We start from the raw sequence: 229,745 nt of genomic DNA, 5'->3' as shown, positions 1-229,745 counted from the left end.
TCCAGGCCGGACGCCGCCAACTCGGTCCGGCGGACCTCGATCAGCTGTTTCGCTGCGTCGACGTCCTCGGCGAGGTCAGTCGCCTGGACGAGGCCGCCAGCCAGCGCTGGCAGCGCGAGCAGCGAGATAGCCAGCGGGCGCTGGCGCAGGCGCTGAGCGCTGGCGTGGGCGATCCGCTGCCAGCGGCCGCGGTCGCCTCGCGGGAACCGGCGCCTGCACCCGCCGTACCCGAAGAACCAACGCCCGATGCCGAGCGCAGCCGGGATCCGCTGCGGGTGGACAGCGGTCGCTTCAACCAGATTCTCGCCCTCACCAGCGAAGCCCGGGTCATGGGCCTCGGCCTGCATGGCCTGGTCCAGGGTTTCCAGGGCTATCGCGCGGAATTGCAGGGCCTGTTCGGCCAGGCCCAGGCGGTCAGCAGTGAATGGCGTCAGCGCCAGGAAAGCCTGCTCGATCGCTATCAGCAGCAGCTGCAGGCGCTGGAAGCCTATGAGCGGCGCCTGCTCGGCGTCTGCCAGGGGCTGCTGGACGAGGTACTCGGGGTGCGCATGCGGCCACTGCGCGATGCCGTCCAGGGCTTTCCCCGGTTGGTCCGCGACCTGGCCCGGGGCCTGGACAAGGATGCCGTGCTGCAGGTGGACGGCGCCGACACCCTGATCGATCGGGAGGTGCTGGCGCGACTGGAAAGCCCGCTCAATCACCTCTTGCGCAACGCCGTCGACCACGGTCTGGAAACCCCGGCCGAACGCCGCACCCTGGGCAAGTCCGAGTGCGGCCAGATCCGCCTGGAGGCCCGCCATGTCGCCGGGCGCCTGCAGGTCAGCCTGCACGACGACGGCCGCGGCCTGGACCTGGAGCGCATCCGCGCCGCGGTCATCGCCCGGCGCCTGAGTCCGCCGCCGGTGGCCGCCGAGCTGAGCCCGGCGGAATTGCTGGAATTCCTGCTGCTGCCCGGCTTCAGCCTCAAGGAGACGGTGACCGAGCTGTCCGGTCGCGGGGTGGGCCTGGACGTGGTGGCCGACGCCATTCGCGCCCTGGATGGCGAGGTGCGCCTGGAAACCCGCCCGGGGCTGGGCTTCAGCACCCACCTGCTGGTACCGGTCAGTCGCTCCATCGTCCGGGCGCTGATCGTCGACATCGCCGGCGAGGCCTATGCCCTGCCGGTCAATCGCATCGAACGGGTGCTGCGCCTGGATCCGGCCGAGGTGCATTCGCTGGAGGGCAAGGCCTTCTTCCTGCTCGGCGAGGATCGCCTGGGGCTGGTCGCGGCCCATCAGCTGCTGGAACTGGATGGCGCGCCGCCCACCGGCGATCTCGCCGTGCTGGTGATCGGCGGTGGTGACCGGCGCTACGGTCTGGTGGTGGATCGCCTGCGCGGCGAACAGGGCCTGGCGCTCAAGCCGCTGGACGAGATCTTCGGCAAGTTGCGCTCGGTCATCGCCGGGGCACTGCTCGACGACGGCAGTCCGGTGCTTCTGCTGGACGTCGCCGACCTGCTCACCGGCATCGAGCGACTGCTCGGCGAGGGCCGCCTGCGACAGGTGCAGAGCGGTGCCGCCCTGGACAGCCGCAGGGTCAAGCGGATCCTGGTGGTGGACGACTCCCTCACCGTGCGCGAGATGGAGCGCAAGCTCCTGGAAGGCCAGGGTTATCAGGTGGAAGTGGCGGTGGACGGCATGGACGGCTGGAACGCCGTGCGCGCCGGCGAATTCGACATGCTGCTGTCGGACATCGACATGCCGCGCATGAACGGTATCGAGCTGGTGGAACTGGTGCGCCGCGATCCGCGTCTGCATGCCCTGCCGGTGATGATCGTCTCCTACAAGGATCGCCCGGAGGATCGGCTCAAGGGCATGCAAGCCGGTGCCGACTACTATCTGACCAAGGGCAGCTTCCACGACGACGCCCTGATCACCGCCGTGCAGGACCTCATCGGAGCGCCATGAGAATCGCCATCGTCAACGATCTGCTGCTCGCCACCGAGGCCTTGCGTCGCCTGCTGATCGGCGACGGGCGCCATACGGTCGCCTGGATCGCCCATGACGGCGAGGAAGCCGTGGCACGCTGCGCCGAGGACCGCCCGGATCTGATCCTCATGGACCTGCAGATGCCCCGCCTGGACGGCATCGAGGCGACGCGCCGGATCATGGCGCAATCGCCCTGCGCCATCCTCATGGTCACCGCCACCCCCGACGACTGCGAAGGGGTGTTTCGCGCCATGGGCGCCGGCGCCCTCGACGTGACCGCTACCCCGGCCCTGAGCGGCGGTGCCGATGGCGGCGCCCTGCTGCGCAAGATCGCCCGTATCGAGCCCCTGGTGCGGCTGCCCGAACGAGCCACGCGCCCGCCCCAGGCCAGCGCTGCCACGCCAAGCACCGCGGCCGAGGCCACCAGCGACAGCCTGGTGGCCATCGGTGCCTCCACGGGTGGACCGGCGGCCCTGGTCAGCCTGTTCGAGGCCTGGGCGCCAACCAAGGAGGCCAGCGTGGTGCTGGTGCAACATATCGACCGACGCTTCGCCCCCAGTTTCATCGGTTGGCTCGGCACCCAGATCGCCTGGCCGGTCACCGCCGCCATGCCGGGCGCCCTGCCAGAACCCGGTCGCGTCGCCGTGGCCCTGGGTGACGACCACCTGCTGCTGGATGAGCGCGGCCGCTTCGCCTATACCGCCGAGCCGGTGGACTACCCCTATCGTCCCTCGGTGGATGTGTTCTTTACCCAGCTCGCCAGCCACCCGCTGCGGGCCGGCAAGGCCCTGGGCATCCTGCTGACCGGCATGGGCCGCGATGGCGCCAGCGGCCTCTATGCCCTGCGCCAGAGCGGCTGCCCGACCCTGGCGCAGGACGAGGCCAGTTGCGCCGTATACGGCATGCCCGCGGCTGCGGTTAGAATGGGCGCCGCGGAGCGCATTCTCAGCCCCGCGCAGATCGGCGCCTGGCTGCAAAGACGCTTCGGCAACGGCTCGCGTAACATGACATGAAAGGTCGCCAACAGGAGCGTTGGACGGCGCAGTGGCAGGGATTGGCCAAGAAGAGACGCGGGACGCCCGACCCCGCCCGCACAAGGACTCGCAGTAATGGCCACGCATGAGGGTAACGCCCAGGACAGCCTGACCGCACCCAAGGTGCGCCTGCTGCTGGTGGACGATCAGCTGATCATCATCGAAGCCTTGCGGCGGATGATCGCCGATCAGCCCGACATCGAGCTGCATTACTGCCTGGACGCTCACCAGGCGGTCAACATGGCCCTGCAACTCAAGCCCACGGTGGTCTTGCAGGACCTGATCATGCCCGAGATCGACGGCCTGGAAACGGTCAGGCGCTTCCGCGCCGAGCCGGCCCTGCGCGACGTACCCATCGTGGTGCTCTCCTCCAAGGAGGATCCCCAGGTCAAGGCGCAGAGCTTCGCGACCGGTGCCAACGACTATCTGGTCAAGCTGCCCGACAAGCTGGAACTGCTGGCGCGGGTGCGCTACCACTCCGAAGCCCACGTCCTGCGCGCCCAGCGCGACGAGGCCTTTCGCTTCCTGCGCGAAAGCCAGCGCCAGCTCGCCGAAGCCAATATCCAGTTGCAGAAGCTGGTGGCCATCGACAGCCTCACCGGCATCAACAACCGCCGCCATTTCGACCAGACCTACGAAGGCGAATGGCTGCGCGCCCGACGCAATCGCCAGCCGCTGGCCCTGCTGCTGTGCGATGTCGACCACTTCAAGCGCTACAACGACACCTATGGCCATCTCAGCGGCGATCTCTGCCTGAAGAAGGTGGCGGCGGTGCTCACCGAGCAGCTCAAGCGCCCGGCCGATCTGGTGGCCCGCTACGGCGGCGAGGAATTCGCCATGGTGCTGCCGGAGACCGACGCCGAGGGCGCGCTCAAGGTCGCCGAAGCCTGCCGTGCCGGGGTGGAACGGCTGCAGGTGGCGCACTCCGGCAGCGACCTCGGCTTCGTCACCATTTCCATCGGCGTCGGCAGCATCCAGCCGCAGAGCGGCGACGACCACGAAGCCTTCATCGAATGCACCGACCAGGCGCTGTACCAGGCCAAGGCCGAAGGCCGCAACCGGGTGCATCTGGTCAAGGGTGGCCAGGAGCTGGCGTCCCAAGGCGTTTCGCCAAACGTCTAGAAGCTGCGACTCACCAGACGATTACGCCCTTCGGCCTTGGCCTGGTAAAGCAGGTTGTCGGCGGCCTTGAGCAGGCCGTCCGGGGTCTGTTCGGGGGTCGGACTGCAGCAGGCCAGGCCCATGCTCATGGTCAGCCAGAGACGGTCCTCCGCCAGCGGATGCGCGATGCGCAATTCGGCGATGCCCTGCCGGCAGCGCTCCAGCACCGCTTCCGCCGCCGTGCGCGTGGCGCCCGGTAGCAAGAGCACGAATTCCTCCCCGCCATAGCGCGCCAGGCAATCCCGCTCGCGGATGCGTTGCTCCAGCACCTGGGCGACCCGCGCCAGCGCCTGATCCCCGGCGCCATGGCCGTGGGTATCGTTGTACTGCTTGAAGTAGTCGATATCGAGCATGGCGATGGCCAGCGAACCCCGCCGGCTGACCGCCAGCTGCCACTCGATCGTCAGCTGCTCGTCGAAGCGGCGGCGATTGCCCACCGCGGTCAGCGGATCCATGTGCGCCAGTTCCTCCAGCAGCCGCCGCTGGCGGGCCAGCTGCAGGTGCAGCCGCACCCGCGCCAGCACGGCCAGCGGATTGAAGGGCTTCTGGATGAAGTCGCTGGCGCCCAGCTCGAAACACTCCACCTCGCGGTGCAGGTCGTAGGCCGCGGTGATGAAGATCACCGGGATGGCGCTGGTCTCGGCGCGGCGCTTGAAGAGCTGGATCAGCTGCAGACCGTCGATGCCGGGCATCACCACGTCCAGCAGGATCAGATCCGGGTGTTCGCGGGCGGCCTTGGTCAGCGCCTGGACCCCGCTCTTGGCCAGCATGATGCGCGCCTCGTTGCGCAGCAGGTCGCCGAGGACGCGCAGATTGCTCTTCTGATCGTCGACGATGAGGATCAACGGCAGCTCGGGACGACGCCCCTCCATGGGCAGCTATTCCGCCCGTTGTCCGGCCTGCCGCACCCGCCGCAGCAGATCCGCGGTGGCATCGGCGGCGTGTTCGAACTCGACGTCGTTCACCCACTCGCGGATCCGTACCACATCGGCGCTGTGGGGGGTGCTCACGCAGGCGCGCAGCAGGCTGTCGAGCACCTCCTCGGCAGCGAAATCCGAGGTCTGCAGGAGCCCGACCAGGCGTTCGAGCAGGGCTTCCAGTTCCTCCACGGAGGCCTCCTCGCCGCCGGCGACCTCGACCAGGATCTCGTCGAGAGACGCCAGGCACCGCTCGGCCTCGGCCTGCAGGCGGCGCACGTCCTCGCCGATGGGCTGGGCCAGCCGGATCCTGTTGGTCAGACGTTGCGCCGCGTCCTGCAAGGCCATGGCGCCGACATAGGCGGCGGTGGCCTGCAGGCCGTGGGCGCATTCGAACAGCGCGGTGACATCGTCGGCCGCGCGCCAGGCGGCGATCCGCCCGGGCAGTTCGGCCTGTTGCACGCGGAAATCGCGGATCAGCTGTTCATAGAGTTGGGCGCTGCCGCGCAGCAGGCGCAACGCCGACTCGGGTTCGAGCACCGCACTGGCCCGCGCCCGCGCCAGCACGCCGACTTCCTTGACGTCCACCCCCTCCTCCACCGCCTTGCGCTCGGCGCGCTGCAGCTGCTCGAGGTTGGCCCAGGCGGCGATGATGCGGAACAGCTCGGCGGGATCGAGCGGCTTGACCAGGTGATCGTTCATGCCCGCATCCAGGCAACGCTCGCGATCGCCCGGCAGGCCGTTGGCGGTCATGGCGATGACCGGCAGCGCGGCCAGCGCCGGTCGGGTGCGCAATTCGCGGGTAGCCGACAGGCCGTCCAGGCGGGGCATATGGACATCCATCAGCACCAAGTCATAGCGCTGTCGCTCCAGCTGGTCCAGCGCCGCCTGGCCGTCCTCGGCCACGTCGATCAGGATGCCGCTGCCCTGCAGGAAGCCGATGACCACCTGGCGGTTGATGGCATTGTCGTCCACCAGCAGCAGGCGAATGCCCTGCAGATCCACCACGCTCTGGCCCACCGTCGGCGCGACCACCGGCGCCAGGCCCAGGCCCGCGAGCAGGCGCTGCACGGCCGGGCCGGTAACCGGTTTGTCGAGGAGTTCCAGGCCCGGCAGATCCTCGCCCAGGCTGCGCACCTCTTCCGCCTCGTAGGGCGAGGCCAGCAGGGTCAGCGCCAGCTCCGGCTGCCGGAAGCGCAACTGGCGCGCCAGTGCCAGGCCATCCTCGGCGCCCAGGCGCCAGTCGACGATGGCGAGCTCGAAGACCGATGTGGCCATCGCCGCCAGGGCCTGCTCGGTGGATTCCGCTTCCACCACCTGCATGCCCAGTTCGCGCAGGCGCTGGCCCAGGGTGCGCCGGGCCAGGCCGTGGTCGTCCACCAGCAGGACCTGCCGTGGCGTCTGGCTGGGCAGCCGCTCGGGCTCGCCTACCACCGGCAGGGTCAGACGCAGGGTAAAGCAGGAGCCGCGCCCGGCTTCGCTGTGGACCTCGAGGGTGCCGCCCATGAGTTCGGTGAGCTGGCGGGAGATCGCCAGGCCCAGGCCGGTACCGCCGTAGCGGCGGCTGATGGAGCCATCCGCCTGGGTGAAGGGCTGGAAGAGTTGCGCCTGCTGCGCCTCGGTCAGGCCGATGCCGGTGTCTTCCACCGCCAGGCTGAAATGGGCACGACCCGCTTCGCAGACGGCGCCGACGCGGATCAGCACATGACCGCGCTCGGTGAACTTGACCGCATTGCTCAGCAGATTGACCAGCACCTGCTGCAGGCGCAAGGGATCACCCTCCAGCGCCAGCGGAATGTCCGGACCGCAGTCCAGCACCAGTTCGACGCCCTTCTCGTGGGCCTTGATGGCGCAGAGGTTGAGGGTGCGCTCGAGCACCTTGGCCAGGTTGAAGCCCAGTTGTTCGAGCTGGGTACCGCCGGCTTCGTTGCGCGAATAGTCGAGCACGTCGTTGATCACCCCCAGCAGGGTCTCGCCGGAGTCGAGGATCTTGCCGACGTGACCGCGCTGCTCGCCGGACAGCCGGGTGCCCAGGGTCAGGCGGCTGAGGCCGATCACCGCATTGAGCGGGGTGCGAATCTCGTGGCTCATGGTCGCCAGGAACAGCGACTTGGCCGCCGCCGCTTCCTCGGCCCGGATGCGCGCCTGGTCCAGCTCGAGGGTGCGCTCGCCGACGCGCTGCTCCAGGGTTTCGTAGATCTGCGCGTGCTCCAGGGAAATCGCCGCCTGGGTGGCCAGGATGCCCAGCACCTGCAGCCGACCCGGGGTGAAGGCCTGGGCCAGCAGGTTGTTTTCCAGGTAGAGGATGCCGATCAGGCGCCCCTGGCGCAGCACCGGCAGGCAACAGACCGACCGCGGGCGCCGCGCGCGAATGTAGGCGTCGCGGACGAAGCGGCCGGCGCGGGCGGCGTCATCGAGGATCACCGGTTCGCGATGACGGATCACGTGGGACACCAGGGTCAGGGGCACCAGGCCCTCGCCGGAGTCCTGTTCGTTCAGCGCCAGCGGCAGCCCCTGCAGCACCTTGGGCTCGGCCGAGCCGCTGCAGACCGATGCCTGCACCAGCCAGCGACCGCCTTCGGGCAACAGCAGCAGGCCATGCTGGGCGCCGCCCTCCTCCAGGATGATGCGCATCATCCGCGCCAGCAGCTGATCCAGCGCCAGTTCGTTGGAGATGGTCTGCAGCGACTTGAGCACCGACAGCCAGTCCAGCCGCATCATCTCGCTGGTCGACTGACTATGGGTCCGCTGCACCGTCAGGGCGTTGGCCTCGGCGGCGCGCAGCCATTGCGGGAATTCGTTCTCCAGTGCCTGGGCCTTGGCCGCGGCGCCCCAGTGCAGATAGCTGCGCTGGGCGTCCTGCAGGTAGGTCCGGGCAATCCGCGGACGCTGCTGTTCCAGCCAGAAGCGCCCATAGAGTTCCTCGGTCAGCGCCGCGCCCTGGCGGAAGCCGTGCAAGCGCGCGGATTCCAGGGCCTGCTCGTAGAGATCCATGGCGGCTTCGACCCGGCCCTCGCGGCGGGCGCGCTCGGCCGCCACCAGGTCACGCTTGTGGGCGAAGTTTTCCGGGCAGTGCGCGGCCCAGCCGTTCAGCCGTTCCTGGGCGACCTCGACCTTGGCCAGCGCCTCGCCCGCCAGTTCGCCCTCGGCCAGCAGGATCAGCGCCTGATAGAAGGCGTGCTCGGCGATGCTGAACCAGCCGAAACTCGCCGCCAGCGAGGCTTCCATAGCTTCGGCATGCTGCCGCGCCTGGGGCAGCCGGCGGAACAGCAGCGCCGCCTGCATCTTGTTGAAGTCGTAGTAGTTCAGACAGAGCACATGGCCGCTGTCCCGCATCTGCCGCACCAGCGCCGCTTCGTCCTGGCCCTCTTCGTCCCAGGTCTCCTGACCCGGGGTGAGCCCCTGCAGCAGGCGCAGCGACTGGCGCAGGATGGTGAAGATCTCCAGGGTGTTGGGATCGCCGATGCCCAGCAGGATCCGCTCGATCTCCGCGGTTTCGCCAAGGATGTCGTCCAGCGGCGCCCCGGCGTGCTGCAGGTGCTTGAGGATGTGGAAGGCGCTGTAGGCGGTGAAGATGATCTCGCCGGTGCGCTGCCCGGCGGCCAGGGCCTCACGCAGCAGGGCGACGTTGTCCGCGATGGGGCTCGACCAGGGGCTGTTGGTCACCGCGAACATGGTGTAGACCTTGCACTTGAGCGGCAGATTGCCGGTGCGGTCGACCAGGTCGACGGCCAGGCGCCCGACCTGGTAACCCATTTCGTAGCGACCGTGGAAGGCTGACAGCAGCGAGCCGTAGTTGGCATAGCCGAAGGGCGAGAGATCGCCGTTGCCGTACTGGATCGACAGCTTGACGATGCGCATGACCGCCAGCAGGCTCATCGGCAGGTCGACGTTGATCGCCGGCCCCCAGAGCAGGCCCAGCAGGCGGATCAGCAACTGGGCACGCGGGTCTTCCATGCGCGGCAGGTCGAGCAGCGCCGCCGGATGGCGCTCGGCGAGCCAGGCCTCGACCTCGGCGCTGTCGGCGCCGATGGCCTGGTTGATGGCGTCCGGCGCCTCCGGCCAGGGTTCGTCCAGCACCTGGATGCCGGCCTTGGCCACCACCAGGGCTTCGGTGAAGCGCCCGAGGCCGCTGTAGAGGTCGATCTGCAGGGCACGCACCCCGGCTTCCTCGAAGATGCTGCGCGCCCGCGGCAGTAGCACTTCGCAGATGCGCAGGGCTTCGTTGGCGTCGCCACAGAGGTGCGCGACCTCGGCCCATTCCCGATGCAGCTGGAACAGCAGCCCATGGCGGCTCTCCCAGGCCGCATCGTCGATCAGCGCGACCGCCGTGCGCAGGAAGTCCTGGGCGGCGGGATAGGCGTTGGCCTGGCGCGCCTTGCGCGCGGCCTCCAGATTGAGTTCCAGCAGCTGCAGCCGCTCGGCGGGCGTCTCGATCAGCGCCAGCGCCAGGTTGAGGTGATTGACCGCGTCCAGTCGCGTGGCGCTGCCTTCGGCGAGATAGAGCTGACCGGCGCGCAGGTGGACCCGCTCGCGCTCGGCGGGCGCCAGCAGCGAGTGAGCGGCATGGCGTACCTGATCGTGCAGGAAACTGTAGTGCGTGGGCGTCTGTTCCCCCGCCGGGCCGCCTTCGGGCTCGGTGAGCAGGCCTTCCTGCACCAGCGACTGGCAGAGGCGGCGGATGTCCGCAGGCGATTCCGCCATCAGCGCGGCGAGGCGATCGCTGGAGAAATGGGTACCCAGGCAGGCTGCCCACTGCAGCAGTTGCGAGGTGCTGGCCGGCAGCTCCTTGAGCTTGCCGACCATGAAGTCGACGACATTGTCGTAGACGTCCAGGGCCTGGAGCCGGGCCAGCTCCCAGTGCCACTGACCGTGCTCGCCGTCGAACTCCAGCAGGCCTTCCTGCTGCAGACTGCGCAGCAACTGCTCGATGAAAAAGGGATTGCCGAGGGTCTTGTCCAGGCAGAGCCCGGCCAGGGCCGCCTGCTCCTCCGCCGGCGCCGGCAGCAGCTCGGCGATCAGTCGCTCGATCTCCACGCGCGACAGCGGACCCAGCGACAGGGTGCGGATCAGCGCCGCGCCGAGCAGGCGTTCCAGGGTGCTGCCGGCGAGCTGTTCTTCACGATGGGTCGCCACCAGCAGCAGCGGCCCCTGGTCGGTGCGCGCCAGCAGCCGCTCGATCAGGCGCAGCGACGCGCTGTCGGCCCATTGCAGATCGTCTAGCCAGAGCAGCAGCGGCCGGGTGTCCGTAGCGAAGGCCAGCAGCAGCGCGATCACGGCTTCGTCGAAGCGTTGTTCGGCCTGTAGCGGCGGCAGTTCGGCCACCGGCGCCTGGGGCCCGAGCCAGCTGGCCAGTTCGGGCGAGACCTCGGTCAGCACCCCGGCGTTGCCGCCCAGGGCCGCGACCAGGCGGTCGGCGAAGGCCTCGCCCAGGCTCTGGCCGACGTCGACCAGCTCGCGCACGGCCTGGCGCAGGGCGCCATAGGGCACACCGCTGCCAAGGGTCTCGAACTTGCCGTGGGCGAGCAGCACCCGTTCACCCTGGCGGCGGACGAAGGCCTGCACCAGCGCCGATTTGCCCACCCCGGAACTGCCACTGACGAAGACGGCTTCGATCCGGCCCAGGGTCGCCCGGGCCAGCGCCTCTTCGAGCAGGCGCAGGGGCGCGCCGCGGCCCTGCAGGGTGCGTACCGGCATCAGGCGTGCCGGCGGATCCTGTTCGCCCAGGGCGAAGGGCGCCCGCTCACCGGCCTGATGGGCCGCCTGGCAGCGCTGCAGATCGCGCAGGATGCCGAAGCAGCCCTGGTAGCGTTCCTCGGCGGCCTTGGCCATGAGCTTGTCCACCAGCGCGGCCAGCATCGGCGGTACCGTCGGCACCCGCTCGACCAGCGAGGGCGCACGCATCGCCAGGTGCGCATGCACCAGTTCGAGCGGGTCCTGGGCGCGAAACGGCGGCTCGCCCGCGAGCATCTCGTAGAAGGTCACGCCCAGCGCATAGAAGTCGCTGCGATAGTCCTGGTGGCGCCCGGTCCGCCCGCTCTGCTCCGGGGCGAGATAGGTGAGCGAGCCCTCCAGACGGGCATCGCCGCCATGGACGGCGCCAAAGGCCGTGGCGATGCCCAGATCGGTCAGCCGCAGGCTGCCCGTGGTGCAGTTGCAGACGATGTTGCGCGGATTGAGATCGTTGTGGGCGATGCGCAACCGGTGCAGCCGCGCCAGGGCCCGGACGATGGCCAGCGCCCAGTCGAAGAAGTCGTCCAGCGCCAGCGGCCCGGAGGCGAGCAACTCGGCGAGGTCGGTGCCGCCGATGTCTTCGAGCACCAGCACCTGGCGACCCTGGTATTCCAGCAGTTCCAGGGCGGCGCTCACCGCCCCGCTGGCACTGGCGCGGCGGGTCAGTTCGAATTCGTGGCGCAGCCCGGCCTGGGCCTGGGGCGTGGGATAGTCGGCGGCCAGCTGCTTGAGGATCACCGGCTGGCCATCGGCCAGGCGCGTGCCACGGTAGATCAGGGCATGGCGGCTTTCGCTCACCTGCGCCTTGCAGCTGTAGCCTGGAATCCTCAACACCGCGTTCGCCTCGATCCTCGGCCGACCGGGGATACCGGGCCAGCGCCTCAACTATTTCCGTTGCCTTGCTAAAGTCTCAAGGGAACTTTTCGATAAAGTGATATTACCCTAGCCATCATCTGGCTTCCGTCCACTGGTGCAACAATTTGCACACTTCGGAGCAATACGCATGGACGCTGTACCTTCTGTCCGCAAGATCGCCATCTTGGGCGGCGGCGTGTCCGCCGTCACCACCGCCTTTCGTCTTACTAGTGAGCCCAACTGGCAGAACCGCTATCAGATCACCCTGTACCAGCAGGGCTGGCGTCTCGGCGGCAAGGGCGCCAGCGGACGCAACGCGACCGACCACCAGCGCATCGAGGAACACGGCATCCATGTCTGGTTCGGCTTCTACTACAACGCCTTCCACAGCCTGAGGCAGTGCTACGAGGAACTGGACCGGCCTGCCGGCGCGCCCCTGGCGACCCTCGACGAGGCCTTCTTCCCGCATTCCCATACCGCCTTCGCCGATGCCTTCCAGGGGCAGTGGACCACCTGGCCCATCGACACCCTGGCCCTGCCCGGCAAGCCCGGCGAGGGCTGGAATCCCAAGCCCTTCATGGCCGCCCTCGGCGATCTGCTGGAATGGTTGCTGCGGCTGGGCGAAGTGGATGACACCCCGGCGGGCGCCGCGCCAGGCGGCCTGTTCGCCCGGCTGCGCGCGCACTGCCGGGAAGAACTGCAGGAGCTGGCCCTCAAAGAGGCGGAGCACCAACTACGGCAGGCCCGCACGACGCTGCCCGACGGCGTCGACCATCCCGTGCTGCTGGCTTTGCTGCGCAGGCTCCGCGGCCTGCTCGGCGACATCCTGCACGACCGCAGCCAGACCCACGTCAAGGCCCACCGGCTGTGGCTGCTGATGGATTTCGGCCTGACCGTGCTGATCGGCATGCTCGCCGACGAGGTCTATGCCAAGGGCTTCGCAGCGCTCAACGAAGAGACCTTCCAGGCCTGGCTGGGCCGCCATGGCGCCAGCGCCGCGACCCTGGACGGCGCGGTGCTTAAGTCCCTGCACGGTGGCATCTTCGCCTATCGCGACGGCGACCTCGCCCGGCCCGACGTCGAGGCCGGCACCGTGCTGCGTGCCGCCCTGCTGGCCCTGACCACGGCCAAGGGCTCCTTCATCTGGCGCATGCAGGCCGGCATGGGCGACGTGGTCTTCGCGCCCTACTACGAGGTGCTCGCCCGCCGCGGCGTGGACTTCCGCTTTTTCCACCAGGTAACCGCCATCGAAGCGGCTGACGACGGTCAGGGGCCGCGGGTGACGCGCCTGCGGATCCAGCGCCAGGTCACGCTCAAGGGTGACGCCTACCAACCGCTGGTGGACGTCAAGGGCCTGCCCTGCTGGCCTTCGGCGCCGCTGTACGACCAGCTCGACGACCAGATCGCCCGGGACCTGCAGGAGGGCCAGATCAATCTGGAATCCAACTGGAGCGGCTGGCAGGGCGTCGAGCAGCTGGAGCTGCAGGTCGACCGCGACTTCGACGAGGTGGTGCTGGGGATCTCCGTGGCCGGCCTGGCCGACCTCGCCCCCGGCCTCTGCGCCCTGGACCCGGCGTTCGACCGCATGACCCGGCAGGTGGCCACCGTCGCCACCCAGGCGGTACAGCTCTGGCAGAACCGCGACGTCTGGCAACTGGGCTGGAGCGGCTCGCCTCAGGGTGGGCAGGCCCCCGAGCTGCTGGGCTTCGCCGCCCAGGCGATGGACTCCTGGGCGGATGTCAGCTACCTGGTGGACCGCGAAGACTGGTCGAGCGGCACGCCGCCCGCGGACATCAGCTATTTCTGCGGGGTTTTCGCCGCCGAGGCCGCCCCGCCCATCGGCAAAAAGGATGACTATCCGCAGCAGGAGGCCGCCAAGGTCAAGCAGGCCTTCCTCGACCTCATGAACGCCAAACTGGGCGCCTACTGGCCGACCGCCGTGACCCCGGCGGGCTATCGCTGGGACGTCCTGCTGGCGCCCGCCGAGGTCCAGGGGCCGGCGCGCTTCGACTATCAATACTGGCGAGCCAACGTCGATCCCAGCGAGCGCTATGTACAGAGCGTGGCCGGCAGCAGCCGCTATCGCCTGGCCACCGACGGCAGCCTCTGCCGCAACCTCTATCTGACTGGCGACTGGATCGACAACGGCTTCAACATGGGCTGCGTGGAGTCGGCGACCCTATCCGGCCTGCAGACCGCTCGTGCCCTGCTCGGCCACCGCGAGGTCCTGCCCGGCGAGGACGCCTTCCAGTAGCGCCACCGCCTGGACCGCCGCGCGCTCGGCGCAGCGGTCCAGGGCAGGCGGATAGCACGGCGCGGTGCCATCCAGGTAGTCCAGCAGCTCGGGCGCCTGGTTCCAGACCGCGGCCTCGCTGTAGAGGCGGTGCAATTCCAGCCGGATCCAGCCATCCATGAGGCGCACGCCCAACTCCTCGATACCCAGGCCGTGGCCCTCGATCACCTCGCGATCCGCATCGGTGAGGGGATAGTGCGGCGGATAGAACTCGGCCAGGCTGACCAGCAACTTGACCGAGAAGCCGCGCGGGTCGGCCAGCAAGGCGCCCAGCTCGGCGAACAGCGTCGCCTCTTCCACCAGCGCCTGGGCGAACATCAATCGGTAGAGGGTTATGTTGAGAAACAGCTGACCCACGGCGTTCTCCGCGCGCGCATCCGCCTGATGCAGGGCGAAGCCGGCCAGGATGGAGGCGTTGTGCGCCCGGTACCAGTGCCGCGGGGTGGGATCGGCGATGAAGGTCAGCCAGCAGCGCGTCGGATAGGGCGCCTGGTCGCCGGGCAGCCCATGCTGCGCCAGCCAGCCAGCCAGCTCGGCCAGGTAGATGAAGTGCAAATTGACGTTGCGCCACCAGGCACTGCCGGCTACGGGATCCAGGACACCGGCCTGGATTTCCCAGTCGAGAAAGGCCAGTTCCGAGTCGCCATAGCTCAGGCCGTCGTTGTCGGCATCGCCAAAGCGCAGATAGAAGTCTTCGCGCACCGCCCGCCGCCGGGCCGGGACGTTCTCGATCTGGCGACAGAGTTCGCGGGTCGCTGCGACGGCGTCTTCATAGGTGTACATGCCTTCCCTGCCCTGAGTGTCGGTATCCCGCCCGATCATGGCGCAATGGCATCAGCGGCTTCCACGCGCAACAGGCTGAACGTACCAGAAGAGAGCTCCAATGGCGGCCCCTCGTGTCGCCAGTCCCCCTTGAGCGGATCGCCGCCCCGGGCGATCACCACGACCGGCCGGATCCGTCGATGGTCGGACAGCTTGCGCTGGGGCAGCATGGCGCCGCGGTCATCCAGCCGCACCCGGCGGGGCAGATCGGCGACCCGCAGCCGCCGTACCGCCAGCGGTGGGCCGGGCTGATCCACCGCCAGCGCCAGCACGAAGACACTGTCCTCGGGCCGCACCCGCTGCGCCACCGCGGGCGCCAGACTGACCTCCACGTCCAGCCCCGGCGTGGTCAGCGCCTGACCGGCGGCCCGCGCCGCCGTCTCCGCCCGGGCGACGCCCTGGGCGAGGGTTGCGCGCAGGGGATCCCCTGGCGGCAGCACGGCGACCAGGCGCTGCCAGTAGCCCGCCGCCTTGGCGTAGGCCCCCCGTTCATAGGCGGCCATGCCCAGCAGACCCAGGGTGGTGGGCTCGCCAGGATTGGCGACCAGGGCTTCGTCGGCCAGTGCCTGGGTGCGCGCATCCAGCTGACGCCCTGCGGCGAAGAAACGGGCCTGGGCCAGTTGCCCGAGGACTTCCGCGCGCCGGCCATCGCGCTGGATGACCTGCTCGAAGGCGGCCACGGCATCGGTGTAGCGACCCAGGCCGGCATAGGCCCGTGCCAGCAGATACCAGTTGTCGGTCGCCTGGGGTTGCAGTCGCGTCGCCGCTTCCAGATCGGCCAGCAGCGCCTGGGGCGAAGCCGGCGCCGCGGCGAGGCGCTGGCTCAGCTGCAGCGCCGGCCAGGCGCCGAGCAGCAGGTAGAGCCCCAGGGCCAGGGCCGGGCCGCCCAGGGCGACCGCGATACCCAGGCGCCGGCCGTGGCGCAGCGGCGAAGAACCCTCGGCCGGACTGTCGGCGAGCAGGCTGCGGCCCGCCTCGGCTTCGGCCAGTGCCAGCGCCTGGCTGTCCAGCTCCCCCCGTGCGGCCCGCGCCCGGGCATCGGCCAGGCGTTCCTGATAGAGCGAGCGATTGAGCACCGCCCGCTCGTCCGCCATGACGCGTCCACCGCGCAGCAGCGGCACCAGCAGGATCAGCACCGCCAGGATCAGCAGCAGTCCCGCCAGCCCCCAGAAGGTCAGCATCTTGGCTCCTCCTCCTCGGCCTGCAGCGCGGCCAGTCGCTGGCGTTCGGCGTCGCTCAGCGTCTGCTCCGGGCGCCGCCGCCGCGTCAGGACCAGCAATAGCCCGGCGCCGCCCAGCAGACCCAGGCCCGGCAACAGCCAGAGCAGCAGGGTGCGGCTCTCGAAGGGCGGCCGATAGCGGATGAATTCGCCATAGCGCTGCTCCAGGTGGGCGATGATCTCGTCATCGCTCTGCCCGGTCGCCATCAGGCGCTGGATCTCGCGGCGCAGATCGCCGGCGATGGGCGCATTGGAATCGGCCAGGTCCTGGTTCTGGCACTTCGGACAGCGCAATTCGCGGGTCAGCGCCTGGAAGCGCGCGCGTTCGGCGTCGTCGCGAAAGCCATAGGGGTCGATGGCCGCCTGGATCAGGGTCGACCAGACCAGCAACAGCAGCAGCCAGCCGGCCCTCATGGCATCGCCACCAGGGCCCGGTAGCGCGGCCCGAGGTCGGCGTCCCAGACGTGCTGATCGATCACCCCGACATGGCGATAGCGCACTACGCCGCGGGCATCGATGAGAAAGGTCTCCGGCGCGCCGTAGACACCCAGGTCCAGCCCCAGCCGGCCTTCGTCGTCACGGATATCGAGCTGGTAGGGATCGTGGAACTCCGCCAGCCAGCGGCGGGCGCTGGCCTGGTCGTCCTTGTAATTGATGCCATGGATCACCACGCCCTCGGCCTTGAGTCGCGTGAGCACCGGGTGCTCTTCACGGCAGGCCACGCACCAGGTGCCCCAGACATTGACCAGCGCCGGGCGGCCGAGCAGATCCTCCCGGGTGAACAGTCGCTCGTCCTGTACGCCCGGCAGCGAAAAGGCCGGAAAGGGCTGGCCGACCAGCGCCGACGGCAGGGCCTGGGGATCGCGATAGAGCCCGCGAAAGAGAACGCCGGCCAGCAGCAGGAAGGCCAGCAGTGGCAGGCAGAGCAACAGGCGACGGCGCATCAGGCGGACTCCACGGCAGCGGCAGGGAAAGACGAGCGCCGGCGGCGATAGCGCGGATCGGCCAGGGCCAGCAGGCCGCCCAGGGCGGTGAGCAGCCCGCCGAGCCAGATCAGCCGGACGAAGGGCTTGATCTGCAGGCGCACGGCCCAGGCGCCCTCCCCCACCGGCTCGCCGAGGGCCACATAGAGATCGCGGGTCAGGCCGGCGTCGATGGCAGCTTCGGTCATCACCGCGCCACCGGCCAGATAACGCCGTTTCTCCGGGGTCAGCAGGGCGACCACCCGCCCCTCGCGCTCGACCTGCAGCAAGGCACGCTCGGCGGTGAAGTTGGCCCCCTCGTAGTGCTGGGTTCCGGCGAAGCCGAAGCGATAGCCCTGGAGCTCGACATGCTCGCCCGGCGCCAGGCGCAGATCGCGCTGCACATCCAGCTGACTGGCCAGCACCACGCCCAGGGCCAGCACCGCCAGCCCCAGGTGGGCCAGGTGCATGCCCCAGTAGCTGCGTGGCTGACTGCGCAGGCCACGGCGCCAGCCCAGCGCCGACACCTTGCCCAGCACGTCGCGCAGCGCGGTCAGCAGGATCCACGCCGCCAGCGCCAGCACCGCCAGGATCGCCGCCCGGGGCTGGTCCAGCCACCAGCCGGCCAGCCCCGCCAGGACGGCGCAAGCCAGCAGGACGGGCGCCAGCAGGCGCACCAGCCAGCGACCCGGGCTGCTTTTCCAGCGCACCAGCACCCCGACGCCCAGGGCCAGCATCAGCAGCGCCATCAGCGGCACGAACAGCAGGTCGAAATACGGCGGGCCCACCGACAGCTTGGCCCCGGTGAGGCTGTCGATGATCAACGGATAGAGAGTGCCGAGCAGGACCGTGGCGGCGGCGGTCACCAGGATCAGGTTGTTGACCAGCAGCAACGCCTCGCGGGAAGCCAGGCTGAAGGACGCCGAGCCGCCGAGCGCCGGCGCGCGCCAGGCGAACAGCGCCAGCGAACCGCCGACCACCATCAGCAGGAAGGCCAGGATGAAGACGCCGCGGGTGGGATCGCTGGCGAAGGCGTGCACCGAGGTCAGCACTCCCGAGCGCACCAGAAAGGTCCCCAGCAGGCTGAGCGAAAAGGCGGCGATGGCCAGCAGCACCGTCCAGCCCTTGAACAGACCGCGCTTCTCGGTTACCGCCAGGGAATGCAGGAGCGCCGTGCCCACCAGCCAGGGCATGAAGGAGGCGTTTTCCACCGGATCCCAGAACCACCAGCCGCCCCAGCCCAGTTCGTAGTAGGCCCACCAGGAGCCCAGCACGATGCCGCAGCCGAGAAAGGCCCAGGCCAGCAACGTCCAGGGCCGGGCCCAGCGTGCCCAGGCGGCGTCCAAGCGACCTTCCAGCAAGGCCGCCAGGGCGAAGGCGAAGGCCACCGAAAAGCCGACATAGCCCATGTAGAGCATGGGCGGATGCAGGATGAGCCCCGGATCCTGCAGCAGCGGATTGAGGTCGTTGCCCTCCCGCGGAAATTGCGGCAGCAGGCGCGCGAAGGGATTGGAGGTGGCGACCAGGAAGGTCAGGAATCCCGTGGCCACCAGCCCGAGGATGCCCAGTACCCGCGCCAGCAGGGCCTGGGGCAACTGGCGCGAGCAGACGGCCACCGCCAGACTCCAGCCCGCCAGCGTCAGCGCCCACAGCAGCAGTGAGCCCTCGTGGGCGCCCCAGGTGGCGCTGACCTTGTAGTACCAGGGCAGGCGACTGTTGGAGTTGGCCGCCACATAGGCTACCGAGAAGTCGTCCTGGAGAAAGGCCCAGGTCAAGGCGGCGAAGGCCAGCGCCAGGAACAGGCACTGACCGAGGGCGGCCGGGCGCGCCAGGCGCATCCAGTCGGCCTGACCGCGCCAGGCGCCCAGCAGTGGCAGGGTGCCCTGCACCAGGGCCATGACGAGCGCCAGCAGCAGACAGAGTTGCCCGAGTTCCGGGATCATGGCGTCGGCCTCGCGCCGTCCAGCGGTCGCCCGGCCTGGCGCAACGCCTGGCTCACCTCGGGCGGCATGTATTTCTCGTCGTGCTTGGCAAGGATCTGATCGGCGACCAGACGCCCCTGGTCGTCGAGCCGGCCCAGGGCCACGACCCCCTGCCCCTCGCGGAACAGATCCGGCAGGATGCCGGCATAGTTCACCCGCACCTCCTGCTGGAAGTCGGTGATGACGAAGCTCACCGCCAGGGAATCCGCGGCGCGCACCAGGCTGCCCTGCTCCACCATGCCGCCGGCGCGGATGCGGGTGGCGGGCGGCGCCTCACCCCTGGCGATCTGGCTCGGGGTATAGAAGAGATTGATGTTCTGCTGCAGGGCGCTGAGGGCCAGCGCCGCCGCGCCCCCTACGCCCAGCAACAGCAGCAGGATCCACAGCAGCCGTCGACGGCGGACCGGATTCATGGCCGCCGCTCCCGCCGCCAGCGCTGGCGCAACGCCCGCTGCAGCCGGCGACGCGCCTGCCAGCCGTGCAGCAGCAGGCCGCCGAGGATGACCAGGGTCAGGCCGAAGGCCGGCCAGACATAGAGGCCGTGGCGGCCCATGCCGAGGACCTGCGCCCATTCCACTCCGCTCACGCGCCCTCCTCGCCCAGCTCCAGGCGTACCCAGCGACTGCGCCACTCGCGCCTGAGCACCTCCAGGCGCATCCGCTGCAGCAAGACGCCAGCGAAGAACAGATAGAACGCCAGCACCATCACCAGCAGCGGCAGCCACATGGCGGCGGGCATCGGTGGACGTTCCACCAGGCTGAAGGTGGCCGGCTGGTGCAGGGTGCTCCACCACTCCACCGAATACTTGATGATCGGCAGATTGACCGAGCCGACCAGGGCCAGGATGGCGCAGGCGCGGGCGGCGCTCTCGCGATGCTCGATGGCCTGCCCCAGCGCGATCACGCCCAGATAGAGAAACAGCAGCACCAGCATCGAGGTGAGCCGGGCGTCCCAGATCCACCAGGTGCCCCAGGTGGGAATGCCCCACAGCGACCCCGTGGCCAGGGCGATCACCGTCATCCAGGCGCCGATCGGCGCGGCCGCGCGCAGGGCCACGTCGGCCAGCTTGAGGCGCCAGACCAGGCCGACGACCCCGGCGACCGCCAGCAGCAGATAGCAGGACTGCGCCAGAAAGGCGGCCGGCACATGCACATAGATGATGCGAAAGCTGTCGCCCTGCTGGTAGTCCGGCGGGGCCAGGAACAACCCCCACACCAGACCGACGGCCAGCAGCACTCCGGCCAGCGCCAGGCAGGGTCCCTGCAGGCGGCCGGCCAGGCGATAGAAGATGGCGGGAGAGCCCAGGCGATGCAGCCAGGTCCAGTTCATGTCGTCCTCGTCATTGGGCCGCGCCGATGCGCAGGCCGGCGGCGACCGCCAGGGGTGCCAGGGTCAGGGCCAGCAGGGTCAGGCAACCCAGCCAGAGCAGCAGCCCGGTCACCGGCAGGCCAAGACGCGCCGCGTCCAGGATGCTGGCGCCCAGGATCAGCACCGGGATCTGCAGCGGCAGGTTGAGCAGCGCCAGCAGCAGCCCGCCACGGGCCAGGCCCACGGTCAGCGCCGCGCCGATGGCGCCGATCAGGGTCAGGGCCAGACTGCCCAGGATCAGGGCCGCCAGGGTCGCCGGCAGGGCCGCGGCGGGCAACCCCAGCATCAGCGCCAGCAGCGGCGTCAGGGCGACCAGGCCGAGGCCGGCGAAGCACCAGTGCACCAGCAGCTTGAGCAGCACCAGCAGCGGCAAGGGCTGGGGCGCCAGCAGCCAGAGCTCCAGCGAGCCATCCTGCCAGTCGCTGCGAAACAGGGCTTCCTGGCCAAGCAGCAAGGCCAGCAACAGCGCTATCCACAGGAGGCCTGGTGCCAGGGCGGCTAGCTGCTGGCTATCGGTACCCAGCGCCAGGGGAAAGAGGGTCACCACCAGGGCATGGAAGGCCAGGGGCGTGAGCCACAGCGCCGGACGGCGACAGGCCAGGCGCCCTTCGCGCCTGAGGAAGGCCAACCAGGCGCCGCTCATCGGCCACCGTCCAGCCAGAGCAGCCGATGCCCTTCGGGGACGACCTCCAGCTCGCGGTGACTGGTCAGCACCAGGGCGCCGCCTGCCGCGCAATGGGCGCGCAGGCGCTCTTCCAGCTGCGTGCAGGTGCTGGCGTCCAGGGCGGTGAAGGGTTCGTCCAGCAGCCAGAGCCGCGGCGGTTCGGGCAGCTGGAGCCGGGCCAGGGCAACGCGCCGACGCTGGCCGGCCGACAGTTGCCCGCAGGGCTCGTCCGCCCAGTCGGCCAGCCCCACCTCTGCCAGGGCGGCCCGGCAGGCTTCACTCGCGGTCGGGCACCACAGATTGGCCAGGCCATGAAGATTTTCCGCCGCGGTCAGCCCCTCGGCGATGCCGGGCGCATGGCCCAGCCAGAGCAATTCGGCCGCGGCGGGCCGGCGCACCGTACCCGCATCGGCCGGCAGCAGTCCCGCCAGGATACGCAGCAGGCTGGTCTTGCCACTGCCGTTGACGCCTCCGATCTGCAGCGACTCGCCCGCCGCCACGCTCAGACTCAGGTCGTCGAACAGCAGGCGACCGCCCCGTTCGCAACGGAGCGCGACGGCGTCGAGCAGGGGCTGATTCAAGACAGGGGATCTCACGGCACTAAAGTCGGTCGGGCGCTGGCCGTTAACCCGGCACACGCCCTTGAAGGCGCGCCATTATACACAGGCGATTCCACCGGACCTGCCCGATGACTTCCATCTCCGCGATCCAACCCAGCGTCGGCGTCACGCCCGCCCTGCCCGTCCGGGCCGCGGCGGCGCAGGCGTCGGACGCGGGGGCGCAGATCCTGCAGGCCCTGCAATCCCTCGACGACCTGATTCCGCCCGGCAGCACGGCCACCGCCGAGGTACTCGCCACCCGTCCGGCCGGCCAGAGCTTCCAGTTCCTGCTGCAACTGCAGCTGGCCGAGGGCGGCAGCGTCCTGCTCACGACACAGAGTCCGACCAACAACCTGCCGGTGGGCAGCCAGTTGCTGGTGAGCACCCTCGGCTCCACCCAGCTGGCGGTGCTGCTGCAGAGCCTGGAGGGCGACGCACCACCGCCGCCGCTGCAGCAACTGGATCTGCGCCAGTTACCGGTGGGCACGACCCTGCAGTTGCGCGTGCTGAGCAGCCTGCTGCAACAGCCGCCCGGCGCGACGCCCACCTACGAGGTGATCGCCAAGGCCCTGAGTTCCAGTCTCGAAGGTCGCCAGCTCAAGCTGGAATCGCCCCGCCCGGTACCGGTGGGCAGTCTGCTGACCGTGGTGATCAAGGACAGCCAGGAGGTCACGGTGCTGCCCATGGCGCAGCGCCTCGACCAGCTCGACATCGATCGCCAGCTGCAGAGTCAGGGGCAGCGCCAGCTGTCGATGAATGCCCTGCTGCAATGGCTGGAGGACGTCCCCGAGGCAGAGCTGCCGCCGTCGGTGGGCGCCGCGCTCAAGTCCCTGCTGGCCAATCTGGAAACCACCGCGGCCCTGGCCACGCCCCAGGGCTGGGCCCGCGCCCTGGCGCGCAGTGGCCTGCAACTGGAGCAACAACTGCTGGATCGCGGCGGTCCCGATCTCCAGGAAGACTTCAAGGCCAACCTGCTGCGCCTGGTGGATCGGCTGCTGGCCAGCGTGCCGGGCGATGCCCTGCGCAATCCCCAGGTCGCGATCCAGACCGCCCAGCAGAATCTGCCCGATGCCCTGCGCCGGGCCCTGGGTGATGCCACCACCAGTCGCCAACCGACCGCCCTGGACTTTCCCCTGGGCGAGCGCGATGGTCGCGGCCTCAGTGCCGCCAACGCCGAACTCGACGAATTGCTGCAACTGGCCACGGGCGTCATCGCCCGCCTGCAGACCCACCAGCTCGCCAGCCTGGCCCAGACCCAGGTCCTGCCCGATGGTTACTACCTCTCCACCTGGCAGACCGAGATTCCCTGGCGCGATGGCGAGCGCCTTGGCGCGGTGCAGGTGCGCTTCCAGGAAGAACGACCGCCGCCGGATAGCCACGGTGAAGCCCGCGACAGTCTGTGGAAGGTGGAACTGGCGTTCGACCTGGCACCGCTGGGGCCGCTGCAGGTGCGGGCGCAATTGGCCAGCGGCCGGCTGTCGAGCGAATTCTGGGCGGAAAAGGGCGCCACCGCGACGCTGATCGATACCGAATTGCCCCATTTGCGCGAACGCCTGCTGGCGGCCGGCTTCGTGGTCGGCGACCTCAGCAGCCGCCAGGGCCGTCCCGCACGCCATCCGCGCACCACCCTCGAACAACGCTGGATCGACGACACCGCATGAGCACATCCGCCACCCGCCAGGCCATCGCGCTGTCCTATGACGGCAGCAGCGCCCCCATCCTCTCCGCCAAGGGCGATGCCGAACTGGCCGAACTCATCCTGGCCACGGCCCGGGAGCACGAGGTGCCCATCTACGAGAACGCCGACCTGGTGCGCATCCTGGCGCGCCTGGAACTGGGCGCCGAAATCCCCGAGGCGCTCTATCGCACCCTGGCCGAGATCATCGCCTTCGCCTGGCACCTCAAGGGCAAGTGCCCGGCGCACCTGGCCGACCAGCCGGATCTGTCGTACGGTTGGGAGCGGATGCCGTAGATATCCAGCTCAATTCTCTTATCGCGGCCATGGGCCGCTCCTACAGGGAGTGATGCTTTTGTAGGAGCGGCCCATGGCCGCGATAGTCCAAGTCAGAGCGGTCGCTACGGCGCACCGGCATGGCCGCGATAAAACCCGCAAAAACCTGCCCTACCCCCGCCGCAACGAATGCCCGACGGCGCCCTTCTCTTCCACCTTGGCGGCGTCCCACAGGGCATCCATCTCCTCCAGACTGGCCTCCTGGGGCGTGCGGTCCTGGGCTTTAAGCGCCTCTTCTATGAACCGGAAGCGCCGCTCGAACTTGGCGTTGGCCTGGCGCAGGGCGTCCTCGGCGTCGACCTGCAGGTGCCTCGCCAGGTTGACCATCACGAACAGCAGGTCCCCGACCTCTTCCGCCACCTGGGCAGCCTGGCCGCTGGCCATGGCCTCGCGCACCTCGTCCAGTTCCTCCTGGATCTTGGCCACCACCGGCGTGGCATCGGCCCAGTCGAAGCCCACATTGGCCGCACGCTTCTGCAGCTTGGCCGCACGACTCAGGGCCGGCAGCGCGGCCGGCACGTCATCCAGCAGCGACAGCTGCTCCGGCGCCGCGGCCTTTTCCGCGCGCTCCTCGGCCTTGATCTCTTCCCAGCGGCGCTTGATGGTCGCCTCGTCCAGTCGCGGCAGGTCGAGCGGGCCATGCAGGTCGCCGTCGGGAAAGACATGAGGATGGCGGCGCACCAGCTTGCGGGTGATGCCATCCACTACCTGGGCGAAGTCGAAATGGCCATCCTCGCGACCCAGCTGGCTGTAGTAGACGACCTGGAACAGCAGGTCGCCCAGCTCGTCACGCAACTGGGGGAAATCCCGCCGGGCGATGGCGTCGGCGACCTCGTAGGCCTCTTCCAGGGTGTGGGGCACGATGCTGGCGTAGTCCTGGCGCAGGTCCCAGGGGCAGCCGTGCCGGGGATCGCGCAACCGGGCCATGAGGTGCAGCAGGTCGTCGAGCTGGTACATGGATGAATCCTGTCACTGGAAAAAGAACGAGGCGCCAGGAGGCGCCTCGTGAGGGCAGCGTCACACCACTCAGGCAGCGCGATTGCGCCGGGCTTCGATGATGTTGGGCAGCTGGGAGATGCGTCCGAGCAGGCGGCCGAGGGCGTCGAGACCGGGGATCTCGATGGTCAGCAGCATGTTGGCGGTGTTTTCCTCGCGATTGGAGCGCGTATTCACCGCCAGCACGTTTATCCGCTCGTTGAGCAGGATCTGCGAGACATCGCGCAGCAGACCGGAACGGTCGAAGGCCTTGATCACGATGTCCACCGGATAGGTCTGCACCGGCACCGGGCCCCAGCTCACCTGGATGGTCCGTTCCGGCTCGCGACTGGCCAGCTGCAGGGCATTGGCGCAGTCCTGCCGGTGGATGGTCACGCCACGGCCGAGGGTGATGTAGCCGACGATGGCATCGCCCGGCACCGGCTGGCAGCAGCCGGCGATCTGGGTGAGCAGGTTGCCCACGCCCTGGATCTGCACATCGCCACGCTTGCCCGGCTTGTTGGTGGGCTTGCGCGGCAGGTGATCGAGGGTATCGAGGCCCTTGTCCGGCTCCACCAGCTGCTGGGCGGCGTGCATCACCTGGGCCAGGCGCAGATCGCCGGCGCCCAGGGCCGCGAGCATGTCCTCGGCACCCTTGTAGTTGACCTTTTCGGCCAGGGTGTTGAAGTCCACCGGGGGCAGCGCCAGGCGCGACAGCTCGCGCTCGACCATGGCCTTGCCGGCGGCGACGTTCTGGTCGCGCGCCTGGAACTTGAACCAGTGGACGATCTTGGCCCGGGCCCGCGAGGTGTTGACGTAGCCGAGGTTGGGGTTGAGCCAGTCGCGGCTGGGCGATCCCTGCTTGCCGGTGATGATCTCCACCTGCTCGCCGGTCTGCAGCTGGTAGTTCAGCGGCACGATGCGGCCGTTGATCTTGGCCCCGCGGCAGTTGTGGCCGATCTCGGTGTGCACCCGATAGGCGAAGTCCAGCGGCGTCGCGCCCTTGGGCAGGTCGATGGCGTGGCCGTCAGGGGTGAAGACGTAGACCCGGTCCGGCTCGATGTCGACCCGCAGCTGATCGGCCAGGCCGCCGATGTCGCCCAGCTCCTCGTGCCATTCCAGCACCTGGCGCAGCCAGGAAATCTTTTCTTCGTAGTGATTGGAGGCCGACTTGACGTCGGTCCCCTTGTAGCGCCAGTGGGCGCAGACTCCCAGTTCGGCCTCTTCGTGCATGGCGTGGGTGCGGATCTGCACCTCCAGCACCTTGCCCTCCGGACCGATCACCGCCGTATGCAGGGAACGGTAGCCGTTCTCCTTGGGATTGGCGATATAGTCGTCGAACTCGCGGGCAATATGCCGCCACAGGGTATGCACGATGCCCAGCGCGGTATAGCAGTCACGCACCTCGGGCACCAGCACCCGCACCGCGCGCACGTCGTAGATCTGGCTGAATTCCAGGCCCTTGCGCTGCATCTTCCGCCAGATGGAATAGATGTGCTTGGCTCGCCCGCTGAGGTCGGACTTGATGCCGGTGGCGGTGAGCTCGTCACGCAGCTGCTGCATGACGTCGGCGATGTACTGCTCGCGATCCAGCCGCCGTTCATGCAGCAGGGTCGCGATCTGCTTGTACTGCTGGGGCTCCAGGTAGCGGAAGGACAGGTCTTCCAGCTCCCACTTGATATGGCCGATGCCCAGGCGGTGGGCCAGGGGCGCGTAGATGTCGGCGACCTCGCGGGCCACCCGGTTGCGGCGCTCTTCAGTGGCGTTCTTGACCGCGCGGATGGCGCAGGTTCGCTCGGCCAGCTTGATCAGGGCCACGCGCACGTCGTCGACCATGGCCACCAGCATGCGGCGCAGGTTGTCGACCTGGGTCTGGCTGCCCAGCACCATGGACTTGCGCGGATTGAGACTCTCGCTGATCGCCGCCATGCGCAGCACGCCTTCGATCAGCTTGGCCACCACCGGCCCGAAATGCTCGGCCGCCGACTCCAGGGTCGCCTTGCCCTCGCGCACCGCCCGGTAGACGATGGCGGCGATCAGGCTGTCCTGATCCAGCTTGAGGTCGGCCAGGATCTCCGCCATCTGCAGGCCGGTATGGAAACTGGAGGTCCCCTCCGCCCAGGTGTGCTCGACCTGGCCGGAATTCTCTTCCGCCGTGCGGGCGAAGCCGCAGGCGTCCAGCAAGGCCTCGCGATCGAGATTCGGATCCACGCTCTGGATATGATCCAGCCAGGCGTGGAGGTTGATGCTGCCATCGACGTTGACTGGCTGATGCGCTCTGACCTGTACCATCTACCCCTTCCTCACGGCGTAGCCTTCTCGCCGGATTGGCTCGCATCGGTTGGCGAGCCGTCGTTACCCGGGCATCCTGCCCGCTTCGAACAGCACCATGGCTTCCACATGGGCGGTCTGCGGGAACATGTCGAGAATGCCCGCTCGTGTCATGCGATAGCCCTGTCGGACCAGCTCCCCGGCATCCCGTGCCAGGGTGGCCGGATTGCAGGAGACATAGACTAGCCGCCCGATACCCAGGCCCCTGAGCTGCCGGACCACTTCCAGCGCACCGTCGCGCGGCGGATCCAGCAGGGCCAGCGAATGGCTGCCCAGATCGGCGGGTAGCGGGTTCGACAGATCCACCTGTAGAAAGTGCGCGTTGCCGATGCCATTGTCACGTGCATTTTGTATTGCCCGGCATGTCATCGCCGCGACCCCTTCGATGCCGGTGACGGCCGCTGCCTGCCGCGCCAGCGGCAGGGCGAAGTTGCCCAGCCCGGAGAACAGATCGAGCACCCGGTCATCCGCCGTTGGCGTCAGCCAGTCCAGCGCCTGGGCGACCATGGCCTCGTTGATGGCGGCATTGACCTGGACGAAGTCGCCCGGCTGATAGGCCAGCGTCAGGTCCCAGGGCGCCAGCCGGAAGCCCAGCCTGGCGTCGGCCTGATCCGGCTGCGGCTCACCCTTGCCCTGCCACCAGAGCTGGACGCCCGCCGCCGCGCAGAAGTCGCGCAGGCGCGCCTGGTCGCCGGGCAGCAGCGCCTGGGTATGACGCACCAGCAAGGCCGTGGCCGTCCCCTGGAAGAGTTCCACATGACCGATCGCCTGGGGCCGTTCCAGCCCGCTCAGCAGGTCGGGCAGCGCGCGCAGCAGCGGCTGCAGCTCCGGCACCAGCACCAGGCAGTCGTCGGGGGTGACGATGTCCTGGCTGGCCTCGGCGCGAAAGCCCACTTCCAGGCGCCCCTGGCGTTCGTCCCAGCGCACCGCGATGCGGGCGCGGCGGCGATAGCCGAACTCGGGACCGACCATGGGCGCGGCCCAGGCCAGCGGCTGCACCCCGGCCAGACGGCGGAATTGCTCGGCCAGGGCTTCCTGCTTGAGGGTCAGCTGATCGGCATGGGGCAGGTGCTGCAGGGTGCAACCGCCGCAGCGGTCGGCCACGCTGCAGGGCGGCGTGCGCCGCAACGGACTGGCCTCCAGCACCCTGAGGGTACGGGCCTCGACCACCTGGCTGCGGGCGCCGAGCACCCGCGCCTCGACCTGCTCGCCCGGCAGGGCGCCGGCGACGAACCAGGTCCGCCCGCCTTCGCGCGCGATGCCGCGTCCGTCATGGGACAGCCGCTCGATGCCCAGCAGCTGCCGCTTGCCGGTCGGTACCCCGGTCGCCCGGGCGCCACCGGCCGGTTGGAAGCGCAGTCCGCCGCCGCCCCGCTTAGCGCGCGTCATAGACGCCGGTCGACAGGTAGCGATCGCCTCGGTCACAGATGATCGCGACGATCACCGCATTGTCCACTTCCCGGGCGATGCGCAGGGCGCCCGCCACCGACCCGCCGGACGACACGCCGCAGAAGATGCCTTCTTCCCGCGCCAGGCGGCGCATGGTGTCCTCGGCTTCCTGCTGACCCATGTCGATGATGCGATCCACGCGGCTGGCCTCGTAGATCTTGGGCAGATAGGCCTCCGGCCAGCGGCGGATGCCGGGGATGGCCGCCCCCTCCTCCGGCTGCAAACCGACGATCTGCACCCGGGGATTCTGCTCCTTGAGGTAGCGCGAGGTGCCCATGATGGTCCCGGTGGTGCCCATGGAGCTGACGAAGTGGGTGATGCTGCCGTGGGTCTGGCGCCAGATTTCCGGCCCGGTCCCCAGGTAGTGGGCCACCGGATTGTCGCCATTGCCGAACTGGTCGAGCACCTTGCCGCGGCCTTCGGCCTGCATGCGCGTGGCCAGATCCCGCGCGCCTTCCATGCCGTCTTCCCGGCTGACCAGGATCAGCTCGGCGCCATAGGCGGTCATGGCCGCCTTGCGCTCGGCGCTGGAGTTGTCGGGCATGATCAGGATCATGCGGTAGCCCATGATGGCGGCGGCCATGGCCAGGGCGATCCCGGTATTGCCGGAGGTGGCCTCAATGAGGGTATCGCCGGGCTGGATGTCGCCACGGGCCTCGGCCTGGCGGATCATCGACAGCGCCGGGCGGTCCTTGACCGAGCCCGCCGGGTTGTTGCCTTCCAGCTTGAGCAGCACGGTACTGCGGGTGTCGCCGGCCAGGCGCTGCAGGCGCACCAGCGGCGTGTTACCGATGCAATCGGCGATGGTGGGATAGTGCAGACTCATGAATCAGCTCGTTCCGCCAGGGGTGAAAGCCTTCCATGATACTCCCAAAGCCTCGCCGACCCTACCCGTCCGGCGCCTGGCTAGGGCCGGCGCGTGGCGGCGCCGTCGCTGGCCACCTCCAGGGCGGCGGGCAGGCTCAGCGACAGAATGCCCTCCGGCCCCAGGTTGGGCTGCACCTGGGGGGTCACCTGCATCCCCGGCAGCCCGCCCAGGCGTTCGGCCAGGCGCCTGGCGGCGTCGGGCGCGACCTTGCGGGTCAGGTCCTCGGTACCGGAATACAGCCAGAGCTGCACCGGCCGGGCGCCACCCACGCCCTGGAATTCCTCGGCCCGCTTGAGGATGAAGCCCTGCTGCCAGCCATAGGCGACATCGCTCGCCACGTAGCGCTGGAAGGCCTGCGGCTGCCGATAGAGGGTGTCGAGCACGAACAGCCCGCCGTAGCCATGACCCCAGAGGGTCTGGCGATTGGGGTCCACCGGCACGCTCTGGGTCAGCAGCGGCTTGATGCGCTGCTCGATCAGGTCGAGAAAGGCCCGCGACCCTCCCGCCGGCCAGTCCTTGCGCACGTCGTCGCGCGTGCGGCCAGTGCCCACCGCCGGGGTATAGTCATAGGTGCGCTCCTGCATGGCGTCCGCGGCATCGGCGTAACCGATGGCCACCAGCACCGGCGCACTCTTCAGTTTATGGGGGGACAGCCAGACATCCTGGAGTTGCGCCAGGGCGGCGTCGCCGTCGAGCAGGAACAGCGCGGGATACCCCATCATCGGCGCCGGCTGCTTGGGAATGCCGATATAGACGCGATAGCGGCGCTTGCCGTCCGCCGAGTCGAGCAGGTGCGTCTCGAAGCTGTAGTACATCGACCCCCGCTCCACCAGGGTGGTCTTCTTCGGCTCCTGGGCCTGGCTCGACGCCATCCAGCCGGTCCCCAGCAACAGGGCGCCCGCCAGCATCAGACTGCAACTCTTCTTCAAAGGATCTCCTCGAACGCAACCGCACCGGAACGACCGGCAGTCCCTACCAGACCGCCGATGGGGTCAATGGTTGTGCACCCCGGCCAGGGACCGTGGCAGCCTTCGCGGATTTTCGCGAATCGGCGCGCCAGGGGGTGCGACCCCTTTCGCAAAGACTCTCTTTACATTTGGTAAAGGGGTTAGACTCGCCAATTTCCTCGGGGGACGCGCAGTGCTGGACGAATTGGGACTTAAGGGACGCATCCTGCTGTTGAGCGTCCTCCCGACCTGCTGCATGGCGGCCCTGCTGGGGGTCTACTTCAGCTGGGTGCAGCTGTCCGACATGCGCAGCCAGCTCATCGAGCACGGCCAGCTCGTAGCCCAGCAGATGGCCCCGCTCATCGCCCCGGCCATGCGCACCGGCGACAACGACCAGCTCAACCGTATCGCCCAGCGCGCCCTCGACCAGGCCGATGTCCGGGCCATCAGCTTTCTGGATGCCGACGGCAACCTGCTCGCCCACGCCGGTCCCTCGATGACCGTGGAGCTCACCGGGCGCGACTACCAGACCATCAGCATGAGATCCGGGCTGGACATCACCCACTTCAACCTGCCGGTGCAGACCCACGACCTGCGCCTGACCCGCAGCGACGGCAGTCCGGCCACGCCCCAGACCCTGGGCTGGATCCAGCTCGAACTCTCCCATCACGCCACCCTGCTGCGCGGCTATCGCAACCTGGTGGCCGGCCTCCTGCTGATCCTGCTCGGCCTGGCCTTCACCGCCTTCATCGCGGTGCGCATGGGCCGCCGCATCAACCGGCCCCTGCAGGTGATCGCCCATGGCGTCAGCCAGTTGCAGGAGGGTCGCCTGGAGACGCGCCTGCCGACCCAGCTCGGCAGCCCCGAATTCGACGAACTGGCGACCGGTATCAACCGCATGGCCGAAGCCATGGAAAACGCCCAGTTCGAGATGCAGAACAACATCGACCAGGCCACCGAGGACGTCCGCCAGAATCTGGAGACCATCGAGATCCAGAACATCGAGCTGGACCTGGCGCGCAAGGCCGCGCTGGAAGCCAGCCGCATCAAGTCGGAATTCCTGGCCAACATGAGCCACGAGATCCGCACCCCGCTCAACGGCATCATCGGCTTCACCAATCTGATGCAGAAGAGCGAGCTGACCCCGCGCCAGCAGGATTACCTGAGCACCATCCAGAATTCCGCCGAGAGCCTGCTGGGCATCATCAACGAGATCCTCGACTTCTCGAAGATCGAGGCCGGCAAGCTGGTGCTGGAGAATCTGCCGTTCAACCTGCGTGACATGATCCAGGACACCCTGACCATCCTGGCGCCCTCGGCCCATGAAAAGCACCTGGAGCTGGTCTGCCTGGTCTACCGCGACACCCCGACCCATCTGGTCGGCGATCCGCAGCGCCTGCGCCAGGTGCTCACCAACCTGGTGAGCAATGCCATCAAGTTCACCCATTCCGGCACCATCGCCGTGCGCGCCATGGTCGAGGAAGAGACCGACGACCACGCCCAGCTGCGCATCAGCGTCCAGGACACCGGGGTCGGCCTCACCGACGAAGACCGGCAGATGCTGTTCCAGGCCTTCTCCCAGGCCGACAACTCCCTGACCCGCCAGGCCGGCGGCACCGGGCTCGGCCTGGTCATCTCCAAGCGCCTGATCGAGCAGATGGGGGGCGAGATCGGCCTGGAGAGCATTCCCGGCGAGGGCTCGGAATTCTGGATCACCTTAAACCTGCCCAAGGCCCATGGCAGCGTCGAGAGCCACAAGCGCATCGCCCTGGCCGGTCGTCGCGTCGGCCTGGTGGAGCCCCACCCCCTCACCCGCCAGGCACTGCAGCACCAGCTGGAAGAATGCGGCCTGAGCGTGGAGCCGTTCGAGACCCTGGAGCAGCTCAGCGAAGCGGTCGCCCACCCGGCCTCCGGCAAGCTGCCGGTCAGCCTGGCGGTGCTCGGCGTCAGTGCCCGCAGCATCCCGCCGGACCTGCTCACCGAGCGCATCTGGGAGCTGGGTCGCCAGGACTGCAATACCCTGGTCTATTGCCCCACCACCGACCAGGCGGTGTTCCACGCCTCCCTGCCCGATGTCCATTGCCAGCTGCACTCCAAGCCGGCCTGCAGCCGCAAACTCGAGCAGGCGGTGGCCGAGCTGCTCAACCAGCGCCCGCAACGCAACGAGAGCGGTGGCCTGGGCATCACCGACCGGCCGCCGCGGCTGCTCTGCGTGGACGACAACCCGGCCAACCTGCTGCTGGTGGAAACCCTGCTGACCGATCTCGGCGCCCAGGTCACCGCGGTGGAGAGCGGCTACGCGGCGGTGGAAGCCGTCCAGCAGGAGCGCTTCGATCTGGTGTTCATGGACGTGCAGATGCCCGGCATGGACGGCCGCCAGGCCACCGAGGCGATCCGCGACTGGGAAGCCAGCGAAGGTGGCACCCCGGTGCCCATCGTCGCCCTTACCGCCCACGCCATGGCCAACGAGAAGCGTGCCCTGCTGCAGAGCGGCATGGACGACTACCTCACCAAGCCCATCAGCGATCGGCAACTGGCCCAGGTCATCCTCAAGTGGACCGGCCTGCGCCTGCTGCACAGCTCGGCGCCCGAGGTCACCAGCCTCAACAGCGGCGGCCAGGACATTTCCACGCTGGCGGTGATGGATGCGGACGAAGGCCTGCGCCTGGCCGCCAACAAGCCGGACCTGGCCAAGGATTTGCTGAGCATGCTGCTCGCCTCCCTGGCGGCGGACCGTCAGGCCATTCGCCAGGCCCGCGAAGACGGCGACCGCATCGCCCTCATCGAGCGCGTCCACCGCCTGCATGGCGCCACCCGCTATTGCGGCGTTCCCCAGCTGCGCGCCGCCTGCCAGCACAGCGAAACCCTGCTCAAGCAGGGCGCGCCGACCTCCAGCCCGGCGCTGGAAGAACTGGACGCAGCCATCGTCAATCTGTCCACCCAGGCCAAGAGCCCGCTCTAGCGGGCTAGTCCTCGAACAGCCTGAGCTGCAGTGCCGCCTCGCGCAGATCGGTCAGGCGCACGCCCACCCCGAGCAGCCGTACCGGCCGATTGCCCCGTCGGTAGGCCTGCTCCAGCAGGCGACGATAGCTGTCGAGATCACGCCCGGCGCCCTGTTGCTCCAGGGTGGTCTGGGTGAAGTCGTGGAACTTGACCTTGATGAAGGGTCGCTCCGGGCGATAACGATCGGCCAGGCGCGTCAGCCGCTCTTCGAGCTTGGCCAGCAACTCGGGCAATTCCTGAACACAGGCGGCGGCATCGGGCAGATCGCGGTCATAGGTGCGCTCCACGCTGGCCGATTGCCGCTGGCTGTCCACCTTGACCTGACGCTCGTCGATGCCATGGGCCAGCGACCAGAGGCGCTCGCCGAAGCTGCCGAATTCGCGCAGCAGATCGAAGCGCGACCAGGTCTGCAGGTCGCTGCAGAGGACGATGCCGCGGCGCTTGAGCTTGTCGGCGGTGACCTTGCCCACGCCATGCAGCTTGGCCACCGGCAAGGCGGCGACAAAGTCGTCCACCTCGTGCGGGGCGATGACGAACAACCCGTTGGGCTTCTTCCAGTCGCTGGCGATCTTGGCGAGAAACTTGTTGGGCGCCACCCCGGCGGACACCGTGATGTTCAGCTCCTGCCACACCCGCCTGCGGATATCGCGGGCGATCAGGGTCGCGCTGCCGTTGAACAGCTCGCACTGGGTGACATCCAGATAGGCTTCGTCGAGGGACAGCGGCTCGATCAGCTCGGTGTAGTCCTGGAAGATGCCGTGGATCTGCCGTGATACCTCCTTGTAGACCTCGAAGCGCGGCTTGACGAAGACCAGGTCGGGACAGAGCTTCTGCGCCTGATGGGACGACATGGCGGAGCGCACGCCGAAAGCCCGGGCCTCGTAGTTGCAGGTGGCGACGACCCCACGACGATCAGGGGTCCCGCCTACCGCCAGCGGCTTGCCGCCCAGGCGCGGATCGTCGCGCATCTCGATGGACGCATAGAAGCAGTCACAGTCGACATGGATGATCTTGCGCTGGCGCTTGGTTGGGAGCTGAGCGGGAGAACTGTCCGGAGCCATGAAAGGAGATGCCGGGCCGGGCTTGGCGGCTGATTATCCGTACAGTAAGCCAAGACCGCCTGGATTTGTCCATGGCGGACGACGAATCGCCCGTCAACCGACGTCTTGCAGCAGGCGTTGCCGATGGACGACCTCTTCGCGCAACTCATCGACCACCGCCTTGAGGTCATGGGCATGGTGCAGCTGATCGTAATAGAGGTGGCGCTCGGCGATCACGCCGTCGGGCGTGGTAACCATCAACCGTGCGAAATGCTCGCTGCGCTCGAAGAACTCGATGCGACCCAGGCCCTGGAGATGTTGGAGCAAGGTTTCCAGCAGCAGATTCATGGCGGCCCCTTGGACTTTCCTGGTCAAACGGTTCGGTCGCGCTGCCCATCGTCGAAAGGTGCACCCTCGTCGCCGGCGATGACGGTCCGATCTTCTATATGGCCGGAGCGAACATGGCGGGACGTGGTGTCCAGCAACTCCTGCACGGCGGCGCGGAGTGTCTGCATGTCGTCGACGAGCAATTCGACTTTCTCCACGACCTGAAGTGCCATCTCCGACGCACCTTTGGCACTGCTGCCGGTAAGCGCCAGGGAAAGATTGCACAACTGGGCGACCAGTGTCGCTATATCGTGATCCATCACGCGCATGATGCGCTGATCCAGACGACTCGAATCCTGGGTAGGGTGCATGAGGTTCTCCATAACACTCAGTCAGGATAGCACATGGCCACCACCCGCCTCGGCCGCTTAGCGGCGTTTTGCTATCACCTTCTCACTTGATCGCACAGGGGCCCTCATCGGGTTTCCGGACCCTTTGCCAGCTAGATAGGTCGACTGAGGACGTACCTCTAGGAGAACCCCCATGAAACGTCCTCTACTCGTGTCCTCTGCCCTACTCCTCGGCCTCATGCTCGGTGGCTGCTTCGATCGCGACCAATCGGATCAGCAGAATCGCTCCAGCGGCGAAAAGGCGTCGGTGCAGATGCAGAAAAGCGACGGCGACAAATAGGCCTGTCCCTGCCTGGCAAATAAGCCTTTGAAGAATATTAAATTTTTTCTTGACGAATTTTTTCTTGGCCCTATACTGAGCCACATCGGACGCGGGATGGAGCAGTCTGGTAGCTCGTCGGGCTCATAACCCGAAGGTCGTTGGTTCAAATCCAGCTCCCGCAACCAAATTCGAAAAAACCACTCTCTTGAGTGGTTTTTTTTTGCCCTGAATTTGACCCGGTTCAGATCCAGGCGGTGCGAACTCTGTAGCTACAAGAGCTACAAAGGTTGGTATAGAGCTTTTTTTATCTGTACAAGGCTTGGCAAACCGCGCGCGACCAGTAATCTGACGCGCGTTCCTGTCTAGAGGAGTTTGCATGACTGCACCTGATCCAGCCAAAGAGGTCTCCTCGAAGCCGGCATCCCCTGCGGACCACCCTGTTTCGCCCCCTCAGGCGCTGCCCTGGCGCCTCCTGGAGCGCCTGACGGCCTACCGACAACCCATCGAACTGGGTCTGACGCTGGTGTTGTTCGCCGCCGCCCTGGTGGTCTGCTGGCATCTGCTGAGCAGCATCGATGGCGAAGCTCTCCATGATGCCCTTCACGATATTCCACACTCCTCCCTGATCGGCGCGCTGATCGCCGCAGCCGCCGGCTTCACCATCCTGCTCGGCTACGAGTGGTCGGCCATGCGCTTCGCCGACGTCAAGCTGCCGGCACGCGCCTGGACCATGGGCGGCCTCACCGCCTTCGCCATCGGCAATGCGGTTGGCCTGTCCATGCTGTCCGGTGGGTCGGTGCGCTATCGCCTCTATGCCCGCCAGGGCCTCAGCGCCCTGGAAGTGGCGCAGATGACGGTGTTTTCCAGCCTGGCGCTGGGCACCGCGCTGCCGCCCCTGGCCGCCATCGCCGCCCTGACCAACCTGCCAGCGTCCACCCAGGCCCTGCGCGTTCCGGAAGCGGTGATCATCACCGTGTCCGCCCTGATCCTGATCGGCTATGCCGTCGGCATTCTGGCCCTGCGCCGCTGGCGGGTGCCCGAGCAGCCCTGCGCCCACGCGCTGCACTTCCGCATCGGCAAGCGCGCCCTGCGCCTGCCGACCCTGCGGCTGTCCGTGCTGCAGCTGGTGATCACCATCCTCGACGTGACCGCCGCCTCGATGGTGCTCTATCTGCTGCTGCCCACAGCGCCGCCCTTCGGTGCCTTCCTGCTGGTCTACCTGCTGGCGCTGGCCGCCGGGGTGCTCAGTCACGTCCCGGGCGGTGTCGGCGTGTTCGAGGCGGTCCTGCTGGCAGCCTTCGCCAACGAGCTGGGCGCCGCCCAGTTGGCCGCGGCGCTGGTGGTCTACCGCCTGTTCTATGTGCTGCTGCCCTTCGTGATCGCCTGCCTGGTGCTGCTGTTCAGCGAGGGCCGCCGCCTGCTGTCGAACAGTCCGGCCGTACGGGTCGCCTCAGGCCTGGCGGCACCCATCCTCGCCATCCTGGTTTTTTTTTCTGGGGTGGTACTGCTTTTTTCTGGGGTCACCCCTGAAATAGACACCCGCCTGGAGGGCATGGATTTTCTGCTGCCCCAGCGGTTGATCGATGCCTCCCATCTGGGCGCGAGCCTGATCGGCGTCGTCTGTCTATTGCTGGCGCAGGGACTGCGCCGGCGCCTCTCCGCGGCTTGGGCGGTGACCTTGGTCTTGCTGTTGCTGGGCTGCCTGCTGTCCCTGTTGAAAGGTTTCGACTGGGAGGAAGCCTCCATTCTGGCGATCACGGCCGCGCTGCTCGCCATCTTCCGCAAATCCTTCTATCGCCGCAGCCGGCTGATGGAACAGCCCTTCTCGCCGCTGTACGTGACCGCCAGCATCTGCGTGGTCGCCGCCTCGGTGTGGCTGCTGCTGTTCGCCTATCAGGACGTGCCCTACGACACCCGCCTCTGGTGGCAATTCGCGCTGGATGCCGATGCCCCACGCGGCCTGCGTGCCGCCCTGGGCAGTTCGGTCCTGCTGCTGATCATCGCCCTGGGCTGGCTGCTGCGCGCCGCGCCGCCGCCGATCGAAGCCCCCACCAGCGCCGAGCTCGAGCGGGCCTTCGCCATCGTGCGCAAATCCAGTCAGCCGGATGGCGGCCTGGTGATGACCGGTGACAAGGCCCTGCTCTTCCACGACAGCGACGATGCCTTCCTGATGTACGGACGACGGGGCCGCAGTCTGATCGCCCTCTTCGACCCCATCGGCCGCTCCCAGCCCCGTGCCGAGCTGATCTGGAAATTCCGCGACCTCTGCGACCTGCACCACGCCCGGCCGGTGTTCTATCAGGTGCGGGCCGAGAACCTGCCCTTCTACATGGACATCGGCCTGACGGCGCTCAAGCTCGGCGAAGAGGCCCGGGTGGACCTGCATGCCTTCGATCTCGACAGCAAGGGCAAGAAGGACCTGAGATACACCTGGAATCGCGGCCAGCGCGACGGCCTGGCGATCGAATTCCACGCCCCGGGCGAAGCGCCGCTGGACGAGCTAAAGGCCATCTCCGACGTCTGGCTGGAGAGCAAGCAGGTGCGCGAGAAGGGTTTTTCCCTGGGTCGTTTCGATCCGACCTATCTCAAGCACTTTCGCATCGCCGTGGTGCGTTTCCAGGACAAGGCGGTGGCCTTCGCCAACCTGCTGGAAACCGAACGCCCCGACCTGGCCAGCATCGACCTGATGCGGGTCACCGCGGATGCGCCCAAGCAGACCATGGAATTCCTCATGCTGGGGCTGATCCTGCACTTCAAGGCTGCCGGCTTCGCCCGCTTCTCCTTGGGCATGGTCCCGCTGGCCGGTTTGCACCCCCGCCGTGGCGCCCCCATCACCCAGCGCCTGGGCGCCATGGTGTTCAGACGTGGCGAACAGTTCTATAACTTCCAAGGGCTGCGTCGCTTCAAGGACAAGTTCGATCCGGAATGGGAACCGCGCTACATGGCGGTGCCCGCCGGCCTGGATCCCCTGGTCGCCTTCGCCGATACCGCCGCCCTAATCGCCGGGGGTTATACCGGCCTGGTCAAACGTTGAGACTCCTATGCTGAAACGTGCACTCGCAGTACTGCTCGTCATCCTGCTGATCGCGGGAGGTCTGGGCTGGTGGTGGCTCCATCGCTGGCCGTCGGCGCCCCAGGTCAAGGTCCTGGAACAGCCGGATGGCCGTCTGCTGACCATGGCCGCGCCCAAGGGCGAGCCGCATGCCCGCGTGGTCCTGGCCACGCCGTCGGACCTGCAACTGGCGGATGCCGACCTGCTGGGCTTGGCGACCAACACCGGCGCCGAGATCGTCCAGTACGAAGTCAAGGTCGCCAACAGCTGCCAGGCGCAGAACGACGACTTCACCCAGGCGGCCAAGCAGCTGAGTGGGGCGCCGACCTTCGTCGGCGGTATTGGCCCAGGCGCCGCCCGTGCCTGGCGCTGGTTGACGACCCAGGACAACCCGAAGGCGGCGGCCCTGAGCGTGGGCTTCAATCTGGAGACCCTGGATTGCCCGGACGCCCTGCCGGCCAAGGCGGCCGCTGGCCAATGGCACATCGCCTGGAACGATCATCCGACCGACGATTCGGCCATCTTCGTGCGTCAGCAGAGCAATGCCGACCTGACCATCGCCGACTATGGCACTGCCCTGCCGGTGGTCCTGCGCACCCAGCTGAAGAATCGCCTGCTGGGCCAGCACAACGACATCCCAACCATCGAGATGCCGGCCGATCCGGACGTCAAGCCCGGCCATTCCGACGTCGTGACCATCTTCTACTCCGGTGACGGCGGCTGGCGTGACATCGACCGGCTCTCGGCCCAGGCCATGAACGAGGCCGGTTATCCGGTCGTTGGCGTGGACTCCCTGCGCTACTTCTGGCAGCACAAGAGTCCCGAGCAGGTCGCCGCCGACCTTGCCAACCTGATGCAAGAATACCGCGAGAAGTGGAACGCCAAGCACTTCGTGCTGGCTGGCTACTCCTTCGGTGCCGACATCCTGCCAGCGGTCTACAACCGCCTGCCCAAGACGGATCAGGACCAGGTGAGCTCCCTGCTGCTGCTGGCCTTCAGCCGCAAGAGCAACTTCGAGATCGCCGTGGAAGGCTGGCTGGGCAAGCCGGGTGACGAAGCCGATACCCTGCCGGAAACCAGCAAGATTCCCGCCGCCAAGCTGTTTTGCGTCTATGGCGAGGAAGAGAAGGACGACAGTGGCTGTACCCAAGCGGGTCAGCCGGGTGAGAAGCTGGGTCGTCCGGGCGGTCACCATTTCGACGAGAACTACGACAAGCTGGCCGACTTCATGGTCAAGGCCATCGAGGCCCGTACGCCGCAGTAGCCGCCAGACAGACCGGGCCTGAGCCTGTCCAAAAGCTAGCGAGCCAGAGGCAAGCAAGGCCTGGGTGGCCCCGCGAAGATGGCCTGAGGAAGCGGAGTTTACGATGGGTAAATGAGCATCCCGACGGGGCTGGCCCTCCAGGCCATCTTCAACGCCGCCTGGCCGACGCGCAGTAGACGTTGGACTGGCTCGGGGCCCGGACGAACGGCTGGAACAAGGGACCGGTCTCCCGCGGTCTATGGCTGCAACAGCCACGGAGACCCCCGACATGAGCACACCGCTTTCCGCCGATGCCGCCAGCAAGATCCTGGTGGATGCCTTCCAACCCCTTGGCTGCGTGGTGTCGTCCGGTACGGATGGCCACGACCTGGCCCTGGGCGTGGTCGATGCCCAGGGCAAGACGCTCTATGCCGAAGAACAGCTCAGCGAGAGCGACTACAGTGATCCCCTGCGCCTGGCCGGCTACATAGGCACGGTACGCAGCGAGCTGGAAGGCCGCGGCCAGGCCCTCGACAGCTGGCAGATGCCCTTCATCACCGATCCCGACGCCCTGCCGCCGCCAGTGTTCAACTAGGCAAAGAAAAGGCCCCAGCTGGGGCCTTTTCTTCTTGCGCCGGACTAGATCTCGACCTGGGTACCCAGTTCGATCACCCGGTTCACCGGCAGCTTGAAGAATCTCAGGTTGCCGTTGGCGTTCTTCATCAGGAAGACGAAGAGATTCTCCCGCCAGGGCGCCATGCCCAGCCGCTTGGAAGCGATCACCGTCTCCCGGCTGAGGAAGTAGGTGGTACGCATCGGGGTGAAATCCAGCCCTGGATAGGGGCAGTGGCTGAGCGCCAGGGGGATGTCCGGTTCGTCCATGAAGCCATAGTGCAACACCACCCGATAGAAGCCGTCACCGAAGTCCTCGACCTCGATGCGCTCACCACGCGATACCCGCGGACGGTCCTCGTAGCGCACCGTGAGCAGCACCACCTGCTCGTGCAGCACCTGGTTGTGCAGCAGGTTGTGCAGCATGGCGTGGGGGACCACGTCGGTACGGGCGGTGAGGAACACCGCGGTGCCCTTGGCGCGGAACGGCGGCTGGGCGCGAATGCTGCTGATAAAGATCGGCAGCGGCAGGGCACCGTCGTCCAGGCGTTCCACCACCAGTTGCCGCCCCCGCTTCCAGGTGGTCAGCAGGATGAAGATGATGACACCGGCGATCACCGGGAAGGACCCGCCGGAGAGGATCTTCGGCGCATTGGCGGAGAAGTACAGCACGTCGACCAGCAGGAAGCCGATCAGCAGCGGCACCATGATCCAGCGCGGCCATTTCCACAGCAGCAGGATCACCGCCGACACCAGGCAGCTAGTGATCAGCATGGTCCCCGTCACCGCCACGCCGTAGGCTTCGGCCAGGTTGGCCGAGGACTGGAAGGTCAGGATCAGGAAGATCACACCCAGCATCAGCGCCCAGTTCATGAGCGGGATGTAGATCTGCCCCTGCTCCTGGCTGGAGGTGTGCTGGACCTGCATGCGCGGGATATAGCCCAGCTGGATGGCCTGGCGGGTCATGGAGAAGGCACCGGTGATCACCGCCTGGGAGGCGATGACGGTAGCCAGGGTCGCCAGGCCGATCATCGGCAGCAGCAGCCATTCAGGCGCCAGCAGATAGAAGGGATTGCGCACCGCCGCGGGATCGGCGAGCAGCAGCGCGCCCTGGCCGAAGTAGTTCAGCACCAAGCCTGGCAGTACCAGCAGCAGCCAGGCCCGGGCGATGGGCTTGCGCCCGAAGTGGCCCATGTCGGCATAGAGCGCCTCGGCGCCGGTCAGCGCCAGCACCGCCGCACCCAGCACGATGAAGCCCTTCACCGGGTTGTCGACGAAGAATTGCACCGCCCAGTAGGGATTGAAGGCCTTGAGCACCTCGGGTTGCTGGACGATGCCATAGACGCCCAGGGCGCCCAGGGTGGTGAACCAGAGCACCATCACCGGTCCGAAGAACTTGCCGATGGTGGCGGTGCCGCGCTTCTGGATGGCGAAGATGCCGACCAGGATCACCAGGGAGATGGGTACGACCCAGGCGTCCAGGCCATCGAAGGCCAGCTCCAGGCCCTCCACCGCCGACAGCACCGAGACCGCCGGGGTGATCATGCTGTCGCCGTAGAAGAGCGCGGCGCCGAACAGCCCCAGCAGGACCAGGGTGGTGGCCAGGCGTGGCGAGCCCTGGGCAGCGCGGCGAGCGAGGGCCGTGAGGGCCATGATGCCGCCCTCGCCCTGGTTGTCGGCGCGCATGACGAAGGTGATGTACTTGAGGGTGACGACCCAGATGAGCGACCAGAAGATCAGCGACAGGATGCCGAGCACGCTGTCGTGATTCAGCGGCAGGCCGTAGTGCGGCGAAAAGACTTCCTTGAGGGTATAGAGAGGACTGGTGCCGATGTCGCCGTATACCACGCCGGTGGCGAGCACGATCATTCCCAAGGCCGAAGGGGCTTTACCACCGTGCTCGTGTTCCGGACGGCTCATGCAGGGCTCCTAGAGTCTAAAATCGGCGCATCCTGCGCCGAAGCGGCGTCAGGATCAAGTTGAAAAGGCCGGTAGCGTGGCGCGCGCAACCTCTCGGCGCAGCGCTTCCAGCACCATAGACTCCTTGGTCGGCAAAAAGCTCTGCGCGGTCGCCAGGACCCGCCTGCCCCTTCCAAGCAGCGGCAGAGATGGCTAGAATCGCGCGTTTTTTGATCAAGGCGCCTCCTGAGCGCCCGCCGAGGTTAGCCCATGTCCATCCAAACGTCCGCCCCCAAGGTCGGTTTCGTCAGCCTCGGCTGTCCCAAGGCCACCGTCGACTCCGAACGCATCCTCACCCAGCTGCGCATGGAAGGCTACGAGATCGTGCCGACCTATGAAGACGCCGACGTGGTGGTGGTCAACACCTGCGGCTTCATCGACAGCGCCAAGGCCGAGTCCCTGGACGCCATCGGCGAGGCCATCGCCGAGAACGGCAAGGTGATCGTCACCGGGTGCATGGGCGTGGACGAGGGCAACATCCGCGGCGTGCATCCCAGCGTGCTGGCGGTGACCGGTCCGCAGCAGTACGAGCAGGTGGTCAACGCCGTGCACGAGGTGGTACCGCCGCAGCTGGAGCACAATCCGCTGATCGACCTGGTGCCGCCCCAGGGTATCAAGCTGACGCCGCGCCACTACGCCTACCTGAAGATTTCCGAGGGCTGCAACCACAGCTGCAGCTTCTGCATCATCCCCTCCATGCGTGGCAAGCTGGTCAGCCGCCCGGTGGGTGACGTGCTGTCCGAGGCCGAGCGCCTGGTCAAGGCGGGCGTCAAGGAGCTGCTGGTGATCTCCCAGGACACCAGCGCCTACGGCGTCGACCTCAAGTACCGGCTGGACTTCTGGAACGGCCAGCCGGTCAAGACGCGCATGCTGGAACTGTGCGAAGCGCTGTCGAGCATGGGCGTCTGGGTGCGCCTGCACTATGTGTACCCCTACCCCAATGTCGACGACGTCATTCCGCTGATGGCCGCCGGCAAGCTGCTGCCCTACCTGGACATCCCCTTCCAGCACGCCAGCCCCAAGGTGCTCAAGTCCATGAAGCGCCCGGCGTTCGAGGACAAGACCCTGGCGCGCATCAAGCGCTGGCGCGAGATCTGCCCGGAACTGACCATCCGCTCCACCTTCATCGTCGGCTTCCCGGGCGAGACCGAGGAAGATTTCCAGTACCTGCTGGACTGGCTCACCGAAGCCCAGCTGGATCGCGTCGGCTGCTTCCAGTATTCGCCGGTCGAGGGCGCACCCGCCAACGAACTGGGCCTGGATCCGGTGGCGGACGAGGTCAAGCAGGAGCGCTGGGAGCGCTTCATGGCGCACCAGCAGGCCATTTCCGCGGCGCGCCTGCAGCTCAAGATCGGTCGCGAGATCGAGGTCTTGATCGATGAGGTGGACGAGCAAGGCGCCATCGGCCGCTCCTACGCCGATGCCCCGGAAATCGACGGCAACGTCTATGTCGACAGCGCCAATCCCCTCAAGCCGGGCGACAAGGTCTGGGTCCGGGTCACCGACGCCGACGAGTACGACCTCTGGGCAGAGACGCTCTGATCCCTAGCTAGTCGTGCAAACGGTGGGTGCCGGGCACATGGGCGTGCCCGGCCGCACTGCAACTGGCGGTGGTCGCTGACGGCGCCGCCGGCTGACCAAGTTCGCGCAGGATGCCGCAACGGTCACCCTCGCCCTCTCCCTGGCAGTGACGCCTCAGGGTCACCAGCTGCTCGCGCAGCTGATTCAATTCGCGAATGCGCACCTCGACATGATGCAGATGGGCGCCGATCAGGGCATCCACCTGGGCACAGCCGGGTTCGCTGGTGTCGCGCAGGGCCAGCAAGGCGCGAATCTCCTCCAGTGTCATGTCCAGCGAACGGCAATGGCGGACGAATACCAGACGCTCGACCTGAGTGTCGTCATAGCTGCGGTAATTACTACTGCTACGCGCTGCCGGGCTCAGCAGCCCCTCGCGCTCGTAGTAGCGGATGGTCTCGACCGCGCAATCGGTACGCCTGGCCAATTCGCCGATCTTCATCACTCTGTCTCGTTCTGCTGACGGACGCCCAGCCTGCGCCGCCGGCCGCTTCGGAGCAAGAGGCCACGGCGGTCGGGACGGTGCTGGACTGCGGCTTTTCTCGGAGGGGCGGCAGGTGAAACGCTGCGCTCGGGGAAGTGGCTGAGACCTGTGGCGGCTGGCCAGACAGCACGACGCCCCGGCGATGAGTGGGTCGCCGGGGCGTCGAGACAACAGCCAGCCTAGTTGGCGTTGTTCTGGTAAAGCGCGGAGACCCGATTCGGATGCTCCGACTGGAATTGCGTTTGCGCATTGGCACGGATCGATTTGTTCGATACGTCGCGGCTGGCTGCGGACGCCGTACCCGACAGCAGGCCCAGGAACAGGACGGCGACGATGGCTTGGACACCCAGGACTTTCATAGCGAATACCTCTTGGTTGTGCTGTTTCGATAGACACAGCGTACTCCCAGTACTAATTCGCCAAAAAGAGCGCTTTTCGAGAGTGATATTTACCTATAAGGCAAATATCACTGGGGAACTTCCCACCTGTTCCGAGCGTTGGCAATTTGGCCCAAGGGCTCTAGCCCAGCTATCGCAGCTCCCTCAGGTGCTTTTCCAGTCCCGTGGCGCGGCCGGCGCCGACGCTGGTCAGCTGGAAGAAGCCGTAGTCTTCCAGGTAGGTCCAGCGACTGCGCGGTCCGCTTCCCGCCTCCCCATGCTGGCACTCCAGGGTCTTGGCCCGCCCGCTGAGGCTGGCCAGCACCTTGCGTGCCTCGCCTTCGCCCACCACCTTGCAGGACAGCCTGATTTCGCGCTGCTCGGTGCCTTTGAGATTGCCGGTCAGGGATTGCCGCGCCTGATAGCCGACCTGGCTGCCCACGGCGAGGGCGCGCCAGTCGCCGCTGAAGCTCAGCTGGTCCAGGCTGGCCACTTCTTCCACCGGCAGATTGCCGTTGTCGATACGGGTACGGCGTACCAGATCGATCAGCCCGCGCCAGTTGAGCGAATCGACCCGGGCGGTCTTGCCCTGGGCACTGAAGCGCAGCAGTCCGGGCTGAGGGCCGGGGCTAACCTGCACCTCTTCGCGATAGGCATGGGTCTGGCCTTCGTAGCGACTTTCGCCCTCCTCCACGAAGCGCTGGACGGCCAGGCGCGGCGCGGGTAGCGCCTGCGCCTTCAGCACCTGCAGGGGCTGTGCCTGCGGCGTGGGCAATTCGCCGGGCGGCGGCGGTGCGGCCGGTGCGGCGGCGGCAGCCTTGACCCCATCCAGGCGTGGCGTGGCCAGCAAGGCATCCCGACGATCACAGGCGGCTTCCAACAGCGTACGCCGCTCGATCGGCGCCGCCGTGAAGGCCTCCTGGCCCTGGGCGCCCAACTGGCTGTCGGTTACCCGCCCGCGGTCGTCCAGGCCGTAGCGCGCCAGCAGCAGGTAACGACGCGCCGTGCAATCGGCGGCCAGGGACTCGCGCCACTGACGCACCGGGGCGCCGTAGCGCGGCGTCTGCACCGCGACGGCCAGTTGCTGACCGCCCCAGAAGCGGCGTACTCCGTTGGCATCCACCAGGCTGTTGCGGTCGATCACCAGGGTGTCACCGCCGGGGCCACTGGCGAGGGCGCGCCAGTCGGTGTTGGCTGGCTGGGCGCAGAGCGCCGCCACATCGGGACGCTGCTTGAGCGTCGCAACCTTGGCGGCGCTCAGCGGCAGGGGCGCGGCATAGGCATTCACCCGTCCGGGATAGACCCGCTGAGCACCATCGAGGTAGAGCAGTTCAGCCTGGTCGGCCGCGCAATCCAGCGACACCATGGCGAAACCGTCCTCTGCCAGGGCGAGCGCCAGCTGCAGGCGTGAATCCTCGCGCAGAACGCTTTCGGCGATGACCGGACGAGCGAAGAGGTCATCGGCACTGGTCGGAGGCTCGACCGGCGGCTGCTGAGTGCTGCAGCCAGCCAGTAGCGACAGCAGGCAAAGGGCGGAAAGACGGCTGGAGATCATGAATCCTCTCGACAGGGAACCGCGAAAGATGTCGCGAACAGCAAATTGACCTGAACGAAATGCGTCTGGCGCGGATCAATAAAGGAAGCATGCCGCTTGGCATGACCTCCCCCGTTTCCCCACACGAGGTGCATTTATGAATACCGATCAGATCATAGGCAATGCCAAGGACGCTACCGGCAAGGTCCAGGACAGTTTCGGCGCAGCGACCGGCAATGCCGACTGGCAAGCCGAGGGCAAGGCCCGTCAACTGGAAGGCAAGCTGCAAGAGCAATATGGCCAGGCCATCGACTGCGCGCGCAATGTGACCGCCGACAAGCCCTTCACTGCCCTGGCCATCGCTGGCGGTGTCGGTTTCGTGCTGGGCGTACTGCTTTCGCGCTCCTGATCGGAGACGCCGGGCTGGCCACTGCGCCAGCTCCACAGCAAAAAGGCCTGTCTAGACAGGCCTTTTTGCTGTGGAGCCCATTAACGTTCCAGCGTTACCAGGTGCCTGTGCACCGCGTCCACGATCTCACCGATGTTGAACGGCTTCTGGAACACGGCATCGAACAGCTCCGAGCTCTCCTGGGCCAGATGTGCCTGGGCCCCGCTCATGAGAATGATGGGCAGGTGTTGCAGACCCTGGCGTTCGCGCAACGCTTCCGCCAGCTCACGGCCATTCATCACCGGCATCATGAAGTCGGTGATGACCAGCGACGGTAGTTCTCGATCGAAGACATCAAGCGCTCGACGGCCGTTGCTCGCCTTGACCACCATGTAGCCTTCGTCTTCAAGCGCGAAGGCCAGGATGTCCGCTATCAGAAATTCGTCATCGACTACCAGTATCGTCGTCATGTGGAGACTCTCCCAGCCGACGCGATCATGGTTGTATTGAGGGCATGGCTGAACCGGAAAGCACCTTCACCATGTCTTTGAACGCCTTTTTCAGTTCGATTCCCGAGTTGTCTATCACCATCTCGCGTAGCGAGGGGTCATACAGGCTATCCCGCACCTTGAGGATGGACAGAACTCTCTTGATCTCCGCCTCGGCCTCGACGAATCGCAGCAAAATCAGATTGTCCACCATGCTGGAAAGTTCGGGCGCCGGCGCTGATATATCCGCGCCAAACATGTCCCGTAATTCCCAGGTAGCTAGAACTGTGACGCCCTGGGTACGCAGCTCGTTCAGTAATGCACTGAAGTATTCGATGAGCCGCCCCTGTGGCAGCGCGAAGCGGGCAATGGCGCCCAGACTGTCGATCACCAGCCGTTTGATGCCGTGCTGCTCGACCAGCGCGAGCAGCTTCAGACCCACTTCATCAAGGCGCAACTCGGTAGTGGGCTGCCAGTGCATGTGCAGTGCGCCCTGATCGATACGGCCGGCCAGATCGAGCCCCAGGGCGTCGGCCTTGAGCTGCAGCCGCTCCGGCGGTTCATAGAAACTGAACATCAGACCGGGGGCCTCGGGCGTGCAGGCGGCCAGGAAATTCAGCGCGATGGACGTCTTGCCGGCACCCGAGGGCCCCATGAGCAACGTGGTCGAGCTTTCCGGTAGCCCGTTCTCGATCATCGCATCCAGCGAGGCCACGCCGCTGGTCACGCGCTGGTGCCCAATGCGGTAGGTCGCGCCCTCCGAGGGATCGCGATAGAGCGTTTCCAACCGTGGAAACACGGTGATGCCGGCATCGGAGATGGTGAATTCGTGGAAGCCCGGCAACGCGCCGCTGCCGCGAGTCTTGCGCAGCGCCAGACGGCGGATGGTGCGACTGCCGATCTCTTCCTCGTGCAGGTCCAGCACGCCATCGACCATGGTGTGCTCCGGGCTGCCGTCTTCGAGACGCGCGCTGGTGAGAAAGATCACCGTGCAACCGGCAAAGGCCGCATGCCCCTGCAACTCGGCGATGAACTTCTTGGTGTCGATGGGCGTTTCCGCACGCGAGCGCGCATTGAGCAGACCATCCACCACCAGCAGACTGGCCTTCTGCCGGCTGATTTCCCGCCGCAGGAGACGCACGACCTCATCCAGCCCCTCGCCTTCCATGGTATCGAAGGCGCTCAGGTACTGGACCTGATCCCCGATGCAGGCGCGGTCGAAGAAATCCAGCGTGGAAAAGAACTGGAACATCCGCTCGTGGGTTTCCGACAGCATGGTCGCAAACAGCACCCGGCCACCGCCGCGCACATGGTTGAAGGCGATCTGATTGGCCATGATCGATTTGCCGGAGCCCGGACGGCCCTGGATGACATAGGACGCGCCTGCGACCAGGCCTCCCTTCAAGATCTCATCCAGCCCCTGGATACCGGTTACGACGCGCTCGAGTCGATTCAAGAACGATGCCTCAAACTAATGATGTGTCTGGGACGCCTGGACAAGCGCCCTGTGCTTCGCAGGCAAGAGCCTATAAGGGTGCTACCCAAATAGCCAGCTAGAGGGCCTGGTCTTGGCCGCGTTTGCGAATCAGTCCTTCCTGGGCTACCGAGGCCACCAGCTGGCCCGTGCGATTGTAGATGCTGCCGCGGCACAGGCCACGCGCGCCGCCGGCCCAGGGACTGTCGATGGCGTAGAGCAGCCAGTCGTCCAGACGGAAATCGCGGTGGAACCAGACCGCATGGTCGAGGCTGGCGATCTGCAGCGAGCGATCCCAGAAACTGGTGCCATGAGGCAGCAGCGAACTGGGCAGCAGGTTGAAGTCCGAGGCATAGGCCAGCAGGTAGCGGTGCAGCGCCGGCTGGTCCGGCAAATCGCCCGTGGCGCGGAACCAGACATGGCGGACCGGCTCGGTCGGCTCTGGCTTGAAGGGATCGGTAAAGACCACCGGGCGCATCTCGATCGGCCGTGGCCCCAGCAGCTTGTCGCGCAGCGGCGCAGGGATCAGCTCGGCATAGCGCTGGGCATGGGCGATCTCCGACTGCAGGGTCTCGGGTGCGGGCACCTCCGGCATGGTCGTCTGGTGCTCGAAGCCAGGCTCCTCGACATGGAAGGAGGCGCTGCAGAAGAAGATCGGCTGCTCACCCTGGAAGGCCGTGACCCGGCGGGTGGAAAAGCTGCCGCCATCGCGGATGCGATCCACCTGGTAGGTCACCGGCTCGACCGCAGAACCGGCGCGCAGGAAGTAGCCGTGCAGGGAGTGCACGCGGCGCTCCACCGGCACGGTCTGACTGGCCGCCGACAGGGCCTGCCCCAGCACCTGTCCACCAAAGAGCTGCGGGAAGCCGAGATCCTGACTGCCGCCGCGATACAGATCGGGGGCCAGGGATTCGAGGGTCAGCAGATCGACCAGGTTGTCCAGCACCTTGCTCATGGGGAGGGTTCCTTGACAGAGAGTGATCATCATACGCAAAACCGGTCAAATCCTGCGCGTTCGCCTTGCTTTCAGACACTTTGCTCATCGTATGACGATAACTGGTGGAGCGTGTGGCCGCATAAGCGGTCACAATGAAGGTATCGCTGTCCGCTCGCAGGCTTCCTCTCCATGACCGAAACCGCCAATGCTTCGTCTCCCCACCCTTCCGCAGCGCAGATCGCGGAGCTGGGCAAGGGCCTCGGACACGACGACATCTTCTTTGCCGCCGTGAAGAAGACCCGGATGCCGATGATCGTGACAGATCCGCACCAGCCGGATAATCCGATCATCTTCGCCAACGAGTCCTTCCTGCGGACCACCGGCTATGCCCTGGACGAGGTGATGGGGCGCAATTGCCGCTTCCTGCAAGGGCCCGACACCCGCCCGGAGCACATCGCCGAAATCCGCAATGCCGTACGCGAACAGCGCGATTGCGACGTCGAGCTGCTGAACTACCGCAAGGACGGCTCGACCTTCTGGAATGCGCTGTTCATCTCGCCGGTGTTCGATCACGAGGGCCAGCTGCGCTACTACTTCGCCTCGCAGCTGGATGTCTCCCGTCGGCGCGATGCCGAAGACGCCCTGCGCCAGGCGCAGAAGATGGAAGCCCTGGGCCAACTCACCGGTGGCATCGCCCACGACTTCAACAACCTGCTGCAGGTGATGGTCGGCTACCTGGATATCCTGAGGATCAACCTGGACCGTCCGGAACTGGACAAGGACAAGGCCAAGCGCCATGTCGAGAACACCCGCGACGCGGTGAATCGGGCGGCGACCCTGACCCAGCAGCTGCTGGCCTTTGCTCGCAAGCAACGCCTGACCGGGCGCGCGGTGGACCTGAACAAGCTCATCAATGCCCGCCAGGGGCGCCTGGCCCAGGCGCTGGGAGGGCCCTTCCGCTTTGTCTTCCGCCCGGCACCGGCGTTGTGGAACTGCCGTCTCGATCCGATCCAGCTGGAAACGGCGCTGCTCAATATCGTCGACAACGCCCGCCTGGCCATGCAGGAGCGAGGCGCCGGCACCCTGACCCTGGAAACCCTCAACGTCGAGGTCAATGGCCAGGACCTGGCCCACGGTGGCCTGGCCCAGGGGCATTATGTCTGCATCGCCCTGACCGACACCGGCAGCGGCATGTCCACCGATGTGCTCGGGCGCGCCTTGGACCCCTTCTTCACCACCCGCGACGAAGGCCAGGGCAGCGGTCTGGGCCTGTCCATGGTCTATGGCTTTCTCAAGCAGTCGGGCGGTCTGGTCAGGCTCTATTCCGAGGTAGGCATAGGTACCTCGGTGCGCCTCTACTTCCCGGTTTCCGAAGAGGAGGCGCGCGAGCACCCGACGCCCCTGCCGACCCCGCACGAGGACGGCGGTGGCTCCGAGACCATCCTGGTGGTGGATGACAGACCGGACGTGGCGGCACTGGCCCAGGCCATCCTGGAGGAGACCGGCTACCAGGTGCTGGTCGCCCACAATGGCCAGCAGGCGCTGGATATCCTTGCCCGCGAACCCGCTGTCGATCTGTTGTTCAGCGATCTCATCATGCCGGGCGGCATGAATGGCGTGATGCTGGCCAAGGAGGCCCAGCGGCGACAGCCCGAGTTGCGCATCCTGCTGACCACGGGTTATGCCAACAACGCGCTGGAACTCGAAGAAGGCAACGGCGAACGCTTTCCGATTCTCAACAAGCCCTATGGTCGCCAGGACCTGACCCGCTGGATCCGTCGCATGCTGGACAGCGGCCAGCCATGAAGGACGAGGCCCTGGAGCACGAGCCCGCCAGCTGCGACACCGGGCAGAATGGCCCGGTGGACCTCCAGAGCTTTCTGGCCTGCCTGGAGCGGGTCGGCAACAGCCCGAACCAGGTCTCGGTGCAGCACCTGATCGATGCCATCGGCAGCCGCTCCTTCGGCCCCATGATTCTCTTGCCGGGGGTGCTGGCGATCTCGCCGCTGACTGGCATTCCCGGTATCGCCACCGCCATTGCCGTCTTCGTGATGCTGGTGAGCGGCCAGCTGCTGCTCGGCCGGGATCACTTCTGGCTGCCGCGCTGGGTGCTGCAGCGCTCGGTTTCGCGCGGCAAGCTGCGCAAGTCGCTGCGGCTGCTGCAGAGGCCGGCGCGCTGGGTGGACAAGGTGGTCAAGTCGCGACTGCGGGTGCTCACCTCGCGTCCGGCGCACTTCGTCACCGCCCTGCTGTGCATCCTGATCGCCGCGACCATGCCGGTGCTGGATCTGGTGCCCTTCGCCAACACCACGGCGGGACTGGCATTGACCTCCTTCGCCCTGTCGCTGATCGCCCGCGATGGCCTGCTGTTCCTTCTGGCACTGGGTTTCTGTACCGGCATCCTCTGGTTCATCCTGGAGCTCCTGGTGTTTTGAGCACGCGACTGCCGCTGGTCTACCACGAGGACTACAGTCCGCCCTTCCCCGCGGGCCATCGCTTTCCGATGGAGAAATTCCGCCTGCTGCACGAGCACCTGAGCGCCAGCGGCATCCTCGGCACGGACAACTGGCAGCGCCCCGAACTCTGCCCGGACGAGGTGCTGGCGCTGGCCCATGCGCCCGCCTACATCCGCGCCTTCCAGGCCGGCGAGCTGGCGCCGCCGCTGCAGCGCCAGCTGGGCCTGCCGTGGAACGAAGCCCTGGTGCGCCGCACCATCCGCGCCGTGGGCGGCTCCCTGCTCACCCTGGAGCTGGCACTGCGCCATGGCCTGGCCTGTCACCTCGCCGGGGGTACCCATCATGCGCACCACGACTATCCGGCCGGCTTCTGCATCTTCAACGATCTGGCGATCCTGTCGCTGTCGCTGCTGGAAAGCGGGCGCGCCGGGCGGGTGCTGATCCTGGACTGCGACGTCCACCAGGGCGATGGCACGGCACGCATCCTCGCCGGGGTGCCGGACGCCGTCACCGTCTCGCTGCACTGCGCCACCAACTATCCGGCGCGCAAGGCACAGAGCGACTGGGACATCCCCTTGCCCCGCGGCCTGGACGACGCCGGCTATCTCCAGGTCCTCGACGAGGCCCTGGGCTACCTGCTGCCCCTTCATCAGCCCGACGTGGTGCTCTACGACGCCGGCGTCGACGTCCACCGAGATGACGCCCTGGGCTATCTGGACCTGACCGATGCCGGTCTCGCCGCCCGGGACGGTTTCGTCTTGCGACGCTGCCTGGCGGCGGATATACCGGTCGTAGGGGTGATCGGCGGCGGCTATTCCGCCGATCGCCTGGCCCTGGCCCGCCGGCACGGCATCCTCCATCACACCGCGACCCAGGTCTGGCAGGAACTGGGCCTGACCTGAACAGGAGTTTTCATGAGCAAGACCGTCAAGACCTCTGAATCCAGCCAGGCGCGCCTGGCAGTACTGATCGATGCCGACAACGCGCCAGCTGCCATCGTCGACGGTCTCATGGCCGAGATCGCGCGCTTCGGCGTGGCCAGCGTCAAACGCATCTATGGCGACTGGACCCAGCCCCAGCTGAACAGCTGGAAGAAGGTGCTGCTCGACCATTCCATCCAGCCGGTGCAGCAATTCGGCTACACCAAAGGCAAGAATGCCACCGACAGCGCCCTGATCATCGATGCCATGGACCTGCTCTACACCCGTCGCTTCGACGGTTTCTGCCTGGTTTCCAGCGACAGCGACTTCACCCGCCTGGCGGCGCGGCTGCGCGAGGAAGGACTGACAGTCTATGGCTTCGGCGAAGAAAAGACCCCGGACCCCTTCGTCTCGGCCTGCGACAGATTCATCTACACCGAGATCCTCAGGTCCAAGCCGCGGGAAGAGCCGCGGGAAGCCACCAGCACCACCGACAAGCCGGCTACCACCAACCGCGGCAAGCCCAAGCTGAGCACCATCCTCAAGCTCATCGAACAGGCGGTGGAAGACGCCTCCGACGAAGGCGGCTGGGCCAATCTGGGCCTGGTCGGCACCAACCTGGGCAAGGTGCGTCCGGATTTCGACGCCCGCCTCTATGGGCATCGCAAATTCAGCGGCCTGGTCAAGGCCCATGGCGATCGGTTCGAGGTGCAGGAGCGCGACCCCGCCGATGGCAGCGCGGGCAAGGCCGTCTATATCCGCAACCGCTGACGCCGCTGCGCCTGCCCGGCTCTGGCCCGGGCGATGACGGTGAAAAGTCGCGATCGGTCGCCATCAGGTCGCCATACCACCGGTCAGACGTCGCGGAACCGCTCGGCGGGCGGCGGCCTCCACCCTAGGTTAATGCAGCCTACGGAGACCGCCATGCGAGCCTTGACCTACCACGGTGCCCACGATGTACGCGTCGATACCGTGCCTGATCCGACCATCCAGGACGCTGACGACATCGTCCTGCGGGTGACCGCCACGGCCATCTGCGGCTCGGATCTGCACCTCTATCGCGGCAAGATTCCCACCGTGGAGCACGGAGATATCTTCGGCCACGAATTCATGGGCATCGTCGAGGAAACCGGTTCGGCGGTCACGGCCGTGCAGAAAGGCGATCGGGTGGTGATCCCCTTCGTCATCGCCTGTGGCAGCTGCTTCTTCTGCAACCAGGATCTCTATGCCGCCTGTGAGACCACCAATACCGGTCGTGGCGCCATCCTCAACAAGAAGCAGATCCCGCCGGGCGCGGCGCTGTTCGGCTTCAGCCATCTCTATGGCGGCGTGCCCGGTGGCCAGGCCGAATACGTGCGCGTACCCAAGGCCAACACCGGCCCCTTCAAGGTACCCGGCACCCTGGCCGACGAGAAGGTACTGTTCCTGTCCGACATCCTGCCCACCGCCTGGCAGGCGGTACTCAACACCGGCATCGGTCAGGGCTCCAGCATCGCCATCTATGGCGCCGGACCGGTCGGCCTACTGTCCGCCGCCTGCGCGCGGATGCTGGGTGCCGAGCGCATCTTCATGGTCGACCACCACCCCTATCGCCTGGCCTATGCGCAGCAGACCTATGGCGTCATCCCGATCAATTTCGACGAAGACGACGATCCGGCGGCGACCATCATCGAGCAGACGCCCGGCAAGCGCGGTGTAGACGGCGTGGTCGATGCGGTGGGCTTCGAGGCCAAGGGCAGCACCACCGAGACCATCCTCGCCAACCTCAAGCTGGAAGGCAGCAGCGGCAAGGCCCTGCGTCAGTGCATCGCTGCGGTACGACGCGGCGGCACCGTGAGTGTCCCGGGTGTGTATGCCGGCTTCATCCATGGCTTCCTGTTCGGCGACGCCTTCGACAAGGGCCTGACCTTCAAGATGGGCCAGACCCACGTGCAGCGCTACCTGCCGGAACTGCTCGAACACATCGAGCGCGGCGATCTCGCTCCCGAGGCGATCATTACCCACCGGATGTCCCTGGAGCAGGCGGTCGAGGGCTACAAGATCTTCGACAAGAAGCAGGAGGACTGCCGCAAGGTGATCCTCACGCCCGGGCGCAGTGAACCGCTGATTCCGGAGCGCCTGGAAGAACCCCTGGCGGCACCCCTGGGTCAGGCTGGCGTGGTCTAAGAGCCTAGCACCTCGCGTACAATGGCGGCTTTCCGTAGCTCCTGGATGCCGCCATGTCTCTCTCCCCCGCCACCCCTGCCGTCGTTGTCATCGGGGGTGGCCCCGCCGGGTTGATGGCGGCCGAGACCTTGGCCGCCGCCGGCATCTCCGTAGACCTCTTCGACGCCATGCCCTCCGTTGGCCGCAAGTTTTTGCTCGCCGGCGTGGGCGGCATGAACATCACCCATGCCGAAGAGCAGGCCACCTTCCGCCGGCGCTATCGCGAGCGCGAAGGCGACGTCAGCACCTGGCTCGATGCCTTCGACAGCGATGCCCTGCGCGCCTGGATCCATGAGCTGGGCATCGAGACCTTCGTCGGTACCTCGGGTCGGGTATTTCCCGCCGACATGAAGGCCGCGCCCCTGCTGCGTGCCTGGCTGCATCGGCTGCGCGACCAGGGCGTGCGCATCCATACCCGCAGCCGCTGGCTGGGCTGGGACGCCGAGAACCGACTGCGCCTGGCGACCCCGGAGGGCGAGCGTCTCTTGCGGCCCCAGGCCTGTGTGCTGGCGTTGGGCGGCGGCAGTTGGCCGCGCCTGGGCTCGGACGGTGCCTGGCAGGCCTTGCTGGCCGAACGTGGCGTCACACTGCGACCGCTGGAACCAGCCAACTGTGGTTTCGAGGTGGCCGGCTGGAGCGACTTCCTCAGGACTCGTCATGCCGGCGCGCCAGTAAAGCCCGCCGCCCTGGCCCTGCCCGGCCAACCGCCGCGCCAGGGCGAATTCGTCCTTACCGAGACCGGCATCGAGGGCAGCCTGGTCTATGCGCTGTCCGCAGAGATCCGCTCGGCCATCGAACGCGACGGCCAGGCAACCCTGACCCTGGATCTGGCACCCCAGCGCGACCTTGCCGAACTCGGCCGGGCACTCGCCAAGCCACGCGGCAGCCAGTCCCTCGCCAATCACCTGCGGCGTCACGCCGGGATCGACGGCGCCCGGGCCGCCCTGCTTCGCGAGCTGGCCCCGCCGGAAACGTTCCAGGACATGGCTCGGCTGGCCCAGGCCTGCAAGGCCCTGCCCCTCACCGTGGTCAGACCCCGCCCCCTGGCGGAAGCCATCAGCAGCGCGGGCGGCGTGCCCCTGGAAGCCCTGGACGAGGGCCTGATGTTCCGGCAATTGCCTGGCGTGTTCTGCGCCGGCGAGATGCTCGACTGGGAAGCGCCCACCGGTGGCTATCTGCTCACGGCCTGCTTCGCCAGCGGCCGCGCAGCGGGCCGGGGCGTGCTGCGCTGGCTGGCCGCTGGCGGCAGGTCGGCCTGAGCGGCCCCGTCGCGATGCGCCGCTCCCGCTCGGACACCAGAGCTGGAGCCTGACCGCTGGCGCCCCGGTCCGCTTCCTCTGACCGTAGCTTCGCAGGCCACCTTTGCGTTTGGTCATCGCGCCTCCTGCCCAGCTAAAGCCTGCTTTGATGCCGGACGATCAGGCGCGGTAGTCTAGGCCGAGACCACGGCAATCATCATGGATCCATGCCACCTTCCCAGGCGTTGTCGGAATTCAGGCAGTTGTTGCGCGATCTGGCGGGAGATCTCCGCCAGTTCGGCCGCGACCATCGCCGTCTGGTCGACGAACTGGAAACCCTGACCTCGGTCTTGCTGGCGATCCTGCTCGGCCATGTGGCCGGGGTTCAGCATGTCGGCTGGGCGGCTTTCAGCGGCTATATCGTGATGAGGTCAGATGTCCGCGACAGCTTCGCGCGCGGCTGCCTGCGGGTGCTGGGTACCTGTATCGGTGCCGCCGGCGCCTTGCTGGTCCTGCGTCACCTGCAGCTGAACCCCTACGAGCAGGCTCTACTGCTGGGCACCGTGGGCAGCATCACCCTCTATCTGACACTGGTGGGCCGCTATGGCTACGCCTGGTTGCTGGGCGGCCTCACCTACGCCATGGTGGTCCTGACGAGCCTCCAGGCGCCCGATCAGCTCGAGCAATACGCCCTGTCGCGCCTGTTGGAAGTGGCGCTCGGCACCTCGGCCTGCGTAGTGGTGAGCGCGCTTTCCACCTACGGCGTCCGTGCCCGCTTATGGCCCAAGGCACCAGCCACGGTAGCCCAACCGTCGCGCACCCTGGGTGTCTGGCAGCCGCTGGCATTGCGCCATGCGCTGCAGGGGGGCTGGCCCTGGCGTTGGGCGCGACGGGGAAGATCGAGGTGGACATGAGCCAGGCCGCCATCACCATCCTGGCGGTCATGGTCGTTCCCTTCGACGGCCTGAGCAGCGCCGGCAAGGCGGTCTCCAGAAGGCTGTTGCATCGAATGCTCGGCTGCCTGCTCGGCGGCGGCCTGGCGGCCATTCTGCTGCTGGTCAGCCAGGACAGTCTCTGGCTGACGCTGGCGGGCGTCACGCTCGGCGTGCTGATCGGCAGACACCTCGAGAACGGCCCACTGGGTATCGGCTATCTCGGCATGCAGTTCGCGCTGGCGTTTCTGGTGATGATGGTGCCTGACCACTATGACCATATCGACCCGGTGGCGGGCATGGCGCGGCTGGGCGGTATCCTGCTGGGTTTTCTGGTGCTGGAGCCGGTGTACTGGATCTCGACCTGGCTGATCAGACGCCTGTCAGCCTCGAGAACCTAGCAAGCGGCCGCGCTGAGCTCAGGCCGGGCGCTCGACGAACTCGGTGGCCGGCGAGCCATCGGCATTGTGCTGGCGGATCACCGCCGGCCGCCCTTCCTCATCCAGCAGCACCTGGCCGATACCGGCGCCGTTCCACAGCCGCTCGCCGGCCTCGCGCCGATCCGGCAGGCGTGGCTGCAGTTCCCAGCGGCGGCGCTTGGTGAAGCCGTTGAGCGGCGACCAGGGCGCATAGAGCCAGCGATTGAGTCGGTCCAGGGTCGCCAGCAGGCGTGGCGGAAATTCGTTCTTGATGCCGCTGCTGGTGATCTGCCAGAGCCGCGGCTCGCCCCGTCGGTCACGGATGCGGATGTCGTAGACGAAGGAATAGTGCACGTCGCCGGAGAGCACCACGTAGTTGCCCGGGGTGCGCCGGTGCCGAAAGATGTTGAGCATGGTCCTGGCCGCACCGGGGTGGGCCATCCAGTTCTCGGCGTCCACCATCAGCGGCTGGCCGAACCAGGTGAAGATACGCTGCACCGCCTCGATCAGCTTGACGCCGAACATGGGCGCGGCCGAGACGATCACCGCCGAGGGATGGTCCAGCAGGTCCTGCTGCAATTCGCAGAGGGCTTCCCAGTCCATCAGGCCCGACGGATGCTCCAGGCGTCTTTCGCTGCGCCAGCGGCGGGTGCGGGTGTCCAGCACGATCAGCGGCGGGTCGGTCTTGAGCACATAGTGCCACCCCTGGAAGCGCAGCAGATCGTCGATGCAGCTGTTCTGCACCGGGCAATCCAGCATGCCGTCGCCGCCCGCCGTGTCCAGCAGGCGGGCGGTGACCGCGAGGGGTTCGGCGACCGCTTCCGGAGCGTTGCCCCAGGCCTGGCAGAGCAGGTAGGCCAGCAGCGCATTGCCGAGGATGCGCCGGGAAAAGGGGTGACCGTAGGCGGTCTCTTCCCAGCGGGCCGACAGATTCCAGTCGTCGGTGACGTCGTGGTCGTCGAAGATCATCAGCGTCGGTACCCCGGCCAGGGCTCGTGCCGCCTGGGGCAGGGTCGCGACGAAGCCGTCGATGCAGCGCGATTCGGCGGCGTAACGCTCACTGTCCTTGGCGTCCAGCGCCGGCGGCACGACCTCGATCAGGGTCCAGGGCGTCGGCGACCAGCAGAGCAGATAGAGCGCCAGCACCTCGCTCAGGGTCACCAGGTGATTGTGCGCGTTGGTGGAGGTGAAGATCGGCTTCTCCACCCCGCCAAAGAATTTCTCGCGCAGCGCCCGGTTGGACTTGAACGCCGGCAGCAGGTCTTCGCGGTGATAGAGGTTGGCCGGATGGGCCATCAGGGCGTCGCTGTCCGCCACCACCGCGCCTTCGAGGTACTCGCCATGGAGGCCGACGCGGCGGATCAGCGCCTGCACCGCCAACAGCATCGGCCCGGCGACATCGTCGGCATAGACCTGATCGCCGGTGAGCAGCAGGGCCGCGGGCCGCTCTTCGGGGATCGTGCAGGCCTGCAGCAGGCGATCCACTGCGATCAGGCCATCGGCCGAGGCGTGATGAGGCTTGCGGCAGGAGCCGTGAAGCAGGTGATCGAAACGCGCGCGCAGCACGAAGCGTGGCAGCTCGCTCTCCGTGGAGAGCAGGTGCGGCGCCCAATCGCGAATCCCGCCTGCGGCCAGCCGCACGTCGTACTGGATGAAGGCGTCGACCGGCAACGCGGCGTCCGGCCGGACATCGATCAGTTGCAGATAGGCGTGCTCGCCCAGGCGCAGGCACCGCACCTCGGCCCGAGCCCCGAGCTCGACCTCGCCCTGCCATAGCCGTGGGACAGGCGCCTCGGCCGTGGTGGTCACCAGCCAGAGCAGCAACCGGGAGGCCTCGGTGCGCCGCAGCAGCGGGCCGGCCAGGACCGGGGGCAAGGTAGGGGTAGCGCTCATGGGGTCTCCTGTGGCCACGGAACTGACCACTATGCCGTGTCGGGATTCCGCCTGCAGCCGCCGCCTGGCTACAAAGTTTGAGCACGCGTCACAGTCGGCCTAGAATTCGCTCCCTTTTCGTCGCCTTCCGGGCCCGTCATGACCTTTGCCGACCTCGGCCTCATAGATCCGCTGCTGCAGGCGCTCAGCGCCCTGGAGCACAGCTCCCCTACCCCGATCCAGCGCCAGGCCATCCCGGCGGTGCTGGCCGGTCGCGACCTGCTGGCCGCCGCCCAGACCGGCACCGGCAAGACCGGCGCCTTCGGCCTGCCGCTCCTGCAGCGATTGGTGCAGGAAGGCCCGCCGGTTGCGCCCAACCATATCCGGGCGCTGATCCTGACCCCTACCCGCGAGCTGGCCGAACAGGTCCATGCCAGTCTGCGCGACTACGCCCAGCACCTGCCCCTGCGCACCGCAGTGGCCTACGGGGGCGTCAGCATCAATCCGCAGATGATGAAGCTGCGCAAGGGCGTGGACGTGCTGGTGGCGACCCCCGGGCGGCTGCTCGACCTGTTCAGCCAGAACGCCGTGCGCTTCGACCAGGTGCAGCTGCTGGTACTGGACGAAGCCGATCGCATGCTCGACCTGGGCTTTTCGCGGCAGCTGGGCGAGTTGTTCGTCATGCTGCCGCGCAAGCGCCAGACCCTGCTGTTCTCGGCGACCTTCTCCGACGCCGTGCGCCAGCTGGCCGCGCCCGTGCTGCGCGATCCCCAAACGATCGACGTGAGTCCGCGCAACACCGCTGCCGTCACGGTCAAGCAATGGGTGGTGCCGGTCGACAAGAAGCGCAAGACCGAACTCTTCCTGCACCTCTATCGCAGCGGTCGCCACGGCCAGGTGCTGGTGTTCGCCAAGACCCGCAAGGGTGTGGAGCAACTGGTGGAGGCGTTGCAGGCCGAAGGTCTGGCCGCGGAATCCATCCACGGCGACAAGCCCCAGCCCGCGCGGCTGCGCGCCCTCGCCCGCTTCAAGGCCGGCGAGGCCGACATCTTGGTGGCCACCGATGTGGCTGCCCGTGGCCTGGACATCCAGGACCTGCCACTGGTGGTCAACCTGGACCTGCCCATCGTCGCCGAGGACTACGTCCACCGCATCGGCCGGACCGGGCGCGCCGGCAACCAGGGCCAGGCGGTGTCCCTGGTCTGCGCGGACGAAGTGGAGCAGTTGGCCGCGATCGAGACGCTGATCGGCCAGGTCCTGCAGCGCCGCGACGAACCGGACTTCATCCCCGATCACCGGGTCCCGGAAACCCGACCCAATGGCCTGGTCGTGAAGAAACCCAAGAAGCCGAAGAAGCCCAAGGTAGGCGCGCCGGTATCGGACAAGCCCCTGGGGCGTTGGGTGGAAGACGGCAAGCCGAAGGTCAAGTCGGTGCGCAAGTCGCCCGGCTTCGGCAAGCCGCGCAAGAAGCCCTGAGGCGTGGGGGTGGTGCTAGCGGTGAAGCGACGGTAGACGGATGATCGCGGCCAGGGCTGCGATAGACCGTAGGTTGGGCTGAGACGGCTTCATCGTCGAAGCCCAACATTGCCAGTCCCCTGCGGCAAGACCTGTTGGGCTTCGCTGCGCTCAACCCAACCTACGATAACTACGACACATCCCGTAGCCTGGAAAACCGCGCAGCGTTTTCCGGCGACGGAAGGGTGGAACAGGCCCGATCAGGTGGATGACGCAGCACCGTCATCCACCTGAACTCAGACCTATTCCGTCAAGCGCCAGGTGGTGCCGCCCTTGCCGTCTTCCAGCACCACGCCGAGGGCGGTGAGCTGGTCGCGGATGCGGTCGGATTCCGCCCAGTTCTTTTCCGCGCGCGCGCTCAGGCGCGCCTGGATCAGGGCCTCGACCTCGGCCGCATCCACCCGCCCCGCCGCGTCGGCGCGCAGGAAGGCTTCCGGCTCCAGCTGCAGCACGCCCAGCACCTCGCCCAGTTCGCGCAGACGCCCGGCCAGGCCAGCCGCCGCGGCAGGATCGCTCTCGCGCAGGCGGTTGATCTCGCGGGCCAGTTCGAACAGCACGCCACAGGCGCCGGCGGTGTTGAAGTCGTCGTCCATGCACTGTGCGAAGCGCTCGGCGTAGCTTTCGCCGCCTTGCGCCGGCGCCTGAGGCAGGCCCTTGAGCGAATGGTAGAAGCGCTCCAAGGCGCCCTTGGCTTCGCGCAGGTTGTCTTCCGAGTAGTTGATCGGACTGCGGTAGTGGCTGGCGATCAGCAGGTAGCGCACCACCTCGGGGTGGTACTTCTCCAGCACCTCGCGCAGGGTGAAGAAGTTGCCCAGCGACTTGGACATCTTTTCGCCATTGATGGTGATCATCCCGCAGTGAAGCCAGGCGTTGGCATAGGTCTTGCCGGTAGCCGCCTCGCTCTGGGCGATCTCGTTCTCGTGGTGCGGGAATTCCAGGTCGTTGCCGCCGCCGTGGATGTCGAAGGTCTCGCCCAGGCAGCAGGTGGACATCACCGAGCACTCGATATGCCAGCCCGGCCGCCCGGCGCCCCAGGGCGACGGCCAGCTCGGCTCGCCCGGCTTGGCGGCCTTCCACAGCACGAAGTCCAGCGGATCCTCCTTGGCCTCGCCCGGCTCGATGCGGGCACCGATGCGCAGATCCTCGACGCGCCGCCGCGACAGCTTGCCGTAGCCGGCGAAGCGATTGACCCGGTAGTAGACGTCGCCATTGCCGGCGGCATAGGCGTAGCCCTTGTCGATCAGGGTCTGGATCATGGCGTGCATGCCATCGATGTGATCGGTGGCGCGCGGCTCCCGATCGGGCTTGCGGATATTCAGCCGCGCCTCGTCCTCGTGCATCGCCTCGATCATCCGCGCCACCAGGTCGGTGAAGGGCTCACCGTTGGCATTGGCGCGATTGATGATCTTGTCGTCGATGTCGGTGATGTTGCGCACATAGGTCAGGTCGTAGCCGCTATGCCGCAACCAGCGCGTGATGACGTCGAAGGCCACCATGCTGCGACCATGACCCAGGTGGCAGTAGTCGTAGACGGTCATGCCGCAGACGTACATGCGCACCTGCCCCGGCACCAGCGGCGTGAAGGCTTCCTTGGTCTTGGTCAGGGTGTTGTAGAGGTGCAGCGCCATCATTGCCCCCAGGAATCGCGCAGGGTCACGGTGCGGTTGAACACCGGCTTGCCGGGCGCCGAATCCTTGGGATCGACGCAGAAGTAGCCCTCGCGCTCGAACTGGAAGCGGTCTTCCGGCTGGGCCTGGGCCAGCGACGGCTCGGCGCGGCAGCCCTGGAGCACCACCAGGGAATCGGGGTTGATGTTGTCGAGGAAGCTGCCGCCCTCTTCGCTCTTCTCCGGCTGCGCCGAACGGAACAGGCGATCGTAGAGGCGCACCTCGCACTCCACGCTACCCTCGGCTGGCACCCAGTGGATCACGCCCTTGACCTTGCGGCCCTCGGGATTCTTGCCCAGGGTGTCCGGGTCGTAGCTGCAGCGCAGTTCGACGACGGTGCCGTCGGCATCCTTGATGGCCTCGTCGGCACGGATCACGTAGCTGCCGCGCAGGCGCACCTCGCCACCCGGCTCCAGGCGCTTGTAGCCCTTGGGCGGATTCTCTTCGTAATCACCCTGGTCGATGTACAGCTCGCGGGTGAAGGGCAGCTGGCGCACACCCAGATCCTGCTTGGGGTGCCGCGCCAGTTCCAGGTGCTCCACCTGGCCCTCGGGGTAGTTGGTGATCACCACCTTGAGGGGCTTCAGCACGCACATGGCGCGCGGGGCGTTCTGGTCCAGGTCCTCGCGGATGGCGAATTCCAGCATGGCCACGTCGACCACGCCGTTGGAGCGGGTCACGCCGATCATCTCGCAGAAGTTGCGGATGGCGGCCGGGGTATAGCCGCGACGGCGATAGCCCGACAGGGTCGACATGCGCGGGTCGTCCCAGCCGTGCACGTGGCCTTCGTCCACCAGCTGCTTGAGCTTGCGCTTGCTGGTGACGGTGTAGTTCAGGTTGAGGCGGGCGAATTCGTACTGGCGTGGCTGGGCCGGCACCGGCAGCTTGACGAGGAACCATTCGTACAGCGGGCGATGGTCCTCGAACTCCAGGGTGCAGATGGAGTGGGTCACGCCTTCCAGGGCATCGGACTGGCCATGGGTGAAGTCATAGCTCGGATAGATGCACCAGGCATCGCCGGTCTGGTGGTGATGGGCGTGGCGGATGCGATAGAGGATGGGATCGCGCAGGTTCATGTTGGGCGAGGCCATGTCGATCTTGGCGCGCAGCACCTTTTCGCCGTCCTTGAATTCGCCGGCCTTCATGCGGGCGAAGAGGTCCAGGTTCTCGGCCACCGAACGGTCGCGGAAAGGACTGTTGCGACCCGGCTCGGTAAGGCTGCCGCGGTATTCGCGGGCCTGCTCGGGGGTGAGGTCGCAGACGTAGGCCAGGCCCTGCTCGATCAGGTTGACGGCCCAGGCGTAGAGCTGGTCGAAGTAGGCGGAGGCATAGCGCACCTCGCCGGCCCAGTCGAAGCCCAGCCAGTGCACGTCGCTCTTGATGGCGTCGATGTATTCCTGGTCTTCCTTGGCCGGGTTGGTGTCGTCGAAGCGCAGATGGCAGTCGCCGCCGAATTCCTTGGCCAGCCCGAAGTTGACGCAGATCGACTTGGCGTGGCCGATGTGCAGGTAGCCGTTGGGCTCCGGGGGGAAACGGGTGACGATCTTGGCCTGCTTGCCGGCGTCCAGGTCAGCCTGGACGATCTGCCGCAGGAAATGCGCGGGGGCGGCTTTGGCGGCGGTGGACGAGTCGGAAGTCGGCTTGCTCATGGGATCCTTAACTGGGCAGACGCACGGCCAGGGTAGGCCGGGCAAAGGTAAACCCGTATCATAGCCCAACCCGTCAAGTCCCGGCGAAACCCTTGAGGCCCTCGCCGGGTCTGGATGCTGTCCCCCTTAGCTACGGATTCGCTGCCATGATCAAGCTGCACACCAACCACGGCGTCATCACCCTGGAACTCTTCGAGGACAAGGCGCCCGAAACCGCGGCCAACTTCAAGGAATACGTCAAGAGCGGTCACTACGACGGCACCATCTTCCACCGTGTGATCAGCAACTTCATGGTCCAGGGCGGTGGTTTCGAGCCGGGCATGAAGCAGAAGCCGACCCGCGCCCCGATCAAGAACGAGGCCAACAACGGCGTCTCCAACGCCATCGGCACCGTCGCCATGGCCCGCACCATGGACCCGCATTCCGCCTCGGCGCAGTTCTTCATCAACGTGTCCGACAACACCTTCCTCAACCACACCGCGCCCACCAGCCAGGGCTGGGGCTATGCGGTGTTCGGCAAGGTCGTCGAGGGCATGGACGTGGTCAACGCCATCAAGGGCGTCGCCACCACCAGCAAGGCCGGTCACCAGGACGTGCCGAGCGAAGACGTGATCATCGAGAAGGCCGAGATCATCGAGTGATTCTACTGGTCTCCGACCTGCATCTCGAACCGCAACGCCCGGACCTGGTCCGGGCGTTTTTGCATTTCCTCCAGAACCGCGCCCGCGGTGCCGAGGCGCTGTACATCCTCGGGGATCTGTTCGAGGCCTGGATCGGCGATGATGCCATGGGACTTTTCGAGCAGGAGATCGCCGCCGCCCTGCGCCAGCTGGCCGACAGCGGTACGGCCGTCTACCTGATGCATGGCAATCGCGACTTCCTCATCGGCAAGGCCTTCTGCCGCCAGGCGGGTTGCCGCCTGCTACCGGATCGCCATATCGCCGACTTCCAGGGTCGCCGGGTGCTGCTGATGCATGGCGATACCCTCTGCACCCGCGACGAGGGCTACCAGAAGCTGCGCCGCATCCTGCGCAACCCCCTCACCCTCTTCGTCCTGCGCCACCTGCCGCTGGCCAGCCGCCAGAAGCTGGCGCGCAAGCTGCGCAGCGAGAGTCGCCAGCAGACCCGGACCAAGGCCATGGACATCACCGATGTCACCGAGTCCGAGGTCGAGCGGGAAATGCGCGCCGCCCGGGTGACGACGCTGATCCACGGCCATACCCACAGGCCCGCCCGCCATGAGCTGCTGCTCGATGGCCAGCCGGCCGAACGTATCGTGCTGGGCGATTGGGACCGTCGCGGCTGGGTGCTGGAGGCCAGCGGAGCGGGTCTGACCCAGGTCGATTTCGCCCTCGACGAACGGTAATGGTGCGGCCAGGCAGGCCTGGCTCGCTTGCAGCAAGTCCCTGACCGGTAAAGCGATTTTGCTCGGCTACTCAATCATGGCCGTCCTGCCTGCGACCGATCGTCACATGACAGCTACAGAAATCCGCGCAGGCGACCGATGACGAGGGTGTAAGGAGATGTAACCCTTTTCCGCGGAGACGCCCATGCAACTCGACACCCTGTTTGCCCAGCTGCACAACCTGCCCAACGTCCCCGAAGTGGCGCAGGTCCTGATCCAGCAGTTCGACGACCCCAACACCAGCATCGAAACCCTGTCGCGCACCGTATCGCGCGATCCGGTCATCGCCGCCAAGGTATTGCGCCTGGCCAATTCGGCGCGCTTCCGTGGCGCCCGTGAATCCACCAGCATCGAAGATGCCGCCCTGCGCCTGGGTTTCAACACCCTGCGCACCCTGGTCCTGGCCTCGGCCTTCGCCAGCGGCTTCAAATCCGCGCCCGGCTTCGATCTGCAGGCCTTCTGGTACAACAGCTTTCTGGTCGCCAGCCTGTGCAAGCCGCTGGCCAAGCAGGCCGGTCTGGACCAGGAAACGGCCTTTACCTGCGGCATGCTGCATGACATTGGCGAACTACTGATCCAGAGCGGCGCGCCCGAACTGGCGCCGAGCCTGGCCGGCCGTGCCACCGCCAGCAGCCATCGCGCTGCCGACGAGACCCTGCAACTGGGCTTCGGCTACCCGGAGGTGGGTGCGGAATTGGCCCGCCGCTGGCAGTTGCCCCAGGTGCTACGCGACGCCATCGGCTATCAGGCCCGTCCGCTGCAGGCACCGGGAGGCAATGGCTATGCGCTGGTCGTGGCCCAGGCGGTCGCCGTGGCCGAAGTGCTCCACGAGAGTGCCGGCGACAGCAAGGTGCAGGACCTGAGCGGCCCGCTGTTCGCCAGCATCGATCTGGCGCAGCTGAGCGCGGTCCTGCCCAACGCGCGGGATACCGCGGCGACCTTTGCCCAGGCGGCCTGATCCACCCATGGCCTGACCAAATCGCAGGCAAGAAAAAACCCCTGGAGCTGGGCTCTCAGGGGTTCTCTCAGATCTGGCGGTGAGGGAGGGATTCGAACCCTCGATAAGATTTCTCCTATACACACTTTCCAGGCGTGCTCCTTCAACCGCTCGGACACCTCACCAGATTTGCTCGGCGGCTGCATCTGCATCACCGAGGCGCGCAACTATAGGCAAAGGCGATTTCGATGGCAAGCTTTTTCTTCAATCGATTCATGCATTTGCATTCATGACCTGGAAGGGGCCCCGCCCTGCCCCGTTCATGGGATGACCGGTTGGTCGCTGTGCCGTCGCTTCGCACCGCTGATACCTCCGACCAACGGTAGCGTCGCAAGCATTTTTCTAATCGGCTGAAAGCAAAGGAAAAATCGCCTGGTACGACATTTCTGATAACCGCCTGGTCGGTTATCGCCACAAAACTGAAATTTATGTTCTATAGCTACTGGATAGTGCTCAAGCCTGCGGGTATCAGTAATTGCATGCCGCTGTTGCGCAAGCGCTTCCCGCTGAAGACGTAAAGGCTCTAAACAGCTAACAATAAAGGCCCCGAGTCATGTTCAAGAATCCCGTCCCCAAGTGGCGTCAGGCGAGTTTCGTGCTCATCGTCACCACCGTAGTGCTGGTCATCCCCAACCTCTCGCGATTCGTTGGCTGATCCCTAGCGCCAGTAGTCCGCAGGTGCTGCCGGCAAGGCTGCCAGCAGATCACGCAGCCCTTCCCCCCAGCCCTTGCGCAAGGCCTGGAAGTAGGGATCGTGTTCGTCGATCCGATGACTGCTCACCTGCGCCAGTCGATCACGCGGATAGACCACCAGATCCAGCGGTAGCCCGACCGACAGATTGCTGCGAATGGTGGCGTCGTAGGACAGCAGCGCGCAGCGCAGGGCTTCCTCCAGCGGCGTCGCGAAGGTCAGCGCCCGATCCAGGATGGGCTTGCCGTATTTGCTCTCGCCGATCTGGAAGTAAGGCGTGTCCTCGGTGGCACTGATGAAGTTGCCGTGGGGATAGAGGTTGAACAGCTCCGGCTCCGCGCCGCGGATCTGCCCACCCAGCAGAAAGGAACAGCTCAGGTCCAGACCGTGGCCCTGGGGCGCATCTTCGGCGTCACGCTGCAGGACCTCGCGTAAGGTCTGCCCCAGCAGCCGGGCGGCGTCATACAGGGTAGGTACCCCGTGCAGGTTGTCCTGCTCGCTGTCCAGACGTTGCCGGAGGAGGCTTACGACCGCCTGGGAGGTGGCCAGATTGCCCGCTGACTGGATGGCGATCAGGCGCTCGCCGGGGATCCGGAACAGGTGCAGCTTGCGAAAAGTGGCGATGTTGTCGACCCCGGCATTGGTACGGGAATCGGCGACGAATACCAGGCCGTCTTGCAGCTTCATGGCGACGCAATAGGTCATGCGAACCTCGGGTAATGGAACGGTCGACGCAACAGGCCCGGTACCAAAAGAAAAGACGGCACGTGGCCGCCTTTTCGTCTGCTGTGGGCAGCGCTGATTATTGCTGTTGCTGCGCCTGCTGCAAGGGCTCGACCAGTACCCTGGCCTCCATGTGCTCCACCCCGCCACCGCGGCGCATGCCACGCACCGGACAGGCATCCAGGTAGTCCAGGCCGATGGCCAGGCGCAGGTGTCGCTCCGGCCGGATCAGGCGATTGGTGACGTCGTAGCTGTACCAGGCGCCGTCGTGCCAGGCTTCCGCCCAGGCGTGGCTGGAAAGGTGCGCGCTGTCATCGGTGGACAGATAGCCGGACACATAGCGCGCCGGGATGCCCAGGCTGCGGGCGCAGGCCAGGAAGGCATGGGCATGGTCCTGGCAGACCCCGGCGCCCTTGGCGAAGGCCTGGGCGGCATTGCCGTCCACCTCGGTGGAACCGGGTATATAGGTCATGCGCTCGTGCAGGCGCTCCATCAGCTGGATCAGCGTGTCGCGATCCCGGCGACCGTCGCAGACCTCGCGGGCGAATGCGGTTAACGCCTCGTCGGCCTCGGTCAGCCGGGTCTGGCGCAAAAAGGGAAAGGCCGAGGCCTGGCAGGGTTCCGCCTCGAAGGTCTCGTCGATCTCCACCTGGCCGCTGGCGGTGATGGTGATGGCGTCGTGCGGGGTGTCCAGGGTCAGCACATGGAGGATGTTGCCGAAGGGATCGCGCTGCGCCCGCGCCGGGCGTGGCAGGGCCAGCTCCCAGCCGAGGATCTTCTGCCGGGCGTCGTCCTGGGGCGTGAGACGCAGGTACTGGATGCTGGCGCGCACCTGATCGGCGTAGCGATACAGCGTTTCGTGATGGATCGCGAGTCTCATACGGTCTCCAGGTAAGCGGTGTTGATGGCGCTGCCGAGCTGGCGGACATGGACGATGAAGTCGCCGATCCAGGCGTGCAGGCCCTCTTCCAGCACCTCGTCGATGCTGGTGTAGCGCAGCCGCGCCTCGAGCCCCGCGGCCAGGCGCTTGGCCTCGCGGCCGTTCTCGCCGGGCAGGCTGGCCAGCACCCGGTGCAACTCGATCACACAGGCCAGCAGCGAGCGCGGCAGGTCTTCCTGCAACAGCAGCAGCTCGGCGCCGTTGCGCACGTTGAGCGCATCGCGATAGAGCTCGGTGTAGGCCTCGAAGGCGCTCAGGGCGCGCAGCAGGGCGCTCCACTGATAGAAGCCGCGGGCGGAAGCGTCGCTGATGGCTTCCGCTTCTTCTTCGCCCAGGACCTGGTAGCGGGCGTCGAGCATGCGCAGGGTGTTGTCGGCGCGCTCGACGAAGGTGCCCAGGCGGATGAAGCGATAGGCGTCGTTTCGCATGATGGTGCCGACGGTGGCGCCACGGAACAGGTGGGAACGCTCCTTGACCCATTCGCAGAACCGGCTGATGCCGAAGCGGATCAGGCCGGTGACGGCGATCTCGCGCATCTCCAGCCAGGTGGAGTTGACGTTCTCCCACATGTCGGCGGTGATGCGCCCCCGCACCGCGTGGGCATTGCTGCGCGCGGCCTGAAGACAGCAATAGATGCTGCCGGGGTTGCGCTCGTCCAGGGCGAAGAAGTGCAGCAGGCGCTCGGGGTGCAGGGCCCCGTGCTTTTCCCGGTAGTCATCCAGGGTGCCGGTGATGAGCAGTGGCATGGCCAGTTCATCCAGGCCTCCGCCCTGCCCGCTCTGCGGCATCATCGACAGCGAATAGCTGACGTCCAGCATCCGCGCGAGATTCTCGGCGCGCTCAAGGTTGCGGGACATCCAGTACAGATCGGCAGCGGTACGACTCAACATGGTGGGGTCGCCTTTCAAAGGTCCTTGCGGGGCCGCCGGAGCGGCCGCTGTTCTGTGGCGATCTAGTCCTGGACCACCCAGGTGTCCTTGGTGCCGCCGCCCTGGGAGGAATTCACCACCAGCGAGCCTTCGCGCAGGGCGACCCGGGTCAGGCCACCGGGCACCAGACGCGTCTTGCGCCCGGACAGCACGAAGGGCCGCAGGTCGATGTGTCGCGGCGCGATGCCGTTCTCGACAAAGGTCGGGCAGGTGGACAGCGACAGGGTCGGCTGGGCGATGTAGGCGCTGGGATTGGCCTTGAGCCGCGCGCGGAAGGCTTCGATCTCCATGCTGCTGGCGGTGGGGCCGACCAGCATGCCGTAGCCGCCGGAACCATGGACTTCCTTGACCACCAGCTCCGGCAGGTTGGCCAGCACATGGGACAGTTCGTCCGGCTTGCGGCACTGCCAGGTGGGCACGTTATAGAGGATGGGTTCTTCGCTGAGATAGAAGCGGATCATCTCCGGCACATAGGGATAGATCGACTTGTCGTCGGCCACCCCGGTACCTATGGCGTTGGCCAGGATGACGTTCCCGGCGCGATAGGCGGCGAGCAGGCCAGGCACGCCAAGCATGGAATCGGGATTGAAGGCCAGGGGGTCGAGGAAGGCGTCATCGAGACGCCGGTAGATGACATCGACCTTGCGGAAGCCCGACGTGGTGCGCATGAACACCTGTTCGTCGCGCACCAGCAGATCGGCACCCTCCACCAGCTCCACGCCCATCTCGCGCGCGAGGAAGGCGTGTTCGAAGTAGGCGCTGTTGAAACGGCCCGGGGTGAGGACCACCACCGTGGGGTTGTTGACCGGGGTGGAGCTGCGCAGGGTATCGAGCAGGATGTTCGGATAATGGTCGATGGGCGCGATACGCTCCAGGGTGAACAGCTCGGGAAACAGCCGCATCATCATCTTGCGGTTTTCGAGCATGTAGGAGACGCCGCTGGGGGTGCGCAGGTTGTCTTCCAGCACGTAGTAGGCGCCATCGCCGTCACGCACCAGGTCGACCCCGGCGATATGGGCGTAGATGCCGTTGGGCAGGTCCAGCCCCTGCATGGCCAGCTGGTACTGGTCGTTGGCCAGCACCTGCTCGGCGGGAATGACTCCGGCCTTGATGATGCGCTGGTCGTGATAGAGGTCGTGAAGAAAGAGATTCAGCGCCTGGACGCGCTGAATGCAACCACGTTCGATGATCTGCCATTCGCTGGCGGGAATGGCGCGCGGCAAGGCGTCGAAGGGAATCAGGCGCTCCGTGCCCTGTTCGTCGCCATAGAGGGTGAAGGTGATCCCGGCGCGATGGAACAGCAGATCGGCTTCGCGCCGCCGCTGGGCCAGGAGTTCCGGGGGTGTCTCGCTCAGCCACTGGGCATAGCGACCATAGTGCGGTCGGCATTGTGCCTGGACGTCATACATCTCGTTATACAGTTGGCGGCTCATGCCGATCTCCTTGTCACCCACGGTGCAGCTTCGCAAGCCGCGTGCCAGCGCCAGAGCCTTCAAGATCAAGCCCTTGCGCCGCTGCGGGTCGCACGATGCACCAAACCCAGGCACGTAGGCGTGCACGTGCACCGCAACGTCTCCGTCATGAGCCTAAGACGGTGCGCCAGGCGGAAAGTGCGATGATTGATAGGCGGAGCGGTTACCAGAGATGAGACAGGCACCCCGTCTGGGATGCCGCCTCGGGACGTGCAGGATCAGGCAGAGCTGCGGCTGACTTCCTGGGTGACGCCCCACCCATCGAGCTGACCGCCAAGAGGCGCCACCACCGCTTCGAGATCACTTTCGAAATCATCGATGGTGGCGTGGGTGGCGAACATCACCTTGCTGACCTGCAGATGCCAGCCCCCCTCTTCATGAGGCACCACCTGAGCGTTGAGGGATTCGCCGTGAAACTGGTCCGCAGCGATGCGGGCCTTGCCTTCATCGGCGAAGATGGCGAAGAAGTCGATAGGATGGAAGCGGGCGAAATCGAAGCCGCCCTCCTTCATCCGCTGCAGCAGGTTCAAGCTCACATCATCGGCAAACGACAAGGACATAGGACTTCCCTCCTCTGGTTCGGATGATCGTCTCGCTGGACGTCGCTACCGACGCCTGGCGAGTCGCGGCTGAGAACTCGAACGGTGCAGCGACCGTCAGGGCTTACGCCTTGCCGATGGCCTCCAGCACGTATCGAGGTAGAGCAAAGGCTGCAGCATGCAGCTCCGGAGTGTAATAACGGGTCTGGATGCCTGTATCACTGTAGCGCTGCGCCAGGGTTTCGGCATTCTGCCGACGCAAGGTCGAGTCCTTGCTACCCCAGGCCAGGGTCATGACGCCCCCTATGTAGGTAGGCACCGCCGACAGATAAAAGTGCCAATCGGCGAACAGCCCGGACATGCGGCTGGCAGTGGTCTTGACCTCGTCCAGCTGCAGGAACGGAGTACCGTTCTGGGCCACCATCACGCCGCCGTCGTTCAGGCAGCGATGGCAGGCCTGGTAGAAGTTCTCCGAAAAGAGAACCTCGGCCGGTCCGATGGGATCGGTGGAGTCGGAGATGATGACGTCGTAGCGCTCGGTGGTAGTGGCGACGAAATTCATGCCGTCGTCGATCACCAGATTCAGCCGCGGGTCGTCGAAGGCGCCCGCCGAGTGACCGGGGAAATGCTCCTTGCACATCGCCACCACCGACCCATCGATCTCGACCATGGTGATGTGCTCGACACCCCGGTGCTTGGCCACTTCGCGCAGGATGCCGCCGTCGCCACCGCCGATGATCAGCACCCGCCTGGGCGCCGGATGGGCCAGCAGGGGCACGTGGGTGAGCATCTCGTGATAGATGAATTCGTCGGCCTCGGTGGTCTGGATGACGCCATCCAGGGCCATGACCTTGCCCAGCACGGCGTTCTGGAAGATCACCAGGTGCTGATGCTCGGTGCGCACCTCGTGCAGCATGCGCTCGACGGTGAATCGCTGACCGTAGCCGTCGTAGAGGGTTTCCAGGTAGTCGCTCATGTCGATCTCCGCAGGTGGCTGGCCGAGACAGACAATGCCCGGCCAAAAGCCGGGCATTGTAAGAGCTGGATGTGACAGGCTCCAGCGTTGTGCTGGCTAGCCCTTGTGCGTGGGCGCCGTGGCCGAGCGATTGCCGCGCGGTCCGGCGGCAGCCCAGGCGATCAGGCCGATCACCGGCAGCACGATGATGAGCACCGTCCAGCCGATCTTGGCGTTGCTGGTGCTGTCACTGCGGATGACGTTGACGATGGCCCAGATGTCGAGCAGGAAGACGATGAAGCCCAGTACACCGCCGATGGTGGAATTGATCATGTCGCGACTCCCGTTGCGAGGACATAGGTCTCGTCAATTGGGACTGGCGATGAGGGCGTCGAGTTCGGCCGGCTCGCTTGGCAGCGGTGCCGGCCGCGGGCTTCAGGCGAGTCTGGCCAGATCGATGTCGGCAAAGGACGCCACGCACGGATGATCGCCCAGCTGGCCACCGGCACGCACCAGCCCGCAGGTCGGCAGGCCCGCCTGGCGCGCGGCATCCAGCTCCTCCACTACGTCGGAGAGGAACAGCAGCTCCGCCGGCACGTGGGTGGTGGCCGAGGCGATGCGCGCATAGGACGCGGCTTCGCGCTTGCCGCCGGTCAGGGTATCGAAATACCCGGAAAACAAAGGCGTGAGATCGCCATGCTCGGAGCAGCCGAAGATCAGCTTCTGCGCCTGGATCGATCCCGAGGAATAGACGTACAGCGGCAGTCCGGCCGCGTGCCACTGGCGCAGGGCCTGGACGGCGTCGGGATAGACGTGGCCCTGGAGGGTGCCGGCGCGATAGCCCTGCTCCCATACCTGACCCTGCAGCGCCTTGAGCGGTGTGGCCTTGCGGTCGGTGGCGATCCATTCCAGCAGGATGGCGATCACCCGCGCCACGTCGGCGTCCAGCTCGCCGGCTTCGGCGCGCACGGCATCGAGTTGCTCGGCCCCCGCCAGCTCTCCGGCATTGGCGCGCACATAGTCTGGCAGGTGCGCGCGGGCATAGGGAAAGAGCACGTCGAAGACGAAGCTGACGGCGCTGGTGGTGCCTTCGATATCGGTGAGGATGGCCTTGATCGTCACGCCTCGACCTCCAGGCGCGGGAAGCGCTGGGCGATGTCGACGCCGGTGAAGTGGGCGACCCAGCCATCGGGATTGTCGAACAGGCGGATGGCGACAAAGGACGGCGACTCGCTCATGTCGAACCAGTGCGGGGTGCCGGCCGGCACCGAGATGAGGTCGTCCCTCTCGCAGAGCACGGCATAGACCTGGTCGTCGATGTGCAGGGTGAAGAGGCCCTGGCCGGCGACGAAGAAGCGCACCTCGTCCTCGTTGTGGCGATGTTCTTCGAGGAACTTGGCGCGCAGCGCCTCCTTCTGCGGATGCTCGGGATGCATGCTGATGACGTCGACGGTCTGGTAGCCACGCTCCTGGATGAGGCGATCGATTTCCGGTCGGTAGGCGGCGATCACCTCCTCCTGGCTGGCGCCCGGCGCCACCGGGGCGGTGGCCTGCCAGCGCTCGAAACGCACCCCGACCTCGGCCAGGGTGGCGGCGATGTGCTCGCCATCGCTGATCACCTTCAGCGGCTGGCGCGGTTCGGCATCGTGGTAGACGGTCAGTCGGCTCATGGACGCAGGCTCCGGGTCTTGAGTTCGCATTCGAAGAGGAATTCGAAGGCTTCCACGTGGCGCAGGGCATCAGCCATGCGCGGGCCCCAAGTATAGAGGCCGTGCCCGCGGATCAGGTACCCCACGCAGTCAGGATGCACGTCCAGCCAGGTCTGCACCTGATCGGCCAGGCGCGGGATGTCCTGGTCGTTGTCGAACACCGGGATCTCCACTCGCACGTCGTGGGTGGTGACGCCATGCAGGGCCTTCTGCAGCTCGTAGCCGTCCAGCAGCAGGCGATCGCCTTCGAGCTGGCGCGAGAGCACCGTCGAATTCACCGAGTGGGTGTGCAGTACGGCGCCGATTTCCGGCTGCCAGCGATAGAGCTGGGTGTGCAGCGCGGTCTCGGCCGAAGGCTTCTTGTCCTCCAGCGGCGTGCCGTCGAGATCGGTGGCGAGGACGTCGTCCAGCTCCAGCTGACCCTTGTGCTTGCCGAAGACGGTCAGCAGCAGGCGACTGTCGGACAGCCGTACCGAATAGTTGCTGCTGGTGGCCGGCGACCAGCCGCGGCCATAGAGGAAGCGACCGGCGTCGATGATTTCCCGGGCCAGTTGCTCACGCTGCTGGATCATGGAGGGTTCTCCTAACGGACAAGAGGATGAGGAAGGCGCCTGCCAGTGCTGCCAGGGAGGCGCCGGCAAAGGCGGCAAGGGCGCCGGATACCTGCCAGGCATAGCCAGCATACAGCGCGCCCAACGCACCGCCAGCCCCGGAAAGCGCCGCGTAGAGCGATTGGGCCTGGCCCTGGCGGCGGCGGTCGAAATGGGATTGGACGAACTGAATGGCGGCGGCGTGGAAGCAGGCGAAGGTGGCCGCATGCAGGAGCTGGGCGAATAGCAGCACTGGCAACTGGTCGGCCAGGGCGCCCAGGAGCAGCCAGCGCCCGGCAGCGATCAGAAAGGCGCCGACCAGCAGGGCGTTGAGCGAAAGTCGTGCCAGCAGTTGCGGCATCACCAGGAAGATCAGCACCTCGGTGATCACCCCTAGGGACCAGAGCTGGCCGATGACGCCGCGGCCATAGCCAAGGGCTTCCAGGTGCAGGGTGAAGACCGTGTAGTAAGGGCCATGGGACAGCTGCATCAGCGCCGCGGCAGCGAAGAAGGCCAGCACCCGCGGCTGGCGCAGGGTGGTCAGGAAGGGCTCGGCCGGCGCCTCGGGGCGCTGGCCAGGATCCACCGCGACCCCGGGTACCGCCAACGAGGCGAGCAGGATGATCGCCATCACCAGCAGCAGATAGGCCGGATAGAGATCCAGGCTGACGTATTCGAAGGCCCAGCCAAGTCCGGCCACCGCGGCGATGAAGCCCACAGAGCCCCAGAGGCGGATGCGCGCATAGCGCTGCGGCTGGTCGCGCAAATGGGCCAGGGTGATGGCTTCGAACTGGGGCAGCACCGCATGCCAGAAGAAGGCGTGGCCGGCCATGATCAGCGCCAGCCAGGCGAAGCCCCGGCCGAGGTAGATACCGGAGAAGCACAGCAGGGTGCAGGCGGCGCCGAGGCGGACGATGCTCAGCCGGCGGCCGGTGCGATCGGCCAGCCAGCCCCAGAGATTGGGCGCCAGTACCCGCATCAGCATGGGAATGGCCACCAGCTGGCCGATGGCGGTGCCGGAAAAACCCAGGTGGTGGAAGTACAGCCCCAGGTAGGGCGCCGTGGCCCCCAGCAGCGCGAAGTAGGCGAAGTAGAAGCCCGACAGCCGCCAATAGGGAACCGGCATCGTCCGTCCGCTGATCAGAGTTGCGGCAGAATGGGCGTGTGCACTTTCACCTCGGCGTTCTGCGCGCGGTGGCGCAGCAGGTGATCCATCAGCACCAGGGCCATCATCGCCTCGGCAATGGGCGTGGCGCGAATGCCCACGCAGGGATCGTGGCGACCCTTGGTGATGATATCCACCGGATTGCCATGGACGTCGATGGAACGTCCCGAGGTGGTGATACTGGAGGTAGGCTTGAGCGCCAGGTGGGCGACGATAGGCTGGCCGGACGAGATGCCGCCCAGCACGCCACCGGCGTTGTTGGACAGGAAGCCCTCCGGGGTCAGCTCGTCACGGTGCTCGGTGCCGCGCTGGGCGACGCTGGCGAAGCCGGCGCCGATCTCGACGCCCTTCACCGCGTTGACACTCATCAGCGCATAGGCCAGCTCGGCGTCGAGACGGTCGAAGATCGGCTCGCCGAGGCCCGGGGGCACGCCGTCGGCGACCACGGTGATGCGCGCGCCCACCGAATCCTGATCGCGGCGCAGCTGATCCATGTAGGCCTCCAGCTCCGGTACCCGGTCCGGATCGGGGCTGAAAAAGGCGTTCTCTTCCACGCTGTCCCAGGTCTTGAAGGGGATCTCGATGGGGCCCAGCTGGCTCATATAGCCACGCACCCGGATGCCCTGGGTGGCCAGGTACTTCTTGGCGATGGCACCGGCCGCCACGCGCATGGCGGTTTCCCGCGCCGAGCTGCGACCGCCGCCGCGGTAGTCGCGCAGGCCGTACTTGTGGTGGTAGGCGTAGTCGGCATGGGCCGGGCGGAACAGGTCCTTGATCGCCGAGTAGTCCTTGGACTTCTGGTCGGTGTTGCGGATCAGCAGGCCGATGGGGGTACCGGTGGTGACGCCCTCGAAGACCCCGGAAAGGATCTCCACCTCGTCCGCTTCCTGGCGCTGGGTGGTATGGCGGCTGGTGCCGGGCTTGCGCCGATCCAGGTCACGCTGCAGGTCAGCGATGTCCAGGGGCAGTCCGGGTGGGCAACCGTCGACGATGGCGACCAGCGCCGGGCCATGGCTTTCGCCGGCGGTGGTGACGGTAAACAGCGTGCCGAGGGTATTGCCGGACATGCGAGGGCTCCGCGCTACGGGTGAAAGGTATAGATTCAAATTGGGAATGGGCGATTTTACACGCGCCGTGGTCTTTTACACGGATTGTGTGCGGGATAGGCCCCCACACCCCAGCTCTCCGGTGCCCTTCCTGCCATGCGTCTGCTGTTCTCCCTGTTGCTGTGCCTCGCCCTGCCCGCCCTCGCCACGGCGGCCGATCCCGTGCTCTATCGCCCCCTCCAGCTCGACACCGGCAGCGGGGTGCTCAAGGGCAGTCTGATCCTGCCGCGCAGCGAGCGTCCGCAACCGGTGGTGCTCTTCGTTTCCGGCTCGGGCCCCATCGATCGCAATGGCAACGCCCCCGGCGCCCGCAATGCCGCCCTGCAGCGTCTGGCCGAGGCCCTGGGCCGGCAGCGGATCGCCAGCGTGCGCTTCGACAAGCGCGGGGTGGCCGAGAGTCGCAGCGCCGAGCCGGACGAGAGTCGTCTCAGCGTGGAGCGCTATGTCGACGACCTGGTCGGCTGGATCCGGCTGCTGCGCGCCGATCCGCGCTTTTCCAAGGTGATTCTGCTCGGTCACAGCGAAGGCGCCCTGATCGCCAGCCTGGCCGCCGACCGGGTGCCGGTCGCCGGCGTGGTCACCCTGGCCGGCAGCGGCCGGCCCATCGACGTGGTGCTGCGCGAGCAGCTGGCCGGCAAGCTGTCGCCCGCCGGCCTGGCCAGCGCCCAGTGGATCATCGACCAGTTGCTGCGCGGCACGCCGGTGCCCGAGGTGCCGAAGGAATTGCTGGTGCTGTTCCGCCCCAGCGTCCAGCCCTATCTGATCTCGCTGTTCCGCCAGGACCCGGCCAAGGCCTTTGCCGGCATCCACGCCCCGGCGCTGATCGTCCAGGGTACCCATGACGTTCAGGTGGAGGTGGACGATGCCCGCGCCCTGCAGCGGGCCAATCCGGATGCCGAACTGGCGATCATTCCCGGCATGAACCACGTGCTGCGCATCGCGCCGGCGGACATCCAGGCGCAACTGCCCACCTACGACAACCCCAACCTGCCGCTGGCCCGCGCGCTGGTCGAGCGCGTGACCGCCTTCGTCGCGCGCTCAGGTTCCCCGCACCCTGGCCGATAAGCCGGCAAAGGCGCCCAGGAGGCGCGCCAGCTGGAGTCCGCCCGTGGAAACCCCCGATCAAGCATCGCCGGCCGTCGAAGCCGTCCCCAATGAGCCCCATCCCTGGGCCAGCCTGCCGCCCGAGCGCTTCCAGCTGCTGCGGCTGATGCCGCAGCCGGCGGATCGGCGGGTGGGCGTGCGCCCCCTGCGCTTCGTGCAACTCGGCCTGGTCGAGCGCCATGGCGACGAGGAAAGCCTGCTGCGACTGACGGTGCAGATTCCCGGTCAGCTGCTGCACCGCGAGGTGAACGTGCTGGAGGTCTGGGTCGACCATCGCCTTGGTGAAATCCGCCTGGGCCCCGAACGCGGCCTGCAGATCGAGCCGGAAGAGCGCGGCCTGGGCCGCTTCCTGCTGGCCCGGGCGGCTGCCTGGGCGCGCCTGCGCTGGAACCACTACCGGGTGCAGGACCTGCCCCTGGCGCGCCGCGACGCCCTCGACGAAGACAGCCGCAAACGCCGCGACCACGTGCTCGGCGCCCAGGGCTTCACCGTCGAAACCGCAGCGGACGACGAGCGTCAGCAGCTCTGCCGGGCAGCGCGGGTCAGCCAGCTGCGCGAGGACTGGAACGCCGACAAGGTCCAGCTGCTGTCGCTGCTGGACGGCGCCACCCTGCTGGAACAGTGCGATCGGGTGATCGACGAGCGCGATGCCAGCCTGCGCCAGCTGGAAGACCGCATCGCCCTCTACCGTCGTGACGACATCTCGCTGCGTTTCGCCATCGGCTGCCTGGCGGTGTTCTGCCTGTTCCAGGCCGCGCTGCTGATCTGGATGGCACTGCGCTGAGCGGGAAGAGGCTGCGCTAGGCCCCTTTCCCGATGACCTGTCGGCAGCGCCCAGACGCCACCCCTCGCCCGAGGCTTGCTCCCCCGGCGGACCCTGCTAACGTAGCCACCCGTTCGCATCCATCCGCTCGGAGTGTCCGCTGTTCATGGTCTCGCCTCTCCCGTTTCGCTCGCGCGCGCCGCTGCGCCTCGCCACGCTCGGCCTGCTGACCGCCCTCGCCGGCTGCCAGTACTTCGCCGAGGAGCCGTCGCCCCGCGGCCAGCCGCAACTCAAGGGCAGCCTGCCCCTGCGCGGCCTGGCGCAGACCGCCTCGGTGCGCCGCAATGCCGACGGCCAGTCGCTGATCGAGACCACCACCTTTCACGATGCCCTCTTCGCCCTCGGCTACGTTCACGCCAGCGAACGCCTGGCGCAGATGGTGGAGCTGCGCCTGCTGGCCCAGGGGCGACTGGCCGAGGCTTACGGTGAGAGCCGGCTGGACAGCGACAGATTCATGCGCGCCGTGGACCTGCGCAAGGCCGCCCAGGTGGCCTACGGCAACGCCTCGCCGCGGATGAAGACCTTCTTCGAGGTCTATGCCCGGGGGGTCAACGCCTACCTCTATCGCGCCGGTGAGCGGGTCGAGCTGGATGGCCACGACTACCGCGCCGAATACTGGAAAGCCGAAGACAGCGCCCTGCTCTTCGAACTGCTCAACTTCGCCCAGGCGGTGGACCTGCGCAAGGAGACCGCGGTGCTGGCCCTGGCCGCCCAGGTCGGTCCCGAGCGCCTGGCCTGGCTCTTGCCCACCTACCCCGACGAACCGCTGCCGGAAGAAGATACCGCCAAGTTGCGCGGCCTGAATCTGCGTGGCCAGTTGCCCGGGCTCGACGCCCTGCTGCAGGTCCAGCGGCAACTGGCGGCGCTCGCCCCCTTCGGCGGCCCCACCGGTACCGCCTGGGCCGCCACCCCGGGCCATACCCGCAGCGGTCGCAGCCTGCTCGGCGTCGACAAGGTCAGCGCCTTTGCCGGCCAATCGCCCTTCACCCTGGTGACCCTGAGGGCGCCGCGTTTCGAGGCCGTGGGCACCACCCTGCCCGGCCTGCCGCTGCTGCTCGACGGCTACAACGGCAAGCTGGCCTGGGGCGCCGCCACCCTGATGGGCGACAGCCAGGACCTCTACCTCGAACGCCTGCAGCGCCAGGGCGGTCGCCTGCAGGTGCAGAGTGGCGGGCAGTGGCAGCCGGCCGGCGAGCGGGTGGAGACCTTTTTCGTCCGCGGTGAAAAGCCGCGGCGCGAGACCCTCTACACCAGTCCGCGCGGTCCGCTGCTGAATCTGGCCCTGGCGCCGGACGCCAACGGCTACGGCCTGGCCCTGCGCAGCAGTCGCCTGGAAGCCGACAAGAGCCTGGATGCCCTCTTCGACCTCACCCGCGCCAAGGACGTGGAGCGCGCCTTCGAACTGGCTCGCGAGCTGCGCGCCAGCGACTGGAATCTGGTATTCGCCGATGCCGAGCATGTCGGCTGGCAGGTGACCGGCCGTTACCCCAATCGCCGCAGCGGCCTGGGGCTGCTGCCCTCGCCCGGCTGGGACGAGCGCTATGCCTGGGATGGCTACGCCGACCCCATGCTGCACCCCTATGACCAGGATCCGGCCCAGGGCTGGCTGGGCGCCGCCAACCAGCGCGTGGTGCCGCGCGGCTACGGCATGCAGCTGTCCAGCAACTGGTCGGGCCCCGAGCGCCAGGAGCGCCTGGCACAACTGGCCGGGCGCTCGGCGCGCCTCGACAGCCGCGACGCCATGGCCCTGCAGCAGGACCAGACCACCACCCTGGCCGCCAAGCTCAGGACCCAGCTCGACGCCCCCGGCTTCGCCGCACCGCTGCGCCAGGCCATTGCCGCCCTGCCGGCCACCCAGCGCCAACAGGCGGAAGAAGCCCTGCGGCGCCTGCTGGCCTTCGACGGTCGCCTGGCCGCCGGCTCCGCGGATGCGGCGCTCTACGAGGCCTTCTTGCAGGCCCTGGCCGAACAGACCTTCGCCGACGAGCTGGGTGGTACCAGAAGTCCGGCCTGGCAGGCCTTCACTACCCTGAGCGACACCAGCTACAACGCCATCGTCGATCATCTCCTGGCCCGCGACGACAGCCCCTATTGGGATGACGTCAGCACGCCTACCCGTGAAGACAAGCCGGCGATCTTCGCCCGCGCTCTGGCCGGGGCCGTCGAAACCTGCGAGACCAAGCTGGGCAGCAATCGCGCTGCCTGGCAATGGGGCCGCTTGCACCGCCTGGACGGCAATGCCAGTGGCGGCGACGGTTCGACCCTGGACCTGACCGCCAGCCACTGGGGCGGCGATGACCAGGCCTGGCTGGCGCCGGCGCTGCGCCTGGTGGTGGACTTCGGCCTGGCCGAGCCCCTGCAGGCGAGCCAGGCCGGCACCCCGGGCAAGGGCTGGAGCCGCGGCCAATACCAGAGCCTGCCGTTGCAGCCGCAGAATCTGGAGCGCGTCTATGGCCGTGACCGCCTGCTACTGATCCCGCAGAAGTAATCCTCCCCTGGCAACCCGTGACTTGGCGCGGGTTTTGCCCCTTCCCTCGCAGACCTCAGCCGGCGCCTCCTCCTCCCGCCGCGCCGCGGACCGCTGCAGAAGCGCTGTCCGGCAGGCGTCGTGGCCGTGGAAGCGCCCGGTGATGGTGCCGCGCCTGTCACCAAAATGGTGCAGGCCCTAGCCGAGACGTCCACAGCGGTGCACAAAGAGGTGCCTGGACGTCCGTCAGCCGCCGGAGACACCATGCCTGCCCAGCCTTCCCCCCACGCCGCGCATCTCTGGGTCGCGGGTTCGGATGCCCCGGAAAAGCCCGAGCTCAACCTGGGCTTCCTGCCGCTGAGCGATGCCGCCTCGCTGATCGTGGCGGCGACCCAGGGGTTTGGCGAACCCCATGGCCTGACACTCAATCTGCACCGCCAGCCCTCCTGGTCCGCGCTGCGCGACAACCTGCTCAATGGCCAGCTCGATGCCGCTCATTGCCTCTATGGCCTGGTCTATGGCGCCCAGCTGGGACTGGGCGGCGCTGCCGCGACGCCGATGGCGGTGCTCATGGGGCTGGCGCAGAACGGCCAGAGTCTCAATCTGGCGCGCAGCCTGGCCCTGGAAGGCGTGCAGGATACCGCCTCCCTGGTCGAGCGGATCCGCCGACCGGATGCCAGGCCCTTAACCCTGGCGCACACCTTTCCCACCGGCACCCATATCTTCTGGCTCTACTACTGGCTGGCCGCCCAGAGCATCCATCCCCTCAAGGACGTGCGTACCGCGCTGGTGCCGCCGCCGCAGATGCCCGAGCACCTGGCTGCCGGCCGGGTCGACGGCTTCTGCGTCGGCGAACCCTGGGGCGCTGCCGCCGTGGCGCGCGGCCAGGGCTTCACCCTGACCACCACCCAGGCGATCTGGCCGGACCACCCGGAAAAGGTGCTGGCCTGCACCGCCGCCTTCGCCGAGCGCTATCCCAACACCGCCCGGGCGCTGATCCGCACCCTGCTCGACGCCAGCCGCTTCATCGAGGAGAGTCGCGAGAACCGCCTGGGCACCGCCCAGCTGATCAGCGATGCCGCCTACGTGAACGCCGATCCAGCGCTGCTGGCCGGGCGCTTCCTCGGCCACTACGAAGATGGACTCGACCGCCGCTGGGAGGACGAGCATCCCCTGGCCTTCCATCGCCAGGGCGCGGTCAATCCGCCCTATCTCTCCGACGGCCTCTGGTTCCTTACCCAGTTCCGCCGCTGGGGCCTGCTGCGCGAGGACCCGGACTACCTGGCCGTGGCTCAGTCCGTGCAATGCACCGAGCTGTATCAGGAGGCCGCTACCGGCTTGGGCCTGGCGGTGCCGCCGACCCGGCGCAGCAGCACCCTGTTCGACGGTCGTATCTGGGACGGCAGCGATCCGGCCGGTTACGCCCGCAGCTTCGCCATTCACGCGCTCAGCGATCACTAGGGAGAACGACCTTGCGCATCCTGCTCATCGACGACACCCCCAAGCAGGTCGGCCGTCTCAAGGCCGCGCTGATCGAAGCCGGTTTCGAGGTCATCGAGGAATCCGGCCTGACCATCGATCTGCCCGCGCGCATCGAGGCCCTGCGTCCGGACGTCATCCTGTTCGACACCCAATCACCCGGTCGCGATGTCATGGAGCAGGTCTGCCTGGTGACCCGCGACCGGCCACGCCCCATCGTCATGTTCACCGACGAGCACGATCCGGCGGTGATGCGCCGGGCCATCCAGTCCGGGGTCAGCGCCTACATCGTCGAGGGCATCCAGACCAGCCGCCTGCAGGCCATCATCGATGTGGCCCGCGCCCGTTTCGAGACCGACCAGGCCCTGCGCGCCGAACTCCAGGCCCGCGAGCAGCAGTTGCTGGAGCGCAAGAAGGTCGACCAGGCCAAGGGCCTGCTGATGAAGATGCGCGGCTGCAGCGAGGACGAGGCCTATACCCTGATGCGCCGCCAGGCCATGAGCAAGCAGCAGAAGCTGATCCAGGTGGCCGACCAGATCATCGCCATGAGCGAATTGCTCGGCTGAGACAGGGCGCGCGGACCAGCCCGATTTTTTCCTCGACAAGCGCAGCGATCTGCGGCTAATGTCCGCTGCAGGTCACCTCCTGTGACCCACGTCGCTCGGACGGTTCCGGGCGCTTACGTACTTCGAGGAACGCATGACTGACTCCAGTCCCGTGCGCCGCTTTGCGCGCATCGATCGCCTGCCCCCCTACGTCTTCAACATCACCGCCGAACTCAAGATGGCCGCGCGCCGTCGCGGTGAGGACATCATCGACCTGTCCATGGGCAATCCCGACGGCCCCACCCCACCGCATATCGTCGAGAAGCTTTGCCAGGTCGCCCAGCGCGAAGACACCCACGGTTATTCCAGCTCCAAGGGCATTCCGCGTCTGCGTCGCGCCATCTCCCACTGGTATCGCGACCGCTACCAGGTGGAAATCGATGCCGACAGCGAAGCCATCGTCACGATCGGCTCCAAGGAAGGCCTGGCGCACCTGATGCTGGCGACCCTGGATGCCGGCGACACCGTGCTGGTGCCCAACCCAAGCTATCCGATCCACATCTACGGCGCGGTGATCGCCGGCGCCCAGGTGCGTTCGGTGCCCTTGGTGCAGGGCATGGACTTCTTCGCCGAACTGGAGCGGGCCATCCGCGAGAGCATTCCCAAGCCGAAGATGATGATCCTCGGCTTCCCCTCCAACCCCACCGCCCAGTGCGTGGAGCTGGATTTCTTCGAGCGCGTGGTGGAGCTGGCCAAGCGCTACAACGTGCTGGTGGTGCATGACCTGGCCTATGCCGACATCGTCTTCGACGGCTGGCAGGCGCCCTCCATCATGCAGGTGCCCGGGGCCAAGGACATCGCGGTGGAATTCTTCACCCTGTCCAAGAGCTACAACATGGCCGGCTGGCGGATCGGCTTCATGGTCGGCAATCCCGAGCTGGTCGCCGCCCTGGCGCGGATCAAGAGCTATCATGACTATGGCACCTTCACCCCGCTGCAGGTGGCGGCCATCGCCGCGCTGGAAGGCGACCAGCAGTGTGTGCGCGACATCGCCCAGCAGTACCAGCAGCGCCGCGACGTGCTGGTGCGTGGCCTGCACGAAGCCGGCTGGATGGTGGAGAATCCCAAGGCATCGATGTACGTCTGGGCCAGGATTCCCGAGCCCTATGCCCACCTGGGTTCGCTGGAATTCGCCAAGAAGCTGCTGGCCGAGGCCAAGGTCTGCGTCTCGCCGGGACTGGGCTTCGGTGACTATGGCGATGACCATGTGCGCTTCGCCCTGATCGAGAACCAGGACCGCATCCGTCAGGCGGTGCGCGGCATCAAGCAGATGTTCCGCGCCGACGGCCTGCTGCCCAAGGCGGCCCCGCGCAAATCCGGCGTCGAGCCGGCCTGAGCCTTCGCCGCGCCGTCGACTGGCGGCGCGGCGAATTCTTGTCAGTCCGGGTGTTCCAAGCTATAAGCGCCTAGTGCATCCCCAGGATATCGCCATGCTGAAAGGCCTGTTCAACCTGCTCAAATCGCCCTCCGCGGACGATCTCAAGCTAGCCGCGAGCATCAACAACTCCTACAAGTCCATGCGCGTGGTCGGCCGCGGCACCCTGCGCATCGATCCGGCGGAGGTCTTCGACTCCCCCGAATTCAAGGAAGACCTGGACCGCGCCCGGCGGCTCATCAACCGCTGATGTTCCTGCTGCTGCTCCTGCCGATCCTGGTCAGCGGTTTTCTCGTCTGCCACAAGCATCCGCTCTATTTCTATCGCCTGCACCGCTACGAGGGCCAGTACCTCTATCTGCAGAGCGCCCGTTTCGGCCTGTTCTGCACCCTGCTCGCCGTGATCCTGCACCTGGGCATCGCTCAGGTCCTGCAGGGGCGCAACTGGTCATGGGGCGGGCGAACCTTTTCTCTCGACTACTTCGCCGGTGTCGCCGAGCTGTTGCGCCGCACCGGCACCCTGGAGGATCCGCTGCAGGCTGCCTGGATCCTGGTGGTGACGGTGACCGCCCTGCTGATCCCCGGCGCCTGGGCCACGCTGGCGCGCTGGACCATCAAGCGCAAGTACGGCCTGAGCGAGGACAACTACCGTACCTTCATCCTCGCCGGCATCCTCAAGGACAGCCCGCTGGACGATCTGCTGATGACCGCCTCCATCAACAAGGAGACGCTGATGCTGACCCTGGAGGAGCGCAAGGTGTACGTCGGTCGCATCACCACCCTGGGCGAGCCGAGCGAAACGGAAGGGGCCGACCAGGACGTCTGCATCAAGCCGATCATGAGCGGCTACCGCGACAAGGACAAACTCTGGGTGACCTTTACCACCCACTATGCGGACAAGGGCAAGGACATCTACCTGACCCTGAAACAGAGCCAGATCGTCTCGGCGACGCGCTTCGATTTCGACGCCTACGAAGCGTTTCGCTCAAGCGTAAGCCGCACCTGATCTGGCTTCGCACGCTTTCTTCAGGGAACGTATGACTTTTTAGGCAGGTCCCATTTTGCAGGTGCGTTCACTGCCAGCCGGTGACGCCCTTCCCTTACTGCCAAGAAAATCAGGAGCACGTCCATGACGCCCATGCTGAAGAAAGCTTCCAGCCTGTCCCTCGCCATCCTGCTGGCTGCCGGTGCCGGTCTGGCCCAGGCCGCCGACAAGCTGTCTCCGGCCGAATTCGTCGACGACGCCTCGGCCAAGGGCATCGCCGAGATCGAAGCAGGCAAGCTGGCCCTGGAAAAGAGCCAGTCGCAGGACATCAAGACCTTCGCCCAGAGCATGATCGACGACCACACCAAGGCCAACGAGCAGCTCAAGAGCCTGGCCCAGGAGAAGAAGCTGAAAGTCTCCACCGACGCCGAGCTGATGGACAAGGCCAAGGCCATGATCCTGCAGGTGCGTGACGATTCCTTCGATCGCTCCTATGCCAACAACCAGGTCGTGGCTCACGAGCAGACCATCGAGATCTTCCGCAACGAAGCCAAGACCGGCGATGACGCCGCGCTCAAGGCCTTCGCCGAGAAGACCCTGCCCAAGCTGGAGCACCACCTCCAGGAAGCCAAGGCCCTGCAGACCAGGTACGCGAAGTAAAGGTATGAGCCGTAGGTTGGGTTGAGACGGCTCCATCGTCGAAGCCCGACATTACCGGCACCCCGTAGCACCGTTGGGCTTCGCTACGCTCAACCCAACCTACGGGTACGGCACGCCGCTGCAGGAACAGACCGTAGGTTGGGTTGAGACGGCTCCATCGTCGAAGCCCAACATTGCCGGCACTCCGTGGCACCGTTGGGCTTCGCTACGCTCAACCCAACCTACGGGTGCAGCACGCCGCTGCAGGACCAGACCGTAGGTTGGGTTGAGACGGCCCCATCGTCGAAGCCCAACATTGCCGGCATCCTGCGTCACTGTTGGGCTTCGCTACGCTCAACCCAACCTACGGGTGCAGCACGCCGCTGCAGGAATAGACCGTAGGTTGGGTTGAGACGGCTCCCTCGTCGAAGCCCAACATTGTTGGCACCCTGCGTTACTGTTGGGCTTCTGGTTCAGTACTGCTCTACACTGTTGGGCTTCTGGTTCAGTACTGCTCTACGAAGCGCTAATAGAGAGCAATCTGTCATAACGGCGCCCGATCATTGTGCAGCGCAGCGTGCTCTTTGGACGCTGGCAACGCTGTCAGGCTCGGTCGGCACCGGGCTCGTGCGACTTGGCTTCGCTCTTGCAAAGACCTGGGTAGCGGTGGCCAACGGCGGTCACCCCAATCGACAAAGGCGTCAGTTCACCTCCCGACAACGGGCAAGGGTGACTGGCGCCTTTTTCATGCCCGTGACGTGCCCGAGGTGCCTCCATGAGTCCCAGTTTCTGGAAAGCCGGCCATGCGCCGACCCTGTTCGCCGCCTTCCTCTACTTCGACCTGAGCTTCATGGTCTGGTACGTGCTCGGCCCGATGGCCGTGCAGATCGCCACCGACCTGCAGCTGACTACCCAACAGCGCAGCATGATGGTGGCCACGCCCATCCTTGCCGGCGCTGTCCTGCGCCTGATCCTGGGCTTCGTCGCCGATCGGCTGTCGCCGAAGACCGCTGGCGTCATCGGCCAGGTGGTGGTGATCCTGGCGCTGCTGGTGGCCTGGCAGCACGGCGTGCACAGCTATGAGCAGACCCTGCTGCTGGGCCTGTTCCTCGGCTTCGCCGGGGCTTCCTTCGCCGTGGCCCTGCCGCTGGCGTCGCAGTGGTATCCGCCGCAGCATCAGGGCAAGGCGCTGGGCATCGCCGGTGCCGGCAACTCCGGCACGGTGTTCGCCGCCCTTTTCGCCCCGGCACTGGCCAAGGCCTTTGGCTGGACCAACGTGTTCGGCTTTGCGCTGATCCCGCTGATCCTCACCCTGGTGGTCTTCGTGCTCTGCGCCCGCAACGCCCCGGAACGCCCGGCACCGAAGAAGCTGGCGGACTACGGCCGCGCCCTGGGCGACCAGGACAGCTGGTGGTTCATGTTCTTCTACAGCGTGACCTTCGGCGGCTTCCTCGGCCTCGCCAGCACCCTGCCCGGCTACTTCCATGACCAGTACAGCCTGGAGCCGGTGGTTGCCGGCTACTACACCGCGGCCTGCGTCTTCGGCGGCAGCCTGATGCGCCCCCTGGGCGGCGCCCTGGCCGATCGTATCGGTGGTATCCGTGCGCTGCTCGGCATGTACACCGTGGCGGCCATCTGCATCGCCGCCGTGGGTTTCCACCTGCCCAGCGCCATGGCTGCCCTGACCCTGTTCGTGGTGGCCATGCTCAGTCTGGGCGCCGGCAATGGCGCGGTGTTCCAGCTGGTCCCCCAGCGCTTCCGCAAGGAAATCGGTGTCATGACCGGGTTGATCGGCATGGCGGGCGGCATCGGCGGCTTCGCCCTCACCGCCGGCCTCGGTGCGGTCAAGCAGGCCACCGGCGACTATCAGCTGGGGCTCTGGCTGTTTGCCGCCCTTGGCGTGCTCGCCTGGTTCGGCCTGCTCAGCGTCAAGCGCCGCTGGCGCACCACCTGGGGCTCGGCCGCGGTCACGGCGGCACGCGTCTAAGCCAGGACCCGGCGGATCGCTCCCGCCGGGTTTCTCAATTCAGGGGGCGGGACGTACATAGCTGGTCAGCACGTGATCCCGCCAGACCCCGTCGATCTCCAGATAGCGCCGCGCCAGGCCCTCGCGCTCGAAGCCTAGGCTGATCAGCAGATGAGCGCTGCGGGTGTTCTCCGGCAGATGGTTGGCCATGATCCGATTCAGGCCCAGCTCGCCGATGACGAAGTCCCGCCCCAGGCGCACCGCCTGACGCATCAACCCCCGTCCCTGCCAGGCTGCATCCAGGCCGTAGCCCAGGTAGCAGGCCTGGAAACCGCCGCGAACCATCTGGCTGAAATTCACCGTCCCTATCACCAGCGGCCCCGCCCGCAGTACCAGGCGCAACTCGCTCAGGCCCGGCCCGCCGGCGCGATAGGCGGCCACCTGCCCCTGCCATTGCGCCAGGGTATAGAAGGCGTCGGAGCGCCGTGGCATCGACAGCGCCAGGTGCTGCCGATTGCGCCGGTAGTAGTCGGCCACCGCGGCGGGATCCGCCAGGGTCAGGTCGATCAGTTCCACCGCCTCGGTCACCGCGAAGCGGGGTGGATACTGCAGCGGAACGCTCAGGGCGGTCATGGCCTCACCTGTGGCGGCAATTCGTAGACCCAGGTGGCGCAGCGCTGTCCGTCCGGACCTTCCCGAGCGTTTTCCAGCACCCGGACGCGCCGGAAACCCACCCGCTCGGCAAGTCGCTGGCTGGCGTCGTTGGCGGCCGAGGTGGTGAGCAAGAGCCCCGCCGCGCCGCGCTGCTCGACGAAGTAGCGCAGCGCGGCGGTCATCAGGCCCTGACCGGTATGCAGGCTGTGCAGCCAGTAGCCGATCTCATAGCGCCGCCCGCCGTCCAGTGGCGTGAGCCCCAGGCAGCCGAGCAACTCGTCACCGCGCACCAGGAAGTAGCGCTTCTCGCCCTGGGCCAGGGTGAAGGCGCCGCGAGCGGCGAGTAGACTGTCGCGGGCCTGGGCAACAGTGGTCTGTTCACGCGCCCAGCCGAGGAAGCGGCGGTGGTCCGCATAGCTCCAGTTCAGCGCCTCGGCGAAGGCCGCGGCCAGGCGCGGTTGCGGCCAGACCAGCGCGAAGTCGGCCAGGGCGATGCGCGGTGGAAAATTCATGGCGAGGTCCCGAAATCCAGGCGCGGCACGGCGGCCAGCAGGCGTTGGGTCATGGCGTGAGCGGGCGCACGGAGCACCCGTTCGGCGCTGCCCTGTTCGACGATGCGGCCGCCGTCCATCACCGCGATGCGATCGGCCAGGTACTCGACCACGCCGAAATTATGGGTGATGAACAGATAGGCCAGCCCCCGCTCCGCCTGAAGCTCGCGCAGGAGATCGAGGATCTGCGCCTGCACCGAGACGTCGAGCGCCGAGGTGGGTTCGTCGCACACCAGCACCTGCGGCTCGACGATCAGCGCCCGGGCGATGGCGATGCGCTGCCGCTGGCCGCCGGAAAATTCGTGGGCGAAGCGCTGCAGGGTGTCGCCGGGCAGTCCGACCCGCTCCACCAGGGCGGCAGCGCGGCGCTGGCGCTCGCCGGTATCCAGCTCGGGACGCAGCGCCAGCAAGCCCTGCTCCAGGGTAGCGCCGATGCGCATGCGCGGATCCAGCGAGGCGAAGGGATCCTGGAAGACGATCTGGATCTGCCGCCGTAGCCGCTGCAGGGTGCGCCGATCGGCCGTCAGCAGGTCCTCGCCGGCCAGCTGGGCGCTGCCGCTGATGCGCGGTCCATCGAGCAGGCGCAGCAGCGCCTTGCCGGTGGTGGTCTTGCCGCACCCGGACTCGCCCAGCAGCGCCAGGGTCTCGCCCGCGTGCAGGTCGAAGCTCACCCCGTCCACCGCCCTGACCCAGTCCCGCGTTCGGCCCCAGGCCCCGCGGCGGAGCGGATAGTGCACGGCCAGCTCACGTACCTCCAGCAGCCGCGCGCCTGGCTGGCGCTGCGGCAGGGCGCGCGGGGTGCCGGCCAGGGTGTGGCCGCGCTTGGCGAAGGTGGGAATGGCGGCGAACAGCTCGCGGGCATAGGGATGCCGGGGCGCCTGGAAGAATTCCGCGGCCGGCGCGCTCTCGACGATCTCGCCATGGCGCATCAGGGCCACGTGATCGGCCACCTGGCGCACCACCGCCAGATCGTGGGTGATGAGCAGGATGGCCATGCCCAGTTCACGCTGGATATCGGCCAGCAGCGCGAGGATCTGCGCCTGGACGGTGACGTCCAGCGCCGTGGTGGGTTCGTCGGCGATCAGCAGGTCCGGTTCGGCGGCCAGCGCCAGGGCGAGCATGATGCGTTGCTTCTGGCCACCGGAGAACTGGAAGGGATAGTCGTCGATCCGCCGCTCCGGCTCGGGAATGCCGACCCGCCGCAGCCATTCCACCACCCGGGCACGGGCGGCGGCGCCGCGCAGCGCGGTATGGGCACGCAGAGTTTCCTCGATCTGCTCGCCGACGCGCATGACCGGATTCAGGCTGGTGGCGGGCTCCTGGAAGATGGTGCCGACGCGCCCGCCGCGCAGCTCGCGCAGGCGTCCTTCCGGCAGTCGATGCAGGTCGGTGCCGGCCAGCAGCGCCGCGCCGCGGGCGATACCCAGCGACGGTGGCAGCAGCCGCAACAGCGAGAGCGCCGTGACGCTCTTGCCACTGCCCGACTCGCCTACCAGGGCGAAGGTCTCGCCGCGGGCGATGGCCAGGCTCAGGCCGCGGACCGCCTGGCGCGCACCCTCCTCGCCCTCGACCAGGATCTCCAGATCGCGAATCTCCAGCACCGGGGTCATGGCTGCACCCCACCCTGGCCGGGGCGACGTCCGAGCCAGGCGGATCTCAGCCGGCGACTGCGCGGATCGAAGGCGTCGCGCACGGCATCGGCGAAGAGATTGGCCGCCAGCACCAGGGCCAGCATGAAGGCGAAGGCGCTGAGCAGATTCCACCAGATCATCGGCGTACGGGACATCTCGGTCCGGGCATCGTTGATCATGGAGCCGAAGGAATTCATGGTCGGATCGACGCCGATGCCGAGGTAGGAGAGCACCGCCTCGTAGAGCACCAGGCTGGAGAACTCCAGGGTCAGGGTGATGAGCACCAGGTAGAAGACGTTGGGCAGCAGGTGCCGGCGCAGGATGGTGAAGTGGGAGACGCCAAAGGCCCGCGCCGCCTGGACGTATTCCAATTCGCGCAGCTTGAGCGCCTCGGCGCGCAGCAGACGGCACAACCCGGCCCAGCCGGTGAGGCCGAGGATCAGGCAGAGCATGAAGAGGCGCAGGTCGGCGCGCGCCGCACCGGTGTCGAACAGCTCCGGATGGCGGTCGATGAATACCTGCATCATCAGCACGCAGGCCGCCACCAGCAGCACCCCGGGGATGGAAGTCAGGGTGGTGTAGAGGTAGGTGATGACGTCGTCCACCCGGCCCTTGAAGTAGCCGGCGGCCAGGCCGAAGCCGATGGCCGGCGGCAGCATGGCCAGGGTGGTCAGACTGCCGATGACGAAGGCGGTGCGAATGCTCTTGAGCGACTGGTAGAGGACGTCGTTGCCAGTGCTGTCGGTCCCCAGCACGTGATAGCCGCTGGCCAGGGCGATCACGCTGCCGGCCACCAGGCAGACACCCAGCCAGGTCAGCAGGATGGCGCGCCAGGGGGTGGCGGTCTGGCCACGGAGGATGAGTCCGCAGCGGGCCGCGAAACCGCCCGTGTCGCGCAATCGCGCCGCGGCCAGGGCGGCAGTCGCCAGGACCAGCGCCAGACCGCCGAGCAGGCCCAACGTCAGTCGCTCGAGGATATCGCCCCGCCATTCGATGGCGGGATCGCTCAAGGTGGTACCGGCATGCTTGAGTCGCGGGAAGTCGCGCAGCGGCAGGCCCTCGGCGCTGGTGCCCAGGGTTTCCTTGGTGAACTGGTGGGTGGCGAGCGGCGCGGAATAGGTCTTTTCGCGCTGGGTCAGGCTGGTGTCGGCCAGCAGGCCATCGAGGGCCGAGAGCACCGTCGGGGAATAGATCGGCGCCGTGGCGCCGGGCGTGGCGGGCAGCTGTGGCCGGTAGTGCACCGAATCCAGCAGGGCGATGGCGACGAAGCTGGCCAGCACCACGGCCGCGCTCATCGCCGGGGCATCCTGCAGCACCCGCCGCCAACTGGCGCGCAGGGCTGGCTGGCGACGCGCGCGCCAGGCGTAAAACAGGGTACCGGCCACCAGCAGGTAGAGGGCGAGGTCGGTCCAGAGCAAGACGAATTTCGGCATGGCGGCTACCTGAAGCGAACGCGCGGATCGGCGAGGGTGTAGGACAGGTCCGCCAGGATCAGGCCGACGATGTAGAGCACCGAGCCGAGGAACACCATGGTGCGCACCACGGCGAAGTCCTGGCCGTTGATGGCGTCGATGGTGTAGCTGCCCAGGCCCGGGATGCCAAAGAAGGACTCGGCGATCAGGCTGCCCATGATCAGCAGCGGGATGGCCGACACCACGCCGGTGAGAATCGGCAGCGCCGCGTTGCGCAGCACATGGCGCAAGAGCACCTGGCGCTCGGCCAGGCCCTTGGCACGCGCGGTGCGCACATAGTCCTTGCCGATCTCTTCGAGAAACAGCGCGCGGTAGAAGCGCGCCTGGCTGCCCAGCCCGGAAATCACCGCGACCAGCACCGGCAGCGCCAGGAAACGCAGCAGATTCCAGCCCTCCTCGTAGCCCGAATAGGGCACCAGGCGCAGGATCTTCGCGAACAGCCACTGGCCGGCGATGATGTAGAACAGCGAGGAGATCGACAGCAGCAGCACGCAGAGCACCACGCCCCAGAAGTCCAGGCGGGTGGCGCGAAAGAACACCAGCAGCAGGGCGAAACCGACGCTGGCGACCAGGCCGAGGATAAAGGTCGGCAGCGCCAGCGCCAGGCTGGGCCCGGCGCGCTCGGCGATCTCCCGGCCGATGTCGCGACCGCTGTCGGCCGTGCCGAAGTCGAACACCAGCAGACTGACCGACCGGTCGAAGAAGAGTGTATCGGTGAACTGCTCCGCCCCTTCACGGGTGGTATTAATAAGCAGTGGCTTGTCGTAGCCGTGCTCCGCCTTCCAGTCCTCGATGGCCTCGGCGGTGACGTACTTGCCGCCGATGGCCAGGCGCGCCATGTCGTCCGGGGTGTTGACGGTAAAGAACAGCAGGAAGGTCAGCAGATTCACCCCGATCAGGATGAGCACGCCATAGGCCAGGCGCCGCAGCAGATAGCCGATCATGGCCGCCCCTCCCCGGTCTCGTCGCCAAAGGCGGTCTGGCGCTCGCGACGACGGAGGCTGCGCCAGGCCGGCCAGGCCAGCAGCAGTCCCAGGCCCAACAACAGCCACAGCGGCCAGAGCACCGGCCGGTTCCACTCCAGCACCTTGCGCTCGCGCAGCGCCGGGTCCAAGCGCAGATAGCGCAGCTGATCGCGCACCATCTGGGTCGGCTTGGCGTTGTACACCCACTGCTGATAGGCCCCGGCCGACAGGGGATTCCAGCCGAACAGCCAGGGGGCGTCCTGCTGCACGAGGGCCACCATGCGCCGGATCAGGGCGACCTTTTCCGGCCCATCGTCGAGACTCTTCATCTGCTCGAACAGCCGGTCGTACTCGGCATTGCTGTAATTGCCTGCATTCTCGCCACCATGCTTGGCCTTGCCCTGGGGACCGTAGAAGAGGAACAAAAAGTTCTCGGCGTCGGGATAGTCGGCGTTCCAGCCCCAGAAGAAGATCTGCGCCGCACCCTTGCGCATCTTGTCCTGGAATCGGTTGTAGTCCGAGCCGCGCAATTCCAGCTGGATACCCAGCTTGGCGGTCTGCTGGCGCATCCAGTCGAACATGGCGCTGTCGCCGCTGCTCTGGGCGTCGTATTGCAGGATCAGCGGCCGCCCGCTCTTGGCGTCGCGACCGTCGGGATAGCCGGCGTCGGCCAGTAGCCGCCTGGCCTCCTCGATGGGCCGCCGCTCGGGCTTGCCATCCACCAACCGATACACCACCGGATTGCTGCCCGCCGGCGGCGCTTCATAGCCCAGCACGCCCGGCGGCAGCGGGCCATTGGCGACCAGACCGTTGCCATTGAGGAAGACGGTGATGTAGCTCTCCCAATCGAAGGCGATGGACAGCGCCTGGCGCAGCTTGCGATTGCGTGCCTGCTGCTCGGGTGTGGCGCCCTGCCCCACCACCGGATCCAGCCAGTTGAAACCCAGGTACCAGTTGGACGCCTCCACCGCGGTGGGCAGCTTGAGGCCGCGCTCGCGATAGAGCTCGGCGGAATCGACCGAGTCACCCGCCTTGGTGCGCAGCGCCACGCCATACTCGCCGCGCTCGACCTGGGGGGTGTCGTAATAGCCCTGGATGAACTTGCCCATCAGCGGCACCCCTTCCTTCTCCAGGCTGAACACCGCGCGGTCGATCAGCGGCATGGGCTTGCCACAGTCGTCCAGCCGCCCCTGTTGGCGATCCTCGGGCTCGCCCTCGCAGGGATAGGGATCGGCGTGGTAGTTGGGATTGCGCGCCAGCACATGGCGGCGATTGGGAATGGATTCGGCCAGCCGATAGGGTCCGGTGCCCACCGGCCAGCTGTTGAAGCCGAGGTTGTGCTCGGTCATGCCCGGCTGGCTGTAGAAACGATCCGCCTCCCAGGGCACCGGCGCGGCAAAGGTCATGGCCAGCCAGTAGTTGAACTGGGGGTACTTGCCGATCACCCGCAGGCGCAGGGTGTGCTCATCCAGCACCTCGACCCCGGGCAACTCGCCCTGGCGCAGGTCCAGCCAGGGCAGCGGCGCGCCCCTGGGCAGGCTGGCGCGCAGGGCCTTGTCGGCGGCGCGCAGGCCATCGCCAAAGGCCTGCATGCCGACCAGGTGCTCGGCGAAGATCGCGTAGCTGGGCGAGACCAGCCGCGGACTGGCCAGGCGCCGCAGGCCGTAGGCGTAGTCGGCGGCGGTCAGGGCGCGGCTGCCGGTCTCGGGAAAGTCGGGGATCTGGTAGCGATCGGCCAGGTCGGCAGGCTGGATCGGGAAGTAGCGGTAGTGGCCCTGGGCACCCCGGGCAAAGGCCGGATGGGGCGCGTAGCGGGCGTCGCGGCGGATGGGGATGTCGTAGACGCTCTCGGCGATCTGCGCCGGCGGTGCATCATCCGGCAGGCGCCGGCCCTGGGCGTCCAGGTAGTAAGGCGCGATCACCCGCTCCGCGCCGCGGGGGATCAGCTCGTAGGGCCGCTTGAAGTAGTGGTAGCCGTAGAGCGGTTCATAGATGTTGTAGGTGAAGTTGGTCTCGTCGCCGGAATAGGAACTGGCCGGATCCAGGTACTTCGGCGAACGGGTGGTAAAGGCGGTATAGAGGGTATTCTGGCCTTCGGCTCCAGCACGGTAGGGGCTGTTGATCGGCGTATCGGGTGAACAGCCACCGAGCAGCGCCAGGGTCAGCAGTGCGAGGAGTTGTCTGGACAGTCTGGGCATCGCGTTCCTGCACCGAAAGAGACCTGAGGCGGCAGCGTCCGCCTAAACGACTAAGCTTGAGCTATTTTCCCGCGAGGCGCAGCACCCCATGCAATCCCGGAAAGATTTCGACAAGATCGTGCACTGGACCCAGCTCCAGGCCCCGGATGGCCCCGGCTATCCCGACAGTGACGAACGCTTTTCCCTAGGCGCCGCCTTCGGCCGCCACTTCGGCTTCGCCCGCCTGGGCATCCACCATGAATGGCTGCCACCCGGCCGGCGCACCTCAAGGCCCCATGCCGAGGCCACCGAAGACGAATTCATCTATGTGATCGCGGGCCATCCCACCGCCTGGATCGACGGCCACGCCCACCGGCTCAAGCCGGGCGACGGCGTGGGTTTCAAGGCCGGGGATGGCGTCGCCCATACCTTCATCAACGAGACCGACGAGCCGGTGGAGTTGCTGGTGGTGGGCGATGCGGGCCGTACGGACAACCGGCTGCACTATCCGCTGCATCCGGAATACACCGCAGGCCTGGGGGACAGGCAGTGGCGGGATTATCCAGAGCGAGAGCTGGGGCCGCATCCGGGAGTGGCGATGTCGCCGCAAGAGGACGAATGCCCGTGAATCCGCCGCGACTGCCCGCCACCATCCACGCCAATGCCGGACTCCTCACCCAGCTGCAACTGGCACTCGATACCCGTCTCGCCTATGGAGAGCACTGGGTGGGCATTCGTACGCCGGACTGTCCCGACTATTACTTCGGCAACTATCTGCTGCTGGACCAGCGCCCTACCGCCGAGCAGCTAGTCGCCTGGTCAGCCGATTTCGAAGACCTAGTTGGTAGCCCAGAGCCTTTGGCCCACCGTGCGTTCGTCTGGCCAGAGCCACAAGCCGAAGGACCTCCGGCAGACCTGCCTGACGGCTACGATTATCTGCACCTGGTCTCGATGCGCCTGCCAGCCGACGCCGTACGGCAAGCTCCCGCGCTACCTGATGGATTGACGATCCGCCGCCTCGAGGAGGCCACCGATTGGCAACAGTGGTGTGAATTGCAGGCCGAAGTCACCCCAGGCAGCGAACACCCGGAGGCCCACCGACGCTATCTGGACTACCAGGCCCGGCGCTACCGCTCGCTGTGTGACGGCGGTCTGGGCGACTGGTGGGGCGTATTCGCTGGCGATGAGCTGCTGGCCTATCTCGGCCTCTATCGCTTCGGTCGACTGGGTCGCTTCCAGGCCGTCACCACTCGCCCGGACTGGCGCCGCCGCGGCCTCTGCCAGGCCCTGCTCGGCACGGTGCTCCAACGGCAGCGCGAGTCGGTGGAGGCCTTCGTGATCGTCGCCGAGGACGGGCATCAGGCTCAGCGGCTCTATGCCAAGGCGGGTTTCGTCCTGGAGGGTGGGATAGGTACCTTGCTGCGGACGGGGGTGGATGAGGGATAGAGGTTGGGTTCCATCGTGACGCAATTTCCACCGTCCAACCTTGCTTATCGCGGCCATGGGCCGCTCCTACGGGCTCCGAGGTAAGCATAGGAGCGGTGCATCGGCGGACCGCCATGGCTGCGAGGAAGCAAAACGCCAGAGCCTCCTGTTGACGCGTGGAAAACGCTACGCGGTTTTCCACCCTACACGAGGATCCCCGTTGCCTCCCCCTCTCCCCTTGGGAGAGGGCCGGGGTGAGGGTCGCCCACGAAAAAGCCCAAATGTAGGAGCGGCCCATGGCCGCGATAAGCCCAGCCTTAACGTGGAAAACGCTGCGCGGTTTGCCACCCTACACGGGGATCCCCGTTGCCTCCCCCTCTCCCCTTGGGAAAGGGCCGGGGTGAGGGTCGCTCCCACGAAAAAGCCCCGGCATGGCCAGGGCTTCTTGGAGGCATGACACCAAGCGCCTCGCTACTGCCTGGCCTGGGCCGCGCTCACCGCGGCGCGCAGCGCCAGCAGGTAGCTGTCCACGCCGAAGCCGGCGATCTGCCCCAGCACGATCTCGGCGAATACCGAGTGATGGCGGAAACTCTCGCGCGCATGGATGTTGGACATGTGCAGCTCCACCACCGGCACGGTGAGGATCGCCAGGGCGTCGCGGATGCCATAGCTGTAGTGGGTCCAGGCGCCCGCGTTGATCAGTACCGCGTCGACGCCCTCCTCATAGCCACGATGGATGCGCTCCACCATCGCCCCTTCGTGGTTGCTCTGGAAGCTTTCCACCTCGACGCCCAGTTCAGCACCCAGGGCCGCCAGCCTGGCGTCGATCTCGGCCAGGGTCACGGTGCCGTACTGCAGCGGATCGCGCTTGCCGAACATGTTGTGGTTGATACCGTGCAGCATCAGGATCTTCATGGATTCGCTCAGGTCAGGGGAAGGGTCAGCCGGTCGATGACCGGCCGGGTCTCGGGGCGCACGCCGCGCCACCAGGCGAAGGCTTCGGCGGCCTGTTCCACCAGCATCCCCACGCCGTCCGCCAGCTGCGCCACGCCCTGTTCACGGGCGAGACGCAGGAAAGGCGTCAGTCCCTTGCCGTAGGCGAGTTCATAGGCCAGCGCGGCCTGGGCGAAGACGCCTGCCGGCACCGGCGGCAGTTCGCCGACCAGACTGGCCGAGGTGGCATTGATCACCAGATCGAATGTCTCCCCTTCCAACGCCGCGTAGCTCCGCACGCTCAGCAGCGGGTGCCCGGTCTCCCGGGCTAGCTCAGCCGCCTTCCGCCCATCGCGATTGGCCATCACCAATTCCGTCGGTCCGGCGGCGAGAAAGGGCAGCAGGGCGCCACGCACCGCACCACCGGCGCCCAGCAGCAGGACCCGCCTGCCGACCAGGGGTTGACCGAGATTGACCTCGATGTCGCGCAGCAGGCCGATACCGTCGAAGTTCTCCGCCAGCACCCGGTCGCCCTCGAACTTCAGGGCGTTGGCCGCTCGGGCCAGGCGTGCCCTTTCGCTGGACTCGGTGGCCAGCTGGAAGGCCTGCAGCTTGAACGGTGCGGTCACGTTCAGGCCCTGCCCGCCCTGGGCGCGAAAGCGCTGCACGTCGCCGACGAAATCCTCCAGCGAGCCTTCGATGGCGCCGTATTCCAGGTCTTGCCCGGTGGTGGCGGCGAACAGGGCATGGATCAGCGGCGACTTGGTGTGGTTGATCGGGCGGCCAATCACCGCATAGTGGTCGGTCATGCGCAGGGCTCCTGGCTGAACAGCACGCCGTCGGCCTGCAGCCGGGCGATGTCTTCCGCGCTGTAGCCCAGGCTCTGGGCGACGGCAGCGTTGTGCTCACCGAGGTCCGGCGCCACCTGCCGGATGGTGGTGTCACAATCGGAAAAGCGGAATGGCAGATTGGGCATGCGCAGGGTGCCGAAGCGCGGGTGCTGCTGCTCCTGGATCATGCCGCGCGCCTTGATCTGGGGATCCTCAATCACCTCGTCGATGCGCTGCACCTTGGCACAGGGCACGTCGATCTCGTCGAGCAGGGCCAGCAGCCGTGCGACCGGATTGGCCGCCACCCAGGCCTTGACGACGGGCAGGATGGCTTCGCGATGGGCGTTGCGACCGGTGGAGGTGTGGAAGCGCGGGTCGCTGCCAAAGCCCGGCTGGTCCGCGTCCTGCTCGACCAGGGCGGCGAAGCGCTTCCAGGCCTCGTCCACCTGGGCAGCGATCACCAGGTCGCCGTCCTGGGCGCGAAACACGCCATAGAGGGTCGACGTAGGCATGTCGTGGCCGGTCTGCTGCGGCAGGATCTCGCCGCCGGACAGGGTGTAGCACTGCACCGCGTACTCGTGCATCGATACCAGGGTGTCGTACAGCGCCATGTCGATGTGCTGGCCGCGCCCGCTGGTGACCCGGCCCAGCAGCGCCGCGTTGATGGCGGCCACCGCATGGGCGCCGGTGTACATGTCGCCCAGGGAGATGCGCAGCAGCGGCGGCGCCTCGCCCGGCGTGCCGACCATCTGCATGATGCCACTCTTGGCCTCGGCGATCAGCCCGAAGCCGGCGCGATGGGCGTCGGGGCCGGTGTGGCCGTAGGCGGAAATCGAGCAATACACCAGTCGTGGATTGCGCGCCGAAAGCTCCGCGTAACCCAGGCCGAGCCGGTCAAGGGCGCCAGGTCGGTAGTTCTCGATGAAGACGTCGGCGCTGTCGCAGAGCTGCTGCATGAAGGCCTTGCCGCGCGGGTCCTTCATGTTGACGCTGACGCCCTGCTTGCCCATGTTGAGTTGCAGGAAGTAGCCGCTCTGCTGGTCATCCAGGACGAAGGCGTGCTGGCGCCCGGCATCGCCGCTGCCAGGACGCTCCACCTTGATCACCTCGGCGCCCAAGGCCGCCAGGCAGCGCCCCACATAGGGGCCGGCGAGGAAGTGGCTGTAGTCGATGACCCTCAGGCCTTGCAGCGGCAGTGGCTGGCTCATACGACGCCCTCCCGTCGCGGCACCATCAGCCGGTGTTCGCCGCGCTGGACCACTTCCCCCTTCTGGTTGATCAGCTCCGAGGGCAGCACCACGATGCCCCACCCCGGCTTGCTCTTGCTCGGACGCATGGACCCCACGCGCACCTTGACGTGCAATTCGTCGCCGACGCGGATCGGCAGGAGGAAGTCCCAGGTCCAGCCCAGCGACATCCCCGGCAGGAAGCGGTAGTCGCACCGGGTCTTGAGGCCGTCGGCGATGGACAGCCCCATCAGCCCGTGGGCAACCAGGCCGCCGAAGTGGCTGGCATTGGCATAGGCCTCGTCGACGTGGACCGGGGTATGGTCACCGGTGAGGTCGGCGTAGGCCAGGATGCGCTCCTTGGTGACCCGGTAGCTCGGCGTGAGCGCCTCGTCGCCCTCGCGGGCATCCTCGAAATATTTTTCTGGTACGGTCATGGTCGCTGTCACTCGGATTGGCGGGCGTTGACGGCCAGGGCGTCGTGCACGGCGCGGGCCGGCACCGCCTGGATGAACTCCAGCGCCAGGCCATCGGGCAGGCGCAGCCAGTTGGGGCCCTGGGGCAGCTGCTCCACGCCCGCGAAACGGCGGGCGGCGGCCAGGGCGGCGTCCAGGTCCTCGCACATCAGCCCCAGATGACCCAGGCGCCCTTCGGAGCCTTCGAAGTCCGGCTTGCTCATGAATTGCATCCCGCCCAGCGTCCAGTACTGACTGGGCTGTTCGACCGTGCCCTGCACCTCGCGCAGGGTCATGCCGAACACCTCGTGGAAGAAGCGGATATGCCAGTGGATGTCCTTCACCCAGATGGCCACGTGTTCCAGATAGGCCTTGGAAATGCTCATGGTGTGGCGTCCTCTTGTTGTCGGTCGGCCAGGGCGCGCTCGATACCCTTGATGCAAGCGACCAGGGTGGCGTTGACCGGCGTGGGCACGCGGTACTGCTGGCCGAGCCGCACCACCGCGCCGTTGATGAAGTCGATTTCGGTGATGGAGCCCTTCTGCAGGCTCTGCAGCAGGGAGGTCTTGAATGACGTCGGCAGCCCTTCGCGTGCCAGCTCCCAGGCCGCCTGGGGCTCGCGCAGGCCCAGCTCGACGCCGGCGGCACGGGCCACCGCGATGGCCTCGCCCACCGCTTGCAGCGCGATGTCACGCAGCTGCGGCTCGCTATAGAGCTGGCCATAGCTGAGTTGGGTGATGCCGGTGAGGGCACCGGTGGCGACGTTGACCAGCAGCTTGTCCCAGAGGGTGCCGAGGATGTTGCCGCTGACCGTGGTAGCCAGTCCGGCGTCCTCGAAGACGGCGGCGACGGCCTGGACGCGCGCCGAGAGCTGGCCGTCGAGCTCGCCGATGATCGTGCGCTTGCCCACGACCCCGCTGCGGATCCGCCCGGGGCCGAGCAGCACGCCGCCGACATAGGTCTTGCCGGCGATCACCCGCTCCTGGCCGACGATCTCGGCCAGCAGCTCTTCGTGACCGAGGCCGTTCTGCAGCGACAGCACCAGGGTGTGGGGACCGACCAGCGCCCGGGCATGGCTCATGGCCGCGGTGGTGGCGAAGGACTTGACCAGCACCACCACCAGATCGACCACCCCAACCGTCTCGGCGCTGACCGCCGCCCGCACCTGAACCCGGCGACGGCCATCGGCGGTCTCGATGTCCAAGCCGTCACGTGCCACCGCCTCGATATGGGCATTGGGCCGGTTGAGCAGCCAGGTCTCGTGTCCCGCCTCGCTCAGCCAGGCGCCAAAGGTGCTGCCCAGGGCGCCGGCCCCGAGGATGCAGATTTTCATGGATCGGGCTCCGTGTTTTCGCCCTACCCTAGGCCCGCGCCTGCTATTGAGCTATACAAAGGGCTCAATTCGCCCATCAGGAATCCTGATAATGCTGCCTACGGACGGCCTGCCCGACCCCAAGCTGCTGATGCTGTTCGAGGTGCTCTACCGCACCGGCAGCGTGACCCGGGCCGCCGAACAGCTCGGCCAGAGCCAGCCCACCATCAGCCTCTGGCTCGGCAAGTTGCGCCAGCAGCTGCGCGATCCGCTGTTCGTGCGCACGCCTGGAGGCATGAAGCCCACGCCGCAAGCCGAGGCCCTGATCACCCCGTGTCGCGAGGTGCTCGAATCCCTGCGCCGGCTGGTGGCCTGGGAGGTCGCTTTCGAGCCCGCCACCGCCCAGCGGCTGTTTCGTCTCTGCCTGAGCGATGCCAGCCACATCACCCTGCTGCCACGGATCCTGGCGCACCTGCGCGAGGTGGCGCCCGGTGTACGCCTGGAGGTCGCACGGATCGACGGCAATACCGAACAGGCGCTGGAGATCGGCGAAGCCGACCTGGCGATCGGCTTCATTCCCTGGCTGGGCGGCAGTCTCTATCAGCAGCTGCTGTTTCCCCAGGACTGGGTCTGCCTGGTCAGCGCCAGCCATTCCCGCCTCGGCGAACGGCTGACGGCCGCGGCCTACGGCGAAGAGGGCCATGTGCTGGTCAGTGCCGGAACCGGGCAGAAGCTGCTGGAAGCGGGCCTGGTGCGCGCAGGGGTGCAGCGCCGCATCGTGCTGGAGCTACCCGGCTTTCTGGGCGTTGGCGCGGTGGTCGGCAACTCCGACCTCATCGTCACCCTGCCACGGCACATCGGCACCACCCTGGCACAGACCTACGGCCTCAGGGTCCACGAATGCCCGGTGCCGATCGACGGCTTCGCGGTCAGGCAGCACTGGCACGCGCGCTATCACCAGGATGCCGGCAATCGCTGGTTGCGCGGGGTGCTGCTGGAGCTCTTCGGCCACGGTCGCTAGCGCGGGAGCCGGAAACGAAAGAGCCCCAGCGCGGGGCTGGGGCTCTTGGGCAGGACGCCTGGACGATCAGTTGTCCAGGGCCGGGCGCTGGCCGGAGATGGCGATGCGCTTGGGCTTGGCTTCTTCCGGGATCACCCGCACCAGTTCGATGCTCAGCAGACCGTGCTTGAGATCGGCACCCTTCACCTCGATATGGTCGGCGAGGCGGAAGGACAGCTTGAAGGCGCGCTGGGCGATGCCCTGGTGCAGGAAGGTCACGCTCTCGGCGCTGTTTTCGCGCCGGCCACCCTTGACGGTGAGCACGCCACGCTCGACTTCGATGTCCAGGTCATCTTCCTGGAGACCGGCGGCGGCGATCACGATGCGATACTGGTCGTCACCGTGCTTCTCGACGTTGTAGGGCGGATAGGAGCTGCCAGCGTCGTTGCGCAGCGCGGATTCGAACAGGTCGTTGAACCGGTCGAAGCCGACGGAATGACGGAACAGCGGGGCCAGGGACAGTACATTGCTCATGGTGAATCTCCTGATAGGTTCAGCAAGTTTCGGTATTGCCTGCGGGACCCGACTTCGGCATCCCGCACGAACCTAGATAGGAATTCCCCAAAAAATTTCAAGGGCGAAACCCGACGAACGGTAGCGCCGCTATTTCTTCTTCGGCTCGCGCTTTTTCTTCTTGGCCGCGGTCAGCGGCAGCGCCTGCTCGAAGGCCGAGCGCACCTCCTGCAGGCGGCGCTCCTTGAGGTCGTGGATGCGCTTGCCGCGCTCGGTGGTGAAGTCGATGAGGTTGCTGTCGTCGCTCATGTCGCTATCCGGCGAAAGGTGAGATTCAGCCGCAACCCACTGGCTTTGCGGGTCTTGGCGATCTGGTGCTGCCAATGATGCTGGGTCGCGCCGGCCATGACCAGCAGGCTGCCGTGACCGAGTTCCAGGGAATGGCCGATACGGCTGGTGCCCTTGCGGCGAAAGTCGAAGCGCCGCGCGGCCCCGAGGTTGAGCGAGGCGATCAGCGGATTGGCGCCGAGACTGGCCTCATCGTCGCTGTGCCAGCCCATGGAGTCCTGGCCGTCGCGATAGCGATTGAGCAGCACGCCATTGAAGCCCTGGCCGCAGGCCGCCTCGACGGCTTCGCGAATCCGCTGCAGCAGCGGTGTCCAGGGCAAGGCGGCGTGGTCCAGGCCGGCGTAGCCATAGATCACCCCGGGATCGGCGTACCAGGCCACCTGCCGCGGCACCGGATGCCAGCGCCCGTACACCCGCACCTGCGGCTGGCTCCAGGGGGTTTCGGCGTCGAGCTGCCGCAGCCAGGCGTCGGCGGTTTCCGCCGGCAGCCAGTGCGGCTGGAAGGCCAGTTCGGCGTTGTCCAGCTCCAGGCGCTCGACCATGGCTATACCCGCAGATCCACCTGGACGCCCACCTGCTCCGGCTCTTCCAGGGCCTGGGCGCGCTCGGCGCCGAGCCCCTGGCGCAGGGCTTCGCGCTGGCGGCGGCGACGACGCGCCTCGCGATCCAGGGTGGCCTCGTCCTCCAGGGGCGCGTGCGCGGTCTCGGCCGCCGCCTGCACGGGCGCTATGGGGGCGATGGCCGGACGCACCGGAGCGGGATCCAGCTGGTTTGGCGGGGTCACGCCAGGCGGCGGAATGACAGGGATCATGACGGGGACCTCGAATTCGCGGACTGCGGCAAAGAGCGCGTTAGGCTTCTGACTCCGCTTTCGCTAAAATAGCCGGCTTTTTGATAGCTGGGGAGAAGCTTCCACATGGCGTCGCATCAACCGGGACAACGCTGGATCAGTGACAGTGAGGCCGAACTGGGCCTGGGAACCATCCTGGCCCTGGACGGCCGCCTGCTCACGGTGCTCTATCCAGCCACCGGGGAGACGCGTCAGTATGCCCAGCGCAACGCCCCGCTGACCCGGGTGCGCTTCGCCCCGGGCGACGAGGTGACCCATTTCGAGGGCTGGAAGCTCACCGTGCGCGAGGTCTCCGAAGCGGATGGCCTGCTGACCTATCACGGCTTCACCGCTGAGCGCGAGGCACGCAGCGTGCCCGAGGCCCAGCTGTCGAACTTCATCCAGTTCCGCCTGGCCAGCGACCGCCTGTTCGCCGGACAGATCGACCCCCTGCCCTGGTTCGGCCTGCGCTATCACACCCACGAGCACCGCAACCGCCTGCTGCAGTCCAGCCTCTGGGGCCTCGGCGGCACCCGCGCCCAGCCGATCCCGCACCAGCTGCACATCGCCCGCAGCGTGGCCGACCGGGTCGCCCCGCGCGTCCTGCTGGCCGACGAAGTGGGCCTGGGCAAGACCATCGAAGCCGGCCTGGTGATCCATCGCCAGCTGCTCAGCGGTCGCGCCAGTCGCGTGCTGATCCTGGTTCCGGAAAATCTCCAGCACCAGTGGCTGGTGGAGATGCGCCGCCGCTTCAATCTGGAAGTGGCGCTGTTCGACGCCGAGCGCTTCATGGCCAGCGAAGACGGCAATCCCTTCGAGGACGCCCAGCTGGCGCTGGTCTCCCTGGACTGGCTGGTGCGCGACGAAAAGGCCCAGGATGCCGCCTTCGCCGCCGGCTGGGACCTGCTGGTGGTCGACGAAGCCCACCACCTGGTCTGGCACCCCGAGGGCGCCAGCCGCGAATACAGCCTGGTCGAGCAACTCGGTGAGGTCATCCCCGGCGTGCTGCTGCTCACCGCGACCCCCGAGCAACTGGGCCAGGACAGCCACTTCGCCCGCCTGCGCCTGCTCGACCCCAGCCGCTTCCATGACTTCGCCGCCTTCCAGCAGGAGTCCCAGCACTACCGCCCGGTGGCCGAAGCCGTGCAGGAACTGCTCGACGCCGGCGCCCTGAGCCCGGCCGCCCAGGACGCCATCGGCGGCTTCCTCGGACAGGAAGGCGAGACCCTGCTGGCCGCCGCCGCAGCCGGCGACGCCGACGCCCGCGCGCGGCTGGTGCGCGAGCTGCTGGATCGCCATGGCACCGGGCGCGTGCTGTTCCGCAACACCCGGGCCGCGGTCAAGGGCTTCCCCGAGCGCGAGCTGCACGCCCACGCCCTGCCCTTCCCGGATGCCTATCTGGACGAGGGCGTCATGCCTGGCCAGTCGCTGCAGCCGGAAACCGAATTCGCCCCGGAAGACGACAACGATCGCTGGTGGCGTCACGACGGCCGCGTCGAGTGGCTGATCGACACCCTCAAGGCGCTCAAGCCGCACAAGGTGCTGGTCATCTGCGCGCGCATGGAAACCGCCCTGGATCTGGAAGACGCCCTGCGGCTCAAGTCCGGCATTCCCGCCACGACCTTCCACGAAGGCATGAGCATCCTCGAACGCGATCGCGCCGCCGCCTACTTCGCCGACGAGGAATTCGGCGCCCAGGTGCTGATCTGCTCCGAGATCGGCAGTGAAGGCCGCAACTTCCAGTTCGCCCATCACCTGGTGCTGTTCGACCTGCCGGCCCACCCGGACCTGCTGGAGCAGCGCATCGGCCGTCTCGACCGGATCGGCCAGCGCCACACCATCCAGCTGCACGTGCCCTATCTCGAAGGCAGCCGCCAGGAACGCCAGTTCCAGTGGTACCACCAGGCGCTGAATGCCTTCCTGGCCACCTCGCCGACCGGCAGCGCCCTCCAGGCGCGCTTCGCCAGCGAACTCGACGAGCAGCTGGCCGGTGGCGACGACGCCACCTGGCAGGCGCTGCTGGAAGAGGGTGCCCAGGCGCGCGCCGCGCTGGAGACGGAACTGCACAACGGTCGCGATCGCCTGCTGGAACTCAATTCCTCGGGCGCCGGTGCCGGCGAGCAGCTGGTCGAGGACATCCTCGAGCAGGACGACCAGTTCGCCCTGCCGATGTACATGGAAGAGCTGTTCAACGCCTTTGGCATCGACAGCGAGGACCACTCCGACAACGCCCTGATCCTCAAGCCCAGCGAGAAGATGCTCGACGCGGGCTTCCCCCTCGGCGACGACGAAGGCGTGACCGTCACCTACGATCGCAACGTGGCCCTGGTTCGCGAAGACATGCAATTCCTGACCTGGGAGCACCCCATGGCCCAGGGCGGCATGGACCTGGTGATGTCCGGCTCCATGGGCAACACCGCCGTGGCGCTGATCAAGAACAAGGCGCTCAAGCCGGGTACCGTGCTGCTGGAGCTGATCTACATCAGCGAGGCGGTGGCGCCGCGCGCCCTGCAACTGGGCCGCCACCTGCCGCCGCTGGCGATCCGCTGCCTGCTGGATGCCAACGGCAACGACCTGGCGGCCCGGGTGGCCTTCGAGACCCTGAACGATCAGCTGGAAAGCGTGCCGCGTACCAGCGCCAACAAGTTCGTCCAGGCCCAGCGCGACTCCCTGGCCAAGCTGATCGGCGGTGGCGAAGACAAGGCCCTGCCCCGCCACGAGGAACGCGTCGCCAAGGCACGCCAGGCCTATGTCTCGGGCATGGACGAGGAAATCGCCCGCCTGGAAGCCTTGCGCGCGGTCAACTCCAGCGTCCGCCAGGACGAGATCGATCGCCTGCGCCAGCAGCGCGAGGAAGGCCTGACCTACCTGGACAAGGCCTCGCTGCGCCTGGAAGCCATTCGGGTGCTGGTGGCGGGTTGAGTTGAAGGCTTCGCTAGCGAGGCCCTTCAATCGCGGCCATGGGCCGCTCCTGCAGGACCGTAGGAGCGGCCCATGGCCGTGATCGATCACTGCGCCTGGTCGTAGGTTGGGTTGAGTCGGCTCCATCGTCGAAGCCCAACACACCGCGGTGGTCGGATATTTCGCTGTTGGGCTTCGCTGGCGCTCAACCCAACCTACGGTACCGCTCAACCCCGTAGCGTGGAAAACGGCGCAGGCTTTTCCACTGGGCGTCGTAGCCAAGGGCGCCCCCACCCCAACCCTCTCCCGAGGGGAGAGGGTTGGGGTGGGGATGGGCGTTCAGCTGCATCACCCCCGGCAAGCTCCTGATCGATCACCGCGCCTGGTCGTAGGTTGGGTTGAGTCGGCTCCATCGTCGAAGCCCAACGAGCGGAGTCAAATCCGCCTGCGTTGGGCTTCGCTGGCGCTCAACCCAACCTACGGAACCGCTCAGCCCCGTAGCGTGGAAAACGGCGTAGCCTTTCCACTGGGCGTCGTAGCCAAGGGCGCCCTCACCCCAACCCTCTCCCGAGGGGAGAGGGGACTGCTCGGGTAGGCGCTTGGCTACCACACCCCAGCAAGCTCGTGATCGATCACCGCGCCTGGTCGTAGGTTGGGTTGAGACGGCTCCATCGTCGAAGCCCAACACACCGCGGTTGTCGGATATTCCCCTGCTGGGCTTCGCTGGCGCTCAACCCAACCTATGCAAGACCCTCACGCGGCCAGGGTCGCGCCACCGTCCACCACGATGTCCTGCATGGTGATATGGCTGGCCAGGTCCGAGGCGAGGAAGAGCACGGTGTTGGCGATCTCGTCGGGCTGGGCGATCTTGCGCAGCGGGATGCCCAGCTTGAAGTCTTCCGGCAGGCCGTCCACCAGGCGCTGATAGCCCTCGGGCGAGCCGAGCATGCCGGCCAGCATGGGGGTCGCCGTGGAACCCGGCGAGACCACGTTGCAGCGCACGCCCGACCCGGCCAGTTCCAGGGCCACGCAGTGACTCAGGGACACCAGCGCCGCCTTGGAGGTGCAATAGCCGGCCATCTGCAGGCGCGGCACATGGGCGGCGTTGGAGGCGATGTTGACGATGGCGCCCTGGCCCTGGGCCTTGAACAGCGGCACCAGCTGGCGGAACAGGTAGAAGGGCCCGGAGACGTTGACGTCCAGCAGCGCCTGCCAGTCGTCCAGGCTCAGGCTGTCGCTGGTGCCCAGGCGCAGCACGCCAGCACCGTTGACCAGCACGTCCAGACGGCGTTCTTCAGCCAGCAGCGCCTGGCAGACGTCCTCGACCTGGGCCGCGTCGGCAACATCCAGCAGCTGGGTGCGGAACGCATAGCTGCTCTCGGCGAAGTGTCGGTCGAGTCCGACCACCTCGGCACCCGCCGCCTGGAAGCGGCGCGCCACCTGCAGTCCGATGCCCTGCCCCGCGCCGGTCACCCAGACGCGCTTGCCGGTGAAATCCAGTTGCGTCATCGGGAGCTTCCTCAGGCGCGCGCGCGCAGCAGATCCAGCCAGCCCTGCAGGGTCGGCTGGGCGGCGAGATCGGCGAAGGTCACGGGCAGGCCGCGCTTCTGCCACTCGCCCACCAGGGTCATGACCTGCACCGAATCCAGGCCGAAATCGGTGAGGTTGTCGTCCAGCGCCGGCTCTTCGTCGTCGGCGTCCAGCAGCGGCTGGACCTGGGCACGCAGCCAGGCTTCGTCCAGGGTTACCGCGCCGCCGGTGACCTGGGCGGTGCTGAGGGTACTGCCGCAGCGAGTGGCCACGTAGCGCAGCGCCATGCGGTGCTCTTCCTCGCTGAAGTCGGCCACGGCGTCGCCGATCAGGAAGGCCTGGATGTCTCTCATGAAGGCGTCGGTACAGGTGGTCAGGCAACCGATGTGGGCATAGACGCCGCAGACGATCAGCTGGTCGCGGCGCCACTCGGTCATCAGGTCCTGCAGGTTGGATCTATGGAAGGCGCTGTAGCGCCACTTGGTCAGCACCACGTCGTCGCCCTTGGGCGCCAGCTCCGCTACCACCTGCTGCAGCGCGGGATCGGCCTGGGTCAGGCCCGGGCCCCACATGTCGTTGAGCAGGGCGCGGTCGGCCGGCGGCTGGTCCGTGGGCTGGGCGGTGTAAACCACCGGCACGCCCTGGGCATCGGCCCAGGCGCGCAGCGCGGCGATGTTGGCCACCACCTGGTCGATCAGCGGGCTGCTGTCGCCATAGAACTCGACGAAATAGCGCTGCATGTCGTGGATCAGCAGCACGGCGCGGTCGGCGGCGGGTGTCCAGTCGACCTTGTTGGCGGGAAAGCCGTCGGGCTGGGGCAAGGGATAGGAGGCAAGACGGGGAATAGCCATGGGAAACCTTAGGAACGCTCGGTGGAAGGGGTCTGCAGCTGCTCGCGCAGGCGGCGCTTGTCGATCTTGCCGACGGCGGTGAGCGGCAGCTGGTCAAGGAATTGGAAACGGTCGGGCAGCTTGTACTCGGCCACGCCCTGCTCGCGCAGATAGCGACGCAGCGCCACCGGCTTGAGTGCCGGATCGCTAACCACCAGGCAGGCGCAGCTCTTCTCGCCCATCAGCTCGTCGGCGATGGCGACCAGGGCGGCGTGGGTGATGCCGGGATGGCGCAGCAGCAGTCCCTCGATCTCGGCGGCGGCGATCTTCTCGCCGCCACGGTTGATCTGGTCCTTCACCCGGCCGACCACCTTGAGATAGCCGTCGGCATCGCGCTGGACCACGTCGCCGGAGAAATAGAAACCCTCGGCGTCGAAGACCTGGGCATTGTGCTCGGGGCTGCAGTAGTAGCCGCGGAAGGTGTAGGGACCGCGGGTGGACAGCAGACCGGGCTCGCCGTCGGGCACCGGGTTGCCCTCCTCGTCGGTGATGCGCACCTCGTCGTCAGGACTCATGGGGCGGCCCTGGGTGGTGAAGATGCGCTCGGGCTCGTCGTCCAGGCGGGTGTAGTTGACCAGGCCCTCGGCCATGCCGAACACCTGCTGCAGCTGGCAGCCCAGTTCCACGGGCACGCGGCGGGCCTGGGCCTCGGCAAAGCTGGCACCGCCCACCTGCACCACGCGCAGGCTGGCCAGCCGGGCGCGCTGCTCGGGTGCGGCGGCGGCCTGCATCCAGAGCGCTACCGCTGGTGGTACCAGGGCCACCCAGTCCACCTGATGGCGTTCGATCAGCGCGAAGCAGCGCAGCGGCTCGGGATCGCGAGCCATGACCACACAGCCACCGGCGATGAAGACGCCCAGGGCACCGGGCGAGCTGAGGGTGTAGTTGTGGCCCGCCGGCAGGGCACAGAGAAAGCGCGTCGCCGGGGTCAGGCGGCAGATCTCGACGCTGCGTCTGAGGCTGTAGTAGTAGTCGTTGTGGGTGCGCGGGATCAGCTTGGGCGTGCCGGTGCTACCCCCGGAGAGCTGAAAGAAGGCCACCTCGCCACCGGCGGTAGGCGTCAGCTGAAAACCGTCCAGCGGGGTATCCAGACGCTGCTGCAGGCTGCGTGCGTCGTCGGCGCCATCCAGCAAGACCTCGCTCAGGCCCGGCGCCACGTCGCGCAACTCGCCGAGGAAGTTGTCGTCGCGAAACAGATTGTGCTCGCGGGAGGCGATCAGCAGCCGGGGCTGGATCTGCTGCGCATAGGCGAGCAGCTCCAGCTTCTGGTGACTGAACAGGGCGTTGACCGGGGCGATGCCGGCCTTGAGCAGGGCGAAGAACACCACATAGAACTCGGCCACGTTGGGCAGCTGCACCAGGGCGGTGTCGTGAGGGCGCAGCCCGGCGGCCTGCAGGTGGGCGGCCAGGCGACTGGAGCGCTCGTCCAGCTCGGCATAGCTCAGCTGCCCCTCGCCACAGAGGATCGCCGGCGAGTCCGGCAGGGCCGCGCGGCTGCGCGCCAGGATCTCGGTCATCGGCAGGTCGGGCCAGTAACCCAGGGCGCGATAGCGGGCCGCCAGGTCTTCCGGCCAGGGGGTGAATTCCAGACTCACGTGGGGTTCTCCTCGTCGAGCAAACCACAGGCGGCACGCATGGTGCCCAGTTTGGCGGTGACCTCGGCCCACTCCGCCGCCGGATCCGAGGCTTCGACGATGCCGGCGCCGGCGAACAGCCGCAGCCGGTCGTTCTGCACGGTGCCGCAGCGGATGGTGACCACCCACTCGCCGTTGCCCTGGGCATCGCACCAGCCGACCATGCCGGTGAACAGGCCGCGGTCGAAGGGCTCGATGCGCTGGATCAATTGCCGTGCCGCCGCCGTGGGAAAGCCGCAGACGGCCGGGGTCGGATGCAGGCGGCAGGCGAGCTGCAGCGCCGAGGTGCGGCTGTCGGCCAGTTCGCCGTCGATGGCGGTGGACAGGTGCCACATGGCGTTGGTGCTGAGCAGCGAAGGCCCTTCGGGCACGTCCAGCCGGCTGCACAGCGGCGCCAGCTGCCGGCGGATGTCCTCGATCACCAGGCGGTGCTCGTAGTGATCCTTGCTGGACTCCAGCAGGTCGCGGGCGACGCGCTGGTCTTCCTGCGGATCGGCGCGACGCTTGGCCGAACCCGCCAGCGGATTGGTATGGACCTGGGCGCCCTGCTTGCGCACCAGCAACTCGGGGCTGACTCCGACCAGTTCGCCCCCCTCGGCGGTGGGGATGCGGAACTGATAACCGGTGGGATTCTGCCGCGCCAGATTGGCGAGGATGGCCTCCACGTCGGCGGGCTCCGCCAGGTGGATCTCCTGGATCCGCGACAGCACCGCCTTGCTCAGCTCGCCGCGGCGGAAGGCCTCGATGGCCTCCTCCACCGCCAGGCAGAAGCCGTCCGCACTGGGCAGGTTGCGCACCTCGCGCACCTGCGCCGGGGCGACCGGTGCGCTGCTGACCGGCGCCGGGCGGGTCATCCAGGCGTGCTCCCGGGGCACATAGAGACAGGAGGGCCTGGTGGTATCGAAGGGAATGGCGCCCATGATCACCGGTTCGGCGATACCGGCCTGGCGGGCACGGGCGAAGGCCTCTTCCACGGCGTGGAGGAACAGGCTGTCCCGGTGCGCACCGCCGCTGGCCGGTGTCTCGACCCGGGCGCAGATGCCCCGCCCCTGCAGGACGAGATCACCTGACTGGAACAGGAATGCCGCCTGTTCCCGACGATCGGCAGCGACTTCTTCGACCACCTCGGCCCTCTTGCTCGTCATTTCGATGAACCTCTACACGAATGATAATGCTTATCAATAAGCAGAAGCTAACGTACCGGATAGCGGGAAGTCAATTCGTTAGGGACCGAACGATATTCCCGACTATCCCGCAAGCCCTTGTTTTAAAGAAGGAATATCCACCGGGCGGAAGCTCGCCTGGAGGGGATCTCCTGTCATTCCCGGTCGGCGGACCGACGGTATGGCCGGAACGACTTGCTGCCAGGAGGCGCTTCTTTGAAAATGAGAGTGATTATCTTACAACCGGAAGGCGTTCATGTTCAGCTTGTCGTCAGTGTTTCGCATTCTCACCCTCCTGGCCCTCGCGACCCTGGCACTGGGTGGTACCGCCCGGGCGGCGGACTGGCCCCGGCAGATCAGCGCCGACGGCAGCCAGGTCAGCCTGCCCGCCAAGCCGCAACGCATCGTCTCCACCAGCGTCACCCTCACCGGCTCCCTGCTCGCCATCGGCGCGCCGGTGGTGGCCAGCGGTGCCACCTCGCCCAACAACAGATTCGCCGACGACCAGGGCTTCCTGCGTCAATGGGGCACGGTCGCCAAGCAGCGCGACGTGAAACGCCTGTATATCGGCGAAGCCAATGCCGAAGCCGTGGCCGCCGAGGTACCGGACCTGATCCTGGTCAGCGCCGCCGGCAACGACTCGGCGCTGCGCCTGGTCGAGCAACTCAAGGCCATCGCCCCGGTGCTGGTGGTGGGTTACGACAATCGCAGCTGGCAACAGGTGGTGGAGCTGCTCGGTCAGGCCACCGGCCGCGAGGACGCCGCCCGCAAGGTGGTCGCCGACTTCGACCGGCGCGTCGCCGATCTCAAGGCGCGTCTGCAGCTGCCGCCACAACCGGTGTCGGCCTTCGTCTACAACCCGGCGACGCGCCAGGCCAATCTCTGGACCGCCGCCTCCTCCCAGGGTCAGTTGCTGGAAAGCCTGGGCTTCAAACTGGCGGCGCTGCCGGCGGGACTGGAGACCGGCCATAGCCAGGGGCAGCGCCACGACATCCTGCAACTGGCCGGTGAAAACGTCGCCACCGGTCTCACGGGCCAGACCTTCCTGCTGTTCGCCGCGGATGCCAAGGAAGCCGAGGCGGTACGCGGCAATCCGCTGCTGGCGCACCTGCCGGCGGTCAAGGACAACCGTGTGGAAGCCCTGGGCGCCGAGACCTTCCGTCTCGACCCCTATAGCGCCAACCTGCTGCTGGATCGTCTGGAACAGCGCTACGCCAAGCCCTGAACCGGGCAATAGTGGAAACGCCGCGCGCTTTTCCTCGCTACGCCAGGCCTTGAGCACCCGTAGCGTGGACAACGGCGCAGCCTTGTCCACTTGTTCCCGCCATGAGCCCCAGTGGAAAACGCTGCGCGGTTTTCCACGCTACGCCAGATCTTGAGCACCCGTAGCGTGGACAACGGCGCAGCCTTGTCCACTTGTCCCTGCCATGAGCCCCAGTGGAAAACGCTGCGCGGTTTTCCACGCTACGCCAGGCCTTGAGCACCCGTAGCGTGGACAACGGCGCAGCCTTGTCCACTTGTCCCCGCCATGAGCCCCAGTGGAAAACGCTGCGCGGTTTTCCACACTACGCCAGGCGCACCGGAGCGGATCAGGCGCCGAGGCTTTCGGCCCGGCGCAGGCCGCGGGCCAGCGCCCAGCAAAGGGCGGCCACCCCGGCGGCGACCAGGCCGAAGACGCAAGCGGCCTGCGCCGGCAGCATCAGACTTGCCAGGCCGCCGAACAGCGCCGCGCCGAGGGCCTCGCCGCCGATGTTCTGTGCCGTCCACAGCGCATTGATGCGCCCCAGCAGGCGATCCGGGGTCAGGCGCTGGATCAGCGCGTACTGCACCAGGGAATTGAGCGCGCCCAGATAGCCGAACAGCACCAGGCACAGCGCGGACAGCCAGAAGCCGGGCAGCAGCGCGAACATCGCCACTGCCAGAAAGGTCGCCACCGCGGTCATCAGCAGGGTACGCCCGGGGCGTGGCGCCTGGTTCAGTCGGCCACTGGTGAGGGCGCCGATGGCCGCGCCCAGGGGCGCGGCGGCATAGAGCCAGCCCAGGTGTCCGGTATCCAGCCCCCAACTCTCGCCCAGCGACGGATAGAGCACCCGCACCGCATTCGCCATGGTCACCAGGGCGCCGACCAGGGCAACCGCGCCCAGCAGGCGGTTCTCGAACAGGAAGGCGATGCCGCCGCCCAGGGCCTCCCAGGGCGTCTCGCGCGGCTGCTCGGGCGGCGGCAACGGAGGCAGGCGCAGCAGCACCAGCAGGGTGATCAGGGTGCCGCAGGCAGTCAGGCCGTAGTTCCAGGCCACGCCGCTCTGGGCGATCAGCAGGGTACCCAGCGGCGGGGCGACGATGGCCGCCACCCGCACGCTGAGCATGTTCAGGGCACCGGCCTGCACCATGGATTCACGACCGACCAGGATCGGCGTGACCGCCAGCAGCGCGGTCACGCCGAGGGCGCCAAAGAAGCCATCCCACAGGGCCAGCAGGTAGATGGCGGTCAGCGACGGCTCGGGCAGGCTGGCGTTGACTGCCAGGCCGACGAAGCCCAGGCCGCAGATGGAGCGGGCCGCCAGGATCAGGCGGCGTCGTTCCAGGCGGTCGGCCAGCACCCCGCCGGTGAGCAGGCCGACGAACATGCCGATGCCGGCCATGCTCAGCGCCAGGCCTACCTTGAGTGGCGAGTCGGTCAGGGCCTGGACCTGGATGGGAATCGCCACGGCCAGCAGGCCTAGGGACAGCACGGACACCAGGCGGGCGATGAACAGGGTGCGAAAGGCGGCGTGGGACCTGAGCAGGCCGAAGTCGAGCAGGAAGGACGTCTTGGACATGAATCACCGGAAAAACACAGGGGACGCTATCGAGCCGCCGGGGCAAGGCTGTTAGCATGTAATACAGACTATCATGTGTTAATACGCCTTGTTCTCATCCACTCCCCTCCCCGTCGGTCGCCGCGGATGACCAGGCGCCGCCTCTTCATCCTCGGCTGCGCCGCGTTCCTGCTGCTCCTGGTGATGGCTGCCAGCCTGGCGCTCGGCGCCACCGCCATCCCGCTGGCCGACGTCTGGCAGGCACTGGGCCAGGGCTGCAGCGAGCCGGCCTGCCTCATCGTGCGCGAGGCGCGGCTGCCGCGGACCCTCGCCGGCCTGCTCGCCGGGGCGGCGCTGGGGGTGGCCGGCACCCTGATGCAGGCGCTGACGCGCAATCCCCTGGCCGACCCCGGCATCCTCGGCGTCAACGCCGGTGCCAGTTTCGCCGTGGTGCTGGGCATCGCCCTGTTCGGTGCCAGTGGTCCCGAGCAGTACCTGGGCTTTGCCTTCGGCGGCGCCCTGCTGGCCAGCCTGGTGGTGCTGCTGGCCGGCATCGCCGGTGGCGGCGGCTTCAATCCCATGCGCCTGGTGCTGGTCGGGGTGGCCCTGGGCGCCATGCTCGAAGGCGTCAGCTCGGGCATCGCCCTGCTCGATCCCCAGGTCTACGATCAACTGAGATTCTGGCAATTCGGCTCCCTGGACGTGCGTCAGCTCGAGCTGCTGCGCAGCGCCAGCCTGCCGGTGCTGGGCGGCGTGGTCATCGCCCTGCTGCTGGCTCCGGCGCTCAACGCCCTGAGCCTGGGCAGCGATCTGGCCGTGGCCCTCGGCACCCGGGTCCGCCAGACCCAGTTGCTCGGTCTGCTGGCCATCACCCTGCTCTGCGGGGCCGCCGCGGCCGCGGTCGGACCCATCGCCTTCGTCGGCCTGATGGTGCCGCACCTGGGTCGCTGGGCCATCGGCGAAGACCATCGCTGGCTGCTGCCTTTTGTCCTGCTGTTCACCCCCGGTCTGCTGCTGAGCGCCGACATCGTCGGCCGTCTGCTGGTCACCAATGAGCTGCGCGTCTCGGTGGTGACCGCCTTCCTCGGCGCGCCGCTGCTGATCTGGCTGGCGCGTCGCCAGCGCCAGGGAGGTCGGGCATGAACCGCCCCGGTCGCCTGCGCCTGCCCGGCGTGCTGTTCGCCCTGCTCGGCGGCGCCCTGTTGCTGGCGCTGTTCGCCCTGGGCAGCGGCAGCCTGGCCCTGAGTCCTTCCCAGGTACTGGCCGCCCTGCTCGGCGAGGCGCCGCGCGGCATCGAACTGGTGGTCACCCAGTGGCGCCTGCCGCGGGTGGCCCTGGCGCTGCTGATCGGCGCCGCCCTGGGTCTCAGCGGCGCGCTGTTCCAGTCGTTGTTGCGCAATCCCCTCGGCAGCCCGGACATCATGGGCTTCAACACCGGCGCCTACAGCGGCGTGCTGGTCGCCCTGGTGCTGTTCCAGGCCAGCATCCTCTGGAGCACCACCGCTGCCCTCATCGGCGGCCTGCTCAGCGCCGCCCTGGTCTATGCCCTCACCTGGCGCGGCAGCGGCGTGGATACCCTGAGACTCATCATCGTCGGCATCGGCGTGCGCGCCCTGCTGATGGCGCTCAACACCTGGCTAATCGTCCACGCCTCCTTGGAAGCCGCCTTCAGCGCCGGCCTGTGGAGCGCCGGTTCGCTCAACGGCCTGACCTGGGCCAAGGCCTGGCCGGCGGTGGTCTTCATCCTGCTGGCGGGGGCCGCCAGCCTGGCGCTGAGTCGCCGGCTGTTCCTGCTGGAGATGGGCGACGACACCGCCTGCGCCCTGGGCGTGCCGGTGGAGCGCACCCGCTTGTCGCTGCTGGGCCTGGGCGTGGTGCTCACCGCCGCCGGCACCGCGGTGGCCGGGCCGATCTCCTTCATCGCCCTGGCCGCGCCGCAGATCGCCCGCCGCCTGACCGGCACCCAGCGCCTGGCGCTGCCCGCCGCCGCCCTGACCGGCGCGGTGCTGCTGCTGGGTGCGGATCTGCTCGCCCAGCGCCTGTTCCTGCCCTATGTCCTGCCGGTCGGCCTGGTCACGGTGAGCCTGGGTGGGCTCTACCTGATCGGCCTGCTCATCTGGGAGTCCCGCCGCTCATGAACGACGCCCCCGCTTCGCGCCTGCACGCCGAGCGCCTGACCCTGGGCTACGGCCGCAAGCTGATCGCCGAGGACCTGTCGCTGACCATACCCGATGGCGAGCTGACGGTCATCATCGGTCCCAACGGCTGCGGCAAGTCGACCCTGCTGCGCACCCTCAGCCGGCTGCTGGCGCCCAGCCAGGGCCAGGTCTGGCTGGACGGCCAGGCGATCCAGAGCTATCGCACCAAGGAAGTGGCCCGTCGCCTGGGGCTGCTGCCGCAGAGCTCCCAGGCCCCGGGCGACATCTCGGTGCGCGACCTGGTGGCCCGCGGGCGCTATCCGCACCAGACGCTGTTCGGTGGCGTGCGCGCCGACGACGAGCGCGCGGTGACCCACGCCATGCAGGCCACCGGCGTCTTCGAACTGGCCGACCGGGCGGTGGACACCCTCTCCGGCGGCCAACGCCAGCGGGTATGGATCGCCATGGCCCTGGCCCAGGAAACCCCGCTGCTGCTGCTCGACGAGCCCACCACCTGGCTCGACATCACCCACCAGATCGACCTGCTGGAATTGCTGGAAGACCTCAATCGCCAGCAGGGCCATACTCTGGTGATGGTGCTGCACGACCTCAACCACGCCTGTCGCTACGCCACCCATCTGGTGGCCATGCGCGACGGCAAGGTGCTGGCCACCGGCCGCCCGCGCGAGGTGGTCACCCCCGCGCTGATCAAGGCGGTCTATGACCTCGACTGCCTGATCATCGACGACCCGGTGGCCGGGACCCCCATGGTGGTGCCCCTGGCGCGGCGCTAGGGTCCGGCGAGCATCCAGTCCCGGAGCAACTGCCCATAGAGCTCGGTGCCCTCCTCCAGTCGTTGCACCTCGCAGTATTCGTCCACCTTGTGCGCCATGCTCGGCTCGCCCGGCCCCAGGATCAGGGTGGGCGGATCATTCAGCGCGGGCAGCAGCACGGCAGCATCGGTGAAGTAAGGCACCACACTGGCGGGCAGCGCCTCGCCATGCAGGGTGGCACAGCGCTCGAAGACCTGCCGCACCCAGGCGTCGCCCATATCGGCGCAGACACCGGGCAGATCCACCAGGACCTCCAGCTCCAGATCGCTGCCCAGGTGCTCGGCCAGTCGCCGCTGAATGTCGGCATGGTCCAGGTTCGGTGCTGTCCGCAGATCGAGGGTGAAGGAGGCACGATCCGGCACCGAGTTGATGTTCAGCCCCCCGCTGACGGTTCCCACATTGAGCGTGGGTTGCCGCATGAGCGGATGCGGCGGGCCGATGGCGAAGGTGCGCGCCTGGCCAATGGCCTCGGCCAGGCGGTAGATGGCGTTTTCCCCTTCCTCGGGCATGGCGCCGTGGGCCGTTCGGCCATGAGCCGTGCAGCGGAGCCAGAAGGCGCCCTTGTGCCCCAGCACCGGTCGATTGGCGGTTGGCTCGCCCACCAGTAGCGCGCCCAGGTCGCCGAGCAGGTGCGGCGCGTCCCGGCACAGCGCCCGGGCGCCGTCACAGCCGGTTTCCTCACCGCCGGTGAGCAGCAGCCGGACGCCAGGCCCCTGGGCGATGACGTCGCGATTGCGCTGGCAGGCGACGATGAAGGCCGCGATGCCCGCCTTCATGTCGCTGGCGCCGCGACCATAGAGGCGCCCTTCGGCCACCTCGCCGGCGAAGGGGCCGTGGCGCCAGGTGCCATTGCCCAGGGGCACCACGTCCAGGTGTCCGGTAAAGCCCAGCGGCTTGCCCGCCCCACGCCCTGGCAGCCAGGCCACCAGGTTGCAGCGTCGCTCGCCGAAACGCTGCAACTCGCAGTGGAAGCCTGCCTCGCGGAGCATCGTGACCAGGAACTGCGCACAGGCTTCTTCATCGCCTGGCGGATTGAGCGTGGGAAACCCCAGGAGCGCTCGGGTAAGAGCCAGAGGATCGTCGAGCATCGGTGATCTCCAGTCGGATTGAGGATGATCAGGCGCGCCGCGAGAGCCAATCCAGACAGTTGAGCCAGAAGCGCCGATAGGCATCGCCGGCCAGGAAGTCGTCGGGCATCCAGTGCATCGACATGTCGCTGGTCCAGACCAGGGTACGCCCCTGGCCGACTTCACGGGTCGCCAGCAGCGGATGGCCGCTGCCCGCGACGCTCGCCACGAGCTGGGCATCCGGGTGCAATTCCACCTCGTTGTAGCCCAGCAGATAGGACCAGTCCTCGGGCAGGCCACGCAGCAACTCATGCTCGCCGTGCACCTGCGGGGTGAAGCCTTCAGGCACCTCAATGCGGTCGTCATAGGGCAAGCAACGCACCGGCAGCACCTCTTCCACCGCCGTGCCGCGATAACGCGCGCCCCCGTTGATGCCCTGGAAGCTGTAGTAGCCACCGACCATCATGAGGGCGCCGCCTTGCAGCACGTACTCGCGCAGCGCCGTCAGGCGATTCGGCGTGCGGCGGCTGCGCAACCAGGTGTCCGGATGCAGCAACAGGCTGTTGGCACCGATATCCGAGAGGATGATCACCTGGTAGTCGCGCAGGGCCTCCAGCGTCGCGGGAAACTCGGTCTGCGCCTGGTCGGCGCACATCTGGGTGATGGCATAGTCACTGTCGGCCAGTGCCGCCAGCAGGCGCTGGGCGCCGTTGTGGGCAGTGACGGAGGCGAACTGGTCGAAGCCTTTGATATGGGTCGCGGTGCTGACCCAGGATTCGCCAGCGAGCAGAACGGACTGTTTCATAGGTTCTCCGGTAGCGGACGTAAGGCCGATCGATCGCGCTGGAAGACGCGGCGCGGGTTGTCGATCAGCAGGGTTTCCAGTTGCGCCCCCGTGACGCCGTGGCGGCGCAGACGCGGGACGAAGTGCTTGAGCAGGTAGCCATAGCCGTGGCCGCCGTAGCGGGTGAGCATGGTCTTGAGAAAGACGTCCTGGGACAGCAGCAGGCGCTCGCCGTAGCCGGCCTCCAGCAGACCGACGAGGGCGCGGGCGTTGTCCTCGTCGGACGGCGACTGGGCGGCCTCTTCGGCGAAGTAGTAGCCCATGCCGATCATGTCGTATTCGAGGAAGGCGCCCCGCTCGGCGAGTCCGTGCTGGTAGTCGAGGTCTCGATGACTGGGATTCATGTGGCAGAGCACCACGTGGTGCAGGTCGGCGCCCTCGGCGGCGGCGATGTCCAGCACCCGGTGGCCGAGGCGTTCCCAGCCGGGCAGATGGACCGCCAAGGGTACGCCGGTGAGGCCGCTGGCCCGGGCGGCGGCGCGCAGGGACTTTTCCTCGCTGGCGGTAAAGGCAGCCGACACCCCGATCTCGCCGATCAGGCCGGCGATGACCTCGGGCTTTTCCGCCGCTCCGCCCACGTCATGGACGATCTGGGCGGTAAGCTCCTCCACCGAGCGCTCCCTGACATAGGCCGGGTGCGAGGGCTCCAGGTAGAAACCGGCGCCCATGATGATGTTGAGACCGGTGAGCCGCGCGATGCCCTGCAGCGCCTGGGGATCGCGACCTATGCCGAGGTTGGTGGGATCGACCACCGTCTCCCCGCCCAGGGCGCGATATTTCAGCAGCTCGGCGCAGGCCAGGTCCACGTCGAACAGCTGGCAGTTGTCGCGGCTGACCAGCGGATTCAGATGCAGCTCGCCGAGCAGTTCGATGCTTACCGGCTGCTCGGCCAGATGCCGCTCGCCGCAGCAACGGGGTGGCACCCACTTGCCGGAGGCGTCGAGCAGGATGTGCTCGTGCATCAGGGTCACGCCCAACCGGTCCACCGGCAGCGGGCCAAGCACCGTCATGGCATGGCCGCTGTCGACCCCGACCGGAAGCGGCTCAGGATGGCGAAACAGACTCATCCGCCTACCCTCCCCAGCGGACGGCCGGTCTTGAGGATACGGGTGTTGAGCCAGATCGCCAGCAGCACGATGGCCCCTGTGGCGATCTGGGTATAGAAGGGCGACACATGGGCGAGGATCAGGCCGTTCTTGATCACCGCCATGGTCAGCACGCCCAGCAGGGTGCCGAGGATGGTGCCGAAGCCGCCGAACAGACTGGTGCTGCCGAGCACCACCGCCGCGATGACCTCCAGCTCGAAGCCTTCCCCCTGGTTGGAGGAGCCACTGCCCAGCCGTGCCGTCAAGATCATCCCGGCCAGCGCCGCCGCCATGCCGCTCAGGACATAGACCCGCAGCAACACGCCGCGAGTGTTCACCCCTGCCCGGCGGACGCTTTCGGCATTGGCGCCAATCCCCGTGAGATAGCGACCAAAGCGCATCTTGCCCAGCAGCAGCATGCCGCCCAGCACCGCGAAGAACGCGAGCCATACCACCAGCGGCAGTCCCAGCACCCAGCCGCGACCGAGCGCGAGAAAGGCGGTGAGTTCACGGGGGACCGGAATGGAGTAGCCCTGGGTGATGAGCAGTGCCAGGCCGCGAATGATGGTCAGGGTCGCCAACGTCACGATGAACGCCGGGATTCCCGCGTAGGCGATGAAGTACCCGTTCAGCGCGCCGATCAGCGCCCCCACCAGCAGACCGCCGGCCAGCACCACCGGCCAGGGCAGCTGCCAGGTGTTGAGGCCGAGGGCGGCCAGGGCGCCCACCAGGGCCAGGGTGGAACCGACCGACAGGTCGATGCCACCGGTGGTCACCACCAGGGTCATGGCCACGGCCACGATCAGCAGCGGCGCGTTCTGGCGAATCACGTTGAGCAGGTTGCCGCCGCTGAGGAAGTTGTCGGTCACCAGCGCAAAGAGCAGGCAGCAGAGGGCGAAGAACAGCGCGATGCTGGCCACGCCGGGATAGTCGTGCAGCAGGCGGCGCAGCGGTGACTGCACCACCACGCGCTGTCGGGTCAGGTCGAGGGTATTCATGAAATCCTCCGATTCAGGCGCAGGCGGAACGGGCGGTGAACTTGTGGCCGACGATCAGCTCGACGATCTCGCCCAGACTGGTGTCGGCCACCCGGCGCTCGGCCAGGTTCTGGCCCTCGTACATCACCATGATGCGATCGCAGACCAGGAAGAGATCCTGCAGCCGGTGGGTGATGAGGATGACGCTCACGCCCTGGCGGCTGATGGTGCGGATCAGCTCCAGCACGGCCTCGACCTCGGCCACCGCCAGGGCGGCGGTCGGCTCGTCCATGATCAGTACCCGTGGTTCGAAGGCCGCGGCACGGGCTATGGCCACGGCCTGGCGCTGGCCACCGGAGAGATGGCGCACCTGGGCGCGGGTATCGGGCAGGCTGATGCCCAGCCCCTCGAGGATGCGGCGCGCATCGGCGTGCATCTTGCGCTCGTCCAGCAGCGGCAAGCCAAGCAGCCGGCGGCGGGGTTCGCGCCCCATGAAGAGGTTGCCGGCCACGTCCACGGTGTCGCACAGGGAAAGATCCTGATAGACCATCTGGATCCGGCAGCGCTGGGCATCCGCCGGGCCCTGGAATACCTCTTCGCGGCCGTCGATGCGGATGCAGCCACTGGTGGGCAGCACCGCGCCGGAAAGAATCTTGGTCAGGGTCGATTTGCCGGCGCCGTTGTCGCCGACCAGCCCCAGGACCTCGCCCGGCTGCAGGGCGAGGTCGACGCCGCGCAGGGACTGGATGGAGCCATAGCTCTTGGTGATGCCGGTCATGCTGACCCGGGGAACCGTCGTCGCAGTGTCCATGCTGGGCCTCCGCTACTTGAAATCGGCGCGATAGGAATCCAGGTTTTCCCGGGTGACCAGGGTCACCGGGATATCCTGCTGCTTGGTCACCTGCTGGCCGGCGAGCAGCGCCAGCGCCGCCTCCACCGCCGCCTTGCCCATGCCGCGGGTGTTCTGCTGCACCACCACCGCCACGGAGCCGTCATCCAGGCCCTGGACAGCCTGGGGCGACAGGTCCCAGCCGAAGATCCGGGTACGTTCGCCGCTGCCCTGGGCAACGCTGGCCGCGACGGTACCGATCAACGCCGGCTCGCCGGTGGCATAGACGATCTGCAAATCCGGATTGGCGGTGAGCAGATTTTCCGCGGCGCTCTGAGCGGTGTCCTGCACGTTGTTGCCATCCACGGTGCCGACGATCTCCGCCTTCGGCGCACTCTGTGCCAGCCCCTCGCGGAAGCCGTCCAGGCGCAGGTTCTGCACATAGGAACCCAGGGCTCCCACCACCCCGATCTTGGCCTCGCCACCCAGCTCACGGGTGATGTAGCTGCCGGTGTACTCGCCCAGCTGACGAGCCGCGGCGCGGTTGTCGACGCCGACCTGCACCTGGTTGTCGCCCTTGAGCACGGCGTCGATGGCCACCACCGGGATACCGGCCTGGACGGCCGCCGAGACCGCCGGCTTGATGCCGTTGACGTCAATGGCACAGACCAGGATGGCGTCCACCTTGTCCTGGATATAGGCCTCGATGGCGTCGTTCTGGGCGGAGGGGTTGTCGTTGGCGTTGAACACCACCAGTTCGGCGCCCGCCGCCTTGGCGGCGGCCTGGGCACCCTGGGTGATCTGGGTGAAATAGAGTGCCTGCTGATTCACCTGGACCAGTGCCAGCCGCTTGGCCGGCGCCGCCTGGACGACACCGGCCAGGCCCAATCCGAACACCATCAGCATGGAAGCGAACGTCTTGCCGAATCGAAGCATCTCCATCCTCCTCTACCCTGCCAGCGGATGCGGCAGTGGCTAGTAAACCGGTTTACTAAATTGACCAAAAAATAGAACCCGGAAGGTTCTGCTGGGAAAGAAACAGCACAAGACGTGCCAGCGCGACTAGAGGACTAGCTTCCACTGCCAATTCAAACGGTTACTCAAACCCCCTGCGCAGAGCCTTTGGCAGGACAGCCCCGGGAGTGCTCCACGACTGGGCAGAATGGAAACGCCTGGTGCTACCTTGGGGCAGGCGCTGGGGCGACCGAGCCGCGTTCCACCAGGGTCACGGCCACCCGCTGCTCTTCGGCTACCGGCTGCCCGGCGAGCACCCCCAGCAGGGCTTCAATCCCCTGGCGACCCAGGTCCCGCGCCGACTGGCGCACGGTACTGAGCGGCGGCGTGAGCAATTCCGCGTAGGGCGCGTCGTCGAAGCCGACCAGGGACAGGGAAGCGGGAACTGTCAGGCCGCGCTCGCGAAGGGTATCGAGCACCCCCACCGCAATGAAGTCGCTGGCGGCGAAGATCGCCTGAGGCGGCTCCGGCAGATCCAGCAGGATCGCGGCCGCCTGACGCCCGAATTCGCGGCTGTATTCACCCAGCAGCAGATAGTCGGGACGCGAGGGGATTCCGGCCGCGGCCAGGGCGAGCTCATAGCCCTGTCGCCGCTCCCTCACGCTCATCACCGCTGCCGGCCCGGAGACATGGGCGATGCGCCGATGGCCTCGGCGGATCAGATGCTCGGTGGCCAGGCGACCGCCGACGACATTGTCGGCGAAGACCTTGGGCATCGAGGTACCCGGTACGTCCTCGTCCAGCAACACGATCTCCCGGTAGGCGCCCAGTTGCGCCGCCAGCGTCCCGTCATCCGCGCGGTTGGTGATAAACAGCAGACCGTCGACGCGGCGCGATCCCTTCCAGTGGACGTACTGGATCTCCCGCGCCGGATCGTTGCGCGTCAGGCAGAGCACCAGGTTGTAGCCATGGGCGAAGGCAGTGGCCTCGGCGGCGTCGGCCAGTTCGGCGAAAAAGGGATTGGCGATGTCCGGCAGGACCAGCCCGATGGTCTCGCTGCCGCCCTTGCTCAGGCGCTGGGCCAGGCTGTTGCGCCGAAAGCCCAGGGCCTCGATGGCACCCTCTATACGCTGCGCCGTGGCGGGTGGCAGGCTCAGGCTGTGATTCAGGTAGCGCGAAACCGCAGACTTGGACAAGCCTGCCTGCCGGGCGACATCCTGAATGGTCACGCTTTTCGCCATGGGTCCACCTGCAATGAGAGAAGGAGCGGCCTGGCCGATCATCTCTCCTGCCCCGCCCAGGTTTCACACCTTGCCTGAGCGAGGAGTCGCCGTCGAGGCGAACCCTCGAGCCGTCACAACGCCTTCAACGCCCGATTCAGCAGCGGGCCGATCTGCGCCAGTTGGGCCGGGGCGATGATGTCGACGTGGGCGCAGTCCACCTCGTGGGCCTGCAAGCGGGTGATCCAGGGCGCCCAGGTGGTCCTGACGTCCATTCCCGCCGGCAGGGTGCGGCGGGCGACGAACATCAGTGCCTCGCCGTCGAACCGCGCGCTGCGCGCGGTGGCCAGCAGCCGCACCGAATCGGCGTAGTTGCCCTCGATGGTGGCGAACAGCTCCGCCCCCTCCCCCAGCGCCGGATCGGCCAGGCCCTGCTGGGCGGCCAGGAAGGCCTCGCGCTCGCGATTGACCTCGGCCAGCACCTCAGGATCCAGCTCGCGCTGGCCTTCGCGCTCCTGCCAGTTCTGGGTTTCCGGTGGATAGGTGTCGAGCAGGCCAAGGAAGGCGACCTCTTCCCCTGCCGCCTGCAACCGCGCCGCCAGGCCCTGGGCCAGGGTGCCGCCCAGGGAATAGCCGAGCAGATGATAGGGGCCGTGCGGCTGCACCTCGCGCAGGGTGCGCAGATGGCGCTGGATGACGGATTCCAGATCGGCGCCCTGGGCCAGGGGACCGTCCGGGCGCGGCGACTGGATGCCGAGCAGCGACCAGCGCGGATCCAGGTGGCGCGCCAGTACGCTGAATTGCCAGGCGAAACCCGAGGCCGGATGGAAGCAGAACAGCCTGGGCCCGTCGCCCGGGCGCAGCGGCAGCAGGGTCTCGAAGCCGGCCCGCGTTGCGCTCGCCGCGTCCTGCTCCAGCTGCCGCGCCAGGCGGGCGACACTGGAGGCCACCATGATCTGGCCAATGGATACCGGCCGCCCCAGGCGCCGGCGCAGATTGGCCGCCAGGGTCATGGCCAGCAGCGAATGGCCACCGAGGGCAAAGAAGTCATCGTCCGCACCGACGATGGCGCAGCCGAGCACCTCGGAAAACGCCGCCGCCAGCTCGCTTTCCAGCCCCGGCGCCAGGGGACGGCTCGCGGCCCTGGCCACGCCCCGGGGCGCCGGCAGGGCCTTGCGATCCAGCTTGCCGGTGGCGCCCAGGGGCAAGGCCTCCAGCTCGACCAGCGCCACCGGCACCAGATGCGGCGGCAGGCTTTCGCCCAGGCGCGCGCGCAGGCGCTCCAGGTCCAGTACAGCACCCGGCTGGGCGACCAGATAACCCACCAGCTGGCGGGCATCGCCGCCGGTGGTAGCGGCCGCCTCGCCCAGCACCCGGGCGTGGGTGACTGCCTGGGCCACGCCGGGCAGCGCCAGCAGGGCATGGTCGATCTCCGCCAGTTCGATGCGCTGACCCCGGATCTTCACCTGGTCGTCGCTGCGGCCCAGGTATTCGACGACGCCCTCCGGCAGCCAGCGCGCCACGTCGCCGGTGCGATACAGCCGCTCGCCCTGCCCGTCCGGCGCAGCGATGAAACGCGCCGCGGTCAGTTCGGGGCGACCCAGATAGCCGTCGGCCAGCTGCACCCCACTGAGATAGAGTTCACCCGCTACACCCGGCGGGACCGGCCGCAGGCGTTCGTCGAGGATGTGCAGCCCGGTGTTCCACACCGGCTTGCCGATGGGCACGCTGCTGCCGGTGACGGCCGCCAGGGCGGCGCCGTGGGCCGGATGATAGGAGACGTCGACCGCGGCTTCGGTGGGGCCATAGAGATTGTGCAGGGGCGCGCCGACGCGGCGCTCCCAGGTACGGGCCAGCTCGGTGGGCAGCGCCTCGCCGCTGCAGAACACCTGGCGCAGGCTGGCGCAGCGGGCCACCGCGGCCGGCTCGTCCAGGCTGGCGACGAAGGCCGCCAGCATCGAGGGCACGAAGTGCACCGTGGTCACCCGCTCGCGGGCGAACAGCTCCTGCAGCGCCGCGGGATCGCGATGGGCCTCGGGCGGCGCCAGGTACAGCCGGGCGCCCACCAGCAGCGGCCAGAAGAATTCCCAGACCGACACATCGAAGCTGCTCGGCGTCTTCTGCAAGACCGTGTCGCCGGCGCCGATGGGATAGCTGTCCTGCATCCACAGCAGGCGATTGACGATGGCGGCATGGCCGACCACCACGCCCTTGGGGCGGCCGGTGGAGCCGGAGGTATAGAGCAGATAGGCCGGATCGCCGGGACGCGGTCCGGCGAACACGGGCTCGTGGTCCAGCTCCTCCAGGGGCGCATCGAGAATCAGCAGCTGATCCTCGCGCAGCGCCGGGAAGCGCCCGCGCTGGCTGGCATCGGTCACCAGCACCCGGGGTCGCGCGTCGTCGAGCATCAGTTGCAGGCGCTCGTCGGGATAGCCGCTGTCCAGCGGCAGGTAGGCGGCGCCCAGCTCGATCGTCGCCAGCAGCGCCAGGGAGAGGAACACCGAGCGTGGCAGGGCCACGGCGACGATGTCGCCGCGACCGACCCCGGCCGTGCTCAGCCGCTGGGCCAGCGCCAGCACCTGCTGGCGCGTTTCCCGATAGCTGAAGGCAAGCTGCAGATCGGCCAGTGCAGGCGCGGCAGGGGTGCGCGCGGCCTGGTCGGCCAGCAGGGTCGCGAGGGTGGCCTCAGGCCGCGGTTGCCTGGTTGCATTGATCTCGGCCAGCCAGGCGCGATCCGCCGGGGCCAGCAGGTCTGCATCGCCCAGGGCCAGGCCGGGCTGCTCGGCGAATTGCCCGGCCAGCAGGCCGAACCGCTCCACGCGCCCCTGCAACAGATCGGCGGCGTAGCGCTCGGCATTGCCCAGCAGCTTGATATCCAGGGCGCCGCCCGCTTCCAGATAGAGGGCGATCTCCAGGTCGCGCACAGGCCCCGACGCCAGTTCGTGGGTGATGCCGGGCACCCCGGCGAAATCCAGCGCGAAATCGAACAGCTTGAGGTTGATGACCGGTCCGGTCAGCGGCTCGGCATCGCCCGGACGGCCAAGATCGCGGGCGATCTGCTCGGCGTCGTAGCGCTGGTGACGGCGTACCTTCTTCAGCTCGGCGGCCAGCGCGGCGGCGAGTTGCGGCAGCGTCTGGGTCGAGTCGGTGCGCACGCCCAGCGGTAGGACGTTGAGCGTCGCGCCACCGGATTTGAGCGCCACCGAACCCATGCGTCTCATGAAGATGAAGCCGGCGCTGAAGGCCGGCTGGCCACTGAGGCGCGCGAACCAGGTGGCGGCCAGGGCCACGGCCAGATCGGCCGGCGTCACCCCCTGAGCCCTGCCCTGCTCGGCGAGCCGGGTGAAGACCGTGGCGGGCACCCGGGTGCGGGCTTCCACCACCCGCGGCGTGGGTACCTGTCCCGACAGGCCACCCGGCGCCAGGGACGCCGCCGGCGGCAAGGCCGCGCCACGCTCGCGCCAGAAGGCTTCGTCGCGCTCGCGCACGGCCGACTGCCGATAATCCTGGTATTCGCGCACCACCTCGGCAAAGGACACGAACGGCGAGGCCTCGGTCGTTTCGCCCCGTATCCTGGCGCTGTACAGGGCCGCTACCCGCTTGGCCAGGGCCGCGAAGCCATAGCCATCGATCAGGAGGTGGTGATAGCGCTGGTACCAGAACAGGTGATCGTCACCCAGCCGGTAGATCCGGTTGAGCCACAGCGGACCACCACTGGTGGCCCGCAGGTCGCCGTCGAGATCGGTGCGGATGGCCGCACGCGCTGCGCCTTCCGGATCGGCTGCCCCACGCAGGTCCAGCCATTCGGGCGCTGGGATGGCCATGGCGCTGTCGATCCACTGCACCAGCTCGCCCTCGCGCTCGGCGAACGTCAGCTGCAGGCTGTCCAGTTCGCCCAGGCCCTGGACGATGGCCGCCATCAGCGCCTGGGCGTCGATCGGCCCGCGCAACTCGACCAGATGGGCCACGGCGAAGGCGTTGGCATGGGGCGACAGCTGATCGGCCAGCCAGATGCCGGGCTGGGCAGCGACCAGCGGCAGCTCGGGAAAGCGAGAACGGGGCGTGGAAGACACGGGAACTCCAGTCAGGAAGGCAGGGAGACGACCGGGCGGATATCGCGCCAGTGGCTGGCGAGCCAGTCGTCGCAAGCGACGCGCGGCGCCGGGCCGAACACGGGCGCCCAACCGGCGGGAACGGCCATGGCCTGCGGCCAGAGGCTGCACTGGCCCCGGGCATTGCGCAGGATCAGCAGCACCTGGGCGGGATCGTCGAAGGGATTGGGGGCGTCCATCGGAGCTCCTGGGAAAGGGGGATTAGCGAGGGGCGTCGGCGAGCAGGGGTTGCCAGAGGCGGACCAGACCGTCGAGCAGGCCACCGCGCCACCAGAGGGCGTCATGGCCGCCGTCGATCTCGCGATAGTCGAGGTCGTGACCCTGCTCGCGCAGGCGTGGGACCAGGGCGCGGGAGGCTTCGAGGATGGCCGGCTCGCGCAACCCGGCCTCGATGAACAGCCGCAAGGGGTGAGTGCGCCCCTGCCCGCTCGCCAGTGCCTCGAACAGCCGTCCCGGCGCGCCGCGCTGCGGCCACCAGAAGGATCCGGACTGGCTCAGGGCGCAACCGAAGCGCTCAGGCCAATGCAGCGCGGCATAGAGCGCCGCCAGTCCGCCAAAGCTCTGCCCGGCGACGACCGTCGAGGACGGTGACTGCGCATGGGGCGCCCAGTCGCGCACCTGCGGCAGCAGCTCTTCCTGCACCGCCAGCCAGAATTCCGGATTGCAGGGCAACTCGCTGCCACGCAGGGCGCGGTCGCTGTTGTCGATCAGCAGATAGACCGCCTCCGGCAGTTGGCCGGCATCGGTAAGCCGCTGCAGCGGTGCGCCCACCGGCATCGTCTGCGCCCAGAACTGCCCATCCAGCAGAATGGCCAGCGGCCGCTCCAAAGGGGTGGTATTACCAGTAGCGAAGACCCATACTGGGCGACTGTTGCCCAGCCGGGCGCTGTCCCACGGGTACTGCTGCAGGCGGGGCCAGGCCGCTGGAGACCGTGGCCGGTCGGTATCGAAGGCCGCCCAGGCCGGCTGCGCAGGCGCCTCCGGCAGGTGCACGCCCGATACGGCCAGCCCGCGCCCACCCTGCCAGGCGCGGCGGGGGTTGAGCGGGTCGGCCTGGGCCAGGGGAAAGACGCTGCGCCACCAGAGGCGGATGCCCTGGAGGTCGGGCTGGGCCTCGCCTTCGAACGGTGCCGGCTCCCCGCTGGGGATCAGGCAGTAGCTGCCCCGCCAGCCGCCCTCCAGTTCGGTCTCCCAGGCCCAGACATCGCTGCCTGGCAGGCGCCGCAGACTCTGCGGCAGGCCCGGTTGATGATGGTCGGTGACCCCGGTGATATTGAGCCAGACCCGCCGGGTACGGGAGCGCTCGGCCAACCCCTCGGGGTCGCGCCAGACAAAGGTCAGGCGATAGCGCCCGGCCACAGTGGGTTCGATCAGCGGCGTGCCGCGACAGGCCACGGCCTGCCACCAGGGCTCGCTACCGACATCGTCCCGCTGGAAGAGTGAATCTTTCATCGCATCAAGTTACATCGTCGCAAGTATCGTCATGGCCTGCATCGCGCCGGCCGACCCGGGCCTTGCCCGGGTCGGCCTGGGACTCAGAAGTCGTAACGCGCCCCGACCATCACGCTGCGCGAGGGGCCCTGGAAGTTGAAGGTGGAAACCGAACCTACGCGCGACCAGTATTCCTTGTCGAGGAGGTTGTTCACGTCCAGGGTCGCGGTGAGCTGCTGGGTGACCGGATAGGAGAACTTGGCATCCACCGTGGCATAACCCGGCGCGGACACGGTGACCCCGGAGGTCTGGTTGGTCTGGGAGAAATCGCTCATGGCGGTCACCCCGCCACCGATGCTCAGGCCGGTCAGCGGACCACCCGCCAGGGTGTACTTGGTCCACAGCGAGGCCATGTGCTTGGGCATGGCTTCGAACAGGGTGTTGCCATCGCCGCTGAGGTTCTGGGTATCCATGTAGGTGTAGCCGGCGAGCATTTCCCACTGCTCGGTGAGCTTGCCGCTGACCTCGATCTCGGCCCCCTTCACCCGCGTCTTGCCGGACGCTTCGGAATAGGTGGTGATCGCAAGACCATTGGCATCGAAGGGCGTGGACGCGCGGTTCTCGTCGGTCAGCTGGAAGACCGACAGCCGCGCATTCATGTCGCCGTTGAAATAGCTGCCCTTGATCCCAACTTCGTACTGGTCACCCTCGCGCGGGTCGATGGCCTTGCCCTGGGCATCCAGCTCGCTCTGTGGCTTGTACACCTTCGAATAGCTGGCGTAGAGGGAATGGTAGTCGTCCAGGTCGTAGACGGTACCCAGGTAGGGGGTGACGAAGCCGCTGTGCTTCTGGCTCTCCCCCGCCTCGGCGCCGCTGGCCAGGGTGGTGGTGTAGGCCTCGCCCTTGTACCAGGAGACCCGGGCACCGCCGATCAGCGCCAGGCGCTCGATGGGGCGGAAGGTGACCTTGGAATAGAGGCCGAATTCGCGATCCTCGCTGCTGAAGTCGGTCTGGTAGGCGCGCGCCGGCTTGGCGAAGCGGGTCGGCGAATAGCTGTTCACGTTGACCGTACCCAGGACGCTGTTGCCGTTCTGGTAGTCGGTGTCGTAGTGCTTGTAGTCGGTACCCACGACGAATTCGCTGACCTGACCCAGCGCCTCAAACGGCTGGCTGTAGCTGGCGTCGAGGGAATAGGCGTCCTGCTCGAAGTCCCGGGTGCTGGCGCGGATGCTGGTATTGCCGTTGGCCTGCACCGCCCCGCCGGTGAAGGCATAGAGGTAATCCGCCTCCCGATGCGACGCCCGCGCGGCGATGCGCCCATAGCCGCCGTTATCGAACCTGTGGGTCAGCTCGAAGATGCCGTCGGTGGTCTTGCCGTCGAAGTAGTTCCAGTCCGCTCCCAGGAAGCGCGACTGGCTGAAGTCCAGCAGGTTGCCCTGGGTGTCGGTGGGATAGCCGTTGTGCGGGGTGAGGTTCTTGACCTGATGGATCAGGCCGAAGGAGATCTGGGTGGCGTCGGACAGGTCGATGTCCAGGTCGCCGTAGTAGCTCTGGTCGGTGTTGGCGTTGTAGTCCACTTCGCCATTGGTGTCGGCGCGGGAGGCGACGAAGCGACCCCGCACGTTCTTGCTCTCGGTGAGCGGACCGGCCAGGTCGATTTCCTGGTAGTTGGTGTCCCAGGAACCGTAGCGCCCGGTGATGTGACCCTGGAACTCTTCCGTGCCGCGCTTGCGCACCATGTTGACGATGCCGCCCAGTTCGCTGGTGCTGTTGAACAGCCCGGAGGGGCCGCGCATGATCTCGACCCGGTCGAAGGGCGAGAGAATGGGTACGGTGCCGAAGATGCTGGTCATGGGCGCCGGCAGGCCGTCGATGTTGTATTCGTCGTACTCGTAACCACGCGAATAGATGGAGGAACGCCCGCTGTCGTTGGTCAGCACCCGCAGGCCGGCGGTGGACTTGGCCAGCTCGTCCAGGGTGTTGAAGTTGCGATCCTTGATGTAGTCGCTAGTGTAGGAGGTGATCGACTGGGGAATATCGCGCAGGGCGGCCGGCGTCTTGGTGCCCACGGTCGCCGAATCCACGGTATAGCCGCCGGTCTGTTCCGAGGGCGCCATGTCGTAGAGGCGGTTGCCTTCGATGGTCAGGGTGTCCAGTTCCGTGGCGTTCTGCTCGGCCACCGTGGCGGCCAGGGCCGTCAGCGGAAAGGGAATCAGCGCGCCGATCAGCAGCAGCTGACGGAGAGCCCCGCGGCAAGGGCGGACGGGCTGGCAGAGGGTTCCTTGGGTGTTCATGGTGATCCTTGTGACCGTGGCGTTGCAGCCGACGCCGTGCACTTGAAGGCTGCTCTTCGCGGTATCCCGCGAGGGCCAGCACTTTAAATGATAAGCACTCTCATTATCAAATATTACGTTAAGCAATAGCTGTTCGCCTCGCGAACGCCAGGCAGCCGTGATCCACGCCCAGAGGTCAGGACGGCATCAGGAAGGAATGCAGGAAAGAGGCATCACCGGGCCGAAAAGGTCCGGTCATAGGATCGGGCTGATCCTGAGCGCGCCGCGCAGTGAGAAGCCTGGCGGTCGTTTACAGGCCGGAGACCGCCGGGGTCTTGGCCGCCACCTGGCCGATCACCGGGCTGGGCAGCCGGCAGACGATTTCGCCGATGGCGTTCATTCGCGCCAGGCCACCGTCACCCTTGCAGGCGTGATAGTCCGCGAGGTGTTCGGAAGGCGAGTTGCGCAGCCCCTGATCGAGCGCGACCACCAGGGCGATGACGCCCAGGCCCAGGGCGACGATTTCGAGCGTGCTGCGGGCACGATACCAGTGGATCGGTCGCGAAAGGCTCATGGTGGCTCCGGAGGCTGGACGAATGATGGCGAAGTGGCTCCTACTCTAATCGTCCTGGCCCGGATGTAAACAGCCGTTGCTCGCCTCGAGGATGGCTGTCGTCGGCAAGCCCAGGCCCGTTCTCCGCACCGCCGATCAGCGCCTTGCCCTGGCCCGCTTCCTCCCACGCTCCGGATGTTCCGCCAGCGAGAGCGTCACGAGCTGATCTCGCTGGACAGCAAAGAAGACGCTAAGTCCTCTTGCAGCGGGCCTTGCCTCTCGCGTCGCCTCCTCGGCGGCCGCTCCTGAACCAACAGCCGACCAGGGCCGAGACTCAGGGATTTTCCTTGCTGGGCGTCTTGATATAGCCGGGCACGGCGGAATCGGGGGGCGTGTTGCGCCCTTCGGTGGCCGCGGCTTCATTGGCCTGGGCCCGGTCTTCCTGCGCCTTGGCCTGCTCCTTGGAGGCCCGCTCGACCTTGCCTTCGGCCGCCTTCTCCTGGGCCTTCTGGCTATGGGTCTGGGCGTCCTGGGCGTGGTCTTCGGAGGTCTTGTCGCACGCCGTCAGGGTTGCGGCGGTAGCCAGTACGAGGGAGCACAGCAGAGCTTTGGACATCGGGTATTCCTGAGAAAAGAGACCTTTCAGGGACCTGGCGAAGCCCAGATTGGTTTCTGGCCGAGCACGCCAGCATCGCAACCTGAGGTGTCCGTCGCACGGTGGCCCTAGGCGAGCGCCTGCCATGTGCCTGGCAGCCCGCGGGTACTGCCCGTCGAGGACGCGAACCGGCGTGCCAGGCTCTGGCACGGGCGCTGGCGGGTGTCGACGACAGCTGATCGCCCGGCGAAGGCCGCACGTCCGCAGACCCTGCGGAAAGGTCAGGGGATAAGACTAGGCTGCGGGGATGTTGGCCACGGACAGGCATCGAGACGCACGATGAAACCTGCCGCCGCTGGCCTCCTGCCTCTACACCGATAACAAAGCAGGGAACAACCATGACGCTTCTTCAACGGGTAGTCGGCGGCATCGCTCTTCTGGTGCTGCTGCTGCTGGGTATCGTCGCCGTAAGCTTCACCAGTACCCAGTCCATCCATGAGCGGCTGGCGGTCATCACCGAACAATCCGCGCCGCTCGGTCAGGCCGTTGGCGAAATCAACGTGCAGCTGCTGGGCGCCAACCAGACCCTGCTCAGTCTGCTGGCCGAGACCGACTCAGCGCCGATCGCCACGCACGAGAAGCAATTCCAGCAGCAGTTCGCCGACTACCTGCAGCTGCACCAGCGCTTGCCGGCGCTGTTGCGTGGCCACGACCAGCTGACCCAGGCGCTCGCTCAGGAGCAGAAGCTGGGCAACGCCTATGGCGACCAGGCGAAAACCCTCATCGACAGCTATCGCCGGCTGGTCGCCGTGCGCCGTGAAACCCGGACCCTGCAGGGCTATGCCACGCCGGAGGCCAATCGGCTGTCCAGCTACCTGCAGGCCTACAGTGCGCAACAGAAGGCGGAAGGCGCCACCGCGGCGGTTCGCGCCGCCCAGATGCTGCTGATCGAAACGGACAAGACCTATGCCGCCTTCGCCACTCAGGCGGCCCGCCTGGATCTGCCAGGTCTGGCGGTGACGCTCAACCAGCAGCAGGATGTCATCACCGATCGGCTACGCGCCCTGGCCACCGTCGACGAGCGCAGCGCGCGCATCGTGGGGGTGATGGTCACCCGTCTGCTGCACGAAATGACCGCGCCCGATGGCCTGCGCCAGGCCTATGAGCGGCAGGCCGCGGCCGAGGCCCAGTTCGACGCCCAGCGCCAGCGCACCGGCACCGCCCTGCAGGCGACCCTGGATGCCCTGCGCACCCTCAGCGCCGGTGCCGTCGCCGTGGCGCAGCAAGCCAAGAGCGATACCGATGCCAGCGTGGCCACCAGCCGCCAGGTCCTGGCCATCGTTGCCCTGCTGGCGATCTGCGCCGCCGTGATCATCGGCCTGTGGGTCGCACGCGGCCTGCGGCGACCACTGCAGGCGTTCCGCGACTCGCTGCGCCAGGTCACGGCTGGCGATCTGCGGGTCCAGTTCGATGTGCGTCGCAAGGACGAATTCAGCGAACTGGGCGGCTATCTCAACGAGTTGATCCATTCGCTGCAGACCACGGTGCAGACCCTCACCCAGTCGGCCGACGACCTCCGGCGTACCGCCCTGGCCAATGCCGACATCAGTGCCAGTACCACCCGCGCCGTGGAGGAGCAGACCGAGCGTCTCGGCTCCGCCGCCTCGGCGATGACCCAGATGGAAAGCACCGTGGCCGAGGTGGCCCAGCGCGCCCTCGACACCAAGGATGCGGTCGACCACACCTTCGAACTGAGCACGGCGACCGGCACCACCGTCGCCGAGACCATCGACAGCATCCAGCGCCAGGCCCAGCAGATCCAGGTCGCCGCCCAGGCCACCGATGAACTGCAGGGCTATGGCCAGAGCATCGACGGCATCGTCGACGCCATCCGCAATATCGCCGAGCAGACCAATCTGCTCGCTCTCAACGCCGCCATCGAAGCCGCTCGCGCCGGCGAGCAGGGCCGCGGCTTCGCCGTGGTCGCCGACGAGGTACGTTCCCTCGCCAGTCGCACCCAGGCCTCCACCAGCGAAATCCAGCAACAGATCGAACAGATGCAGCAGAAGATCCATTCGGTGGTGGACATCATGGGGGTGAGCCGCGCCCAGTCCGGGGAGTGCGTGCAACTGGCCTCCTCCGCCCGGGAAGCCCTGCAGAGCATGAGCCAGGCGGTCGGCACCATCCGCGAGATGAATACCCAGATCGCCGCCGCCACCGAGGAGCAGAGCGCCACCGTGCAGGAAACCAGCCGCATGATGGTGCAGATCAACGACGCCGCGCTCAGGGCTGCAGAGGGTGCCGACAGCGCCGCGCGGAGCAGCGAGGACCTCTCGCTCATGGCCAGCCGGCAGCGCGAGCTGCTGCAACGTTTCAGTGTCTGACCGGGGACCGACTCATGTTCAAGCCAAAGCTTCGCCTTCTCGCCGGTCTCGTCCTGGCCGCCACCTGCGTCAACCTGGCCCAGGCCAGCGCCCCGCTGATCGGCGTCCTGACCTCCAAGCGCGACAACTTCCGCACCCTGCTGATCAACAATGTCGAGGAACGCGCCCATACCCTGGACGCCGACCTCTTCCTGGAAAACGCCAACAGTGACAGCGCCCTGCAGCTGCGCCAGTACCGCAACCTGATCGCCGCCCACGTCGATGCGGTCATCGTCAATCTCATCGACGACAGCAATACCCAGGAGATGCTGTCGCTGGCGATGAGCAGCAAGGTGCCGCTGGTGTTCATCAACTATCGCCCCAGCGTCTCGCCCCTTCCCACCTATGCCGGCTTCGTCGGCTCGGACGAGGTGGAAGCCGCGACGATGCAGATGGAAGAGCTGGCTCGCCGTGCCGGCTACAAGGGCAAGGTGGCCATCCTGATGGGCGAACCGGCCCACCCGGCGACCAAGCTGCGCACCGAGAGCGTCGAGAAGGTGGTGGCCAAGTACCCGGACATGCAGGTGGTGGTGAAGGCCTCGGCCAACTGGCAGCGCAGCGAGGCGACCGAACGCGTCCTGCAGTGGGTCGACAAGGGCGTGGCCTTCGACATCGTTGCCGCCAACAACGACGAGATGGCCATCGGCGCGATCCATGGTCTGGAAAAGGCCGGCAAGCCGCTGGCGAAATACCTGGTGGGCGGCATCGACGGCACCCCCGACGGGCTGCAGGAGATGCGCGAGGGCAAGCTGGCGGTCAGTGTATTGCAGGACGCCAAGGGCCAGGGCCAGGGCGCGGTGGACATGGCCCTGCGGCTGGCCAACGGCTCTACCAGCAGCAATCTCACCCGGGTCCCCTTCCAGCTGATCACGCCGGACAATCTGGCGTCCTTCTAGCCCTCACGGCAGGCAGGCTGTCCGTTTCCGGCAGCCGCCCTGCCCGGGCCAGGCGCCCTGCCCTTTCGGACAGTCAGCGCGCCTTTCCTCAGAAGCGCCAGCTGAGCCGGACGTCGAGGTCCTGGTCCCTGGCCTGGCTGCTCAGCTGACCCTCATAGCCCAATCCCAGCGACACCGTCTCGCTCAGCGCCAGGTCCAGGGCGCCGCGCACCACGGCCGCGTCCCGCGCAAAGGGTGCCCCCACCAGCTTGAAGTCCGGGCCACCGGCAAAGGCCGACTCATGCTCGGGGGTGGTGTCGCCGAAGGCATGGCGCCAGCCCAGGGTCGCGCTCGGTACCACCTTCAGCCCACCGAGTGGCTTGGCCGCCAGGCGCAGGCCCAGGGTGCTGAAGGTCGCATCGGTGGTCTGCCGCCGACTGTCCAGTTCCAGCGCACCGCTGCGCTCGCGAAAGGCATCGGTCTGCAGATGCACCTGGGCCAGAGTGGCGAAGGGCTCCAGACTCAGGCTGCCCTGCTCGATCCGATAGGCGAGTTCGCCGAAGGCCTGGCTGGTACCGGCATCGTAGTCCGGCGCCAGGCGCTGGTCGTTACCGAGGATCGCCAGGGTGCGCCGCGCCTCCACCTGGTGCCAACTGTGGGCCAGTCCCAGCTTGAGGCTGAGGGCGTCCCACTGCCGGCCGGCATAGAGGCCCAGGTGGTAGTCGGTGCTGTCCGCCGAGCCGGATTCGCCGCGCAGGTCGAGATCGGTGTGACCAACGCCCACCAGCCCGCCGACGCGCCAACCGCTGTCCAGGGGTACGTCGCCACCGATCAGCAGGCCACGGCTGTGGCTGTCCAGGCTGCCGGCGTCGTGACTGCCGTCGTTGCGACCCCAGGCGCCAAGGGCCTGGGTCCAGACCAGTCCCCGCTCGCGACTGCCGGCCAGACCCTGGATGCCGGAGCTGGACGGCAGTTCGTCCTGGGCGTCGCCCAGGCGATCGCTCATAGCATTGCGCACCAGCCGGCTGTTTTCCACCAGCACGGTCTTGGTCGAGGCGTGCAGCTCGTTGCCCAGGCTCTGGAAGGTGCTTCGGGCGCTGGCAGCGTTGGTCGCGGCCACCTGATTCCACAAGGCATTGCCGGCTCCGGCGCTATCCAGGCTCGTCGCGGCGGCGCGGGCGTTGCGGCCCTCGGCCAGCTCGGCGAAGGCCACGCCATTGCGCGCCAGGCTCAGGGTCGCCTGGTTGGCGCCATAGCTCAGGGTCGGGGTGAGGAAGGCGAAGTCGGACTGGATCTGGCCGAAGCGGCCGCTCAGGCCATTGCCCGCGCTCAGCAGCTGATAGCTGCCCAGCGGCTGCCAGTAGGGGCTGGCAACCAGCGCCAGGGTGGCGCCGTCGACGGTGATGCCGCCACTGGCCACCAGGCGATCGGCGCGACCGCTGGCATCGGTCTCGACCTGATAGATCGAGCCCTGGTCGAGGCCGGCGTTACCGTTGACGTTGAGTTGCCCCACCGAGTTGCCGGGCGCGAGGATGCCGCCCTCGGCCACACGCAGGCTGGCGAGACTGCCGTTGCCGCCAAGGGTGGCGCCCGTGTTGACGATGACCGCCGAATTGCCGAGGTTTCCGTTGATGGCCAGGCGCCCCTGGTTGACGCGGGTGGTACCAGAAAGGTCGCTGTTGCCGGTCAGGCTCAGGGAGCCGCCCCCGGTCTTCACCAGGCTGCCGCTGCCGTGCAGGTTGTTGGCCAGGCTGTCATTGACCGACTGATCCAGCACCAGGGTGGCATTGTCGGTGATGTCGCCGCTGCCGAAGGCCTGGGCATGGCCACGCAGGGTGCCGCCATTGATCACCGTCCCTCCGCTGTAGGTATTGAAGCCGCTGAGGGTGAGTTCGCCGCTGCCGTTCTTGGTCAGGCTGCCGCTGCCAGCGATGTTGTTGCGCCAGGCGTCGCGGGCGTTGAAGCCACCCTGGCCGGCATCCATGTTGACGCTGACATTGCCGGTGAAGGCCGCGTAGCCGTCGGCCGCGGCCATCAGGTTGAGGCGACCGTAGCCGTTGGATTCGTCGATGACCACATAGCCGGAAGACAGCTCGGTGCTGGCCAGGATGTCGCGGCGCTGACTGGCGGCGAGATAGGGAAAGCGCGTCTCCAGCAGCACCTCCGCATTGACCGGCACCACCGGCGCCAGGTTGGTCGGACCGACGGGAGCGAAGCCGTAGGTCATACGGGCGGTGTACAGCGCCTTGTCCTGGGCGTGCTGGGAATGCTGGTCGGTGGCCGGATCGATCCTGTCCACGCAGCTGTTGATGTCGCCGCCGCACTGCTGGGCGAAGTAGGCCTGGGCCTGGGCGAAGGCATCGCTGCGCAGCTGGGCATTGTTGACCAGGTTGTCGATGGCGAAATAGGTGGCGGTGATGCGGCCACCGATCACGTCCAGCGGCGAGTGCATGCCGGCGACGATGCGGTTGTTGCCCAGGTCCGAGGCGCGGAAGAGTTCTTCACCCAGGCGCTGGGGTACGGCGTAGCCGAAGCCCATGGCCGCCAGGTAGGCCGCGTTGGTATGGCCGCTGGGAAAGCCGCCGTCGCTCTGCGGCGTGGTGCTGAGCGCCGGGCGCAACGACAGCGGCACGATGTCCACGCTGGCTTGCCGCCAGGGCCGCGGATACTGGTAGGCGCTCTTGGCCGGGGTGGTGGAGGCATCGTTGCGGATCGCCTGGACCAGCTGCACCACCTTGCCCAGTTGCGAGTTGGCGTCGCCGGCACCGTTGCCGTTGTCGTTGTACTTGGTGGTCTGGGTGGAGGCGTCGAACACCGGGATGGTGGTGAAGGCGCCGGAGCCGGCCAGGTAGCCACTGGCCAGGGAGCCCAGCCCGCTGATCAGGCTGTAGCTCTGGTCGCGGCGGTCGTCGTAGTAGGCGGCCATCTCCTGGGCCTGGGTGCGGGTCTTCGCGAGGTCGACCACGTACTGGATATTGCGCTGCAGGATGGGCGCCCCGAAGGCGGTGGGCGTGCCGGTGTTCCAGGTGGCGCCGGGGGTCCAGAGCTTGTCGTAGCCTGACAGCAGATCGACGCCATTGATGGCGTTGTTGCCCGAACGGCTGGCCGCCTGGACCGAAAGCGCCAACAGCGACGCCGCGAACACGATCGTCAACACCGCGGGTTTGTTACCTGAACGTTTCACCAGCTCTTCTCCTCGGCCCTGTGGATACAACTTGTTACAAGCTGTCTTGGGGCGGCGAGCCTAGAGCGGTGTTGTGACGGTGTGGCGGCGACTTGGAGGCAGTTTCACGACATCTGATGACGCTCGGGACCGTGGACCCGCGGCTCCAGCAGGAAAAGGATCACCTGTGGTGGATGACAGGGACGCGCTAGCCGCGGCGCAACCTGTCCAGATCGCACCAGAGGTGCAGCTTGGTGAGCAAGCTATCCCCTACCGCGATCGCCAGCGGCTCGCTGCCGAAGAGGTTGAACCCCGCCTGCCGGTACAGCGCCAGAGCGGCATCATTGCCCTCGGTCACCGTGAGCTGAACGACCCTGAGCCTGGGCAGCCCCTGCGCATGGGTCAGGAGTTCGTCCAGCAGGCCCTTGGCGATTCCCAGACGCCGGTGGCGATCGGGGACGTACATTCCGAACAGGGTCGCCTTGTGCCGGACCTTTTCCCGCGTCTCGAGGCCAAGGCCGACAACGCCCAGCAGATCCGCTCCCCGGGTTGCGCCCCAGACCTGCTCTCGCGCCTGATCATCCTCCTGCAGTCGACGTTCCCACCAGTCGAGCGGCAGCGCCGCCCGCTCCTCGGGGCTGGAGGTGAAGGCTTTTGGATGTCGGGCATAGGCGTCCAGCATCAGTTGCCGGTAGACGGGGGCCCAGGCAGGCCCCAGGCGCTGGATATTCATGGCCAACCTCCTCTTCCAGCGACAAGCCGCTTACCAAGCCAGCGCTGTGTCATGACCGCTCAGAAATCGTCGTAGCTGACCTTCCAGAACAGGTCGATGCTGCCGTCATCACGATGGGCCACGATCAGGCCTTCGGTCTCGCCAAAGGCTTCAAGCAACGATTCCCAGTCCTCGCTGCTCGCTTCCAGGCGCTCCACATGCACGTGCTTGTCGATGACCCCGCGCGCGTTGTTCACCAGCCGCGACACCCGCATCGTCAGGCGATCATAGGAGGTCAGCTGAGATGGCTGGCTCTGGGCCATGGGCGCGGGCTCCATAACTGTTCTTTTATACAGTAGTTCTCGACCGAGGTGATTGACAAGTCGCCAGGCTCCTCGATCCGCCAGTGGCCCCTGGACGTCCACGTCGGAGGACCCTTTTCGCCCTGCGTCAGCCCGCAGGGAAACCCAGGGTCCCCATGATGGCGACGCGCCGTCCATCCAGGAATAGCCACCAGCCATCTCTGAAAAAGATGTGACGTGGATCACTTTTCCACAGCGAGGGTCAGACCCATCCACAACGCTCAGGGGGCTCTCGATGAGCGCTCCGCCTCCCGCCGGGCTACCGCCCGTTATCGGCGCGCAGCGAAGGACGGCGGCTCCGTAGGGTCAGGTATTCGGAGCCCGTCCACGAGGCTAAAGATATCGCGATAACAAATCACCATGAATCCGGCTGAGGTGCTTCCACCCGGCCCTCCTCTCCAGGTAGTCCACATGCAGCACAATGGCTGGAATTTCCTCAGCAACATCAGCGTCCGGGCCAAGCTGGCACTCGGCTTCTCCCTGCTCATCGGCATGATCCTGCTGGTGGCCTACACCGGATGGCAGGCTACCGACGCCCTGCGCGATCGGAGCGAAAGAATCGGCGACATCTCCGGATTCAGCACCCTGGCGCGCGATATGCGCATCGAGCGACTCGTCTACATCGTCAAGGCCGACGAGGCCCAGGCGGCCAAGTGGCTGGCCGCGCTCGACAGGCTCGAAGCCCAGTTGCAGAGCATCATCCCCAACTTCAACTCGAAGGCCAACGAGGCCTTGCTGAGCGAAGCCCAGGTCACACTCAAGCGCTATCGGGAGTTCTACACCCAGGTGGTAACCGCCACGCGGGAGCGTGCGGCCGTCCAGCAGGCGGCGACCGCCACGGCGGAAGCGGCCAACACCTATCTGCTGGCCCTGGCCACGGCGGCCAATGCCCAGGAAGGGCGAGTCGAAGACCGTCAGCAGGTAGCGGCCCTCTTCATCGACCTGCAGCGGATGCGCATTGCCCTGCGCAGCTATGCCGCCACGCCCACCAAGGACAACGAGGCCGTTGCCCATGGCGCCCTGGACGGTATCCAGGCACAGGTCAAACAACTCGCTACGACCAGTAGCCTGCCGACCGAGGCGTTGCAGCCGCTTGGCAACGAACTCGTCGGCTACCAGCAGCGCCTGCAACAGCTGATCACCACCCAGGCCCAGGTGGACCAGGGCCAGGCCGGCATCACCACCACCATCACCACGCTGCTGTCGGTCGCCGACAGGCTGACCGCGATCCAGAAGGAATTCCAGCTGACGGATGTGAGCGGTGCACGCCAGCTGTTGCTGGTATGGCTGGCCATCGCGATCGCGATGGGCCTCCTGGGCGCCTGGCTGATCACCCGCTCCATCGTCCGCCCGCTGAAGGACACCGTGCTCCTGGCGCAGACGGTCGCCAACGGCGACTTCACCCGTCAGCTGGAGGTGACCCGCCAGGATGAACTGGGCGCGCTGCAGATCAGCATGCAGCAGATGACCACCAACCTCCGCGGGCTCATCGGCGAAGTGAAGGACGGTGTCGTCCAGGTCGCCAGTGCCGCCGAGCAGCTGTCGGCGGTGACCGAGCAGACCAGTGCCGGGGTGCAATCCCAGAAGGTCGAGACCGATCAGATCGCCACCGCGATGCAGGAAATGACGGCGACCACCCACGAAGTGGCGCGCAACGCCGGGGCCGCCGCGCGCTCGGCGCTGGAGGCCAGTCAGCAGGCCCAGCAGGGAGACCAGGCCGTCAACAAGGCCATCGCCCAGATCGAACTGCTGGCCGGCGAAATGGCGTCGACCAAGATCGCCATGGCGGCCCTGCGCGATCATGCCGACAGCATCGGTGGCGTGCTCGATGTGATCAAGGCCGTTTCCGAGCAAACCAATCTGCTGGCGCTCAATGCGGCCATCGAAGCCGCCCGCGCCGGCGAGGCGGGACGCGGCTTCGCCGTGGTCGCCGACGAGGTCCGCGGCCTGGCCCAGCGCACCCGCTCCTCGACCGACGAGATCGCCCAGCTCATCACCGGTCTGCACCAGAGCACCGACCGCATGGCGGCGGTGCTCGACCATAACGTGCAGTTGACCGACAGCAGCGTCGGCCTGTCGCGCGAGGCGGGCGAGCTGCTCAAGCGCATCACCCGTTCGGTCAAGGACATCGAGTCGATGAACGAGCAGATCGCCTGCGCCGCGGAGCAGCAGGGCACCGCGGGTGAAGAGATCAGTCGCAGCGTGACCAATGTCCGCGACATCTCCGAGCAGACCGCCGCCGCCAGCGAAGAGACCGCCTCCTCGAGCACGGAGCTGGCGCGCATCGGTGTCCGCCTGCAGGAAATGACCCGCCGCTTCCAGGTCTGAGCACAGCCCGAGCCCCTGCCGCAGCGGCCTGCGGGAGGGGCTCGCACCGTCAGGTTCTCCAACTCAACCGCCGGTCATTTCGGCTGAATCCCTGAGCCAGCGGCCGGTCACTAGGTGCCATCATATTGATATTATCAATGTCACTTATCGCACATTGATATCTCTTCTGTCAGTCCAGGTCACACATGAAAACCTCACCAGAGCTGGGTCGGCTTGTCGATCAGACGCTTGCTGTGCCGGTCGGGCCCTTTGCCTTCGTCTCGGTGCTGGAGCGCCTGTTTCAGCTGGATATCCACCAGCAGCGCACGCGTCACCTCACTCGCTGCCTGCTGATCGGCACCCTGAGCTACGACAGCTTTCTGATCTGGTGGTGGCTCCTGCTGCAAGACGCCCTGCCCTGGGCGGCCGCTCAGATGCTGGGGATCGCCACCCCCTTCGCGCTGCTGGTCGTGGTGCTGCTGCAGGTGGTGCCGACACGTTGGCGCGAAACCCTGGCCTCGCTGCCGTTCTATGTCGGCCTGGTGGTGGTCTACAACCTGGTGATCAATGGCCCGTCGGGCAGGGAGATGAATCAGACACTGTTCATCTTCACCTGGCCGCTGATGCTGGCCTTCGTCAACACCTGCATGAAGAGTCCGCTGCTGCCGGCCCTGCTGTTCAACGGCTTCGCCCTGTCGGTGATCGCCCTTGCCGTCCATGAAGCGCCGGTGTCACCGATCGTGGGCGGGCTGATGATGACCAACGCCATCGTGATGGCGTTCTTTTCGCTATTGGCCAGTTACTGGCTCAACGTCGAAGGGCGCCGCTCCTATCTCTACAAGCTGCGCGAAGAGGTCCGCCTGGCGTCACTCAATTCGGCCAATCAGGATCTGCAGATCCTTTCGGAAACCGATTCCCTCACCGGGCTTGCCAATCGTCGTCAGCTCCGCCCGCTCCTCGAAGACTTCTGGCAACGGCGCCTGGCCGGCGAGCAAGGCGCCGTGCTGCTGATCGACGTGGATCACTTCAAGCGCTACAACGACTACTACGGCCACCTCGCCGGAGATGACTGCCTGCGCTCCGTGGCCAAGGCCCTGGCGGTCGGGCTGGGCCCGGGTGACAGGATCGGTCGCTATGGTGGCGAGGAGTTCGTCGTCCTGCTGGACCGGATCGGCCCGGCCGAGGCGCTGGACGTGGCGGAAGCCATCCTGGAACGCGTTCGTGACCTGCAGATCCCGCACCAGGGGCGTCAGGACGACAAGACCCAGGTCACCGTCAGCATCGGTATCGCCCGCAGCGGCCTGGCCGGCCTGAGCAGCGCCGACGACCTGCTGGACTGTGCCGACCGCGCGCTCTATCGCGCCAAGCGCGATGGCCGTGATCGGGTGTTCGAAGGGGGCGTCGATGCCATCCTGGGCGCCCCGCTCGACCATGCCGCGCTGCTCACCCCGGAGGATGTCCGCAAGGGACTCGCGGGCAACGAATTTCTGCTGCACTACCAACCCATCTATCGCGTCGAGCCCAGGCAGGTGACGGGCTACGAAGCGCTGCTGCGCTGGCAGCATCCGACCCTGGGCATGGTCTCGCCGGAGGTTTTCATCCCGCTGGCGGAACAGGGCAACTTCATCATCGCCCTGGGCGAGTGGGTGGTGAAGGAGGCCTGTCTCGCGGCCAGTCAGTGGCCTCCGCACCTGAGCATCTCCATCAACCTGTCACCGCTGCAATTCGCCGATCCCATCCTCCATGAGCGGGTATCCGCGGCCCTCAGGCTCTCGCGCCTGGCGCCCAATCGCCTGGTCCTGGAGGTCACCGAAGGGGTGGAACTGGTCATAGACACCAAGACCCGCCAGTCCTTCGCCCTGCTCCAGCTGCTGGGTATCCGCATGGCCCTGGACGACTTCGGCAGCGGCTTCGCCGGCCTCGGCCCCATCCTCGAACTGCCCTTCCAGCTGATCAAGCTCGATCGCCGGATCCTGGCGATCGAGGACGAGGAACAACGTGGCCAGGTCCTGAACTCCCTGTTGCTGCTGGGCAAGGCCATGAAACTCGAGGTGCTCTGCGAAGGCGTGGAAACCCCGGAACAACTGGCGCAGCTGCAGCAGCTGGGTGTCCGGCTCGCCCAGGGGTATCTGCTGGGCAGACCCGCGGCGGCTCCGAGCGGTCAGGAATTCCAGCTGATGGCGTCCCTGGAAGCCTGAAGCATGGCCGCTAGCCGACTGCTGGCCTCATGACGGCAGCCTGCAAAGCGGCTACCGGCCCGTTTAGAAGATCGCCAGGCTATCCAGCACCGCCGTGCAGAGCGCGCTTCCATAGGTGACCACACCTAGCGGTACCCCCACCGCAGCGCCCAGGATCAGGGCACAGACCAGCAGCGCCACCAGCGGTATCCCGAACACGGGCTGCACCAGGAAATGGCCGCCGCTGTTCTCCCCGGCGACTTTCGTCTTGGACGTCTCTGCCGGGTTGCCGGCTTCGGAGCGGGCGCGGGTGGGCTGCGCCGACGGCTGACGCCCGGGCCTGGCCTTGCCTTCCATCTCGATCAGATCGGCGATATCGGCGAGGGTCCCGCTGTTGCGGGTGATCTGCTCATGAGCAGCGCGGAGGGAATCGGGCTTGGCCGTGCGGCCTGCACCGCGAGGAGGTCGTCGTGAGGCGGTCATAGTGCAAGAAACGGCGGAAAAGGGGCTTAGGATGACACAGTCTGAGGTTAAGGCTATTAACCTTAGCCCCATATGTGGCTAATTGCCACTATTTCACTGGGACCTGCCTCAGCAGCGGAACGCTGACCTCCTCTCCCGCTTCGAGCTCCGCCAATGCCAGGCGGGTGGCTTCGAGCCGCTCTTCCAGGGAGTAGTCCTCCACGTCCTCGTCCGGCAGCTCCAGGTGTCGTTCAAGCGCACTGGAGGAATGCCATCCGGCATCCGCGGCGCGACCCTCCGCGACAGGGCAGGCCAGGCTGTCCAGCGAGGGGATAGACGGCGGTTCACTCGCTCCAGCCTTCTCAGCAAACTCGCAGGGGCCCGTGCTGGGCAGAACGTCGTGCGCAGCGTCCTGCTGGATGTACAGCGGGACCACGGCTTCGTCGGCCTGCCCCGTGGCGGTCAGCGCAGCCAGGGTGCGCGCGAGTTCGAGCCTGGGCACTACCCCGGCCCGGTACAGCGCCAACAGGCGGGCATCGACGTAGCCCAGCAAGAGGTAGCCCGCCGAGGTTTCGCTGCCATCTTTATTCATCACAGTGCTTCCTGAATGGAGTTGGAACGATCGCCTCCAGGGTTCGCGGAGGCGAATGAAGGACCGCTCACCTGACTATCCGATCCTGAGCGCTGCAGCCCTTCAGCTGTTTCCGCAACCCGGACGAGGCGCAGCCGACATTCTGCCGGTGATACCACGCTGGAGACAGGAAAGAACGCTCTGGCGAAGCGCCCGCTGCGCCTTCACGGCAGCCACAACCCCGAACACCTGGCTGAGCAGCCAAGTGCTCCGACTCGCTCAGCCCAAGTCACCGAGCTGAGCGAGGCCCTGCACAGGCAGAGCCATCAGGCCGAACAGGCGGCAGGGTCTATCGCTGCACGGCGATGCACTTGATTTCCGCGAGGAGTCCGGCACGGGCCAGTTCGGCGACGCCAATGCAGGTCCAGGCGCACATCTCTCTGGGAAAGACCGCATCCTTCACACGCCTGAAGACCGGCATGTGCCTATGCAGGTCGACGTGGAAAGTCGTCAACTCCACGACGTCCTCGAACGTACAGCCACCCGCTGCCAACACAGTGCGAAGATTGTCCCAGGCCGCCCGGAATTGCTGCTCGGGATCCTGGATAACCTCCAGCTCCGGCGTACGGCCCACCTGCCCTGCGCAATAGAGCGTCTTGCCAACCTTCACTGCCGGTACATAACCCGCACGTTCGACCAGCAGTCTCATGCTGTCGGGGATGATCAACTGGCGATCCGTCATGTCTTCGCGCCCATGGCCCAGGAAGACCCCAAGCTAACAACAGAAGCGCGCCGCGGCCTAGTCGCGCTTTTCCGGGGCTGCCTCGGACGCCCGACCTCGTGGGCCCTACTTCGATCATCCGGGGTGACGACCGCTCCAGGACGGGCGAATACGATCGGGACACTTGTCCCGCACACGACCGTCGCTTCCGGCGGGGGCACATACCAACCGCCCAGACCCACATCCTCAGCGTCAAAATCCGGCTGAAAACCCCATGCTAGACAGCTTTTCCTCAAGTTACCGCGACCATTGCCGCTATGTTTCTCACACTTCCCAACCGGTACATGGGTATGACCCTTCGCGCGTTCAACATCGCCACCCGCAGCCTGCTGTGCTTCGGTCTACTCGCCTTGCTGGTAGCCGGGCTGGGTATCTTTGGCATCACCCAGATGTCGCAAATCCGGGATCAGAGTTTGGTGATCGAAACGAACAGCATCCCGGGCATCGTGGAAGCCGATAACCTGGCCCTGCAACTGGCCCGCACCCGCATCGAGGTGCTGCGCCTGCTAGCCATTCCTGACGCCTCGACCGTCGCCAACACGCGCAAGAAGATCGACAGCATCAGTGGCGAGGTTGCGGACGCCTTCGGCCGCTATGAAAAAATGGTCAGCTCCGATCGTGAACGCCAGGCCTTCGAAAGCCTGCGCCAGGTCCATCGGGACTACCTGGACAACGTCAACCAGCTGGCCGATCTGGTCGCCGCTGGCAAGGTGGAAGAAGGCCGGACCCTGGTGCAGTCGGGCATGGCCCAGCTGGGCGCCAGGATGAACGAGAGCACCGAGGTCCTGCGCAAGGTGAACCAGGAGGACGTCAAGGCCGCCACCGAGGACGCGGGTGTCACCTATAGCCACTCCAAGACGATCACCTGGCTGTCCATCGGCCTCGCGCTGGGACTGACCCTCCTGCTCGCCTGGCGCATGACGGTCAGCCTGACCCACCCCATAGCCACCGCGGTAGCCGCGGCCAGGGTCATTGCCGGTGGCGACCTGACCCAGACCCTGGATGCCCGTGGTCACGACGAGGCCGCCCAACTGCTGCAGGCCATGCGGCAGATGCAGACCAATCTGCGTGACACCCTGGGCCATCTGGGCCAGTCCGCCACCCAACTGGCCTCCGCCGCCGAGGAAATGACCGCCGTCATGCAGGAGAGCGCTACCGGCCTGCAGCAGCAGAACAGCGAAATCGAGATGGCGGCCACCGCGGTGACCGAGATGAGCCAGGCGGTCGAGGAAGTGGCCGGCAATGCCACCTCCACCTCTACCGATTCGCGCCAGGCCGCGGCCAGCGCGCGTCACGGCCAGCAGCAGCTGGGCAACACGCTGGTAGCGATCGAGACCCTGACCGACAATGTGATGAGCGCCAGCGATCGCGCGCGTGAGCTGGCCGAACAGACCCGCAACATCAGCCAGGTCCTCGACGTCATCCGCTCGGTAGCCGAGCAGACCAACCTGCTGGCGCTCAATGCGGCCATCGAGGCCGCTCGCGCCGGCGATGCCGGTCGCGGCTTCGCGGTCGTGGCGGACGAGGTACGGGGGCTGGCCCAGCGAACCGGAGACAGTACGCGCGAAATCGAGAAGATGATCGGCAGTATCCAGCACGGCACCGGGCAGACCGTGAATGCCTTGCTGACCAGTGCCGACCAGGCGCGCCAGACCCGCGAACAGGCGCAGGCCGCCAGCGGCGCCCTGGAAACCATCGCCCAGTCGGTGTCAGGTATTGACGAGCGCAATCTGGTGATCGCCAGTGCCGCGGAGGAACAGGCTCAGGTGGCTCGCGAGGTCGACCGTAACCTGGTGCGGATCCGCGACCTGTCGGTCCAGACGGCCGCCGGCGCGCAACAGACCCGCGTCGCCAGCCAGCAGCTGTCTGAACTGGCGGTGCAGCTGAACGGGCAGATTCGCCGATTCCGCGTGTAGACGTCCCCGACCCTCTAGGTGCTTGCCCCCTCCCCCAGGGCTTGTCGGCAACCGGCCAGCAGGCTGACCGTTGGGTCGAGCCAGGTCGAGCACCACCCGATCCGGGTGATACTCGACGGGCTGCTGGCCTCACCGAGCTACCCCTTCCAGCGGGCGCGGGTCAAACACTCCCGTACTCGAAACACCCCGGCCAGGCGCGATGTCCTCTTCGCGGGGAGGCAGACCGCGCGCCGGTCTTGGCGGATCGGTCCAGTAGCAGGGAGTACGGGTATTGCTCTTCGGCCGGGCCGACTGCTCGCAGGTCATCGCAGCCGATGACCTGAAAGACCGCACTGGCTCAGCGCAAGGTGGGAGGCGGTCCGCAATCAGGGTCTGATGCGATGAACCAGGCAGGTGCCCTGGTCAGATGGCGCTAGCCACGCAGCTGCCACGCGGATGAATTGGAACTGCCCGTGCGGCGGAGTTTCTTTCGCCTGCCGCCTGGTAGCCTGGTGGGGTGGCGTCCCTTGGATAGCAGCCATAGGTGACCTTCCGATCACCCATGGCTACCGGTTTGTCAGTTGGTAGCCTCGATCTTGGAGGCCTTGTCTGCCCTCCGCCCTTCCTGGGCCAGCGTTTCATGCATCTCCCGGTGCTGCTGGAGCGCCGCCTGGCTATCACGAAAATCGTCGTTGTGCGAGATCGAGCGCTCGCTGCCGTCGGCGGCATAGCTGACGTTGGCCACAGCGAGGACGGCGGCAAACAGGGCAGTCTTAAGGAACGTCATGGTGTTTCTCCTTCTAGGGTGCGGCGTGGGTATGAGGGTCACTCTAGAGGGGCGCGGCTAACGCCAGGATGAGCCGCGCATTACAATACTGTCATCCTTCCCCGGGCTGTTCGCGACGGCGCAGGACGCTGTGGTAGAGCGCGGGCAGGACCAGCAGCGTCAGGGCGGTCGAGGACAGGATGCCGCCGATCACCACGGTCGCTAGCGGCCGTTGCACCTCTGCGCCGGTGCCGGTGGCCAGGGCCATCGGAATGAAGCCCAGCGAGGCCACCAGCGCGGTCATCAGCACCGGCCGCAGGCGGACCAGCGCGCCCTCACGCACGGCGATATCCAGCGGCCTGCCCTCCTCCAGCAGGCCACGGATGAAGGAGACCATCACCAGGCCATTCAACACCGCAACGCCCGACAGGGCGATGAAGCCCACGCCGGCCGAGATCGATAAGGGAATGTCCCGCAACCACAACGCCAATACCCCGCCCGTCAAGGCAAAGGGAATGCCGGTAAAGACCACGAGGCCGTCGCGCAGATTGCCGAACATCATGAACAGCAGCACCAACACCAGCAGCAGCGCTACCGGAACCACGAGTTGCAGTCGCGCGGCGGCGGCCTGCAGCTGCTCGAACTGGCCACCCCAGCTGGTCCAGTAGCCTGCCGGAATCCGCACCTGGTCGGTGATGGCAACGGTGGCATCCGCCACGAAGCTACCGATATCCCGATCGCGCACATTGGCACTGACGATCACCAGGCGCTTGCCGTCTTCACGGCTGACCTGATTCGGACCCAGCACCGTTTCCAGGCGCGCCACATCGGCCAGGGGGATGAACTCGACGCGGCCTTCCACCGCCGGCAATGGAATGGGCAGGCGTGCCAGCACCGCCGGATCGCTGCGCAGGGCCTCCGGAAGGCGGATCATGAGATCGAAGCGGCGGTCGCCCTCGAAGAGCGTGCCGGCCTTGCGGCCGCCGAGCGCCGTGGCAACCACATCCTGAATGTCACCGACGTTGAGACCGTAGCGCGCAGCCCGCTCACGGTCGATCTGCACACTCAGCAGTGGTAGCCCACCGGTCTGCTCCACCTTCACCTCGGCGGCGCCAGCGACCTTCTGCAGTACCCTGGCGATGTCCGCGGCGGTCTTGTTCAGCACCGCCATGTCGTCGCCGAAGACCTTGACCGCCACATCGCTGCGCACCCCGGAAATCAGCTCGTTGAACCTCAGCTGGATCGGTTGCGACAGCTCGTAGTTGCTACCGGGCACGCGCGCGGCCGCCGCCTCCAGTTCGGCCATCAGCTGCTCGCGGGACTTGCCTGGATCGGGCCATTGCGCCTGCGGCTTGAGCATCACGTAGCTGTCGGAGATGTTCGGCGGCATCGGATCCGCGGCGATCTCGGCGGTGCCGGTGCGCGCGAATACCCGCTCCACCTCGGGAACCTGATCCAGGATGGAGCGCTCCAGGCGTTGCTGCATGTCCACCGATTGCCCCAGGCCGGTACCGGGCACCCTGAGCGCCTGCAGCGCGAAGTCGCCCTCGCTCAGGCTGGGTACGAACTCACTGCCCAGGCGCAGCGCCAGCAGCACCGTCAGCACCACGCTCAGGCCTGCGCCGGCGAAGACCAGTGGCCGCCGCCGCATGGCTGCATCCAGCGCGACGGCATAGCCGCGCCGCGCCGCGCCCATCAGCCGATTGTCCTTTTCCTGCACGCGCCCCGTGACGAACAGCGCCACGGCCGCCGGGACGAAGGTGATGGACAGCAGCATGGCGCCCACCAAGGCGATCACCACGGTGAAGGCCATGGGATGGAACATCTTGCCTTCCACCCCCGTCAGGGCGAACACCGGCAGATAGACCACCATGATGATCAGCTGCCCGAAGATCAGGGGTCTCCGCGCCTCGCGGGCGGCGGCGAACACCTCCTGGAAGCGCTCCCGGCGATCGAGCACCCGACCGTGCCGGCCCTGGGCATGAGCCAGCCGGCGGATGGCGTTCTCCACGATCACCACGGCGCCATCGACGATGATGCCGAAGTCGAGCGCACCCAGGCTCATCAGGTTGGCGCTGACCCGATTCGCGGCCATGCCGCTGAAGGTGAAGAGCATCGAGAGCGGAATCACCAGCGCCGTGATCAGCGCCGCGCGCAGATTGCCGAGGAAGACGAAGAGCACGGCGATGACCAGCAGCGCGCCTTCCACGAGATTCTTGCGTACCGTCGCGATCGCCTTGTCCACCAGCGTGGTGCGGTCGTACACGGCGACCGCCTGCACCCCTTCCGGCAGGTTGCGATTGATCTGCGCCAGGCGCCCGGCCACTGCCAGGGCCACCTCGCGGCTGTTCTCGCCTACCCGCATGAAGACGGTGCCGAGTACCGCCTCCTCGCCATTTTCGGTGGCCGCCCCGGAACGCGACTCCTGTCCTACCCCGACCGTGGCCACATCCCGGATCCGCACCGGGGTACCGTCCACCGTGGCGAGCACGATGGTGGCGATGTCCTCGACGGAAGCGAGCTGCCCCGGTACCCGAATCACCAGCTGCTCCCCGGCGCGCTCGATGAAACCGGCGCCGACGTTGGCGTTGTTTCGCTCGAGCGCCACCGCCAATTGCTCCAGGGTGATGCGATAGCCGGCCAGGCGCCTGGGATCGGGCGCGACCTGATACTCCTTGGCGTAACCGCCAATGGTGTTGACTTCCGCCACCCCGGGTACGGTGCGCAACTGGGGTTTGACGATCCAGTCCTGGATCTCGCGCAGATCGGTGAGGGTATAGGCTGCGCCATCGGCCCGGCGCGCCTGCGGCGCGGCCTTCACCGTCCAGAGGAAGATTTCCCCAAGCCCCGTGGACAGCGGACCCAGGTTGACCTCCACGCCCTCCGGCAGGGCCTCGCGCGCGCCCTGCAGGCGCTCGCTCACCTGCTGGCGAGCGAAGAACAGATCCGTCCCGTCGGCGAAAATGACGCTGATCTGGGCAAAGCCCGAGCGCGACAAGGAACGGGTCCGCTCCAGCCCGGGCAGGCCGGCCATCGCCGTTTCCAGGGGATAGGTGACCCGCTGCTCGACCTCCAGCGGCGAGGCGCCCGGTACCTCGGCGTTGATCTGCACCTGGACGTTGGTGATGTCCGGCACGGCGTCGATGGGCAGGTGCCGATAGCTGTAGATCCCCAGTGCCGCGATACCGAGCGTGGCAAGCAGCACCAGCCAGCGCTGCTCGATGGCGAAGCGAAGAATACGTTCGAACATGATGCGCCCTTAGTGGGAGTGCTCGGCCGAGCCCTTGCCCAGCTCCGACTTGAGAATGAAGCTGCCGTGCTCGGCCACCCGCTGGCCGGCGCTCAGGCCCTGACGAATCTCGACGCGCTCACCGTCCCGCACCCCGATGACCACGGGGGTCGCCTGAAACCCGTCTGCCGTCCGGACGAACACCACGGGGCGATCCTCGACGACATGCACGGCGCCACTGGGCACGCCAAGCACCCTGGCCCCTCGCCCGTCATCGAGCCGCACCGTGACGAACAGACCGGGGCGCCAGGCGCCGGCCGGATTGGCCAGGGTGACGCGCGCGGTCGCCGCCCGGGTCTGCTCGCCCAACAGATTGCCGACGTGCGCCACGGTGCCCTCGGTGCGGCTGTCCAGCTCTCCTGCGACTACCTCCACCGTTCGGCCCACGGTCACTCGACCGAGGTCGCGCGCAGGAACGGCAAAGGTCGCCCAGACGCGGGACAGGTCGGTGAGCGTGAACAGGTTGCTGCTTGGGTCCACCCGCTCGCCGAGGACCAGGTGCTTTTCCACCACCACGCCGTCGAAGGGTGCGCGCAACTCGTAGCGGCTACCGCCCTGAGCGGAAGCCGCGCCACCCAACGCCTGGGTTTTCTGGCGGGCGTTGCGGACCGCGATCTCGGCCTCCTGCAGGGTCTGCCGCGCCTGCAGCAAATCCTGCTCGGCACTGATCCGCTCCTGCCACAGGCTCTGCTCGCGGGCATACAGGGTGCGCGCCAGTTGCAGACGCTGCTGTGCGGTCGCCAACTCGCTGCGCACCTCGGAAAGCTGCTCGCTGGCAATGACTGCCAGCACCTGCCCCTTGCGCACCCGGTCCCCGAGATTGGCCTTCACCTCCTCGACGATGCCGGGCGTTCGCGACACGACGTGCGCGGTACGATCCTCATCGAAGCGAATCTCGCCGGGCAGACTCAAGGAGGCGCCGACGCTCACCGGCGTGACTACCTGGGTCTCGATGCCGGCCGCGCGAATCTGCTCGGCGCTCAGCTCGATCGCCCCTTCGGCATGCGTCTCCTCACCCTCGCCATGGGCACCCTCCTGCGCCTCATGGCCGTCTTTTCCGGGGGCCAGATCCCCACGGGGCTGGACCGCTCCGGTCTTGGCCTCTGCCGCCTTCGCGGGGGCGGCGGCGGGCTCGGGATGGTCGTGACCGGCCCCCGCCTGGAGCGTACTGAAAGGCAGCCCACTGCCAATCACTGCGATCAGCAGCGGCCGCAGCAGTCTCGGCCTGAATGAAGTCATGGTCATGCAAGAACTCCGCACCCGGTCTGATCCCGGGATCTGTGGCGTCATGGGGAAGTGAAGAGCGGGCCATGGAGGCGTTCGAGGCGGGCCCAGGCCGCGATCTGCGCCCGCTGGGAGAGCAGGTACTGCCCCCGGGCCGCAACGAGCGCGCGCTGGGCTTCGAGCACGTCCAGCTGGGCAAAACGACCCAGCGAGAAGCCGCGCGTGAGGTCATCGACCGTGCGCTGACCCGCTGGCAGCACCCGGTTGCGCAAGTCGTCGACGTCCGCTGCTGCGCTACGCCAGTCGCGCAGCGCCTGAAGGGTGTCGGCCTGAACTTGCAGTTCGGTCGCTCGCTGGAGATCGCGGGCCTGATCGGCGCGACTGGAGGCGGCGAGCAGGTTGCCCTGGTTGCGATCGAACAGCGGCAGCGGGAGCGAGAAACCCACCAGATTGACCCGCTCCCCCTCGAGTTCGTCGTACTGGCTGCCAAGGCTCACCCGCACGTCCGGATAGCGCTGGCTGCGCTGCAGATCGACGTCAGCGTCCCCGGCGACTACCTGCCGCCGGGCCTTGAGCACCGCCGGTGTCTGGCGGATGGCCTGCAGCAGCCGGGCTTCGCCGGGAGGTGCCGGCAGACGATCCAGGTCACCGACCGGCTCACCGAGCCGGGCGACGGAGACGCCCAGGTGGCGGGCGAGAACCTCACGTGCGTTGTCGCGTTGCTGCAGGGCGCGCCTTAGCTCCAGCCGCTGGGTGACCTGCTCCACCTCCGCGCGGGTACCCGATACCGGCGAAAGCTTGCCCGCTCGAATCTGCGCCCCTGAGCTGTCCAGGCTGCGCTGGGCCAGCGCCTGCGATTGCTCGGCGAGCCGTACCCCTTCTTCGGCCAGGAGCAACTCGTAGAACCCCTGGATGATGTCCGCCCGCAGGGCATAGCGCCGCGCCTCGAGGTCCGCGTCGACCACACCGGCGTTGGCCGCGGCCACCGCCACCCGCGCAGCACGCTTGCCGCCCAGTTCAAAGGGCTGGGTGAGCGTGAGGCTGCGGGTCTGGCTGGCAGACCGCGTGTCCTCCACCTCGAAGGCGAGCTCGGGATTGGGTATGAGGCCCGCCTGTTGCCGTGCGCCTGCGGCCACGGCGGTCTCCTGGCGGGCGGCCAGATAGTCGGGATTGTCGCGGAGGGCCTGGGCCAGCGCCCCCTCCAGGGTGAGCGGCGAGGCCTGGACCGGACCGCCGGCGAGCAGCAGACCTAGCCCCAGGACCAGTCCCGTCAGGCGCGCGGGCCCAGGATGTCGACAGAGAGGAAGTAACGGCACGACAGCGGCTCCTGTGCGGAAGGCGCGACGCTCGAAGGGAACGTCGCTCGGTAGCGGAGCCGACTCTAGGGAGCGCCACCTATCGCTCCGGTGACGCCAACATTACAAAGCTGCAAGGAAGTTGCCGCGGTGCGGGTATACCGGCAGGCTTGGCCGCTTGACCTTCTAGCGACTTCAGGCTTCAGCCTGCGCCACCTCCTCGACACGGCCGATACAGACGATGCGCCTACTGATAGTGGAAGACGAAGCCCGGGCCGCGGATTACCTGCAGCAGGGCCTCAGGGAGAATGGCTATGTGGTCGACCGGGCCGCGACCGGGATCGATGGCTTGCATCTGGCCCTGCAGCAGGACTACGACCTGATCCTGCTGGACATCAATCTGCCGACGATGGACGGCCTGGAAGTCCTGGAGCTGCTGCGCCGACGCAAGCAGACCCGGGTGATGCTGCTCACCGGCCAGAGCCGCACCAGCGAACGTGTGCGCGGACTGGACGCCGGCGCTGACGACTACCTGACCAAGCCATTCGAGTTTCCGGAATTGCTCGCCCGCATCCGTGCCCTGCTGAGGCGCGGCGAAACGCGGGTGGTCAGCGATACGCTGCAACTGGCTGATCTCGAGCTGCACCCCTTTCGCCACCGCGCCTTCCGCGGTGACCAGCGCATCGACCTGACCAGCAAGGAATTCGCGCTGCTTCACCTGCTCATGCAGCGCCAGGGGGAAGTGCTCTCGCGCACCGAAATCATCTCGCGCGTCTGGGACATGAATTTCGACTGCGACACCAACGTGGTGGAGGTCGCCGTTCGACGCTTGCGGATGAAGGTCGATGAGCCCTTCGGGGAAGCCCTTATCCATACCGTACGAGGCGTCGGCTATGTGATGGAACGTCGCTCATGAGGCCCATGAGCCTCGCGCTGCGCCTGGGGCTCATCGTCTCCGGGGTGGGCCTGCTGCTGGCCGTCGTTCTGGTTGTCATGGTGTACGGCGTACTGGACCGCGAGCTGGACAGGCGCGCCGCCGAGCAGTTACAGGCCAAATCGGGGCAGATCCTGCACAGTCTGGAAGAGCGTCCCGCGGATGCCAGGGCGCCCTGGCAGCACGTGCTGGCCGACGCGCTGCTCGGCCACGAGGAGCTATCGGTCACCGTGCTGTCGGCCGCCGAAGACACCCCCCTGTATGGACTGGGCTCCCACGCCTACGCCGATGAGTTACGGCCAGGCCGCTGGCCGGATGCCCAGACCCTGGCATGGCACTCCGACGACGGCCACGACCTCCTGACCGTCCGGACCTACCTGACCATTCCCGGGCTGCCGCCCCTGCAGCTGCTGCTGAGCCAGGATCGCAGCAGCGATAGGTTCCTTTTGGATGCCTTCCTGCGCGCGGCCCTGATAAGCCTGCCGATTCTGCTGCTGCTGATCGGCGCCGCGGCGTGGTGGACGGGCTATCAGGGTCTTGCGCCGTTACGGCGCTTCCGCCGAACCGCACGCGCGATCACTACCCGGAAGCTCACCTTGCGGGTCGACGACACCGATCTGCCTGCGGAAGTGGCTGAGCTGGCCACTGCACTGAACACCATGCTGGAACGCCTCAATACCGGGGTGCAGTTGCTCGACCGCTTCGCGGACGACGTTGCCCACGAGCTGCGTACGCCGCTCGGGATCCTCATTGGGCGTACGCAGATGATACTCAGCCGGAAGCGTGACGAGACCTCGTATCAACAGGCCCTGGAGGAGTCCCTGGACGAGTTGGATCGCCTGAGCCGAATCGTCACGGACATGCTGCTGCTGGCCCGCCTGGACAGTCACGAACCGCTGAGTTCATTAGGCAAGGTGGCTGTCGAGCACGAGGCGCTCAGGGTCTGCAGCCTGTTCGAAGCCTATGCCGAGGCGCGCGGGATAGAGCTTGCCGTCGAGGGTCAGCTGCAGGTCGAGGGCGACAGACTGATGATCCAGCGGGCGCTGTCGAATCTGCTTTCGAACGCCATTCGGCATGCTGATCCGGGAACGACGGTGACCGTGAAGCTGGTCCAGCAGGAGGACGATGGTGGGCAGGTCGCGGTGCTGAACCAGGGATCGCCCCTGGACCCGGATGAGCTGTCGAAGGTCTTCGAGCGCTTCTACCGGGCGGGCGACCGTCAGACCGGTGGCAGCGGCCTGGGCTTGGCAATCGTCCGCGCGATCATGACCTCCCACCAGGGGTGGGTGCAGGCCGAATGTCACGCCGGAAGCACGAGCTTCACACTGACATTTCCTCCACCCGTTACGCCCCTGACAAGCCACGATGCCCAGTGCGGCCCTGAACGCCGCTGATACTGGCGATCTTCTTCGGTGCCACACCTACCGTGGCCCGCCCGCATCGCCCCGACCGATCAGGCTTCGCCCCAGGCGCCGACCTCGTCCTTGACGACTCCATACCCTGGGCAGGACAGCTTCGACCAGCGTCCCGGCCCCTGGTCGAGCCGAATGCTGTCGTGCGCCCGTGCGTGCCCCGACCTGTCATGGCAAAAACCTGACCGCTGGAATTGATCAGCCACGGCCAAGAGGATCAGGCAAAACGCGTCAGCCTCCCCTGCTGTGTGCAGCGATCACCCAGCGCTCAGGTGTCGGCGTCGCCGGTGTCCTCACCCATGGCGTTGATGTTGGAAAAGCGCTCGACCAGGAAGTCGATCAGGCTGCGCACCCTGGCCGAGAGGTGCAGCTGTTGCGGGTAAACCGCATAGATATCCGCTTGCTCGGTCTGGTCTGCCAACACCAGCCGCAGGCGCCCGCTGCGTACATAGCGGGCGATATCCCATTCGGACCGCTGCAGAATCCATAGCCTTCCAGGGCCCAGTTCAAGGCCACTTCCCCATCGTTACAGCTCAGGGCACCGTGGATCTTGATATTTTGGGTACGCCCGCCGTTGTTGAAATTCCACACGCCGTAGGTCGCTTCGTTCTGCCGCAGAAAAATGCAGCTGTGGTCTTGCAGGTCCGTGAGCCGGGAGGGGCTGCCATGCTTTTCCAGATAGAGAGGGGAGGCGCATAGCAGTCGGCGATTGGAGGCGATCTTGCGGGCATGGAACGCCGCGTCGGGGAGATTGCCGATCCGAATGGCCAGATCGAAACCATGGGCGGCAAGATCCAGAGGATGATCGCTGATCTCGAGCTGCACTTTGACCTCGGGATAGCGGGTATGAAAGGCCGCGAGGGCCGGGCCGATATAGCGACGGCCAAAACCCAGGGTCGCATTGACTCGTATCAGGCCTTTGGGGGTCGCGCGACAGCTGCTGACCAGCTGCTCCACCTCATTGATCTGCGTGAGGATGCGCTCGGCGTGGTTGAAGTACATCTCCCCCTCGGCCGTCAGGCTCATGGACCGGGTTGTCCGGGTGACCAGGCGAATGCCCAGGCGGGCTTCGAGCGCACTCAGCCGCTTGCTCACCGCCGGCGGGGTCACCCCCAGTTCCCGGGCGGTCGCTGCCAGGCTGCCTTTCTCGGCAAGCAGATGAAAAAAAGCGAGATCGAGGGTCTGGCTCATTGTTAACTCAAAGTTAATTAAGTAGTGATTTTGAGGCACTCGCAGGGTAGTGATCACTACATATACTCCTCTCACACACTGCTGAACAGCCTGCGGTCAGCAATCCCGAGCCAGCCGGCTTAGTTGATCCGGTTATACGCGCCATCGGCACTACTGCAGTTTCAACCGACTGTAGTGAACTGGATCAACAACGGGATTCAAGGCCTGCACCTCGACATTGAACGTCACCCTGTTGAAAGCGGCTCGCACCGGCACCTTCAACTTCGATAGAGGAGAAATCCGCACTTGGCTTGGAGCCTGCGGAAAATGCAAAGGGCGAATGTTCAATAGACGAACGCATTGCTGGTGTTGATTGATCGCTGACCGTCTTCAATCGCGCGAGGCAATACTTCAGACATCTCGCAATTGGTCGAAAGCCGGTTACCCGATGTCTCCTGACAAAAATAAAAACTCAGGGATTAATAATGAAAAAAGCGCTCGGAAAACTCTACGTACAGGTGTTGCTCGCAGTAATAGCCGGTTCTCTCGTCGGCGTGCTGTTTCCTGAAACAGGGGCGGCACTGAAACCCTTGGGCGATGCCTTCATCAAGCTCATCAAGATGCTGTTGGCGCCGGTCATCTTCCTGACGGTAGTGACCGGCATCGCCGGCATGGAAAACATGAAGGAACTGGGACGCGTCGGCTTCCGCGCCCTGATCTATTTCGAAGTGGTTTCCACCCTGGCGCTTGTCGTCGGCTTGGTGGTCGCCAATGTATTGAGGCCCGGCAGTGGAATGAATGTCGACGTCACGACCCTGGATACCTCCAGTCTCAGCAGCTACGCCACGGCCGCCAAGCATACGTCGGCCATGGACTTCCTGATGGGCATCATTCCCAACACCATCGTCGATGCCTTCGCGAAGGGCAACGTGCTGCAGATACTCCTGTTTTCGGTCTTGCTAGGGGTCGCCCTGGCCAATGCCGGGCCGCGGGCGAAACTCTTCGTCGACACGCTCGACAGCCTGACGCAAGGCATGTTTCGGATCGTCAGCATGATAATGCGCCTGGCGCCAATCGGAGCCTTCGGCGCGATTGCCTTCACCATCGGCAAATACGGCTTCGGCTCGCTGTTTTCGCTGGGCAAGCTGGTGGCGTGCGTCTATCTGACCTGCGCGGTGTTCGTGATTTTCGTCCTGGGCCCGATCTGCCGATACAGTGGCTTCAGCCTCTGGAAGTTCCTGAAGTACATCAAGGAAGAACTGTTCACCGTGCTGGGGACCTGCTCATCCGAATCGGTGTTGCCGCAGATGATCTCGAAAATGGAGAAGGCCGGTGTATCCAAGCCGGTGGCAGGACTCGTCATCCCATCAGGACTGACCTTCAATCCTGATGGGCAAGCCATCTACTACACCATTGCCGCCATATTCATCGCCCAGGCGACCAATACCCCGCTGACCCTGACCGATCAGCTGATCGTGCTGACGGTTCTGATGTTTACCTCCAAGGGGTCCGCGGGCGTAGCCGGGGCAGGCTTCATTATCCTCACGGCGACCCTGGCTTCGCTCGACACCATTCCGGTGGCCGGCATGGTGTTGCTGTTGGGTGTGGATCGCTTCATGTCCGAGGCGCGGGGCATTACCAATACGATCGGCAATAGGGTAGGAACGATGGCCATCGCCAAATGGGTAGGCGCCTTGGACACTGCCAAGATGAATAGAGCGCCGGATGGCGAAGACCTGGAAGAACCGCGTGATGCTGCGCGATCCGAGACCGCCAGATCGGCGACTTCACCGAGCGAGACGCTTGTGCAACTACCCGAGGTTACAAGTCGGGCGCTCAACCATTAATAAAGACCTGACCGCCCTTTATTACGCGGCCTCACGTCGGTGTCTGCTCCGCCGAAAGAGTGTGTTCATTACTTGTCGATGAAAAACACGTTCTTGTTGTTCGATTCGATCCAAGAGCCAGTTTCCTGGCATACAAAAAACTCAAAGCAGGATAATGCGATGGTTAGCCGAACGCTTTACGACAAACTCTGGGATTCACATCTGGTGAAACAGCGCGACGACGGCTCGGCGCTGCTCTACATCGACCGTCACATCATTCACGAAGTGACCTCGCCCCAGGCCTTCGAAGGCTTGCGTCTGAGCGGCCGCACGCCCTGGCGTGTCGATGCCAACATCGCGACCCCGGACCACAACGTGCCGACGACATCTGAGCGCAAGGGCGGCATCGCGGCCATTGCCGATCCGGTTTCGCGTCTGCAAGTGCAGACCCTCGATGACAACTGCGACCAGTACGGCATCACCGAATTCAAGATGAACGACGTTCGCCACGGTATCGTCCATGTCATCGCTCCGGAACAGGGCGCCACCCTGCCGGGGATGACCGTGGTCTGCGGCGATTCCCACACCGCCACCCACGGCGCCTTTGGGGCGCTGGCACACGGTATCGGCACCTCCGAAGTCGAGCATGTGCTGGCGACCCAGTGCCTGATCGCCAAGAAGATGAAGAACATGCTGGTTTCCGTCGATGGCCAGTTGCCACTCGGGGTGACCGCCAAGGACATCATCCTCGCGGTGATCGGCAAGATCGGCACCGCCGGGGGTAATGGCCACGCCATCGAGTTCGCGGGCAGCGCCATTCGGGCCCTGTCCATCGAAGGCCGCATGACCATCTGCAACATGGCGATCGAGGCCGGCGCCCGCGTAGGCCTGGTCGCGACGGACGAAAAAACCATCGCCTACGTCAAGGGCCGTCCGTTCGCCCCGAAAGGCGCGGAATGGGATATGGCCGTCGAAGCCTGGAAAGATCTGGTCTCTGATGCCGGCGCCCGCTTCGACAAGGTGGTCGAACTCGACGCCGCGCAGATCAAGCCCCAAGTCAGCTGGGGCACTTCGCCAGAAATGGTCCTGGCCGTTGACCAGAACGTTCCCGATCCGGCCCGGGAGACGGACCCGATCAAGCGCGACTCCATCGTCCGTGCCCTGAAATACATGGGGCTGACCGCCAATCAGGCGATCACCAACATCCCGCTCGACCGCGTGTTCATCGGCTCATGCACCAATTCGCGGATCGAAGACCTGCGGGCTGCGGCCGTGATCGCCAAGGGCCGCAAGGTGGCTTCGACCATCAAGCAGGCCCTCGTCGTGCCAGGGTCAGGTCTGGTGAAGGCCCAGGCCGAAGCGGAAGGCCTGGACAAGATTTTCCTCGACGCCGGTTTCGAATGGCGCGAGCCAGGTTGCTCGATGTGCCTGGCAATGAATCCGGACCGCCTGGATGCCGGCGAGCACTGCGCCTCAACGTCCAACCGCAATTTCGCCGGGCGCCAGGGGGCCGGTGGTCGTACCCACCTGGTCAGCCCGGCCATGGCCGCCGCCGCGGCGGTGAATGGTCGCTTCGTCGACGTCCGTGACCTGATCTGAAGGAGCCAAGCATGAAAGCCTTTCCCCAGCACACAGGACTTGTCGCCCCTCTGGATCGCGCCAACGTCGACACCGACCAGATCATTCCCAAGCAATTCCTGAAGTCGATCTACCGAACGGGTTTCGGCCCCAATCTGTTTGATGAATGGCGCTACCTGGATGAGGGCCAGCCTTACCAGGATAATTCCAAGCGGCCGCTGAACCAGGATTTCGTCCTCAACGCCGTGCGTTATCAGGGCAGCAGCGTATTGCTGGCCCGGGAGAACTTCGGTTGTGGTTCCAGTCGCGAGCATGCGCCCTGGGCGTTGGAGGAGTACGGTTTCCGCAGCATCATCGCGCCGAGCTTCGCCGATATCTTCTTCAACAACAGTTTCAAGAACGGCCTGCTGCCAATCGTCTTGAGCGATAGCGAGGTGGACGAGCTGTTCCGGCAGGTTGGGGCCGAGCCGGGCTACCGGCTGCACATCGACCTGGAGGCCCAGACCGTGACCCGTCCGGATGGCAAAACGTTGAACTTCGAGATCGACGCCTTCCGCAAGCACTGCCTGCTCCAAGGGCTGGACGATATTGGCCTGACGCTACTGGGGAGTGACGAGATCAGAGCGTTCGAGAGCCAGCATCGTACCCGTCAGCCCTGGTTGTTCAGAGGTACTGACGAATCGACGCTGGCGCTGGGGTAACGCCTGTGAACCTATGCTCACCCTTGTTTCGGTGACGTCATTTTCACATTGAGCCAAGCCGATACCCCTCTCGCTCTGGTTGTAAGGATGTCCAGGCGGACGACCACTCATCGCTCCGTCCAGGTCAGCCTGCGGAGAGAGAGGGACCCATCATCTACCCGATACTCCAGCGCGAAAGCGGATATGACCTGGCGCGCGATACCACTTGTGTCTTTCCTGGAAGTACGGCTTTCGCCTGCTCGTATATTGGAAGGATCCCGAGTCTTTGGCGTTGCGCGCAACGAATACCGGAAATCGGTACTTACGGCGTCCAAAAAAGCTACGCAAAGATGGCGTGGCCTTCAGCGTCCAGGTGACGCCCCGCCACCTCCAGCGGTGGAGACGACGGCTTCGATGGCGACTCCGCGGACGAGCATGAGCCTTTGGACGCTATGGCCAGCGCCCACCCCGTCGCCGAGATGAGTGAGGCCTGCTAGCCATGGCACTGCAACCGTGCGTTCAAGGCGCGAAAACAGCGGACCTGCAACAGGCCGCCCTCCAGCCCCTGCAACAGGAGGTCTTCGCCAACCTGCAAAACACCCCCTTCTACAAAGGGCTTTAGAACCCTTTAAGGGGTAAGGGAGCACCGGACCAATTGGCCGAGCAGTGCCGTTCCCTTGCAGCCGACCTGAACACCCTGTCCCAGGAGCGGATTCTCGCCCAGGCCCGGCGCTTCCCCTTCACGCGCTTGCACATCCGGATGACCCACCAGCACACCTCAGCTGGTCCGGTCTTTCTGCGCTGACAGCAAGGGGGACGCGATTGAGCAAATCCCTCTCGACGGACGCCAAGCCGAAACAATTTGTTACCGCCCATCCTCCTTGGCTGACCCTTTACCCGAAAGCGAAGCGCTAATGCAGCCATCTGTAGCGAATAGTCAGACGTAGTACTACCGTGCCATCACCCTATGCCCATCTACGTCTTACCTTTTCACGCCTGCAGGATGTCCTCATGTTCGCCAAGCTCAGCATATCCCAGAAGATTTACGCCGGTTTCGCTCTCATGGTGGCAATCATCGCCGTCATTATTGGTGCGAGCTATCGCGGCTTTTCCGCGATGCGCGAGGCCTCAGACTGGAACGTCCATACCTATGAGGTGCTAAATCAGATCGATGACATCCTTAGCAGCCTGATCAATATCGAGACCGGCATGCGCGGTTTCGTCATCACGGGGAAAGCGGCCTTTCTTGCCCCCCTTGAAAGTGGCCAGCAGGCCCTGTCCCAGCGCACCCAGACCCTGGCTGATCTGACCGCCGACAATCCCCGTCAGCAAGGGCGCATCGCCGATCTGCGCCGCCTCGAAGGCGCTTGGCTACAGGAAGACGTCCAGCCGCTGTTGGCCCAACGCCGTGCCCTGAACCAGGCCGTCCTGCCGGACGAGGCTTTGGCCGTGCGCGTCGGCGAAGGTCGGGATAAGGCCAAGATGGACGACATGCGGGCTCTGCTGGCTAGCATGCGGGAAGAGGAAAGCCGGCTACTTGAGCAGCGCAACCAGACGATGGCCGATAGCAATCGCAATCTGATGCTGACCCTGATCGGTGGTGGCCTTGTGGCCGGCATACTGGCCTTCATCATCGCCATAGCGTTAGCACGGGGCACTCGCAGCCGCTTGCAACTAGCCATCGATGCCGCGAATGCCATTGCCGCGGGCCGCCTGAACAATCCGATCGACACCAGTAGCAACGACGAACTACCCCGCGCGTTTGATCGTATGCAGGGTGGCCTGCGCGAGATGGTCCAGGAGATCGCCGGCGCAGCCCGTCAGTTGGTGCAGTCGGTGGCATTGATCACCGGTTCTTCGCAGCAGCTCTCCGGCGCCGTCACTGAGCAGTCCAACGCGGCCTCCTCAATGGCCGCGACCATCGAGGAGCTGTCGGTGAGCATTAGCCACGTCTCCGAGAGTGCTCAGGAAGCTCATCGTCTGGCGAGCCAATCAGGCCAGCAATCCGCCGACGGCGGTGACGTTATCCAGGCCACCCTCGCTGCCATGAACGGTATCGCCGAGACCGTGCAGAAGTCATCCGACCAGATCGGCCAACTAGGCCAGCATTCCGAGCAAATCACCTCGATCGTCAAGGTGATCCAGGACATCGCCGACCAGACCAACTTGCTGGCTCTCAACGCGGCCATCGAGGCAGCGCGGGCCGGTGAGCAAGGCCTCGGCTTCGCCGTGGTGGCCGACGAGGTACGCGGTTTGGCCCAGCGTACTGGCAAGTCGACTCAGGAAATCGCTTCCATGATCGACAAGATCCAGGCAGGCATCCGCGATACGGTAGGCAACATGAAGATCGGCGTAGAGCGGGTCAACCACGGCGTCGGCCAGGCGGACCAAGCCGGACAAGCCATCGTCGCCATCCGCCAGGGTTCGACTCAGGTGGTACAGGTGGTCGACCAGATCTCCTTCGCCCTGCGCGAGCAGAACGCCGCCAGCCACGACGTAGCGCGCAGCGTGGAAACCACCGCACAGATGGCCGCGCGCAACCGCACTGACATCCAGGACATCCTGCTGGCCAACGAGAGCCTCGCTGCTCTGGCCACCCAGTTGGAACGCCAGGTCGCCCGCTTCAGCCTCTAGTTTGATGCATCCGCTGCGAGAGCGTTCAGCTACGCGCCAGCGCGCTGCTGGCCGAGGACACGGGCCTGTACGCCCGGATCGAAGACGGGATGCCTCGTCGGCACCAGGACGTGCGGCCCGGCCTTCGCGATGCGGACCACCCCGTGCCCGCACGGCTGGGACGGCTTCGTCGACTCCTGGCGCGGGTGGCGATGGAGCTGCTGGCTGAGCGGGATCCCGAGGAACAAGAGATCCTTTTCTGCGAGTCCTGGGACACGGTGGCTACGTTGCAGCCAGGCCCCAGGCATCGGATGCGTCACCCTAATGGGCACCCAGAGCTCACGAAGCGGTAAAGGCCAATCGATCACTTCCAGCAGGACGCCGATTGCCGGATCTTCGTCGACACGACGTCAACGGCGGCACAGGCAACAACCAGACCGCAGCCAACCAGGTGTTCTTCTTGGGACTGCCCTGGACGCCGAGCCTATGCGATGTCCAGCGGCGCCTTGTGGTAGTGGCGATTCCGCGGGTTGAGAACAGCATCGATCCGCAGCCATGGTAGAGGCTGCTGGGCAAGCGGCGAATCGCCCATGACCCCATGGAGGCGGATGCCATCGGTCGAGCAAAGAATGAGCTTGCTAGAGCCCTTTTAGGCCTTCAATCGTATGCCTTATAGCGATCAATCTTGTGCCAGCCCCCAAACCTTTGCTGCAAGGTGACCGCACGTCCGGCAGGTGACCGCAGCTTTAATATCGCGTTAAAGATAATCGCGCTCATGCCGAAATTTGATATCAAACAGACATCACATGTCCGGCCATATCACCTACCTGGAACCGCCCTATGTCCATCCTTCAGCACCTGTCCATCATGCGGGGTCTCGACGTAATCGCTGCCGCTGTCGAGCAACCCGAGGCCGCAGCCAGGCTCGATTCGCTCACCGGGCCAGCCCCGGTGCGCAGGGTAGCTGAAGGCCTGAAGGTACTGCTGGCTCGCCAGGGGACACTCGACGCCCAGTTGCACGAGATGCAAAGCGAGATCGAACAGCTGACCGCTCGCCTCGCCGAGCGCGAAGCCGCGGTTGACCGTTTGGCAACCCGCTTCGACCTGGTCAATCGTGCTACCAGTGAAGGCCTGTGGGATATGGAAGTGGTCGCCGGAGATCCGGTCAACCCGCGTAATGCGTTCTGGTGGTCGGATCAATTTCGTGCCCTGCTGGGCTTTCGCAACGAGCAGGACTTCCCGAACGAGCTCGGAAGCTGGGCCAATCGGCTACACCCGGAGGACAGCAAACCGACTCTGGACGCATTCGCCCGGCACCTGAATGATCGCAGCGGCAACACCCCCTATGACATCGAATACCGGGTGGCGACCAAGGGCGGCGAGTATCGCTGGTTTCGTGCGAGCGGCGAGACCCTCCGCGACGCCAAGGGTACGCCGCTGCGCGTGGCGGGCTCTCTCAGGGACATCCATGATCAGCGTCAGCGCGATGCTGAACTCGAGGTGACCCTGACGCGCTTCGAGCTTGCGCGTGAAATGCTCAACGATGGCCTGTGGGACATGGAGGTGATAGCGGGCGATCCGGTCAATGCGCAGAATCCCTTCTGGTGGTCGCCCCAGTTCCGTCGCCTGCTGGGCTTCGAGACAGTCGAGGAATTTCCCGATGTTCTCGACAGCTGGGCGTCCCGTTTGCACCCCGAGGACAAGCAACGCAGCATCCAGGCCTTTGGCGCCCACCTCAATGACCGTAGCGGCAAGACCGGCTTCGATATCACCTACCGTCTGAAATTGAAGGATGGCAGCTACCGCTGGTTCAGGGCCCGGGGTCAGACCCGACGCGCCAACGACGGAACACCGCTGCGCGTAGTGGGCGCCCTGACCGATATCCATGCCACCTATGAGCAGAATGCGCTTCGGGACGCGCAGCAAGCCCAGCATCGCGAGATGGAAGAGAACTTGAAGAACGTCACCGACATCGTCAGCTCGATCCAGGGCATCGCCGCCCAGACCAACCTGCTGGCGCTCAATGCCGCGATCGAAGCGGCACGAGCCGGCGAGGCCGGACGAGGCTTTGCGGTGGTAGCCGACGAGGTTCGGAAGCTGGCTACGCGCACGTCCGAAGCGACGCAGCGGGCGGCCACCATGATTCAACAGTGACGGTGCGCACGTCCTGGCTGCCTGGCCTGAACCGCCAACTGGTGGTGCAGTCAGCTAGAGAGAGTGCTCCAGCTCATCTTTCAGGTTGGCTTATCTGAAGGCTTCAGACTGAATCTGCCCCCGCCCTGCGCGGGGGCTTTTTTTTCCGATATGAAGCCGACCGTTCGCCACGCCAGGGCGCATGACGCCTCCCCTACCGAACACCTCTCCCCTGTCGCAGTCGAATCCGTGCCCACCGGCGTGGCGCTGACATCCGCGCCGGTTCAGACGCCCCAGGTGACGCTGCCTGTCCGGCAATCTCCAACCGTCCCTCAGGCGCCGGGCACCTTTTCGGCGACTACCGTACCGGTAGCCGCTCCACCCTAGGCGAGGGGGGCACCCTCTGAGGGTCAAGTGCGGAATACGTTTCAGCGTTGGCAGCAGGCCTGGCCCTCTAGCGTACAACCCAAGGCCGACGGCACGCCTGACTTGGCGATTACACCTCAGGACAAGGACTCCTCGCAGCCTGAGAGAGCCTTTTAGTTTTCCTGGACATAGGCCTGAAACGCAAAAACCCTCCATTGCGGAGGGTTTCTGGTGAAGATGGTGGGTCGTGTGGGATTCGAACCTACGACCAATTGGTTAAAAGCCAATTGCTTTTGACCCATCACTGCACCCAGGCGCGACGCGCCTCTCAGTGAAAACAAGCGGCCTCTAATGAACCCATTAGAGGCTGCACATTTGAAAACTACATCTGCGATTTCGACCAAGGGCGGTACAGGAAAAACCACCAAGACCGCCAACCTAGGCGCGTTCTGTGCCGATGCAGGGCTCCGCACCCTACTGATTGACCTGGATCCTGTCCAGCCTTCCCTCTCGTCCTACTACGACCTCGTCGAGCCCGCTCCCTGCGGCGTCTTCGAGCTGATCGCCAGCAACGAGACACGTCTCGACCGCATCGTCTCCAAAACGAATATCCAGAATCTTTCGCTGATCTATTCCAACGATCCGCACAACCACCTGATCAACCTCCTCCTGCAGGCGCCTGATGGCCGGCTTCGCCTGGCTCATCTCAAGGACATCTTCCAGGACGACTTCGACCTGGTGCTGATCGATACGCAGGGGGCCCGCACCGTGCTCCTTGAGATGGTCATGCTCGCTTCGGACCTCGCCGTCTCCCCCCTTCCCCCTGAAATGCTATCCGCCCGCGAATTCAACCGCGGCACTCTGCAGATGCTGGACGGACTCCGACCCTATGCCCGCCTTGGGCTGCCGGTACCGCCCATCAAGGCCGTAGTGAACGGTCTGGATCTCACCTCAGACGCGCGCCAGCTTGATGCGACGATCCGGGAGACCTTCCGTGGCCATTCCGATATCCAGGTCATAGATACCGTCATCCCTGATGCAGTTGTCTATTGTGAGTCGGCAACTCATGGGATCCCTGCACACCGCCTGGAATACAGGCAGCCCAGCAACCGTCAGGCACCCGCTGCCTTGCAGGTCATCCGCAACTTAGCCATCGAACTCTTCCCCGAGTGGACTGAGCGCTTCACCGCCATGACCGAGTCGGTCGTACATGCCCTGGTTCGAGAGGGCAAGTGAGATGGCCACTTCCCAAAATCATGATCTGACCCAGGCCACAGGCATCACTGCAGATGTGGTGCTGGAACAGGGAAAGTTCTACGACGCGAAGGATTTTCGCAAGGTGCAGACCGGGCTCTCCAGCGCTGCCCGCGAGCTGCGTGCGCTGACCCAGTACAACAACACGCTCCTCGGCCGCCTCGGTGCACAGCTCTCCCACAAGCAGCGCGAGCTGCTGAGCAACGCTGCAGCCCTACTGGACTCAGTGAAGTACAACGTCGAGCACGCCAAGGAGCGGAAGGCACGAGAAGAGAAGGCTGCCGCCAAGCTTCGTGAGCAGCGCGAGCGACAAGCGAAGCAGCTGGTCACCCAGCACTTCCCGCTGCCAACCACGACAGTCGAGCAGCAGATCGAAGTACTGAAGCTGTACATCACAATCAGGCCAATCACCGATGGCTGGCTGCTGAAAGAAGATGGTCGCCTTCGCGACATGATTCAGTCTCCAGCTCCAAGCTGGACAACCACCAAGAAATGGCGCCTTGACCAGGTAACAAGCCTCATCGCAGACCTGAAATCCTCAGTCGAACATCACCTTGTTTTCGTGGACCAGTCTCCTTCCCAGCGGCTGGAGTCCCTACAGAAGCGAATCACTGAGGTACGGGAGGCAAAACTTTCGAATCCCAGCGCCAAGGAGACCATCAAGGTCTGGACCGAAGCGCTGCTGGAAGTCACACAGGCCTCAGGTCCAGAGACGTCGATGGCCTCCTCTCAAGGGGGGGCCGCCTGATGAACGCCAACAAGCAGAAGATCCTGGAGCGCGTCGCCAAATGCTTCGCGCTGGCCAAGGACGCCGGCGCCGCGCCAAACGAAGCTGAGATCGCGCTGCGTCAAGCACGCAAGCTCATGCAGCAGCACAACCTCATGGACGTTGACGTCCAGGCAGTGCTGGCAAGCGAGGCAGTCGTTGCCACCGGCACCCGCAAAGCACCCGCCCATTGGCTTCACCAGCTCGCACTGGTGTGTGCCCAGGCATTCGATTGTGATCCCTTGGCCTTTCGCGATCAGCGCCTGGGGTGGGCCTTCAAGTTCGTCGGTATCGGTGTCGGGCCTGAGATGGCCAGCTACGCCTATTCCGCGCTCCACCAGCAGCTCCTGGCCGCGCGCAAGGTATTCGTCCGCAGCCAAACTCGCTGCAAGCTGGCCACCAAACGCCGTCGTGGCCAGGTATTCGCCGAAGGCTGGATCGAAGCGGTCAGCGTCAAGGTTCACCAGTTTGCCAGGGGCAAGCCAGATGAGACCCAGCGCGTCATCGATGCCTACCTGGCCGTGCACCATCCGGACCTGACCACCGTAGAGCTTGAGCACCTTGAGGCCAAAGGCCACGACGTGCGAGCGCGCTATCAGGGCTACGAGCTGGGGACTCAAGCTCAGCTCCACCGCGGCGTTGGCCAGCGCCGTGACCAGGTAGCGCTGGGAGGTCGGCCATGAACGTCGTTCAGCTCCTGGAAGCCTCCGACCACGATCACTCCGTGCATGTCTCAGACGCTGAGCGCGTAGCGGCCGGCTTGGTCCCGCCTCATTCTCAAGAGGCCGAGCAGGCCGTCCTGGGCGGACTGATGCTCGACAACAGCACCTGGGACCTGATCGCTGACGTGTTGCTGGAGGAAGACTTCTTCTTCCGGCACCACCAGCTCATATTTCGGCGAATCGCCCTGCTCGCCTCTCAATCGCGGCCCTTCGATGTCGTGACCCTCGCCGAGGTGATGCCCGACGTCGACGAGGTGGGCGGCCTTGCCTATCTGGGGACCTTGGCCAAGGACACCCCCTCGGTGGCCAACATCGTCGCGTACGCGGAGATCGTCGCCCAGCGCGCACATCTGCGCCGCCTGATTCTGCTGGGCTTTGCCAGCAGCCGCGAGGCGTCAGCACCGGGTGCCAATGCCGCCGAAGTGCAGGAACAGACCGAGCAGCGGTTGTTCGCGCTTGGCCAAGACCGCAAGGGCGCCGAGTTCTGCAACGTCACTGCAACGTTGAGCAAGCTGATCGACACCATCGACGAGCGCTTCAACAACCCTATGCCGGTGACGGGTGTTCCTTCAGGTCTTACCGACCTCGATACCCTCACCTCGGGATGGCAGGACACCGACCTGATCATCGTCGGTGCCCGTCCTGCCATGGGCAAGACCGCCTTCTTGCTCAACTGCATCACCAAAGCGCTCCACCATGCGGTTGGCAAATCGGTACAGGTCTACAGCCTGGAGATGCCGGCTGAACAGCTGATGCTCAGGCTTGTGGCGATCATCGGGCACATCGATGCCACGAAGCTCAAGCTTGGGCAGTTGGAGGATGAGGACTGGCCAAAGCTGACCATGGCCGTCAACACCATCAACGGCTTTGGCGATCGCCTGGTCATCGACGACCAGGCTGGCCTGTCCCCCACGATGCTGCGCGCCAGAGCCCGTCGTGCCGCGCGCCGTTTCGGCCCGCCCGCCCTGATCCTGGTCGACTACCTGCAGCTGATGCGCTGCGAAGGCCAAGAGAACCGCGCCAACGAGATCGCCGAGATCTCTCGCTCGCTCAAGGCGCTCGCCAAAGAGATGAAGTGCCCGGTCATCGCGGTCTCCCAACTCAACCGAGGTCTGGAGTCTCGGCCGAACAAGCGCCCTGGCCTTGCCGATCTGCGTGAATCCGGTGCGATCGAGCAGGACGCCGACGTGATCATGTTCCTGTACCGCGACGAGTACTACCACCCGGATACCGAGTTCAAGGGCATTGCTGAGCTGATCGTTGGCAAACACCGCAACGGCGAAGTCGGCACGGTCCGCGCCGCCTTCATTGCCAAGCAGACGCGCTTCGAGAACCTGAGCGCGCAGGCCTGGCAGGAGATGAACGTATGAACCTCCTGACCATTGCACTCGGGTCCGTTACCGATGAGTCGCAACCCTCTTCCCTGCCCTTCCCCTCGATCGTTCGCCGGCGGGAGCCGGCAAGGAGCTGCTCGATGAGCCCGCAAGCTATGTTGTCTGGGGTTACTCACCAGTGCCGCAACTGCGGCCATCACCTCTGCCGCCGTCCCCTTACCGCTGATGAAATTCTGGTCTGCAGCGTCTGCCATTCGCTAGACGTGGAGCCCCTGCAGCTCGTCGATCAGCCAGCACCTGGTCCCTTCCACGACACCACCGTCGTCTTCCGCGTAGCCGGCTCCCGCAACGATGCGGCAGGGCTGATCAAGACCCTGGACCTGCTGTTCAAGGACGATGGTCTGGCCGAGATCGTGGCCATCGAGTCGGGCAACCAGCTCCAGCACCGGGCGGGAGGCCAATGACATGCTCTCCCATCACACCCCGGAACAGGATCTCCCTTCTCATACCGATCGCGAACGTGACCGGCAGAGGCTGGATGCAGCGCTGAACGACTTCCTGGCCAATGGTGGCCAGGTCGTTGAAGTGAAGCCCACCGAGCGCGCCGCCGGCGGTCCCAGCTTCGTCATCAGCGCGCAGCGCGAGGAGCTACGCCAGCTGGCCGAGGCCAAGCCGGCAATCGAAGTTTCCGACGAGGACCTGGTGCGGCTCCTTCGAGCCCGCGCCTTGCTCGGAGACACGCTACGCACCGCGTCCAGGCGCCTACAGCAGCCCCTGGATCGCTGTCATGGCCTTGCCCGGGCGCATCGACTGCCTTTCAAGGTGGGATACGTGAAAGGAGGTAGCCGCACATGACGACGCCCGCCCATGCGCTACGTGGTGCCAACAAGAACCTGCAGGACCTGGTGGCGTTCGCCCTGGATGAGGGCTGGATCGTCGCCCGTACCAAGGGCGGCCACGTCAAGTTCTTGAAAGTCGGCTACTGCCCCATTTTCACGTCTTTCACGCCCAGCGATCGCCGCGCCGGCCTCAATGCCCGCGCCCTGCTGCGCCGTGCCCAGCCTATGAACGAATTGGACCAGACCCTATGACTACCGCAACCAAGCGCAAGCCATCCGTACGGAAATCTGCAACAGAGGATGAGAAGTTCGTCGTCCGCTTTCCCAAGGGACTGCGTCCTCAAATCGCCGAGGCGGCTAAGCAGGCTCATCGGTCGATGAACGCCGAGATCATCAGCCGCATGGGCCGCACGCTCGAGCTCGAGGATGAGGTCTTTCGTCTGCAGCGCGTTATCGACCAGCTGCTGGCCGCCAATGATGAGTCCAGCCGGCCGGCAAGTCGTGCCGCTCAGGAGATCCACGCATGAGCAAGCCCAGCAACGAAGCCGTCACTCAGCGTCTGTTGGCCGGTGGCTTCGCCGGATCGAGCACTCCTGTTGCACGCCTGGCGGATCCGATCAAGGAAACGCCCATGGTCCTAACACTGGATGAGTTGGCGCCTTACAACCGCAACCCCCGAACCACCCGAAACCCGCTGCATGATGAGATCAAGGCGTCCATCCAAGCACGTGGGCTGGATCAGCCACCGCCTGTAACCCGGAGGCCCGGCGAAGATCACTACATCATCCGCACGGGTGGCAACACTCGCCTGGCCATTCTCAATGAGCTATGGAGAGAGACCAGGGATGAGCGTTACTTCCGTATCCATTGCCTGTTCCGCCCCTGGTCCGACCGCGGCGAAATCGTCTCCCTGACCGGTCACCTGGCCGAGAACGATCTGCGCGGCAACCTGATGTTTATCGAGCGCGCCGTCAGCATTGATGCTGCTCGTGAGCTCTATGCCCAAGAAGCGGGCCGAGAGATCTCTCAGAGGGAGCTTGTGAGGAAGCTAGCTGAGGATGGATACCGTATATCCCAGTCCCACATCAGCAAAATGCAGGAGACAATTCGTACCCTGGTGCCCGCGATTCCAGGACTACTCTATTCGGGATTAGGTAAGCCTCAGATTGAGAAGCTACTCAATTTGCGTAGCGCCGCGCTCAAGGCCTGGATCAGCTTCGATGGCCAAGAGGCGGACTTCGAGATCCTCTATCAAGAAGTGCTGAACGGCTTCGACGGACCCACCGATAATTTCGTTTTCGATTCCATCCAAGACGAGCTGATCGGACAGATCCGTAGAGCGTTGAACATCAGCTATGAGGAGGTGCTAAAGGCCATCCTGGATCATCAGGACAGCAGCCGTCGCTCGCAGTTGGTGGGGGTACAGGTGGCCGATGGCCAGATACCCCAGATTCCCGCCTCCGGCAATGCGCTACCTGCCCAGGGCAACATTCCCACCCTGGAACAGCAGCCTGGTACCCCATCCAAGCAGAAGCCACAAGGCGCCTCCCCAGCCACACCAGCGCCACTACCTGAGCGCGTCGGCGGTACCGGAGCGGTCGACGCGACTCCTCCGCAACATACTCCGCCGGATCCCGAACAACTGTCCGAAGACGAGCGCTCAGCTCGCCTGAACGGCCACATCGTGACGCCCGATGGCATCGGTCAGAAGGTACGGGATGTTCAGCGACGCATTGCGGCCGAGCACGGCGAAACGCTACCTGACTTCAACAGCGATGCTCTGCGTGCCATTCCCGTCCAGGCCGGGGGTCTGTATCCCATCTCGGACGTCTGGTACATCGAGCGTAGTAGCGATACTCCGGACGAACTGCGCAAGGTCTTGAGAACGCTCGTCCTAGAAATCGCCCAGCTGTGCGACGTTCCAGGTGAGCTGCTCAAGTCCACCGACTTTGCACTTGGCTTCACGCTTTCTACCCCTCAGTCAGAGCTGACCGCACGCGGAACGACATCCTGGCAATTCCTGCAGTCCTTGACGGGCATGTACAGCTACGTGGTGTCGCGGGACCCAGAAAACGCCGAGGCACTTACGGCAAGCATCGCGGAAGAGAACGCGACATTTACCTTGAACCTGGGCCAGTTGCTTCTTGGCGATCCCCTTTTCGATAGCAAGCCAGCCAGCACCGAAGGCCGCATGACCGATGCAGCCCTAGTGAAGCTGTTTCGGGTGATCCGTCTCGCTCGCCGGCTAATCGAACTCGAGGCTGGGCAGTAGCCCGGTCACCTTCTGGACCTGCATTAGGAAGTCGCATATGTCCACGAAGTACAACCCCCTGAATCAGGCATTGATGGACCAGATCCTCCATCACCTGCGCAATGGCCAGGTCCAGCGCTGCCTGGACATTGGCTTGGACGTTGAGGTCTTAAACCTGCTGCGTCAGCCCCAGGCCCACAGCATTCTGAAAAACGCTCCGGCGCGCTGGTGCAAGATCCAGATCGACCTCGACATGGTCAAGAAGCTCCTGGAGAACTGCGAACGCGATGAGCGTGAAACCCGCCTCGTGCATCGGGCTATCCAGCTGGGCGCCACCAACGGGATGATCAAAGACTTCTTTGGCATGGCGCCCAGCGAGATCAATGTCGTACGTCAGTTGCTGAACGTCCCCGGCCGCCCAGGCCGAGTGGCGGGACTCGATGATACCGACCAGGTCTGGTATCGCTTCCTGGACCTGATGAGTACCCATGAGGTCGACCACATGGACGCGATCGCGCTGCTCGACATCTGCATGCTCATCACCGAAGAGCTCAACGGTCCCTTCGAGTCCATCAAGCACAAGCACGACCAGATCACCCTCGGCCTGATCTGGAATCTTGTCCAGACCTGGCTTAACGAGGGCCTCTATCCACCCAAGATCGCCCGTGCCCCCCTACGGTTGATATCCGATGCCCGCAGAAGACGGGACAGCTATTCCACCGAAGAACAGGCCACGGGCGAGGCCCTTTCCGAGGCGCAAGAACAGGATCAGTCCACTGCCCTCGGGCAGATGGACTTGATCGAGCTGGACTCGGCAGAAGGCGACAACAGGTGAAGACCCCTGCTCCACGCGTCTCCCATCTACTCGGTCGCGCCCTGGACGTTGCAGCATCACACCTGAACGTCCATGTCCAAGCCCAGCGCGACTACAGGCAGAAAACCGGCGAAGACCTACCCAAGGAATTCGCCGGCATCGTTTTCAGTGGTAACCCCCATGAGACCGTCCCACGCCGGCTACTGCTCGATGATCGTCTCTCCCCCCTGGAGCGCAATACCTGGCAGGTGTTTCGCCTGCTGATGAACGGCGATGGCGTCACTGCTTTCCCGACCTACGATCAATTGAGACCCTATCTAGGCAACAATCCAGGCCGTCCCGCTTCACGCGAGACCGTGGCCAAAGCCTTGACCGTGCTGCGCCTGACCCGCTGGTTGAGCCTCGGCCGCCGCGTCCGTGATGCGATCACCGGCCAGGTTCAAGGCAACATCTACATCCTGCACGATGAGCCGGTCGACTATTCCGAAGCCATCCAACTCGATCACGACTTCCTACCCCTCGTGGCCAACGGCCTCGAGCACTCGAATAGCTCCGTCCGCGAGATTGCAGGCATCACCTTTGACGAGATGCTGGTCAGCGAGACCCAGGAGCTGCCTACCCGGGTTGAGGTGTTCAGAGAGCGTTTCCGCGCCCAGGGACTTGAGGATCCTGCCCGTGCTGCGATCCCTCCGGCTGAGTTCGGATTCCGAACTCCGGTCTTGCCGCCCATGAATCACCAGAGTTCGGATTCCGAACTCAGTCAAAAAAGCCCAGATGATCAGCTCCCGCCCCTCAGTTCGGAATCCGAACTCAGCGTAAATCAGGGGGTTTCAGCCTCAGTTCGGAATCCGAACTCATCTAGTACGTATACGAATACAAATACTGATGTATCTAAAAGCTCTGTACTGCGAGAGGAGCAGGACACAGGATTCGCATGGCCCAGTGCCTACCAGCGGATGACGTCCCAGCAGCAGCATCGAGCCCAACAGGCCATAGCAGCTGTTAGCCCCGACCTTCGGCAACCGCTGATCAAGCAATGGGGCGCGCGGTGCGCCTCGGGCGGGGTAGCCAAGCCGCTTGCCTACCTGATGAAGCTCATCCAGAAGGCCCAGACCGGTGACTTCAATGCCGATTGGCAGCCAGCCGTAGTCCAATCAGCCGCTTCGGCCCTACCCGCAGCAGCACCTGCAGCCGCTGCAATTCCACGGTTTGAGCCGGCGCCAATCCAGCCCAGAGCTGTCAGCGATGCTCGAACCGGGAATGACGTCTTCAAAAATCTAAGGGCGATGATGGGCCGGGGACGCAGCGAATGAGCGCAGTCACTTCCCTCCGCATTAGCAGACTCCCAGAGCTGGTGTTTAACAGTTGCTTCGACAACAGCACCTGCTCAACGGAAACCCAGGGTGATTCCAGTGGAATCACCTCAGCTCCGGACCCTCAGGGTGATTCCACTGGAATCACCTTAACAGCGGACCCCCGGGGTGACTCCACTGGAATCACCTTAGCAGCGGACCCCCAGGGTGATTCCACTGGAATCACCTTAGCAGCGGACCCCCAGGGTGATTCCACTGGAATCACCTTAACAGCGGACCCCCAGGGTGATTCCACTGGAATCACCTTAGCAGCGGACCCCCAGGGTGATTCCACTGGAATCACCTCAGCAGCGAACCTTCAGGGTGATTCCACTGGAATCACTTGCTCGACCGAAGCTCAGGATGATGCCACTGGCATCACCCTCGCTATCGCCGTAGGCCTGCAACCTCCGCGCATCCAGATACGGTTATCGGCTGCCCCCCAGCGCCAGTCTCGGCACCCTGCCCGAGCGTCATCTCACAACCCAAGGAATCCTTCTCATGGCTGACACCTTCCAGCTCAACCTGGGCTCGCTCAGATCGAGCGTTAATCTCACCTTGCATACCCATCACGCTTCCCGCCTCTGGTTCGGCCGGCAGCGCTCCGACAACAAGCCCGGCATGATCGGCTTGTCCGGCTTTTCCAACATCATCAACCGCATCTCCGCCGGCGCCGCCAAGGACGATCCCTACTCCGATCTCTTCCTTATCATCATCGAGGACAAGATCGAGGAGTCGGAGCAGCAGCTGACCGCTATCGATGAGCGACTGGACCAGGTCATGGCCATGCTGCCCAAGCAGCTCGACGTGGGAACCAATCTGTCGATCCAGCCGCTCAAGCTGCCGCTGTACCTGAACTCGCCGCTGGCCTTTAAGGGCGTGTACCTGCTCACCCGCTATGACGAGCTGGTGCGCCGGATTCTCCTGGCTGCGCACATCGGCTTGATCGACAACGGCTCCAAGGAGGCCTGGCTGGATGAGGGCGCCGCCGTGCTTCGTCGCCTGTACGGCGTCGGCCAGCGCTACAAGGGCTACAGCGGCGCATCGCGCGACGACATCGCCGCCAACAATGCCCGCGCCACCAACGCCCAGCAGATGTACAGCTTCCTGGAAATGCCCAAGGACGTCTTGGAAGGGACCCGCCGTAGCAAATTCGCCCCGGCGATCCAGCGTCCCGGCGATGCCCCGGCTAGCTCAAGCAATGGCGACGAGGGCTTCGATGGCGACTCCGCCGACGAGGATGAGCATTTGAGCGCTATGACCAGCGTCCAAGCCGTCCCCGAGATAAGTGAGGCCTGATCGCCATGGCACTGCAACAGTCCACTCAAGGTTCCAAAACCGCAGATCTGCAACAGGCCGCCTTCCAGCCCCTGCAACAGGATGTCTTCGCGAACCTGCAACACGCGCCCTTCTACAAAGGGCTTTTAAAACCCTTTAAAGGTAAGGGAGCACTGGACCAGTTAGCCGAGCAGTGCTGTTCCCTTGAAGCCGACCTGAACACTCTGGCCCAGGAGCGGATTCTCGCCCAGGCCCAGCGCTTCCCCTTCACGCTCTTGCCGATCCGGATGACCCACCAGCACACCTCAGCTGGCCCAGTCTTTCTGCGCTGGCAGCAGAGCGGGACACGAAAGATGGGCGTGGCGCTTTGGGCGGACCTGTGCCGCCACGACCTGGTCACCGAAACACTGCTCCAGGACCTGCACGCCATGGAGCTGCAGCGCATTGCTTTGAATATGCAGATCAGCCTGGTCCATGCCATCGGCCGGCAGGCCGCCGAGTGTGCCGAGAAGATGGCCCAGGCCGATGCCGTTTACACCGAACAGCTGCAACAGATCATCCAATCCCGCGGCGAAGACGCCGCATCCCAACAGGAGGCCTGACATGGGCACAGCAGTAGTATGGGAAGGCAACATCGGTTCCGCACCCGAGTACAAGCGGTTCCAGAAGGACAATCAGGATCCGCGGCACCTGCTCCGGCTGAACGTCTATTTCGATAACAACATCCGCCTGCAGGATGGCTCCTACGAGGATCGCGGCGGTTTCTGGGCCAACGTCGAGCTCTGGCACCGCGATGCCGAAAGCTATAGCCGGCTGTATCTGAAAGGTATGCGGGTGCTGGTCGACGGCCGGGCGGTGTTGGATACCTGGAAGGATGGCAACGGCGTCGAGCAGGCCGCGATGAAAGTCCAGGCCAACCGGATTGCGTTCCTGCCTCAACGCATCGAGTCCATCACCATGGGCCAGGGTACTGGGCAGAGTCAGACGCGACAGGTCACGAACGGATCGGCACCCACTCGCGCTCCGGCACCCACCGGGGACGGCTTCGACGACGACATTCCCTATTAGAACTCCTGAAAAATTTTGCGCCCCTGCGGGAAGCTGATGGATAGCTGCACTCACTCAGCGTGATCCTGCAGCACCCATGCTCACCGAAGGGCAGAGAGCCGATAAGTGAGAATAAATCGCAAATAGTGTTGACTAGCGAATGAGAATCTATACTATCAGCTCAGCCGGTCGCGAGATCGGCCGAGATCAAGGGGTCCTGCGGTCGGACCTTGCGGTTATCTCCTCATCAGGCTAATCACGGTTTGGGCCCGGCACTGCCGGGCCTTTTTTTGCCTGCGATTCCGGCTAGCCAGATGCCGCTTCAACGTGGCGCCGCTGAATACGTCGAACCTCCCCTCCGCAACGCCGCTACTCCATACTGCATGTCCCTGAAAGGGCACCCGCCCAGGTAGGTCATAACTCAGCGATATGCTCTGGGACAGTTCAACTAGCGCTTCACGTCTGGGGACCATAAAAAAACCGGCATTTAGCCGGTTCTTTAATACGGTTGATCTTATTGACCTGATGCCCTGGCGGTAAGCTGGGCACCAGTCGATCAAAAGTCCAAGGTAGCGGAAACCTTGAGAGTACGAGGGTCGCCCTGGGTCAGGTAACCGCCAAAGGCGGATTCCCAATAGGCCTTGTTGGCCACATTCTCGACGTTGGCGCGCAAGGTTACTTCCTTTTGCTCGACTTTGAAGCGATAACGGGCTCCGAGGTCGACACGGGTCCAGGCCGGGATGCTCAAGTTGTTGGCGGCATCGGCGTATTGGCCGCCGGTGCGCAGCAATCGGCCGTTAAGCGCCACGCCCTGCAGACCGGGAACATCCCAGTCGGCACCCAAGTTGTACTGGAAGCGCGGCACACCGATGGCGCGGTTGCCGTCGTTATTGCCGTTCTGAGTGCCCTTGAGTTCGGTGTCCATTAGCGTGGCACCGGCCAGCAGACGCAGCCCCAGCAGCGGCTCGCCAAAGACGTTCAGTTCGAGGCCACGGTTTTCCTGTTCGCCGTCGCGGACGAAGATCTGCTGACCGTTGATATAACCATCGGCAGGCTGTTCGATGCGGTAGACGCCAAAGGTGGCTCCGAAGGTGCCCTGGTCGTATTTGATACCGGCCTCGGTTTGCTTGGAGCGGGCAGGCGAGAAAACTTGGCCGACGTTAAGGGCATTGCCGCCGGCGGTAGGCCCCTGCGCCAAGCCTTCGATGCGGTTGGCGTACAGCGAGACCTCATCGGTCAGCTTGTAGACAACGCCATAGATCGGCGTGGTGACGGATTGGTCGTACTTGGAGGTGCGGGGACCGTCGCCATAGGCGTAGCCCTGGACCAGCAGCGATTGGCGGCGAATGCCTACCGTGGTCAGCAGACGATCGTCGAAGAAGCCGAGGGTATCGGAGAGGGCGAGACTCTGATTGGTGGTCTTGCCGGTGGTGCCAGGATCGTTGAGGTCTCCGCCGATAAGGCGGCCGAAGCGGGGATAGGCGACGGACACGGGATGATCCAGATTGCTGGGGGTTCCACCCACCGGGAAGGCGAAGTCGTAAGCGTTTTTCTGCTCCGTCCAGATGCTGGACGCACCCAGGGCGATCTGGTGACTGATCGGGCCAGTCTGCAGGCTGCCATTCAGGCCGGTCATGACAGTGCGGGAGTCGTCGTCATGGGGGATCTTCGAACCGCCGACCGTGATGTTGCCGGCTTGGTCCCGCAGCGTGGCACTGCCATAGGTCCCGTTCTCGCGAGTGTGCTTGCCGCCCATGGCAAGGTAGGCAGTCCAGCTGTCGCTCAGGTCATACTCGCCACGCACCATCCCGAAGGTGTCTTCCAGCTGGGTGTGGGTCCAGGGGGCGTTGTAATTGGTGTCGGACGAGGGTGCATGGGGAAGGCGGGTCAGGCCGCTCCCGAGTAGCAAGCTGTCGCGGCCGCCATTGACCACCTGTTTCTGGTAGCCGAAATCGGTGGAGAGTCGGAAGGTGTCGCCCCGGTAATCCAGGCCGGCGACGAACAGCTTGGATCTCTGGCTTTCGTCGTCGATGGCGGTATCGCCTTCGCGCTGCATCAGGTTGAGGCGGGCGCCGAAGCGGTTGTCGGCACCGAAGCGCTGGCCGAGGTCGAGATGCTGACCGAGGCGGCCATCGCTGGTGTAGTCGACGGTGTAGCTGCGGGTCGGCACGTCCTGGGCACGCTTGGGCTGCAGGTTGACCGCGCCGCCGATGCCCGAGCCAGTGGGCGTCACGCCATTGATGAAGGCGTTGGGGCCCTTGAATACCTCGACCCGCTCCAGGGCCTCGGTGGCGATGATCTGCCGCGGCATGACGCCATAGAGGTTGTTGAAGGAGATGTCGTCGCCCGTCAGCTTGTAGCCGCGGATGACGAAGTTCTGCGACTGGTTGGCATAGCCGCTGTACTGGCGCACCGAGGCGTCGTTGCTCAGCACCTCGCCGATGGTCTGGGCCTGCTGGTCCTGGATCAGCTTGGCGGTGTAGCTGGTGACGCTGAAGGGCACACTCATGTTGTCCTGGTTGCCCAGCACGCCCAGCTTACCTCCAGTCGCCACCTGGCCACCGGTATAGGCGGGCGGCGGAGCGTTCTTGGGCGACTCGGTGGCAGTTACCGTGGTGGAGTCCAGTTGCACGGTGTCGCCGTTGGTTTGCGCCAGGGCAGGCAGGGTGGTGGCGGCGCAAAGCGTGGTGATGGACAGGGCGAGGGGCGAAAGCTGGAAAACAGAGCGCGAGCGAGCCATGACAAGCGAATCCTGTGCTGACGGGTCGAGGGATCGGAGTACCTGCCAGAGAGACAGGATCACGAGTGGGACGCGATCCTATTAGCTTATGATAACCGTTATCGTTAATTCGGATGAACGTTGCACTTACTCCGACTAGCGCTATCGCGATAACTCCTGCCTTTGATAAGCGATCGGAGTGGAAAGGAACATCGCATTCTCGACCAAGTGCCGGTAATCGCTCAGACACGCATTCCGATGTCTGGCGATTTCGACGACCCGCCCTGCTGCTACCGTTTCCGAAAATAGGCCGCCCCAGCATGAAGCTATCGGAAGATAGGACTCACCTAGCGTGGGGCTGTCGTCCGGAGCAAATAGCCAGGCGAAAACCGTGCCGATACCTAAAGGCGCCGAGAGCTCCAAGTCGCACATCGTGCCTTTTCAGCCACCGACTCAACGTATAGGTGAGGAGGAGCCGCGGCACAACGTGAAGCCGCAGACATTGCCTACTCAAAGAAAGTGGATTACGCCTGCTCAAGATGCTCCTTCAGAATGAGGACAGCACATGAATGCTTCCTCATCCTAAGGCAGCTACCGCAAACGACCTGAAAGTTTTGAAAGGTCTTCGGAAACCCCATGTAGGCGTTCGCTGGCACTCTGAGTACGTTGTAGGTCCTCTTCGTTGTGTCGAGCGACCGTGACGATCTCCGCGAGGTTACGAGCGATGTCCTCGGCCACCGAAGTCTGCTCCTCGGCCGCCGTGGCGATCTGCCGGTTCATGTCACGAATGGCTTCCACAGCAAGGGTGATGCTACGCAGCCTTTCGCCAGAAGCCACCACCTGATCGCGTCCGGCACTGCTTTCTGCGGCGCCCGCACGCACCGCTTCAGCCGCTTCGTGGGCGGCGCCCTGCAGCGTCGCGATTAGCTGATGGATCTCGCTGATGGAACTGGCCGTGCGCACAGCCAGGCTACGGACCTCATCGGCCACCACGGCGAAGCCACGCCCGGCATCCCCTGCCCGAGCGGCCTCGATGGCAGCGTTGAGCGCCAGCAGGTTGGTCTGATCGGCGATGCCGCGAATGACCTCCAGCACACTGCCGATACGCTCGCTATCGTGTTCCAGACGGGCGATGACGGCGGCGGTTCGGGTGATCTCAGCATGCATCCGCTCGATGGTGGCGATGGTCTGGGTCATGCTCGTCTCGCCTTCTTGGGCAGCACGATCCGCATCGTTGGCCGCCGTGGCGGCGCTACCAGAGTGGCGGGCCACCTCTTCCGCCGTCGCGCTCATCTCGTGCATGGCGGTGGCTACCTGATCAGTACGCGAAAACTGGTCGCGGATACCCTCGCCGCTGCGCTGGGCGATGGCGCCCAGTTCCTGGGTAGTCGCGTCGAGTGCAGCGGTACCCTGGTGCAATTGGCCAGCCAAATCGACGAAAAAGTCGCGCAGGCGGTTGGCGGCGCGGGCGAGCCGACCCACCTCGTCGCGTCGCGACTCGGTCAGCGGCTGCCCCAAGCGCCCTTCACTGAGCTGGACCAATTGCTCGGTGACCCGTGACAGCGGCCCGACGACACGGCGGTTGACCAACCAGGCGCTGAGTAGGGCGATCAGGGCGGCAAAAGCGAGCATGGCGCCGACCGCCAACAGTACGGTGCGCCGTGCCTCGGCACTCAAGGCCTCGGCCTGGCTGTTGGCGCGTGCGTGCAACTCGGTCACCAGACCGGATAGCTGCTCGCTGGTGGCCCGGTCGATGCCCTTGACCGCGGCATCGCCCTGGGCCGCGGCATAGTCCGCGGCGACATAGGCCGCCAGGCCGCGTCGATAGGCTTCGCCCATTTCCCGGTGGCTCTGGGCGAGCTGCTGCAGGCGCTGACGCAGTTCGGATTCATCGGCCCGCCGCTGCAGCTGTTCTAATGCGGTCTGGACCCGCGCTTCCTCTTCCTGGAATTGCTTCCAATAGCGCTCGCGCTGGTCGGCGGCACCGCCACGCAGCAGCACGTTCTTCCACTCCTGCACCTGAGATTTGAAGGCCAGGTTGGTGGCGTCCACCAGCCGCGCCTCCTCCAGCGGACCGGTAAGGAGTCTTTGATAGCCGTCCAGTTGGCGGGACAGCAGGCCGAAACCTGCCAGGGCAAGTGCCAGCAACAAGATCAGGCCGCCGCCGATGAGCAGCAGCAATTGAGCACGTAGGGAACGAGCGGGATTCATGGAAAGGGACCGAGAGGATGACGCGGGCGGTCACTTCACTACAGATTTATTGCAATAATGTTTCAGCGATGCGAAAGCCTTACCATTCTTTTCGAGCGTCCGCCATACGGTCAGAAACCGCCTACGGAAGGTCGAATTCAAGGCGATTAGCCTGTTTTTCCTAGCCAGGGTTCGCTTTGCCAGCGGATAGAGCGTGTGCAGGTGATTGCGTTAATGGAACTGGCGGGCGAGCTCGACGCGGAGGACCAGGCGCTGCTGTTCTACGAGTACATGGAGACGATCTCGACACTGCAGCAGTGGTGCGCTTGGGCGCGTCACCCTGGCTGGCACTGACAGCCTCGAGAAGCGGCAGAAGGCAATCGATTGCTTCCAGTAGGACGCCGATTACCGGGTCTTCATCGCCATGACGTCAGTGGCCGTCACCGGCAACAATCTGACTGCAGTCAATTACGTGCTCCTCTTGCGATCACTCTGTACGCTGGCGCTGCAAGACCAGACCGAGGACCGGGCCTACCACAATGGGCAGCGGCGCCTGGTGATCATCAAGAAACAGCCGATGGAGAACAGCGTAACTCTCTAGCTATGGCAGACGCTGTGGGACAAGCGGCGGATTGCCAAGAACCGGATCGAGCGCGATGCAAAAAAGCAGGCGCAACACCAACTTGCTTGTGAAAAAAATTACCCTACCCCGACTAGGATCTCGGGGAAGCCAGTTGAGCATGCTTGACCAATACGCTTACGGTTTAAGGACGTTGCACCAACGCCGAAATGTAATCTGCGATCTTGGGACATGTTCGGCTGAGGTAGGCGCGCGCGAACTCGACAACGCCGAGCTCGCCACGCTCAACTAGTATCCGCGTCTACAACTCCACCGGTCCGCGTGGATGATGCAACGGACAGCCGTTGCGCTCGCTGCGAAACTGCGAAGACATCTCGTAGGCCGGTTGCCGCGATCTCATGATGCCGCCAAGGGGGCGATGCGCGGCCAGGCCATGCCAGGGGCTGAACACCATGGCGTCGTCCACCTCGCGCGAGCGCGCCTCGTTCCAGGCCGGTTGCGGCTGGACCTTCAGGCGCGCCACGGTCACATAGGGGGTCAGGTCTTCCGGCCAGACCACTGAGGCATCCTCGATCGGCGTCTGCTCGATGTCTACCCCCAGTTGCACGCGGATCTCCCAGACTCCGCCGTGCTGGGCGAAATGGGCATTGACCGCCTCGCGCAGGCCGTCCGGCTTGCCGTTTACCTCCACCGGGGCATCGGTCAGTGCGGTCAGCTCCGGCGCCACCGGCACCACGCTGAGCTTGGCGAAGTAGGGGCCGTAGAGGAAAGGCGCCATGGTGTAGAATGTCTCGCCGAGCGGATGGGTCTCCGGGTGGCCACCCAGGCTCTTCAGCGTCGGACTCTCGCCGCCAAAGGCTTCCACCACCTTCTCGGTGCCGCGCAGCACCGCTGACGCCACCTTCTTCAGGCCCTCACCGCGGTCGGTGGTCCTGGCCAGCAGCTTGAGCGTCTTGAGAAAGGTCTTGGGATCCGGCGCGGTAAAGGCCGGGGCGTTCTGCATGACGAAATCCTGGGTCATCTGCCCTTCGCTGCCAGGCAGGCGCTCGCCCGGCACGTCGATCAGCTTGAGAGCGAGGCCACGCGGGGTGGAGACGCTGTCGGCCAGGATGTCGCCCGGATTGGTTGAAAATCTGAGCACCGCGGCATAGCTGCGCGGCACGGCGAAGGCCCCCTGGGCATAGGCCGGCGGCAAGCCGCCCAGTACCGTCACCTGGCCGGTGAGCAAACCATGACTCTTGGCATGCACACTGCGTATGGCATGGCCACCATTGGCGTATGTGGTCTCGGTGATATCTCTCATGGCCGCCACCATCTCGCGAATGGTGTCGGCTTCATCATCCGGCACCTGTTCAAAGGCAGGCTGGAACGGCAACGGATGGAAAGCGGTAGGCGTGGTCATCACGGAAATCCTAGGGTGCCGTCATTCGGAGGAGACGGTCAGCCGATAGACCGCTATCGCGCTAACGACGTTCGCCAAGATATTAGTGCTTCGACACAAGGTAGTATCAGCTCAAACGGCTCTGCGCTGATGTATGCCGACGTTCTGCCTAGAACATTAGCGCTCGAATCGTGTCAAGTTACATGAGTCCCTTGCTCCGACTCGAAACTCAAGGCTTCCACCCTGACCTGCCCCCCGCCCTCGCGGGGAATTTTTTTGCTCCCTAACCTCTTTCGCTCTAGATACGGTTATCCCCTGCTTCTCGCTAGCTGTGCTGGCACCGTGGGCCCCATCACGAATTGGGGCCACGCCGCACATGACCTGGAAGCTCTCCACCCTCTCTCCGCTGGCACTCGCCGCCGCTCTCGCTGGCTGCGTTGCACACGAATCCGCCCCACCGGCTACCGGTCCAGACAGCTCGAGAAATCCCGAGTTGCTACAACCCGATCTCTATCCGAAAGGCGCTGCCTCAGAGCCCCAGGTACGCTACGGCCGCTACACATTGGTGAACACGGCGCCGGAGACCGAGCAGCGGGACCTGATGGCCCAGATCATCGACGTGAACATCCCGGCCAACATGAAGCCGACCGTTCGCGACGCCATGCAGTACGTGGTCAATCGCTCCGGCTACAGCCTGTGCGGACCCGATCAAGGTCACGTGAACATCCTCTTCACCCGGCCGCTGCCGGCCGCCCAGTACAAGCTCGGCCCCATGAGCTTGCGCAACACCCTGCAGGTACTGGCCGGGCCGGCCTGGCAGGTGAAGGTCGATGAGGTCATGCGGTCGGTGTGCTTCGTGCTGCGTCCGGGCTATCAGCTGCCCGAGAGCCAGCGCTATGCAGCGGCGCCCGCAGCGCTCGCGCCAGCACCGGTCAGCAAACCAATCGCAGCGCCCGCCAGCACCACTGCTGCGGTTACCGTGGCCACCATCCCGGCAACCAAGCCGCTGGAGACCCACCCGTCACCTGCGAAGGTCGTGGTGCCAAGCGCTTCCGTGCCGAACACCTCCACCCCTGCCGCAGTCAAACCCCTGCCCGCCGGCGCGGCGCTGACATCCGCGCCGGTCCAAACACCTGGGGTGACGCTGCCTGTCCGGCAATCTCCAACCGTCCCCCAGACGCAGGGCACCTCTCTGGCCGCTGCAGCGCCTGTAGCCACGCCCTCTCCTGCACCGGCGGTAGCACCCAGTCACCAGGTGCCGAAGCCCGCCGTGGTTGTCGCGGCCCGGACCACGACAGTCGCCCCCGCCCCCTCCGTTGCCGCACCGGCACCGGCGAAAACCGTCGCGTCCACGCCGGCCGCATACTCCCTGCCCTCCGTGCGCCTGACCGAACCGGCCAGCGTCATCGCCCAGACCTGGGACGCACCGGTCGGCAGCACCCTGCGTCGCAGCGTCGAGGCCTGGGCCAAGCGCGCGGGCTGGCAGGTGGTATGGACGGCTGACGATCTGGACTACCCCATCGAAGCCGCCCTGCACTTCAAGGGCACCTTCGCCGAGGCCATCGCCCAGGTCTTCCCGCTTTACGACAGCGCCCCGCGCTCCTTCATCGTCGACGGCAGCTCCAGCCAGCGCATCGTCCATGTTTCCGAGAGGAAGAAGTCATGAGTCGTCTTTTCCGCCCCAGCCTGCTGGCAACAGCGGTGCTGCTCGCCAGCTGCAGCTCCGTGCAGCGTGTCGACGAAGCCGCCGGGCGCGCCACCCTGCAGGGGCAGGAAGCCTCCAGCTACGCGGCCGTGCTGCGCAACCAGCAGGCCGAGCCCAAGCGCGACACGGTCGTGTTCAGTGACAAGCCGTGGGTCTCCACCCAGCCCCTGGTCGCTCGTCGCGGCTTGCCCACCGCCACCGATTGCGAGTTGGTCTACCGACCCTCCGGTAGCGTTGGCCTTACCGAGATCGCCGGCTACATCACCAGCCAATGTGGCATGCCTGTGCTCATCTCGCCGGATGCTCTGGCACCCAGCGTCTACAGCGGCGGTGCGGGCATGGCCGCCATGGCAGGCGGTAGCCCTGATAGCTTGGCCGGCCTGCTGCCGGTCGGCGTCATCAGCGGCGCCGGTGCCACGGCGGGGGCAACCACCACGCCCCCGGCCGCGTCTCGCCCGCTGGACGCGACGACCCTCGCCAGCATCGGCAAGGTCAGTGGCCTGGCCTACAGCGGCCGGCTCTCCGGCCTGCTGGATGAAGTCACCGCCCGCCTGGGCCTGGCCTGGCGGTACTCGCCGGCCGAGCGCGCCGTGCGGATCAGCTACTACGACACCCGCGTGTTCGACGTCTATGCCTTCGGCGACGACCAGGTCATCGAGAGCACCGTGCGCTCGGGCATGAACACCAGCGCCGGCGTCGGCTCCGGCACCAGCGGCGGCACCGGTGGCTCCAGCAACAGTGGCGTCTCCGGTGAATCCGGCAGCAGCCAGAGCACCACGGTCCGCCTGAAGTCCTCGATCCTGGCCGACATCCAGAACAACGTGAAGGCGATGCTGAGCACCGCGCCTGCAGGTCGCTTGTTCTTGAGCACCTCGACCGGCACCCTGACCGTGACAGACCGCCCCGAGGTCCTGGACCGGGTCCAGGCCTACCTGGACAGCACCAACCGCAGCATCAGTCAGCAGGTGCTGTTCAACGTCAAGGTCTTCGAGGTCACGCTCAACGACACCGATCAGTTGGGCGTCAATTGGGCCGCCGTCTACAGGTCGCTCTCCAACAAGTGGAACCTGTCGCTGGCCAACGTGGTGCCGGGCATCAGCACCAGCGCCATCAGCGGCTCCGTAGGCATCGTCAACACGTCGAGCTCGGCCCTCGCCGGCTCCAACGTCATCATCCAGGCTCTGGCCGAGCAAGGCCGCGTGTCCAACGTGCGCTCGCCCTCGGTCACCACCCTGAATCTGCAACCGGCGCCGCTGCAGATCGGCAACGTGAAGGGCTATGTGGCCGCAAGCTCCACGACCAACACCGCCTCGGTGGGCTCCAGTACGGCGCTCACCCCTGGCACCATCACCAGCGGCTTCAACATGACCCTGCTGCCGCGCGTCATGGATCACGACGAGCTGATGCTGATGATCTCGATCAACATGAGCTCCAAGCCCACCTTCCAGACCTTCACCTCGAACAGCTCGAGCATCCAGGTCCCGGACTACGACGCCAAGTCGCTATCGCCCAAGGTCAAGCTCAAGAGCGGCCAGACCCTGATCCTGTCCGGCTTCGATGAGCTGAGTGAGGACACCAACAAGGTCGGCGTCGGTGAGCCTGGCTTCTTCGGCCTGGGCGGCGGTCGCACCCGCACCTCGACGCACAGCGTCTTGGTGGTGCTGATCACGCCGATCCTGATGGGCTGACCCATGGCCAAGTCCCTGTTTGGTTCGCGCAAGCGAGCAGCAGCTGCCGCACCGGCGGCAGACGGGACCGTCCAGGTCCTGCACTACCACGGCCGCGATTTCGTGACCGGCCTGATCTGGCACCCCCTGGGCAGTCTGACCAAGTACATGAAGGAAGCCCGCGACTATGGTCGCGAGCACCAGATGGACATCGTCGCCATTCGCCACTCGGGCTCGGTAATCCAGGCCGGCTTCGTCGCGCGCAGCGCCGGCGCCATGAAGGGCATGTACTCACTCGCCGCCGCGCTGGCTGGCCAGCTGGGCAATTCGTGGCTTGCGGCCTGGGCCGTGGATCCGGAAGCCGAGCGCTATGCCCTGGTGGCCGTTCACGACGGCGCCGTGGTGCCCGGCAGCGATCGGGTCGGTTCGCGGGAAGAGATCGAGCGCAAGCTGAACCAGCTGCTGGCCCGTAGCCTGGTCTTTGACGAGCTGTATCTGCCGGCGGAGTTTGGCCGCGGTGGCCAGGTCCTGGACATCGAGGCGCTGCTGGCTCCGGCCAACCTCAAGCGCGACTACCGCCTGCGTCAGCTCACCCTGGGCCTATCGACCGGAGAGGCCACCCGGATAGGCCTTATGGCTGTCCTGGTCGTAGGTGGCTTTGCGGGCTGGAAGATCTGGCAGTCCCACAAGCAGGGCGAGGCGCGCGCGGCTCAAGCCCTGATCGCGGCCCAACAGCAAGCCCAGCTGGCCGCCATGAGCAAAGAGACCGGCAAGGTGCAGCCGCTACAGGCCCTGGAGCATCCCTGGGCGAAGCAGATCGCACCAGACACCTTCATCGCCGGCTGCAATGGGGTGATCGACAGCCTGCCACTGGCCATGGCCGGCTGGCGGTTCGACTCGGCGCAGTGCGATGGCGCCCTGGTCTCCAGCGTGTACAAGCGCACGGGGACCAGCTCAGCGCTGGATCTGCTCGCCGTGACTGCCGGCCACTTCGCGGACGACCCGGGCTTCTTCGACGCAGGCAACAGCGCCGCGCTCAAGCGCGACCTGCAGCTGGCCGTGGCCGGCGATGAATCGTTGGCACCTGCCAGCAGTGCGCTGGCCGCCCTGACATCGCACTTCAATCGGCAACAGACCGAGCTGACCGTGCGCGAGCTGCCGGTGACGCCGCCGGCGCCACCTGCTCTGCCGGGCCAGCCCGTTCCGCCCGCACCGCCGCCACCGGACTGGAAGCACTACGAATTCCAGTACCAGAGCCTGCTACCTCCCGCCGTGATGCTCCAGGACCTGGCTCAGCCAGGCCTGCGGCTGCGCGAGATCAAGACCCAACTGCAAGGTGAGCGACTGCTGTGGTCGGTCACAGGAGACCTCTATGTCCAGTGAATCCCTGAAGCAACGCCGCACGCTGGCAGTGCTCGCCTGCCTACTCATTGCACCGGCAGCCTCTTACGCTGCCGAGACGGGCGGGATCAACGTCGGTGAGCTCTCGGCCGTGCAGAGCCAAACGCTGTTCTTCAAGGCTCAGGCTGAGCTGAACCAGGCCAAGGCGAGCGCCGGGCAAGGCAGCACTACCACCCTGCCGGCCTACGCACCGGCCCCTGCTATCGCACCGGTTGCCGCCGCTCATAGCGACCAGGCGCAACGCGCGCCGAGCGCAGCGCCTGAGTACCTGCCGGTGGTGAAGACGCTGTATGGCTCGCCCCGGGATCTGCGCGCTACCTTGCTTTACCCGAACGGCCAGACCGCTGAGGCCCGCATGGGCGGCGGCCTGCTGCCAGGTGGGTACAGCCTGTCTGGGATCTCCCTGCAGGGCGTCGAGCTCAGCCGCGGCGGTCGTCGTTTCCCGCTGGGCTTCGCCGATCAGGCACCGGGCTCGATGCCGGTGGCCAGCCAGCCGCTGCCCGGCGCCGAGTCTGCCCTGCCGGGGGTTCCGGCTGGCCAGCCCACTGCCCTGCAGGAGCCCTGATATGAGCAGCGTCATCCATTCGCTAGAAGACCAGGAGCCCAAGCCCCGGCCTACGCTGGTCACGCCGGAGGAAACCGCCAGGCAGCTGCATGCGGCCGCCACCGGCGCCGATCGTGAGCTGCTGACTGTCGACGGGGGCCGCTGGGCGCTTACGGCTGATCTACGGCAGCTCTGCGCACTGACTGCAGGAGATGAGCTGTACCTGTCTCAGGCTCACCAGACCGACGCCTATGTCCTGGCCTTCATGGATCGCCTGGAGCGAGCTGGCGTCGACTTCACCGTGAAGCTGGTGACGATGAGCGTGATCAAGAGCCTGTATGACGCCGAGCAGCGCACAGGCACCGGCCTGGCAGCCGCCGGCGCCAACAGCACTCAGCGTCAGCTGGAGGTGATCCGCATCATGGGCATCGCCCACCAGCGCGGAGTCTCCGACATCCACTTCCTACTGGGTCACGAGATCACCAAGATTCGCTTCCGCGAACACGGCCGGATGACCAACTACAGCGAGATTCCGACATCGATCGGCTTGGAGCTGTGTTCGGCGCTGTACAACTCCATGTGCGACGTCTCCGAGGAGCATTACCAGCCCGAGACCAAGCAGGATGCCCGCGTCAGCCGCCGCTTCGTCGACCAGCTAGGCCTCTTCGGGGCCCGTGTCGCCACCCGTCCCAAAGCGGACGGCCCGATGATGGTGCTGCGCCTGCTGTACGACGACCAGACCAAACGCAGCGTGGAAGACCTGGGCTTTCTGCCCGAGCACTGTGAATTGCTGCAGCGTGTTCGCACCCTGCCCTATGGGATCAACCTCTTCACCGGTCCCACCGGATCGGGCAAGTCCAAGTCGATGCAGGTCATGATCAACCTCATGGCCGAGGAGTGCCAGGAGACCAAGCACATCCTCACCGTCGAGGATCCGCCTGAGTATCCGATCAACGCCAACCAGACCGCGCTTGGCGCCGACGAAACCTGGGCCGACGCCATCACCAACAGCATGCGTCTGGACCCGGACATCCTCATGTACGGGGAAATGCGTGACCTGGAATCGGCCAAGGCTGCCTATCGCGGCGCCATGACCGGTCACCTGGTGCTGTCCACCCTGCACACCAACAACGCCATCGCCAGCCTGCAGCGCCTGGTCGACCTTGGTGTGGATCAGAGCCTCGCGACCGACCCCGCGCTGACCACCGGCATCATCAACCAGTCCCTGGTGCCCGTGCTCTGCCCGCACTGCCGGATCCCCCTGAGCTCGCCGGCCTCGCGCGGCAGGATCGACAGCGCCTTGTTCGAGCGTCTGGCCAGCCTGATTCCGCTCAAGAACGTCCACCTGCTGGGCGATGGCTGCGACCACTGCCGCGGCCTGGGCATCGTCACCCGTACGGTGGTCGCCGAGATCCTGCTGCCGACCCACCGTTTCATGCAGGTCTTCCGCGACGAGGGCGCCTCCGAGGCCCGCAACTACTGGGTCAAGGAGCTAGGGGGCGTCACCAAGCTGCGCCATACCCTGATGAAAATTGCCGAGGGCCTGGTCGATCCGGTCATGGCGGAGAAGGTCGTGGGCCCCCTGGACAATGACCGCTACGTGCTCGAGCACGCTGCCGGCGAGGACGCTGATCATGCTGGCTAAAATCCTGGACGCCTTCAGCAGCTTCAGCGATACCTGGCACGCCAAGCAATTTGGCGCCAAGGAGCGGATTCAGTGCTACGAAAGCCTAGTAGCGCTGCTGGAGAACGGCATCAATCTGGACCAGGCGCTGGAGCGCGTGGGCGCCATCTACCGGGAGAAGTCACGCAAGGCGCGCCATCCGATCGCCCTGGCCTGCCAAGGGATCGGCAAAGGCGTGCGCAACGGCCAGTCGTTGGCCGAGGCCTGCGAGGGGTGGATGCCCTATCAGGAGCGCGCCGTGGTCGGCGCTGGCGAGCGCTCGGGCAACCTGATCCAGGCCTTCCACGACGCCGTACGGATGATCGAGGCCAGCCAGCGCATGCGCTCGCTGATCCTGGGCGCGGCCTTCTACCCCGTCATCACCTGGGCGCTGATGGCCTACCTGCTGCACGTCATCGCTGCGCGGGTCATCCCGGCAATGAAGCGGGCATCCGATCCTGAAAACTGGTCCGGTGCCTCCGCGTTGCTCTATCACCTGGCCACCTACGTCAACGACTGGGGCCTGCTGACGCTGATCGTCGCGGTGGTCGTCATCGTACTCAGCCTGGTGAGCTTGCCCTATCTGACCGGCCCGCTGCGCCGGCCGCTGGAAGTGCTGCCGCCCTGGTCGATCTACAAGTCCCTGCACGGCTCGACCTTCCTGCTCAACATGGCCGTCATGCTGCGCTCGAACATCAACCAGCTCGAGGCGCTGGAGATCCTGATGAAGGGCGCCAACCCCTGGCTGCGCGAGCGCCTGGTGGCGGCGCATTACGGCGTCCGTCAAGGCAAGAACTTCGGCGTCGCCCTGCAGCTGGCCGGGCATGGTTTTCCTGACCCGATGGCCATCCAGTTCCTGGTCGCGCTCTCGACCACCGGCAGCTTCGCCACCGCGATCCACCGCTACAGCCTGCGCTGGCTGGAGACCTCGCTCAAGCAGGTCGCCGGCATGACCAAGTCCCTCAGCACCGTCTCCACCATCCTGATTGGCTGCCTGATGATCCTCGTGATGATCGGGACCTACAGCCTGACCGGTAGCGCTACGGCCGCACATTGACCCCTTTCATCCACCCCGAGGTTATCGCCATGCAGTACCCCGAACCCTCCGCTGTCTGCATCACCCGTTCTACGTCTACCCGCCGCCGGCAAGCCGGCTACATGTCCATCGAGATGATGTTCGTCCTCCTGGTGGCGCTGATCGGCGTGGGCTACGCCTTGTTCAACGGCAGCGCCCTGATGGGCACCTCCGATGTGGGCAACGAACAGGGCAACATCGGCCAGCTGATCGCCAACACCCGCAAGCTCAAAGGAATGTCCGGCTACGGGGCCTCCAGTACTAACCTGGTTCCGCAGCTGATCGCCGTCAAAGGCGTACCCAATATGTCGATCTCCAGTGGCGCGCTGTACAACGCCTGGGGCGGGTCGGTCACGGTCGTCAGCAACGGCATGACCTTCACCGTAACCGAGAACGGTCTGCCGCAGGACGCCTGCATCAGCCTGGCCAGCAAGATGAGCCGGGGCTCCAAGGCCACCACTGCGATCAACAGCGGCACCGCCATCACCGGCGAGGTCGACTCCGCCGCCGCCACCTCGGGCTGCAGCAAGGACACGGGCAACACCCTCGCCTGGACCGTGTACTGAGTGGTCCATGAGTCTGATCAGCGAGGCGCAGTTCGTGGATCTCTACCTGGGCAAGTCCTTCAGTGACGTGAAGGGCCTGGCCGGCGCGGCAGCCCTGCGCGTCGAGGCGCCTGCCAGCTGGGTCGAGGAGCTGCAGGCGCTGCGCGAGCGCTGCCTGCAGCGCTTCGCCCAGGACCACCAGCCGGAGTTTTCGGTGCTCGAGGACAACGTGGTCCTGCGGGTGACGCAGATCCCCGATGCCTACGGCGACAGCGTCTTCGTGCTGCGCAAGTCCAATGCCTGCCTCCGCGCCTTCCCCATGCTCGGCTATGCCAACGAGGTGGTCGAGGCGCTCCTGGCCCCGACCACCCGGGGCCTGGTGCTGTTCTGCGGCGAGATGAGTACCGGCAAGACCAGCAGCGCGGCGTCGCTGCTGGCTGCAAGGCTTGCGCGGCACGGCGGCTTCGCGCTGGCCGTCGAGGATCCGCCGGAAACGGCGCTTCACGGCACGCACGGCGCCGGGCGTTGCATCCAGATTCCAGTGACCCGCCAGCAGGGCTACGAGGAGGCACTGATACGCGCCCTGCGTACCGGGGCCGACCTCCTGCTGATCGGCGAGATCCGCGACACCCCCACGGCGGCCCAGGCGGTACGCGCGAGCATCAGCGGCCACTTCATCATCGCCACCCTGCACGCCGGCTCCATCGCCCAGGCGGTGGAGCGCATCGCGGAACTGGCAGAGCCTGAGATCCCCAATGCCCGAGCGATCCTCGCCCAGGGCTTGGTGGCCGTCATGGTGCAGGCGTTGGGTACCCAGGGTGGCATCTCGACGCTCAAGGTCCGCAGCCTGCTGCTGACCGCCGATGAAGGCCCCGCCATCCGCGAAAAGATCCGCACCAACCGCATCCAGCAGCTCGACCAGGAAGCCGAGCAGCAATCTCAGAGGAGTTACTGGACATGATGATCCGCTCGCGTGGCTTCATCGCCGTGGAAATGCTGTTCGGGCTGGTCGCGCTGGCCCTGATGACCACCATGGGCATCGAGCTCATGGCCAAGCGGATGGACTCGCAGAACTACCAGATCGCCGCCCAGCAGCAACAGCAGGTGGCCGACGCCGCGGCGAAGTACCTGAAGGACAACTTCACGGCGGTGTCAGCCTCGGCCGGCGCGACCACGCCGGCGCAGATCACCGTGGCCATGCTGCGCAACACCAATTACCTCCCTACGGGGTTCGCCGACACCAACGTCTTCGGCCAGACCTTTGTCGTCCTGGCGCGCAAGCCAGCAGCGAACCAGCTCGAATCCCTGGTGCTGACCCAGGGCGGCCAGACGCTGGACGAGATCGGCGCCCGGGAGCTCGCCGAGAACCTCGGCGCCCCGGGCGGCTTCATCGCCAACGACACAACAGGGGTGGTCCAGGGCATTCGAGGAGGCTGGCAGGTAGCCCTGTCCAACTACGGCACCAGCCCCGGCGCCGGGCACGTGGCCAGCGCGCTGTTCCTCCAGGACGGCACCCTGGCCAACGACTACCTCTACCGCAACGCCATGCCCAACCATCCCGAGCTCAACCGGATGAACACCGCCCTAGACATGGGCACCCAGGACATCGTCAATGCCGGTGCCATTACGGCGTCCAAGGACATCAAGACCACTGGTGACATCTACGGCAAGAACATCACCGCCTCGGCCAAGCTCACGGCTGACAACGCCGAGATCACCAACGACGCGCGGATCGGCGGCTGGATCAGGACGAAGGAAAACGGTGGCTGGTACAGCGAGAAATGGGGCGGTGGTTGGTACATGAGCGACTCGAACTTCGTTCGGGCCTATGGCGACAAGAGCGTCTACACCGCGGGGCAGATTCGGGGCGGCACCCTAGCCTCTGATGGTCGAACTCAAGTGGGGGAATACCTGCTGCTGGGACAGGCGGCAACGGAAGGCGCGAGCTGCCAGACCTCGGGCCTGCTCGCCCGCGACGCTGCCGGCTTCAGTCTGGCCTGCCAGAACGGCGTGTGGGTACGTCCGGTGCGCTGGTACAACCAGGCCGTGTCCGCCGGCGGGACCTGTACGAGCACAGGGGGCGGCTCCCTCGCCTTCGATGCCCAGCGGGTGCTCTATGTCTGCAAGTAGGCGGATCACGAACGCCTGGGCTGCTGGGCTGACGCTTCTGGTGTGGGCAGGCTTTGCCACAGCAGAAGTGTGGACCGAGGTGCCGAGTGCGCCTAGCTCGGGCGGTGGCCTGACCTGGCAGAAGGTCACCTGCGACGAGGGCACCGGCTGGCAGCCTTGCAGGATCCCGCCGACGCCACCGCCACCCCCGCCGCCGCCGGGACCATCGCCTGGCGACTCATTCCCTTTGACGGCAATGATTTGCGGTGCCGGTGATCCTGGTTATTACAACGTCTCGCAAGTACCTGATACTTATAGAGGCCAATTAATTGGCACTTATACAAACTTCGGGCGTGCGCGCCGGTGTCCTGACGTAGGCGGCTATAACTATTGGCTTGGCGAGTTACAAGGAAAGTCCACATCCGTTGGCTACGCTTATGCATGGCGATCGATGCAACCTGTCATTGCTAACGCGGCACAACAAAACGACGAAGGTGGCCAAGGTGGTATAGACCGGGCAAACAATGAATGCCAAAATGCTGCTAACGGCCGCTACGGCTCAGGTGTTAGGGCCACCTACATTGTGGGCTCCGGAAAGTATTGCCAAGTTCAGTGAGTTAATAGGAAGCAGTCATGAACTCAGTAGAAGCACGCTCTAACATCGGATATGCGTACGACCGATATCTCTCATCCTATCCGCAGCTCAAATCGTCGATTCTCGAAAGCTTTGATGAGATCTTGCCTTTGCAGGGATTTGAAAAAGCATATGCCCTTTGCATGCAGGCAGTAATTTATGACCTTGCTGCTTACGCCAAGATCTTTCCTGGCTACTTCCCTTCTATGGCGGACGTCGCAGACCCTACAAATTTCGTCAACTCAATTCCCGCCAACTTGATTGTTGATGCATTGTATCCTTCGGCAACAGCACAAACGAAGACAGACCTGGTCAATCAAATCAATTCTGGGTCGCTTAGCCGCACCGATTTCACCACTGGGCTAGTTGCTACAGAACAGAAGACTCCAGCTCCAACAATCGATCAGATCAAACAGAACATCCCTCACTTCGACGGATCGGGCCTGCCCTCGGCCAGCCTGAGCTTCTCTGGCATTACAACTGAACAAGCCGACTTCCTGGTAGGCGTCTATGTTGCATCGTTCAGCCGCGCTCCGGACTTCGCCGGCCTGAACTACTGGGCGCATGACCTGGCGGCGCTGTCCTCCAAAGGACTGAGCAATACCGCTGCGATCCAAGAGATCACCGCCACCATGTATACCGCCGGCTCGCAGAATGGCGAGAAGGGCAGCAGCATGAGCAACAGCGCCTACGTCGACTACCTCTACAACAACGTCTTGGGCCGTGGGCCTGACGCTGCTGGGCAGTCCTGGTGGGTGAACGACCTGAACAACGGCTCGCCCAGGGACAACTTCCTGGCCACCTACCTGCAGGCAGCGCTGGAGCATCAGAGCGATGCCACCTATGTCCAGGCCCGGATCTCGGTAGCCAAGTACGCCGCCCAGCTCAACCGGGATGGCGGCAGCGTCGATCTGTCGGGCGTCTTGAGCGGCGTCACCAATGCCAGCAACGCGCTCACCAAGATCGAAGCCCTGCAGGCAGCCATGCCTAAGGCCGCCGAGATCGACACGATCACCCTGACTGGCGTCACCGCTGACCACGCTGTGGCCTACGCCTAGGCTGCGACGACGGGCCATGTCCAGCATGGCCCGCTTCTGGAGCTCCGATGAACTTCACCTGGCTGCTGGCCTTCCTGGCTCTCACCGGCTCCGCCTCGCTCTTCTACCTGCAGGACAACGCTGAGCAAACTCAGGCCCGCGCTGACGTCTCGGCGATCGCCTACAACCTCCTCACCTATCGCAATGCCCTGGCCGAGTACGCGCACTCCAATCCGACCGTCACCGGCGCGCCGGCCGATTCTGTCCTGGCACTGCCTACCTGGTACCGCAAGCTGCCGAACGTCTCCGGCTATGTGAACGCCGGCCAGAGCTTCACCTACTACCCCACGCCGCCCAATGGCCTGGTCAGCAAGATGGTCGACCTGACCCAGTCTCAAGCTATCGGCACGGTAGTAGCCAGCACACTGCAGAGTCCCATCAGCGGCAACATGGGTGTCGTAGTCCCCCCAACCATTCCCAACGGCTCAGCACTCGCCTATCAGTAGCGACTTCGCCCAACCGTTCCTGAGCCAGATGCGGTTCCGCGCTGACGTCTCATGCTGCTCCAGGCACGGTTCCCCTGTAGGCCACTCGGCCATCTACAGGGGAATCCCATGCGTGTGTTTTTGTGCGAGAAGCCCAGCCAGGGCAAGGACATTGCCCGGGTGCTCGGCGCCACTGGGCGCGGTGAGGGCTGCATTCGCGGTCAGGGTGTGGTGGTGACCTGGGGGATCGGCCATCTCCTGGAACAGGCGCCACCCGAGGCCTACGATCCGCAGCTCAAAGCCTGGTCCCTGGAAGCGCTGCCGATCCTGCCTGCGAACTGGAAGGTCGAGATCAAGCCCAAGACCAGCAGCCAGTTCAAGGCGGTCAAGGCGGTGCTCAAGGAAGCGACCGAACTGGTCATCGCCACCGACGCCGATCGCGAGGGCGAGATGATCGCCCGCGAACTGCTGGAGCACTGCGGCTACCGCGGCCCCGTCCAGCGACTGTGGCTCTCGGCGCTCAACGACGCCTCGATCCGCCAGGCCCTGGCGAGCCTCAAGCCCGGGGCCGAAACCTTCTCCATGTATCACTCGGCGCTGGCTCGCTCCCGGGCAGACTGGCTGATCGGCATGAACTTCACCCGGCTGTTCACCCTCCTCGGCCGCCAGGCCGGCTACAGCGGGGTGCTGTCGGTAGGACGGGTGCAGACGCCTACGCTGCGCCTGGTAGTCGACCGTGATCGGGAGATCGCCCACTTCGTCCCGGTGCCGTTCTGGAGCCTGGACGTACTGCTGGCCGCCAACGGCCAGGCCTTCACCGCCCAATGGCGACCTGCCCGCGACATCACCGATGACGAGGGGCGCTGCCTGGACCAGCGCCATGCCCAGGCTGCGCAGGCACGCCTCACTGCGGGATCTACCGCCATTGCGGTGTCGGTCGAGACCGAGCGGGTCAAGGAGGTGGCACCCCTGCCCTTCGACCTGGGCACGCTGCAGGAGATCTGCTCGAAGAAGCTCGGCCTCGGAGCTCAGGAGACTCTGAACGTCGCGCAGGCGCTGTATGAGACGCACAAGGCGACGACCTACCCAAGGACCGACTGCGGCTACTTGCCCACCAGCATGCTGCCGGAGGTGCCCGCCGTGCTCGAGGCCATCCGGCGCACGGACCCGTCCATTGCCTCAGCGCTGGCCAGCATCGATCCGGCGCAGCGCTCGCGTGCCTGGAACGACGCCAAGATCACCGCGCACCACGGCATCATTCCGACGCTGGAGCCCGCCAACCTGGCGGCAATGAGCGACAAGGAACGTGCTGTCTACAGCCTGATCCGCGCGCACTACCTCGCCCAGTTCATGCCCCACCACGAGTTCGACCGGACGGTGGCGGATTTCGACTGCAACCAGGTGGCGTTGCGGGCGGTGGGCAAGCGGATCGTCGTGCCTGGCTGGAAAACGCTGTTCCAGGCCGCCCCTGCAGCTGAGGAGGATGAGGACAGCAAGGAGAAGGACCGCTCGCAGATCCTGCCGCCGCTGCAGAACGCCTCCCGCGCCAAAGTGCAGCAGGCTCAGCTCAAGGCGCAGCAGACGCAACCACCCAAGCCCTACACCGAAGGCGATCTCATCAAGGCGATGAAGACCGTGGCCAAGTTGGTGACCGACCCGCGCCTGGCCGCCAAGCTCAAGGAAACCACCGGCATCGGCACCGAGGCCACCCGGGCCAGCATCATCCAGGGGCTGATCGATCGTCAGTTCCTGCTCAAGAAGGGCAAGGCAGTGCGGGCATCCGACGCCGGCGTCTCGTTGATCGCCGCGGTGCCCCCGGCAGTGGCCGACCCGGGCACTACCGCTATCTGGGAGCAGGCCCTGGACATGATCGAGGCCGGCACCATGCAGCTGGATGACTTCATCGCTAAGCAAGGCGCCTGGATCGGCAAGCTGGTCGCCCAATACCGCCAGACCACACTGCAAATCAAGGTCCCGGAGGGTCCGTCCTGCCCGCTCTGCCAGGGCAAGATGGCGCAGCGAAAGGGTAAGAGCGGCGACTTCTGGTCCTGCCTGCGCTACCCCGATTGCAAGGGCCTGGTGAACATCGAAACGTCAAAAGGGAAAGGCAAGGGCGGCCCAGGAAAAGCCAAGCGCAGCAGCGCTTCCACGTAGGCTCGAGGCCGGCGGGAGCTTTCTTGCCTTTGTCACGGTAACAGCCCCATAATGCAAGCGTTCCACCCCGCTCGCGCACTGGCGGTCATCAGTGGCAACCCCGGAGTTTCTCGACCTGGTCCTGAAGCTCCACCCCCAAGAGCACGCTAAGCATCGGGTAGGGCGTGTAGATCTTTGCGTGATGCTCTCCCTGTGTCTCCCTGCTCCGCAGCTGACACGCAGCCGTCTAACTTCGTGATAAGCGGGTTTACAGGCACATAGGGCTCACAGAAGGTTCGGTGCACACTGTACTTCGGGCCAACCTGGTGTGTTGGCCCACACTGTTCCTCTCCTTCAGCTGCATTCGAAGGGTAGCCTGGTCCTCTCGGCATTGCCTGGTGGACGAGGCTACCCCTCGGGTAGCCCTCCTCTCTGCCGGTGCCCGCCGGCGCAAAAATGGGATCCCTTTGTGCGCGGATGCGTGCCTTGCGATTACTGGCCCTAGCCACGATAACGGGTCGGGTGAATGCGACGATCATCAGGACGGTAGGTCAATGCCCAGGGACCACCAGTGCCGATGCTCACGCTCACAGGTGGCATCTTTCTCTTGAGCTCCACTAGCCTCACCCTCGCCAAGGCGCCTTGCTGCTAGACCCAGCGCTGCGCCTGGCGCGTTTCTCCTACTATCCCCTTCCTCGCTCCACCGTCGCTTCCGTTCCCGCCCTGCTCTGCCCTCCTTCCGCTTGACAGCCCTATCCGCCGCCTCCGATGATTGCCCCATGTTCCGCTGACGTCGTCAGCAACATGCCCAGGCAGCTCTGGATCTCAAGACTGCAACGTGGCCACCCACGTCGATCCGAACCCATAGTTCGCCAAGCTTCCGGAGGCGCGAACGGTTGACCGGTTCTACCGGTTGATGGAGGCACCTCACACATCTGCTCTACCTACCCAGCGGGGACACACTCCCCCGCCCGGGATCAGTGTTTCTCCGCATTACTCACCTGCAGGAGAAACACCATGACCACCCCTACCCTGAGCTACCGCTTTGGCGAATCCGTCGGTACTGCCCTGCGTGAAATCATTCGCTCCGTGCGTAATGCCCAAGCCCAGGCACGTGCTGCGCGTCCGTCCATAGCACCGGCTGAACGTCGTGTAGTCGAGTTTCCGCAACCGATCGTATCGGCTGCGGTGCTCGATGAGATGGATCACGTGCCGGCGCTCGTTCGCCGCAACGCGATCGACCTCAACACCTGGTTCAAGCAAAACACCCAGGAAGCCCAGCCTGAAAAGCCAAAGCGCGAGCGCAAGCCGCGCAAACCCAAGGCTGCCGCCTCTGTCACTGAGCCCGTCCAGTCGCCAGCGCCCCGCGCGTTGCGTCCGGGCTCATTGGACCAGCTGATCGCCCCGTTCGACCCTGAGGTCGCGATGGCCAGCTGATTCACACCTCACCCCCCCTGTCGGGAAACCTCCCGTCAGGGCGGTTTTCCTGACTTCATCCCCTTGATCAAGGAAAACCATGACCTCAAAGAAACTGGCTGCGGCCGCTGAAGACCTTCGCAAGATCGGCACTACCTCGGTAGCCGCTGGTCTAGTGGGTGTCTTCCTGAGCGATCATCGGCTGCTAACGGCTTACGCCATAGCGGCAGGTGTTATAATCTGGCTCGTAGGCATCTACTTCACCTCGGAGGAATGACATGAGTCAGACCGCCTTTGGGATCACCATGTTGTCAGTGCTGCTGGTCGTCTGTGTTGGCACACCTGTCTGGCTAGACTGGCCCAACGTCAAACACAAGGCATTGAAGCTGATCCGCTCGCATTGATGCACCGCTCTACCAAAGCCCTCCTCTGGAGGGCTTTTTCATTTCAGGGGTATTGACAAGCGATACGGCCCTGAACATTCTGAGGGTGTATGCCGCTGACGTTGTCAGCAACATGCCCCAGGCAGTTTCGGATCTCACGACTGCGATGCGCTCCAAGCGCATTGATCCAAACCCAAGTTCGCTAAGCATTCGGTAGCGCGAACGATTGACCGGCACCCCCGGTTGATGAATGCACCTTCCACCCACCCTCGACGGGACTACCCGTCAGGGCCGGTCTCCGTCAAAACCTGGAGACCTTCTATGAGAAGCGGTTTAGCGTTGTACCAGGCATTGCGTTCCATCGATGTCTCGGAAGACAAAGCAACTGCTGTTGTCGATGCTCTGGAGACTGAAATGCAAACCCAGCTGGCTACCAAAGCTGATCTGGCACAGCTCAAGTCCGAGCTCGAACTCAAGCTCACCATCCGCATGGGCGTCATGCTCTCGGCCGCTGTTGGCGTCATGCTGACCGCGTTCAAGTTCATGCACTGACCTGGCACCACCCTTTCTGGCTACACCCACCCACGCGGGGAATACTCTTCCCCTCCCGGGCAAGGTGTTCTCCGTTTTCACCTATTGAAACTGGAGATACACCATGAGCAACCAAGCCAACGAAAGCCAATACTTCGACCTGCACACCACCGGTATCGGTTACCTCAACCGCATCCGCGAAGTGAAACCCAAAGGCAGAGGCGCCAAGCCGTTTTTGGCCGTCACCGTAGCAGCTCTGTGCGGCAGCAAAGAAGCGGTGGAATACCGCTACATCGACTGCAATGTCGTCGGCACCGAAGCTGAAAAGCTGGTTCGTCGTTGCATTGAAGCCGTCAACGCTGAGAAGAAGGTCCTCGTGTCCTTCCGCATCGGTGATTGCTGGGCTGATCCCTTCACCTACTCTTCCGGACCGAAGCAGGGACAACACGGCGCAAGCCTGAAAGGTCGCCTCCTGTACATCGGCTGGATCAAAGTGGAAGGTGAGTTCGTCTACGAAGCCAAACCGCGCGACGCAGCCCCGGCTGAGCAGCAAGGTACGGATCAAGGGGATGACAGCGACCAATCGGCCGCTTGATTCACCCAGTTCTTCCAGGCGCCCACCGGGCGCCCCTGCTCTACCCAGGCTTTGCCACCTTTCTCTTCGCACACCCATCCGGGGGCACCATCCCCGGACCGGGGCATGGTGATCTCCATTAGCTGAATTTTGGAGCCCATCATGCAAGTCATCGTCACCATCAAGTCCGAGCTGCCCGCCCTGCCCATCGTTGCCGAAGTCTCCTATGACGACGTCACCGAAGAGCTGCTGAGCAGCGACCTGTTCTGCGACAACGCCTGGTTTCTGTTCGAGATGAACGCCACCAGCGCTGACCGCGTCCAGGCCTGACTGACCACACCCTATAGGCGCCCTCGGGCGCCTTTGTCTTTTGGAGGCCCTATGGCTACCGATACCGTACCTGCTCACAGCAAGTTCGACCTCGACGATGCCGGTCACAACTACCCATTGCAGGTCCTGCAGTCCCGCCGCGGTTTCTACCTCGGCACCGTGGACGATGAGGGCATGCCCTTCAGTCGCGAGTCGAGCGAATACTTCCGCAGCCACAAGGCCGCAGAAAGCGCACTTAACTCAGGCAAGTGGACTCGGCATTCGCTGGGCATCTGACGAACTGAAATCTACCCTTAAGGGATTCATCATCCCGTGAGGGCATGATGAATCCCAGGACGTTGGAGGCATCATGGATTTGATTATTCAACACTTCGAAGGCCAGGCTTTCGTCAGCAACCCGTACGCACCTGGTACGTCTCTTCGCCAAGACCTTTTCGAGCGGCAATTCACCATTACCCTGCACGGGTCGATGGAGCGCTTCGAAGACTCCGGTCGTGGCACCTTCCACATCGATGGCTACGTCCAGCTCGGCCAGTGCGGCCTGCTCGATGACATCCTGCCCATCGCCTTGGAGGCAGTCCGACAAGACCGCTATCCAACACCTGCAGCAGCGCTCGACTTCTACCCGAAACGGATCTCCGTTTCCGATCGCCATGGCCACCTGGTCATGGTGGGCAAGGTAGATCGTGAAAGCCGCCGCATCGACTGGATTGACCCCTGCCGTACGGCCGAGGAAGAGAAGGTGGTGCTGGCTCAGATCCAGCTGTTGCGATCGCGCTCTGCGTTCCAACACGGCTGGGACAACTTCAGTACCTCTCGACTGCTAGACACCGACGCTGACCTACTCAAGGGCCGGCTGGTCCACAAAGCTTGGCGGCCGCACGTCCGTGCACTGCTAAGCGCCTGATCTCACCCTCCCACCCGGGGACACCGTCCCCTGGGGGCGGCTGTCTGCCAATATCAGGATCTTCGCTATGCCTCACCATCTGATTGTCGGCAACGCCATTCACAGCAGTGCAGCAAGCCTCCGGGAAGCCCAGACAGGCCTCTCGACGCTTCGCGCCCAGGGACTCAAGCCGCGGTTGTTTTTCTCCCTGTCGTTCGATTCGTTCGGCAGCGAGCTGGACGATGACGGTCGCCCGCTGCACCTCTACATCCTGATGTCCACGGATGAGTTCGAGTCCTACCTGACCCGCTTCGAGCGGATTCGCCTCCTGACCGACCCTGAGCACGCTGCGCCGCCGTTACGGGTCGTGGATGTCCGGGGAGTACTTGAGGGACGCGACTACTACATCGCCGAGCTGCTTTACCCCGGCTTCGCTGAGGAGCCCGAGATTCGTGTTCAGACCCTTCTGATGCGAGCTACCCAAGGGCTTGTTGACCTGCAGGACCTGCTGCACATCTAGCTTCACTTTTATCCACCTACCCAGAGGGGCTGACCCTCTGGGCCGCTCCTCGTCCGAGGAGTCTTCAATGAACAATTCGTCCACATCCACCGCCCAGGCGGTAACCGAACACCACGGCCTGGTAGCCGTCCTGACCGATCTACAACGCCAAGGATGGCGTGCCACTGAACTGTGGGATGGCGAGGCCTGGGAGCCTATCCATGCCATCTGGTCCGCTGAGGAGATCGCCAAGCACGCGGCGGAAACCGACTTGGCCAAGCTGCGCTTCCTATCAGAAAGCACCGCTGGCCACGAAGGTGTGATGCTGCTGGTATGGGGGAACAGCCCTATCGAGCTGATCGCAGACATGACCATAGCCAACGGCTTCGGTGAAGCCGTCGAGCTGGCCCAGCGAAGCGTTTGGCCGCACTACCCGGAGGAGGAATAGCCATGTGCTGGACCTGCCCGCAGTGCGGTTCTACCGACGTCTCCGCTGAGGGGGGAGTGATACCACCTCGACCGGACATTGATGCGCCCGAGGATGCTGAGTCCGACTGGGACGACACCTGCGAGATGACCTGTAACACCTGCCAACACCAAGATCTCTCGATGTTCTTCGCGAAGGACCTGGAACACCCCTAAACCCTAGCTCCACTGAGCCCCATCAACCACCACACCACCCAGAGGGGCCGACCCTCTGGGCGGCTCCTCTTCCTGAGGAGAGCCCCATGACCACCACCAATCCCTTCATTCGCGGCTACCAAGATCTGTACGTCCGCCGTGAGCTGCTGGTGACTTACGATGAGCACTTCGAGCCCTGCTACCGGCAGATCACTGCACAGCAGCAGGATCTAGCCGACCACCAGGTGGTAGGGCACCACTGCATTTTCAACGAGACCCATGCTGTGGCTGTAGAGCCCGGTGACGTCACGGAAGACCAGCACGCCCTCTACTCGGCCAACGGGCAGATACGTGCCGTGGTCTACGCGGTTCGGGCAATGGAGAACGGCCAGGAGCTTCACCTCGGCGACACGGAAACGCTGGAACGGGCCCAAGGCCTGCTCAAGCGTATCCAGTTCGAAACCGGCGTCTACAGTCGAGCCTTCGAGATCACCTCCTCCCATTTGCCCGATGACGAGTGGGATGAGCTGCAGGACCTGGTGCAGCACGCCGATACCCAACAGCTGATGTTCGAGTGCTTCACCCTGCCGGACAGCGATGCCGTCGGCTTTAAGCTGCACGGTACGCCTTGGACGAACGAGCACCTGAACAATCTGGAAGGGTTCGGACTGTCGACCCTGCAGGCCAAGCAACACGAAGAGGGCTTCATGCCGGAGACCATACGGGTGCTCGGCCTGGCAGGCCAGGCCGACGTCAGGATCCTGATTCTTGATCCCAATGGCTGCCTGCTCGAAGGCCTGCCTCAGTTCTAACCCCCCTATAAGGCGCCTTCGGGCGCCTTCCTCAAATTCGCAATTAGCTTGAGCGCTTAACCTTGAGCGTAAAAGTGAAGCGATCATCGGGGTGAGTAGTCACCGACGAGACAAGTAGCTCGCCACGATGCCCTCTATAGTGGCGAAGTATACGCAGCGCTGGGCTACCGGCAGGTGCTTCCAGACGTTCGCCCAATTCAGGCGTCAAGAGAACAGCCCGTACCTCTTGGTCCACTTCCTCCACACGCTGGCCATAGTGGCGTTCGATAAGGCTGGCGATCAACTGGCCCGGATTGGCCTCGGCCAGGGCATAGATCCGGTCATAGCGTTCGTCGTAGTAAACATCGGTCCAGCAGAGCGGGGCGCCGCGCTGCTGGTTGTCGATGCGCACGCTGGAAATTCGCCAGTAGCGTCCGCCGGGCTCCAGACCCAGCCGTCTGGCTAGGTCGCGGTCAGCCACCAGCTGCTCGGTCTCGCGGATTTCCCGGGTTTGGGTTTCCGCCAGATGGGCCAGGTCTTCCATGGACTGCAAGGCGTGGGTGTAGCCGCTGGCAGGAGGTGCCTCGACACGAGTGCCAACCCGTTTGCGTCGTGACACTAAGCCCTGGTGCTGCAATTGGGTAATGGCGGCCCGCACCGTATGACGACTCACTGAGAAATGCTCGCACAGCTCCAGTTCGGTCGGCAGCAGGCTGCCCACGGGATAGCGCCCGGAGGCGATGCCCTCCAGCAGGTCGTTGGCAACTACGTTGTACAGCGCCTGGCTCATCGCGGCGACATCTCGAAACGGACGGGTTGACAGTCTAGCACTGTGCGTGCTTTGAATATGTACGTACATATTCAAATGTACGCCATATAAAACGACAACGAGGCTCGTAGCATGTCCACCACCGTTTATGATTCCGTGCTCTTCCGCGACATGTTCGGCACCGCCGAGATGCGTAGCGTTTTCTCCGATCAGGCGCTGATCGAGCGCTATATCGAGGTAGAGGTCGCCCTGGCTCGAGCCCAGGCTCGCTGCGGGGTCATTCCCGCTGCCGCTGCTGAAGAGATCGCTGCCAAGTCACGCTTCGAAGCGCTGGATCTGGCGCTCATGCAGCACGAAACGGAAATCGTCGGCTATCCGATTCTGCCGCTGGTGGAGCAGCTTTCGAAGATCTGCGGTGAAGCGGGGCGCTACGTGCATTGGGGGGCCACCACTCAGGACATCATGGATACCGCCGTCGTACTCCAGGTCCGGGCGGCGTTGGCCTTGGTGGAGCGGGATGTTCAGGCTGTCCGGGGTCTACTCGCTGGACTCGCCGAGCGCTACCGCGACACCCCCATGGCCGGTCGTACCCACCTGCAACACGCGTTGCCCATCACCTTTGGCTACAAGTGCGCGGTCTGGTTGAGCATGTTCGATCGCCACGCAGAGCGCCTCGTGGAAATGCGTCAGCGAGTTCTCGTAGGACAGTTCGCCGGTGCCGCCGGGACCCTGGCCTCGCTGGGCGACAAAGGCTTGGAGGTCCAGGAAGCGCTGATGGAGGAACTGGACCTGCATGTGCCTCAGGCTACCTGGCACGTGGCTCGTGACGGTCTGGCCGAGGCGCTCAACGTGCTGGCGCTGATCACCGGCTCGCTGGGCAAGGTTGCGCTGGACGTGATGATGATGATGACCAGCGAGCTGGGCGAAGCCTATGAGCCCTTCGTCAAGGGCCGTGGTGCCAGCAGCACCATGCCGCAGAAACGTAACCCCATCTCCTGCGAGCTGATGTATGCCGCTGCGAAGGGTGTGCGTCAGCAGGCTGGCCTGATGCTCGACGCCATGATCCAGGACTTCGAGCGTTCCACTGGCCCCTGGCAGGCAGAGTGGGTGGCCATTCCCGAAGCCTTTGCGCTTACCGGAGCCTCTCTGTACCAGGCCAAGTTCATGCTTGGCGGGTTGGATGTTCGTACCGAACGTATGCGCCAGAACCTGGACATGACCAGAGGCCTGATCGTCGCCGAAGCAGTGATGATGGGGCTGGCGCCCGAACTGGGTCGTCAGGTTGCCCATGATGTGGTTTACGAGGCATGTCGAGTGGCGAACGACGAAAACGTCAGCCTCCTCGACGCACTGCTGCGGCGCAGCGACGTCAGCGATCGCCTTGGCCGTGCCGAACTGGAGCGCCTGACCGATCCCGCTAATTACCTGGGCCTGGCGCCCGAGATGGTTGATCGCGCGCTGGCTCGACCGGGCTCGGTACGGCGCTAAATCCCGCTCGCGCCGGAACAGTGCCGGCGCGTCTCGCTTCGATTCGATAATGACAACAACGAGATCGATACCATGTCAGCAGCTACCGACACGGCTCCTGCCGTTAGCAAAAAGCCCTTCTACAAGGACCTGACCTTCCAGGTCGTCGCCGCGATGATGCTGGGCATCGTCTGCGGGCTGGTGTTTTCTGACTTCGCAGCTTCCCTGAAGATTCTGGGCGACATCTTCCTGAAATTGATCAAGACCGCCGTGGCGCCCTTGGTGTTCTTCACCGTGGTGCACGGTATTGCGTCCGCGGGAGATATCAAGCGCGTGGGCAAGGTGGGTTGGCGCGCACTGGTCTACTTCGAGGTGGTGTCTACCCTGGCGCTGGCGCTGGGCCTGATCTGGGGCAATCTGCTCAGCATCGGCTCCAACATGTACGGTAGCCACCCCAGCAGCAGTACCGCAGCTGCTGCGAGTGCCGCCATCGCCAAGGGTGCCCAAGGACCCGTGTCCACCAAGGACTTCATCTACGGCATCTTTCCCGACAACTTCGTCGGTGCCTTCTCCGGTGGCCAGCTGCTACAGGTGCTGGTCATAGCCGTGCTGTTTGGCTTCGCTCTGCTGGCGCTCAAGCAAGAGCGCCGCGAAGTGGTAGAAGACGGCCTGAACCGGGTGTCGGAGTGTTTCTTCGAGTTCATCAACCTGATCATGAAGTTCGCGCCCATCGGCGCCTTCGGTTCGGTGGCCTATGCCGTCGGCAGCAACGGCACCGCCGTGCTGTTGTCGCTGGCCAATCTAGTGCTGATGTTCTACGTGGCAGTGGCCTTGTTCATCTTCGTCATCCTGGGCGCCGTATGTCGACTGTCCGGCTTCAGCCTCTGGCGCTTCCTCAAGTACATCAAAGACGAGATCTTCATCGTCATAGGGACAGCTTCATCGGAAAGCGCCCTGCCGCGATTGCTGCAAAAACTGGAGAAGTTCGGCTGTTCCAAGCAGAGCGTGGGCTTGGTGCTTCCCACCGGTTACGCCTTCAATCTCGACGGCACCTCTATCTACATGTCCCTGGGCGTGCTGTTTATCGCCAACGCCTATGGCGTGCCCCTGACCTGGGAACAGCAACTGGGCATCGTCGCCCTGATGTTGGTGACGTCCAAGGGCGCAGCGGCGGTGTCGGGTGGCAGTTTCGTGGTGTTCGCCGCCACGGTGACCGCGATTGGCGTGCTACCGGTAGAGGGTTTGGCGCTGCTATTTGGCGTGTACCGTTTCATGTCCATGGCCATCGCGACGTGCAACACCGTTGGCAACAGCGTCGCTACGGTGGTTGTGGCCAAATGGTCCGGCGAATTCGTTGAAAGCCAGGCGCGTGAGGAATACGTGCGGGTCTTGGGCCGCCAGCCGAGCCAGGCCCTGTAGCTAGTGGCTACTGAAGCGCCCGAGCCTTCCGAAGGGCGCTTCGAATCTAGACAGGGCAGCTCACCAGCGATTTATTCGGCAAGAGCAAATTCTAGACTCATTCGAACTATATGCAGGGATAGTCCCTTTGCTTTCCTACACCCATACCATTGCGTTCGAAAATTTGCTCACAGTTCGCTCTTGACCAAGCATAGCAGTTTCAGAATCTGGCTCACATGCCGCTGACGTTGTCAGCCATGCCCAAGTTGTCAGGATCTCAAGACCACAGCGCCCTACGCTGATCCAACCTCAAGCTTGCCGAGCATCCGGTAGCGCAAGCGGTCTGCCACGCCGATGGACGCTGTGCTTGAACAACACGTTGAGGGCAGCTAGCGCGGCGAGTTCGATTACCAAATCCGCACGTGCCTTTATCTTCACAACTGGAAACGACGGATCTGCCCATTTAGCTCAACGGCTAATTCAGAGAGTTGCTGGCTAGCAACGCGAGTTTGCTGCGCACCGGCTGCAGTCTGAACTGAGAGATCACGGATACGAACCAAATTACGATCAACTTCGCGAGCGACTTGTGCCTGCTCTTCAGCCGCACTGGCGATCACCAGGTTACGCTCATCAATACCTGATACTGACTGGGCGATAGCGGCAAGGGCAACGCTAGTGGATTGCGCTTGCTCCTGCGTTTGACGCGCTTGATCCGCACTCGTCAGCAAAGCATCAACAGTCTGACCTGTGCCTTGCTGGATGCTTCCGATCATAACCTCGATCTCACGAGTGGACTCACCCGTGCGATATGCCAAGGCTCGGACTTCATCAGCGACCACAGCAAACCCCCTTCCAGCCTCACCCGCCCGCGCCGCTTCAATGGCTGCGTTTAGGGCCAATAGGTTGGTCTGCTCAGCTACTGAGCGAATGACGTCCAGCACTTGACTGATATTGCGGGTTTGCTCGGCCAGTTGACGGGCCTGCTCGCTTGCGCCCAACACATTTTCGGTCAGGATCTCGATAGCGCCTAAGGTATTGCCTAACTGCCGCTGCCCCTGAAGCGCCGTATCAGCGGCATGCCGAGATTCGGAAGAAGTGACGCTGGCATTCCCAGCAACCTCCTCTACTGCCTGGCTCATCTCAGTCACCGCAGTAGCGGCCATTTCTATCTCGCTGTTCTGCTGCTGCAGACCGTTCGCGCTTTCCTGCATCACCGCCGTCATCTCCTCCGCGGCCGCTGAGAGCTGAGTGGCGGAATGTCCTATGTGACCCAGGGTGTCACGCAGATTGCCTTGCATCAGTTGCATGGCCTGTAGCAGTTGGGCGGCTTCGTCCTTACCGCTCACATCAAGGTTGTGTGAAAGGTCACCGCTCGCAATGGTACGCGCAGCCTTAACGGCATCAGCGATGGGGCGAGTCAAACTCCAAGTTAGCCGCCAAGCCAACAGCAACGTCAGGCCTATCGCTGCTGCGATGGCAACCCACGTCACTGTCAGGGCACGAGCGTAGGCGCTATCAGACTGCTGGGTAATGACTTCAGCAATATCCACGCTGATCTTTCGCAGCGCCTCGACGCGATCATTGATTTGCGAGCCGAGAGCCGCCATGGACGTCTGGACCAGCGTACGGCTCTCATCGAGCTTACCATCAGCCATCAGTTGCATGACTTGAGGGATATATTGAGCATACGCCTGGTGTGCCTGGAACAAGGAGTCGTAGGCCTTCTGCTCCGCATCACTGCTTATGAGCCTTTTATATCTGTCGAAACTGCTATCGACACTGACGTTAAGGGCCTCAATCTTCTTCCGCGTTGCTGCAACCGACACAGGGTCTGGCACAGCGAGCATCCGAAGCACTTCTACACGGGTACGTACGAGCAGCAGCGCCAACTGATCTGCCTCGACAATGCTAGGCACAGTGTCACGCTCTAAGATCAATCCTTTCTCGCGCAGATGGGAGAGCTGGGATAGTCCGAACAAGCCTAGTCCCGCGACGAGAGCGGCCAAAAGGCCAAAGCAAATGACGCTGCGAATGGCAATCGAGAATGATCTGAGCGACATGGTCTTGAGTCCGTTGTGATTTGATACCAACGTCTCGACCAAGCGGTCATCTTCTTTACCCTTTTCTTACCAGCGGCTCCATGGCGGGCTGAGCTAGGGTGGCCTACTGGTAGGAACTCCGCAGACCAATGAACTTGCTGGACAGGTAATCAGCGCCGCCTACCACGATAGGTTGAGCATGAGCGCACCATAGTCATCGGCGTTGGAAGCTCGCTAATTCCTTGCGCATTCGGTACATGAGATACAAGCCAATATCTTGCATGTAGCTGATGTCCATCACTTGGTGAAGCTGGGCCTGATAAGACACGCTTTTTCTATGTGATGGATCGGTAGCCCTGATAGTGACCAGAGGGGCGACATTGTCATCTGAGCGGTTGATCGTCACATCGATACTGTAGTCGGGTGGGAAAAAACCGACTACGTAAGCCAACACTCGCGAATCACGATCGACGTCCATTGTGCTCTCTCTCTTGACTCAACATTTCATAGCTTCACACCCCCCCCCTACGGCTCGCTCAAGCGAAGCGATAACTTTGACCGTAGACCGCGATCAGTAAATCTGAGAGTAGTAACCCCAGCGAACGGATGCGTCGCAGGCGATGAGGATTCAATCAGCCCAAGGACCCGACGGATGCATGCCAGGATCAGCCGACTAAACGTTGTCTCTAAGCAGTGTTACCTCTTGACCCCGTTCATCTTCGCTTTCAGAATTCATCCCACATGCCGCTGACGTTGTCAGCCATGCCCAGGTGGTCAGGATCTCAAGACCACGGCGCCCTGCGCTGATTCAACCCCAAGCTTGCCGAGCATCCGGTAGCGCAAGCGGTCGGCTCCGCCGATGGATGCACCTTTCACCGTTTTCTCCCACAGGGTACCCATTCCCTGTCGGGCATGGCGTGCCCCCCTTTTCACGAGGACCGCCATGATCAAGATCCCCGGCCACCTGGCCATCCGCACCATCCAGGGACGCAACGGCGCCTTCAACGTCGGCCGAATCTCTACCTCTATCGGCGAATTCGTCATCAAGGACGCTGTTCTCGAGCAACACGTCGAGGGCAAGTACCGCGGCGAGTTCGTCATCACCGAGATCCGTGCATCGTCCTACAGCACCGGCGGCCGCCTGGTCATCGAGATTCGCGCACGCTTGGACAGCATGGTGCTCGAGGACCTCGACACCCTGACGGCCTACGACAATGCGCAGATCGATGCGCAGTCGCCGGATCCGCTCGATGAAGAGCAACCTGTCGCGGCGCCCCCGCCAAAGGCGCGACCACAATCCTCTCGTCCCGCCAGGCCTGCCAGCGCTCCGGTAGCGCCTGCAGACGACAACGCACCCTTCGGGATGCCGGCATCGCCAGCCTCTACTCAGCTGACACCTGAGCCGGATGTCGATGATGCTGACCAGGAGCTCTTTGGTACGGTCTGGCCACTTGGCGAGACCGTGCGGCTGGACTCCACGGTCGACCGGCAACGCCTCCGGCAGCAATGCCAGCGGCTGGGCCAGTTGGGCTACACCATGGACTTCAAGTCGCAGGCCTGGAATCGCGCGGCCTGAGCTCACCCTTACAACCACACCCGGCTGGGACCTCTCCCAGCAGGAAGGCCTGGCCATCACTCAAGGACCTTCCCTATGGGCTGGCTGTTTTCTCACCCCACGCGCGATGCTCTGATCGCCGAACTGACCGCTAACGGCGAAACCGACCACTGCACCCGCACGGTCATCGATCATCACTTGGTCGATAACGTGCTGTGGCAGGTCGTGAGGCTGGTACCCAAGCGCGATGGCGTCTTTCCCGGCGTCGCCACCGGTGAGGCTTGCGTCTTGATCGGTTGTGTCCTACTGGACGTTCACGGTGGTCAATGGGGCCATAAGTCCCTGGACGAAAGCTCGGGCCCCTTCTACTGGAGTTGCCCGCTGCACTTCCTGCCCAGGGCCACCCACGGCATCAACCCCGAATGGCGCGAAGGCGTCCGGCGATACCACGCGGCGCGTTGAGCGCCTTCTCTCACCCACCTCGGGGCAACCGCCCCCTGGGCGCGTTGCCTCCCTCAGGAGCTGACGATGCCCCTCTACCCTATCGATGAGTGCCCCGATCTGCTGGTGGACGCCTGCGTCTGCGATGAAGAGCGGAGACTGATCTTTCTCTCGGCCTGGGGCCGCGACACGGCCGTCCAGGAGTTTTTGGCCAGACTCACCCTGGGACGCAGCGAAGGCGGTTTCAAGCAATTCCACCTGGTCCAGAGCGGCCGCAGCGTGCCGGTCTTTCCGGACGCTGAGCGACTGGAGAAACGAACGACCCGCCAGCTGCGCGGCACCCTGTTTGGCAGCCTGCTTCACGTCTGGCTGTTCGACGGGCGCTGCGCGGTACCGGATCGCGCCAATCACCTCGCCTACGCCCTGGTGCGCGACAACATCGACCCCCTGGCCAGCCTCTGGCCGCTGGTGGTCGACACCTGCCCACTTCCGCTCCTGCCGCACTGGCAGGGACCGGTCATGGAGCTGCTCCTGCAGGAGCAGATGCTCGAGCGCCTACCCGGCGCCCTGGGCGACCTGGCCGGCTGGCGACTTCGACTCAAGCTCGACGAGCTGCAGTACCACCTTGGCCAGCGCATCCGCGCGGGCCAGCTCACCACCTCCTGATCGGGCCGCTTGCGGCCCCTTACTCATTAACGTTTTTAACGTTTTTAACGTTTTTAACGTTTTTAACGTTCCTTAACTTTGCCCAACAGGAGCTCTACCCATGGCACTGATGTTTCCGCGCCTGGCGCGCAACTTCGCCAAGAACGGCTACTACCCCACCGATGAAGTCACACTCGAACGTACCCTGCAGGCCCTGAGCCCTGCCTCTATTAGCGCCATGCGGATCCTCGATCCGTGCGCCGGCGAAGGTGTGGCCCTGGCGGAAGCTGCTCATACCCTCGGGCGTGAGCGCGTCCAGGCCTGCGCGGTGGAGTACGACCGGGAGCGTGCCGAGCACGCCCGCGGTCTGCTCGATCGCGTCGTGCAGGGCGACCTCATGGACACCATCGTCACGCGGCAGGCCTTTGGGCTGCTCTGGCTCAACCCACCCTACGGCGACCTGGTCGCCGACCACAGCGGCGCCACCCAGTATCAGGGCAGCGGCCGCCGGCGACTGGAGAAGCTGTTCTACCAGCGTTCGCTACCGCTGCTGCAGTACGGCGGTACCCTGGTGCTGATCGTGCCGCACTACGTCCTGGACGATGAGCTGTGTGGCTGGCTCTGCAACCACTTCACCGGCCTGCGGATCCACACGGCCGCGGATCCGACCTTCAAGCAGGTGGTGATCTTCGGCATCCGGATTCGCCGGCAGGACCTGGCGAGACCCGCTGACGTCAAGGCAACCCGAGAGCGCTTTCGTGCGATCGGTAGCGGAGAGGCCTCGGCCGAACCGCTACCGGAGGTATGGCTCGGGGAACCCTATGGAGTGCCAGCCGCCGTCACGGAGCTGGAGCACTTCTACCGCGTCACCCTGGAGCCCGAGCAGCTCGCCCTGGAGACAGGTCGACTGGGCGGACTCTGGAGCGACTTCACCCTGCACTTTGGCCAGGCTGGCCAAGTACCACGCCCACCGGTCAAGGCGCTGTCGCAGTGGCACCTGGCTCTGGCCCTCGCGGCCGGAGCGATCTCGGGCGTGGTCACCTCTCCCAACGGGCGCGTCCTGGTTCTCAAGGGCGACACCCACAAGGAGAAGGTCAGCCGCACCGAATTCACCGAGGATGAGGATGGCAACGTCCTGGAGTCGAGGATCCTGACCGATCGTTTCGTGCCCGTGATCCGGGCCTGGGACATGACACCGGGATCTCAGACGCTGGGACAGGTCCTGACCATCACGTCGGCGCCGGCGGCCGAGCCACCCGCACCGGCAGCACCTGAACCACTCCGGCCACCGGCAGGACGCTTCGACCCTGGTCGGATCGTCATTACGGCAGCCGTGAGCGAGCTGGTGGAGCGCGGTGAGCTCAACCCCGTGACCTACCTGCGGCGTCACCTGCAGGCGGACTGGGGCGAGCTTGACCACGAAGACAAGCACAGCAATGACCAGGCCCTGCAGCTGGGCAATCGGCTGTTCTCTAGCTACGACACCCCGATGTCCGATGAGCCCCGGCTCTGGATCATCACCGAAGCTGACCGCAGCGTGACCACGCTGCTGTTGCCCTCGGACTACTAACCCGACCCGCCGCCGGCGGCCATGCTGTTACTCGACATCCTATTACTTCCACCCCCTGGGTACGCCGATACCCATCCGGGGTCGGCCGTGCCCGTTTCTCATCCCAGGAGATCCACATGACCGACCTCAACGCTGGCCAACCGGCCCTGCTCACCACCGTCAGCCTGACCGACTTCATCGCCGAGTTCGGCGAGGGTCTGCTCGACTCACTCAACCGTTCCAACCCACCGGTCTATGCCGGCGCCGCTCACACCGGGCGCCAGGCCGTGATGGCGGCTCTCAAACGCACACCCTTCCCGGCGCAAGCCGATGTCGTCCAGGCTATCGCCGCGCTGCTGCTCGACCGCGGCGAACACGCCGGCATAATCAATGCCGAGATGGGCACCGGAAAGACCATGATGGCCATCGCCGTGGCCGCTGTACTCCACGCAGAAGGCTATCGCCGTACCCTGGTCGTCTCACCGCCTCACCTGGTCTACAAGTGGCGGCGGGAGATCCTGGAAACCGTCCCGGGCGCGCGCGTCTGGGTGCTCAATGGACCCGACACTTTGGTGAAGCTGCTCAAGCTCCGCCAGGCCCTGGGCGAGCCGTACGATGGACGTCAGGAGTTTTTCATCCTGGGCCGCGTACGGATGCGGATGGGCTTTCACTGGCGGCTGGCGTGCGGCACGCGCCGCGCCGCCGGCGGACGGCGACTGGCCTGCTGTACAGACTGTGGTCGCGTGCTCGAGGACGAGGAAGGCAACTACCTCACCCTGGAGGACTTCCAGCGCGAAGAGCGACGCCGGCAGTGCCCAAAGTGCAAGGCGCCCCTCTGGACGCTGATGCGCCCGGGCAAGACCGCCGGCGGTGACAGACACAGCGTGATCCTCAAGTCGATGTGCCGCATACCGACCATTGGCCCTATCCGGGCCGAGAAGTTGGTGGCGGACTTCGGCGAAGAGTTTCTCGCCACGATGCTGGCTGACAACGTCCATGAGTTCATCAATCTGATGGACGCCAAGGGCAACTTCGTCTTCAGTGACCGCCAGGCCAAGCGCATGGAGCGGGCGATGGCCAACCTGGAGTTCGGCTTCGGTGAGGGCGGCTACCAGCCAACCGAGTTCATCAAGCGCTACCTCCCGGACGGTTACTTCGATCTGCTGGTGGTTGACGAGGGACACGAGTACAAGAACAGCGGTTCGGCCCAGGGCCAGGCCATGGGGGTGCTGGCAGCGAAAGCGCGCAAGACGCTGCTGCTGACGGGCACGCTCATGGGCGGCTACGCCGACGACTTGTTCTACCTCCTGTTCCGGATCCTCTCCCGGCGCATGATCGAGGACGGCTACCGACCGAACGCGCGCGGCAGCATGGCCCCCGCGGCCATGTCGTTCATGCGCGACCACGGCGTGCTCAAGGACATCTACACCGAGCGCGACAGCCAGTCGCACAAGACGGCCCGAGGCAAGAAGCTCTCGGTACGGACGGTGAAGGCCCCAGGCTTCGGCCCCAAAGGCATCCACCGCTTCGTGCTGCCCTTTACCGTATTTCTCAAGCTCAAGGACATCGGCGGCAATGTGCTGCCGGCGTACCAGGAGGAGTTCGTCGACATCCCGATGGAGTCGCACCAGGACGCGGCCTATCGGCAGCTGGCTGGCAAACTGACCGCGGAGCTCCGCCAGGCCCTGGCACGGCGAGACACCACGCTACTTGGGGTGGTGCTCAATGTGTTGCTGGCCTGGCCGGACTGCTGTTTCCGGCCGGAGGTGGTGAAACACCCTCGGACCCGGGACACCTTGGCCAGGGTTGATGCGATCTTTGACGAAGACCAGGCCAGCCCCAAGGAGGAGGCGCTGATCGAGCTGTGCCGTCAGGAGAAGGCGCTGGGCCGCAAGGTGCTGGCCTACACCGTCTACAGCGGCACCCGGGACACGACCAGTCGGCTCAAGCGGTTGCTCGAGCAAGCCGGTCTGAAGGTGGGGGTACTGCGTGCTTCGGTGGACACGGCCCGGCGCGAGGATTGGATCCTCGACCAGGTCGACCGTGGCGTCGACGTCCTGATCACCAACCCGGAGCTGGTGAAGACCGGGCTGGATCTGCTGGACTTCCCGACCATCGTCTTCCTGCAGACAGGCTATAACGTCTACACCCTGCAGCAGGCAGCGCGCCGGTCGTGGCGGATCGGTCAGAAGCAAGCGGTACGGGTGCTGTTCTTCGGCTATGCCGGCAGCTCGCAGATTACCTGCCTGCAGCTGATGGCCAAGAAGATCGCGGTGGCTCAGAGCACGTCGGGAGACGTTCCAGAATCAGGACTCGATGCGCTGAACCAGGATGGTGATTCGATCGAGATGGCCTTGGCTAGGCAACTGGTCAATGGATGAAAACGGCCCCTCTTCGGAGGGGGCTGTCCTGCTGATTTTTTCTCCTGAACGACTAGCCACCAATCCTCCTAAACCGCAACAACAAGAGTGAATATTTCCCAAATATCATTCTTCGATGCAAAATCAATTTTCAAAACCAATCCTTAAGCATCAAGCATAAGTTAAATAATGAAAACACTGTGTATATTGATTGTAACGTACTTTTATATACCTTTCGTCACGGGCTCGCTTAGACGATATGCCGACAGAACAGGATTCACAAAAAAAAGCCTTGCTGGTTACCTTTTAAACAGATTCCGACATTGCAGCTCAGACATAAAGTTCTTAGTCATATTAAGCACATCATTAGTAGTTTTAACGCCTTTAGTTTTTTACGTGCAGCTAACTGGGTCGAGAACAATGACCCTACGTATTACAATGCTTCCTTTGATGCTGTTAATTGTTGCAGCCTCAGTAATCTATGCATTCAGCTCTCCTGCTATCGCGTTGGGGTACAAAAAATTTCGCCCTTTATGGGCCTTCCTAATGGCTGTAAGTGCTGCCATAAATACGAGCCGAGCCGCTAGTTACGCTGAGAGTTTAATATCCAACCTTATCGGAATCAGGGCTAGCGATCTTCCAACAGCGCTAGCCAGATTAAGCCTTATCATGGCCCTATCGCGTGGGCAATCAGCTTCTCTTTTATGTTTCTTGCAATATATGCCATAACTCTATTTAAAACCATAGTGATTGATCTAAACCAAAAAAACAATCCACTCTTAACTGGGCATGGCGCCAAAATCGAAAAACAGCCAATTAAAACCCTTAGTACCGGGCTCGCGATTCCTGTATGTTTCGCAATGCTAGCCGTATCACCAATAAGCCTCCTTGAGGCAACACTAAAAACAGATTGGGCTGAAAGATTTATAAGAGAGCAGCTAGTGGATGCTAGCTTCCACGCCCCGGCAAAAGCATGCCAAGTGTCAAATATTAAAGATGCATTAGTAGCATACCTCGAAGGCGAGAAGTCACTTATAGCTATTCCAGACAAGCGTTTAGGCTACATATTTGGCAAGCTGGAATGCCCCTCAGTTTGGAGGAAAGCCCAAGACATCACGCACGATATTAAACTCGATGACATGCCGAACTGAGTGAGGTGGTGAGACGCCACGAGACCTGAAGAATCATAGCTAGGGTCGACGTAATCTTCGACAATGACCTAACGATCCTCAAGCAAGAGGCACCGGAAAAGCAGTGCTGCCAAAATAAGGCGCTTAGTCGCAATGTACTGGCGTACATTGCGACCGCAGCACTCGGAGCAGTATCAGATGGTTCAAGCAGGTGCTCGAGCCGAGCGGTCTGAAGGTAGCGGTATTGCTTGCCACAGTGGACACCGCCGGATGCGAGGATTGGATCTTCAACCATGTAGATCGCGCCGGCGGCGTACTGATCACCACCGTAGATCTGGTGAAAACTGGGCTGGATCTGCCGGACCTCCCGACCATCGTCTTCCTGCAGACGGGCTACAACATCTACACCCTGCAGCAGGCAGCACGCCGGTTGTAGCGGATCTATCATAAGCAGGTGGTACGGTTGCTGTTCTTTGGCTATGGATCAACGACCACACTTTGGCTATCGTCATGGACAGCAATGAGCTTTCAAAGTCTTCAAAAAATAATTATCACATGAATGCAGTGTCGCGATAATCACAGCTATCGATCTACAGGATCCATCCGTGTCAAACGTAGCATCATGAGTCATTTCGACACGAGGGGCCAGGCGCGATCGTTTGCTACAAACCTTAAGGACGTTAGCGTTGCGGCTAGCTAAAACGCTAACGTCCTTAAACGCTGCCTAATACCGACGAAAACAGTGGAAACCTTCACTAACTTAAATCCTAATAGCGTTCCGGACACCATCTCTTGCCATCATGACCTCAAAATTCTACCTTCCCCGAACGCTACACTCAAAATATAAAACCTATAACGAAGCGTCGTTATTGGCAGCTTCACGCTTTCTTGTTGTACTCGCAGAACCTGGCGCGGGCAAAACTCGCCTCATGGAAAGTTTAGCCCAGCAATTAGGAACCCAAATTATCACCGCAAACCGATTTGCTAACACAACCCAATCGATAAAAGGCCTTCCTATACTCATTGATGCATACGACGAATTAGCCAAAGTGGATGCCAGTGGTATATACAAGCTGCTTGCAATTGCGCAACGTAACAGCCCTACACATCTGGCGATTTCAAGTAGATCAAGCGAATGGGACCACGCTGCAAATAGCGCCTTTCAAGAGTTTTTTGGCGAGACGCCGCTAGTTGCTAGGCTAGCGGATTTCACCGAGAACGAGCAGCGCAAAATATTTGAGAATCACAGTCCAAAAGAAGACTTCTCAGCGTTCCACGCCGAAGTTGTACGATTTGACCTAGAAGCGCTGTTGCCCAATCCGCAATTCCTAAAGTTGTTCGCAGACGCGTATGTAGAGAGTGGACACAAGTTCACAGATAAAAAATCAATTTTTTCACTAGCGTTAGAACGTCTCGCCAAAGAAACGAATTCAACCGTAAGGAATTTCGGCGGATCATTATCTGCCACTCAGAAAGTAGATGCCACGTCCGAAATATTCGCAAAACTACTGCTTTCCGGCGCAGAGGGCGTAACTACAAGTGAAGCTAGTGAAGACCCGCTATATCCGTTCCTAAGATCCCTCTCTCCGGATACTTCCTCCATAACGACTATTCTCGCAACGCGTATGTTCAAGCCCGGCGATAGTATTGATACCCATCGCCCGGCTCACAAAATCATCTCTGAGTACGCTGCTGCAAATTATCTTACAAAGCGGATCAGCGACCCAGCTGATACGATTTCACTTGAGAAGTGCTTGTCTGTCATTGCGCCCAATTTGACGGTACGCGATGAGCTGCGTGGCCTGCTTGGATGGATGGCCTCGCTGGGCAATAAATCAATCCAGAAGGCGGCAATTGACCTTGACCCGTACGCGGTACTCGCCAACGGTGATCCGTCACAGTTAGAAACGGCTTCAAAAAAGCAACTTATCAATCGGCTCAAGGACATCGAAAGAAAAGACCCCTACTTCCGTAGGGGTGAATTCTGGCGCAGGTTTAGCGTCGCAGATTTTTTTACGCCCGAAGTTATCGACGAAATAAGACCTTTGCTCACGCAAGGCGCTGATGGTCACTTGCGAGACTTGGTGCTCGAGCTTTTGAATGGATCACCCGCAATCACGCACTTGACTGATGAACTGCGAGCGCTCGCTCTTTCCCCAAAAGAAGGTGAACATGGACGTTTGATGGCATTAAACTGCTTGCTTGACCAAGGTAACGTTTACGATCATTTGGGCGACATGGCCGTTCTTATCGTTGAGGCAAGCCATACGTCCCTCGAGCTAGTTGCGAAGGTCATTGAGAGACGCGGCGTAATCGCCTTTAGCGATCCATATCTATTAGACTACCTTCGAGCGTGTGTTTATTTATACCCAGCCCACAATGAACACATTGAACAGAAAATTGGCTCGCGCTATTTTATAAAACGCTTAGTCGGCCAATTTAATTTATCTACTGCCGAATTTCTGCTGAACGGCTTGACAAAAGGCTTAGTATGCATATGCACAAAAAGGAACTTCGAGTGTAATTGCAGGAACGGCATAAGCAAAATCGCTGGCTCTCTTCTCGATCGTTTCTTTGCGCTGTCATCACCTCCCTACGACCCAAGAAAAATATGGCAATGGGTGAGAAACTTGAACTTCCACCATAATATTCTTGCGGATCAGAGCAAGGCAGTTGAAGTTCTACAATCAAATAGAGAGTTGAGGCAAGGCATCATTAAACAAGTCTTCGGCGGGCTAACTGACAGGAACGACATATTTGAAACTAAGACAAACCATTTCGACTGGCACTCACACTCCGGCCTAATATTTCAGAAAGAAGACTATGAATTCATAGCCGATTACGCCTTCAAAATCGATAACGTGGAGCTTTGGACGGCATTTATTGCAAGGCATCAAATTTACAGAGACAAAACGCAGTGGGGACCGGACCTAATGCGACGGCATATGCGTGAACAAGCGGCGGTCAAACCAGCTTTCATGCGCGCCTGGATAAAGTCAAACCGAGATGACGCGAAATTTAATAAGCAGCACCGCATTCCAAGGTTTCGACCTTCGCGGCGAGTCAAGAGGCGCAATAGGCGGAGAGATGAAGTACGGGCCGCCAATATCAAATATGTCCACGACAACCGCGAACTTATAGAACGGGGACGTCATTTGGGCTGCTTGATCAGATTTTCTGAATTGATACTTATGCAGCCGGAGAAGATCGAAGAGCAGTTCTTCATTGAAGGCATCGTCAGGAATGGTCTTCGAAACTGCTTGGACTTCATCGCACCGAAAATTCCATCTTTAGCAGAGTTAGCGCAGCTTCATTGCGCCTCTCAATACCAAAAATCAGAGACCGTATTATATGCCGCTTGCTTAGAGATTCTTCGGAGGGATGGCAATCTGAACTGCGTCCCAGTTGAACTACTCCTGGCGCTTAGAACAAACTTAGACATGCATTACAGCGCAGTCAAAGTGGACGATAGAAATGCTCTAGAGTCTGAGGTAAACCGTTTAGCCCTTTCCACTGATGAAGAAGTCGAAAGCTTTTGCCGAAAGTACATAGAGCCACAGCTCCGCGACCCTAATTGCCAACACCCACAGGTTCATTGGTTACGTCACAATCCGGTTTTTAAACCCGTTGCCGCGAGATTAGCATATGATTGGCTGTGCACGATCAATCTAATGCCATTGCCGGCGCTTGACACTCTATTTGAAATTGCCGCGCAATACATTGACAGGGAACGTTTGGAAGAGCTTATAGCCTGCCGCTCTTCAGAGCTGACATCGGAGACTCCAGAAGAGCGGCGTTCTTTTTGGTTTATGCGCGCAATATACTTCTTAAAAAGCAATAAATCCCCATATTGGAATTGGCTGATTTCCGATAAGAACAATATTCTGCTGCTCAATGAGCGATCAGGGAGTATGAGCCGCAGCGACAATCAGACATGGCCGCGCCTTACATCAGACAAGGTAGAAGTGATTCTCGGAGCGTTCCTTCCGCATTGGCCCAAAGTACCGCTACCAAGCTCATGGGGGACAGGCAGCCCGAATGAAGAGACAGCATACCGCTTTTTGAAGGATATCATCTGGGCAATGAGTGCCGATGATCCTGAATGCGCTATCCCGGTGATTAAAAACATGCTGAGCAATGCCCTTTATGCAGACTTGCACAGGGATATGCGAAGTATACTGTCAGGCCTGGCACGCAAGAAAGCACTTAGTAACTTCAAGCCGCCAAGTCCCAACGAAATTGTTCAAATGCTTGATCAGGACGCAGTCATCACGGTCGAAGGCTTACGTCAAATAGTGTTACAGGAGCTATCGAAACTGCAGAGTGCGATCGACGGAGGCGAGTTCAATACTGCAGAGCGTTTCTACGCTGGAACAAAAAGGCTAGATGAAGAGCCGTGCACTCGGCTCATTGCAGAGAGGCTAAGTCTAATCCTAGAGCCTAAGAACATCACTATCACACCAGAGCACCATTTAAAACACGACAAGCGCTGCGACTTTACAGTTGCAAAAGTGCTAGCGGGAAAGAGACGCTTGCTTGTTACAGAGGTTAAGGGGCAATGGCATCCCAAGCTTTACGAAGCAGCTTCAAATCAGCTTGGCAACCTGTACGCGATCCACCCCGATGCCGAGCAACAAGGCATCTATTTAGTAATTTGGTTCGGCGCTGACGAGACGGTGGCAGGCTTAAAAAGGCATGGTATCTCTCATGCTATGGAACTCAAAGACAGGTTAGAGAATACACTCCCGGACAGATTAAAGGGCTTGATCGACGTCTTCGTTCTAGATGTCTCTAAGAAGAAACAATAAGCGAGCGTCCAAAGAATATCTAACAAAAACTTTTTGCCAACTACACTAGATCCAGCGTCGGCCACGTCGCCGTAGCAGCTCAGTATTTTCCTTCAAGCATTATCCGGAGGTCATGATCGTACAGTAGAGTTGAATCTATCAAATTGAGCGCATGACGAATCAATCTATCGTCACGGTCACCATCAGGGTCGCCGCTCTTTCCACCATGAAATAGGTTATTTCTTATTCGCCGGAGAGACCCCATTAATTTTTGGAAATTCGAAACTGAGCCTACATGCTCCAACCAAGAGAACCATGACCGTCGAAAACTTGGTGCTCAGGTGGCGTTTGGAGTCCGTGGCTACCAATTTAGTCGTGTGCTTTTACCCGTACCTCACGCGCTACACCTTTCATTATCGCTCCAGGCGTGGCGAAAAGTAGTCAGACAGACCCAAACGACTACGTGTATATTTCGAGACGCCAAACGACTACACCGGAGCCGCCATGTTCGTTCGCGCCTACCTTCGAGCCTCGACAGACGATCAAGACGCCACCCGCGCGAAGGAGACGCTACGCACCTTCGCCACCGAGCATGGCGCCCGGATTGCGGCGACCTATGTCGAGAACGCCTCTGGCACGCTGCTGGATCGTCGCGAACTGCTGCGCCTGCTGGCCGACGCGGAGCCCGGGGATGTACTGCTGGTGGAAGCAGTTGACAGACTGTCCCGGCTTGACCGTGCGACCTGGGACCAGCTGCGCGATCGGATCGCGAGGGCGGGCCTGCAGGTGGTCTCCCTCGATCTACCACTGACCCATGCACTGATCCGGCCGGCGGCGGCCGGTGGCGATGGCCTGCAAGAGTGGATGACGCGGGCTCTATCCCAGATGTTCTTGGAGTTCATGGCGGCGTTTGCTAGGAAGGACTACGAAACGCGCCGCGCCCGGGCAGCCCAGGGCATCGCCAAAGCGAAGGCGGCGGGAGTCTATAAAGGGCGACCGAGGGATGAGCAGCTGCATTCGCGGATCCGCGAATGCCTGGCCAGGGGGATGTCGGTGCGGGGGACGGCTAGGCTATTGGAGTGCTCGACCAGCACCGTCAACCGGTGCAGGGCGACACAGGTAACGGCGCTGTAGCTATTTGCCTGCCATTGCTGTCGTACCCTGATGGAAAATCAGGGTCCAACGTTCGACATCCAAGCGCACCCAATAAGACGAGCGTTGAGCTATCCCACCATCTGAATGGCTGGTGCGGTATCGCAGAAGAGCACTATCCCTATCGGCAAAAGTAAGCTGGAAATCGGTCGCTACGAACCTCGATTCGGACGACTCCCTAACCAAGGCGTCAATTGTTTGCTCTCGACTGACCATCGCGCCGGATCTTGTGATTTCGCTGAATTCAGGATGCAGTACCTGCTCAAGCCAGTCCCGGCAGTGGCGCTGACCAGCATGCAGTGTGACCTCCAGTCCCCGCAATCTCTCTAGTAATTCGTCCATTTTGATGACCTTACGTACAGCCCAAATTGACCATAATCTCTACTTATGCGCAGACGGTGTGTTACGGCCAAATAGTAATGTCGCGATCCAGCCAAATAGAAATGTCCTGATCACGCCTGGCGGCTAGCCTACCGGCTTTCCAGCCGATGTGGAGCGATGGGATGTCAGCCTACGAGCGGATCACGATGATCCTACGCGAAGTCGATCGCCTCAAAGTCATCCAGGCGGTGACCGAGCGTCTGCTCACGCCCACCAGCCCGGCGCGTGCAGCTGAGTACCCGGCAGGTTCACCGCCGGGTGCTGTGTTACCGCGATGCCGGCGTTTCAGGCCTGACTTCATTTAAGCGCGGCCAGCCGAGCAATGATCGCTTGCGACCTGGCATCGAGTAGCGCGCCCCGCGCTCCGTTCTACGTTCAGCCTGAGGGCGTTGCCGGATATTTAGGCGCTGGCGGTGCGGAACAGGCTCATGCGTCGTTCCAGGTCTTCGGCCAGCTCCGCCAGCTGACGACTGGCCCCGGCGATCTGCTGCGA

At 65.1% G+C, this 229,745-nt stretch carries 196 protein-coding genes, 2 tRNA genes and 5 pseudogenes (1 of these 203 running past the window's edge); 107 read left to right on the top strand and 96 right to left on the bottom strand.

Annotated elements, in window-relative coordinates:
• The 3 genes from PVZ77_RS06520 to PVZ77_RS06510 form a co-directional block, all read left to right on the top strand.
• Positions 1 to 1,946, top strand: partial view of a hybrid sensor histidine kinase/response regulator gene (locus PVZ77_RS06520; RefSeq protein WP_273805992.1) — the 3' portion only. It extends 241 nt beyond the left edge of the window; only the last 1,946 of its 2,187 coding nucleotides appear in the window; its start codon lies beyond the left edge, outside the window; its stop codon occupies positions 1,944 to 1,946.
• A complete protein-coding gene (cheB, locus tag PVZ77_RS06515) occupies positions 1,943 to 2,980 on the top strand; it encodes a chemotaxis-specific protein-glutamate methyltransferase CheB (protein WP_273805991.1) in 1,038 nt (345 codons plus the stop codon). Before PVZ77_RS06520 ends, cheB begins: the two co-directional genes overlap by 4 nt.
• Before the next feature lie 96 nt (positions 2,981 to 3,076).
• On the top strand, positions 3,077 to 4,123 hold the full coding sequence (locus tag PVZ77_RS06510; RefSeq protein WP_273805990.1) for a GGDEF domain-containing response regulator: 1,047 nt from the start codon (positions 3,077 to 3,079) through the stop codon (positions 4,121 to 4,123).
• Here PVZ77_RS06510 and PVZ77_RS06505 read toward each other — a convergent pair.
• Together PVZ77_RS06505 and PVZ77_RS06500 are read right to left on the bottom strand one after the other, a co-directional pair.
• Positions 4,120 to 5,034: a diguanylate cyclase domain-containing protein gene (locus PVZ77_RS06505; RefSeq protein ID WP_273805989.1), complete on the bottom strand. Its 915-nt coding sequence runs from the start codon at positions 5,032 to 5,034 to the stop codon at positions 4,120 to 4,122. The genes PVZ77_RS06510 and PVZ77_RS06505 overlap by 4 nt on opposite strands.
• 6 nt (positions 5,035 to 5,040) lie before the next feature.
• A complete protein-coding gene (locus PVZ77_RS06500) occupies positions 5,041 to 11,646 on the bottom strand; it encodes a response regulator (RefSeq protein ID WP_273805988.1) in 6,606 nt (2,201 codons plus the stop codon).
• A 169-nt stretch (positions 11,647 to 11,815) separates the two neighbouring features.
• Here PVZ77_RS06500 and PVZ77_RS06495 point away from each other — a divergent pair, with 169 nt between their 5' ends.
• Positions 11,816 to 13,921: an NAD(P)-binding protein gene (locus PVZ77_RS06495; RefSeq protein WP_273805987.1), complete on the top strand. Its 2,106-nt coding sequence runs from the start codon at positions 11,816 to 11,818 to the stop codon at positions 13,919 to 13,921.
• On the opposite strand, the gene PVZ77_RS06490 is transcribed toward PVZ77_RS06495, so the two are convergent.
• Genes PVZ77_RS06490 through ccmA form a run of 10 tightly spaced genes read right to left on the bottom strand, consistent with a single transcriptional unit; the run spans position 13,847 to position 21,558 of the window.
• The gene (locus tag PVZ77_RS06490) at positions 13,847 to 14,743 is read right to left on the bottom strand and encodes a hypothetical protein (protein ID WP_273805986.1); all 897 of its coding nucleotides are present in this window, start codon (positions 14,741 to 14,743) and stop codon (positions 13,847 to 13,849) included. The genes PVZ77_RS06495 and PVZ77_RS06490 overlap by 75 nt on opposite strands.
• Positions 14,744 to 14,778: 35 nt before the next feature.
• Entirely contained in the window at positions 14,779 to 15,963 is a 1,185-nt protein-coding gene (gene ccmI, locus PVZ77_RS06485; protein ID WP_273805985.1) for a c-type cytochrome biogenesis protein CcmI, read from the bottom strand.
• Positions 15,957 to 16,415: a cytochrome c-type biogenesis protein gene (locus PVZ77_RS06480; protein WP_273805984.1), complete on the bottom strand. Its 459-nt coding sequence runs from the start codon at positions 16,413 to 16,415 to the stop codon at positions 15,957 to 15,959. Before PVZ77_RS06480 ends, ccmI begins: the two co-directional genes overlap by 7 nt.
• Complete coding sequence (locus PVZ77_RS06475; protein ID WP_273805983.1) at positions 16,412 to 16,945, bottom strand: DsbE family thiol:disulfide interchange protein; 534 nt, start codon at positions 16,943 to 16,945, stop codon at positions 16,412 to 16,414. The genes PVZ77_RS06480 and PVZ77_RS06475 overlap by 4 nt, the downstream gene beginning before the upstream one ends.
• The gene (locus PVZ77_RS06470) at positions 16,945 to 18,906 is read right to left on the bottom strand and encodes a heme lyase CcmF/NrfE family subunit (RefSeq protein WP_273805982.1); all 1,962 of its coding nucleotides are present in this window, start codon (positions 18,904 to 18,906) and stop codon (positions 16,945 to 16,947) included. Before PVZ77_RS06470 ends, PVZ77_RS06475 begins: the two co-directional genes overlap by 1 nt.
• Positions 18,903 to 19,358, bottom strand: a complete 456-nt coding sequence (ccmE, locus tag PVZ77_RS06465; protein WP_273805981.1) for a cytochrome c maturation protein CcmE — start codon at positions 19,356 to 19,358, stop codon at positions 18,903 to 18,905. The genes PVZ77_RS06470 and ccmE overlap by 4 nt, the downstream gene beginning before the upstream one ends.
• Entirely contained in the window at positions 19,355 to 19,531 is a 177-nt protein-coding gene (ccmD, locus tag PVZ77_RS06460) for a heme exporter protein CcmD (RefSeq protein ID WP_187979695.1), read from the bottom strand. The genes ccmE and ccmD overlap by 4 nt, the downstream gene beginning before the upstream one ends.
• Positions 19,528 to 20,274 (bottom strand): heme ABC transporter permease, encoded by a 747-nt coding sequence (locus tag PVZ77_RS06455; protein WP_273805980.1) that lies wholly within the window; start codon positions 20,272 to 20,274, stop codon positions 19,528 to 19,530. Before PVZ77_RS06455 ends, ccmD begins: the two co-directional genes overlap by 4 nt.
• 10 nt (positions 20,275 to 20,284) lie before the next feature.
• On the bottom strand, positions 20,285 to 20,956 hold the full coding sequence (ccmB, locus tag PVZ77_RS06450; RefSeq protein ID WP_273805979.1) for a heme exporter protein CcmB: 672 nt from the start codon (positions 20,954 to 20,956) through the stop codon (positions 20,285 to 20,287).
• Complete coding sequence (gene ccmA, locus PVZ77_RS06445) at positions 20,953 to 21,558, bottom strand: cytochrome c biogenesis heme-transporting ATPase CcmA (protein ID WP_273805978.1); 606 nt, start codon at positions 21,556 to 21,558, stop codon at positions 20,953 to 20,955. Before ccmA ends, ccmB begins: the two co-directional genes overlap by 4 nt.
• Before the next feature lie 107 nt (positions 21,559 to 21,665).
• On the opposite strand from ccmA, the gene fliK reads away from it, so the two are divergent.
• Both fliK and PVZ77_RS06435 read left to right on the top strand, forming a co-directional pair.
• A complete protein-coding gene (gene fliK / locus PVZ77_RS06440) occupies positions 21,666 to 23,237 on the top strand; it encodes a flagellar hook-length control protein FliK (protein ID WP_273805977.1) in 1,572 nt (523 codons plus the stop codon).
• Positions 23,234 to 23,548: an EscU/YscU/HrcU family type III secretion system export apparatus switch protein gene (locus PVZ77_RS06435; RefSeq protein ID WP_273805976.1), complete on the top strand. Its 315-nt coding sequence runs from the start codon at positions 23,234 to 23,236 to the stop codon at positions 23,546 to 23,548. The genes fliK and PVZ77_RS06435 overlap by 4 nt, the downstream gene beginning before the upstream one ends.
• 150 nt (positions 23,549 to 23,698) lie before the next feature.
• On the opposite strand, the gene mazG is transcribed toward PVZ77_RS06435, so the two are convergent.
• The 5 genes from mazG to PVZ77_RS06410 form a co-directional block, all read right to left on the bottom strand.
• On the bottom strand, positions 23,699 to 24,544 hold the full coding sequence (gene mazG, locus PVZ77_RS06430; RefSeq protein WP_273805975.1) for a nucleoside triphosphate pyrophosphohydrolase: 846 nt from the start codon (positions 24,542 to 24,544) through the stop codon (positions 23,699 to 23,701).
• A 69-nt stretch (positions 24,545 to 24,613) separates the two neighbouring features.
• Positions 24,614 to 26,854 (bottom strand): GTP diphosphokinase, encoded by a 2,241-nt coding sequence (relA, locus tag PVZ77_RS06425; protein WP_208691702.1) that lies wholly within the window; start codon positions 26,852 to 26,854, stop codon positions 24,614 to 24,616.
• A 63-nt stretch (positions 26,855 to 26,917) separates the two neighbouring features.
• Positions 26,918 to 28,282 carry a 23S rRNA (uracil(1939)-C(5))-methyltransferase RlmD gene (gene rlmD / locus PVZ77_RS06420; RefSeq protein WP_273805974.1) on the bottom strand — a complete coding sequence of 455 codons (1,365 nt, stop codon included), beginning with the start codon at positions 28,280 to 28,282 and terminating at the stop codon, positions 26,918 to 26,920.
• Positions 28,269 to 29,168 carry a cysteine synthase CysM gene (cysM, locus tag PVZ77_RS06415; RefSeq protein ID WP_273805973.1) on the bottom strand — a complete coding sequence of 300 codons (900 nt, stop codon included), beginning with the start codon at positions 29,166 to 29,168 and terminating at the stop codon, positions 28,269 to 28,271. Before cysM ends, rlmD begins: the two co-directional genes overlap by 14 nt.
• An 80-nt stretch (positions 29,169 to 29,248) precedes the next feature.
• Positions 29,249 to 30,139, bottom strand: a complete 891-nt coding sequence (locus tag PVZ77_RS06410; protein ID WP_273805972.1) for an alpha/beta hydrolase — start codon at positions 30,137 to 30,139, stop codon at positions 29,249 to 29,251.
• Between the two features lie 211 nt (positions 30,140 to 30,350).
• Between PVZ77_RS06410 and PVZ77_RS06405 the strand changes: the two genes are divergently transcribed.
• A complete protein-coding gene (locus PVZ77_RS06405; RefSeq protein ID WP_273805971.1) occupies positions 30,351 to 33,119 on the top strand; it encodes a response regulator in 2,769 nt (922 codons plus the stop codon).
• Between the two features lie 4 nt (positions 33,120 to 33,123).
• Here PVZ77_RS06405 and dinB read toward each other — a convergent pair whose 3' ends face one another.
• The 3 genes from dinB to PVZ77_RS06390 all read right to left on the bottom strand — a co-directional run bounded on the left by dinB (position 33,124) and on the right by PVZ77_RS06390 (position 34,898).
• A complete protein-coding gene (gene dinB, locus PVZ77_RS06400) occupies positions 33,124 to 34,221 on the bottom strand; it encodes a DNA polymerase IV (protein WP_273805970.1) in 1,098 nt (365 codons plus the stop codon).
• 93 nt (positions 34,222 to 34,314) lie between these two features.
• Positions 34,315 to 34,548 (bottom strand): hypothetical protein, encoded by a 234-nt coding sequence (locus tag PVZ77_RS06395; protein ID WP_208691707.1) that lies wholly within the window; start codon positions 34,546 to 34,548, stop codon positions 34,315 to 34,317.
• A gap of 23 nt (positions 34,549 to 34,571) precedes the next feature.
• Positions 34,572 to 34,898, bottom strand: a complete 327-nt coding sequence (locus tag PVZ77_RS06390; protein ID WP_273805969.1) for a hypothetical protein — start codon at positions 34,896 to 34,898, stop codon at positions 34,572 to 34,574.
• Positions 34,899 to 35,070: 172 nt separating this feature from the next.
• Between PVZ77_RS06390 and PVZ77_RS06385 the strand changes: the two genes are divergently transcribed.
• The 5 genes from PVZ77_RS06385 (at position 35,071) to PVZ77_RS06365 (ending at position 40,089) form a co-directional block, all read left to right on the top strand.
• A complete protein-coding gene (locus PVZ77_RS06385; protein ID WP_273805968.1) occupies positions 35,071 to 35,217 on the top strand; it encodes a hypothetical protein in 147 nt (48 codons plus the stop codon).
• Between the two features lie 90 nt (positions 35,218 to 35,307).
• A tRNA-Met gene (locus tag PVZ77_RS06380) sits at positions 35,308 to 35,384 on the top strand.
• 191 nt (positions 35,385 to 35,575) lie between these two features.
• Complete coding sequence (mprF, locus tag PVZ77_RS06375; protein ID WP_273805967.1) at positions 35,576 to 38,233, top strand: bifunctional lysylphosphatidylglycerol flippase/synthetase MprF; 2,658 nt, start codon at positions 35,576 to 35,578, stop codon at positions 38,231 to 38,233.
• A gap of 7 nt (positions 38,234 to 38,240) precedes the next feature.
• Positions 38,241 to 39,515, top strand: a complete 1,275-nt coding sequence (locus PVZ77_RS06370) for a virulence factor family protein (RefSeq protein ID WP_273805966.1) — start codon at positions 38,241 to 38,243, stop codon at positions 39,513 to 39,515.
• 268 nt (positions 39,516 to 39,783) lie between these two features.
• Positions 39,784 to 40,089: a hypothetical protein gene (locus tag PVZ77_RS06365; RefSeq protein ID WP_273805965.1), complete on the top strand. Its 306-nt coding sequence runs from the start codon at positions 39,784 to 39,786 to the stop codon at positions 40,087 to 40,089.
• Positions 40,090 to 40,133: 44 nt separating this feature from the next.
• Here the strand turns inward: PVZ77_RS06365 and PVZ77_RS06360 are convergent, their stop codons facing one another.
• Complete coding sequence (locus PVZ77_RS06360; RefSeq protein ID WP_183630178.1) at positions 40,134 to 41,975, bottom strand: potassium transporter Kup; 1,842 nt, start codon at positions 41,973 to 41,975, stop codon at positions 40,134 to 40,136.
• 306 nt (positions 41,976 to 42,281) lie between these two features.
• Between PVZ77_RS06360 and rimO the strand changes: the two genes are divergently transcribed.
• Positions 42,282 to 43,607: a 30S ribosomal protein S12 methylthiotransferase RimO gene (gene rimO / locus PVZ77_RS06355; protein WP_273806323.1), complete on the top strand. Its 1,326-nt coding sequence runs from the start codon at positions 42,282 to 42,284 to the stop codon at positions 43,605 to 43,607.
• Between the two features lie 7 nt (positions 43,608 to 43,614).
• Here rimO and cadR read toward each other — a convergent pair whose 3' ends face one another.
• The 3 genes from cadR to PVZ77_RS06340 form a co-directional block, all read right to left on the bottom strand.
• Positions 43,615 to 44,085 (bottom strand): Cd(II)/Pb(II)-responsive transcriptional regulator, encoded by a 471-nt coding sequence (gene cadR, locus PVZ77_RS06350; protein WP_133861122.1) that lies wholly within the window; start codon positions 44,083 to 44,085, stop codon positions 43,615 to 43,617.
• Between the two features lie 221 nt (positions 44,086 to 44,306).
• A complete protein-coding gene (locus PVZ77_RS06345) occupies positions 44,307 to 44,486 on the bottom strand; it encodes a hypothetical protein (protein ID WP_133861123.1) in 180 nt (59 codons plus the stop codon).
• A gap of 169 nt (positions 44,487 to 44,655) precedes the next feature.
• Positions 44,656 to 46,059, bottom strand: coding sequence for a hypothetical protein (locus tag PVZ77_RS06340; RefSeq protein WP_273805964.1), 1,404 nt, complete (start codon positions 46,057 to 46,059; stop codon positions 44,656 to 44,658).
• 136 nt (positions 46,060 to 46,195) lie between these two features.
• On the opposite strand from PVZ77_RS06340, the gene PVZ77_RS06335 reads away from it, so the two are divergent.
• Complete coding sequence (locus tag PVZ77_RS06335) at positions 46,196 to 46,447, top strand: CsbD family protein (protein ID WP_017642209.1); 252 nt, start codon at positions 46,196 to 46,198, stop codon at positions 46,445 to 46,447.
• Between the two features lie 80 nt (positions 46,448 to 46,527).
• On the opposite strand, the gene PVZ77_RS06330 is transcribed toward PVZ77_RS06335, so the two are convergent.
• The 3 genes from PVZ77_RS06330 to tesB all read right to left on the bottom strand — a co-directional run bounded on the left by PVZ77_RS06330 (position 46,528) and on the right by tesB (position 49,343).
• Positions 46,528 to 46,896, bottom strand: a complete 369-nt coding sequence (locus PVZ77_RS06330) for a response regulator (RefSeq protein WP_273805963.1) — start codon at positions 46,894 to 46,896, stop codon at positions 46,528 to 46,530.
• Positions 46,897 to 46,921: 25 nt separating this feature from the next.
• Positions 46,922 to 48,370, bottom strand: coding sequence for an ATPase domain-containing protein (locus PVZ77_RS06325; protein WP_273805962.1), 1,449 nt, complete (start codon positions 48,368 to 48,370; stop codon positions 46,922 to 46,924).
• 97 nt (positions 48,371 to 48,467) lie between these two features.
• Positions 48,468 to 49,343 carry an acyl-CoA thioesterase II gene (gene tesB, locus PVZ77_RS06320; RefSeq protein WP_273805961.1) on the bottom strand — a complete coding sequence of 292 codons (876 nt, stop codon included), beginning with the start codon at positions 49,341 to 49,343 and terminating at the stop codon, positions 48,468 to 48,470.
• 171 nt (positions 49,344 to 49,514) lie between these two features.
• Here tesB and PVZ77_RS06315 point away from each other — a divergent pair, with 171 nt between their 5' ends.
• The 8 genes from PVZ77_RS06315 to PVZ77_RS06280 all read left to right on the top strand — a co-directional run bounded on the left by PVZ77_RS06315 (position 49,515) and on the right by PVZ77_RS06280 (position 57,477).
• Complete coding sequence (locus PVZ77_RS06315; protein ID WP_273805960.1) at positions 49,515 to 51,131, top strand: histidine kinase famiy protein; 1,617 nt, start codon at positions 49,515 to 49,517, stop codon at positions 51,129 to 51,131.
• A complete protein-coding gene (locus PVZ77_RS06310; protein ID WP_273805959.1) occupies positions 51,128 to 51,760 on the top strand; it encodes an exopolysaccharide biosynthesis protein in 633 nt (210 codons plus the stop codon). The genes PVZ77_RS06315 and PVZ77_RS06310 overlap by 4 nt, the downstream gene beginning before the upstream one ends.
• Positions 51,757 to 52,683 (top strand): histone deacetylase family protein, encoded by a 927-nt coding sequence (locus tag PVZ77_RS06305; protein WP_273805958.1) that lies wholly within the window; start codon positions 51,757 to 51,759, stop codon positions 52,681 to 52,683. Before PVZ77_RS06310 ends, PVZ77_RS06305 begins: the two co-directional genes overlap by 4 nt.
• 12 nt (positions 52,684 to 52,695) lie before the next feature.
• Complete coding sequence (locus PVZ77_RS06300) at positions 52,696 to 53,472, top strand: NYN domain-containing protein (RefSeq protein WP_273805957.1); 777 nt, start codon at positions 52,696 to 52,698, stop codon at positions 53,470 to 53,472.
• 153 nt (positions 53,473 to 53,625) lie between these two features.
• On the top strand, positions 53,626 to 54,867 hold the full coding sequence (locus PVZ77_RS06295) for a zinc-dependent alcohol dehydrogenase (RefSeq protein WP_158891227.1): 1,242 nt from the start codon (positions 53,626 to 53,628) through the stop codon (positions 54,865 to 54,867).
• 53 nt (positions 54,868 to 54,920) lie between these two features.
• A complete protein-coding gene (locus tag PVZ77_RS06290; RefSeq protein WP_273805956.1) occupies positions 54,921 to 56,165 on the top strand; it encodes an NAD(P)/FAD-dependent oxidoreductase in 1,245 nt (414 codons plus the stop codon).
• Positions 56,166 to 56,371: 206 nt separating this feature from the next.
• The gene (locus tag PVZ77_RS06285; RefSeq protein WP_273805955.1) at positions 56,372 to 57,058 is read left to right on the top strand and encodes an FUSC family protein; all 687 of its coding nucleotides are present in this window, start codon (positions 56,372 to 56,374) and stop codon (positions 57,056 to 57,058) included.
• Positions 57,055 to 57,477, top strand: a complete 423-nt coding sequence (locus PVZ77_RS06280) for an FUSC family protein (RefSeq protein WP_273805954.1) — start codon at positions 57,055 to 57,057, stop codon at positions 57,475 to 57,477. Before PVZ77_RS06285 ends, PVZ77_RS06280 begins: the two co-directional genes overlap by 4 nt.
• Before the next feature lie 18 nt (positions 57,478 to 57,495).
• On the opposite strand, the gene PVZ77_RS06275 is transcribed toward PVZ77_RS06280, so the two are convergent.
• Positions 57,496 to 59,388 (bottom strand): alkaline phosphatase family protein, encoded by a 1,893-nt coding sequence (locus tag PVZ77_RS06275; RefSeq protein ID WP_273805953.1) that lies wholly within the window; start codon positions 59,386 to 59,388, stop codon positions 57,496 to 57,498.
• A 138-nt stretch (positions 59,389 to 59,526) separates the two neighbouring features.
• On the opposite strand from PVZ77_RS06275, the gene PVZ77_RS06270 reads away from it, so the two are divergent.
• Positions 59,527 to 60,843 (top strand): DEAD/DEAH box helicase, encoded by a 1,317-nt coding sequence (locus tag PVZ77_RS06270; protein WP_273805952.1) that lies wholly within the window; start codon positions 59,527 to 59,529, stop codon positions 60,841 to 60,843.
• A 281-nt stretch (positions 60,844 to 61,124) separates the two neighbouring features.
• Here the strand turns inward: PVZ77_RS06270 and cysS are convergent, their stop codons facing one another.
• Entirely contained in the window at positions 61,125 to 62,510 is a 1,386-nt protein-coding gene (gene cysS / locus PVZ77_RS06265; RefSeq protein ID WP_273805951.1) for a cysteine--tRNA ligase, read from the bottom strand.
• Entirely contained in the window at positions 62,510 to 64,198 is a 1,689-nt protein-coding gene (locus PVZ77_RS06260) for a glutamine--tRNA ligase/YqeY domain fusion protein (protein WP_273805950.1), read from the bottom strand. The genes cysS and PVZ77_RS06260 overlap by 1 nt, the downstream gene beginning before the upstream one ends.
• A 146-nt stretch (positions 64,199 to 64,344) precedes the next feature.
• On the opposite strand from PVZ77_RS06260, the gene PVZ77_RS06255 reads away from it, so the two are divergent.
• The 3 genes from PVZ77_RS06255 to PVZ77_RS06245 all read left to right on the top strand — a co-directional run bounded on the left by PVZ77_RS06255 (position 64,345) and on the right by PVZ77_RS06245 (position 66,561).
• Positions 64,345 to 64,839, top strand: a complete 495-nt coding sequence (locus tag PVZ77_RS06255) for a peptidylprolyl isomerase (RefSeq protein WP_273805949.1) — start codon at positions 64,345 to 64,347, stop codon at positions 64,837 to 64,839.
• Positions 64,836 to 65,564 carry a UDP-2,3-diacylglucosamine diphosphatase gene (gene lpxH / locus PVZ77_RS06250; RefSeq protein ID WP_273805948.1) on the top strand — a complete coding sequence of 243 codons (729 nt, stop codon included), beginning with the start codon at positions 64,836 to 64,838 and terminating at the stop codon, positions 65,562 to 65,564. The genes PVZ77_RS06255 and lpxH overlap by 4 nt, the downstream gene beginning before the upstream one ends.
• A gap of 184 nt (positions 65,565 to 65,748) precedes the next feature.
• Positions 65,749 to 66,561, top strand: a complete 813-nt coding sequence (locus PVZ77_RS06245; RefSeq protein ID WP_273805947.1) for an HDOD domain-containing protein — start codon at positions 65,749 to 65,751, stop codon at positions 66,559 to 66,561.
• Between the two features lie 74 nt (positions 66,562 to 66,635).
• Here the strand turns inward: PVZ77_RS06245 and PVZ77_RS06240 are convergent.
• The 13 genes from PVZ77_RS06240 to aroC form a co-directional block, all read right to left on the bottom strand.
• Positions 66,636 to 66,725 (bottom strand) — tRNA-Ser (locus PVZ77_RS06240).
• Between the two features lie 533 nt (positions 66,726 to 67,258).
• Positions 67,259 to 67,996 (bottom strand): proteasome-type protease, encoded by a 738-nt coding sequence (locus tag PVZ77_RS06235; RefSeq protein WP_273805946.1) that lies wholly within the window; start codon positions 67,994 to 67,996, stop codon positions 67,259 to 67,261.
• Positions 67,997 to 68,093: 97 nt separating this feature from the next.
• Positions 68,094 to 68,894 (bottom strand): transglutaminase family protein, encoded by an 801-nt coding sequence (locus tag PVZ77_RS06230; RefSeq protein ID WP_273805945.1) that lies wholly within the window; start codon positions 68,892 to 68,894, stop codon positions 68,094 to 68,096.
• Positions 68,891 to 69,844, bottom strand: coding sequence for an alpha-E domain-containing protein (locus PVZ77_RS06225; RefSeq protein WP_007159008.1), 954 nt, complete (start codon positions 69,842 to 69,844; stop codon positions 68,891 to 68,893). The genes PVZ77_RS06230 and PVZ77_RS06225 overlap by 4 nt, the downstream gene beginning before the upstream one ends.
• Positions 69,845 to 69,906: 62 nt before the next feature.
• Positions 69,907 to 71,316 carry a circularly permuted type 2 ATP-grasp protein gene (locus PVZ77_RS06220; RefSeq protein WP_158891249.1) on the bottom strand — a complete coding sequence of 470 codons (1,410 nt, stop codon included), beginning with the start codon at positions 71,314 to 71,316 and terminating at the stop codon, positions 69,907 to 69,909.
• Positions 71,317 to 71,573: 257 nt separating this feature from the next.
• Positions 71,574 to 71,915, bottom strand: coding sequence for a ribonuclease E inhibitor RraB (locus PVZ77_RS06215; protein WP_273805944.1), 342 nt, complete (start codon positions 71,913 to 71,915; stop codon positions 71,574 to 71,576).
• Positions 71,916 to 72,018: 103 nt separating this feature from the next.
• Positions 72,019 to 72,870: a polyamine aminopropyltransferase gene (speE, locus tag PVZ77_RS06210; protein WP_273805943.1), complete on the bottom strand. Its 852-nt coding sequence runs from the start codon at positions 72,868 to 72,870 to the stop codon at positions 72,019 to 72,021.
• 96 nt (positions 72,871 to 72,966) lie between these two features.
• Positions 72,967 to 73,179 carry a PLD nuclease N-terminal domain-containing protein gene (locus PVZ77_RS06205; RefSeq protein ID WP_026083979.1) on the bottom strand — a complete coding sequence of 71 codons (213 nt, stop codon included), beginning with the start codon at positions 73,177 to 73,179 and terminating at the stop codon, positions 72,967 to 72,969.
• 105 nt (positions 73,180 to 73,284) lie between these two features.
• On the bottom strand, positions 73,285 to 73,971 hold the full coding sequence (gene mtnC / locus PVZ77_RS06200; RefSeq protein ID WP_273805942.1) for an acireductone synthase: 687 nt from the start codon (positions 73,969 to 73,971) through the stop codon (positions 73,285 to 73,287).
• Positions 73,968 to 74,519 (bottom strand): 1,2-dihydroxy-3-keto-5-methylthiopentene dioxygenase, encoded by a 552-nt coding sequence (locus PVZ77_RS06195; RefSeq protein ID WP_273805941.1) that lies wholly within the window; start codon positions 74,517 to 74,519, stop codon positions 73,968 to 73,970. Before PVZ77_RS06195 ends, mtnC begins: the two co-directional genes overlap by 4 nt.
• Complete coding sequence (locus PVZ77_RS06190; protein ID WP_273805940.1) at positions 74,516 to 75,130, bottom strand: methylthioribulose 1-phosphate dehydratase; 615 nt, start codon at positions 75,128 to 75,130, stop codon at positions 74,516 to 74,518. Before PVZ77_RS06190 ends, PVZ77_RS06195 begins: the two co-directional genes overlap by 4 nt.
• Positions 75,114 to 76,274: an MFS transporter gene (locus PVZ77_RS06185; protein WP_273805939.1), complete on the bottom strand. Its 1,161-nt coding sequence runs from the start codon at positions 76,272 to 76,274 to the stop codon at positions 75,114 to 75,116. The genes PVZ77_RS06190 and PVZ77_RS06185 overlap by 17 nt, the downstream gene beginning before the upstream one ends.
• 14 nt (positions 76,275 to 76,288) lie before the next feature.
• Positions 76,289 to 77,380, bottom strand: coding sequence for a chorismate synthase (gene aroC, locus PVZ77_RS06180; protein WP_273805938.1), 1,092 nt, complete (start codon positions 77,378 to 77,380; stop codon positions 76,289 to 76,291).
• A gap of 135 nt (positions 77,381 to 77,515) precedes the next feature.
• Here aroC and PVZ77_RS06175 point away from each other — a divergent pair, with 135 nt between their 5' ends.
• The 10 genes from PVZ77_RS06175 to PVZ77_RS06130 all read left to right on the top strand — a co-directional run bounded on the left by PVZ77_RS06175 (position 77,516) and on the right by PVZ77_RS06130 (position 88,882).
• Positions 77,516 to 78,484, top strand: coding sequence for an alpha/beta hydrolase (locus PVZ77_RS06175; RefSeq protein ID WP_273805937.1), 969 nt, complete (start codon positions 77,516 to 77,518; stop codon positions 78,482 to 78,484).
• 43 nt (positions 78,485 to 78,527) lie between these two features.
• Positions 78,528 to 79,307, top strand: coding sequence for a hypothetical protein (locus tag PVZ77_RS06170; RefSeq protein WP_273805936.1), 780 nt, complete (start codon positions 78,528 to 78,530; stop codon positions 79,305 to 79,307).
• 145 nt (positions 79,308 to 79,452) lie between these two features.
• A complete protein-coding gene (locus tag PVZ77_RS06165; RefSeq protein ID WP_273805935.1) occupies positions 79,453 to 81,834 on the top strand; it encodes a penicillin acylase family protein in 2,382 nt (793 codons plus the stop codon).
• Between the two features lie 243 nt (positions 81,835 to 82,077).
• Positions 82,078 to 83,274: a CmpA/NrtA family ABC transporter substrate-binding protein gene (locus PVZ77_RS06160; protein ID WP_273805934.1), complete on the top strand. Its 1,197-nt coding sequence runs from the start codon at positions 82,078 to 82,080 to the stop codon at positions 83,272 to 83,274.
• 11 nt (positions 83,275 to 83,285) lie between these two features.
• Positions 83,286 to 83,858, top strand: a complete 573-nt coding sequence (locus tag PVZ77_RS06155; RefSeq protein WP_027599890.1) for an ANTAR domain-containing response regulator — start codon at positions 83,286 to 83,288, stop codon at positions 83,856 to 83,858.
• Between the two features lie 133 nt (positions 83,859 to 83,991).
• Entirely contained in the window at positions 83,992 to 85,233 is a 1,242-nt protein-coding gene (gene alaC, locus PVZ77_RS06150; RefSeq protein WP_187979727.1) for an alanine transaminase, read from the top strand.
• Positions 85,234 to 85,327: 94 nt separating this feature from the next.
• On the top strand, positions 85,328 to 85,522 hold the full coding sequence (locus tag PVZ77_RS06145; protein ID WP_017642174.1) for a hypothetical protein: 195 nt from the start codon (positions 85,328 to 85,330) through the stop codon (positions 85,520 to 85,522).
• Positions 85,522 to 86,277 carry a hypothetical protein gene (locus tag PVZ77_RS06140; RefSeq protein WP_273805933.1) on the top strand — a complete coding sequence of 252 codons (756 nt, stop codon included), beginning with the start codon at positions 85,522 to 85,524 and terminating at the stop codon, positions 86,275 to 86,277. The genes PVZ77_RS06145 and PVZ77_RS06140 overlap by 1 nt, the downstream gene beginning before the upstream one ends.
• Positions 86,278 to 86,400: 123 nt before the next feature.
• Positions 86,401 to 86,916 (top strand): DUF4142 domain-containing protein, encoded by a 516-nt coding sequence (locus PVZ77_RS06135; RefSeq protein ID WP_273805932.1) that lies wholly within the window; start codon positions 86,401 to 86,403, stop codon positions 86,914 to 86,916.
• Positions 86,917 to 87,670: 754 nt separating this feature from the next.
• Complete coding sequence (locus tag PVZ77_RS06130; RefSeq protein WP_273805931.1) at positions 87,671 to 88,882, top strand: MFS transporter; 1,212 nt, start codon at positions 87,671 to 87,673, stop codon at positions 88,880 to 88,882.
• A gap of 39 nt (positions 88,883 to 88,921) precedes the next feature.
• Here the strand turns inward: PVZ77_RS06130 and PVZ77_RS06125 are convergent, their stop codons facing one another.
• Genes PVZ77_RS06125 through PVZ77_RS06100 form a run of 6 tightly spaced genes read right to left on the bottom strand, consistent with a single transcriptional unit; the run spans position 88,922 to position 96,332 of the window.
• The gene (locus tag PVZ77_RS06125) at positions 88,922 to 89,494 is read right to left on the bottom strand and encodes a GNAT family N-acetyltransferase (RefSeq protein ID WP_273805930.1); all 573 of its coding nucleotides are present in this window, start codon (positions 89,492 to 89,494) and stop codon (positions 88,922 to 88,924) included.
• Complete coding sequence (locus PVZ77_RS06120; RefSeq protein ID WP_273805929.1) at positions 89,491 to 90,027, bottom strand: GNAT family N-acetyltransferase; 537 nt, start codon at positions 90,025 to 90,027, stop codon at positions 89,491 to 89,493. Before PVZ77_RS06120 ends, PVZ77_RS06125 begins: the two co-directional genes overlap by 4 nt.
• Positions 90,024 to 91,676 carry an ABC transporter ATP-binding protein gene (locus PVZ77_RS06115; RefSeq protein ID WP_273805928.1) on the bottom strand — a complete coding sequence of 551 codons (1,653 nt, stop codon included), beginning with the start codon at positions 91,674 to 91,676 and terminating at the stop codon, positions 90,024 to 90,026. The genes PVZ77_RS06120 and PVZ77_RS06115 overlap by 4 nt, the downstream gene beginning before the upstream one ends.
• Positions 91,673 to 93,130 (bottom strand): ABC transporter permease, encoded by a 1,458-nt coding sequence (locus PVZ77_RS06110; protein WP_273805927.1) that lies wholly within the window; start codon positions 93,128 to 93,130, stop codon positions 91,673 to 91,675. Before PVZ77_RS06110 ends, PVZ77_RS06115 begins: the two co-directional genes overlap by 4 nt.
• 5 nt (positions 93,131 to 93,135) lie before the next feature.
• A complete protein-coding gene (locus PVZ77_RS06105) occupies positions 93,136 to 94,113 on the bottom strand; it encodes an ABC transporter permease (RefSeq protein WP_273805926.1) in 978 nt (325 codons plus the stop codon).
• On the bottom strand, positions 94,110 to 96,332 hold the full coding sequence (locus tag PVZ77_RS06100) for an ABC transporter substrate-binding protein (protein ID WP_273805925.1): 2,223 nt from the start codon (positions 96,330 to 96,332) through the stop codon (positions 94,110 to 94,112). Before PVZ77_RS06100 ends, PVZ77_RS06105 begins: the two co-directional genes overlap by 4 nt.
• 88 nt (positions 96,333 to 96,420) lie before the next feature.
• Between PVZ77_RS06100 and PVZ77_RS06095 the strand changes: the two genes are divergently transcribed.
• Together PVZ77_RS06095 and PVZ77_RS06090 are read left to right on the top strand one after the other, a co-directional pair.
• A complete protein-coding gene (locus tag PVZ77_RS06095) occupies positions 96,421 to 96,939 on the top strand; it encodes a cupin domain-containing protein (protein ID WP_273805924.1) in 519 nt (172 codons plus the stop codon).
• Positions 96,930 to 97,757: a GNAT family N-acetyltransferase gene (locus PVZ77_RS06090; RefSeq protein ID WP_273805923.1), complete on the top strand. Its 828-nt coding sequence runs from the start codon at positions 96,930 to 96,932 to the stop codon at positions 97,755 to 97,757. Before PVZ77_RS06095 ends, PVZ77_RS06090 begins: the two co-directional genes overlap by 10 nt.
• A 450-nt stretch (positions 97,758 to 98,207) precedes the next feature.
• Here the strand turns inward: PVZ77_RS06090 and aroQ are convergent, their stop codons facing one another.
• From aroQ to PVZ77_RS06060, 6 genes are read right to left on the bottom strand one after another with little or no spacing between them, the layout of a single operon-like run.
• The gene (gene aroQ, locus PVZ77_RS06085; protein ID WP_273805922.1) at positions 98,208 to 98,651 is read right to left on the bottom strand and encodes a type II 3-dehydroquinate dehydratase; all 444 of its coding nucleotides are present in this window, start codon (positions 98,649 to 98,651) and stop codon (positions 98,208 to 98,210) included.
• 8 nt (positions 98,652 to 98,659) lie between these two features.
• Positions 98,660 to 99,478 (bottom strand): shikimate dehydrogenase, encoded by an 819-nt coding sequence (aroE, locus tag PVZ77_RS06080; RefSeq protein ID WP_273805921.1) that lies wholly within the window; start codon positions 99,476 to 99,478, stop codon positions 98,660 to 98,662.
• Complete coding sequence (locus tag PVZ77_RS06075; protein WP_273805920.1) at positions 99,475 to 100,707, bottom strand: CaiB/BaiF CoA transferase family protein; 1,233 nt, start codon at positions 100,705 to 100,707, stop codon at positions 99,475 to 99,477. Before PVZ77_RS06075 ends, aroE begins: the two co-directional genes overlap by 4 nt.
• On the bottom strand, positions 100,704 to 101,162 hold the full coding sequence (locus PVZ77_RS06070; RefSeq protein ID WP_273805919.1) for a MaoC family dehydratase: 459 nt from the start codon (positions 101,160 to 101,162) through the stop codon (positions 100,704 to 100,706). The genes PVZ77_RS06075 and PVZ77_RS06070 overlap by 4 nt, the downstream gene beginning before the upstream one ends.
• 8 nt (positions 101,163 to 101,170) lie before the next feature.
• Positions 101,171 to 101,566: a VOC family protein gene (locus tag PVZ77_RS06065; RefSeq protein ID WP_273805918.1), complete on the bottom strand. Its 396-nt coding sequence runs from the start codon at positions 101,564 to 101,566 to the stop codon at positions 101,171 to 101,173.
• Positions 101,563 to 102,513: a ketopantoate reductase family protein gene (locus PVZ77_RS06060; RefSeq protein ID WP_273805917.1), complete on the bottom strand. Its 951-nt coding sequence runs from the start codon at positions 102,511 to 102,513 to the stop codon at positions 101,563 to 101,565. The genes PVZ77_RS06065 and PVZ77_RS06060 overlap by 4 nt, the downstream gene beginning before the upstream one ends.
• A 91-nt stretch (positions 102,514 to 102,604) precedes the next feature.
• Here PVZ77_RS06060 and PVZ77_RS06055 point away from each other — a divergent pair, with 91 nt between their 5' ends.
• Entirely contained in the window at positions 102,605 to 103,513 is a 909-nt protein-coding gene (locus PVZ77_RS06055) for a LysR family transcriptional regulator (RefSeq protein WP_273805916.1), read from the top strand.
• A 66-nt stretch (positions 103,514 to 103,579) separates the two neighbouring features.
• Here the strand turns inward: PVZ77_RS06055 and PVZ77_RS06050 are convergent, their stop codons facing one another.
• The 4 genes from PVZ77_RS06050 to PVZ77_RS06035 all read right to left on the bottom strand — a co-directional run bounded on the left by PVZ77_RS06050 (position 103,580) and on the right by PVZ77_RS06035 (position 105,164).
• Entirely contained in the window at positions 103,580 to 104,026 is a 447-nt protein-coding gene (locus PVZ77_RS06050) for an Hsp20 family protein (RefSeq protein WP_017642155.1), read from the bottom strand.
• 129 nt (positions 104,027 to 104,155) lie between these two features.
• Positions 104,156 to 104,314: a hypothetical protein gene (locus PVZ77_RS06045; protein WP_273805915.1), complete on the bottom strand. Its 159-nt coding sequence runs from the start codon at positions 104,312 to 104,314 to the stop codon at positions 104,156 to 104,158.
• Entirely contained in the window at positions 104,311 to 104,895 is a 585-nt protein-coding gene (locus PVZ77_RS06040) for an alpha-ketoglutarate-dependent dioxygenase AlkB family protein (RefSeq protein WP_273805914.1), read from the bottom strand. Before PVZ77_RS06040 ends, PVZ77_RS06045 begins: the two co-directional genes overlap by 4 nt.
• 2 nt (positions 104,896 to 104,897) lie before the next feature.
• A complete protein-coding gene (locus PVZ77_RS06035) occupies positions 104,898 to 105,164 on the bottom strand; it encodes an aspartate-semialdehyde dehydrogenase (protein ID WP_273805913.1) in 267 nt (88 codons plus the stop codon).
• Between the two features lie 105 nt (positions 105,165 to 105,269).
• Between PVZ77_RS06035 and rapA the strand changes: the two genes are divergently transcribed.
• Entirely contained in the window at positions 105,270 to 108,104 is a 2,835-nt protein-coding gene (gene rapA / locus PVZ77_RS06030) for an RNA polymerase-associated protein RapA (RefSeq protein WP_273805912.1), read from the top strand.
• A 732-nt stretch (positions 108,105 to 108,836) separates the two neighbouring features.
• Here the strand turns inward: rapA and dhbA are convergent.
• The 4 genes from dhbA to PVZ77_RS06010 are packed head-to-tail and all read right to left on the bottom strand — an operon-like array spanning position 108,837 to position 113,282.
• Complete coding sequence (gene dhbA, locus PVZ77_RS06025; protein WP_443218034.1) at positions 108,837 to 109,592, bottom strand: 2,3-dihydro-2,3-dihydroxybenzoate dehydrogenase; 756 nt, start codon at positions 109,590 to 109,592, stop codon at positions 108,837 to 108,839.
• Between the two features lie 11 nt (positions 109,593 to 109,603).
• On the bottom strand, positions 109,604 to 110,464 hold the full coding sequence (locus tag PVZ77_RS06020; RefSeq protein WP_273805911.1) for an isochorismatase family protein: 861 nt from the start codon (positions 110,462 to 110,464) through the stop codon (positions 109,604 to 109,606).
• Between the two features lie 8 nt (positions 110,465 to 110,472).
• Entirely contained in the window at positions 110,473 to 112,098 is a 1,626-nt protein-coding gene (locus PVZ77_RS06015; RefSeq protein WP_273805910.1) for a (2,3-dihydroxybenzoyl)adenylate synthase, read from the bottom strand.
• Positions 112,095 to 113,282: an isochorismate synthase gene (locus tag PVZ77_RS06010; RefSeq protein WP_273805909.1), complete on the bottom strand. Its 1,188-nt coding sequence runs from the start codon at positions 113,280 to 113,282 to the stop codon at positions 112,095 to 112,097. The genes PVZ77_RS06015 and PVZ77_RS06010 overlap by 4 nt, the downstream gene beginning before the upstream one ends.
• Positions 113,283 to 113,556: 274 nt before the next feature.
• Between PVZ77_RS06010 and fepB the strand changes: the two genes are divergently transcribed.
• Positions 113,557 to 114,525 (top strand): Fe2+-enterobactin ABC transporter substrate-binding protein, encoded by a 969-nt coding sequence (gene fepB / locus PVZ77_RS06005; protein WP_273805908.1) that lies wholly within the window; start codon positions 113,557 to 113,559, stop codon positions 114,523 to 114,525.
• 364 nt (positions 114,526 to 114,889) lie between these two features.
• Here the strand turns inward: fepB and entS are convergent, their stop codons facing one another.
• Positions 114,890 to 116,119 (bottom strand): enterobactin transporter EntS, encoded by a 1,230-nt coding sequence (gene entS, locus PVZ77_RS06000; RefSeq protein ID WP_273805907.1) that lies wholly within the window; start codon positions 116,117 to 116,119, stop codon positions 114,890 to 114,892.
• 126 nt (positions 116,120 to 116,245) lie between these two features.
• Here entS and fepD point away from each other — a divergent pair, with 126 nt between their 5' ends.
• Genes fepD through PVZ77_RS05985 form a run of 3 tightly spaced genes read left to right on the top strand, consistent with a single transcriptional unit; the run spans position 116,246 to position 119,030 of the window.
• Entirely contained in the window at positions 116,246 to 117,241 is a 996-nt protein-coding gene (gene fepD / locus PVZ77_RS05995; RefSeq protein ID WP_273805906.1) for a Fe(3+)-siderophore ABC transporter permease, read from the top strand.
• Complete coding sequence (gene fepG / locus PVZ77_RS05990) at positions 117,238 to 118,236, top strand: iron-enterobactin ABC transporter permease (RefSeq protein WP_187979750.1); 999 nt, start codon at positions 117,238 to 117,240, stop codon at positions 118,234 to 118,236. The genes fepD and fepG overlap by 4 nt, the downstream gene beginning before the upstream one ends.
• Positions 118,233 to 119,030: an ATP-binding cassette domain-containing protein gene (locus PVZ77_RS05985; protein WP_273805905.1), complete on the top strand. Its 798-nt coding sequence runs from the start codon at positions 118,233 to 118,235 to the stop codon at positions 119,028 to 119,030. Before fepG ends, PVZ77_RS05985 begins: the two co-directional genes overlap by 4 nt.
• Here PVZ77_RS05985 and PVZ77_RS05980 read toward each other — a convergent pair.
• From PVZ77_RS05980 to PVZ77_RS05920, 13 genes are all read right to left on the bottom strand, one after another.
• A complete protein-coding gene (locus tag PVZ77_RS05980) occupies positions 119,027 to 120,157 on the bottom strand; it encodes a M20 family metallopeptidase (protein ID WP_273805904.1) in 1,131 nt (376 codons plus the stop codon). The genes PVZ77_RS05985 and PVZ77_RS05980 overlap by 4 nt on opposite strands.
• A gap of 28 nt (positions 120,158 to 120,185) precedes the next feature.
• On the bottom strand, positions 120,186 to 120,941 hold the full coding sequence (locus PVZ77_RS05975) for a glutamine amidotransferase (RefSeq protein ID WP_273805903.1): 756 nt from the start codon (positions 120,939 to 120,941) through the stop codon (positions 120,186 to 120,188).
• Positions 120,938 to 122,047, bottom strand: a complete 1,110-nt coding sequence (locus tag PVZ77_RS05970; RefSeq protein ID WP_273805902.1) for a phosphotriesterase family protein — start codon at positions 122,045 to 122,047, stop codon at positions 120,938 to 120,940. Before PVZ77_RS05970 ends, PVZ77_RS05975 begins: the two co-directional genes overlap by 4 nt.
• A complete protein-coding gene (locus tag PVZ77_RS05965; RefSeq protein WP_273805901.1) occupies positions 122,044 to 123,063 on the bottom strand; it encodes an ABC transporter permease in 1,020 nt (339 codons plus the stop codon). Before PVZ77_RS05965 ends, PVZ77_RS05970 begins: the two co-directional genes overlap by 4 nt.
• A gap of 13 nt (positions 123,064 to 123,076) precedes the next feature.
• On the bottom strand, positions 123,077 to 123,853 hold the full coding sequence (locus PVZ77_RS05960) for an ATP-binding cassette domain-containing protein (RefSeq protein ID WP_027599921.1): 777 nt from the start codon (positions 123,851 to 123,853) through the stop codon (positions 123,077 to 123,079).
• 12 nt (positions 123,854 to 123,865) lie between these two features.
• A complete protein-coding gene (locus tag PVZ77_RS05955) occupies positions 123,866 to 124,807 on the bottom strand; it encodes a substrate-binding domain-containing protein (protein ID WP_273805900.1) in 942 nt (313 codons plus the stop codon).
• A gap of 242 nt (positions 124,808 to 125,049) precedes the next feature.
• A complete protein-coding gene (locus tag PVZ77_RS05950) occupies positions 125,050 to 126,066 on the bottom strand; it encodes a LacI family DNA-binding transcriptional regulator (RefSeq protein WP_273805899.1) in 1,017 nt (338 codons plus the stop codon).
• A 113-nt stretch (positions 126,067 to 126,179) separates the two neighbouring features.
• Positions 126,180 to 130,118, bottom strand: a complete 3,939-nt coding sequence (locus PVZ77_RS05945) for an enterobactin synthase subunit F (RefSeq protein ID WP_273805898.1) — start codon at positions 130,116 to 130,118, stop codon at positions 126,180 to 126,182.
• A gap of 11 nt (positions 130,119 to 130,129) precedes the next feature.
• Positions 130,130 to 130,336, bottom strand: a complete 207-nt coding sequence (locus PVZ77_RS05940) for an MbtH family protein (RefSeq protein WP_273805897.1) — start codon at positions 130,334 to 130,336, stop codon at positions 130,130 to 130,132.
• Between the two features lie 22 nt (positions 130,337 to 130,358).
• A complete protein-coding gene (gene fes / locus PVZ77_RS05935) occupies positions 130,359 to 131,609 on the bottom strand; it encodes an enterochelin esterase (protein ID WP_273805896.1) in 1,251 nt (416 codons plus the stop codon).
• 83 nt (positions 131,610 to 131,692) lie between these two features.
• A complete protein-coding gene (locus PVZ77_RS05930; RefSeq protein ID WP_273805895.1) occupies positions 131,693 to 133,882 on the bottom strand; it encodes a TonB-dependent siderophore receptor in 2,190 nt (729 codons plus the stop codon).
• Positions 133,883 to 134,171: 289 nt separating this feature from the next.
• Positions 134,172 to 134,435, bottom strand: a complete 264-nt coding sequence (locus PVZ77_RS05925; protein ID WP_183629326.1) for a hypothetical protein — start codon at positions 134,433 to 134,435, stop codon at positions 134,172 to 134,174.
• A 313-nt stretch (positions 134,436 to 134,748) separates the two neighbouring features.
• Positions 134,749 to 135,030 carry a hypothetical protein gene (locus PVZ77_RS05920; RefSeq protein WP_273805894.1) on the bottom strand — a complete coding sequence of 94 codons (282 nt, stop codon included), beginning with the start codon at positions 135,028 to 135,030 and terminating at the stop codon, positions 134,749 to 134,751.
• 377 nt (positions 135,031 to 135,407) lie between these two features.
• Here PVZ77_RS05920 and PVZ77_RS26015 point away from each other — a divergent pair.
• The 3 genes and pseudogenes from PVZ77_RS26015 to PVZ77_RS05910 form a co-directional block, all read left to right on the top strand.
• A pseudogene (locus tag PVZ77_RS26015) lies at positions 135,408 to 136,535 on the top strand (HAMP domain-containing protein); the annotation flags it as partial.
• A 144-nt stretch (positions 136,536 to 136,679) separates the two neighbouring features.
• Positions 136,680 to 137,393, top strand: a complete 714-nt coding sequence (locus tag PVZ77_RS26010; RefSeq protein WP_443218044.1) for a methyl-accepting chemotaxis protein — start codon at positions 136,680 to 136,682, stop codon at positions 137,391 to 137,393.
• Between the two features lie 14 nt (positions 137,394 to 137,407).
• Positions 137,408 to 138,328: a substrate-binding domain-containing protein gene (locus tag PVZ77_RS05910; protein WP_273805892.1), complete on the top strand. Its 921-nt coding sequence runs from the start codon at positions 137,408 to 137,410 to the stop codon at positions 138,326 to 138,328.
• A gap of 88 nt (positions 138,329 to 138,416) precedes the next feature.
• Here PVZ77_RS05910 and PVZ77_RS05905 read toward each other — a convergent pair whose 3' ends face one another.
• From PVZ77_RS05905 to PVZ77_RS05895, 3 genes are all read right to left on the bottom strand, one after another.
• Positions 138,417 to 141,491 (bottom strand): autotransporter domain-containing protein, encoded by a 3,075-nt coding sequence (locus PVZ77_RS05905; protein WP_273805891.1) that lies wholly within the window; start codon positions 141,489 to 141,491, stop codon positions 138,417 to 138,419.
• 187 nt (positions 141,492 to 141,678) lie between these two features.
• Positions 141,679 to 142,209, bottom strand: coding sequence for a GNAT family N-acetyltransferase (locus tag PVZ77_RS05900; protein ID WP_273805890.1), 531 nt, complete (start codon positions 142,207 to 142,209; stop codon positions 141,679 to 141,681).
• Between the two features lie 53 nt (positions 142,210 to 142,262).
• Entirely contained in the window at positions 142,263 to 142,505 is a 243-nt protein-coding gene (locus PVZ77_RS05895; RefSeq protein WP_273805889.1) for a DUF1654 domain-containing protein, read from the bottom strand.
• Positions 142,506 to 142,904: 399 nt separating this feature from the next.
• Between PVZ77_RS05895 and PVZ77_RS26005 the strand changes: the two are divergent.
• The 3 genes and pseudogenes from PVZ77_RS26005 to PVZ77_RS05885 all read left to right on the top strand — a co-directional run.
• A pseudogene (locus PVZ77_RS26005) lies at positions 142,905 to 144,014 on the top strand (methyl-accepting chemotaxis protein); the annotation flags it as partial.
• The gene (locus PVZ77_RS26000) at positions 144,000 to 144,872 is read left to right on the top strand and encodes a methyl-accepting chemotaxis protein (protein WP_443218043.1); all 873 of its coding nucleotides are present in this window, start codon (positions 144,000 to 144,002) and stop codon (positions 144,870 to 144,872) included. The pseudogene PVZ77_RS26005 and the gene PVZ77_RS26000, both read left to right, overlap by 15 nt.
• Positions 144,873 to 145,057: 185 nt before the next feature.
• Complete coding sequence (locus tag PVZ77_RS05885; protein WP_273805887.1) at positions 145,058 to 147,049, top strand: putative bifunctional diguanylate cyclase/phosphodiesterase; 1,992 nt, start codon at positions 145,058 to 145,060, stop codon at positions 147,047 to 147,049.
• A gap of 63 nt (positions 147,050 to 147,112) precedes the next feature.
• Here PVZ77_RS05885 and PVZ77_RS05880 read toward each other — a convergent pair whose 3' ends face one another.
• From PVZ77_RS05880 to PVZ77_RS05870, 3 genes are all read right to left on the bottom strand, one after another.
• A complete protein-coding gene (locus PVZ77_RS05880; protein ID WP_273805886.1) occupies positions 147,113 to 147,511 on the bottom strand; it encodes a hypothetical protein in 399 nt (132 codons plus the stop codon).
• An 88-nt stretch (positions 147,512 to 147,599) separates the two neighbouring features.
• The gene (locus PVZ77_RS05875; RefSeq protein WP_273805885.1) at positions 147,600 to 148,082 is read right to left on the bottom strand and encodes a hypothetical protein; all 483 of its coding nucleotides are present in this window, start codon (positions 148,080 to 148,082) and stop codon (positions 147,600 to 147,602) included.
• Positions 148,083 to 148,410: 328 nt separating this feature from the next.
• Positions 148,411 to 148,803: a RidA family protein gene (locus tag PVZ77_RS05870; protein ID WP_273805884.1), complete on the bottom strand. Its 393-nt coding sequence runs from the start codon at positions 148,801 to 148,803 to the stop codon at positions 148,411 to 148,413.
• A gap of 329 nt (positions 148,804 to 149,132) precedes the next feature.
• Between PVZ77_RS05870 and PVZ77_RS05865 the strand changes: the two genes are divergently transcribed.
• Positions 149,133 to 150,758, top strand: coding sequence for a methyl-accepting chemotaxis protein (locus tag PVZ77_RS05865; protein ID WP_273805883.1), 1,626 nt, complete (start codon positions 149,133 to 149,135; stop codon positions 150,756 to 150,758).
• A gap of 556 nt (positions 150,759 to 151,314) precedes the next feature.
• On the opposite strand, the gene PVZ77_RS05860 is transcribed toward PVZ77_RS05865, so the two are convergent.
• The 4 genes from PVZ77_RS05860 to PVZ77_RS05845 form a co-directional block, all read right to left on the bottom strand.
• Positions 151,315 to 151,524 (bottom strand): hypothetical protein, encoded by a 210-nt coding sequence (locus PVZ77_RS05860; protein ID WP_273805882.1) that lies wholly within the window; start codon positions 151,522 to 151,524, stop codon positions 151,315 to 151,317.
• A gap of 91 nt (positions 151,525 to 151,615) precedes the next feature.
• On the bottom strand, positions 151,616 to 154,753 hold the full coding sequence (locus tag PVZ77_RS05855; RefSeq protein WP_273805881.1) for a CusA/CzcA family heavy metal efflux RND transporter: 3,138 nt from the start codon (positions 154,751 to 154,753) through the stop codon (positions 151,616 to 151,618).
• Positions 154,754 to 154,762: 9 nt separating this feature from the next.
• Positions 154,763 to 156,037, bottom strand: coding sequence for an efflux RND transporter periplasmic adaptor subunit (locus PVZ77_RS05850; protein WP_273805880.1), 1,275 nt, complete (start codon positions 156,035 to 156,037; stop codon positions 154,763 to 154,765).
• Positions 156,038 to 156,078: 41 nt separating this feature from the next.
• Complete coding sequence (locus tag PVZ77_RS05845) at positions 156,079 to 157,332, bottom strand: TolC family protein (protein WP_273805879.1); 1,254 nt, start codon at positions 157,330 to 157,332, stop codon at positions 156,079 to 156,081.
• 220 nt (positions 157,333 to 157,552) lie between these two features.
• On the opposite strand from PVZ77_RS05845, the gene PVZ77_RS05840 reads away from it, so the two are divergent.
• Positions 157,553 to 158,227 carry a heavy metal response regulator transcription factor gene (locus tag PVZ77_RS05840; protein WP_273805878.1) on the top strand — a complete coding sequence of 225 codons (675 nt, stop codon included), beginning with the start codon at positions 157,553 to 157,555 and terminating at the stop codon, positions 158,225 to 158,227.
• Between the two features lie 5 nt (positions 158,228 to 158,232).
• Complete coding sequence (locus tag PVZ77_RS05835; protein ID WP_273805877.1) at positions 158,233 to 159,639, top strand: heavy metal sensor histidine kinase; 1,407 nt, start codon at positions 158,233 to 158,235, stop codon at positions 159,637 to 159,639.
• 286 nt (positions 159,640 to 159,925) lie between these two features.
• On the opposite strand, the pseudogene PVZ77_RS05830 reads toward PVZ77_RS05835, so the two are convergent.
• Positions 159,926 to 160,848: pseudogene (locus PVZ77_RS05830) on the bottom strand (LysR family transcriptional regulator).
• Positions 160,849 to 161,312: 464 nt separating this feature from the next.
• Here PVZ77_RS05830 and PVZ77_RS05825 point away from each other — a divergent pair.
• From PVZ77_RS05825 to PVZ77_RS05730, 20 genes and pseudogenes are all read left to right on the top strand, one after another.
• A complete protein-coding gene (locus tag PVZ77_RS05825) occupies positions 161,313 to 162,674 on the top strand; it encodes a dicarboxylate/amino acid:cation symporter (RefSeq protein ID WP_273805876.1) in 1,362 nt (453 codons plus the stop codon).
• Between the two features lie 159 nt (positions 162,675 to 162,833).
• A complete protein-coding gene (gene leuC, locus PVZ77_RS05820) occupies positions 162,834 to 164,252 on the top strand; it encodes a 3-isopropylmalate dehydratase large subunit (RefSeq protein WP_273806321.1) in 1,419 nt (472 codons plus the stop codon).
• A gap of 11 nt (positions 164,253 to 164,263) precedes the next feature.
• Positions 164,264 to 164,932 (top strand): 3-isopropylmalate dehydratase small subunit, encoded by a 669-nt coding sequence (leuD, locus tag PVZ77_RS05815; RefSeq protein WP_273805875.1) that lies wholly within the window; start codon positions 164,264 to 164,266, stop codon positions 164,930 to 164,932.
• A 616-nt stretch (positions 164,933 to 165,548) separates the two neighbouring features.
• Positions 165,549 to 165,716 (top strand): annotated as a pseudogene (locus PVZ77_RS05810) (DUF3158 family protein); the annotation flags it as partial.
• Positions 165,717 to 165,922: 206 nt separating this feature from the next.
• A complete protein-coding gene (locus PVZ77_RS05805) occupies positions 165,923 to 167,545 on the top strand; it encodes a methyl-accepting chemotaxis protein (protein ID WP_273805874.1) in 1,623 nt (540 codons plus the stop codon).
• A gap of 819 nt (positions 167,546 to 168,364) precedes the next feature.
• A complete protein-coding gene (locus PVZ77_RS05800; RefSeq protein WP_273805873.1) occupies positions 168,365 to 169,678 on the top strand; it encodes a methyl-accepting chemotaxis protein in 1,314 nt (437 codons plus the stop codon).
• 696 nt (positions 169,679 to 170,374) lie between these two features.
• Complete coding sequence (locus tag PVZ77_RS05795) at positions 170,375 to 171,259, top strand: ParA family protein (RefSeq protein WP_443218033.1); 885 nt, start codon at positions 170,375 to 170,377, stop codon at positions 171,257 to 171,259.
• A 1-nt stretch (position 171,260) separates the two neighbouring features.
• Positions 171,261 to 172,025 carry a hypothetical protein gene (locus PVZ77_RS05790; RefSeq protein ID WP_273805872.1) on the top strand — a complete coding sequence of 255 codons (765 nt, stop codon included), beginning with the start codon at positions 171,261 to 171,263 and terminating at the stop codon, positions 172,023 to 172,025.
• Positions 172,025 to 172,726 (top strand): DUF2786 domain-containing protein, encoded by a 702-nt coding sequence (locus tag PVZ77_RS05785; protein WP_273805871.1) that lies wholly within the window; start codon positions 172,025 to 172,027, stop codon positions 172,724 to 172,726. The genes PVZ77_RS05790 and PVZ77_RS05785 overlap by 1 nt, the downstream gene beginning before the upstream one ends.
• Entirely contained in the window at positions 172,723 to 174,135 is a 1,413-nt protein-coding gene (gene dnaB, locus PVZ77_RS05780) for a replicative DNA helicase (protein WP_273805870.1), read from the top strand. Before PVZ77_RS05785 ends, dnaB begins: the two co-directional genes overlap by 4 nt.
• Before the next feature lie 104 nt (positions 174,136 to 174,239).
• Positions 174,240 to 174,563: a hypothetical protein gene (locus PVZ77_RS05775; protein ID WP_273805869.1), complete on the top strand. Its 324-nt coding sequence runs from the start codon at positions 174,240 to 174,242 to the stop codon at positions 174,561 to 174,563.
• A gap of 1 nt (position 174,564) precedes the next feature.
• Complete coding sequence (locus tag PVZ77_RS05770; RefSeq protein ID WP_273805868.1) at positions 174,565 to 174,954, top strand: hypothetical protein; 390 nt, start codon at positions 174,565 to 174,567, stop codon at positions 174,952 to 174,954.
• On the top strand, positions 174,951 to 175,190 hold the full coding sequence (locus tag PVZ77_RS05765) for a hypothetical protein (protein ID WP_044340809.1): 240 nt from the start codon (positions 174,951 to 174,953) through the stop codon (positions 175,188 to 175,190). The genes PVZ77_RS05770 and PVZ77_RS05765 overlap by 4 nt, the downstream gene beginning before the upstream one ends.
• A complete protein-coding gene (locus PVZ77_RS05760) occupies positions 175,187 to 175,465 on the top strand; it encodes an Arc family DNA-binding protein (RefSeq protein WP_273805867.1) in 279 nt (92 codons plus the stop codon). Before PVZ77_RS05765 ends, PVZ77_RS05760 begins: the two co-directional genes overlap by 4 nt.
• On the top strand, positions 175,462 to 177,210 hold the full coding sequence (locus tag PVZ77_RS05755; RefSeq protein WP_273805866.1) for a ParB family protein: 1,749 nt from the start codon (positions 175,462 to 175,464) through the stop codon (positions 177,208 to 177,210). The genes PVZ77_RS05760 and PVZ77_RS05755 overlap by 4 nt, the downstream gene beginning before the upstream one ends.
• Before the next feature lie 37 nt (positions 177,211 to 177,247).
• A complete protein-coding gene (locus PVZ77_RS05750) occupies positions 177,248 to 178,024 on the top strand; it encodes an STY4526/YPO1902 family pathogenicity island replication protein (protein WP_273805865.1) in 777 nt (258 codons plus the stop codon).
• Entirely contained in the window at positions 178,021 to 179,316 is a 1,296-nt protein-coding gene (locus tag PVZ77_RS05745; RefSeq protein ID WP_273805864.1) for an STY4528 family pathogenicity island replication protein, read from the top strand. Before PVZ77_RS05750 ends, PVZ77_RS05745 begins: the two co-directional genes overlap by 4 nt.
• Before the next feature lie 540 nt (positions 179,317 to 179,856).
• Positions 179,857 to 180,654 (top strand): PFL_4669 family integrating conjugative element protein, encoded by a 798-nt coding sequence (locus tag PVZ77_RS05740; RefSeq protein WP_273805863.1) that lies wholly within the window; start codon positions 179,857 to 179,859, stop codon positions 180,652 to 180,654.
• A gap of 5 nt (positions 180,655 to 180,659) precedes the next feature.
• Complete coding sequence (locus PVZ77_RS05735) at positions 180,660 to 181,235, top strand: DUF3158 family protein (RefSeq protein ID WP_273805862.1); 576 nt, start codon at positions 180,660 to 180,662, stop codon at positions 181,233 to 181,235.
• 1 nt (position 181,236) lies between these two features.
• Positions 181,237 to 181,701, top strand: coding sequence for a single-stranded DNA-binding protein (locus PVZ77_RS05730; protein ID WP_273805861.1), 465 nt, complete (start codon positions 181,237 to 181,239; stop codon positions 181,699 to 181,701).
• Positions 181,702 to 182,236: 535 nt separating this feature from the next.
• Here PVZ77_RS05730 and PVZ77_RS05725 read toward each other — a convergent pair.
• The 3 genes and pseudogenes from PVZ77_RS05725 to PVZ77_RS25990 form a co-directional block, all read right to left on the bottom strand.
• Positions 182,237 to 184,420 (bottom strand): TonB-dependent receptor, encoded by a 2,184-nt coding sequence (locus PVZ77_RS05725; RefSeq protein ID WP_273805860.1) that lies wholly within the window; start codon positions 184,418 to 184,420, stop codon positions 182,237 to 182,239.
• Between the two features lie 570 nt (positions 184,421 to 184,990).
• A complete protein-coding gene (locus PVZ77_RS25995) occupies positions 184,991 to 185,701 on the bottom strand; it encodes a methyl-accepting chemotaxis protein (protein WP_443218042.1) in 711 nt (236 codons plus the stop codon).
• A 156-nt stretch (positions 185,702 to 185,857) separates the two neighbouring features.
• A pseudogene (locus PVZ77_RS25990) lies at positions 185,858 to 186,031 on the bottom strand (HAMP domain-containing protein); the annotation flags it as partial.
• 774 nt (positions 186,032 to 186,805) lie between these two features.
• On the opposite strand from PVZ77_RS25990, the gene PVZ77_RS05715 reads away from it, so the two are divergent.
• Positions 186,806 to 186,943, top strand: coding sequence for a hypothetical protein (locus tag PVZ77_RS05715; RefSeq protein WP_273805858.1), 138 nt, complete (start codon positions 186,806 to 186,808; stop codon positions 186,941 to 186,943).
• A gap of 527 nt (positions 186,944 to 187,470) precedes the next feature.
• Here the strand turns inward: PVZ77_RS05715 and PVZ77_RS05710 are convergent.
• Positions 187,471 to 188,571: a catalase family protein gene (locus PVZ77_RS05710; RefSeq protein WP_273805857.1), complete on the bottom strand. Its 1,101-nt coding sequence runs from the start codon at positions 188,569 to 188,571 to the stop codon at positions 187,471 to 187,473.
• Positions 188,572 to 188,926: 355 nt separating this feature from the next.
• Between PVZ77_RS05710 and pilL2 the strand changes: the two genes are divergently transcribed.
• From pilL2 to PVZ77_RS05600, 22 genes are all read left to right on the top strand, one after another.
• A complete protein-coding gene (gene pilL2, locus PVZ77_RS05705; protein ID WP_273805856.1) occupies positions 188,927 to 190,216 on the top strand; it encodes a PFGI-1 class ICE element type IV pilus protein PilL2 in 1,290 nt (429 codons plus the stop codon).
• The gene (gene pilN / locus PVZ77_RS05700) at positions 190,213 to 191,943 is read left to right on the top strand and encodes a PilN family type IVB pilus formation outer membrane protein (RefSeq protein WP_273805855.1); all 1,731 of its coding nucleotides are present in this window, start codon (positions 190,213 to 190,215) and stop codon (positions 191,941 to 191,943) included. The genes pilL2 and pilN overlap by 4 nt, the downstream gene beginning before the upstream one ends.
• A 3-nt stretch (positions 191,944 to 191,946) precedes the next feature.
• A complete protein-coding gene (gene pilO2 / locus PVZ77_RS05695; RefSeq protein WP_273805854.1) occupies positions 191,947 to 193,305 on the top strand; it encodes a type 4b pilus protein PilO2 in 1,359 nt (452 codons plus the stop codon).
• Positions 193,295 to 193,888 carry a type IV pilus biogenesis protein PilP gene (pilP, locus tag PVZ77_RS05690; protein ID WP_273805853.1) on the top strand — a complete coding sequence of 198 codons (594 nt, stop codon included), beginning with the start codon at positions 193,295 to 193,297 and terminating at the stop codon, positions 193,886 to 193,888. Before pilO2 ends, pilP begins: the two co-directional genes overlap by 11 nt.
• A gap of 1 nt (position 193,889) precedes the next feature.
• On the top strand, positions 193,890 to 195,512 hold the full coding sequence (locus tag PVZ77_RS05685; RefSeq protein WP_273805852.1) for a GspE/PulE family protein: 1,623 nt from the start codon (positions 193,890 to 193,892) through the stop codon (positions 195,510 to 195,512).
• The gene (locus tag PVZ77_RS05680) at positions 195,502 to 196,587 is read left to right on the top strand and encodes a type II secretion system F family protein (protein ID WP_273805851.1); all 1,086 of its coding nucleotides are present in this window, start codon (positions 195,502 to 195,504) and stop codon (positions 196,585 to 196,587) included. Before PVZ77_RS05685 ends, PVZ77_RS05680 begins: the two co-directional genes overlap by 11 nt.
• A gap of 29 nt (positions 196,588 to 196,616) precedes the next feature.
• On the top strand, positions 196,617 to 197,171 hold the full coding sequence (locus tag PVZ77_RS05675; RefSeq protein ID WP_443218032.1) for a type 4 pilus major pilin: 555 nt from the start codon (positions 196,617 to 196,619) through the stop codon (positions 197,169 to 197,171).
• Positions 197,172 to 197,178: 7 nt separating this feature from the next.
• A complete protein-coding gene (locus tag PVZ77_RS05670) occupies positions 197,179 to 198,111 on the top strand; it encodes an ATPase, T2SS/T4P/T4SS family (RefSeq protein WP_273805850.1) in 933 nt (310 codons plus the stop codon).
• Positions 198,108 to 199,280, top strand: coding sequence for a shufflon system plasmid conjugative transfer pilus tip adhesin PilV (gene pilV / locus PVZ77_RS05665; RefSeq protein ID WP_273805849.1), 1,173 nt, complete (start codon positions 198,108 to 198,110; stop codon positions 199,278 to 199,280). The genes PVZ77_RS05670 and pilV overlap by 4 nt, the downstream gene beginning before the upstream one ends.
• 612 nt (positions 199,281 to 199,892) lie before the next feature.
• On the top strand, positions 199,893 to 200,951 hold the full coding sequence (locus tag PVZ77_RS05660) for a DUF4214 domain-containing protein (protein WP_273805848.1): 1,059 nt from the start codon (positions 199,893 to 199,895) through the stop codon (positions 200,949 to 200,951).
• Between the two features lie 47 nt (positions 200,952 to 200,998).
• Positions 200,999 to 201,436 (top strand): type IV pilus biogenesis protein PilM, encoded by a 438-nt coding sequence (gene pilM / locus PVZ77_RS05655; RefSeq protein ID WP_273805847.1) that lies wholly within the window; start codon positions 200,999 to 201,001, stop codon positions 201,434 to 201,436.
• Positions 201,437 to 201,544: 108 nt separating this feature from the next.
• Entirely contained in the window at positions 201,545 to 203,569 is a 2,025-nt protein-coding gene (locus PVZ77_RS05650) for a DNA topoisomerase III (RefSeq protein WP_273805846.1), read from the top strand.
• Between the two features lie 996 nt (positions 203,570 to 204,565).
• Positions 204,566 to 204,985 (top strand): hypothetical protein, encoded by a 420-nt coding sequence (locus PVZ77_RS05645; RefSeq protein ID WP_273805845.1) that lies wholly within the window; start codon positions 204,566 to 204,568, stop codon positions 204,983 to 204,985.
• A 257-nt stretch (positions 204,986 to 205,242) separates the two neighbouring features.
• Complete coding sequence (locus PVZ77_RS05640; RefSeq protein WP_255211781.1) at positions 205,243 to 205,368, top strand: hypothetical protein; 126 nt, start codon at positions 205,243 to 205,245, stop codon at positions 205,366 to 205,368.
• Positions 205,369 to 205,668: 300 nt separating this feature from the next.
• On the top strand, positions 205,669 to 205,899 hold the full coding sequence (locus tag PVZ77_RS05635; protein ID WP_058778667.1) for a hypothetical protein: 231 nt from the start codon (positions 205,669 to 205,671) through the stop codon (positions 205,897 to 205,899).
• Positions 205,900 to 206,002: 103 nt separating this feature from the next.
• Positions 206,003 to 206,473: an STY4534 family ICE replication protein gene (locus PVZ77_RS05630; protein ID WP_273805844.1), complete on the top strand. Its 471-nt coding sequence runs from the start codon at positions 206,003 to 206,005 to the stop codon at positions 206,471 to 206,473.
• Between the two features lie 141 nt (positions 206,474 to 206,614).
• Positions 206,615 to 206,782: a hypothetical protein gene (locus tag PVZ77_RS05625; RefSeq protein WP_273805843.1), complete on the top strand. Its 168-nt coding sequence runs from the start codon at positions 206,615 to 206,617 to the stop codon at positions 206,780 to 206,782.
• A 51-nt stretch (positions 206,783 to 206,833) separates the two neighbouring features.
• Positions 206,834 to 207,058: a hypothetical protein gene (locus PVZ77_RS05620; protein WP_273805842.1), complete on the top strand. Its 225-nt coding sequence runs from the start codon at positions 206,834 to 206,836 to the stop codon at positions 207,056 to 207,058.
• 73 nt (positions 207,059 to 207,131) lie between these two features.
• Complete coding sequence (locus tag PVZ77_RS05615) at positions 207,132 to 207,689, top strand: hypothetical protein (protein WP_273805841.1); 558 nt, start codon at positions 207,132 to 207,134, stop codon at positions 207,687 to 207,689.
• A gap of 67 nt (positions 207,690 to 207,756) precedes the next feature.
• Positions 207,757 to 208,188, top strand: a complete 432-nt coding sequence (locus PVZ77_RS05610; RefSeq protein WP_273805840.1) for a hypothetical protein — start codon at positions 207,757 to 207,759, stop codon at positions 208,186 to 208,188.
• A 67-nt stretch (positions 208,189 to 208,255) separates the two neighbouring features.
• A complete protein-coding gene (locus tag PVZ77_RS05605) occupies positions 208,256 to 208,615 on the top strand; it encodes a hypothetical protein (protein WP_273805839.1) in 360 nt (119 codons plus the stop codon).
• 280 nt (positions 208,616 to 208,895) lie between these two features.
• Positions 208,896 to 209,600 carry a DUF5983 family protein gene (locus PVZ77_RS05600; RefSeq protein WP_273805838.1) on the top strand — a complete coding sequence of 235 codons (705 nt, stop codon included), beginning with the start codon at positions 208,896 to 208,898 and terminating at the stop codon, positions 209,598 to 209,600.
• 43 nt (positions 209,601 to 209,643) lie between these two features.
• On the opposite strand, the gene PVZ77_RS05595 is transcribed toward PVZ77_RS05600, so the two are convergent.
• The gene (locus PVZ77_RS05595; RefSeq protein WP_273805837.1) at positions 209,644 to 210,369 is read right to left on the bottom strand and encodes a GntR family transcriptional regulator; all 726 of its coding nucleotides are present in this window, start codon (positions 210,367 to 210,369) and stop codon (positions 209,644 to 209,646) included.
• Between the two features lie 111 nt (positions 210,370 to 210,480).
• Here PVZ77_RS05595 and pcaB point away from each other — a divergent pair, with 111 nt between their 5' ends.
• Positions 210,481 to 211,836 (top strand): 3-carboxy-cis,cis-muconate cycloisomerase, encoded by a 1,356-nt coding sequence (pcaB, locus tag PVZ77_RS05590; protein WP_273805836.1) that lies wholly within the window; start codon positions 210,481 to 210,483, stop codon positions 211,834 to 211,836.
• 72 nt (positions 211,837 to 211,908) lie between these two features.
• Entirely contained in the window at positions 211,909 to 213,234 is a 1,326-nt protein-coding gene (locus tag PVZ77_RS05585; protein ID WP_273805835.1) for a cation:dicarboxylate symporter family transporter, read from the top strand.
• 413 nt (positions 213,235 to 213,647) lie between these two features.
• Here PVZ77_RS05585 and PVZ77_RS05580 read toward each other — a convergent pair whose 3' ends face one another.
• Together PVZ77_RS05580 and PVZ77_RS05575 are read right to left on the bottom strand one after the other, a co-directional pair.
• Positions 213,648 to 215,273, bottom strand: a complete 1,626-nt coding sequence (locus PVZ77_RS05580) for a methyl-accepting chemotaxis protein (RefSeq protein ID WP_273806319.1) — start codon at positions 215,271 to 215,273, stop codon at positions 213,648 to 213,650.
• A gap of 193 nt (positions 215,274 to 215,466) precedes the next feature.
• The gene (locus PVZ77_RS05575) at positions 215,467 to 215,730 is read right to left on the bottom strand and encodes a hypothetical protein (RefSeq protein ID WP_273805834.1); all 264 of its coding nucleotides are present in this window, start codon (positions 215,728 to 215,730) and stop codon (positions 215,467 to 215,469) included.
• A 465-nt stretch (positions 215,731 to 216,195) separates the two neighbouring features.
• Between PVZ77_RS05575 and PVZ77_RS05570 the strand changes: the two genes are divergently transcribed.
• From PVZ77_RS05570 to PVZ77_RS05530, 9 genes are all read left to right on the top strand, one after another.
• Positions 216,196 to 216,828 (top strand): DUF3275 family protein, encoded by a 633-nt coding sequence (locus PVZ77_RS05570; RefSeq protein WP_273805833.1) that lies wholly within the window; start codon positions 216,196 to 216,198, stop codon positions 216,826 to 216,828.
• 75 nt (positions 216,829 to 216,903) lie between these two features.
• Positions 216,904 to 217,269: a hypothetical protein gene (locus tag PVZ77_RS05565; RefSeq protein WP_273805832.1), complete on the top strand. Its 366-nt coding sequence runs from the start codon at positions 216,904 to 216,906 to the stop codon at positions 217,267 to 217,269.
• 66 nt (positions 217,270 to 217,335) lie between these two features.
• Entirely contained in the window at positions 217,336 to 217,914 is a 579-nt protein-coding gene (locus PVZ77_RS05560) for a hypothetical protein (RefSeq protein ID WP_273805831.1), read from the top strand.
• Between the two features lie 100 nt (positions 217,915 to 218,014).
• Positions 218,015 to 219,463, top strand: a complete 1,449-nt coding sequence (locus tag PVZ77_RS05555) for a DUF6094 domain-containing protein (protein WP_273805830.1) — start codon at positions 218,015 to 218,017, stop codon at positions 219,461 to 219,463.
• A 116-nt stretch (positions 219,464 to 219,579) separates the two neighbouring features.
• Positions 219,580 to 221,823 carry an SNF2-related protein gene (locus PVZ77_RS05550; RefSeq protein ID WP_273805829.1) on the top strand — a complete coding sequence of 748 codons (2,244 nt, stop codon included), beginning with the start codon at positions 219,580 to 219,582 and terminating at the stop codon, positions 221,821 to 221,823.
• 683 nt (positions 221,824 to 222,506) lie between these two features.
• A complete protein-coding gene (locus PVZ77_RS05545) occupies positions 222,507 to 222,953 on the top strand; it encodes a hypothetical protein (protein ID WP_273805828.1) in 447 nt (148 codons plus the stop codon).
• Between the two features lie 190 nt (positions 222,954 to 223,143).
• Positions 223,144 to 223,368, top strand: coding sequence for a hypothetical protein (locus PVZ77_RS05540; protein WP_273805827.1), 225 nt, complete (start codon positions 223,144 to 223,146; stop codon positions 223,366 to 223,368).
• 364 nt (positions 223,369 to 223,732) lie between these two features.
• Entirely contained in the window at positions 223,733 to 227,740 is a 4,008-nt protein-coding gene (locus PVZ77_RS05535) for an NACHT domain-containing protein (RefSeq protein ID WP_273805826.1), read from the top strand.
• A gap of 483 nt (positions 227,741 to 228,223) precedes the next feature.
• Positions 228,224 to 228,853, top strand: a complete 630-nt coding sequence (locus tag PVZ77_RS05530) for a recombinase family protein (protein ID WP_273805825.1) — start codon at positions 228,224 to 228,226, stop codon at positions 228,851 to 228,853.
• On the opposite strand, the gene PVZ77_RS05525 is transcribed toward PVZ77_RS05530, so the two are convergent.
• Complete coding sequence (locus tag PVZ77_RS05525; RefSeq protein ID WP_273805824.1) at positions 228,854 to 229,213, bottom strand: nuclear transport factor 2 family protein; 360 nt, start codon at positions 229,211 to 229,213, stop codon at positions 228,854 to 228,856.
• Between the last annotated feature and the right edge of the window lie 532 nt (positions 229,214 to 229,745).

Source organism: Pseudomonas sp. SHLD1 (assembly GCF_028640935.1).
Taxonomy (GTDB): domain Bacteria; phylum Pseudomonadota; class Gammaproteobacteria; order Pseudomonadales; family Pseudomonadaceae; genus Chryseomonas; species Chryseomonas aestiva.
The sequence above is the reverse complement of the archived record's forward strand: the minus strand, read 5'-3'. Positions and strand labels throughout refer to the sequence as shown.

Bases quoted from the DNA above. Each gene is read 5' to 3' on its own strand.
- pilP (WP_273805853.1), top strand. From the start codon at position 193,295: ATGTCCAGTGAATCCCTGAAGCAACGCCGCACGCTGGCAGTGCTCGCC.
- PVZ77_RS06050 (WP_017642155.1), bottom strand. From the start codon at position 104,026: ATGAGCAATGTACTGTCCCTGGCCCCGCTGTTCCGTCATTCCGTCGGC.
- pilL2 (WP_273805856.1), top strand. From the start codon at position 188,927: ATGACCTGGAAGCTCTCCACCCTCTCTCCGCTGGCACTCGCCGCCGCT.
- PVZ77_RS05895 (WP_273805889.1), bottom strand. From the start codon at position 142,505: ATGGCCCAGAGCCAGCCATCTCAGCTGACCTCCTATGATCGCCTGACG.
- PVZ77_RS05535 (WP_273805826.1), top strand. From the start codon at position 223,733: ATGACCTCAAAATTCTACCTTCCCCGAACGCTACACTCAAAATATAAA.
- PVZ77_RS05865 (WP_273805883.1), top strand. From the start codon at position 149,133: ATGACCCTTCGCGCGTTCAACATCGCCACCCGCAGCCTGCTGTGCTTC.
- aroQ (WP_273805922.1), bottom strand. From the start codon at position 98,651: ATGAAGATCCTGATGCTGCACGGTATCAACCACAACATGTTCGGCAAG.
- fliK (WP_273805977.1), top strand. From the start codon at position 21,666: ATGACTTCCATCTCCGCGATCCAACCCAGCGTCGGCGTCACGCCCGCC.
- PVZ77_RS06125 (WP_273805930.1), bottom strand. From the start codon at position 89,494: ATGACCGCCCTGAGCGTTCCGCTGCAGTATCCACCCCGCTTCGCGGTG.
- PVZ77_RS06045 (WP_273805915.1), bottom strand. From the start codon at position 104,314: ATGAGCGACGACAGCAACCTCATCGACTTCACCACCGAGCGCGGCAAG.
- PVZ77_RS05940 (WP_273805897.1), bottom strand. From the start codon at position 130,336: ATGGACGCCCCCAATCCCTTCGACGATCCCGCCCAGGTGCTGCTGATC.
- fepG (WP_187979750.1), top strand. From the start codon at position 117,238: ATGAACCGCCCCGGTCGCCTGCGCCTGCCCGGCGTGCTGTTCGCCCTG.
- PVZ77_RS05930 (WP_273805895.1), bottom strand. From the start codon at position 133,882: ATGAACACCCAAGGAACCCTCTGCCAGCCCGTCCGCCCTTGCCGCGGG.
- PVZ77_RS06135 (WP_273805932.1), top strand. From the start codon at position 86,401: ATGACGCCCATGCTGAAGAAAGCTTCCAGCCTGTCCCTCGCCATCCTG.
- PVZ77_RS05615 (WP_273805841.1), top strand. From the start codon at position 207,132: ATGGATTTGATTATTCAACACTTCGAAGGCCAGGCTTTCGTCAGCAAC.
- rlmD (WP_273805974.1), bottom strand. From the start codon at position 28,282: ATGACGCGCGCTAAGCGGGGCGGCGGCGGACTGCGCTTCCAACCGGCC.
- PVZ77_RS06175 (WP_273805937.1), top strand. From the start codon at position 77,516: ATGCGTCTGCTGTTCTCCCTGTTGCTGTGCCTCGCCCTGCCCGCCCTC.
- PVZ77_RS05740 (WP_273805863.1), top strand. From the start codon at position 179,857: ATGGCTGACACCTTCCAGCTCAACCTGGGCTCGCTCAGATCGAGCGTT.
- PVZ77_RS06070 (WP_273805919.1), bottom strand. From the start codon at position 101,162: ATGACCGTACCAGAAAAATATTTCGAGGATGCCCGCGAGGGCGACGAG.
- PVZ77_RS06215 (WP_273805944.1), bottom strand. From the start codon at position 71,915: ATGTCCTTGTCGTTTGCCGATGATGTGAGCTTGAACCTGCTGCAGCGG.
- PVZ77_RS05550 (WP_273805829.1), top strand. From the start codon at position 219,580: ATGACCGACCTCAACGCTGGCCAACCGGCCCTGCTCACCACCGTCAGC.
- PVZ77_RS06385 (WP_273805968.1), top strand. From the start codon at position 35,071: ATGAAACGTCCTCTACTCGTGTCCTCTGCCCTACTCCTCGGCCTCATG.
- PVZ77_RS05880 (WP_273805886.1), bottom strand. From the start codon at position 147,511: ATGACCGCCTCACGACGACCTCCTCGCGGTGCAGGCCGCACGGCCAAG.
- PVZ77_RS26000 (WP_443218043.1), top strand. From the start codon at position 144,000: ATGCAGCAGATGACCACCAACCTCCGCGGGCTCATCGGCGAAGTGAAG.
- PVZ77_RS05980 (WP_273805904.1), bottom strand. From the start codon at position 120,157: ATGCTCGACGATCCTCTGGCTCTTACCCGAGCGCTCCTGGGGTTTCCC.
- pcaB (WP_273805836.1), top strand. From the start codon at position 210,481: ATGTCCACCACCGTTTATGATTCCGTGCTCTTCCGCGACATGTTCGGC.
- PVZ77_RS06160 (WP_273805934.1), top strand. From the start codon at position 82,078: ATGCCTGCCCAGCCTTCCCCCCACGCCGCGCATCTCTGGGTCGCGGGT.
- PVZ77_RS05825 (WP_273805876.1), top strand. From the start codon at position 161,313: ATGAAAAAAGCGCTCGGAAAACTCTACGTACAGGTGTTGCTCGCAGTA.
- leuC (WP_273806321.1), top strand. From the start codon at position 162,834: ATGGTTAGCCGAACGCTTTACGACAAACTCTGGGATTCACATCTGGTG.
- fepB (WP_273805908.1), top strand. From the start codon at position 113,557: ATGTTCAGCTTGTCGTCAGTGTTTCGCATTCTCACCCTCCTGGCCCTC.
- PVZ77_RS05630 (WP_273805844.1), top strand. From the start codon at position 206,003: ATGAGCAACCAAGCCAACGAAAGCCAATACTTCGACCTGCACACCACC.
- PVZ77_RS06230 (WP_273805945.1), bottom strand. From the start codon at position 68,894: ATGAGACTCGCGATCCATCACGAAACGCTGTATCGCTACGCCGATCAG.
- PVZ77_RS06225 (WP_007159008.1), bottom strand. From the start codon at position 69,844: ATGTTGAGTCGTACCGCTGCCGATCTGTACTGGATGTCCCGCAACCTT.
- PVZ77_RS06435 (WP_273805976.1), top strand. From the start codon at position 23,234: ATGAGCACATCCGCCACCCGCCAGGCCATCGCGCTGTCCTATGACGGC.
- PVZ77_RS05750 (WP_273805865.1), top strand. From the start codon at position 177,248: ATGTCCACGAAGTACAACCCCCTGAATCAGGCATTGATGGACCAGATC.
- PVZ77_RS05925 (WP_183629326.1), bottom strand. From the start codon at position 134,435: ATGAGCCTTTCGCGACCGATCCACTGGTATCGTGCCCGCAGCACGCTC.
- alaC (WP_187979727.1), top strand. From the start codon at position 83,992: ATGACTGACTCCAGTCCCGTGCGCCGCTTTGCGCGCATCGATCGCCTG.
- PVZ77_RS05770 (WP_273805868.1), top strand. From the start codon at position 174,565: ATGCTCTCCCATCACACCCCGGAACAGGATCTCCCTTCTCATACCGAT.
- PVZ77_RS06035 (WP_273805913.1), bottom strand. From the start codon at position 105,164: ATGATCCCTGTCATTCCGCCGCCTGGCGTGACCCCGCCAAACCAGCTG.
- PVZ77_RS05860 (WP_273805882.1), bottom strand. From the start codon at position 151,524: ATGACGTTCCTTAAGACTGCCCTGTTTGCCGCCGTCCTCGCTGTGGCC.
- rapA (WP_273805912.1), top strand. From the start codon at position 105,270: ATGGCGTCGCATCAACCGGGACAACGCTGGATCAGTGACAGTGAGGCC.
- PVZ77_RS06065 (WP_273805918.1), bottom strand. From the start codon at position 101,566: ATGAGCATTTCCAAGGCCTATCTGGAACACGTGGCCATCTGGGTGAAG.
- PVZ77_RS06300 (WP_273805957.1), top strand. From the start codon at position 52,696: ATGAGCAAGACCGTCAAGACCTCTGAATCCAGCCAGGCGCGCCTGGCA.
- PVZ77_RS05735 (WP_273805862.1), top strand. From the start codon at position 180,660: ATGGCACTGCAACAGTCCACTCAAGGTTCCAAAACCGCAGATCTGCAA.
- PVZ77_RS05775 (WP_273805869.1), top strand. From the start codon at position 174,240: ATGAGCCCGCAAGCTATGTTGTCTGGGGTTACTCACCAGTGCCGCAAC.
- PVZ77_RS06335 (WP_017642209.1), top strand. From the start codon at position 46,196: ATGAATACCGATCAGATCATAGGCAATGCCAAGGACGCTACCGGCAAG.
- PVZ77_RS05565 (WP_273805832.1), top strand. From the start codon at position 216,904: ATGGGCTGGCTGTTTTCTCACCCCACGCGCGATGCTCTGATCGCCGAA.
- PVZ77_RS05950 (WP_273805899.1), bottom strand. From the start codon at position 126,066: ATGGCGAAAAGCGTGACCATTCAGGATGTCGCCCGGCAGGCAGGCTTG.
- PVZ77_RS05790 (WP_273805872.1), top strand. From the start codon at position 171,261: ATGGCCACTTCCCAAAATCATGATCTGACCCAGGCCACAGGCATCACT.
- PVZ77_RS05680 (WP_273805851.1), top strand. From the start codon at position 195,502: ATGCTGGCTAAAATCCTGGACGCCTTCAGCAGCTTCAGCGATACCTGG.
- PVZ77_RS06140 (WP_273805933.1), top strand. From the start codon at position 85,522: ATGTTCCTGCTGCTGCTCCTGCCGATCCTGGTCAGCGGTTTTCTCGTC.
- dinB (WP_273805970.1), bottom strand. From the start codon at position 34,221: ATGGCTCCGGACAGTTCTCCCGCTCAGCTCCCAACCAAGCGCCAGCGC.
- PVZ77_RS05635 (WP_058778667.1), top strand. From the start codon at position 205,669: ATGAGAAGCGGTTTAGCGTTGTACCAGGCATTGCGTTCCATCGATGTC.
- PVZ77_RS05955 (WP_273805900.1), bottom strand. From the start codon at position 124,807: ATGCTTCGATTCGGCAAGACGTTCGCTTCCATGCTGATGGTGTTCGGA.
- PVZ77_RS05575 (WP_273805834.1), bottom strand. From the start codon at position 215,730: ATGGACGTCGATCGTGATTCGCGAGTGTTGGCTTACGTAGTCGGTTTT.
- PVZ77_RS06220 (WP_158891249.1), bottom strand. From the start codon at position 71,316: ATGAGCCGCCAACTGTATAACGAGATGTATGACGTCCAGGCACAATGC.
- PVZ77_RS06055 (WP_273805916.1), top strand. From the start codon at position 102,605: ATGCTGCCTACGGACGGCCTGCCCGACCCCAAGCTGCTGATGCTGTTC.
- PVZ77_RS06100 (WP_273805925.1), bottom strand. From the start codon at position 96,332: ATGCCCAGACTGTCCAGACAACTCCTCGCACTGCTGACCCTGGCGCTG.
- PVZ77_RS06345 (WP_133861123.1), bottom strand. From the start codon at position 44,486: ATGAAAGTCCTGGGTGTCCAAGCCATCGTCGCCGTCCTGTTCCTGGGC.
- PVZ77_RS06020 (WP_273805911.1), bottom strand. From the start codon at position 110,464: ATGGCTATTCCCCGTCTTGCCTCCTATCCCTTGCCCCAGCCCGACGGC.
- cadR (WP_133861122.1), bottom strand. From the start codon at position 44,085: ATGAAGATCGGCGAATTGGCCAGGCGTACCGATTGCGCGGTCGAGACC.
- PVZ77_RS05920 (WP_273805894.1), bottom strand. From the start codon at position 135,030: ATGTCCAAAGCTCTGCTGTGCTCCCTCGTACTGGCTACCGCCGCAACC.
- PVZ77_RS26010 (WP_443218044.1), top strand. From the start codon at position 136,680: ATGACCCAGATGGAAAGCACCGTGGCCGAGGTGGCCCAGCGCGCCCTC.
- PVZ77_RS05660 (WP_273805848.1), top strand. From the start codon at position 199,893: ATGAACTCAGTAGAAGCACGCTCTAACATCGGATATGCGTACGACCGA.
- PVZ77_RS06255 (WP_273805949.1), top strand. From the start codon at position 64,345: ATGATCAAGCTGCACACCAACCACGGCGTCATCACCCTGGAACTCTTC.
- fes (WP_273805896.1), bottom strand. From the start codon at position 131,609: ATGAAAGATTCACTCTTCCAGCGGGACGATGTCGGTAGCGAGCCCTGG.
- PVZ77_RS05965 (WP_273805901.1), bottom strand. From the start codon at position 123,063: ATGAATACCCTCGACCTGACCCGACAGCGCGTGGTGGTGCAGTCACCG.
- PVZ77_RS05870 (WP_273805884.1), bottom strand. From the start codon at position 148,803: ATGACGGATCGCCAGTTGATCATCCCCGACAGCATGAGACTGCTGGTC.
- PVZ77_RS06315 (WP_273805960.1), top strand. From the start codon at position 49,515: ATGACCGAAACCGCCAATGCTTCGTCTCCCCACCCTTCCGCAGCGCAG.
- PVZ77_RS05985 (WP_273805905.1), top strand. From the start codon at position 118,233: ATGAACGACGCCCCCGCTTCGCGCCTGCACGCCGAGCGCCTGACCCTG.
- PVZ77_RS05685 (WP_273805852.1), top strand. From the start codon at position 193,890: ATGAGCAGCGTCATCCATTCGCTAGAAGACCAGGAGCCCAAGCCCCGG.
- PVZ77_RS06340 (WP_273805964.1), bottom strand. From the start codon at position 46,059: ATGATCTCCAGCCGTCTTTCCGCCCTTTGCCTGCTGTCGCTACTGGCT.
- PVZ77_RS06365 (WP_273805965.1), top strand. From the start codon at position 39,784: ATGAGCACACCGCTTTCCGCCGATGCCGCCAGCAAGATCCTGGTGGAT.
- aroC (WP_273805938.1), bottom strand. From the start codon at position 77,380: ATGTCCGGCAATACCCTCGGCACGCTGTTTACCGTCACCACCGCCGGC.
- PVZ77_RS05975 (WP_273805903.1), bottom strand. From the start codon at position 120,941: ATGAAACAGTCCGTTCTGCTCGCTGGCGAATCCTGGGTCAGCACCGCG.
- PVZ77_RS05875 (WP_273805885.1), bottom strand. From the start codon at position 148,082: ATGAATAAAGATGGCAGCGAAACCTCGGCGGGCTACCTCTTGCTGGGC.
- PVZ77_RS05570 (WP_273805833.1), top strand. From the start codon at position 216,196: ATGATCAAGATCCCCGGCCACCTGGCCATCCGCACCATCCAGGGACGC.
- tesB (WP_273805961.1), bottom strand. From the start codon at position 49,343: ATGAGCAAGGTGCTGGACAACCTGGTCGATCTGCTGACCCTCGAATCC.
- fepD (WP_273805906.1), top strand. From the start codon at position 116,246: ATGACCAGGCGCCGCCTCTTCATCCTCGGCTGCGCCGCGTTCCTGCTG.
- PVZ77_RS05545 (WP_273805828.1), top strand. From the start codon at position 222,507: ATGTTTCTTGCAATATATGCCATAACTCTATTTAAAACCATAGTGATT.
- pilM (WP_273805847.1), top strand. From the start codon at position 200,999: ATGAACTTCACCTGGCTGCTGGCCTTCCTGGCTCTCACCGGCTCCGCC.
- ccmB (WP_273805979.1), bottom strand. From the start codon at position 20,956: ATGAGCGGCGCCTGGTTGGCCTTCCTCAGGCGCGAAGGGCGCCTGGCC.
- PVZ77_RS06310 (WP_273805959.1), top strand. From the start codon at position 51,128: ATGAAGGACGAGGCCCTGGAGCACGAGCCCGCCAGCTGCGACACCGGG.
- PVZ77_RS05645 (WP_273805845.1), top strand. From the start codon at position 204,566: ATGACCACCCCTACCCTGAGCTACCGCTTTGGCGAATCCGTCGGTACT.
- leuD (WP_273805875.1), top strand. From the start codon at position 164,264: ATGAAAGCCTTTCCCCAGCACACAGGACTTGTCGCCCCTCTGGATCGC.
- PVZ77_RS05725 (WP_273805860.1), bottom strand. From the start codon at position 184,420: ATGGCTCGCTCGCGCTCTGTTTTCCAGCTTTCGCCCCTCGCCCTGTCC.
- PVZ77_RS05960 (WP_027599921.1), bottom strand. From the start codon at position 123,853: ATGGACACTGCGACGACGGTTCCCCGGGTCAGCATGACCGGCATCACC.
- PVZ77_RS06275 (WP_273805953.1), bottom strand. From the start codon at position 59,388: ATGAGCGCTACCCCTACCTTGCCCCCGGTCCTGGCCGGCCCGCTGCTG.
- PVZ77_RS06245 (WP_273805947.1), top strand. From the start codon at position 65,749: ATGCAACTCGACACCCTGTTTGCCCAGCTGCACAACCTGCCCAACGTC.
- PVZ77_RS05795 (WP_443218033.1), top strand. From the start codon at position 170,375: ATGAACCCATTAGAGGCTGCACATTTGAAAACTACATCTGCGATTTCG.
- PVZ77_RS06105 (WP_273805926.1), bottom strand. From the start codon at position 94,113: ATGATCGGCTATCTGCTGCGGCGCCTGGCCTATGGCGTGCTCATCCTG.
- PVZ77_RS05670 (WP_273805850.1), top strand. From the start codon at position 197,179: ATGAGTCTGATCAGCGAGGCGCAGTTCGTGGATCTCTACCTGGGCAAG.
- PVZ77_RS05800 (WP_273805873.1), top strand. From the start codon at position 168,365: ATGTCCATCCTTCAGCACCTGTCCATCATGCGGGGTCTCGACGTAATC.
- PVZ77_RS06280 (WP_273805954.1), top strand. From the start codon at position 57,055: ATGAGCCAGGCCGCCATCACCATCCTGGCGGTCATGGTCGTTCCCTTC.
- mazG (WP_273805975.1), bottom strand. From the start codon at position 24,544: ATGTACCAGCTCGACGACCTGCTGCACCTCATGGCCCGGTTGCGCGAT.
- ccmI (WP_273805985.1), bottom strand. From the start codon at position 15,963: ATGCTGACCTTCTGGGGGCTGGCGGGACTGCTGCTGATCCTGGCGGTG.
- PVZ77_RS06455 (WP_273805980.1), bottom strand. From the start codon at position 20,274: ATGAACTGGACCTGGCTGCATCGCCTGGGCTCTCCCGCCATCTTCTAT.
- PVZ77_RS06010 (WP_273805909.1), bottom strand. From the start codon at position 113,282: ATGACGAGCAAGAGGGCCGAGGTGGTCGAAGAAGTCGCTGCCGATCGT.
- PVZ77_RS06295 (WP_158891227.1), top strand. From the start codon at position 53,626: ATGCGAGCCTTGACCTACCACGGTGCCCACGATGTACGCGTCGATACC.
- cheB (WP_273805991.1), top strand. From the start codon at position 1,943: ATGAGAATCGCCATCGTCAACGATCTGCTGCTCGCCACCGAGGCCTTG.
- PVZ77_RS06270 (WP_273805952.1), top strand. From the start codon at position 59,527: ATGACCTTTGCCGACCTCGGCCTCATAGATCCGCTGCTGCAGGCGCTC.
- pilO2 (WP_273805854.1), top strand. From the start codon at position 191,947: ATGGCCAAGTCCCTGTTTGGTTCGCGCAAGCGAGCAGCAGCTGCCGCA.
- PVZ77_RS05605 (WP_273805839.1), top strand. From the start codon at position 208,256: ATGAACAATTCGTCCACATCCACCGCCCAGGCGGTAACCGAACACCAC.
- PVZ77_RS05785 (WP_273805871.1), top strand. From the start codon at position 172,025: ATGAACGCCAACAAGCAGAAGATCCTGGAGCGCGTCGCCAAATGCTTC.
- PVZ77_RS05850 (WP_273805880.1), bottom strand. From the start codon at position 156,037: ATGACCATGACTTCATTCAGGCCGAGACTGCTGCGGCCGCTGCTGATC.
- PVZ77_RS05555 (WP_273805830.1), top strand. From the start codon at position 218,015: ATGGCACTGATGTTTCCGCGCCTGGCGCGCAACTTCGCCAAGAACGGC.
- PVZ77_RS05530 (WP_273805825.1), top strand. From the start codon at position 228,224: ATGTTCGTTCGCGCCTACCTTCGAGCCTCGACAGACGATCAAGACGCC.
- PVZ77_RS06235 (WP_273805946.1), bottom strand. From the start codon at position 67,996: ATGACCTATTGCGTCGCCATGAAGCTGCAAGACGGCCTGGTATTCGTC.
- PVZ77_RS06120 (WP_273805929.1), bottom strand. From the start codon at position 90,027: ATGAATTTTCCACCGCGCATCGCCCTGGCCGACTTCGCGCTGGTCTGG.
- PVZ77_RS06190 (WP_273805940.1), bottom strand. From the start codon at position 75,130: ATGATCCAGCAGCGTGAGCAACTGGCCCGGGAAATCATCGACGCCGGT.
- PVZ77_RS05560 (WP_273805831.1), top strand. From the start codon at position 217,336: ATGCCCCTCTACCCTATCGATGAGTGCCCCGATCTGCTGGTGGACGCC.
- PVZ77_RS05760 (WP_273805867.1), top strand. From the start codon at position 175,187: ATGACTACCGCAACCAAGCGCAAGCCATCCGTACGGAAATCTGCAACA.
- PVZ77_RS06195 (WP_273805941.1), bottom strand. From the start codon at position 74,519: ATGAGCCGACTGACCGTCTACCACGATGCCGAACCGCGCCAGCCGCTG.
- PVZ77_RS05625 (WP_273805843.1), top strand. From the start codon at position 206,615: ATGCAAGTCATCGTCACCATCAAGTCCGAGCTGCCCGCCCTGCCCATC.
- PVZ77_RS06090 (WP_273805923.1), top strand. From the start codon at position 96,930: ATGCCCGTGAATCCGCCGCGACTGCCCGCCACCATCCACGCCAATGCC.
- PVZ77_RS06330 (WP_273805963.1), bottom strand. From the start codon at position 46,896: ATGACGACGATACTGGTAGTCGATGACGAATTTCTGATAGCGGACATC.
- PVZ77_RS06110 (WP_273805927.1), bottom strand. From the start codon at position 93,130: ATGCCGAAATTCGTCTTGCTCTGGACCGACCTCGCCCTCTACCTGCTG.
- PVZ77_RS05885 (WP_273805887.1), top strand. From the start codon at position 145,058: ATGAAAACCTCACCAGAGCTGGGTCGGCTTGTCGATCAGACGCTTGCT.
- PVZ77_RS25995 (WP_443218042.1), bottom strand. From the start codon at position 185,701: ATGCACGAGATGAGCGCGACGGCGGAAGAGGTGGCCCGCCACTCTGGT.
- PVZ77_RS05840 (WP_273805878.1), top strand. From the start codon at position 157,553: ATGCGCCTACTGATAGTGGAAGACGAAGCCCGGGCCGCGGATTACCTG.
- PVZ77_RS06490 (WP_273805986.1), bottom strand. From the start codon at position 14,743: ATGTACACCTATGAAGACGCCGTCGCAGCGACCCGCGAACTCTGTCGC.
- PVZ77_RS05805 (WP_273805874.1), top strand. From the start codon at position 165,923: ATGTTCGCCAAGCTCAGCATATCCCAGAAGATTTACGCCGGTTTCGCT.
- PVZ77_RS06480 (WP_273805984.1), bottom strand. From the start codon at position 16,415: ATGAGGGCCGGCTGGCTGCTGCTGTTGCTGGTCTGGTCGACCCTGATC.
- PVZ77_RS05910 (WP_273805892.1), top strand. From the start codon at position 137,408: ATGTTCAAGCCAAAGCTTCGCCTTCTCGCCGGTCTCGTCCTGGCCGCC.
- pilN (WP_273805855.1), top strand. From the start codon at position 190,213: ATGAGTCGTCTTTTCCGCCCCAGCCTGCTGGCAACAGCGGTGCTGCTC.
- PVZ77_RS06145 (WP_017642174.1), top strand. From the start codon at position 85,328: ATGCTGAAAGGCCTGTTCAACCTGCTCAAATCGCCCTCCGCGGACGAT.
- PVZ77_RS05620 (WP_273805842.1), top strand. From the start codon at position 206,834: ATGGCTACCGATACCGTACCTGCTCACAGCAAGTTCGACCTCGACGAT.
- PVZ77_RS06130 (WP_273805931.1), top strand. From the start codon at position 87,671: ATGAGTCCCAGTTTCTGGAAAGCCGGCCATGCGCCGACCCTGTTCGCC.
- PVZ77_RS06505 (WP_273805989.1), bottom strand. From the start codon at position 5,034: ATGGAGGGGCGTCGTCCCGAGCTGCCGTTGATCCTCATCGTCGACGAT.
- PVZ77_RS06165 (WP_273805935.1), top strand. From the start codon at position 79,453: ATGGTCTCGCCTCTCCCGTTTCGCTCGCGCGCGCCGCTGCGCCTCGCC.
- PVZ77_RS05640 (WP_255211781.1), top strand. From the start codon at position 205,243: ATGAGTCAGACCGCCTTTGGGATCACCATGTTGTCAGTGCTGCTGGTC.
- mprF (WP_273805967.1), top strand. From the start codon at position 35,576: ATGACTGCACCTGATCCAGCCAAAGAGGTCTCCTCGAAGCCGGCATCC.
- relA (WP_208691702.1), bottom strand. From the start codon at position 26,854: ATGGTACAGGTCAGAGCGCATCAGCCAGTCAACGTCGATGGCAGCATC.
- PVZ77_RS05650 (WP_273805846.1), top strand. From the start codon at position 201,545: ATGCGTGTGTTTTTGTGCGAGAAGCCCAGCCAGGGCAAGGACATTGCC.
- PVZ77_RS05755 (WP_273805866.1), top strand. From the start codon at position 175,462: ATGAGCAAGCCCAGCAACGAAGCCGTCACTCAGCGTCTGTTGGCCGGT.
- dhbA (WP_443218034.1), bottom strand. From the start codon at position 109,592: ATGACGCAACTGGATTTCACCGGCAAGCGCGTCTGGGTGACCGGCGCG.
- PVZ77_RS05855 (WP_273805881.1), bottom strand. From the start codon at position 154,753: ATGTTCGAACGTATTCTTCGCTTCGCCATCGAGCAGCGCTGGCTGGTG.
- PVZ77_RS05835 (WP_273805877.1), top strand. From the start codon at position 158,233: ATGAGCCTCGCGCTGCGCCTGGGGCTCATCGTCTCCGGGGTGGGCCTG.
- PVZ77_RS05765 (WP_044340809.1), top strand. From the start codon at position 174,951: ATGACGACGCCCGCCCATGCGCTACGTGGTGCCAACAAGAACCTGCAG.
- PVZ77_RS06115 (WP_273805928.1), bottom strand. From the start codon at position 91,676: ATGACCCCGGTGCTGGAGATTCGCGATCTGGAGATCCTGGTCGAGGGC.
- cysS (WP_273805951.1), bottom strand. From the start codon at position 62,510: ATGGCGCTGCACCTCTACAACACCCTGACCAAGACCAAGGAAGCCTTC.
- PVZ77_RS06095 (WP_273805924.1), top strand. From the start codon at position 96,421: ATGCAATCCCGGAAAGATTTCGACAAGATCGTGCACTGGACCCAGCTC.
- PVZ77_RS05970 (WP_273805902.1), bottom strand. From the start codon at position 122,047: ATGAGTCTGTTTCGCCATCCTGAGCCGCTTCCGGTCGGGGTCGACAGC.
- entS (WP_273805907.1), bottom strand. From the start codon at position 116,119: ATGTCCAAGACGTCCTTCCTGCTCGACTTCGGCCTGCTCAGGTCCCAC.
- PVZ77_RS06370 (WP_273805966.1), top strand. From the start codon at position 38,241: ATGCTGAAACGTGCACTCGCAGTACTGCTCGTCATCCTGCTGATCGCG.
- PVZ77_RS06075 (WP_273805920.1), bottom strand. From the start codon at position 100,707: ATGAGCCAGCCACTGCCGCTGCAAGGCCTGAGGGTCATCGACTACAGC.
- PVZ77_RS05610 (WP_273805840.1), top strand. From the start codon at position 207,757: ATGCCTCACCATCTGATTGTCGGCAACGCCATTCACAGCAGTGCAGCA.
- PVZ77_RS06510 (WP_273805990.1), top strand. From the start codon at position 3,077: ATGGCCACGCATGAGGGTAACGCCCAGGACAGCCTGACCGCACCCAAG.
- pilV (WP_273805849.1), top strand. From the start codon at position 198,108: ATGATGATCCGCTCGCGTGGCTTCATCGCCGTGGAAATGCTGTTCGGG.
- PVZ77_RS06285 (WP_273805955.1), top strand. From the start codon at position 56,372: ATGCCACCTTCCCAGGCGTTGTCGGAATTCAGGCAGTTGTTGCGCGAT.
- PVZ77_RS06040 (WP_273805914.1), bottom strand. From the start codon at position 104,895: ATGGTCGAGCGCCTGGAGCTGGACAACGCCGAACTGGCCTTCCAGCCG.
- PVZ77_RS05730 (WP_273805861.1), top strand. From the start codon at position 181,237: ATGGGCACAGCAGTAGTATGGGAAGGCAACATCGGTTCCGCACCCGAG.
- PVZ77_RS05675 (WP_443218032.1), top strand. From the start codon at position 196,617: ATGCAGTACCCCGAACCCTCCGCTGTCTGCATCACCCGTTCTACGTCT.
- PVZ77_RS05710 (WP_273805857.1), bottom strand. From the start codon at position 188,571: ATGACCACGCCTACCGCTTTCCATCCGTTGCCGTTCCAGCCTGCCTTT.
- PVZ77_RS05595 (WP_273805837.1), bottom strand. From the start codon at position 210,369: ATGAGCCAGGCGCTGTACAACGTAGTTGCCAACGACCTGCTGGAGGGC.
- PVZ77_RS06495 (WP_273805987.1), top strand. From the start codon at position 11,816: ATGGACGCTGTACCTTCTGTCCGCAAGATCGCCATCTTGGGCGGCGGC.
- PVZ77_RS06475 (WP_273805983.1), bottom strand. From the start codon at position 16,945: ATGCGCCGTCGCCTGTTGCTCTGCCTGCCACTGCTGGCCTTCCTGCTG.
- PVZ77_RS06185 (WP_273805939.1), bottom strand. From the start codon at position 76,274: ATGCCGGTTCCCTATTGGCGGCTGTCGGGCTTCTACTTCGCCTACTTC.
- PVZ77_RS06470 (WP_273805982.1), bottom strand. From the start codon at position 18,906: ATGATCCCGGAACTCGGGCAACTCTGTCTGCTGCTGGCGCTCGTCATG.
- PVZ77_RS06390 (WP_273805969.1), bottom strand. From the start codon at position 34,898: ATGCACCCTACCCAGGATTCGAGTCGTCTGGATCAGCGCATCATGCGC.
- PVZ77_RS06360 (WP_183630178.1), bottom strand. From the start codon at position 41,975: ATGATCGTGCTCGCCACCGGCGTGGTATACGGCGACATCGGCACCAGT.
- PVZ77_RS06060 (WP_273805917.1), bottom strand. From the start codon at position 102,513: ATGAAAATCTGCATCCTCGGGGCCGGCGCCCTGGGCAGCACCTTTGGC.
- aroE (WP_273805921.1), bottom strand. From the start codon at position 99,478: ATGACCGACCACTATGCGGTGATTGGCCGCCCGATCAACCACACCAAG.
- PVZ77_RS06290 (WP_273805956.1), top strand. From the start codon at position 54,921: ATGTCTCTCTCCCCCGCCACCCCTGCCGTCGTTGTCATCGGGGGTGGC.
- PVZ77_RS05600 (WP_273805838.1), top strand. From the start codon at position 208,896: ATGACCACCACCAATCCCTTCATTCGCGGCTACCAAGATCTGTACGTC.
- dnaB (WP_273805870.1), top strand. From the start codon at position 172,723: ATGAACGTCGTTCAGCTCCTGGAAGCCTCCGACCACGATCACTCCGTG.
- PVZ77_RS06395 (WP_208691707.1), bottom strand. From the start codon at position 34,548: ATGAATCTGCTGCTGGAAACCTTGCTCCAACATCTCCAGGGCCTGGGT.
- PVZ77_RS06260 (WP_273805950.1), bottom strand. From the start codon at position 64,198: ATGAGCAAGCCGACTTCCGACTCGTCCACCGCCGCCAAAGCCGCCCCC.
- cysM (WP_273805973.1), bottom strand. From the start codon at position 29,168: ATGAGTCTGCACTATCCCACCATCGCCGATTGCATCGGTAACACGCCG.
- PVZ77_RS05580 (WP_273806319.1), bottom strand. From the start codon at position 215,273: ATGTCGCTCAGATCATTCTCGATTGCCATTCGCAGCGTCATTTGCTTT.
- ccmE (WP_273805981.1), bottom strand. From the start codon at position 19,358: ATGAATCCGGTCCGCCGTCGACGGCTGCTGTGGATCCTGCTGCTGTTG.
- speE (WP_273805943.1), bottom strand. From the start codon at position 72,870: ATGAGCGACTACCTGGAAACCCTCTACGACGGCTACGGTCAGCGATTC.
- PVZ77_RS05585 (WP_273805835.1), top strand. From the start codon at position 211,909: ATGTCAGCAGCTACCGACACGGCTCCTGCCGTTAGCAAAAAGCCCTTC.
- PVZ77_RS05525 (WP_273805824.1), bottom strand. From the start codon at position 229,213: ATGGACGAATTACTAGAGAGATTGCGGGGACTGGAGGTCACACTGCAT.